The organism is Puniceibacterium sediminis (assembly GCF_900188035.1).
Classification (GTDB): Bacteria; Pseudomonadota; Alphaproteobacteria; order Rhodobacterales; family Rhodobacteraceae; genus Puniceibacterium; species Puniceibacterium sediminis.
Genome location: NZ_FZNN01000001.1, coordinates 399,454 through 568,154, shown reverse-complemented (window position 1 = coordinate 568,154; position 168,701 = coordinate 399,454). Strand labels below are relative to the sequence as shown.

Here is a 168,701-nt window from a genome sequence, read left to right as displayed (position 1 = left end):
GTCCTGACAACGGATATGCCGTTCTGGCGCATCAATCTGCCCGGCAGTGGTTTGCTTAGAAACCATGAGAGGGGATCTGCCCACACGCCCCCTCTCGGCAGATTGCTTTGCAATCGCCTGCCGGGCAATGGATGCACGACATTCAGGCCGATCTCCTTCAGCTCTTCGGTCATTCTTGGTCCGCCATAGCTGCCCAGACTGAAACGCGACTGTTCCTTGATATGCGCCAGCGTCACCAGATCACTGCGTTGTCTGCGACTGGCAGGACGACCGCGGAATGCACGCAAGCCACGCAAGCTGACATCCATCACCTGGCACAGGCGCGCTGCCGGAAACGCATCCCGGTGTTCTTCGACAAACCTGAACCTCACGGCTTTTGGCTCGCGAAGAACTGCGTTGTTTTTTAGGATGTCCCGCTCCTCCTTGAGGATCCGGACCTCGCGCCGAAGCCGGTCATTCTCTTGGGCGAGGCGTAGATCCTCTTTCGACACCACATCCGTGTCTCGGTGTGCTGTGATCCACTTGTTCAGCGTCAACATCCCGACACCCAGATCATCAGCCACCTGCCTGCGTCCCTCTCATCGAAACTATGTTTCGACTGTCGGGCAATGGTCAGCGCGACCCGCACCGCATCCTTGCGGAATTCGTCCGTTCTTCCATGTCCCATAGTCAGTCTCCTTTGTTGCAGTAGATGCTATCAAAGGGGCGGCATCAAACCGCGACAGGTCCAGTGAGGTTCACGAGGTTCGCCTTATGGCGGCAGTTCCACCTGCTTCTGGTGCGTTTTTGCGGTCAACTACGCCTCTGGCCCAACGCGCGGATGCCTCACCAAAGCAATCATGCAGCGAATCCACCGCGATCACGCTGCCAAGCGCAAGGCGGCCCAGCAGGCACAGCCCTCCGCCCTTTGCGTCAATCACACTGCCGTCGGGGGCCGTGTGCGCGGCGAGCCCTTCGGCCAAGGGTACCACCTGGCCCTGAGCATTCAGCTCGGACACCAGAGTTGCCGTAATGGCAGATAGGTCCGGGGAGGGAAGAACCGCATCGATCATGACCGAAACATCGGCCAAATCACCCTTTTTGCGAAGAACCCAGCCTTGGTCGGTCAGGTCGATTTCCGGATCGGCGGCCAGATCCAGATCAACCAATCCGGCCTTGATCAAGGCCACCATTTCACGAGCGGACGAAACCGGTGGACCATAGGAATATCGCTTTAATCCCTCATCGAAATCGACAAGGGATTTCGCCGTGGCAGCGGGCGTTTCTGCCGGATTGAAACCAGCGCGTATATTGTCCTGCCACTTCCGCCAGATTTGCCCCACGGTATAGCCGATCGTCGGAGCAGTGGTGCCCTCGGCGAGTTTGATCCCGAAACGGAGCGTCTCATAGGGACCGTCAGTTTCCTGCGAGCCCGGCGAGTCCCATTCGGTTTCGAGCCATTGGGCGACATGCTTTGCGTCTTCAACCAGTTCATTTTGCAACAATATGCGGGTGACGACCGGCGCCAATGCTGCGTTGATCAACCGCCTTGCAGCATCGGGTCCCATTTTCGAAGCCTGCGCGATGGCGACCGAAAAGTCGCCGGTTTCGCTGCCCAGCGGTTCGAATACGGCATCGAGCGTTTCGGTCTCTGGCTTGGGGAATGGTGGCTTGCCGTCCAGTGAGAATGGCAGAATGCGGGCCGGTTCGCGTCCGCAAGGCCGATAACCGCCATCGTGGAAATGGCCACCCTGAGCGGTTGTGAGGGCACGCAACACATCGAATGCCGACAGGCCCAGCCCGCGAATTGCAACCACCTTGCCGCTCCAGTCTGCGGCCTCCTGGATCAGTCGGTTTGCCGGATACGCCTGCGCGACCTGCCCCGCCGAGCGCGCGGCGTGGTCCTGCCATGCGGCCAGTTGATCGTCGGGCGCCACCTTTGGCTGGCCAAGTGTCAGCAGGATTTCGTCATAAGGCATGCTCAACTGCCCAGCGACCTCCAGACGCCATCCCTCGGCGCTGTGTTCAATGCGCGTGACCTTTTCGGGAATGATATTCGTGTTCGGCATACCGATTTCTAGCAGGTCACTTAACCGCGCTTCGAGATAGCGGCCAAGGTCGGGTCTGGTCGGGAAGGCGTCGGGGTCTGGTTCAGAGCCCATCCATTCGGCAAAGCGGCCGCAACGGGAAAACGACGGCGGGCTAATGGCGATATCACGGTTTGGGATATTCAACAGGCACAACCGGCTTTCGCGCGGGTCGAAATTTGGGCCTGCGCCGGGCTTGGGGTACGGATCGAAGACATCAACCGAAACGGAGTGATCATATCGAGGCAACAGTTCAGCAAGCGCTTCAAGCGCTCCGAGACCGCGTGGCCCGAAGCCGATAACCGCGATCCGCGTCGTTCGTCCGCTTTCTTTCACTGGTAACCCTTTACTACTGACATAGTCGGCCCGCGTTACACAGTGATGTGACGCCCTCGCCGCTTACCAGCTTACTGCACAACTATATTCAGAGACACTTTGTTCCCACGCGAAGAGTTCAAAACACCCGAATCTGTCTCATCGGGTGATGCCAGACATGCCCGCTATCGAGCATCCAATATCTATCTTTTGTTAAGGCAGCGAAGGCCCTGCCTCCGCGCAACTTGGCGGTTGAGCGCCAAGATCCGTCGTGACGTAGCAAAGATCGGTTTGCGCTGAACTTCGTCGGTCGCAGCACAGTGCGGCAGAGAGCGCTCAAGGAATAAACTCGGGGCAGGGCTATGGAGCCCGTTTTCCGAAACGGTCAGTGAACGGGCGTTGTGGAAATGGTGGGTGATAAGGGATTTGAACCCCTGACATCTTCGATGTGAACGAAGCGCTCTACCACTGAGCTAATCACCCGGTGGAGAGCCTACTAACGCCCCTCTGTCGGCTGCGCAAGGGGGTGAGTATCCCGAGGGTCCGCGCAGGTCGGAAAATCGATCCAGCCGCAAAGCATGATGTTCCGGAAATGACGAAATGGGGTGAGGCGCCCTGCCCCAGAGTCGAAAATGCCGCCCGGAGGGAACCGGGCGGCATCGTTTCGTTGGCTCTTTATCTTCCTCAGTGCGCGACGGCGGCGGCGTTTGCGGAATCACCTTTGGCAAGCGCCTGAGCGGCGGCTTCTTCGGCGTCCTCGTCCCAGTCAATCGGCACGGGTTCGCGGATCAGCGCAAGCTTCAGCACTTCGGACACATGTTCGACCGGGATGATTTCCAGCCCGTTTTTCACATTGTCAGGCAGCTCGGCCAGGTCCTTTTCGTTCTCTTTCGGGATAAGAACGGTCTTGACCCCACCGCGCAGCGCCGCCAGCAGCTTTTCCTTCAGTCCGCCGATAGGCATAGCATTGCCACGCAGGCTGACCTCGCCAGTCATGGCGATATCCTTGCGCACCGGGATACCGGTGAGAACGGATACGATCGACGTGACCATCGCCAGACCGGCCGAAGGCCCGTCCTTGGGTGTGGCGCCGTCCGGGACGTGGACGTGCATATCCCACTTTTCGAACTTCGTCGGTTTCACGCCGAGCTGCGGGCTGATGGAGCGGACATAGGACGAGGCCGCGTCGATGGATTCCTTCATCACATCGCCGAGTTTACCGGTTGTCTTCATCCGGCCCTTGCCCGGCAGGCGCAGCGCCTCGATCTGGAGCAGATCACCACCAACCGAGGTATAGGCCAGCCCGGTCACAACACCGATCTGGTGTTCGTCTTCGGCCAGACCATAGCGATACTTGCGCACCCCCAGGAAGTCGGCGAGGTTTTCCCCAGTCACGACAACGGTCTTTTCAGTACCACGGACGATCTTGGTCACGGCTTTACGCGCCAGCTTGGCCAGTTCACGTTCAAGGTTCCGCACGCCGGCCTCGCGGGTGTAGTACCGCACGATGTCGGTCAGCGCTTCGTCAGTGACTTCGAATTCGCCTTTCTTGAGGCCATGGTTCTTGATCTGCTTGGCGATCAGGTGGCGTTTGGCGATCTCGGTCTTTTCATCCTCGGTGTAGCCCGACAGCGGAATGATCTCCATCCGGTCCAAGAGCGGCCCCGGCATGTTGTAAGTGTTCGCCGTGGTCAGGAACATCACGTTGCTGAGGTCGTATTCGACCTCAAGGTAATGGTCCGAGAAGGTTGCGTTCTGTTCCGGATCGAGAACCTCAAGCATTGCCGACGCCGGGTCGCCCCGGAAATCCTGACCCATTTTGTCGATTTCATCTAGCAAAATCAATGGGTTAGTTGTTTTCGCCTTTTTCAGCGCCTGAATGATCTTGCCCGGCATGGAGCCGATATAAGTCCGGCGGTGACCACGGATTTCGGATTCATCACGCACACCGCCAAGCGAGATACGGATGAATTCGCGACCCGTCGCCTTGGCGACAGATTTGCCCAGCGATGTCTTACCGACACCCGGAGGGCCGACGAGGCACATGATCGGGCCTTTGAGTTTCTTGGAGCGCTGCTGGACCGCAAGGTATTCGATGATCCGCTCTTTTACCTTGTCGAGCGAATAGTGATCGTCATCCAGCACCTTCTGGGCAAGACCCAGATCTTTTTTCACGCGCGACTTCACGCCCCACGGGATGGACAGCATCCAGTCAAGGTAGTTGCGCACGACGGTCGCCTCGGCTGACATCGGCGACATGTTCTTGAGCTTCTTGATCTCGGCATCGGCCTTTTCACGGGCTTCTTTCGAGAGCTTGGTTTCTGAAACCTTCTTCTCAAGCTCGGCCACCTCGTTCTGGCCGTCTTCACCGTCGCCCAGCTCCTTCTGAATGGCCTTCATCTGCTCATTCAGGTAATAGTCGCGCTGGGTGCGCTCCATCTGGGATTTGACGCGAGTCTTGATCTTTTTCTCGACCTGCAGCACTGACATTTCGCCCTGCATCAGGCCATAGACCTTCTCAAGCCGATCCGAGATTGCCAGCGTTTCCAGAAGCTCCTGCTTTTGTCCCACTTCGATGCCCAGATGCCCGGACACGAGGTCGGCAAGTTTGGCAGGTTCGGTGGCTTCCGAAACGGTGCTCAGCGCCTCTTCGGGGATGTTCTTCTTGATCTTGGCATAGCGTTCGAATTCGTCACCGACCGTGCGCACAAGCGCCTCGATCGCCGTGGCATCGCCCGGCATTTCGGTGAGGTATTCGGCCTTCGCTTCGAAAAATTCCTCGTTTTCGAGGTATTCGGTGATCCGCACGCGCGCCTGACCTTCGACCAGCACCTTGACGGTGCCATCGGGCAGTTTCAGCAGCTGCAGAACATTGGCCAGCACGCCGGCCTTGTAGATACCCTCGCTGGTGGGATCATCCACCGCAGGGTCGATCTGGGAAGACAGCAGGATCTGCTTATCGTCCGCCATCACTTCTTCCAGCGCACGCACAGACTTTTCGCGGCCCACAAAGAGCGGCACGATCATGTTCGGGAACACGACGATGTCGCGCAGCGGCAGCACTGGGTAAGACGTATTGAGAGGCTTTTTCATGCTCAATCCTTATTCTTGGCAAGATGGCACCGGCCCCGCTTTGCGGCAGCTCCGGCCAACTCCGGTCATTGACACTCAAGATGGGGTCGTTCACCCGATTTTCAAGCGCTTCAGATGCGCGAAACCTCGCGATCCGTCGGGCCAGCATGCCCCCGGCGTCGGGCAAGGGCAAGGGCTGCTTGGGTTCCCGTCTTGTCTGGCGTCGAAAATGTGCGTTCAGGGGGCGGCTATTCAGCTTGAGGGCCAATATCTCAAGGGTCCATGACGCGAACACGCCAGCATGGCAGCGGCAGCGTCCCTGAGGGTGCAATGCAGATGGCGCGGGGTAGGTTTGTGGTGACGTATCAGGGGAAAACCGCTGAATTTCAGGCAATCAACGCGCGCCGGGTGTTTGCCCGGCGCGGTTGGTTGGCGGGTCAGCTCGCCTTCTTGATCTCTTCCTCGGTCAGAAAGGGGTAGTCGGTGTAACCCTTTGCCCCGCCGCCGTAAAACGTCGATCGGTCCGGCGCATTGAGTGGTGCGTCAATCTCAAGCCGATGGGCAAGATCCGGGTTGGCGATAAAGGGCACGCCAAAGGCGACCAGATCAGCGTGTCCCTCATCGACGGCCTTGATCGCAAGTTCGCGGTCGTAACCGTTATTACCCATCCAGACGCCGCCGAAGGTGGATTTGAGGTCATCCATGTTGGTTTCGTTCGGCCATTCGCGCGGGCCACCGGTCTGGCCTTCGATCATGTGCAGATAGGCGAGGTCGTAATTCGCCAGCTTGCTCACGACAAATTCGGCCAGCTTGGATGGATCGCTGTCCGTTGCGCCATTGGCGCCGGAAAACGGGCTGAGGCGGATGCCGACGCGGCCCGGCCCCCAGACCTGGAAAATCGCATCCAGCACTTCAAAGGTGAGTCGAGTACGGTTTTCCAGCGAGCCGCCATAGCTGTCGTCCCGCTTGTTCGTGCCGTCTTTCATGAACTGATCAAGAAGGTAGCCGTTGGCGGCATGCAGTTCGACGCCGTCGAAACCGGCCTTCTTTGCGTTCTCGGCGGCGTGGCGATATTCGGCCACAATGCGTGGGATTTCAGACAGTTCCAGTGCGCGCGGTTCGGATGTATCCAGAGACTGTGTACCGTCAAAGGTCTGCACACCGGCGGCAATGGCCGAGGGTGCGACAGGTTTTTTGCCACCCTCTTGCAGCGAGGTGTGCGACACACGACCCACGTGCCAAAGCTGCATGACGATCTTGCCGCCCGCAGCATGGACAGAGTCGGTTACGCGCTTCCAGGCATCAACCTGAGCGTCGGAATAGATACCGGGCGTCCAAGCATAGCCCTTGCCCTCAGGGGTAATCTGGCTCGCCTCGGTGATGATCAGCCCGGCACTGGCGCGCTGGGTGTAATATGCGACGTGGATATCATAGGGCGTGTCATCCTCGGGACGCGCGCGGCTGCGCGTGAGGGGCGCCATGACGATGCGGTTCTTGAGGGCGATCTTGCCTGCGGTGAAGGGGGTGAAGAGAGCGTGTTCGGTCATTTGAACTTATCCTTTAGATAGCGCCAACATGTGGTTGCTTTCACAACGCAACGCCCGACGTAAGCAGCCGGGTCCATGGAAATCTGTTCACCGGCGCACAGTGCCTGTGTGACAGCCCCCTCTTGCTGCGGATAAGTGTCGTGCAGGCGGCCTCTGCGTGAAGCGCAGGGTTACAACGGTTCGATATCGCCTTCGGCGCGTTGGGCGTGGAATTGCGCCTCGAATCCGGCAAAGTCACCTGCTGCGATGGCGTCGCGCATGCCCTGCATAAGCTCTTGATAGTAATGCAGGTTGTGCCATGTCAGCAGCATGCCCGAGATCATTTCCTGCGCCCGGAAAACATGGTGCAGATAGGCGCGGGAATAGTTGCGGCAGGTTGGGCAGGTGCAGTGTTCGTCCAGCGGGCGCGGGTCGTCCTGGTGGCGGGCGTTCTTCATGTTGAGCTGGCCGCGACGGGTCCAGGCCTGCGCGGTGCGACCCGAACGGGAGGGCAGAACGCAGTCCATCATGTCGATGCCGCGCTTTACCGCGCCGACGATATCGTCGGGCTTGCCGACGCCCATGAGGTAGCGCGGTTTGTCCGAGGGGAGCATATCTGTCGCGAAATCAAGGGTTTGAAGCATCATTTCCTGCCCCTCTCCCACCGCCAAACCGCCGACGGCGTAGCCATCGAAACCGATCTTTTTCAGCGCCTCGGCGCTTTCCTCGCGCTGGTCGGGAAAGACGCTGCCCTGCTGGATTCCGAACAGCATATGGCCCGGACGATCGCCAAAGGCATCGCGGGATCGCTGTGCCCAACGCATGGAAAGCCGCATGCTTTCAAGGGCTTGCGCCTCGGTACACGGATAAGGCGTGCATTCATCAAAGGCCATGACGATATCGGACCCAAGCAGGCGCTGGATCTCCATCGAGCGTTCCGGCGTGATCTCGTGTTTCGAGCCATCGATATGGCTTTTGAAGGTCACGCCATTTTCGGTCAGCTTGCGCAGGGCGGCCAGCGACATGACCTGAAAGCCACCGGAATCCGTGAGGATCGGTCGGGCCCAGTTCATGAATTTATGCAATCCCCCCAAACGGTTGATCCGTTCGGCGGTGGGCCGCAGCATCAGGTGATAGGTGTTGCCGAGCAGGATGTCGGCGCCGGTTGCACGGACGCTTTCGGGCATCATCGCCTTGACCGTGGCGGCGGTGCCGACGGGCATGAAGGCAGGCGTGCGGATGTCGCCCCGGGGGGTCGATATGACGCCGGTGCGGGCCATGCCATCAGTGGCATTGAGGGTGAATGAGGTGCTCATGGGGGCCTGCTTTACGCCGCCAAAAGGGGCGGCACAAGGCGTATGGCTTGCGTATGGAAAGCGTATGGTTTTCGTATGGCTGGCGGTATGGCCTGAAAACCCGGGACGGGTGAAGGTTTGCCACCCTGCCAAGCGCTGAAACTGATTTCCGACCGGCAGACAGACGCGCGAAAAGCGCCATCCCACATGTCAGAGGACGTAAACCGGATCGAGATCAGTTCGAGCGGCTGACGAAGTGGCGCGGCGTCGCCACCCGATAGGACAGATGAGTAAAGGTCGTGCTGGCTGTTGCCGCCATTGCGAAAAAAACATCTTGATCTTGATCTGACTCAATGGGTCTGGGCCGCGAATGGGTTGAGTGACCACATCGTGAGCACCGAAAGTCCAATGTGGATATATCTGACAATCCCGGTATCGTGGAAATTGTTGGCGAATAGGGATCATTCGTAATTCGCAATACGTTCTTTCGAAGACAGTGTGTTGCGACCCTCAGGAGATTCGATGTTCATATCAATTTTTCAAAGTTTGACGGCACTTCTTCTTGCGGGAGTTTTTTGTTACGCGATCTTTGTTTCCGGACATCTGAGGGGCCGGAAGCGACTGCAACAAACGTTGATGGGAGTGGTTTTCGGTATCCTGGTGATTGCGCTCAGCTTGGATTCATACCTGCTTGAGCCGCGGAAAGTGCCAATTGATGCCAACGCGGGGCCGCTCATCTTTGCCGGATACCTTGGCGGGCCGATTGGCGCATTGATCGCCGGTGCCTGTGCTGCGTTCATGGTTTCGTTCAACAGCGGCCCGGTCCCGATTGTGGGAGTGTTCATGGGTCTGGCCATTCCCACGGTCGGGCTAATCATTGGGTATTTGCGCCCCCCCACTGACTGGCCGGTCATACCCCGCTTTGCCATAGGGTACCTGCTGTGCGGGTTTGCTGCGCTGTTCCTGGTGCCGATAGTGATTGTCGGGCCAACGATCCCAACCGGCAATGGATACAGGATTGCGGCAATGTCTGCCCTGGTGTTCATCGCGGTTGGCGCGACATCCATCCTGATCACCTGGCAAATCCTGATCTATGCGGCCAAATTCGCATCCGAGGCTGCGCGGTCAGCTGAGCTTTCGAGGCGGCTGGATCTTTCATTGCAGCATTCCGGCATGGGAATGTTTGAGCGCAATGTGGACGATACCGACGTTTATTTTGACGCCGGCATGATGGCAGCTTATGGGCTGGATCGAGAACCGGGACTTGTGCCGATGTCTACCTGGGCTACGCTGATCCATCCCGACGACCTGCCCCGTCTGCAAGCGGAATTTCAAAAATCTGATACTGGTGAGCGCGAGCGGGACCGGGTTGATTTCCGGGTGGTCAGGCCGGACGGAACGCTGCGCTATGCCCGGGCGTATTGGGTTGGCGAAGGCGGCACTGACGGCAAGCCGACCCGGGTGTTCGGCGTACAATCAGACCTGACAGACATCCGCGAGGCCGAGCAAAGGCAATTGGAAACGATTAATCGTCTGGCAGTGATCGCGGAGAATCTGCCGGGGGTCATGTTCCAGTCTGATATGACCGACCGGAAAAATCCGAAGTTGTTATACATCAGCCCGAAATGTCAGGACATCTGGGGCTATACGGACGCGGAAATCTATGCGGACTCCGACGCGCTCATGCGGGCACACGACCCTTCGGACATTGATCTTTTCAATGCACTGGTCGCAAACGGGATTGATAGCCGCACGCCTGTTTCGCACCGCTATCGGATCACGGCGCGTGACGGCACGATCCGATGGCTGGACTATCACGGGGCCTCGACCATCAAAGACTGCTGCGTGCTGATCGAGTCCATCGTTCTGGATGTGACCCATGAAGTCGACGTGATGGCGCAGGTCGAGAAAGAGCGCGAGATTTCCTATCGTGCGCAGAAAAGCGAAAGCATCGGGCTGCTGACTGGCGGGGTCGCGCATGACTTCAACAACCTGCTGGCGGTGATCCTGGGCAATCTGGAATTGCTGGCCGATGAAAACGATCCCGCGACGCAGAACGTGCTGAGGAATGCGGCGATCACCGCCGCGCTGCGTGGGGCCGATCTGACAAAGAACTTGTTGTCCTTTGCGCGCAAGGCGCGGCTGACGCCAGAGGTTCTTGATCTCAATAATGTGTTGCGCGACGCCAAGACCTGGATGGGGCGCACCCTGCCGGAAAGCATTTCGATAAGAACATCTCTTGTTCCCGAATTGTGGCCCGTCGCAGTCGACCGCAGCTCATTGGAAAGTGCGCTGCTGAACCTTATCCTGAACGCACGCGACGCCATGGCGGGGCAAGGCAACCTGACGATCGAGACGGCCAATCTTCGCATCGACCAAGGCTATGTCGACTCTCGCCAGGAGGCACTGGCACCGGGCCGCTATGTCATGCTTGCCGTCAGCGACACCGGAGAGGGTATCGCGCAAGACGATCGCGCCTCGATCTTCGAGCCGTTTTTCACGACCAAACCCCCGGGGTCGGGCTCCGGGCTTGGGCTGTCGATGATCCTAGGGTTTATGAAGCAATCCGGTGGAACGGTCCAAGTCTATACCGAAGTCGGTGAAGGCACGACGTTCAAGCTGTTTTTCCCTGCGGCGGAGGGCAGCAAGGAAGAATCCGTCAGTCCGACATTCGCGGAAGGCGAGATTGCAGGTCGCGGGCAAAGGGTGCTGGTCGCCGAAGATGAAGATGCCGTTCGCAAGACCCTGGTGACCATTCTTGAACGTGCGGGCTATGTGGTGACGGCGACCTCCTCGGGGGACAAGGCCTTTGCGGTCTTCAACGCAGATCCGACATTCGATCTGTTGCTGACAGATATCGTCATGCCGGGCAAATTGCAGGGAACCCATCTGGCAAAGGCGCTCAGGCAGATACGGTCGGATTTACCGGTCGTCTTCATGTCGGGATATGCCACCGAAGCCATGGTGCATGGCAATGGGTTGAGGCCAGAGGACATCCGGCTGATGAAGCCTGTTCAACGCCTGGATATCCTTGCTGCTGTGGCCACGGTGCTTCAGCTGCGGGCAAATTGAAGCACCAGTGCGGCGCCGTCGATGGCGCCGCAGAACGTAGCGGTCTTTGCAGCAGGCCGATGTCCGCCGCCAGATGCGGATCCTGGCGCAACAATTCCAGCCGGCGACGGTTGCGGCGCCGACGCGCCCAACCTGACAGGCGATGCAACAAGCCGGGGCGGCTACGACGGGGAAACAGTGGATCAAGGTCTGCGACGGACATGAAACTCTCCTTGTGGAATCGGATTGTTTGACTACCCTCGGGCCTCAAGTGAACTTGAGGTCAAGCCCCATGTCCAAATCTGGCAGAAAAGCCGTCCCCAGCGATCTGAGCGTCGGCGAGATGGCGAAACGTGCAGGTGTGGCCGTGTCGACCCTGCATTACTACGAATCCGAAGGGCTGATCAGCAGCTGGCGCACGGCCGCAAATCACCGCCGCTATGACCGCAGAGAGTTGCGCCGCGTGTCGGTCATCCGTGTGGCCCAGACATTGGGTATCCCTCTGGCCGAGGTGCGCGAGGTGCTGAGCCGCGTACCCAAGGGGGCGGCGGTTGGCAAGGCTGACTGGGCCGACGCCTCTGCCCTGTGGCGGGAAGAGATCGACCGGCGGATGGCGCTGCTGGAAAGGCTGCGCGGCCAACTTGACCATTGCATGGGCTGTGGCTGTCTGTCGCTGGAAAGCTGCCCTCTCTATAACCCCGGCGACACGCTGGCCCGGCAGGGCCCCGGTCCGCGCCGCTGGATGGACAGTGGCAGTGAAAATTCTGACCAATAATCGCCCGAAGGTCTCTTGATCTCTGCGCAAGAGCGCACTAAAAGCCGCCCAGTCGGGTGATTAGCTCAGTTGGTAGAGCGCTTCGTTTACACCGAAGATGTCGGGAGTTCGAGCCTCTCATCACCCACCAGACTACCCCGCTTACATCCAAGAAAACGATTTTGTTTCAGGCCTGTGTCACGGTTTGATGTGATAAGGTTCGTTACAGGGCGGGTGACAAAAGCGCCGCTGAGATCAGATATCCCCTTCGCCGTGAGGACAGGTATTTTGCGCCTGACGATCCCGCCGAATCTCCGCCCCTGATCGCCGGGCTATACATTGTGCCGGGCGCAGGGATGCCAGGGCTATACGCCGGATTTCCGGTTGCCTGCCGATGACCGACGAGCCATTTGCTGCGCGCACGGCATTGATCGGCCTGCGCAGTAGACCGAAGGCCGTGGGGCAAACCCCGGCTGCGCAAAACCCTTGGCGGCTGATTGTAACACAAAGGTCATTCTTGCCGGTTAGGCACGGCTTGCGGCCCCCTGCCCTGCTTGCTAGGGCTGAGGACCCCTGCTGGACCATAAGGCGCGATCATGACCGACGACATTCTGACAACCCCAGATCTTATCCGTTTCGGATGGGAGGAATGGGTGGCGTTGCCGGACCTTGGCCTGCCCGCGCTGCGTGCGAAGGTAGATACCGGGGCGCGCACCTCGGCGTTGCATGCCTTTGACATTGAAACCTTCGGGTCGGCCAATGCGCCGCGTGTGCGGTTCACCATCCATCCGATTCCGGGGCGCGAGGATCTGGTCATTGCCTGTTCCGCCCCCATCGTTGATCGGCGCAACGTCGTTTCGTCCAACGGCGAGAGCGAGAGCCGCTATGTCATCGGATCGACCCTGCGTGTGGGGGGCGATGACTGGCCGATCGAGATCACGCTGACCAACCGCGACCGGATGAATTCCCGGATGCTGCTGGGACGTGAGGCGCTGAAGGATCATATCACCATCGTCGCCACCGACCGGTTCTGCCAGCCCGAGCTGAGCTATGATGTCTATTCCTCGCTTGAGGTGCGCCGCTCCGCGCCGAAACGGGCGCTGCGGGTGGCGGTGCTGAGCCGGGAGGACAATTACTCGACCCGACGTCTGGTGGATGAGGGCGAAGAGCGTGGCCATACGGTCGAGGTGATCGACACCACGCGCTGCTACATGGCAATCAACGCCATGGCGCCCGAGGTGCATTACGACGGCAAGCGGCTGCCGCGCTATGATGCGGTGATCCCGCGGATCGGGGCGACGGTCACCTCCTATGGTACGGCGGTGATCCGGCAGTTTGAGACGATTGGAACGTTCTGCGTGAACGGATCCGAAGGCATCACGGCAAGCCGCGACAAGCTGCACGCGCATCAGTTGATGGCGCAGCACCGGATCGGGATGCCGAACACGGCGTTTGCCTCGTCGCCCAAGGATACGGATTCGCTGATGCGGCTGGTGGGCACTGCGCCGATGATCGTGAAGCTGCTGGAATCGACCCAGGGCAAGGGCGTGGTGCTGGCCGAAACCAAAAAGGCCGCGCAGTCGGTGATCGACGCCTTTCGCGGGTTGCGGGCGAATTTCCTGGTGCAGGATTTCGTCAAGGAGGCCGCGGGCGAGGATGTGCGCTGCCTCGTGGTTGGCGGCAAGGTGGTGGCGGCGATGAAGCGGACCGGGGCGGATGGTGATTTCCGTTCCAACCTGCATCAGGGCGGCACGGCCAAGGTGGTGCGCATCACCCGCGAAGAACGCGATATCGCGATCCGCGCGGCACGGGCGTTCAAGCTCAACCTTGCTGGGGTGGATCTGCTGCGCTCCGAGACTGGTCCCAAGGTGCTGGAAGTGAATTCCAGCCCGGGGTTCGAGGGTATCGAAGAGGCATCCAAGAAGAATATCGCCGGGATGCTCTATGACCATATCGAAGAACGCGTGCGCCCTGCCCCGGTGCGCAAACGCAAGCTGTTGGGATGAGTTGCTTTGCGGCGGGCCTTGGTGGCGGGTTGCCCGACGGGCAAACGAAAGGCGCTGCCTCTCGTGCTCAGGGGGATATTTTTTCGGCAGATGCAGGGGCAATCTGCGCCGGTGGCCGGGTCGTCGGGTTCTGGCGCCGACGCCTGTCCAAAGAGTTTCGCGCGACAATTGCAGCCCTTTACGCGACACGGGGCATTTCCTATATGTTCACTCAGGTAAGACTTGGAAGGACCGTCCATGACTGACGCAGCCCCACAGCTTGAAGGCACGCCGCTGATCCCGCCGTCGAGCACCGATCACCCGCTTTACACTCAGGTGGTCGAGGCCTGTCGGAGCGTTTATGACCCGGAAATTCCGGTCAACATCTATGATCTTGGCCTGATCTACACGATCGACATTTCCGCCGAAAACGCGGTGAACGTCACCATGACGCTGACCGCGCCCGGATGTCCCGTGGCCGGTGAAATGCCCGGCTGGGTGGCCGAGGCGATCGAGCCGCTGGCAGGCGTCAAGCAGGTGGATGTGGACATGGTGTTCGATCCGCCCTGGGGCATGGACATGATGTCGGACGAAGCGCGGCTTGAACTGGGGTTCATGTAGGATCCGTTCCGACAAGAGGCCCTGACGCCGATGCCCAGCGAAAAGCACAAGATGATTGCCGGAGAGCTTTACCGGCCCGGCGACGCTGAGCTGGTTGCGGACCGGGTGCGGGCGCAGGGCCTGATGCGGGCCTACAACCAGACGATCCTGGGCGATACAGAGCGTGCTGATCTTTTGGCGCAATTGTTCGGCTGTGCCGAGGCGGTGGCCGTGCGCGCGCCGGTCTATGTGGATTACGGCTATAACATCCGCCTTGGGCGAGACGTGTTCCTGAATTACGGCTGCGTGCTGCTGGATGTCTGCCCGATCACCATCGGGGACAAGACCGCGATCGGCCCCTATGTCCAGATCCTGACGGCGGATCATCCGCGCGACGGCGCGACCCGGGATGCGGGGCTGGAGTTCGGCCGCCCCATCACCATCGGGCGCAATGTCTGGATCGGCGGCGGTGCCATCGTCCTGCCCGGTGTGACCATTGGCGTCGATGCGATCATCGGCGCGGGCAGCGTGGTGACACGGGATGTGCCCGCCGGGGCCACGGTCGGGGGCAGCCCGGCCCGGCCCCTTGTTTCCGCGGGCTGATCGCCTTAGATTACAGGCAACACAGGAGTTACGCGTATGTTCGGTATTCCCGGAAAATCCCCTATCACAATGACTCCGGCGGCGATCACCCAGATCACCCGGCTGATGACGCGCGACAACCGCGCCGGTCTGCGGATCGGTGTGAAAAAGGGCGGCTGCGCGGGCATGGAATACACCATGGAATACGTCGATACCGCCGACCCCCATGACGAGGTCGTGGAACAGAATGGTGCCCGCGTGATGATCGCGCCGATGGCGCAGATGTTCCTGTTCGGCACCGAAATCGACTATGCCACATCGCTGCTGGAATCCGGGTTCCGGTTCAACAATCCGAATGTGGCCGACGCCTGCGGCTGCGGTGAATCGATCAAGTTCAAGGACATGTCCGAGCTTGAGGCCGAGCAGGCAGACGGCAAGGCCTGAGCGGCGCCGTCTTTTGGGCCAAAGCTACGCCGCCCCCCTGCTATCCCGCAGAGAACGTATTGGAACCGGAGACATCCTGATCTTTTCGGTTTGAAGGCGCGCGAATATGGTTAATCAATTCGGCATCCCGGCGCGGTACACGGGAACACAAATTTGAAACAACTGAAAAGGATCACGTATGCGACGTAAAATGGCGGCAGGTAACTGGAAGATGAACGGCACGCAGGTGTCGCTGGCGGAACTGGCAGCGATGCAGGGGATGTCCAAGGGCACGGTCGAAGTGCTTATCTGCCCCCCCGCTACGCTGATCTACGCCGGTGCCGGTCTCAAGACCGGGATCGCTATCGGGGCGCAGGATTGCCACGTGGCCGAGGGCGGCGCGCATACTGGTGATATTTCGGCACCGATGCTGGCGGATGCGGGCGCGACCTATGTGATCACCGGCCATTCCGAGCGCCGTCAGGACCATGGCGAAACTGACGCCGATGTATTGGCCAAGACCGAGGCCGCCTGGGCCGCCGGGCTCAAGGTGATCCTGTGCATCGGTGAAAGCCTGGAACAGCGCGAAGACGGCAGTACGCTGGATGTGCTGGCGGCGCAGCTGAAAGGGTCCGTGCCCGAGGGCAGCACCGGGGCCAATCTGGTCATCGCATACGAACCGATCTGGGCCATTGGCACCGGCAAGGTGCCGAGCACCCAGCAGATCACCGAAGTACACCGTTTCCTGCGGACCGAGCTGGCCAGCCGCTTTGGCGATGAGGTCGCCGGGGCGATGCGCCTTCTGTATGGCGGCAGCGTGAAGGCATCGAATGCCGCCGAGATCTTTGCCGTCGCGGATGTGGATGGCGCTTTGGTCGGTGGGGCAAGCCTGAAGGCGGCGGATTTCATGCCCATCGTTTCGGCGCTGAACGCCGCGCCCACCGCACAGGCCTGATCTGCGCATAGCGGGCGGGTTGAACCGTCTGCGAAAACGCCAACAGTGAACGACGCCCATACCCCGGGCGTCGTTTTTTTATGTCGGTGCCAAGAATCAAAAGGGGCGGCCAGAGCCGCCCGCTTGATATCCTTATCCGTGCATCACTTGGCTGATGTGTCAGGCGGCCTTGCGCCGACGGGCGGCAAAGCCCAGACCGCCAAGCGCCAGCATGAGCAGTGGCAAGGCGGCGGGTACTGGAACTGTGGCGGCTTCTGCGATCAAGACCATTCCGGCGAAGTTGTTGACGTCGCCGGTGGTAAACAAAGGGGCGCTATCATGATTGCCGGCATGTTTGGCTTTAAGGGTCACATTGCTGTCAGAGAACCTGAAATAGTATCTTGCCAAACCTTCCCAGAGGTACCCACTCCAGCCGCCCTGATAGTAATAGGTAAATTCAGGCAGGCCGGAACCGCCTACGGCAGCCAATCCTTCGGCTGTGGTAGCCAAACGATACCCGGTCGGAGCCACATAAGTATCCCCGGGGTTCCAGACGTTGGACTGGGACACAGCATAGAACATTTGGTCATTCACTGTGCTTTGGCGCAGGCCACCCAGCGAATCTGTCTGAAGCCACCAGTCGTTGGCCGCGATGGTTGCGGCCTCTGCCCGGTCGTTCAAAAAACCCAAAGCGAATATCAATGCCATGACGTTCAACGTCAGTGCGCGTTTCAAATACATCTTAAACTTCCCTTTGCATCAGCCCAAAAACAGGCTGCCTCCGCCTGCTTTTTCAGCATTTATTGGCCTTTGGTCAAGAGTTTTGCGCAGGCCAAGCCATATGCGGCTTTGACGCAACAACAGAACCTGTCACGTTTTGCTGACATGCAGCTTGAATATTTGAAGGTTGCGAATGCCTGAAGCCTGGAATGCGGCGCTGGCCTGCTGAACGTAAAACAGGTGCCCGCGCAGAACGCGGGCACCCATACTCGTTACTAACCTCGGTAAACTCAGAACTCGGAACTCAAAAACAGTCAGTTCGTGATGATCTCTGGACCCATGATGCTGTTGGGCAGGAAGGTCGAGATGATCGGGATGTAGGTGATCATGATCAGGAAGACGAAGAGCACCGCAAGGAACGGCAGTGCCGCCTTTACGACCCGCATCATCGACATGCCCGCCACACCGGAGGTGACGAAGAGGTTCAGACCGACCGGCGGCGTGATCATCCCGATTTCCATGTTCACCACCATGATGATGCCCAGATGGATCGGGTCGATCCCCAGCTGAATCGCAATCGGGAACACCAGCGGTGCGACGATCACGATCAGGCCCGAGGGTTCCATGAACTGGCCGCCGATCAGCAGGATCACGTTCACGATCACCAGGAACATCACCGCCCCGAACCCTGCGCTGAGCATCGCGGTGGCGATGTGCTGCGGGATCTGTTCGTCGGTAAGGACGTGCTTGAGCAGCAGCGCGTTGGCGATGATGAACATCAGCGTGATGGTCAGTTTGCCGCCCTCGAACAGGGTCGCCTGCGTGTCCTTGTGAAAGAACGCCGTGAAGATCGCCAGAGGCTTGCGATAGAGCGGCAGGGGAAGCCCGCCCTCTTCTGTCGCGGCCAGCGGGCCCATGTCGCGGTAGATGAAGCTGGCCACGAAGAAGGCGTAAACGGCGGCCACGGCGGCGGCTTCGGTCGGGGTGAAGGCCCCGCCCCGCCAGTAGATCAGGCTAAGGCCTTCGTCGAAACGGATCCACGGGTGGCCATAGATGCCGCCCATGATGATCACGATCAGCAGCAGACCCCAGACCGCATCGCGGAACGAGGCAGAGACTTCGCCCCAGCCCAGCCATTCGCCCTTGGGCATGTTCTTGATCCGGGCGATGACATAGATCGTCACCATCAGCATGACACCGGCCAGAAGGCCCGGAAAGACCCCCGCCAGGAACATCCGCCCGACCGACACATCGGTGGCCGAGGCATAGACCACCATCACGATGGAGGGCGGAATGAGGATACCGAGCGTACCGGCGTTGCAGATCACCCCGGCGGCGAAATCCTTGGTGTAGCCGACCTGACGCATCGCCGCGATGACGATGGAACCGATGGCTACCACCGTGGCCGGAGACGACCCGGACAGCGCCGCGAACATCATGCAGGCCAGAACGCCCGCGATGGCCAGACCACCCTGAAGGTGCCCGACACAGGCGATGGCGAACCGGATGATCCGCTTGGCCACGCCGCCGGTGGACATGAAGCTGGAGGCCAGCACGAAGAAGGGAATGGCGAGCAGCGTGTAATGCCCGGCCATGGCAAGGTAGAGCGACTGCGCAACCGAGGCCAGCGAGGTTTCCGAAAAGGCCAGCTGAAAGAAGATCGAGCTGAAGCCAAGCGCCACGGCGATAGGCACGCCGATCAGCAGAAGCCCGACGATCAGGACAAAGAGAAGGACGACTTCCATAGGCTCAGTCTCCGCGGTTCATGGCTGCGACGTCCTCGATGGCGTCTTCGGCTTCGTGGCTGACGATCAGGCTTTCGCTTTCGTCGTTCCAGACACGCCGGACGGCCTGGCAGATGCGGAACAGGATCAGCGCGGCGGCGACCGGCAGAATGGTGTAGGGCACCACGCGGGGCAGCTTGGAATAGTGTTCGCCGTAGTTGATCCAGTCTTCCAGAAAGCGCAGCCAGTCGGGCATTGGGATCTGGTCGGTTTCAAAGAATGAGCGTCCGCGTGCTGCGGTATCCAGACCGGTCGGGAACCAGTGGCCGGTGGTTGGCGGCAGATCGGCGAACGGGGCCCATTGGTCCCAGGCGCCCTTGCACAGCAGCAGCGCGTAAAAGACGCAGATGGCACCGGCAAGCAGTGCGACGACCTTGCGCGGCCCCCGGGGCAGCATGTTGGTGATCGCATCGACACCCAGATGCGCCGTCACCTTGAAGGCATAGGACACCCCGAACAGCACCAGCCAGGTGAACAGCACCAGCACGACCTCAAGGCTCCAGATGATCGAGCTGTTGAAGGCGTAGCGCATGATCACGTTGACGAAGGTCAGCATCGTCATCAGACCCAGAATGACGGCGATGGCCGTTTCCTCAAGCCCGTGTACAACCCGGCCGACCGGCCCTTTGGGCGTATATTTACCGCTCATGGTGTTCCTCCCCCCGGCAGAAAACGGGCGGACCGAAGATTTCGGACCGCCCTTTGATCATCAGCGCATCAGTTGGCTGCGTTGATTTCCTGTGCCGCGGCGATGTTCTCGGCGCCGACTTCTTCTTCGAACTGTGTCCAGACCGGCTTCATCACGTCGACCCAGTCCTGACGCTGCTCGGCTGTCAGCTCGCGGATGACACCGCCGGCATCAAGGATCGCCTGACGCGCCTCAAGGTCAACCTTGCCGACCTCGGCGTTCCGCTCTGTGGTGACTTCGTGCAGGATGGTCAGGAACTGGTCGCGGGTTTCCGCATCCATGCTGTCCAGCCAGTCCACCGAGGCCACGACGAGATAGTCGATGATGCCGTGGTTGGTTTCGGTGACGCCGTCCTGAACTTCAAAGAACTTCTGGCCATAGATGTTGGACCATGTGTTCTCTTGTCCATCGACAACGCCGGTCTGCAGCGCGCCATAGACTTCGGCGAATGCCATCGGCTGCGGCGAGGCACCCAGCGCGTTCATCTGTGCGACCAGCACGTCAGACGGCTGCACGCGGAACTTGAGGCCCTGCGCATCCGAGGGCTCGAGCAGCGGCTTGTTGGCGCTGAACTGCTTCATGCCGTTGTGCCAGAAACCCAGACCCTGCAGGCCGCGGCGCTGCATCGCGTCGAGCATCGCCTGACCGGTTTCCGACGCTTGGAAGGCATCGACCGCGTTGATGTTCTTGAACATGAACGGCAGGTCGAACAGGCGGTAGGATTTGGTGATGGATTCGAACAGTGACAGCGACGGCGCGGCCAGTTGCACGTCGCCGCGCAGCATGGCTTCAATCACCTGCTCGTCGGTATAAAGCGTGGAGTTCGGGAACACCTCCATGCAGGCCTTGCCGTTCATCTCGTCATTGATGCGCTGCTGGAGCAGGCTGGCAGCGATGCCCTTGGGGTGCTTGTCGGTGTTGGTGACGTGGCTGAATTTGATGACCATTTCGCCATCTTCACAGGATGCGGCAGCGGTCTGTGCGGTGGCGCCAAGCGCCATCACGGCGGCGGCCGTCATGAGAAATCTCTTCATCGGTGTCCTCCCGGAACGAATTGAATATGTGGAGCCCGGACGCCCCTCCCAAGACGCCCGGATGTGGGTAGAAGATCGTGTGCCGGGCAATGCATCAAGGGACTATGAACGAACGGCGCGTCTCATTTAAACTTTCATTTAATTTCAGGGATCTACGGGAACATTTCCGGATGGAAAACCGCGCCTTTGGAACGGGTTGTGCGGAAATCCACACAGCCTCTGGCCAGTCCGGTGCGGATTTCCGCACACTTCCGACTCACTGCGCGGCTATCTGAATGTTTCCGGCTTCAGCCCGTGTTTCGACAGTTTGTCGTAAAATGTCTTGCGCGGCAGACGCAGCGCTTCGGCGGCTGCACTGGCCTGCCCGTCCGCGCGGCGCAGCGCCTCGATCAGCAGGGACCGTTCCACCTGTGCCAGCTGCTGGACCAGCCCCAGCCCGGCATCGGGCCGCTCACTCTCGTGCAGGCCCAGGGCAAAACGCATGGCCACGGACATCAGCGCGCGGGCATTTCCGGGCCAATCCTGTGCCATCAATTCGCCAACCACCTCGGGGGTGATCTCGGGCGGGCGCAGACCGGCCTGTTCGCTGGCCTGCGCGACGTAATGGCGAAACAGCACCGGGATATCCTCGGGCCGCTCCGACAGCGACGGGATGCGCACGGCCATGACCTGCAGGCGGTAATAGAGTTCGGCGCTCAGTGTCCCGGCTTCGACCAGCCGCTCCAGATCCTGCGTGCTTCCCGCGATCAGTCGCGCGCCACCGCCATCCATGGAACGTTCCAATGCGTCAACCAGCGCCAGCTGCGTGTCCATCGGCAGGGCGGCGATGTCGTCCAGGAACAACGTGCCGGGGCCGCAGGCCTGCCAGACCTCGGACAGGGTGTCGCGCCCCAGCCCGGCCGAGGCGCGCTTCTCAAAGGGTGCCTCGGCACGGGGCGAACAGAGGTGCACCACCTCTGCGATCTTGGAAATCCCGGTGCCCGGTGCCCCTGTGATCAGTACCTCGGTCCCGGCCTTGGCGGCGGCCCGCACGGTCACCCGCAGCGCATCGGCCAAGGCCGAATTGCCGAACACCAGCCGCGCCGCCGCATCTCCGGTCTCAAGCTGTACTTTCAGGCGGCGGTTCTCAAGCACCAGCGCCCGGGTGCGCAGCGCCCGTTCGATGACCGCGGTCAGGTCCCCCGGCGCACAGGGCTTTTCCAGAAAATCAAAGGCCCCCGCCGCCATCGCGCGCACCGCCATGGGGATATCGCCCTCTCCGGTCAGCAGGATCACCGGCAGGTCAGGGTCCGCCGCGCGGGCATAATCCAGCAGGTGAAACCCGTCCCGCCCCGGCATCCGCAGATCGGATACCACCACCCCGGCGAAGGATGGCAGGATGTGGTCCTTGGCCTCGATGAAGGACCCCGCCGGGATCGCCTCCATCCCCGCCAGTTCCAGCGTCTGGCACAGGGCATCGCGCACCGCCGCATCGTCATCCACAAGAAGCACCCGCCGGATCATGCCACATCCCCTGCGGGATGGCGGGTGGGGCGACGGGCCCTGGCCCGAGCGTCACTCGTCATGCCACGGCCTCCTCGTCCCAAACCTCAAGTTCCACGGTGAACACCGCTCCGCCGTCCGGCGCATTTGTACCGCTGATCGTGCCGCCAAAGCTTTGCACCAGACCATAGCTGATCGACAGGCCCAGCCCCATGCCCTCGCCGCCGCCCACCGCCTTGGTGGTGTAGAACGGGTCGAAAATCCGCTCCGGCTCTGCGATCCCCGGACCGGTGTCGCGAAAGGTGACCAGCACCGGCGCCCCCGCAACAACCTCGATCTCCAGCCGCCGCTGCATCGCACCCTCCATCGCATCCGCCGCATTGGTGATGAGGTTGACAAAAATCTGCCCCAGCCGGACCTCTCCGCCCCGGACCCAGATCGGTGCGGCAGGGCGTTTCCAGACCAGTTCGACCCCCGCCTGCTCGCGGCGCGTCTCTGTCAGCTCGACTGCCGTTTGCAGCACTGCGCCCAGATCCAGCCGCGTCACCGGCGCGCTTTCCTGACGGGCAAAGGCACGCAGGTTGCGAATGATCCGCGCCATGCGCTGTGCCATGTCCGAAATCCGCCCCAGCGCCTCACCGGCTTTCTCGGGGCGCTCGCGTTGCAGAAACGCCACCCCGTTTTCGGCGTAGGACCGGATCGCCATCAGCGGCTGGTTCAGTTCGTGACTGATGCCGGCCGACATCTGTCCCAGCGCGCTCAGCTTGCCCGCCTGCACCAGATCGGCCTGTGCACGACGCAGGGCCTCTTCGGCCTCTTCGCGTTCCAGCACCTCGCGGCGCAACGCCTCGTTGGTCTCCGAAAGCGCCCGTGTCCGCGCCGATACACGCGCCTCAAGCACTGCATTGGCCAGCGACAGGGTCCGGCGCCGCTCGGTCGCAAAGAACAGCAAGGCCCCCATGAACAGACAGACGGCGGCCACCACCTCTGCCTGCAGTATCGCAAGTCGGCGGGCCGGGGCCACATCGACCAGCGCCACGCCCTCCATCCCGATCACCGGCAAGGGCGTGGTCAGGTACAGCGCGCGTTCGGGGACATAGGGGCTCCAGCCCTGCTGCCAGATTTCGTTTCCCGCAAGGTACTGCGGTGTCACACCATAGCGCGCACCGTCGGGGGCCATCATTGCGCCCTGCCCCGCACGTTTCCAGAACAGAAGCTCTGATCGGTTGGTGATGAACACACGCCCCCCCGCATCGGTGAAATAGACAGGCGGCAGCGTCCCGCGCCAGTCCATCTCAAGTGCGGCCACATCGACCACCGCCACCAGAACGCCGCAGACCTTGCCATCGGGGCCGAAATTCGGCGCGGCAAAGGAAATTGTCCGCTGCCCGTCATGCAGGCCCAGTGCCACGCCTAGCGCGCCCTCAAGCCCCCGTCGGAACTCCGGCGACTCGGCCAGATCCTGCGGAACCGCCGGGTTTGATGACGCCAGAACATGCCCCTGCGGATCGGCATATAGCGCGGTCATCGTGCCGGTCATGTCCGCCGCCCCGAGCAGCATCGCGTCCGCCAGCGCGCGGTCGCCGCCGGTGTGCAGCGCCTCGAGCATCGGATGACGCGCCATAAGCACGGCAAATTCACGGTAGCGCTGAAGTTGCGTGACAAGCCGGTCAGCCGCCAGTTCAAGATCGGACCGCCCGCGCGCGGCGACCTGATCCAGCGCCTGCACATAGCCATAGACCCAGACCCCCGCCGACAACACCACGACGGCGGCAAGATACAGCCCGATCAGCGCGGAACGCGAGGAAAGCCACAAACGCATGTCCCTGCTTAGCAAAAGCCCGCTTGCAAAGGCCAGCGCCAAACGGCATGCCCCGGATCATGCAGCATTTTGATCAAAACCCGACCGACCCCGATTTCAATCAGGATCCTTATCCGCTCTACTCTGCCATGCGCGCGACGGGCGATCTGGTCTGGTGGAATGACTACGACCGGGCCTGCGCTGTCAGCCACCGGGCGGTCAGCGCCATCCTGCGCGACCGCCGCTTTGGCCGCGAGATCCCTGCCGATCTGGCCCCGCCGGTGCCCGAACACCTTGCTCCGTTCTACAAGATCGAAGACAATTCGATGCTGGAGTTGGAACCGCCCCGCCACACCCGTCTGCGCGGGCTGGTGCTGCGCGCCTTCACCTCGCGCCGGATCGCCGGTCTGGGGCCGGAAATCACCGCGCTCTGCCATCAGTTGATCGATGAATTGCCCGCCGGTGATTTCGACCTGCTGCCCCATTTCGCACAGAAACTGCCGGTGATCATCATCGCGCGGCTGCTGGGTGTGCCGGATGCCCATGCCGACCAGCTGCTGAAATGGTCCAATGCCATGGTGGCGATGTATCAGGCCGGGCGCACCCGTGGAATCGAGGACGCTGCCGCCCGCGCCGCTGCCGATTTTGCCGAGTTCCTGCGCGGCTATATCGACGCCCGCCGCAGCGAGCCGCGCGACGACCTGCTGACCCAGCTAATCGCCGCCGAAGAAGCAGGCGAGAAGCTGTCGAACGATGAGCTGATCGCAACCTGCGTGCTGCTGCTGAATGCCGGGCACGAGGCGACGGTGCATACCCTTGGCAATGGCGTCGCCAGCCTGCTGGCCCATGGCGTGACCCCGACCGACGAAACGGCCCCCGCGATCAGCGAAGAAATCCTGCGCTATGATCCGCCGCTGCATATCTTCACGCGCATCGCCTACGCCGAGATCGAGCTTTTCGGCCATACCTTTCAGCGCGGCGATACTGTGGCGCTGCTGCTGGCATCGGCCAATCGCGACGCCGCTGTCTGGCCACAGGCCGACCGGTTTGATCCGACGCGGGGTCCGGCGGCGCATACCAGCTTTGGCGGCGGGCTGCACTTCTGCGTCGGCGCGCCGCTGGCACGGCTTGAGCTTCAGATCGCCCTGCCGATCCTGTTCGACCGCCTGCCCGGTCTGCGCCTTGCCGCGCCGCCCCGCTATGCGCAGACCTATCATTTCCACGGGCTAGAGGCGCTGAACCTCACGCGCTGAGACCGCCCTGTCGGCAGAAAGCCCTGCGCATTGGTCAGACAGGACCTGCCGGGGCGGCCCTCAGGCCACCCGCTGCCCTGCCGACCAGACCGACACCGGGCGCGCAGTTTCGCCCACGCGGCGCAGGCGCACCAGATCGGCGCGCAACCCGGTGGCGATGCGGCCCCGGTCCGTCAGGCCCACGGCCCGCGCCGGGGCGCTGGTCACGGTGGCCAGCGCGCGCGGCAGATCGCCGGTCAGCCGCGCCAGTTGCAGCGCCGCCGTCAGCAGCGCCGCCGGCACGTAGTCCGAGCTCAGCACATCCAGCAGCCCGTCCTGTGCAAGGGACGCCGCCGCCACATTGCCCGAATGCGACCCGCCGCGAATGATATTGGGTGCGCCCATCATCACCGCGATTCCGGCAGCGCGGCAGGCCCGGGCGGCCTCGGCTGTCGTCGGGAATTCGGCAATCGCGACGCCATGGGCGGCGCTTTGTGCAACCTGTGCGGCGCTGGTGTCATCGTGGCTGGCGAGGGCCGCGCCGAAACGGGCCGCGGCGGCAACGGCGGCGGCTTCGTGGCGCGGGCCAAGGGTCGCCTGCAGGTCTTTCAGCTCGGCTACATAGGCGGCAAAGGTTTCATCCGGGAGGCCGTATTTGCCCTGAATATACTGGCGGAACTTGTCCACATCGACGAACTGCCGCTGCCCCGGCGTGTGATCCATCAGGCTCAGCAGTCCGACACGGTCCTCGGGGCCAAAGGCGTCCAGCTCGTCCGTCAGGGTCTGCGAACACATCTCGGCGCGCAGGTGCAGATGGTGGCTGATCCGCAGGTGACCGGCCTCGCGCAGGGCGTGGATTTCCGATGCCAGCGCGCGGGCGTAGGGTTTGTATCCCATCCCCGTGGGCGATGCGATGGATCCGACCCGCAGGGCATCGAAAACGGTGGTGATACCGCAGGCCGCCAATTCACCGTCATGGGCAAGGATTGCCGCCTCGTGCGGCCAGTCGACGCCGGGGCGCGGGCTGAGGTGGCGTTCAAGGTTGTCGGTGTGCAGCTCGATCAGCCCGGGCGTGACAAGGTCGCCGCCACAGTCCACCGCGCCCGCAGACACCTGTGCGCCGGTGTCGATTGCCGCGATCAGCCCGTCGCGGAGCAGCAACGAACCGGTCACGATTTCGTCGTCAAGCACGATGCGGGCGTTGGAGAGGATCATCTGGTCGGTCATGCGCTGTATTCTTTCAGTGTGCGGGCGTCTGGCCTGCCTACGCGCTGCATAGGCAGGGTTCCGGGCGGATTCAAATTGGTCAAAGCGACGCCTGTCGAGTCAATGCAGCCAGTGCAGTGGCCACAGATGCCTCAAGCGGGCCGCCGTTGTCGATGGTGATCACCTCTGCGCCCTCAGGCATCGGCGGGGCGCCGCGCGCAAGGCGTCGGGCTATCTCTGCCGCCGCCTCGCGGCCCCGCGCGCCCAGCCGTTCGGCCAGCACTTCGGGCGCGGCGGTCAGCGACAGGATCGACACGCGCGGAAAGGTCAGCATGGCGGCGGGCAACAGCGCGCGCGACAGGTTTGCGATCACGTCCTGCCCGGCCTGCACCCGCGTCAGTACATCGGCAGGCACGCCGTAGTACAGGCCGTGCGCCTCCCACGACAGGGCGAAACCACCGGCGTCGCGCTGGCGCGCGAATTCAGCCCGGGACAGCGACAGGCAGGCCTCATGCGCATCCGTAGGCCGGGTGATGGACCGGCGCACTTCGGATATCTCGGGGCGGGCCGCGACCAAGGCACGGATCAGCGTGTCCTTGCCCACACCAGACGGGCCCACGACGGCGATCAGGCGGCCGGTCATGCCGGTTCTGCCTGTGGGGCAAAGATGGTCACATCGACTTCGCGATCCGCAATCTCGGCCCGTGCGGGGGCGTCGTGAAAGATGCCGACAAGTGCCGCGCCACGCGCCTTGGCGTCGCGGATCAGCTGCAACACCACGGCGCGGTTGACCGGGTCAAGCGAAGCAGTCGGTTCATCCAGCAACAGCACCGGATAGGGATGCACAAAGCCGCGCGCGATGTTCACCCGCTGCTGTTCGCCGCCGGAAAACGTGGTCGGCGACAGACCCCAGAGCCGTTCTGGCAGGTTGAGCCGCGCCAGAAGCGTGGCCGCCCGTTCGCGTGCTTCTGCTTCGTCCACGCCAAGGTTCAGCAGCGGCTCGGCCACCACGTCCAGCGCGGGCACACGGGGCACCACACGCAGGAACTGCGATACATAGCCAAGCGTGGCGCGCCGCAGGGCGGACACCTCGCGCGGGGTGGCGGTGGCAAGGTCCAGCCCCGCCACATTGATCACGCCGCCCGCCGGGGCATAATTACCCTGAAGCAGCCGCAGCAGCGTGGATTTGCCGGATCCGGACGACCCGGTCAGCGCGACGCATTCGCCAGCCTTGACGGTCAGCATCGCGCCCCGCAGCACCGGGATCTTTGTGCCGCCCTGGGCGTGCAGGATGAAATCCTTGTTCAGATTTTCGACGCGGATCATGCGGTACCTCCTGATAAGCAGCAGATGCGGGGTGCGCTGGGGACAACACGGCGGGTCATGTCGGCAGCACCGAATTCACCAGAAGCTGCGTATAGGCATGTTGCGGATCGTCCAGCACCCGGTCCGTCAGCCCGTGTTCGACCACCTGCCCGTGGCGCATCACCATCAGCCGGTCCGCCAGCAGCCGCACGACGCCAATGTCATGGGTCACGATCACCACCGACAGCCCCATCCGCCGCACAAGGCCGCGCAAAAGGTCCAGCAGGCGTGCCTGAACGCTGACATCCAAGCCGCCGGTCGGTTCGTCCATCAGCACCAGTTTCGGCCCCGTGACCAGCCCGCGCGCGATCTGGAGCCGCTGCTGCATCCCGCCGGAAAAGGCGCTGGGGCGGTCATCGATGCGGCCCGGGTCAATCTCGACCCTTTCCAGCCAGTCCTCGGCCGTCTTGCGGATATTGCCGTAATGCCGCGCGCCGCCGGCCATCAGCCGTTCGCCCACGTTGCCGCCGGCGCTGACGTTCATGCGCAAACCGTCGCGGGCGTGCTGATGCACAAAGGCCCAGTCGGTCCGCATCAGGCGGCGGCGCGCCGGTTCCGGCAGCGTCAGCACATCCTGACCGTTATAGACCACCTGCCCCGCATCGGTTTCAAGATGCCCGGCGAGACAGGACAGCAGGGTGGATTTGCCTGAACCTGACTCTCCGACGATCCCCATCACCTCACCGGGATAGAGATCAAACGCCACATTCTGGCATCCGACCCGCGAGCCGTAGAACCGGGTGAGGCCGTTGACCGACAGCAGCGGAGCTTCTGCCGAAATGGATCGTTCCAGTATGCTCATGCCCGCCGCTCCATGCAATAATCGGTATCCGAACACTGGAACCGGCGCGTGCCCTGATCATCGGCCACGATCTCGTCCAGATAGGTATGTGTCGCCCCACACAGCGCGCAGGCGCCATCGGCCTTTGATGCCTCAAACGGATGGTCGTCGAAATCAAGGCTTTGTACCCGCGTGAATGGTGGCAGGGCATATATCCGCTGTTCGCGGCCCGCCCCGAAAAGCTGGATCGCCGGGCTTTCCAGCCTTGGGTTGTCGAAGCGTGGGATTGGGGACGGGTCAAACACATGCCGCCCGTTGACCAGCGCAGGATAGGCATAAGCTGTCGCAATCGCCCCGTGCCGCGCGATATCCTCGTAAAGCTTGATGTGCATCAGGCCATATTCCTCTAGCGCATGCATCCGCCGCGTCTCTGTCTCGCGCGGCTCAAGAAACCTCAGGGGTTCGGGGATCGGCACCTGATAGACAAGGATCTGATCGGAACGCAGCGGCGTTTCCGGGATGCGGTGGCGGGTCTGGATCACGCTCGCCTCACCAGTGCGGGTGGTCGTCGCCACGCCCGCAACCTTGGCAAAGAACGACCGGATCGACACGGCGTTGGTGGTGTCATCCGCGCCCTGATCGATCACCTTCAGAGTATCCTCGGGGGTCAGGCACGCGGCTGTCACCTGCACGCCACCGGTGCCCCAGCCATAAGGCATCGGCATCTCGCGGCTGGCAAAGGGCACCTGATATCCCGGCACGGCAAGCCCTTTGAGGATCGCGCGACGGATCATCTTTTTGGTCGGCTCGTCGAGATAGGCAAAGTTATAGTCGCTCATATGACGCTCCACGGGGTTGGCGCCGCAAGTCCTGCGGCATCGGCTGTGAAATGGCACCCGCCCCCTACCGGCGGCTGATCTTCGTCGCGGCTGATGGCACGGCCCAGAAGATGGCAACGCAAAAGCGCGCCCACTGCACCATGAGCAACCACCAGCAGATCGCCTGATGTCTCATCCAGATCGATCAGCGTGCGAATGGCGGTGACAACGCGGATCTGTGCATCACGCGCCCGTTCCCAGCCATCCACGCTTTTGTCCGGCTCAGCAAAAAAGGCATCTGCGGTTGCCTCGAAGACGTCAGGCGGCAGATATCCTGTGCTACTGCGGTCGTTTTCATGCAGCGCACAGACCCGCCGAGGAATATGACCACTGACCTTGCCGTGAATGGCAGCAGCATCGACCGCCTTGCGTTCCCGGCTGGAATAGATCGCAGTGACCCCTGCAAGCGTTGGGTCGTCGGCAAAACGGCTATGGCGACGGCGGCCCTGATCGCTCAGCCTCCAATCCGTGACCGGCGTGTCAGGGTCAATTTCGACCTGCGCATGGGTCAGAAATATCAGGCTACGTCCGCTCATTCCGCAGCCTCCTGCTCGGCCAATGCTTCGCGGCGCAGACGTCGGATCAGCTGAAGTTCGGCCTGAAAATCGACGTAATGCGGCAGCTTGATATGTTCGAGAAACCCTGTCGCCTGAATGTTGTCGCTGTGCAGCAGCACGAATTCCGCATCCTGCGCCGGGGCTCCGACATTGTCCTCTCCCAACTCGCGCCATTGCAGGGCGCGATCGACAAGGCTCATCGAGATCGATTTGCGCTCATTCCGAGCCATGACAAGGCCATAGCCCCGGGTAAACTGCGGCGGTTCTTTGCGCGATCCGGTGAACTGGTTCACGGTTTCGCATTCGGTCACGACGATCTCGGCAAAGTCGATGGAAAAGCCCAGTTCGGGGATATCCACCGCGACCTGGACCGTTCCAATACGCAACTCACCGACAAAGGCATGGGTGCGGCCATAGCCACGCTGGGTGGAATAGGCGAGCCCCAGCAGAAACCCTTCGTCCGCCCGGGCCAGCGCCTGCAAACGCAGCGGCCGGTCGGCTGGCAGCTCCAGCGGTGTGCGGGTCAGGTCCGGTGGCGTGTCGTCGCTGCGGGGTTCATCGCGCAGCAAACCTTCGCGGCCCAGATGGTCGGACACGCGGGCGCGGGTCTGCGGCGCAGTGTCGGCGATCTTTGCGGCGGCAGCTTCGTCCCCGGCGGCGAGGGCAAAGTCCACCAGCCGGTGGGTATAGTCAAAGGTCGGTCCCAGCACCTGCCCGCCGGGAATATCCTTGAAGGTGGCGGACACGCGGCGTTCGCAGATCATCGCGCCGGTATCGATCGGTCTGGAAGACCCAAGGCGCGGCAAGGTGGTGCGGTAGGCGCGGATCAGAAAGATCGCCTCGATCAGGTCACCGCGCGCTTGTTTCACCGCAAGGGCAGCAAGGTCAGTGTCATAGAGCGAGCCTTCGGACATCACCCGCGCCACGGCGAGGGCAAGCTGTTCGGCAATCTGCTGGGTGGTCAGGGCGGGCAGCGACCGGTCGCCGCGCCGCGCCTCGGCCAGCCATGTGTGTGCGGCGGCAATCGCCTCTTCCCCGCCTTTGGCTGCAACGTACATCAGGTGTCCTCTGCAATACGGGTTGATCTGGGCAAGGCCGCGAGCCGGGTCCCCGAGGTCAGAAACAGGTCCACCCCCAGCGGATAGAGCGCTGCATTCAGGCGCAGGGCATCGGCATCCGGCAGCGACATACGCACCTCCGTCTCAATGCCCGGTCCGGTCAGGCACGGCCCGTCTGCGGAAATGTCAGACATTTCGACGATCAGGGTGGCAGAGCGGTCGGGATAGTCGGGCGTTCCCACTGGATACGCCTTGAGCGGACCCAGATCGCCCCAGGTGCCGACGGCAAAGCTGGCTTCAGCCGCATTCGCCGGTTCGGGGGCGCCGGTGTGAAAGGTCAGCCAATTCCGCGCCTCGGCGGAATTGCCGGTCAGCAGGACCGGCGTGGTGCTGTCCGTCAGGGTCAGCAGGAGCAGCGCCGCAGCAGCGGACAGCCCCGGCACTTGGGGACCGGCAATGTTCTGGATCGTTCCGGGACATGCCATTGCCTGCATCGCCGCGCGAAAGGCGCGGGCGGACTCTTCGGGCGGATTTGCAAAGCCTGCGGCCAGTGCGCTCATGCGTCCTCTCCCCTGACAAGCGTTTCAAAGTTCACCCGCGTCGCTTCGGCCTTGCGGGCTATCGTGTCGCGCCGCGCGGCTTCTTCAGCGGCCAGCGGGTCGAGCACCTTTGCGCGCACCTCATCAGACCGGTCGCCCTGCATCAGCGCATCGATCAGCGCGGCCTGGGTGGCGTGTTCACGACTGCGGCCCTGCACAAAGGCGTGTCCTTCGCTGCCATCGGCCAGACGCAGGGCGCAGCGGGTCGCCGTCACCTCGCCCAGATTGAAGGGCGCGCCAACGCCCCCGGTACGGCCCTGCACCATGACCGATCCGGCCTCGGGTGCGCGCAGCCAGCTGTGGGTCTGCATTTCGCCCAGCGCGGCCACTTGGGCGGCAAGGGCTTCGGGTGTTGATCGGGCCAGCAGGCCCATCCATTCGGCTCGGGTCATGATGCCTCGGTTGGCTATGTTTCCGTTAATAGATAACTATACAACTTGACGGAATGTTGAAAGTGAAACTTCCGTGACAGTGCCGGAATTCAGGGGGTGGGCACGCCGCGCCATACCCGCTTGCGGGATGGCGTTCGAACGGTTGTGGGGAATTCAGGGCGTGGCACGATCTGTCTGACAATCATGGAAATGTCAGACAGATGCCCGCAAGGGACGCGCCAGCGGTTATCTTACTCGTATCGGTCCAGGAAATCTTCGGCCGACAGCTTGCGGAAATCGCTCAGCCGGGCGCGCAGGGTCGCATGATCCCAGTCCCACCATTCCAGCGCCATCAGCCGTTCAGCCGTCGCTTCGGCCAGCCGGCGCCGGACAGGTTTTGCAGGCACCCCGGCGACAATCCAATAGGGTGGCACATCTTTTGTGACCACAGCGCCGGCCGCGACCACAGCACCATGACCAATCGTCACCTCGGGTTTGACCATCGCCATGGCACCGATCCAGGTGTCGTGACCCAGATGGGCCACCCGGGACTGGCGATGCGCAAACCAGTCGTGGTCGGGCTCTATATCATTCCAATAATCGTTGGAACGATAGTGAAAGTGATGCAGTGACGCCTTTTCCATCGGATGATCCGTCGCGCCGACCCGGGCCATGGCCGCGATATTGGCGAATTTGCCGATCCGCGCGTTGGCGATATCGGCCAGCCGGTCACAATAGGAATAGTCGCCGAAATGCGAATGCGCCACACGGCTGCCCCGACCGATTTCGACATAGGCACCAAAGGTGCAATCCTCTGTGATCTCGCAATCGGGATGCACGAACGGGGCGTCGGGCTTTAATCTGGGTGACAGCTGTCAGCTCCCTTTGATGAGCTTGCGCCGCAGCCAGCCTGACAGGGAATCCATGGCAAAGACCATCAGCACAATAAGAACGATGTAATAGGTGACCTCTTCCCAGTCTTTCTGGGTGATGATCGCCTGTGTCAAAAGCAGGCCGATCCCACCGCCGGTGATCGCGCCGATCACCGTGGCGGAACGTGTGTTGGATTCCAGATAGTACAGGATCTGGCTGAGCAGCACCGGGACCAGCTGGGGAAAGACGCCGAAACGCGCCCGGGCCAGCCCCCCCGCGCCGGTGGAACGGACGCCTTCGATCTGTTTCGCATCGACGTTTTCCAGCGCTTCGGAGAACAGTTTTCCAAAGGTGCCGGTGTCGGTCAGCATGATCGCCAGCGCCCCGGTGAGGGGGCCGGGTCCATAGGCGCGGGACAAGACGACCGTCCAGATCAACCCGTCGACGCCGCGCAAAAAGTCATAGATCCGCCGCGTTACCTGCCGGAAGATCCCCAGAGGTGCAAAGTTGCGCGCCGCAAGAAACGCCGTTGGCAGTGCGATCAGCGCGGCCCCTGCGGTGCCAAGGAACGCCATCAGAACGGTTTCGAACAGCGCCCATATGACCTCTTTGTGACGCCAGACCTGATTGTTCCAGACGTCCGACCAGATCGCACCAGCTTCGCCCCCGAATGCCGCCGCGGCCAGCGCGCCCGGACCCATGCCGTAATACCTGCTGTCGAGGGTGAAGAAGAACAGCTCCCACCCCGGGAAATAGCGCAACACTTCGGTCCGCGAACGGGTGATGTTCACGCGCCCCTCGGGTGTGGTGATGGCAACGCGGTTGCGTGCGGCGTTGATCCAGTCGGGAATCGGACCGTCGGGGAATGTCGCCTCAACCCCGCCGGAACGCGAGGCCGAGGCGATGACCGTGCCATAGTTCGGGATGTCAAAGCGCATGTCGCTGGTGCCCGACAGGGTGACCAGATAGCCGCTGCCCAGATCGACGACAGTCTCGGCGCCCGTTTCCACCCAGTCCGGGCTGCTGCCCTCGGGATAGCGGCCCTTGCGCTCGCCCTCGACCGCGATTTCGACCGCGCCCGAACCGTTGTCGCGGGTCACGTGCACCTTGTAGCTGACCATGTCGGCCATCAGAATCTTGCCGTTGTCGCCGTTCGCCTCGGCAAAGACGCGGGGGCCGTCGAAGGCAAAGAAGATGTAGACCAGATAGACCAGCACCAGCAGGGGCAAGCCGAATATCCAGAGCCGCATCCGCGACATGCCCCGCGACGTGTCAAAATATGTGGCGGTAATATCGCTCATACTCTGGCCCCTTTGGTCAGTCGGTTGCGCAAGGACCCGCCAAGCTGATCGACGGTCACGATGGTGACGAAGAGCAGGATGAAGATCGCCGCCGCCTCATCAAATTTACCCGGACCCCAGGACATCGCGTTGCGCAGGTCGTAGCCCAAGCCCCCTGCCCCGACAAAGCCAAGGATGGCAGAGGCGCGAATGTTGATTTCAAACCGCAGCAGCGCGTAGCTGAGCCAGTTGGGCGCGACCTGCGGCACGACGCCGAACAGCATCCGCTGCGTCCAGCCCGCCCCGACCGATCGCAGCCCTTCAAGCGGACCGTGCGGCGCGTTCTCGGCGACTTCGGAAAACAGCTTGCCCAGCGCGCCGGTGGTATGCACGGCGATGGCGATCATCGCGGGCACCGGGCCGCCGCCAAGGATGAAAATCAGGATCAGTGCGATGACGATTTCGGGCACCGCACGAAAGATATCGAGCAGACGGCGGATCGGGATGATGGCCCAGCGCGACGGGGCGAGCCCGCGGGTGACCAGCAGCGACAGCAACCCGCCGATCAAGGCGCCAATCAGCGTGGCAGCCCCGGCGATGTTCACCGTCTCGATCAGCGAAGGCAGGTATTTCCACAGCAAGGCGGGCAGGTCATAGGCCTTTTCCCAAGCCTCGGAAATCACGTCGGCGGGAAAGTCGAATATATTGGGCAGGCCGTTCAGGAAACCGCCGGCGTTGCGGTCATTCGCGGTTAGGAAACCAGCGACGAGCAGCAGAACGAAAATCAGCACCCCCGCCCCGCTATACAGGCGGCGCAGGCGCACTTCGGCCAGATAGGACGTGGTCACGCCGGAGGGCTGCGGGGCGGAGGATGCTGTGAGATCTGTCATGATGAAACTCGGGCGCAGAAGGTGTTGGCCCCCTGCGCCCAGTCTTTTTCTTAGCTGCCGATTTCGGCTTTGCGCACGGCGATGATCGTCTCATACGCTTCGTGGGTCACCGGGGTGAAACCGGCGGTTTCGCCTTGGGCGACGCCATAGGCACACTCGGGGTCGGTCTTGATCAGGTTGGCGACCAGATCGGTCATCTTGGCCTGAACATCCTCGGGCAGTGCCTTGCGCAGCACGACGGGACCTTCGGGGATCGGCTTGGAGCGCCAGATTTCGACCAGATCGTTCATGTCCACGATGCCGGCATCGGATGCCTTGCGCAGCGCGCCCGAGTTATAACCGTCTTCCCAGTTACCCAGGCCATCGGCCCAGGTCACGCCGCCGTCGACGTCGCCATTGGAAACCGCAACGATGGTCTGTTCGTGACCGCCGGTGAACACGACCTCACCAAAGTAGTCGCCGCTTTCCATGGTCGCGCCGGTCTGCTGGGGGATCTCGACAGAGGGGATCAGGTAGCCGGAGGTCGAGTTGGGATCACCAAAGCCGAACTTCTTGCCCTTGAGATCGGCAAGCGATTTGATGCCGCTGTCGGCGCGGGCAAAACCGATCGAGTGGTACGAGAAAGCACCGTCAAGGTTTGTCTTGACCAGAACCGGGGTCACGGCCTCGGGGTCCTGCAGGTAGACGGCGGCGTAGCCAGATGCGCCCAGCCATGCCATGTCGAGCGTTCCGCCCAGCAGGCCCTGGATCACGCCGTTATAATCGGCGGGGGTGAAGATCTTGACCGGAACGCCCAGCGCTTCGGTGGCGTAATCGGCCAGGCACTGGTTCGCGCTCATGCGGTCCTGGGCGTTTTCACCACCAAGAACGCCGATATTGAATCCCTCGATGTCCTGCGCAAAGGCGGCAGTTGTCAGGGCGGTGGTGGCCAGAGTGGCCAGTGTCAGTGTCTTGAAGGTCATGGGTGTCTCCCTCGGGGTGTTGACCGGCCCCTTAGCGGGGTGCCGGGGGTCGTTGAAAAATCAGATGGCGGCCTTGGCTGCGTTGATCGCTGCGGTGGCTGCCGGTATTTTGACGGGGATTTCGCGGATCTCGGTCGAGGTGGCCTCTTCCGAGAAATCCGAACCGGCACCGTAGATGTCGCGCGCGACACCGGTGGTCAGCTGTTCGGGGGTGCCGTCGAACACGACGCGGCCCTGTTTCATGCCGATGACCCGGTCGCAGTACCGCCGCGCCGTATCCAGCGTGTGCAGATTGCAGATCACGGTGCGGCCGTCTTCGTCATGGATCGCGCGCAGCGCCTCCATCACCACCTGGGCGTTCATCGGATCAAGCGAGGCGATGGGTTCATCCGCAAGAATGATCCTGGGGTCCTGCATCAGGGCGCGGGCGATGGCGACACGCTGCTGCTGGCCGCCCGACAGCGCCTCGGCCCGTTTGGCCGCCTGTTCGTGAATGCCAAGCCGGGCCAGGATTTCGATCGCGCGGCGGATGTCGGCCTCGGGCCACATCGCGGTCAGCGCGCGCAGGGTGCCGGTGCGGTAAAGCGTGCCGTGCAGCACGTTCGACACGACATCCAGCCGCGGAACTAGGTTGAACTGCTGAAAGATCATCGCGCAGTCAGCCTGCCAGCCACGCACCTGACGCCCCTTGAGCGCGGTGACATCACGGCCCTCAAAGACAATGCGGCCGGTCGTCGGCGTTTCGAGCCGGTTGATCATGCGCAGGAGCGTGGATTTCCCGGCCCCCGAGGCACCAATGATCCCGATCATCATGGGCTGCGCCACATGAACCGAAACCCGGTTCACGGCGGTGGCAGCACCAAACTGACGTGTGAGTTGTTCTATCTGTAGCAAGGGGCCCCCGGGCATGCGTTTGAGCGCTGTCTAGGGGTGGCACATGACAGATTGGCGACGGTTACATGACAGTTCCGCTAAGCTGCCCGATCACCGCCGGGCTTTCCCTGAAGGCACGTTTCCGGGGGCCTTCGACGGCTGCGAACGGCAGACCCGAACCGCAATCAAGCCACGGATGGACGACACGCCTGCCCACTCTGTGCGCTGGCGTGCAGACCATTTTCAGCCCGGCGCGCGCAGCCCCCGCAGCCGGGGATTGTCAGGCCTTGAACAGCTTTTGCGCCGCAACTGCCTCATCGGACAGGGCCCCGGCGTGCTGAATGACCTCTCGGGACAGGGCGGCACCGGCGGCGATGCTTTGGCTCATGCCTGCCCCCGACAGCGCGCTTACCAGAAAGCCTGCGTTGAAACTGTCCCCGGCTGCGGTCGAATCGACGACTCGGCGCACGGGTTCGGGTTCAAAGGTCACGGTCTCGCCGTTCAGCGTGCCCAGTACCGGATCGGGGCCGTTCTTCACGATGATCTGCGCCACGCCGATACCCTGATAGCGATGCAGCGTCTCCAGCGGTGTCGCATCGCCGAAATACGTCGCCTCGTCATCGAATGACGCCAGCACGATGTCGCTGAGCGCCGCAAAACGCATCACTTCGCTGCGCATACTGTCCACGCTTTCCCACAGGCGGGGGCGGATATTGGGGTCAAAGGCCACACGCCCACCTCCCGCCCGGAATCGCTCCAGCGCAGCGGCAAGGTTGTCACGCCCCGCACCTTCGAGAACGGCAATCGTGATGCCCGACAGACAGACCACATCGGCCCCGTCAAAGGCCGCATCCAGCAATGTGGGATCATCGGCGACCCGTCGCGCCGCGCTCTGGCTGCGCCAATAGGAAAAGCTGCGCTCACCGTCCTTGAGGCTGATCATGTACAGCCCCACGGTCCGGTCCGCGTGCCGTTGCACATGCGCCGTGCCAACCCCTGCCGTGTCCATGAACGCCGCCAGCTCATCCGAAATGGCGTCTGCGCCGATGGCCGAGACAAAATCGACGCCCCATTCCTGCGGGCATAACTGGCGCGCATACCACGCCATGTTGAAGGTATCCCCGGCAAAACCCTTACGAAAGGCGGCTCCGTCGGGGGCGATTTCGACCATGCATTCGCCGATAAAGACCAGACGCATATCCTTATTCCTCGTCCTGAAACCAGCTGTGGTTGGTCTCTCTCAACTGTTCGATGATGCATTCGATCGTGCCCAGATGGGCGCGCATGGCCTGAACGGCCCCGTCGGTGCTGCCTGATTTCAGCGCGGCGACAATGGCGATGTGATCGGCATAGGCCTGCTGAGAGCCGGAGGCGAGCGACAAAAACCGCACCCTGTCAGTATGCGCCTTGCTTTCACGAATGACATCCCAGACGAAATCCACCCCCGTGCGCGCGCAAAGCACCTGATGGAACAGGTCGTCCAGACGGTGGAACCCGGACCGGTCGCCCTTGGCCACGGCGGCCTTCTGCGCGTCAAGAATGGGTTGCAGGGCGTTGAAATCCTTGGGGCCAAAGTTGGCCGCGGCCAGACGCATGACCTCGACTTCGATGGCCGTGCGTATGAACCGCGCCTTGCGCACGTCCTGTATCTGAATCTTGCTGACCGTCGTCGCCTTTTGCGGCTGGATCAGCAGGAATCCCAGCTTTGACAGGCGGTAAAAGGCATCGCGCACCGGCTGGCGCGACACGCCCAACTGCTTGGCCACATCCGATTCAGAAAGCTTGGTCCCCGGGGGCAGCGCAAGCGACAGAACCTGCCCGTGCAGGGCGTCGAACACCTGATCGGTAACAGAGGCCCGCGCCAAAGGTTCGAGGGGCCCGAGAGCAGCTATTTCGGTCACGACAGGGCTCCTTTAGATTGACGATACAGATAATCTAGCATATTAGTATTCCAGAATACTAGGTGGTGATAGCCTAAACCACCTCCACCTGATCTAAAAGCGAGCAGTTCGTTGCCAAAACTACATCCCGACAGATTGTTTCCCATTGACGACAGCACACGCGGTCTTGCGCGCGCGCTGCATCAATCGATCAAGGACCTGCCGATCATCAGCCCGCATGGCCATACAGACCCGCGCTGGTACGCCGAAAACGAAGCCTTCCCCGATCCCGCCCAGCTGTTCGTCACGCCCGACCACTATGTGTTCCGGATGCTGTTTTCGCAGGGTGTTCCGCTCGAATCCCTTGGTGTGCCGCGCGCCGATGGGGGCCCGACCGAACTGGACGGTCGCAAGATCTGGAAACTGTTTGCGGAAAATTACTATCTGCTGCGCGGCACCCCATCGCGGATGTGGGTCGATCATGCCTTTGCCGAAGTCTTTGGGATTGAACAGGAATTCACGCCTGCAACGGCCGACGCTATCTATGACCACATCAGCGACTGTCTGGCAAAACCCGAATTCCGCCCCCGCGCCCTGTTCGAGTCGTTCAACATCGAGCTGATCGCGACGACCGAAAGCGCGCTGGACGATCTGAAGTGGCACAAGATGATCGGCACCTCGGGCTGGACCGGTGGCAAGGTTGTCACAACCTACCGTCCGGATTCAGTGGTCGACCCCGAATTCCCCGATTTCACCGCCAATCTGGCCACATTTGGCGCATTGACCGGCACCGACACGATGACCTGGGCAGGGTATCTTGAGGCACACCGCATCCGCCGCGCCTATTTCAAGGAATATGGCGCAACGGCCTCGGATCATGGCCACCCCACGGCGCGGACCGAAAACCTGTCCACCGCCGACGCTACGGCCCTGTTCCACAGGGTCAAGGGCGGCACTGCCACGCCCGAGGACGCCGATGCCTTCCGCGGTCAGATGCTGACCGAGATGGCACGGATGAGCATGGAAGACGGTCTTGTCCTTCAGATCCACGCGGGATCACGGCGCAACCACAATCCCGGCATCTTTGACAAATTCGGCCGCGACAAGGGGTTCGATATCCCCGGCCGCACGGATTTTGTTGGCAATCTCAAACCATTGCTGGACGCTTTTGGCACGGAACCTCAACTGTCGATCATCGTCTTCATGCTGGATGAAACCACGCAAAGCCGCGAACTCGCCCCGCTGGCGGGCGTCTATCCGGCGCTGAAACTTGGCCCTCCCTGGTGGTTCTTTGACTCGGCCGAAGGGATGAAGCGGTTCCGTGAAAACGTGACCGAAACGGCAGGTTTCTACAACACCGTCGGGTTCAACGACGACACCCGCGCCTTCTGTTCCATTCCCGCCCGGCACGACGTCGCCCGGCGCGTGGATTGCGCATACCTCGCCACGCTGGTCGCCACGGGGCGACTGAACGAGGACGAGGCATATGAGGTTGCACAAGACCTCACATACCGGCTTGTAAAACAGGCCTACCGGCTCTGACAGAGCCATCTTAGGGAGGAGACCCAAAATGAAATTTACCAAGACTCTTGTCGGTGCACTGCTGACCAGCGCTGCCCTGACCGGCGCCGCATGGGCCGAGTGCGAAGTGACGCTGAAATCGTCCGACACGCACCCGGACACCTATCCCACCGTTCTGGCGGTCAAGTCGATGGGCGACGCGCTGAAGGCCGAAACTGACGGCCGTATCTGCGTCGAAATCTTTGCCTCGGCCCAGCTGGGCGAAGAAAAGGACACCATCGAACAGACGCAGTTCGGGGTGATTGACCTCAACCGCGTCTCGCTCGGGCCGTTCAACAACATCGTCACGGAAACGCAGGTCCCGTCCCTGCCCTATATCTTCCGCTCGGTCGAACATATGCACCACGTGATGGACGGCCCGATCGGTCAGGAAATCCTTGATGCCTTTGCGGGTGCCGATCTGGTCGGTCTGGCGTTCTACGACGGCGGTTCGCGCAGCTTCTACAACTCTGAACATCCGATCAATTCGATGGCCGACATGGCGGGCATGAAGTTCCGCGTCATGCAGTCGGACATGTTCGTCGACATGGTTTCGGCCCTTGGCGCCAACGCCACCCCGATGCCCTATGGCGAGGTGTATTCCAGCATCCAGACCGGCGTCATCGACGGTGCCGAAAACAACTGGCCGTCCTATGACACCTCGGGTCACTTCGAAGTTGCCAAGTACTACACGCTCGATCAGCACCTGATCGTGCCCGAAGTTCTGGTGATGTCCAAGATTTCCTGGGACAAGCTGACCCCGGAAGATCAGGCACTGGTCAAACAGGCCGCCAAGGATTCCGTTCCGGTCATGCGCGGCCTGTGGGAAGCCCAGGAAAAGCTGTCCGAGGACAAGATCCGCGCCGCGGGAGTCGAGATCGTGACCGACATCGACAAGACCCCGTTCATCGAAGCGATGGCGCCGGTTTATGAGAAGTACGTGACCGACGACAAGCTCAAGAGCATGGTCGAGCGCATTCAGGCAACTGAATAACGTTTGATCCCTCCCAGCGGCCTGCGCCCCCCCGCGCAGGCCGTGCCTTTCCCCTTTGCAAGAGCGGACACCATGCAAAAAGTCGCGCTGGCGACCGGCCTTCTGGCCCGGTTTGCCCTTTGGATGGCCGGTATCGGCCTTGTCTTGATGACGGTGATCATCGCGGCACAGGTCTTTTTCCGGTATATCCTCAATTCTTCTCTGGTCTGGAGCGAGCCTGCCTCGGTCATGATCATGGGCTGGTTCATCTTTCTGGGCGCCGCTGTGGGCATCCGCGAAGGGTATCACCTGTCCTTTGACATCCTGCTGCATGTGCTGCCCCAAAAGGCCAAGCTGGTGCTCCATACGGTTTCCGATCTGGTGGTCGCGGGCTTTGGCGTCGGCATGGTCTGGTTCGGCAGCGAACTGGCCGCAAAGACCGCGGGCAACATGGTGCCGTCGCTGGGCATCTCGGGTGCCTATGATTTCATTCCCATCGTCGGTGGCGGCATTCTTGTCGTGCTGTTCTCGCTTGAACGCGTGGCACGCCGCGCCGCCGGACTACAGACCGCCCGCTTTGGCGACGACGCAGAGTTGGAGATCTGACCATGGAACTTTGGGTATTGTTCGGCACCTTCGTGGTGCTTTTGCTGATCGGCACACCGGTCGCCTTCTGCCTTGGCGTATCGTCCTTTGCGACGATCGCCTATCTCGGCCTGCCGCCGGTGGTGGTGTTCCAGCGTCTGAATTCCGGCGTGTCGGTGTTCGCGCTGATGGCGATCCCGTTCTTCATCTTTGCCGGTGATCTCATGGTGCGCGGCGATATCGCCCGGCGTCTTGTGGCATTGGCCGGGGCCTTGGTCGGCCACATGCGCGGCGGTCTGGGACAGGTCAACGTGCTGGCCAGTGTGATGTTCGGTGGCGTGTCCGGATCGGCTGCCGCTGATGCCTCGGCCGTGGGTGGCCTCATGGTGCCCCAGATGAAGGAACGCGGCTACGGCGTTGATTACGCCGTGAACCTGACGGTCGTCGGATCCATCATCGCGCTGCTGATCCCGCCCAGCCACAACATGATCATCTATTCGATCTCGGCAGGCGGCAAAATTTCGATTGCCGACCTCTTTACCGCCGGCATCATCCCCGGTGCGATCCTGGCGCTGTCGCTGATGATCGCCGCCTATTTCGTCGCCAAGAAACGCGGCTACCCGACCGAGGCCTTTCCCGGAATGCGCGTTCTCGGGCATATCTTCATGTCCGCCGTGCCGGGTCTGATCCTTGTCGCCATCATCTTTGGCGGTGTGCGTTCGGGCATCTTCACCGCGTCGGAATCGTCCAACATCGCCGTAGTCTACGCCCTGCTGGTGACGCTGTTGGTCTATCGCACGCTCAGCTGGCATGACTTTGTCGAGGCGACATTCGCCGCCGTGCGCACCACCGCCATGGTGCTGATGGTCATCGGCTGCGCGGCGTCCTTTGGCTGGCTGCTGGCCTATACACGAGTGCCTGCCGCGATGGTGTCTGCCCTGCAGGGCGTGTCGGACAATCCCATCGTCATCCTGCTGCTGATGAACGTAATGTTGCTGATCCTTGGCACCTTCATGGATATGTCGCCGCTGATCGTGATCACCACACCGATCTTCCTGCCCGTCGCTCAGGCCTTTGGCGTTGATCCGGTGCACTTTGGCGTGATCCTGATCCTGAACCTTGGCATCGGGCTGTGCACACCTCCGGTTGGCGCGGTCCTGTTTGTCGGCTGTGCCGTCGGGCGCATCCCGATATCCGAGGCGATGAAATCGATCTGGCCGTTCTACGGCGCGGCCTTTGCCACGCTGATGGCCGTCACCTATATCCCGGCGCTGTCGCTCTGGCTGCCTGCGCTGTTCCACTAAGGGGATCCAAGATGCTGCAAACCTATCCCGAAGTTGATGCCGACCCCGGCGTGCGCCGTCAGGTTCTGTCGGAAAACGAGACGCTGATGGTCGTCGCCTTCCGTTTCAAGGAAGGCGCACAGGGCAAGCTGCACAACCATCCGCATGTGCAATCGACCTATGTTGAAAGCGGCCGCTTCACCTTCACCGTCGACGGCAAACGCTTTGACGTGGGCCCCGGTGACAGCTTTGTCATCCCGTCACAGGCCCGCCACGGCTGCACCTCCATCACCCCCGGAACCCTGATCGACACCTTCACTCCGCGGCGCGACGATTTCCTGTAAGCGCCCGAACTCTGCCCCAAAAGGACTCCTCCCAATGACCCAAGCTGAAACCCGCTACGCCATCGACCCCGCCTCGGCCAAAGCCCTCGACACTCAGGGCCTGCGCGATCATTTCCATGTCGGCGGCCTGTTTCAGGACGGCGAGATCAAGCTGGTCTATTCGCACTACGACCGCCTTCTGGTCGGCTCTGCCGTGCCCGCGGGCAAGGATCTGACGCTGGACCACATCCCCGAAACCGGCACCAAGACCTTTCTGGAACGCCGCGAACTTGGCGTGCTGAACATCGGTGAAACCGGCACGGTTTCCGTTGGCGGCGAAAGCCACACCGTCGAACATGGCGAGGTACTTTATGTCGGCATGGGCGCTGGCGCTGTGACCTTTTCGGGCAAGGGCCGGTTCTACATCCTTTCGGCCCCCGCCCACCGCACCTGCCCCACCCGGCTGATCAAGGTGGCCGATGCCAAGCGCGTCGAACTGGGGTCCAAGGAACAGGCCAACGAACGCGTGATCATCCAGCTGCTGCACCCGGATGTCTGCGAAAGCTGCCAGCTGCTGATCGGCTATACCCAGTTCGCCGAAGGGTCCGTCTGGAACACCATGCCCGCCCACCAGCATGACCGCCGGATGGAGGCCTATCTTTACTTTGACATGAGCCCCGATCAGCGCGTCTTCCACTTCATGGGCCAGCCGTCGGAAACCCGCCACATCGTCATGGCCAACGAAGAGGCGGTGATTTCCCCGCCATGGTCGATCCACGCAGGTGCGGGCACCGGCAGCTATACCTTCTGCTGGGCCATGGCCGGCGACAATATAGATTTCACCGACATGGACATGATCCCGATGGGGGATTTGCGGTGAGCTTTTCTCTGGCAGGTAAAACCGCGCTGGTCACAGGCGCCAACACTGGCATCGGTCAGGCCATCGCCGTCGCCATGGGCGAAGCCGGTGCAACCGTTATCTGTGCAGGGCGGTCGTCCTGTGCCGAGACCGTGGGAATGATCAGCGACGCCCGCGAGTTGACGCTGGATCTGGCTGACCCGATGGCCGCCCGCGATGTCTTTGCGGCGCAAACGGTGGATATTCTGGTGAACAACGCCGGCATCATCCGCCGCAATGACTCGGTCGACTTCACCGAAGCCGACTGGGACGATGTGATGGACGTCAACCTCAAGGCGGTGTTCTTCACCTGTCAGGCCTTTGCCAAGGCCGTCCTCGCCCGCAAAGGCACCGGCAAGATCGTCAACATCGCCTCTCTGCTGTCGTTTCAGGGGGGCATCCGCGTGCCGTCCTATACCGCGTCCAAACATGGCGTGGCGGGTCTGACCAAGATCCTGACCAACGAATGGGCGGCCAAGGGCATCAACGTGAACGCCATCGCGCCGGGGTATATCGAAACCAACAATACCGCAGCCCTGCGCGCCGATCCCGAACGCAACAAGGCGATCCTTGACCGCATCCCCGCAGGCCGCTGGGGTGCCGCCAAAGACATCGCCGGTACAGCTGTCTTCCTGTCCTCGCCCGCCGCCGACTATGTGCATGGCGCAGTCTTCAACGTTGACGGAGGCTGGCTTGCCCGCTGAACTTCCCCCCCTCAGCCGCTCTGACGCGCCGCGCCCCGGCGTCGGCATCGTCCACCTGGGTCTTGGTGCGTTCTTTCGCGCGCACGGTGCGATCTATGTGTCTGAATCTATGGCAAAATCCGGCGGTGACTGGGGCATCCTTGCCGCCAGCATCAAAAGCCCCGGCACCCGCGATTCCCTTGCCCCGCAATCCTATGCCTATACCGCGCTCGAAGCCGGTCCAGACGGCGACACCGCGCAGGTGATCGAGGTGATCGAGGACATGTTCGTCGCCCCCGAAGATCCCGCCGCGCTGGTCACCGCCATGGCGGATCCCGGGGTCAAGATCGTCACTCTGACCGTCACCGAAAAGGGGTACTGCCACAACCCGGCAACCGGCGATCTGAACCTTGCGCACCCCGATATCGCCCATGATCTGACCGATCCCTTGCCGCGCAGCGCGCCCGGTTTCCTCGTGCGCGCGCTTCAGGCCCGGCGCGCGGCGGGCTTGCGTCCCTTTACCGTGCTGACCTGTGACAACCTCCCCCACAACGGCTCTGTGGTGCGCAAGGCCGTGCTGGATCTGGCGCAGGCCATCGACCCCGATCTGGCGGCCTGGATCGCGACTGAGGGCCGCTTTCCCTCCACAATGGTGGATCGGATCGTTCCAGCGACCAAACCGGCGGATCTGGACCGGGTCGCAGCACTCACCGGCCGGGCCGATGCCGCCCCGGTGATTCACGAACCCTTTCGCCAATGGGTGATCGAGGATGATTTCGTCGACGGTCTGCGCCCAGATCTGGCCGCTGTGGGCGTTGAACTGGTCACCGATGTCGCCCCGTTTGAGCTGATGAAACTGCGGATGCTGAACGGCACCCATTCGTCGCTCGCCTATCTCGGATATCTCGCCGGGCATGAGACGATTTCGGATACAGTGGCCGATCCGGTCTTTGCCGATTTTGCCCGTCACCTCTGGTCGACCGAGATCATCCCGACCCTGACCGCCCCCGAAGGCACCGATCTGAATGCCTATGCTGACGTACTACTGGAACGTTACAAAAACCCGGCGATCCGGCACCTGACATGGCAGATCGCCATGGACGGCAGCCAGAAACTGCCCCAGCGGATGCTAGGCACCCTCACCGACGCCACAACACCCTGCCCGGGCCTGTACCTCGCCGTGGCGGGGTGGATGCGCTATGTCGGCGGCGTGGATGAAAAGGGCGGCGCGATCGACGTGCGCGACCCGCTGGCCGACACGCTGAAACGCCTTTCCGACGGTTCCGACGCTCCTGCGGACAAGGTGGCGGCGCTGCTGGCCCTGCGCGATGTCTTTTCCCAACAGGTCGCGGACAAGATCAAGGCACCTGTCACCGCCGCCTATGAAACCCTGCTGACCAAAGGTGCCCGCGCCGCCGTGCAAGAGGTCCTCAAATGATCGAATGCTGGCGCTGGTACGGGGCGTATGACACCATTTCGCTGCCAGAAATCGCCCAAACCGGGGCAACCGGCATCGTGCATGCCCTGCACGAGGTGCCCTATGGCGAGGTCTGGACCTCAGATGCCATCGCCGCGCGCCGGGGCGAAATCGCAAAGGCAGGCTTTGACTGGACCGTCGCGGAAAGCCTGCCGATCCACGAATCAATCAAGCGCGGCGATGGCAACCTGTCCACGCTTTTTGCCAATTATCGCCAGTCGATGGCGAACCTTGCCGCAAATGGTATCCGCACGATCTGCTACAACTTCATGCCGCTGCTGGACTGGACCCGGACCGACCTGACCGCGCCGCTTGCGCGCGGCGGCACCTGCCTGCGCTTCGATCAGGCGCGCATGGCCGCCTTTGAAATCCACATGCTGGGCCGCGCCAGGGCCGAAGACGACTATTCCCACGAGGTCCGCAACCGGGCCGCCATCTGGTTCCAGCAATCTAATGAGGCAGACCGAGAGGCGCTGTTACACGCCATCATGTCCGGCCTGCCGGGTGCCTTTGACCGCTACGACATCGCCGGTCTGCGCGGTGCACTGGAACGTTACGATGGCATTGACCGCGCCACGCTGCGCGCGAATTACAAACGCTTTCTGGACGAAGTCATACCGACGGCCGAAGAGCTTGGCATGGTGTTCTGCGTCCATCCGGACGACCCGCCACGCGATATCCTTGGCCTGCCAAGGATCGTGTCGGACGCGGATGACATTGCCTGGATCCTCTCCGCCGTGGACAGTCCCGCAAACGGGCTCACGCTCTGCTCCGGGTCGCTGGGGGCGAACCCGGCCAATGACGTTCCTGCCATCGCCAAAAGGTTCGCCAAAAGCATCCGCTTTGCCCATCTGCGCAACGTGCGCAAGGATCCCGATGGGTCGTTTGAGGAGGCCGCCCATCTGGACGGCGACACCGACATGGTCGCCCTGATCCGCGTGCTTGTCGCCGAAGAGGCACGCCGCCAGGAGGCAAACGAAAGTTTCGCCCAGATCCCCATGCGGCCGGATCACGGCCATGACCTTCTGTCGGATTTGGAACGTGACAATTTCCCCGGCTATCCGCTGATCGGGCGCATGCGCGGGCTGGCGGAATTGCGCGGCGTGACACGCGCCCTGCAACAGGTTCAGACCCATGGCTAAGCCGATCCTGCTGAACGCCGCCGACACGGTTGTCCTGCTGCCCGAACGTCTGCCCGCCGGGGCGGACCCCTTGGGTATCGGGCGATCGCTGGAAAAAGCGGTTTCAGGCGGGCACAAGATTGCCCGCACAGCCATGACAAAAGGCGCGCCAGTCATCAAGTTCGGGCAGATCATTGGCCATGCCACCACGGACATTGCCGCAGGCGATCATGTGCACAGCCACAACTGTGCGTTTTCCGACCATTCCCGGGACTATGCAATCGGCGCGGATCTTGAAACCGCCCGGGCGGCGATCCCGAAGATGGCCCCAAGAACGTTCCAGGGATACCAGCGCGCCAACGGCCAGGTCGGCACGCGCAACATGATCGCGCTTTGCGCCACGGTGAACTGTTCCGCCACGGTGATCAAACGCGCAGCCCTTGAAATCGAAATGTCCGGCCTGCTGGACGACTATCCCAACGTCGATGGCATCGCCGCCTTTGCCCATGGCACGGGCTGCGGCATGGCGTCGTCGGGGCGGGGGTTTGACATATTGGACCGGGTGCTTTGGGGCCATGCGACCCACCCCAATGTCGGCGCCGCGATCTTTGTCGGCCTTGGTTGCGAGGTCATGCAGATCGCAAGAATGCAAAGCCACGCAGGCGGCGGTGATCGAATATTCGGCCTGACCATTCAGGACACCGGCGGCACCCGCGCGACGATAAAAGCGATCAGGGACAAGGTGGCCGAAATGCTGCCAGAGGTGAACATGGCGACCCGCAGGCCCTGCCCCGCGTCTGCGCTGAAGGTCGCGCTGCAATGCGGTGGATCGGACGGCTATTCCGGCCTTACCGCCAATCCGGCGCTCGGGCTTGCCTCGGACCGGATCGTGGGGATGGGCGGCACGGTGGTTCTGTCCGAAACGCCCGAGATCTATGGCGCCGAACAGTTGCTGCTGCGCCGCGCGGCATCAACCGAAATCGCGGACAAACTACTGGCGCGTATCAAGTGGTGGGAAGCTTACACCGCGATGAACGGCGGATCGATGGACAACAACCCCAGCCCCGGCAACAAGCAGGGCGGGTTGACCACGATCCTTGAAAAATCACTCGGCGCCGTCGCCAAAAGCGGAAATACCCCGCTGACGGCCGTCTATGACTACGCCGAACAGATCACCCACGCCGGTTTCACCTTCATGGACACGCCGGGCTATGACCCCGTCTCGGCCACCGGGCAGATTGCGGGCGGCGCGCAGGTGCTGTGTTTCACCACCGGGCGCGGATCGGCCTTTGGATCGAAACCCGCGCCGACGATCAAGCTTGCCACCAACGACGCCCTGTTCGCGGCAATGCCCGAAGATATGGACATCAACTGCGGCGATGTCCTGAGCGCCGGTGTCACGCTGGAGCAGAAGGCCGACGAGATTGTCGAGGCGATCCTTGCCACCGCGTCCGGCAAACAGACAAAGTCAGAGGCGCTTGGCCTTGGCGACAACGAATTCGTGCCATGGCAGATCGGCGCGGTGATGTAGGCGAAATCCTACAACGGCAGTGCGGTTGTCGACTTGATCTCTTCCATCGACAGCAGGGCGGTGACGTTGTGCACCCGCACCTCTGAAATCAGCGCCTGATAGAAGGCATCATAGGCCCGCGCGTTGCGCACCCGCACTTTGAGGATATAGTCGATATCCCCCGCCAGCCGGTGCGCCTCCTGCACCTCGGGGCGCTCTTGCAGTGCCTTCAGAAACGCCTGCTGCCAGCCCGCGTCGTGTTCGGACGTGCGGATGAGGACAAAGAAACACGCCTCGAATCCCAGCGCCTCGGCATCCAGTTTCACGGTCTGCGCCCCGATCACCCCGGCATCGCGCAATTTGCGTATCCGGTTCCAGACCGGCGTCTTGGATGACCCCACCGCCTTGGCAATTTCGTCCAGCGACCGACTGGCGTCGGTCTGCAATTCCACGAGGATTTTCCGGTCTATCTCGTCAATCCGAACCATGGTTCCGCCTTTTGCGCCAAAGCGAAACAATATGCCCGCCTACGGCATCAGGCTAGAACAGGCATCCTTGTTTGCGCAATCCCCTATGCAAAATACGGGACAAAATTCTATATCTAACGGCAAGACGCAGCCTGACCACGGAGTGACCAAATGCAACATTTCCCGATCTTCGTCGCCCTTTCCGGTCGTCGCGTCGTGCTGTCCGGTGGTGGAGAGGCGGCCTTGGCCAAACTGCGCCTCCTGCTGAAGACCCAAGCAGACCTCACAGTCTTTGCCCCCACCCCCGCGCCAGAGATCACCACCTGGGCCGACGCAGGCCGCTTGACGCTGATCCGCCGCGCGATGCAAACCGGTGATGCCGCCGGCGCGGTGTTGTTCTACGCGGCTGACGAAGATGCGGCTGAAGATGCCCGCACCTCGCAGATCGCGCAGGCCGAAGGTGCGCTGTGCAACATCGTCGACAACCTTGCCGACAGCCAGTTCATCACCCCGGCCATCGTCGACCGCGATCCCGTCACCGTCGCCATCGGCACCGAAGGCGCGGCACCCGTGCTGGCCCGCCGCATCAAGGCCGATCTCGAAGAGCGCCTGCCCACGGGGCTTGGCACGCTGGCGCGCATCGGAAAAGGCTTCCGTGCGATGGCCGACGCCCTGCCCATGGGCCGCAAGCGCCGTGATTTCTGGTCCGACTTCTACTTTGACGCCGGCCCCCGCGCCCTGCCCGAAGGCGAGGCGAAGCTGCGTGAAACTCTGGACATCCTGCTAGACCGTCACCTCGCGACAGAGGACAAACAAGGCCATGTCGCCTTTGTCGGCGCGGGTCCGGGTGATCCTGAATTGCTGACGCTCAAGGCCCGCAAGGCGCTGGATACCGCGGATGTCGTGATCCACGACCGTCTTGTCAGCGCCGAGATCCTCGAACTCGCCCGCCGCGAGGCCGTTCTGGTCGACGCCGGCAAAGAAGGCTTCGGCCCCTCGATGACCCAAAGCGACATCAACGCGCTGATCGTCGAACACGCCCGGGGCGGCGCGCAGGTCGTTCGGCTGAAATCCGGTGATCCGACCATCTTTGGCCGTCTGGACGAAGAGATCGACGCCTGCACAGACGCCGGAGTGACCTGGCACATCGTGCCGGGCATCACCGCCGCCTCGGCCGCCGTGGCCGGGATCGGGCAAAGCCTGACCCGCAGACAGCGCAACGCCTCAGTCCGCTTCCTCACCGGACACGACATGAAAGGCTTTGCCGATCACGACTGGAGGGCATTGGCCCGCAGCGGCGAAGTGGCCGCGATCTATATGGGCAAAAAGGCAGCGCGCTTCATTCAGGGCAGGCTGATCATGCACGGCGCCGACCCGGCAACCCCGGTGACAGTGATCGAAAACGCCTCGCGCCCCGATCAAAAGGTCATCGCCGCGACCCTTGCCACCCTGCCCGCCGATCTGGCCAAAGCCGATATGACCGGCCCCGCCCTTACCCTTTATGGTCTGGCCCCACGTGCGGCCCAATCTGCCCTGACCAGCCTTAACCAGCAGGAGTTTGCCTGATGCCCAGAAAATTCACCCCCAAGGTCGTGACCGCAAATGCCCTTCTCGAAGGCGATGTGGTCTACCTTGCCGAAGACGACAGCTGGATTCGCGATCTCAAGCGTGCCGAGGTGATCACCGATGAGGCCGTCGCCCAGATCCGCCTGATCGACGCCTCTTCGCGGCAGTCCGAAGTGGTGGGCGTCTATCTTGCCGATGTCGTCGAGACAGAGCATGGCCCCGAACCGACGCACTTCCGCGAGGATTTCCGCCGGACCGGCCCGTCAAACCATTTTCACGGCAAACAGGCGGCTGAGGTCTGACCAAAAATCTTGAGAAAGATTTTTGCCAATTTTCTTTGAAAGAAAATTGTCCCAGCCCCGCCGCAAGGAGAAAGACATGTATCGCTATTCCGACTTTGACGCTGCCTTTGTGGCCGAGCGCAATCGCCAGTTTCGCCAGCAGGTCGAACGCCGCATCGACGGCTCCCTGACCGAGGATGAATTCAAGCCGCTGCGCCTGATGAACGGCCTGTATTTGCAGCTGCACGCCTACATGCTGCGCGTGGCCGTGCCTTACGGTACGCTTTCGGCGGCCCAGATGCGTCAGCTCGCCTATATCGCCGAGCGTTGGGACAAAGGCTATGGCCACTTCACCACCCGGCAGAACATCCAGTACAACTGGCCCGAACTGCGCGATGTGCCCGATATCCTCGATGCCCTGGCCGAGGTGCAGATGCACGCGATCCAGACATCCGGCAACACCATCCGCAACGTGACAGCCGACCATTTCGCCGGTGCGGCGGCTGACGAAATTGCCGATCCGCGCCCGGTCGCCGAACTGATCCGCCAGTGGTCCACTGATCACCCGGAATTCCAGTCCATGCCGCGCAAGTTCAAGGTCGCCGTCACAGGCTCGCCCCATGACCGCGCGGTGATCGCCGCCCATGACATCGGGTTGCGCATTGTCGAACGTGACGGCGCGCGCGGCTACGAGGTGCTTGTCGGCGGCGGTCTGGGCCGTACGCCGATGATCGGCAAGGTCATCACCGATTTCCTGCCGCAGGCCGATCTGCTGCCCTATCTTGAGGCGATCGTTTCGGTCTGGAACCTGATCGGGCGGCGCGACAACAAGTACAAGGCCCGGATCAAGATCACCGTGCACGAACATGGCATCGATGAAATCCGTCGTCTGGTCGACGCGCGCTTTGCCGAGCTGCGCCCCGCCTTCAGCGGCGTCGATCAGCAGATGCTGGCAGCGATCGAGGCCCAGTTCGCCACGCCCCCCCTGCGTGACGCTTCGACCGACGGCTATGACCTCGCCTATGCCAAGGATCCGGTGTTCCGGTCCTGGGCCGACACCAACCTGACCGCGCACCGCGATCCGGACCATGCCATCGTGCAGATCAGCCTCAAGGCGCATGGCGCGACCCCCGGGGATGCCAGCGCGGAACAGATGCGCGTCATGGCGGACCTTGCCGAACGTCACGGCCATGGCGAGCTGCGCGTCAGCCACGAACAGAACATCGTCCTGCCGCATGTGCACAAATCCGATCTGCCGCTGATCCATGCGACCCTGCAGCAGCACAAACTGGCCACTGCCAACATCGGGTTGATTTCGGACATCATCGCCTGCCCCGGCATGGACTACTGCGCGCTTGCCACCGCCCGCTCGATCCCCATTGCGCAGGAAATCGCGACCCGCTTTGACGAACTCAAGCTTGAGCACGAAATCGGTGATCTCAAGATCAAGATTTCGGGCTGCATCAACGCCTGTGGCCACCACCACGTCGGCCATATAGGCATTCTGGGACTGGATCGCGCGGGGGTTGAAAACTACCAGATCACGCTTGGCGGCGATCACACCGAAACCGCGGCCCTTGGTGCGCGCACCGGCCCCGGCTTTCCGGCTGAAGGGATCGTTGGCGCCGTGGAAACCATCGTGAACACCTACCTCGAAATCCGCGAAAGCCGCGAAGAGACGTTTATCGAAACCTTCCGCCGCACCGGCATGGCCCCCTTCAAGGCCGCGCTCTATCCCGAGAAAGAGGCGGCGCGGGATGCTGCATGATCGCCCCAATCTCCGGCTGGCCGAAGATGTGCGCGCCGGGGATACCCTGCGCCGGGATGATCCTGCACAGGTTTCGCAGCCATTGCCCGACCTCGCGCCCCTGCGCGCCCGCGTCGCGGCACTGAACGCCCGTTACCGCCACCATGGTGCGACGGACGTGCTGCGCGGCGCGCTCAAGGACCCCGAGGCCGGGCGCATCGCCATGGTGTCCAGCTTTGGCGCCGAATCGGTCGCCCTGCTGCACCTTGTGGCCATGGTTGACCGCAACACGCCCGTGCTGTTCATCGACACGCGCCTGCTGTTTGCCGAAACGCTGGTCTATCAGGCCGAGATGGCCGAACGGCTGGGCCTGCGCGACGTGCGCATCCTGAAAACCGACGAAGAATCCCTGAAACAAGGCGACCCCTACGGCGCGCTGCGCTTTTCCGACACCGATGCCTGCTGCGCCCTGCGCAAGAATCTGCCGCTGGAAAACGCGCTCAAGGGCTTTGACGGCTGGATCACCGGCCGCAAGCGGTATCAGTCAGGCACTCGCGCCAGCCTCGACTTCTTTGAACTCGAAGAGGCGACCGGCCGGATCAAGGTCAATCCGATGGCCCATTGGGCCCCCGAGGATATCCGCGCCTATATGGACGAAAACCGCCTGCCCCGGCATCCGCTGGTCGCACAGGGCTATCCGTCGATCGGCTGCCAACCCTGCACGTCCAAAGTGGCCCCGGGCGAAGACCCGCGCGCCGGGCGCTGGCGCGGTCAGAGCAAGGAAGAATGCGGCATTCATTTCATTGATGGCAAGGCTGTCAGACCCGAGACAAAAGAGGAAAAGAGCGCATGAGCGTTATCGTGACCGACACAGGCTTTGCCCCCGACGACTGGACCGGTGGTTTTGCGGCACAAGACGCCGCAACCCCTGACACCGCGCTGGACCTGCCCTCTGACACGCCCGAGGCCGCGCTGGATGCCAGCGTCATGGCCGCGCCGATGATCCGCATCGCCTTTCCCTCGGCGGCGGATGGGCGCGGCTTTACCCTCGCCCGGCTGCTGCGCCTGCGCGGCTACACCGGGCGTCTGCGCGCACAGGGCCATGTGATCGCTGATCAATACGCCATGGCGCGCCGTTCCGGTTTTGACGAAGTTGAAATCGACGACGTTCTTGCCGCCCGCCAGCCAGAAGACCAGTGGCTGTTCCGCGCCAACTGGCAAGAGCACAATTATCAGGCCCGTCTGCGCGGATAACGCGCCCTTGGGCCGCCAACCCAAGTGAAACCTTTTCCTGACCCATCCCTCCTAGTAAGAAGGTGCCGGACCTCTGCGTCCGGCAATTGCAACAAATGACCGAGCAACGCCCAGTGACCCAGACCGTGACAGACGCCAAAGCCGTAAAAGTCCCCACCCTTCCGGATGCGCAGAAGGTCACAGAGGTGACGCACTGGACGGACCGGCTGTTTTCCTTCCGCATGACGCGCCCGGCCAGCATGCGCTTTCGGTCGGGCGAATTCGTCATGATCGGCCTGATGGGCGACCCGGACCCCAAGACCGGCAAGCAGAAACCACTGCTGCGCGCCTATTCCATCGCCTCGCCCTCCTGGGATGACGAACTCGAATTCTACTCGATCAAGGTGCAGGACGGCCCACTGACATCCCGCCTCCAGCACATCAAGGTGGGCGATGAAATCATCCTGCGGCCCAAACCCGTCGGCACGCTGGTGCATGACGCCCTGCTGCCGGGCAAGCGGCTGTGGCTGTTCGCCACCGGCACCGGCTTTGCGCCATTTGCCTCGCTCCTGCGCGACCCGCAGACCTATGAGGATTACGACGAGGTCATCATCACCCACACCTGCCGCGAAGTGAGCGAGCTGACATATGGCGCGACCCTGATCGAATCGCTCAAGACGGATGAGCTGATGGACGAACTGATCGGCGCCGAAAATCTGGCCAAGCTGCGCTATTACCCGACCACCACCCGCGAACAAAGCCCCAAGATGGGCCGCATCACCGACCTGATGCGCGACGGCACGGCCTTTGCCGACCTTGGCGTTCCGCAACCCACCCCGGAAACCGACCGTGCCATGGTCTGCGGCAACCTCGCCTTCAACCTCGAGATCAAGGAGATGCTCGAAGGTTACGGCCTCGAGGAAGGCGCCAATTCCGACCCCAAGCATTACGTGGTTGAAAAGGCCTTCCTTGATTAAAGGTTAACAAGGTCGACGGATACCGGAACGCCTTTGGCTGCAAATCAGCCGGGGCGCGCCTGTCGATGACGCTGAATCCTCGCAAACGCGCCTATTTGCCGCTTGAAACGCAAGCCTGCGGCCTTTAGGTTGCGCCCCTGACGCGAAGGACACAAAAGGAATTTTACCATAGCCCGCAGACCCCATAACGCGCCCCCACAGCGCGAAACCGGCCCCCGCATCAACGACCGCATTCGTTCGCCCGAGATTCGCCTGATTGGGGCGGATGGTGAAAACGTCGGCGTCGTGACGCCTGCCCGCGCCATGGAAATGGCCGAAGAGGCCGGTCTTGACCTGGTCGAGATCTCTCCCAATGCGGCCCCGCCGGTCTGCAAGATCATGGATTTCGGCAAGTTCAAATACGAACAGCAAAAGCGCGAGGCCGAAGCGCGCAAGAAGCAGAAGATCATCGAGGTCAAGGAAATCAAATTCCGGCCCAACACCGACATCCACGACTACGAAGTCAAAATGCGGTCGGTCTTCAAGTTTCTTGAAAATGGCGACAAGTGCAAGATCACCCTGCGCTTCCGTGGCCGCGAGATGGCGCACCAGAATCTGGGCCGCGAATTGCTCGAGCGCGTGGCCGAGGACGTGAAAGAAGTGGGCAAGATCGAAAACATGCCCAAGATGGAAGGCCGCCAGATGATCATGATGATCGGCCCGATATCGAAATAAGCCGGACCTGATCCGGTTGGTTCAAGGGGTGCGCCACGGCGCGCCCCTTTTGTTTTGCGCCTCTCTTAGGATGCGGGATCGGCCCTGACATCGAATTTCCCGAACGCACCGCAGGGCTGGCACGACACGGCGCGGGCCTGCTCCTCACCCCGTTCAGGCACTATCCCTCGCGCGGACGCGGTCGCGTCGGGATCTCTTTTAGCAATCCGCCGACCCCCATCCCGGCAATGTCCCGCGGGGTGACAGGCACGCCGCACAGCATCCGCTCCATCACCCAATCCGCGCCATTCAGCGCAGGCGAACGCGCGCAACCCGGCAGACCGATCACCGGAACGCCGCGCAAATCGCCATAAAACAGCAGGTTACCGGGATCGACCGGCATCCCGTAATGGGCCACCCGCCCTCCCGCCGCGCGCAGCGCCGCCGGGCCTACGTCTGAAATGTCCGACGTAGCGGATGCAGTCAAAATGAATATCGCCTCGGCATCGGAACCGCGAATGGCGGTCGCCAGCGCCTCAGTCTCATGTGGCACAAGGCAGATATCACCCAGCCTGACGCCCAGCCGGTCCAGCCGGTCGCCAATCGCCTTTTGCCCCTTCACGCCGTCATCTGCCTCTACAAAGGTCTGGATCAACTGCGCCCGGGCAACCGTCACCGCGCGCATCCGCATCCCGTCATGTCCCAGCACGCAGGAACGTTCCAGCGCGACCTCCGGCACCGCGTATGAGATGATCTTGACCGTGGCCACCATGCCCCGCAGCCCCATGCGCTGCCATTCCGGCACGGTGGCCACGGTGATCATCGGATGCACGGCATTGATCGCATCGATCTTGGCGGCCTCGATTTCGGCCACCCCCAGACAATCGGCAAAGATGTTGACCCGCCCAGTGGACGCCTTGCCAACCCGCAGACCGACAGCCGCCGCATCCGGCACCAGCGCCTGCGCCAGCCGTTCGGCGGCGGCATCCTCGGCCACATCCCCAGGCTCCAGCCGCGCCACGATCACCTCGGCGATACCGGCCTCTTGCAACACGGCCACATCCGCCGCCCCCAGCACCTTGCCCTTGCGCAGCCGCCCGCCGGGCAGCGGCACGGAATGCGCCAGCACCGCACCCCCGGCATCCGCAACAGGCACCGCGCCAAAGATCACGCGCCTTTCCTCAGCACACGGGTCATCTGCGCAATCACCGAAACGGCAATCTCGGATGGTCCTGACGCGCCGATATCCAGCCCGATCGGCGCATGAATCCGGGCAATCTCAGCCTCGGTAAACCCCAGCCCCTCCAGCCGGGCCACCCGCTTGGCATGGGTCCGTGTCGACCCCAGCGCGCCGATATAGAAACAGTCCGACCGCAGCGCCTTTTCCAGCGCCGGATCGTCCAGCTTGGGATCATGGGTCAGCAACACCAGCGCCGTGCGCGAATCCAGCCCCTCGGCCGCGACCGCCTCATCCGGCCAATCGTTCACAATCCGCTCGCCCGGAAAGCGCGCTTCGGATCCAAAGGTTTCGCGCGGGTCGATGATCACCGGATCGTAGCCGGCAATCCGCGCCATGGGCACCAGACCCTGGGCAATATGCACCGCACCGACCACGATCAGCCGCAGGGGCGGGTTGTGAATCGCGACAAAGCTCCGCGTGCCCTCCTCGAACCCGGAACGATCCATTCGGAACCGGTCCGCGTGACCCTCTGACACCAACTGCCGTGCGCCGCTGTCCAGATCCACCACATAGGCCACAGGACGGCGCGCGGCACGCGCTGCCACCAGCTCCACCAGCAGATCCTCGGGCAGCACCCTGCCCACCGGTTCGACAAGAATTCGGATCGTTCCACCACAGGCCAGACCCACGGCAAAGGCGTCACCATCGCTGACCCCGAATTCCAACTCCCGCGCGGTGCCTTCCTCAAGCGCTTCCAGCGCCTCGACGATCACCGCGCCCTCGACACAGCCACCCGACACCGAACCGACGATCTCGCCGCTGCCGGAAATCGCCAGCTGCGCACCGACGCGCCGGGGGGCGGACCCCCAGGTTTCGATCACCGTGGCAAGCGCCGCACCGACCCCCGCCTTGTGCCAGGCCAGCGCCGTCTCGGGTGCATTGTCAAATCTGTCCATGCGCAATCCTCCATGGGCGTTCTATCATGGCCTAAAGATGTGTCGCCCCCTCCCTTGGTGCAACGGCCCCGAATACGCCGCCCCGGAATGAAGGCATTAAAGCCCGCCACGCAGACCAGAAACCAGCGCGCGCCGCAGGCGCGCTCATTGGGATCAGGCTTGTTTGGTCGCGTCGAAACCGTACAGCCAGTCGAACTGGTGCACCATCCGTCCCGGCGCCAGCCGCCCGGCCACGCGCAGCGCCAGATGCGCCGCCCCCCGGATCAGCGGATTGCGAAGGTGGTATTTCCACGCGTTGCCATCGGCCGCCTCGATCACCCGCACGACCCGCGGGCGACGCAGCGCCTGATACCGCGACAGCCCCTGCTCCGACCCATGCTGATCCAGACAGGCGGCCAAAACCCAGGCATCCTCCAGCGCCATATTCGCCCCCTGCGCCAGGAACGGCAGCGTCGGATGCGCCGCATCCCCCAGCAGCACCAGCCCCTCGCCCTGCCAGAACTTGGCCACCGGATGACGGAACAACCCCCAAAGCCCCGGCGCATCCACACCCGCCAGCAGCCCCGGCACATCACCGCCAAAGCCCGCAAAGGCTGCACGCAGATGCTCGGGATCGTCGCGATGGTTCCAACCCTCCGCGGCCCAGCTCTTACGCTCTTCGACCGCGACAAGGTTCACGAACGCACCGCCGCGCAGCGGATAGCTCACCAGATGCCGCCCGGGCCCCATATGCACCCGCGCCTCTGGGGGGTGATCGCAGCTGTTCGCCACCACCGCCCGCCACGCCACCTGCCCGGTGAACACTGCCGGCGCCTCGCCATTCAGCACCCCGCGCGCCACCGACCTTACGCCATCGGCCCCGACAATCAGATCCGCCGCGCAGGTCTCGCCATTGGCCAGCACCGCCATGGGCCGCGCACCTTGCCGCACTTTGACCACCTGCTGCGACAGGCGTATTTCTACGCCCGCCGCACGCACCGCCGCCAGAAGCTGCGCGATCAGATCGGCTCGGTGCACAAAGTGATAGGCCTGCCCGCCGTCCAGTCGCGCCAGATCCAGCCGCAGAACTTCGTTCCCGCGTCGATAATCGCGCAGACTGACAGCCTCGGCGCGCACCACGGATCCGCCCAGCGACAGCCCCAGCGCCTTCAGCACCCGCAACCCGTTGGGCGATATCTGCAACCCGGCGCCAACTTCGGAAATCTCGCCCGCCTGCTCCAGCACCACCACATCGGCGCCGCGCTGCCGCAGCGCCAGCGCCGCCGCCAGCCCGCCGATACCGCCGCCAATCACCGCAATCTTCTGTCCCTGCAGACCCATACTCATCTCCGCAAAATGACAAACGCCGGAGCGATGCCCCGGCGTTCAATCTCATATCACTGCACCCGGGATATCAATCGTCCCGGTGCACTTTCTCGCGACGTTCATGACGCTCCTGCGCCTCAAGGCTCATGGTGGCAATCGGGCGCGCATCCAGCCGCTTGAGGCTGATAGGCTCCCCGGTCACTTCGCAATAACCGTATTCACCTTCGTCGATGCGACGTATCGCCGATTCGATCTTGCTCACCAGTTTGCGCTGACGGTCCCGGGTGCGCAGCTCAAGCGCGCGGTCGGTTTCCTCAGACGCACGGTCAGTCACATCGGGAATGTTGCGTGTACCGTCCTGCAACCCCTCGATCGTGTCCCGACTGTCGGCCATCAGGTCAGTTTTCCACGTCATCAGCTTGCGACGAAAGTACTCAAGCTGACGTTCGTTCATGAACGGTTCGTCTTCTGCCGGACGGTAGTCGTCGGGAAGAAAGGATTCTGCTTTCATCTTGGTTCCCTCATCAACGCCCATATCTGCCATGGTAATTTCCTCAGATATCTGGCACCCCTGCGGGCAGGACTTAACCCAAGCCCCCCCCGATGTCACTACACAATAGCGACGGTTTCTGGCGTTTCTGGGGGGTAAGCACCCCACCGCACAAGGAGCGCGCACAGATGAAATTCGAGGGCACCAAAGACTACGTCGCGACCGGCGATCTGACAATGGCCGTGAACGCAGCCGTGACCCTGGAACGTCCGCTGCTGGTGAAAGGCGAACCCGGAACAGGCAAAACCGAACTGGCCCGGCAGGTCGCCAACTCGCTCGGGCTGCGGATGATCGAATGGAACGTCAAATCCACAACCCGCGCCCAACAGGGACTTTACGAATACGACGCGGTCAGCCGTCTGCGCGACAGTCAGCTTGGCGATGAACGGGTCAACGACGTCTCGAACTACATCCGCAAGGGCAAGCTCTGGCAGGCCTTTGAGGCCGATGAAAAGGTCGTCCTGCTGATTGATGAGGTCGACAAGGCCGACATCGAATTCCCCAACGACCTGCTCCAGGAACTCGACCGGATGGAGTTCCACGTCTACGAAACCGGCGCCACCATTTCCGCGCGCCACCGCCCCATCGTGATCATCACCTCGAACAACGAAAAGGAACTGCCCGACGCCTTTCTGCGCCGCTGCTTTTTCCACTACATCCGCTTTCCCGAACCCGAAACCCTGCGCCAGATCGTGGCCGTCCATCACCCCGGCATCAAGGAATCGCTGCTGACCACCGCCCTCACCCAGTTCTACGAACTGCGCGAAACGCCGGGTCTGAAAAAGAAACCCTCGACCTCCGAAGTGCTCGACTGGCTCAAGCTCCTGCTGGCCGAGGATCTGAGCCCCGAGGACCTTAAACGCGACGGTGCGAACGCCCTGCCCAAACTGCACGGCGCCCTGCTCAAGAACGAACAGGATGTGCACCTCTTTGAACGGCTCGCCTTCATGGCGCGGCGGCAGGGGCGCTGACGCAGGCGGATCGGCGCCTTCCTGCCAAACCTTTTCGAGGGGTTGGAACGAAATCACGCATCCGGTGTTTCATCGATGTTGTTTCATCCAACCCCACACAAAGGTGCCACCATGAAGACCATGCAGGACGCTTTTCACCACACCCTCAAAGATATCTACTACGCTGAAAATGCCATCGCCAAGGCTCTGCCCAAGATGGCCAGCGCCGCCACCGGCAAAGAGCTCAAGGCCGCCTTCACCGATCACCTCGAAGAGACCAAAGAGCAGATCAAGATCCTCAAGGCCGTGTTCAAATCCATCGACGCCAAGCCCGAAGGCGAAAAATGTGATGCCATCGAAGGTCTGATCAAGGAAAGCGAAGGCATCATCGAAGAGGCCAGCGGCAAGGCGCTGCAGGCCTGCCTGATCGGTGCCGCACAGGCGGTCGAACACTACGAAATCGCCCGCTACGGCACCCTGCGCGAATGGGCCAAGGAACTGGGCCACACCGAAGCCCACGACCTTTTGTCCCAGATCCTGGACATGGAAAAGGCCGCCAACGCCAAGCTGACCGGCATCGCCGTCGAGACCGTCAACGCCTGATCACCTCCCCACTCTACGCATGATCAAGCCACTCTGCGCCTGATCAAGGGCCAGCCAGCACCCCGGCTGGCCCTTTTGCATGGGCGCATCAAATCAGATCGCCCCGCTCCCAAGCGCATTCATTTGCCTGCAATAGCGCAGGCTTTATCGACAAACCCGCCGCCGGAAAACCGACCGGAACCTGACAATGGCCCTATTCCGTTGTCTGCCCGTCAAAATGTTCGTGCGATGCGTCTGCATCCGCTTTCGTTTTGTGAATCGTGCCGTCGATATGTTCGGGTGGCCCATAGATCGTATATAGCTGCAAAGGCTCCGACCCGGTATTGACCACATTATGTTTGGCACCGGCGGGCACAATCACGCCATCATCCGATTTCACCCTGTTGGCTGTGCCGTCAATCCACACTTCGCCGCTGCCCGTTTCAAACCGAAAGAACTGGTCGCGGTCGTCGTGCGTCTCCTCACCAATCTCTTCCCCCGGCTGTAACGTCATCAACACCAACTGAATGTTTTGCCCGGTGTAGAGAACTTTGCGAAAGTTGGTATTCTCCTCGGTCAGTTTTTCGATGTTGTCTGCAAAACCCTTCATGGCGGTATTCTCCTGCTATATTCATCTGCGAATTCAAAGGCGTCGTCTGACGTTGCCCCTGATCTCTATTCGATCGCGGCACAGGCATTATTGATGTTCATCAAGGCGGCTACGGCCTCTGGCGCATACAAACGGCGCATAGCGGATGCACAAAAGGCAAAAGACACCATGACCGATTCATCGAAAGCAGAACACAAGACCACCGTCATCGACATTCCAGAAGCTGTTGGCGTATTCGACAGCTTCACGGATCTTCAGGCAGCTTTTTATGACCTGCGGATGGTTGGATTCAGCCGGTATGACATCAGCCTTCTCGCCCGGGATGAGGTACTGAAGGAAAAACTGGGCAATGCATATTGGCGCGCCTCCGAACTTGAGGATGACCCCAAAGCCCCGCGCGCCGCATTTGTTTCCGAAGAAGCGATTGGCGAACTTGAAGGCGGAATTGCCGGCGGTTTCTTCTTTCTGGGCTCATATATCGCAATGGCCGCAATGCTCACCCCACTCAGCACCCTTGCCGCATCCATCGCGGCAATTGCAATCGGGGGCACACCGGCGGCCGTGATCGGGACTTTGCTGGCCCGGCGCGTCGGTGCGCAGCACAAGGATTACTACACCAACCAGATCGAACATGGCGGTATCCTGCTCTGGGTCAGGGTCGCCGACAAGGAACGCGAAGACCTCGCCGTAAAGATCCTCAAGGGGCACTCGGGGCGTGATGTGCATGTCCACGGCTGGAGCGAGTGAGCAATCTCGCCGCACCCGCGCGGCGCTGTGAGCTGCCTTTGCGATAAAAACCATGCGAGCCGGGTTCTGCCCGGTCCGCAACGCCTCTGGTCGGGGGTCGCCAATGCCCCCACACCATTGCACAAGGCCCTCACACTATTGCACAAGGCCAGTGGTCTTGACGGAAAATCCCGGCTAGCGTCGCGGCGCCATACGTTTCACCGCCTGACGCAGGATCACCCGACATGACCCAGATCGCCACCACCATCCGCCCGCTGCGCGCCACCGACAAGGAACAGTGGTCAGCCCTCTGGACCGACTACCTCGCGTTCTACGAAACCTCGCGCCCGGCTGAAATCCATGACCTCTATTTCGACCGGCTGATGGGCGACGATCCGCAGGATTATTCGGCCCTTGTGGCCGAACAGAAGGGCAAACTTGTCGGCCTCACCCATTACCTGTTTCACCGCCACGGCTGGTCTGTCGAAAACGTCTGCTACCTTCAGGACCTGTACGCCACGCCCGAAACGCGCGGCACCGGCGTCGGGCGCAAACTGATCGAAGCGGTCTACGCCGCCGCCGACGCCGCAGGCGCGCCGGGCGTCTACTGGATGACGCAGGATTTCAACACCACCGCGCGCCAGCTTTATGACCGCATCGGCAAACTGTCGCCCTTCATCAAGTACAACCGCCGCTGACGCCAGGGTCGGCGCTGACACCTCGGCCCCGACGCTCCGCCTCCGCCCGAAACCCGCATGGACTCTCCCGACTGGGCGCGCTACGGCATGGGTCCGGACCGCCCAGTCCGATACAAGGATCCAGGAGCCGAACATGATCGTGATCGCAGCCGCCATTTTGGGCGCATTGACGGGTGGCCTGACCGCCCGCCGCCGCAAGGGCAACGCCGCCGACATCGCGCAGTACGCTGCGGGTTTCGCAATTGCCTTCGCCCTCGCCGGGCTGATCGTGACCATCATCCTCGACAAGATGTTCATGTAGGCACCCCGGCCACCGCGATCTGGCCGGATGACGATAGCTCTGCCGAAAAGTCCGCGCAGATTCCCGTTCAAATCGGCCCCGATCCGCGCTAAGCATGCGCCATGTTCATCCCCTTCTTCGAAAATCTGCGCAACGCCTCCGTGCCCGTGTCCCTGCGGGAATACCTCAGCTTTCTCGAAGGCATGAAGGCCGGTCTTGCGACCTATGACCCCGAGGCGTTCTATTACCTCGCCCGCACCTCGATGGTGAAGGACGAACGCCACATCGACCGCTTCGACCGCGCCTTTGCCGCCAGCTTCGAAGGGCTCGACAAGATCCCCATGCAGGCGGTGATGGAGGCCGTCGATGTCCCCGGCGACTGGCTGACCAAGATGGCCGAAAAGCACCTGAGCGCCGAAGAAAAGGCCGAGATCGAGGCCATGGGCGGCTTTGACAAGCTGATGGTGACGCTCAAGGAACGGCTCAAGGAACAGCAGGGGCGCCATCAGGGCGGCAACAAATGGGTCGGCACCGCGGGCACCTCGCCCTTTGGCGCCTATGGCTACAACCCCGAAGGCGTGCGCATCGGTCAGGACGGCTCGCGCCACCAGCGCGCGGTCAAGGTCTGGGACAAACGCGAATTCCGCAATCTCGATGACTCTGTCGAACTCGGCACCCGCAACATCAAGGTGGCGCTCAAACGCCTGCGCAAGTGGGCGCGCGACGGTGCCGCCGAAGAGCTTGACCTGGACGGCACCATCCGCGCCACCGCCGAACATGGCTATCTGGACGTCCAGACCCGGCCCGAGCGGCGCAACGCCGTCAAGGTGCTGCTGTTTCTGGATGTCGGCGGATCGATGGACCCGCACATCAAGGTGGTCGAGGAGCTGTTCAGCGCCGCCCGCGCCGAATTCAAGCACATGGAATATTTCTACTTCCACAATTGCCTCTACGAGGGCGTTTGGAAGGACAACAGCCGCCGCTGGGATGCGCAGCGCTCCATGGCCGAGGTGCTGCGCACCTATGGTGCGGATTACAAATGCATCTTTGTCGGCGATGCCTCGATGTCGCCCTATGAAATCGCCTATCCCGGTGGTGCCAACGAACACTGGAACGCCGAATCCGGGCAGGTCTGGCTGGAACGCGCACGGGCCCAGTGGCCCAACAACCTCTGGATCAACCCGACGCCGGAAACCCACTGGCAGTACACCCAGAGCATCACCATGATCCGCGAAATATTTGAGGATCAGATGGTGCCGATGACCCTTTCGGGGCTGGAAAAGGGCATGAAGGCGCTGACCCGCTAGCCCCCTTACGGGACAACGCAACCCAAAGCCGGGCGAGAGCCTGCCCGTGGGCTGGCGCTGACAACGGTTGAGCGGCGCACTTTATCCTGGCAAAGTCATTTTTCGTTCTGATGTAGGCGCTGACGTCACCAAAGCGCCAGCCCGCCGGAACGGGCAGGCGCTCGCCCGGCGGCGCTGAAGCGCCTTGATTCCGGGCTGGGTCTTACCTCTTCACGTGGCAGTCATTCAGCCCCACCGGTTCCCTTCCCCGCCCCACTCTGCCATTCAGTAACCACCCACAACAACCCGAGCCACCAGCATGATCCGCCCCCTTCCGCCCCTTGCCATGATCCTGCTGCTCTGGGCGGCGGGCCTTGGTGCAGCCGGTCAGTTCGCCAAGGTCTCGGTCTCCTTTCCCGCCCTGCAACTCGCCTACCCCGAGGCCGGTGCCAGCCTCGGCTTCGCCCTCTCCCTGCTCAGCTTTGTCGGCCTGATCCTCGGGCTTGTGGCCGGCATGATCGTCGCGCGGCTGGGCTATCGCAAACTCCTGCTCGCCGGGCTGATCCTCGGGGCGCTGATGTCCGCGCTTCAGGCCACATTGCCCAGCTTTCCCGTCCTGCTCGCATCGCGGCTGGTTGAGGGCCTGTCGCATCTGGTCATCGTCGTCGCCGCGCCGACCTTTATCGCCGAACTCGCCCCGGACCGGCTGCGCCCCTTTGCCATGACCCTCTGGAGCACGTTTTTCGGCGTCGCCTACGCCCTTGCCGCCTGGGGTGGTCTGCCGCTGATCGACACCTTCGGACCGGGCGCGCTGTTCGCACTGCACGCGGGGTACATGGCGCTGATGGCCGGGGTCCTGTGGTTGACCCTGCCGCGGCTCGAACTCGCCACCGGCAAGACCCGCCTGTCCCCCGGCGATCTGCTGCGCCGCCACGGCGAGATCTACCGCAACCCGGCGATCAGCGCCGTCGCGCTCGGCTGGCTCTGCTACACGCTGACCTTCGTGGCCCTGCTGACCGTGCTGCCGCTGGTGCTGGGCCCGGATGCACCGGGCTGGCTGCTTGGCGTTTTGCCGCTGACCTCGATTGCGGTATCTCTCACTCTGGTCGTGGCGCTGCTGCGGGTGATGCCGGCCGTGCGGATCGTGATGGCGGGCTTCACGCTCTCCGCCCTCGCCGTCGCTCTGGTCTGGGCGCTGCCCGGGGCGATCTGGCCGGTGGTCGGGTTGTTCGGGACTCTGGCGCTGGTGCAGGCGGCCAGCTTTGCCGCGATCCCGCAGCTGAACGCCACAGCCCAGGACCGCGCGCTGGCCAACGGCGCGGTGGCGCAGATGGGCAACCTTGGCAATCTGATCGGGACTCCGATCCTGCTGACCATGCTCGCGGCCTTCGGCCCCTCAGGCGGTTTGGCCGTGGTGCTGATCTGCTATCTGCTGGGGCTGGCTCTGCATCTGATGACGGCCGCCGCCCGGACACGATGACCCGGCCCCGGGCCATACAGGCAGCCATACGAAAACCATACGCTTTCCATACGCCTGCCATACGCCGTTTTCTGGGTGCTTTCGGGCCTCAGGACATCTCGGCCAGCCGGGCGACGTAACGCGCCAGCGTGTCGATCTCAAGGTTCACCCGGTCACCTTCCTGCACATCCCCCCAGGTCGTCGCGACCTTGGTGTGTGGAATGAAATTGATGCCGAAATCACAGCCCGAAACCTCGTTCACTGTCAGCGACGTGCCGTTCAAAGCCACCGAACCTTTCGATGCGATGAACCGCGCCAGCGCCTTGGGTGCGCGCAGCACGACTCGGGTGCTATCCCCTTCATCCTGCACGGAAATCACCTCGGCCTGACCGTCCACATGGCCAGAAACGATATGCCCGCCCAGCTCGTCCCCAACCTTAAGGGCACGCTCAAGGTTCACGCGATAACCCACTGACCAAGAGGCCAAATTCGTTTTGCTCACGGTTTCTGCGCTGATTTCCACATCAAACCAGTCCGACCCCAGCGCCACCACTGTCAGGCAGACCCCGTTGCACGCAATCGACGCGCCGATATCAATGGTCTGGGTGTCATACCCGGTCACGATCCGCGCCCGCAAATCCCCGCGCTGTTCCAACTCGCGCACTTCGCCAATGTCGGTGATTATTCCAGTAAACATCTGATGTTGCGTCCCTTTTTAAGACAATCCCGATCTGGCCCTGCACAGTTTCGCAATAAGCCCCGGCAACGGCGGACCTGCGGCACAGCATAGCCCGTTTCCAGCCAGTGGATAATCCCCCTGCAAAGGCAAGGCAACATCCTGAAATCAGATCAAACCTTCCGCTGCCAGCGGTGCATCACATCCGCCCCAACGGCGCGGGTCTCGATCAGATCAAAGCGCGGCGCCTGAGCGAGCCTGCCAATCCCCATGGCGCCGATCCCCGGACGCCCCTCGGCCCCGATCGCGATTCCGGCAGTGAATCCAACAAGTTCATCCACCAGATCCGCAGCCAGCAGCGTCGCCGCCAGCGTGCCACCGCCTTCGCAGAACACCCGGGTCAGCCCGGCCTTGCCCAGCCCGCTCAGGACCGAAGCCGCGTCGACCTGCCGTCCATGCAAGGCGCAGGGGATCAGCGTCGCGCCAAGGCCTGTCCAGGCCTTGCGGATCTCGCTCGGGGCATCCGGCCCATGGCAGATCCAGACAGGTATCTCACGCGCCGTCCGGGCCAACTGCCCCATCAGCGGCAGATCGATCAACCGCGATACGACCACCCGCACCGGCTGAACCCGGTGACCAAAGCCGCGCACGGTCAGGGCCGGATCGTCGGCCCGCGCCGTGCCGGCCCCCACCATCACCGCATCGTGGCGTGCCCGTATGCCATGCACAAGATGTCGTGCCTCAGGTCCGGTAATCCAACGGCTTTCCCCGCTGGCCGTTGCAATGCGGCCATCAAAGCTACTGGCGAGTTTGAGTGTGACAAAGGGCCGACCGTGATCGGTCGCCAGAAAGAAACCGGCATGATCCTCGGCCGCCTCAGTGGCCATCACACCTGTGGTGACCTCAATCCCGGCCGCCCGCAACATGGCAAAGCCCTGCCCTGACACCCTTGGGTCGGTGTCCTCGATCGCAGCCACAACCCGCGCAACGCCTGCGTCAATCAACGCCTGCGCGCAGGGCGGCGTCTGCCCGTGATGGGCACAGGGTTCCAGCGTGACATAAGCGGTGGCACCACGCGCCGCAGGCCCGGCCTGCGCCAGGGCCACGACCTCACCATGGGGACGCCCGCCCGGCTGTGTCCAACCCCGCCCAACGATCCTGTTCTGTGATACGATAACACAACCCACCGCCGGGTTTGGCCAGCACCGGCCCATGCCACGACGGCCCAGGCTCAGCGCATGGGCCATGTGACGCAAGTCCGGCTCAGACATCTGAACCCCGCTCACTTGGTCGGAGGCGTATCGGGCCGCAGTTCGCTCACGAACTTGTCGAAGTCGTCCGCCGCCTGGAAGTTCTTGTAAACACTGGCGAAACGCACATAGGCCACGGTGTCGATCCGGGCCAGTGATTCCATCACGATCTCACCGATCTGTTTCGACGGGATGTCCGTCTCGCCCATGCTTTCCAACCGCCGTACGATGCCGCTGATCATCTGATCCATCCGCTCGGGTTCGATTGGGCGTTTCTGGAGGGCTATACGGATGGAACGTTCCAGCTTGTCACGATCAAAATCCTCGCGGCGACCATTGGTCTTGATCACCACCAGATCGCGCAGCTGCACCCGTTCGTAAGTTGTGAACCGCCCCCCGCAGGCCGGACAGAACCGCCGCCGCCGGATCGAAACGTGATCCTCGGCAGGACGTGAATCCTTGACCTGTGTGTCCATATTTCCGCAAAACGGGCAGCGCATGGCCGTCCCCCTCGTTTTTGTTCTCTGCCTCTGGAATGGGGTTGGCCCCCAGTTATCCACAGCCACTATAGGGACCATCCCATAATTTGGGTAGCCGGAAATTACGCCCCCCAGATGCAGAGGCGCTGTCGCCCATCCTCAGGGATATTGACCTTTTTCAACGCCATTTCGCCACTGGTTTTTCCAATTCAGGGAAAGCTTGGGCACTTTATCATGATCCTTGGTCGATTTTCGCAATCTACCGGTCCGCCCTCATCCGCACCGCCAGGCTGATGATCGTCGTATTTTTTTTGTTGGAACTGGTAAGACCTGATCAACGGCAGATACCATCAGTGTCTTCGCTTTCGCTAAGCCGCAATTGTGCCGCTGCGCTTTCTGGCAAAGGCAACGATGATGGTCAGTTTCTTCGGATGCCTCACACGACTCAGCGGCTCAAATGCGCAACAACCTGTCGCCGCAGCGGGGCCTGGCGATGCTCGAACACATCGATCCCCTGTCAGGTGCCTAGCGCCAGAACGTCATCGTTGACAGGCATTCTCAGGGTCACGGGTAACCTTGCCGCCTTGAAATGACCCGGCATGTCACCCGGCGCTTCGTAAGTGTGTGTCAGATAGTCCATTGATGGCTCACTCGTCGGCGGCACCAAACGATGAAAAAAGTGGCGAGATTACAGCGGACTTCGGCATCGGCTCCGTTCTACGGTGGTTAGCGCTCAGACTCGGGTGTTCTGTAGGATCACAGTTTGATCGGTACAGTATTTAGAGGACTGCCGCTGGCTTTGGCAAACTATCAGCGGACGACGCAGGCCACGGTCGGAAGGTCCTCATTCACGCCGAACAAAATCGGCGTGCCGCTGTCGCTAACGGCGGGCATCCGGGCAACCTGAGCGAGCGTTGCGCGACATTCAGAGAGCTTGCCAGCAGTGACTTCAATTTCGATAACGGTCGGCCCACCATCATCCAGCGCGCCTGTTGCGGCCCATGCTGCAGCTGCAACACATATCATTCCTGCGGCGATTGCAAAAAGGCGTGTCATCGGAACTCTCCTGTGCGTTTCAGGTCGTTAACGCCTGAAATCCCCAGAAAGTTTCACGCCTCGTGGAGTTTTGGACAAAGGCCGACACAAAATCAGTTTCGGTTCAGGCATCCCCTGGGACGGTTACCGAGCAGATCCACCAGAGGGAAAGGGGTATCATCAGCGTGTCAAAGACGGGTTTTATCCTCAGGTTTCTCTGCACTTTGACGACGACGTTACGGCCCACTCATCGCTCAGCTGAACGGAAATCGGGCATCGAGCGTGGTCTCTTGGCCGTCATCCGGTCCAAAGTACCAATTTATGGGCGAAACGAGGCATTCGCACCTGTACCACAGCGCCTCAACCGCTAGGGTTCAGCAAAGATGATTGAAAACCTGATCCATGAATACGGCGTCATAGCCATCTACATTGGCTGCGTCTTCGAAGGCGACACCGTGGCCATCACCGGCGGCGTGCTGGCGCATCGTGGGCTGATACCGTTCTGGCCCGTGGTATTCGCCGCCATCGCTGGCGGGCTGACCACCGATACAATCACCTTCTGGCTGGGTCGCCGCTTTCGTGACCATCCCCGCGTTCTGCGTGCCGTATCGCACCCCCTGTCCCAGCGGTTGACGGCCACGTTCCTGTCGCGCCCACTTCTGCTAGCCTGCCTTTTTCGTTTCATCCCCGGCGCGCGTACCCTCGCCCCAGTGATGCTGGCCACAGCGACGCGGATCCGGGGCCTGCCCTATACTGTCGCGACAGCCGTTTCGGCCTGCATCTGGGGGGTGGTCATGGTGTCAGTCGGTCGGCAAATCGGCGAACTCCTGACCAGGATTCTGGGCCATTTTACCCGTACAGAAATCGTGCTGCTGGTCGCCCTGATGGTCCTGGCCTTGTTTCTGCTGCGCACCGTCTGGCGATATTTCCGCACCGATCCCCCGGAAACGTAAACGGGCCCGCACTAGCGGACCCGTTCAACAGTTTCAGTCTTGAAAACCGTTACTGGTCGAGGAACGACCGCAGCTTGCGCGACCGGCTCGGGTGCTTGAGTTTGCGCAACGCCTTCGCCTCGATCTGGCGGATCCGCTCGCGCGTCACGCTGAACTGCTGACCCACCTCTTCCAGAGTGTGATCCGTGTTCATGCCGATACCAAAGCGCATCCGCAGGACACGTTCTTCGCGCGGGGTAAGCGAAGACAACACTCGCGTCGTCGTTTCCTTCAGGTTCTCCTGAATGGCGGAATCGAGCGGCAGGACAGCGTTCTTGTCCTCGATGAAGTCACCAAGCTGGCTGTCTTCCTCGTCCCCGATCGGGGTTTCGAGAGAGATCGGCTCCTTGGCGATCTTCATCACCTTGCGGACCTTTTCCAGCGGCATCTGTAGCTTTTCGGCCAGCTCTTCCGGCGTCGGCTCGCGGCCGATCTCGTGCAGCATCTGACGACCGGTGCGGACCAGCTTGTTGATCGTCTCGATCATATGCACGGGAATACGGATGGTGCGCGCCTGATCCGCGATGGACCGGGTGATCGCCTGGCGGATCCACCACGTCGCATAGGTGCTGAACTTGTACCCGCGACGGTATTCGAACTTGTCCACGGCCTTCATCAAGCCGATGTTGCCTTCCTGAATGAGATCAAGGAATTGCAGTCCGCGGTTGGTGTACTTTTTCGCAATCGAAATCACCAGACGCAGGTTCGCCTCGACCATTTCCTTCTTGGCCTGACGGGCTTCTTTCTCGCCCTTCTGAACCTGCTGCACGATACGGCGGAATTCAGAGATATCCAGACCGACGTACTGACCGACCTGCGCCATGTCAGAACGCAGCTCTTCGACCTTGTCAGCCGAGCGTTCGATGAACATCTGCCAGCCACGACCGGCCTTCTCCGCCATCCGCTCCATCCAGTTCGGATCAAGCTCGCGACCACGGTATTCGTCGACAAATTCGCGCCGGTTGATGCGCGCCTGATCCGCCAACTTCACCATAGCCGAGTCGATCGACATGATCCGCTTGTTGATGCCATAAAGCTGGTCAATCAGCGCTTCGATGCGGTTATTGTGCAGGTGAAGTTCATTCACCAGCAGCACGATTTCCGAGCGCAGTTTCTGGTAACGGCCCTCATCATCGGCGCTGAAGGAACCATCCTCGTTCAGGGTGGCCGAAATCCGGCTGTCCTGCATCGCGGCCAGTTCTTCGTAATCGCGTGCAATGATGTCGAGCGTTTCCAGAACCCGCGGCTTCAGCGCGGCCTCCATCGCGGCCAGCGACATGTTGGCCTGCTCGTCCTCTTCCTCGTCGTCATCGGAGCTGATCGGGTTGCCGTCAGCATCCAATTCCGGAGCGTCATCACCTGACTTGGTCGATTCGCTGCTCACAGCTGAGCCATCAACCACAGGCGATTCGAGTTCGCCATCTTCCCCCAGCTGGTTGCCAAAGGTGGTTTCAAGGTCGATCACATCACGCAGCAGAATGTCTTCGGAAAGAAGTTCGTCGCGCCAGATGGTGATGGCCTGAAAGGTCAGCGGGCTTTCACAGAGCCCGGCAATCATGGTGTTGCGCCCGGCCTCGATCCGCTTGGCGATAGCGATCTCGCCCTCGCGGCTCAGCAGTTCGACGGAACCCATTTCGCGCAGGTACATGCGTACCGGATCATCGGTACGGTCAAGCTTTTCGCTGGCGCCCGAGGATAGCGCTACATCCTTGTTCGATGAGGCATCAACAAGATCGGTGGATCCCTTGTCGTCTTCCTCGCCTTCCTCGTCGTCCTCAGTGACCTGAATGCCCATTTCCGACAGCATCGACATCACATCCTCGATCTGGTCGGAACTGACCTGATCAGGAGGAAGGACTTCGTTCAGCTGGTCATAAGTGATGTAGCCACGCTCGCGAGCGTCGGCGATCATCTTTTTGACAGCAGCCTGGCTCATATCGAGCGAGACTTCGTCGTCCTGGATTTCTGGCTTGGCGTCGTCGTTATCTTTGGCTGCCATATGGTGCTCCTGTCAGGGGCGATGTGAAGGGGCGCAGATGCGGCGAGATGATTCGGCTAAACCGAATCAATAGCGCGATATCCTGATTCGCACACCCGTTTACCCTGATTCGTTTACATATTCCTCACCAAACTAGTGAGATTTCCTAGGTTTACCACCGCGCGTGACATCTATTGATTCGAACAGTGCCCGACTGCGCTGCAATTGCTCCGCGTCAAGCTGTACTCCGTTCGACGCAGTAACAAAATCCGCAGCCTCCTCTTGCTGCGCCCGCTGCGCAGATGAGCGCGCTTCTGCCGCTTGACCAAGCCGCCATGTCACGGACTCATCCGCCAGATCCCCCTCCAGATCCTCTACGCCCTCGGCGATGCCGACAGCCTGCCTGCGATGGGCTTCCAGCTTGGCTAATTCTTCTGCCACGGTCATCCGCGCCAGTTCGGTATTGCCCGGATTTCGCACGCAGGGTGTGATCGCAACGTGGCGTGCCGCGAACAGGGTTTCAAGGGCCTGACCACCGATTGCCGATTCCGCCAGCCCGCGCACCTCGGTAGGTCCCTGTCCCAATGACCGCAGCAGACAGTCGCGCAGATCGCGGTGGACGGAGTCACTGCAGGGCATCGCCTCAAGCTGTTGCTCGAATTCCTCGACCAGATCGGGCGCGGAAAGCAGCGCGGCCAGGATGACCGCCTCTCGCAATTGCTCCTGCGCCTGTTCGCCCGCTGAAACCAGAAGCGACGCCTTGGCGCTGGCGCTGGGGGGCTGGGGGGCCTTCCAGTCGGTTTTGCCCCAACCGCCCGAGGCGCGCTTGACAGGACGCTGGCGGAACAGTGCCCAGCGTAACTGCTTAATATCTTCGCCATAATGACTGCGCAGGCTCGGGTCCTGGATCTGCCTGATCCGTTCGCGCAACACCTTGTCCAGCGCCGCTTTGCGTTCGGGACTGTCAAAGACGCGGCCTTCGGTCTCGCGCTGCCAGAGCAGTTTGACCATCGGCAACGCCGCCTCCAGAACCTTTTGCACGCCGCCTGCGCCCTCGGCCCGGATCAGATCGTCGGGATCCTTGCCTTCGGGCATCAGGGCAAAACGCAGCGACTTGCCCGATTCAATCAGCGGCAAGGCCAGATCAATCACCCGGTATGCCGCACGCACCCCCGCCGCATCACCATCCAGCGCGACAATCGGCTCGTCCGAAATCCTCCAAAGCAGTTGCAACTGCGTTTCGGTCACGGCGGTACCAAGGGGTGCCACTGCCGCACCATAGCCTGCCTCGACCAAAGCGATCACGTCCATATACCCTTCGGCCACGATCAGCGGCTGGCCCTTGCCCGCTGCCACGCGGGCGGGGCCTTGGTTATACAGGTTGCGACCTTTGTCGAACAACTCAGTCTCGGGCGAATTCAGGTACTTGGCGTTGTCGTTGGGGTCCATCGCGCGCCCACCGAAAGCGATGCAGCGATCACGCGCATCGCGGATCGGGAACATGATACGGTTGCGAAAGACATCATAGGGGTTGCCCCCCTTTGACGACGCCTTGCCAAGACCCGCGCCCAGGATCAGATCCTCTTCGACACCCTTGCCGCGCAGATGTTCCCACAGAGCATGCCAACCATCAGGCGCGAAACCTATGCCGAATTTCTCACGGGTCTGTTCGGACATGCCGCGCTTGTCCAGATAGGCGCGCGCCGCCGTGCCCGCACCGGTCTTCAGCTGCAGGCGGAAAAAAGCCACAGCCATTTCCATGACTTCGATCAGCTGCGTGCGTCGGTCCGCCTTGACCTGCGCCTGCGGATCACGTTCGGGAACCGACATCCCGGCCTCACCAGCCAGGATCTTGATCGCCTCCATGAAGTCGACATTTTCAGTCTCGCACACAAAGGAAATGGCATCACCCTTGGCCTGACAGCCAAAGCAATAGTAAAACCCTTTGCGGTCATCCACGTGGAAGGACGCGCTTTTTTCCTGATGAAAGGGGCACGGCGCCCACATGTCACCCTTGCCCTGATTGGACTTGCGCGTGTCCCACATGACCTTTCGCCCCACGACCTGAGACAGGCTCGTGCGGGTGCGCAACTCATCAAGGAAACCAGGGGGCAGACTCATCCGGCCATTATCCCAAGCGGCACGACCAGAGTCCAGCCGCGCCGACGGTGCCCACACTGCGCCCGAAAGCACCATACGCACAGGCACCCGGCACGAGTTCAGCCGCCGAAAGCGACGAAATCTGCCTACAACTGTCCGCAAATACTCTCGTCGGAGGCTTTGGAAGGATCCAACGCGTGGCACGCAGGCAATGAAGCGTCACAATGCCACTGGCGTCTGAGCAGGCGGGCCCGCCCGCCTGCGAGGCTTGGCGTGCGCGCCACAGGCGCGCTCTGCTGGATCACTACTGTTTGAGACAGCCCTCTACCCAACTGTCGCCGACGGCCGTGCCCAGTTGCGCCTCGGGCAGGGTATAGACCCAGTCGACCACTGCCGGGACGATCGCGCCGTATTTCTGCGCTTCCCCGTCCAGTCCGGCTTGCACCAACTGGGCCGCAGCGCCGTTGTCCGCGCCCGATTTGCGGGCCTCGACCACCTGCATCACCAGCCCGCCCTGCAGGTCACATTCCTTCTGACCCAGCGCGAGCGCGCCCGAGGCCGTCAGGGTGAAAGCCGCCAGCGCGGTCAGCATCGTGAACTTCATGATTTGGCTATCCTGTCTGCTAGAAATCAAGCCAATGATTAGCGCCTGACCCGCCCCCTGTCACCCACCCGAACGGGCCGTCACGGATGACATTGCCGTGTCCAGATCCTCGACCAGTGTCCCTGCCATCGACCGGAATGCAAGGATCAGAAAGCTTTCCACCTCTTGCCGTAGCAGCAATACAGGCAGATGCCCCAAAAGACTGCGCGCCGACTGACCGGGTGAAAAGACCCGTAGTCGCAGATCCACAGGCACCAGCCGCGCCAGCACATCCTCACAGCCTGCGCCTGTCAGCCGTACCACCGCCCAGGCATCGCTCTGATCCGTCACCGCCGCGTATCGTGACAGATCTGGGTCAGGCTCAGGCCCGATCAAAAAGGCCTGATCAAGACCGCTCCAGCTGCAAAGCGTCCCGCCCTGCCCTCTCACACGCCCAGGCGCAGGAAATGACACGCCATGCGCCGCCTGCAAGGCCTCTGACAGCGCACCGGCTTGCCCGTCATATGACGCCAGAGAAGTCACTGTTCCGGCATCCTCTTCGCTCAGGCTCAGCGCACCGCGCGTTATCGGCAACAGCCCCGCGCAGGGGGATTTTGTCATTAGTTCAACCACGCAGTCGCCCTCCGTCCGGATCGACCCGTACCGGATCTGTCACCCTGCAGGCGACTTCCAGCCCGCGCAACTGATCGACCATCCGCACCACCTCGCCATGCCGCGCGCGACCGTCGCGCAGGAAACCAAGGCCCAGCCCATGCCCCAAAAATGGCGAATGGCAGACAGAGGTCACATAGCCCTCGTTCGTTTCGCGCGCCACGACCGCGCCCTGCGCAAACAGCTGCGCCCCGGCGGTCAGCGACTTGTCCGCATCCAGCGGCTGCAAGCCCACCATCTGCTGGCGACGCGGCCCGACCAGCCCGGGCCGCGCCGCCATCGCCTTGCCGATACAATCCTTGCCGGGCGCGATCATCCGCCCCATTCCGATGTCGAATGCCGTGGTGCGGCCATGGATCTCGGCATGGGTGATATGCCCCTTCTCGATCCGCAGCACGTTCAGCGCCTCCATCCCGTAGGCACCGCCACCGAATGCCTCGGCCCGGGTCACCAGAAGATCGAACAGGGCGGCACCAAAGCGCGCCGGGACGGCGATTTCATAGGCGTGTTCCCCGGAAAACGAAATCCGGAACAGCCGCCCGCGCACACCGGCCACGTCAACTTCGCCACAGGCCATGAAGGGCCAGGTGGCATCGTCTATCGGCGCTGCAAGTACCCCGTTCACCAACTCCCGCGCCCTCGGGCCCGCCACCGCGAATTGCGCCCATTGTTCCGTGACCGAGATCATCCGCAGGTTCATCTGCGGCACCAGACATTGATGCACAAACTCCAGATGCTGCATCACTGCGCCTGCCGCTGCGGTGGTCGTTGTCATCACGTAGTGCTGCGGCCCCAGCCGTGCCGTGGTGCCGTCATCCATCACATGCCCGTCTTCGCGCAACATCAGACCATAGCGCACGCGGCCTTCCTTCAGCGTGGAAAACGTATTGGCATAGACCAGGTCCAGAAAAGCCGCCGCATCCGGCCCCTGAATGTCAATCTTTCCCAAGGTCGACACGTCGCAAATCCCGACCGCCCCGCGCACCATTCCCACCTCGCGGTCACAGAATTGCCGCCAGGTGCGCTCGCCCTCACGCGGGAAATAGCTGGACCGGTACCACAACCCCGCCTCGATCATCGGCGCGCCCCGCGCGACAGAAGCCACATGTGATGTCGTCAGCCGCTGTGGCGCAAACCCGTGCCCCTGCGCGCCCGCCCCCATGGCCGCGATCGCCACCGGGCTGTAGGGTGGGCGAAAGGTGGTGGTCCCGGTCTCGGGAATCCCGCGCCCGGTGGTATCCGCCAGAACGGCCAGAGCGGCGACATTCGAATTCTTGCCCTGGTCTGTCGCCATGCCTTGGGTGGTGTAGCGCTTCATATGCTCGACCGAGCGGAAATTCTCAGCCGCCGCCTGCACCACATCCTTGACCGTCACGTCATTCTGGAAATCGAGCCATGCACGCCCCTTTCCCGGAACGTTCCAAAGCGGTTCGATCTGGTAGGGCACATCCTCTGCCGATGGTACGGTCGTTGCGCCGACGTCCAGCCCCAGATCGCGCAGCGCCACCTGAGCTGCTGACACTCCTGCCTCCAGACAGCCACGGGTCGTGAACACGCCGTTGCAAGCCCCCACCGCAGTCATCCCTGGCACTGCACCTTCGCGCGGGACAAAGGCCGCGATATCGTCACGCCAGACGGGCCGCCCGTTCATGTGACAGCTCAGATGCACCGACGGGTTCCAGCCGCCTGACATCGCTAGGGTGTCGGCTTTGACGCGCACCTCTCCGCCTGCGGTCTTGATCCGGATGCCTGAAACCCCGTTCCGCCCACCCTGCGTGCCCGTCACCACCGCGCCGCGATAGACCGGATAGGGATGCTCGGGGGGGGGGCCGCTCCGGCTGTCCACCACCGCCGCCACCTTTAGCCCGGCTGCGATCAGATCCTCAGCTGTGCGGTACACGTCATCACTGTTGCCAAAGATTGCGATGTCTTTCCCGGGTGCCACCCCCCAGCGGTTGACATAGGCGCGCAGGGCGCCCGCCATCATCACACCGGGCCGGTCGTTTCCGGCAAAAGCCACAGGCCGCTCCAGCGCCCCTGCCGCCAGCACGGCGCGCCGCGCAGCGATCCGCCAGAAGCACTCCCGCGGCAGATCCCCACTTGCGGCACGATGTTGCGCCACCCGCTCCAGCGCGCCGAATGTCCCCTGATCATAGGCCCCCGTCACGGTGGTCCGTGTCATCACGCGAACGCCCAGATCGCGCAATTTCGCCACCACGGACGCGGCCCACTCTGGCCCAGGCAGGCCGTCCACCTCGCCCCGCTCGGCCAGAAGTCGCCCACCGGGCGTTGAGTCCTCGTCGCACAGGATCACATCCGCCCCGGCGCGTGCTGCCACCAGCGCCGCCATCAGCCCCGTCGGCCCTGCCCCGATCACCAGCAGATCGCAAAAGGCATAGGCCTTTTCGTAGCGTTCGGTGCAGGACTGCCCCGACAGCGCCCCAAGCCCCGCCGCGCGGCGGATCACAGGCTCGTAGAGCTTTTCCCAGAACGCCCGCGGCCACATGAAGGTCTTGTAATAGAAACCCGCGCCCAGAAACGGCGCCGCCAGAGAATTCAGCGACATCACGTCCCAGTTCAGGCTGGGCCAGCGGTTCTGGCTTTCGACCACCAGCCCGTCATAGATCTCTTGCACTGTGGCCCGCACATTCGGGTCCCGCGCCGCACCACTGCCCACGGTGACCAGCGCGTTCGGCTCTTCCGACCCGGCGGTCAGAATCCCCCGTGGTCGGTGATATTTGAACGACCGCGCCACCAGACGCACATCGTTGGCCATCAGAGCGGCGGCTAACGTCTCGCCCTCAACCCCCTCCATCCAGCGGCCGTCGAATTGGAACCGGACTTTTCTGGAACGTTCCGCCTGCCCTTTTCCCTCAATCCGCATGGCGTGCCTCCCGTGCCAGTACGGCACTATGGACCGCGTGGCTCACCGTATCCCGCGTCACGACCAGCCAGGCACCACAGCCCGCGCCATGCTGCCAAAGATCCCGTGTGAGACCGGCCGGATTGTCACGTAGATGCAGATAGGAATCCCACGCGTCGCCCCCCGCGGTCGGCAAAGGCCGCTCAAGCCGCACCGCATCGCCCTGATAGGTGAACTCGCGCAGGTCTCGTTCCCCGCAGACAGGACAGGGCAGCCTCATGCCGCGCGCCCCGTTTCACAGAGACACTGGCTCATGTTCTTTTCTTTCCACATACGCAAAATCCGCCCTCTCGAACCGTGTCTAGTGCAAGTTATGCTGCGCCCCGGTGCCTTCTTCGTCCATCAGCCCCCGCCCCGTGCGGAACCGGTCCAGCCGGAACCGCGTGGCGCTGTCGTGGGGGCGGTCCGTCGCCAGCAAATGCGCAAAGGCAAAGCCCGAGCCCGGCACCGCCTTGAACCCGCCGTAACACCAGCCGCAATCGATATAGAGCCCCTCGACCCCCGTCCGGTCGATGATAGGCGAGCCATCCGGCGTCATGTCCATGATCCCGCCCCAGGAGCGCAACACCTTGGCCTTGCCGATCATCGGCATCAGGGTCATCGCCGCCTCCATCACGTGCTCTTTCATCGGCAGGTTGCCCCGCGCCGCATATGATGCGTAGAAATCCAGATCGCCGCCAAAGACCAGCCCGCCCTTGTCGGATTGGCTGATATAGAAATGCCCCATGCCAAAGCTCACCACATGGTCGATGCAGGGCTTCAGCCCCTCGGTCACAAAGGCCTGCAGCACATGGCTTTCGATCGGCAGACGCATACCCGCCATCGCCGCCACCTGACCTGATCGGCCCGCGACCACGATCCCGACCTTCTTTGCCCGGATCGCCCCGCGCGTGGTCTGCACGCCCTTGACCACACCACCTTCGATGTCGATCCCGGTAACCTCGCAATTCTGGAGCAGGTCCACGCCGCGCTGGTCGGCGCCGCGCGCGTATCCCCAGGCCACCGCATCGTGACGCGCCGTGCCACCACGCGGGTGCAGCAACCCCCCGTAGATCGGGAAACGGGTGTTGTCGAAATCGAGATAGGGCAGATGCTTCTCCACCCCCTTTCGGTCCAGAAGCACCGCATCGTCACCTTGCGTGATCATCGCATTGCCGCGCCGCACAAAGGCATCCCGCTGGCCGTCGGAATGGAACAGGTTGATCAACCCGCGCTGCGAATGCATCACGTTATAGTTCAGATCCGCCTCCAGCCCCTCCCAGAGCTTCAGCGAATTGGAATAGAACTCGGAATTTCCCGGAAGAAAGTAGTTGGCCCGCACGATCGTCGTGTTGCGCCCCACGTTGCCGCCACCGATATAGCCTTTTTCCAGCACCGCGATGTTGCGATATCCGTGTTCCTTGGCGAGATAATAGGCCGTCGACAGCCCGTGGCCGCCCCCGCCGATGATCACGATATCATATTCTGACTTCGGCTCGGGGTCGCGCCAGTGGGGCGTCCAGCCTTTATTGCCGGTCAGGCCTTCCTGGAGGATGCGCAGGGCTGAAAATCTCATGAACGACTCCGTTTCGACCCGCTCAGCCTAGCAACGACACGCAGGCAAGGCCTAGAAGGATTGCGACAGAAGATGTCGCTGTCGTACCGAAGCGCGGTTCATGCGGAATAAGCCGCCGCCCGCTCCTCCGTGCTCAGTACCTTGGGTTCGGCGACGGGTCGCCCTTCGGCGTCAAAGAACGGGCTCTGACGGGCGGTTCCGGCCAGATAGGCGGCGGCAGACCGGCGCAGCAACCCGCCCAGCATCGCGGCCAGCCCCTTGTCCTTTTTCGGCGCAGCAGTGCCAGGCAGCGCCATTTTGGTGAACCCGTAGGTACCGACCGGCCCCAAGGGGCCGACATCCGCGAACAGCGGCCGCCACATGCCCGCCAGAGGTACTTTGGATGTGCCCACTGTATTGGCCAGTGGCGTGCCGCAACAATCGGCGTACCAGCGGTGCAATCCCTTTTCCGTCAGACGTTTGCAGGCGATGTGCTCTGCCCCGGCGGTGATCTCGATCCGGGCGGGCAGCACTTGGATCAGGGGGCTGCCGCCACCGGGTTCAAGCTGATCCGCCACCCCCATATGATGTGCAAAGGCGCGGCAATCGCGGCAATAACAGATCAAATGGCACACCTCGCCCGGGACGGCGTGGTGCAAGACACCGCGGAGCGCGCCGCAAGCGCAGGAAAAGTCCAGGTCGGTTTGCATGTCGCACCCTCTGCTTTGCCGTAGTCACGGCACGACCCTGCGCGATTCCGCGCGCAAAGGAAAGGCGGGCGGGGCCGATCTGCGCCACCGCCCGCCATGCAGAGTTGCTGGGCTTAAAGTCCCTTGGCTCGGTAGCTTGCCGCGACCTTGCCGATCGATACGAGATAGGCTGCCGTGCGCAGGTCCGACACGTCCTCGCGCCCATGCCACACTTCTCGCATCGACTGGTAGGCGATACGCATCGTGTCATCCAGCCCCGAGCGGACAAGTTCCAGCTCGCCCGCGCCGCGCAGGTATTTCTGTTTGAAATCAGGGCTGAGCGTCCATGTCTTGCCGAGCGATTCCGAGATGCGTTCAAGCTCATCCACCACCAACTGGTGGCGCGATTCCTCTTGACGGCGTTGCATGCGGCCAAAGCGGATATGGCTCAGGTTCTTGACCCATTCAAAGTAGGACACCGTAACGCCACCGGCGTTGGCATACATGTCGGGAATGATGACCGCGCCCTTTTCGCGCAGAATTTCATCCGCGCCGGCGGTGATCGGGCCGTTGGCAGCCTCGATGATCAGCGGTGCCTGAATGCGGTGGGCATTGCTCAGGTTGATAACCCCTTCCAGTGCCGCCGGCACGAGGATATCGCAAGGCTCTTCCAACACCGCATCGCCATCTTTTGTGACGGCCCCCTTGGGATAGCCGGTCACGCCGCCGTTCGCGACAATCCACTGCCGCAGTTCTTCGATATCGATGCCGGCGGGATCGGTGACGGCCCCGTCCCATTCGATCACCCCCGTGACGCGGCAGCCGTCCTCCTCGCTCAGAAACTTGGCCGCGTGATAGCCCACGTTCCCAAGCCCCTGCACGATCACCGTCTTACCATCAAGCTTGCCGGAAAGTCCGGCCTTGGCGATGTCTTCGGGGTGGCGAAAGAATTCCTGCAGCGCGTATTGCACGCCGCGGCCTGTCGCCTCGACCCGGCCGGCGATGCCGCCTGCATTCAGCGGCTTGCCGGTGACGCAGGCCTTGGCGTTGATGTCAGTGGTGTTCATCCGCGCGTATTGATCGGCTATCCACGCCATCTCACGCTCTCCGGTGCCCATGTCGGGGGCTGGAACGTTCTGGCTCGGGTGGATCAGGTCGCGCTTGCAAAGTTCATAGGCAAAGCGACGTGTAATCAGTTCCAATTCGCGTTCGTCATACTGGCGCGGGTCGATGCGCAAGCCGCCCTTGGATCCGCCAAACGGCGCTTCGACCAGCGCGCATTTGTAGGTCATCAGCGCCGCGAGCGCCTCGACCTCGTCCTGATGCACGTTGGGGGCAAAGCGGATGCCGCCCTTTACCGGCTCCATATGTTCGGAGTGGACCGATCGATAGCCGGTGAAGGTCTGGATACCACCGCGCAATCGGACTCCAAAGCGCACCGTGTAGGTGGCATTGCAGACACGAATTTTTTCCTCGAGCCCCGGGCTCAAGTCCATCAGCGCAACAGCGCGGGTGAACATGAGATCAACGCTTTCGCGAAAGCTCGGCTCTTGGGTGGGCGTGGCAGACATGAAGTTCTCCAATAACTATGACGATCAGCGACTCAGTTTCGCCTGTTTTTCGTGCATTCACACTAGTCCAGCCCATACCGAATGAGGCCCCCAAATCTGCGGAGCCCCCAGATTACGCATCAGAATGCCCTAGACCCTTGAATGACGGACTTGTGCCATGTGTGGCAACAGAGACCGAGAAACCTTCACAATACGCTAATATCTTTGAACATCTGCGCCGTGGAACGCCCGGATTCCCACGAATTCGGCCGTACACAGACAGCCGAAGATGCTGCAATCAAAAGCTGCCTCAGCCACCGCGCAGATCCTCAGATCAGGCTTTCACCCGCGATCAGCGCTGCTATGAGATCAGCCATGAGGCGCGTCTGTGAGCCCGGTGTGACGCCGCCCACCGCCACACGCCGCCCCAGCCGCCACCACAGACCCGGCCGCCAGCATCGCGTCTGCGGCTGTTTTAGGATCAGCGTGAACCCGTTCGAGGGCTTGAGGGCAAAGGCCCCCCGGTCGATCTTTTCGATATCTTCGACCCGGGCCAGAACCGTGCCCGCGCTGTCGCGCAGTTCGTGTTCCGTCAGCTGCAGGACAAGGCTGGTGGCGCGCATCATCACATAGCCAAGCCAGAGCGCACAGCTGCCCATAAGTACCAGAAAAATCTGCCAGTTCACGCTCGGCGGCGTGGTCAGCGCCACATAGATCAGCAGCCCCCCAAGGAACCACAACATCCCGACCCCGACCGCGCGCCGGAATGGCGAGGCGCTTACCTCTGCCAGAATTCGTGTATCGTCCATCCCTGCCCCCATCCGTTCACGCCCCTCTACAGCGGATCGACGGGGCGCGAAACCGTTTAGGCTGTAGGAGAGGGTGAACAGGCAGCATACGCCTGCCTAGACCGGCAGCGTCACCAGATGGTTGTCCCAGGCGCGCGGAGCGGAATTGAGAGGCGACAGGGCATCCCCCGCAATGCTGCAAAGTCCGCCCAACCCGTCCGTTGTCATGAAGCCACCTTCGGCCGGGCCGACACCAGAAACATCCGTGCGGGCCATCATCCCTTGGAACTGACCAGCAGCGTCGAACAGGCTCAGCACGCCCCCATGAGGCGAGGTCAGCGCAACCTGTGCGCCATTGCCACTGAACGCGATACTGCCGGCATAACCCTTCATCCGCATCTGTTGTGGCTCGGTTGCTGCCGCCAGAACGAGCGGTGCGCCACGCCGGTGCAGCCCCAGAAGCGGGGTAAACCACCCATCGGGATCTTCGGTCTGCATGGCAAAAGACACTAATCCATCCGACCGCAGGGCGAGGTGACGGATTGAATTCTGGTGCAACTCGGGAGGCAAGCTGATCTGGTCCAGAAGTTCCCCATCGGCACTGAAATAGCTGAGGTTCGGCGCCATCGTGTCAAGGTTCAGCTTGCTGCGCTCATCGTCCATCGCGGTGCGGATGCCGCCATTGGCCACAACCAGATCACCCGATCCGGGCAGGCGCGCAATTTCATGCGGGCCGATGCCCTGTGACGACCATTCGCCCGTCCGGCGATAGCCGCTCATCGCATCCCAGACCCCGATCACGCCCTGCCCCGAAGCCGCGTCGATTTCGGAGGTATAGAGAACATCCCCACCGGCCGAAAACGCGCCGTGGCCGTTGAAACGCCGCCGCTCTGGCAGGGTCAGTTGGTGCAAGACGTGACCATCGGCGCAGTCGATGACCAGCGCATAGGTGCCGGGACGGCGTGCAAAGGCCACGGCCAGCGGTTTATGCGGATGCCCGGCGGCTGCGTGGCCGCGCGCGGGCAGCGGGACACGAAAGGTATCCTGACCCAAGGCATTCAGCCCGAACAGAGCATATCCACCATCCGGTTCACGCGCCGCGGCCAGATAGCGGGGATTGCCCGCATCGGCCCAGCTCAGCGTCGGCATGGCCGAGGCCGCAAGAAGCGTTGTCAGAAAGCTGCGGCGTGTGGTCATTGTCAGTCACCGTCCCCGGCATTGAACCCCTGAGCCACGCCAAGCGCCGGGCCGACTTCGGCAAGAACGCCAACCTCGGCGGCCTTGACCTTTTGTTGCAGGATCTCGACCTTGAGGCGCCCGCTCGGGTCGCTGACACTGGCAAAGGTCGGATCATCCAGCTCAGCCGCCGTTTGTATCGCCCGATCAAAGGCAGCGTCGGACTGGGGCAGCGGCGCGTCAACCAGCGTATCAGTCAGATTCTTCAGTGCCTTTATCGACAAGTCCACGTTGCGCAGCGAGCGTTCAGACCGGCGCGCTTCGGCCCGGTTGGGACGGGGGCGGTCAAACGTGCCAAGAGGGCGTCCCAGACGTTCGTTCGCGGTGAATTCAAGCCCCGCGACGAGGTTGGTAAACAGCACCTGAAGGCCTTCGTTTTCAGTCAGATAGGTGCCGTTGCCGGGCGCGCCTGCAGTCCGCAGCGTGTCGGCATAACCGTTCTGCCATTCGTGGGACACGGCCCCTGCGATATCCGCCAGATCGGCGGTCACGGCGCGGATCAGGTCGCAGGTATATGGGGCCGTCGCATCGTACTGCGCATCGTACAGCAGATATTCCAGCGCAAACAACCCACGCGCCGCGACCGAGACATCCTTGAACCCTTCGGGGGAATTCACGATCGGATCCTCTGCCGCGATCAGGCGGGACAGCCCCTTGGGTGTCATGCCCTTTGCATCCGGCCAGAATGCGATGATGACAGACCGGCCCGCCTCTTCCACCGGGCCAAAGCGCAGGTGGCTGACGCGCATCCAGGCGTCAAAGGCGGCGTTCCAGTCAGCGCGCAGCGTGTCGGGAGCGCAGCTTTCGACGGCGGCATCGTGCAGGGCCGCCGTCGTTTCGGCAAAAGCGGCGTAGCCCGGCAGGATATGTTCATCGACCGCTCTGGCCAGATCGGCAGCGGCGGGGCTGGCCAGCAACGTCAGCGCGGCGATGAGCTTTGGGAAATGTCTCACAGGCTCTCCAGATATCTGATCAAGGCGGTGCGGTCGGCGGGGGGCATGTCCATGACCGCCTGTTTCTGGGCCTCAGCCTCGCCCCCGTGCCACAGAACCGCTTCGAGCAGTGTGCGAGCGCGACCATCGTGCAGATAGCTTTGCTGGCCGCTGACAGTTTCGGTCATACCAATGCCCCAAAGCGGCGCGGTGCGCCATTCACTGCCGGTTGCGCGCCCCTCGGGACGGTTGTCGGCAAGGCCCGGCCCCATGTCATGCAGCAGCAGATCGCTATAGGGCCAGATCAGTTGAAAGCTTTGCTCGGGTTGATTTTCCAGCCGGGAAGTCACGAATTTCGGCTGGTGACAGGCGGTGCAGCCGGTTTCATAGAACACCTGTTTGCCCTGCAGCACCTGCGCGTCATCCACGTCGCGCCGCGCGGGCACAGCAAGGTTGCGGGCGTAAAAGGTAACAAGGTCCAGCCCCTCTGCCCCGATTTCGGTGCCTTCGGGGCTGCCGGTGCTGCCATCGGGCGCGGTGCGGCAATCGGCCTGCGCCGCGGTGCAGTCACCAAAACCCGCAGGAAAGATGGGCGAGGAAATCCCCATGTCCCCCGCAAAGGCCGCAGCGGACTGTTCGCGGATCGACGGCGCGCCAGCCTTGTACCCGAAACGGCCCAGCATCGGGCGCCCGTGTTCGAAGGACCAGACCTTTTGCGCCCGCCCCGAAATGCCGTTTCCGTCGGCATCCTCCGGGTCGGCAAGCGCCATGATGTCCTGCGCTGGGATTGCCTCGATCAGGCCAAGCCCGATCATCTGCGGTGCCACGCGGGGCGAAAGCATCGCGCCGGGGGCCAATGGGCCATAGCCAAGGTCGGCGGCTTCGTAGGTGGGCGCGCGCAGGGTCACGGTTTCGTCGCCCGAAAGCGTGACAGGCATCTCGGTATATTGGACGTCAAAGCGGTATTCAGCCTTGTGGCCCTGCGTGGCAAAATCCTGCATCTGCCCGCCGTAGACCGGATCGGGCCGGGTGCGCGGGCCAGCCTCGTCCACTCCGGCAAGAAAGGCTTCTATATCGGTCATCGGCGCATCATCCACGGCAGGCACAGAGACGCGCAGGAAAATGGACACGGCATCGTCCTGTGGCCCCTCGGGTGGGTGACCGCGCCCGTCCTTGAGATGGCAGGACTGACAGGACCGTGCGTTGTAGAGCGGCCCCAACCCGTCCGACACCAGCGTCGAGGACGGAGAAGACACCCAGAGCTTGCGGAACAAGCCGTCGCCGACCTTGAAATCCAGCTCGCGTTCAAAGGGGATATTACCCGACGATTGGGAAAAGGCATCGGCCGTCGCGCGCGCGCGTACGGTTGCCGCGCCGCCGGAATTCGCCTCGAACGGTTCGGGCGTGGTAAAATCGGTGGTGGCCCGGGTCGCAGACCGGATACGGCCAGTTTCGGCTTTGGTCCGGGGCACCACGTCCAGATGCGGCTGGAACAGCGCGTTCGGTATGTCGGATCGCGCGGAAGGCGCGAAACCGGCGCAGACCACCAAAGCCGCGATCATCATCAGCTGCAGGCGTGCGAGGGGGCTCATTGCGAAACGTCCGTGGGAGGGCCGTACCCGGATCGGCTCCGGACAGGGCAAGGATTTTCTGGCAACATGAATGCGGCGGCGCCCAAATTCAACGGGACGCGCCGCCGCACCTTGATAGGTTTACTGGAAGACCGCGTTCGGATCGTCGAGGCTGTCTGACCCTTCGAGCGTGATGCCGCCAAGATCCAGCGCGGTCACGACTCGTTCGATCGAACGAGTCTGCGCAACAAGCGCATCCACGGCCGACATGACGAGCTCTTCGCCGGTGTCATTGCCGCGCGCCAGCATCGTGTCATAGGCCATGCCGCCATCCACGGCGTCAACGATTTGCTGCATCTCGGCCATTGTGGCGTCAAGATTGTCGCGCAGTTCCGTGTCCGCAGCCGCGTTCACCGCGCCCACGAGATCAGAAAGGGACGCGCCTTCGATATGGGTGCCGTCAATGCGGGTGTATTCGCCCAGATAGGCCTGCTGCACACCCAGAGCATCGTAATAGTGGCTCCACTGGGTGTTGTCCGAGAAACAGTCATGCTCTTCCTCGGGGTCGTTCAGCAGCACGCCCAGTTTCATCCGCTGACCAGCGAGTTCGCCGTAAGACAGCGACCCCATTCCGGTCAGAATCGCCTGAAGCCCTGCGTTTTCGTCCGAGGTCAGCGCCGTGCGGGCCTCACCTTCGGGTGCCCATTGGGCGACCATCCATTCAAGATCGCTGAGCATGAGATCCGAAGCCGCACGCAGGTAATCGCCGCGCCGGTCGCAGTTGCCGTTGGTGCAGGCATCGCCGGATGCATAATCGGTCCAGGAACGCGTCCCTGCCCCGGCATCGGTACCGTTCAGGTCCTGGCCCCAAAGCAGGAATTCGATGGCGTGATAGCCGGTTGCCACATTGGCCTCGACCGCGTCCGCCTCTTGCAGGGTATCTTCCAGCAGGGCCGGGGTAATCTCGGTCGCATCGACGGTTTCGCCAGACAGGGTGAAGGTCGGGTTCGCTATGACATTCAGCGCCGCATAGGCGTTTTCATCTGTCGCCCCGCCATAAGCCGCATCCACATAGTCGATCAGCCCCTCGTCCAGCGGCCAGGCATTCACCTTGCCCTCCCAGTCATCAACGATCGCGTTGCCAAAGCGGTAAACCTCGGTCTGCATGTAAGGCACGCGTGCGGCGATCCAGGCGGTGCGGGCATCCGCCAGCGTCTGTTCAGACGGGTCGGCCAACAGTGCGTCGATGGCAGCGTCCAGCGCCTGCGCAGTGGTCAGGCTGTCAGCGTATTTTGCGGCGGCAATGTCGGCATAAGTGCTTATCACTTCGGACTTTTCGACGGCCAAGGCCGGGCAGGCCGTCAAGGCGGTGGTGGCCAGGCTGGCAAGGAAGAGACGTGTCATATGGAACCCTTTCCGTGAAATCATGAGCATTACGCCCCGTGCGCGACGGAATCGCGATGGCCGCAACCTGACCAATTCAATCAGCCAAGTCAAATCCGATTATTTTAGTAGGCATTAATAAAGCCGTGCCGACGCTCATGGTTTTTCCGTCTGAATCTCTGGCGTCGTCAACCTAACCGCAGCGACCCAGCTGAGCAGGACCATCACCGCGGCCGTCGTCAGGCAGAGCGGCAGGCCGCCCAGTTGGTAGGTCAGCCCCGACAGCACAGTCCCAAGCAAACGCCCGACGGCATTTGCCATGTAATAAAACCCGACATCCATCGTAACCCTGTCGCCTGACGAAAAAGCCAGGATCAGGTAAGAATGCAGCGCCGAGTTGACCGCAAAGACCGCCCCAAACACCAGAAGGCCGGTGATCAACGCAACAGTCAGCCCGGTTGACGGCGCCCCGCCAAACCAGACCAGCGCGGCCAGCAGCGCCGGGATCAGCGCAAGTCCAGCAGCCCAGTGGCGGGCGACGTGAACGATCTCGGACTCGGGGCGGTCTTTAGCACGCAACAGGTTTGGCGCCGAGGCCTGAACAAATCCGTAAAGCACCGTCCAGACGGCCATGAAGCTGCCGATGATGAAAAAGGCCGTGCGGTTGCCATCCTCACTGCCGTCCGAAAGGACCGCGTAAAAATAGATTGGAATGCCGACTACGAACCAGACATCGCGGGCCCCAAACAGGAATACCCGGGCAAGGCTGAGCCAGTTGATATTGGCGTTGTCCGAAAAGATTTCCTTGAATTTCGCATCCTTGCGGCCTGTTGGTAACCCTGTCGGCATCTTGACGATGACCGCCCCAAGGATCAGCGACAGAACCGCCGCCATGCCCAAAACCGCCGGGACAAACCCAACCGTCGCCAGAAGCGCCGCGCCCAGCAGGAAACCCGCCCCCTTTACCGCATTTTTGGACCCCGTCAGCAAAGCCACCCAGCGGAACAGCCCGCCCGCGCCGCTGGGGGCCAACAACTTGACTGCCGATTTCGCGCTCATCTTCGCGAGATCCTTGGCCACCCCGGACGCGCCCTGGACCAGCATGACAAAACCGACCGAGGCTGGAACGGTCCATGTCGGGTCCAGCTGAGCCAGAGCGAGCAGCGCCGCGACCTGCAGGGCGAGCCCGGCATACAGCGTCGAGGTCAGGCCAAACCGCGCCGCGACCCATCCGGCACAAAGGTTGGTCACGATGCCTGCAATCTCATATAAAACAAAGAGATAGGCCAGCTGAACCGGCGAAAACCCCAAGGAATGGAAGTGCAGCAGCACCAGCATCCGCAGCGCGCCATCGGTCAGCATGAAGGCCCAGTAAGCCGCCGTAACGGCGATGTATGCGGACAGGCCTTCGGGTCGGCTCACAACGACGCTCCGACCATCCGGGCGACGTCAATCAGGCGGTGAGCATAGGCCCATTCGTTGTCATACCAGGCGTAGATCTTCACCTGTGTGCCGTCGGTGACCATGGTCGACGGCGCGTCGATGATGCTCGACCGCGGATCATTGGTGTAGTCGGTGGAAACGAGTGGGCGGGTCTCATAACCTAATATGCCAGTTAGCTCCCCGTCGGCGGCGGCGGAAAAAAGGGCGTTCACTTCATCGACGGTGGTGGGACGTTCGACTTCGAACACGCAGTCGGTGAGCGAGGCGTTGAGCAACGGGACGCGCACCGCGTGACCATTCAGCTTGCCTGTCAGTTCCGGATAGATCAGAGTGATCGCGGTGGCGCTGCCGGTGGTCGTAGGGATCATGGAGTTGAGCGCTGAGCGGGCGCGGCGCAGGTCCTTGGCTGGACGATCAACGATGGTCTGCGTGTTTGTCACGTTATGGATTGTCGTTATCATTCCGTGCTTTATGCCAATACCCTCATGTATCACCTTAACAACGGGAGCGAGGCAATTCGTGGTGCAGCTTGCTGCGGTGATGATGTTGTGGCGCGTGGGGTCGTAGGTGTTGTGGTTCACGCCGTAGACGATGTTGGCGACTGAAGGGTCTTTGACCGGGGCGGAAACGACGACCTTTTTCACCCCTGCTGCAAAGTATGGCGCGATGCGTTCTGGTGTCTTGAAGTGGCCGGTGCAGTCTATCATCACGTCTATTTCGGCCAGCGGCAGGTCGTTCAGGTTGCGTGACTGGTAGCAGGGAATGCGTGTTCCGTTTATGGTTATGTTATTGGAATCGTATGAGAATTCAGCATCCCAGCGACCGTGGACTGTGTCAAATTCCAGCAGGTGGGCGTGCATCATCGGGTCGCCGACCGCGTCGTTGATGAAAGCGATCTCTGCGCCGCTTTCCAGCAGGGGGCGCAGGGCCAGCTTGCCCATGCGGCCAAGCCCGTTTATGGCGTAAGTAGTCATTGCAAACCCTTGTAATTATTCGATATCCACCAAATCACAGCCCCCGGGGCGAGCAGCCTCGACGCACTGCACATGGGGCCCGATCAAGGCGGCACGCATAGGCGCAGCATGTGACAGATTCATGACAACCGGTGTCAAAAACCATCGTATGGCAAGCGTATGGAAACCGTATGGTTTGCGTATGGCTGGCGTATGGCCCGCCCTGCGCCGACGTCAGGGCAGGATTTCGAACTTCATCACATCGACCATGCCCCGGTCGGTGATCTTGAGCGACGGGATGACCGGCAGGGCGAGGAAGGCGAGTTGCAGGAACGGCTCTTCCAGCGTGACGCCAAGGCCGCGGGCGGCGGCGCGCAGATCGGTCAGGGCGTCGCGCACCACCTCGAACGGTTCAAGGCTCATGAGGCCGGCCACCGGGAGGGAGAGTTCGGCGAGGATCACACCATCACAGGCGACGACAAAGCCGCCCTCAATCTCGGCCAGGCGGTTGGCGGCAAGGGCCATGTCGGCGTAGTCGATCCCGACGCAGGCGATGTTGTGGTGATCGTGACAGACGGTCGAGGCGATGGCACCGGATTTCAGACCAAAGCCGCGCACAAAGCCGTTGGCGATATTGCCGTTCTTGCCGTGCCGTTCGATGACGGTGATCCGGGCAAGATCGCGGGCGGGATCGGGGAGTTTGTCGCCATCGGCCACGGGAATATCTTCGTGCAGGTGATCGGTCAGGATCTGGCCGGGGCGGATGCCGATCACATCGGTGTCGGTGCGGTTGGCGCGGGAACGGAAATCCTGCGGGCTGACGCGTGGGGCGCGGACGGAATTGCGCCCAACCGGGGGGATGATGTCGCGCGCCGCAAAGGTCGCGTCATCGACCACCCTGCCCGCACATAGAACCAGCTGCGCGTGGCAGCCCGAAAGCGAGTCGATGGCAACGATGTCGGCGCGCTTTCCGGGGGCGATCATGCCGCGATCCTTGAGGCCGAACGCCTCGGCCGCGGAAAGCGACGCGGCGCGGTAGGCGGCCAGCGGCGGCGTGCCAAGCGCGATCAGGGTGCGGATCATGTAATCAAGGTGGCCATGTTCAGCGATATCAAGCGGATTACGGTCGTCGGTGCAGAGGCACATGTAGGGCGAGGTGCGTTCATTCAGCAGCGGCTGCAGGGCGTGCATATCTTTGGACACCGACCCTTCGCGGATCAGGACGCGCATGCCCTTGCGCAGCTTTTCCAGTGCCTCGGGCGCGCTGGTGGCTTCGTGTTCGGTGCGGATGCCGGCGGCGATATAGGCATTCAGGTCGCGGCCAGACAGCAGCGGGCAGTGACCGTCGATATGGCCGCCTTCAAACAGGGCGAGCTTTTCCATGGCTGCCGGATCGCGGTGAATCACGCCGGGGTAATTCATGAATTCCGCAAGGCCGATGGCCGATGGGTGGCCCATCAGCTCGGCAAGGTCGGTCGCCAGCAGTTCGGCGCCGGCGGTTTCCATATGGGTCGAGGGCACGCAGGAGCTAAGCTGGACGAGGACGTCCATCACGGTGCGTTCGGATGCGGATTGGAAATAGCGGATGCCGTCGGCGCCAATGACATTGGCAATCTCGTGCGGATCGCAGATGGCGGTGGTGACACCGCGCGGGGCGACACAGCGGTCGAATTCAAACGGAGTGACAAGCGAGGATTCGATGTGCAGATGGGTGTCGATGAACCCCGGCACCAGCGTAAGGCCGGTGACGTCGATGACATTTGCGCCCTCATAGGAGTCACAGATGCCAACGATGGTGTCACCGCAGATGGCAACGTCACCAGTCAGCATTTCGCCGGTCATGAGGTCAAATATCTGCCCGCCGCGCAGGATCAGATCGGCGGGTTCATCGCCGCGCGCCTGCGCGATGCGCCTGTTGAGATCGGCCATGTCAGTCCCCTGTCAGCTAAGTTGCCCCTAGCAGACCGTATCACGGGCAAGAGGTAAAGGACTGCCTCTGCGGGAATGTTTAACATTTTACCCCGGACAGAGAAAAAGCGGCAGGTCGGGACCCGCCGCTTTTCCTGCGCTCTGGTTTGCGCGCATCCGTGTTTCAGTGAGGCTTAACCCATGGAGGATCTGTCGTTATCCCGCTGTTCACGCCGGTCACGCTTGCCTGTGAGCGCCACTATCAGAGCCGCAATCAATGTGAGAGCGGCTAATCCAGCGATGAAGACGTCGGTCGTCATTGCTCGCTCCTTTTCGTTGCCCTTGGCATCCCAACGCGAGCAGGACAGTGCCGGTTCCGGGGCCCGGGTCCTGTTCACGGTTTTGGGATGTCGCGTGCGGTCAGTAGTCGCGCGCCTCGGGAATGAAATCGGTCAGGGTGAATTCGACACGGACCAGATAGATACTGTCCTTTGGTCCCTGTTCGAGTTCTCCGCCCAACTGCGTGGCAAAGGCGCGGATCAGGCGCGAGCCAAGTCCGTTGCTGTGGGTCGGATCGACTGTGTCTGCGTCGCAGGAGTTGGAAATCTCGATGGCGGCGCGGGTCTTGTCGATGCGTTTGAAGCTGACCGAGACGCGGGGCATGCCCGTTTCATCCGGATGGATGTATTTGACCGCATTGGTCAGCGCCTCGGCGGTAAGAAGTGACAGCGGAACCGCCTGATCAGGGTAAAGTTCAATGTTTTCGAGCTCGGTATCCAGTTTGATCCGCAAGGGGGTTTCGTCAGCCACCAGTGACATCTGCTGGATAAGATCATCAAGCAGGCGCCCGGCATCCACATGGCCCAGATCTTCGGTCTGGTAGAGGTTGCGGTGGATCGTCGCCAGGCCGCGAATACGGTCCTGCAGGCGACGCAGGACAATCTGCGTTTCTTCCGATTGGCTCTGGCGGATCTGCATGTTCATGATCGACGAGATGAGCTGAAGGTTGTTCTTGACCCTGTGATGCACCTCTTTCAGCAGGATGGTCTTTTCCCTGAGGGCGTTTTCCAACTGCGCCTCGTCCTGCATGATCGCATCGGCCATATGCAGGAAATCGCTTTCCATATCGCGCAGTTCCAGCGCCATCTGCGCGCCGACGGTTTCCTGTGGCAACCGGCGATTGCGGGCAAAATTGCGCATCTGCTGGCTAAGGGTGCGCACATGGCGGATCACCAGACGGTTGATCGCAAGGAAGGCGACAATGACGCTGGCCGCCCACATCAGGAACGGCAGGATCTTGGCAAAGTCGTTGACCTGCACGGCGCTGGCAGCACTGCCGTTTTCCGGCCAGATGCTGAGCGCGTAGACCAGCCCCGGCACCAGCGGCGCGACGGCAAAGATCCGCGTCTTGCCGTCAGCGCTACGCGCCTTGAAGCTGCGGGCGGTTGAACCAGAGAGGGTCGCCAGATCCAGTGCGTCTGGCAAAAGCTGCATCGTGTGTTCCCGGGGCGAACGCGAGGACAGCACCTGACCGGTGGTGTTGAAGGTCAGCAGTTCATCGATGTCACTGTCGGGATCGGGAAATTCGCGGTCACGCAGTCCGATCGCAGGGATCGAAATCGAGACATAGCCCGCAACGGCACCATCGCGCATGAACGGTTCGGCGACCATGAGCACGGCTTGCTTGCTGATCCGCGGCGTGTCGTTCAGCTGAACGGTCGAGCGCGGGTTGTCCATGATGTAGCGATAGTTTGGCGAGGTCGAGATATCGACGGTTTCGCCAGCCGAGGAGCACCGCAGGATACCCTCATGCGACAGGATGCCGGCGAAAGAGACATTTGGCCTGGTTTCGACGTATTCCTTGAAGATGGCCGAACATTCTTCGTCGTCGCCCTGATAGAGCAACGCCGCAGAACCAAGCGCCTGCGCCGCGCCCAGAGCGCGCAGAATTGTCTGACGCTCTCCGGAGGCGGCGGATTCTGTCAGTGCGGTCAGGCTAAGCTGCGACCGGGCACGGGTTTCCTGACTGAGTTCGGCAGTCTGAAGATAAGCCACGACACCCAGAGGGATGAGCGCGATCGACAGAAAGCCGATAATACGCGCTGCCAGCCCGCCGGGCAGCGGGCGGGGCCCTGCTGCTCCGATCATGCTAGCCTACCGAGGCGGTGCGGTTGCCGGAAATCACCGCAAGGGTCGCTCCGTCAGTCATTTCAAGCGCATCATCCATATCGAGATGCATGAGTTCCGCCAGCCGTGCACGTGCACGGTTTGTGCGGCTTTTGATCGTACCGATAGCGACTCCGCACATTTCTGCGGCCTCTTCGTAGGAAAAGCCCGAGGCCCCCACGAGGATCAGCGCCTCGCGTTGTTCATCGTTCAGCTTGGCAAAGGCGATGTGAAAGTCGTTCATCTGTAGGCGACCGTCATGGGCCGGCTTTTCGGAAAGTGACGCCGTATGAATGCCATCCACGTCCGCCACTTCGCGCCCCGCCTTGCGGCGGTTCGAGTAATAGGTGTTGCGCAGGATGGTAAAGAGCCAGGCGCGCATGTTGGTGCCGGGCTGGTAGCTGTCGATCTTGGTCCAGGCCTTGACCAGGCTGTCCTGAACCATGTCATCGGCAAGCGCGCCATTGCGCGTCAGACTGAGCGCGAAGGCACGCAGCGCAGGCAGGTGTTCGACGATTTCGTCGCGGGGATCGTCACTCATTTGGAATCCCCATGATTTTCGTCGTCCTGCTGACCCTTCAGCTGGGACAGAAGATCGAGAAACCTGTCGGGAACCTTCTGCTCAAGCATGTCCTGATAGACCCGCTTGAGATTATCGTCGATTACCTGTGACTGCCGTGCCTTGTTGCGATCCTGCGCCATTCTTGTACCTTACCTTTTCGGACGCGCCCCTGCGTCCTAAACCTCAGATTGCGCATCAGCGCTAAAAGAAACGACAAAAAACCGCTTTGCCATGCTCTTCTTGGGAACTAACAGGGTTCGCAGGCGTTTGGTTCCAGAAAAAGTGCAGGAAGGACAATAAACATGACACAGGTGGATCTAAGCAGCGAAGTTGGCGCCGCTCTGCCGTATCTGCGCCGCTACGCGCGCGCGCTGACCGGAAGCCAGAGCAGTGGCGACAACTATGCAGCTGCCACACTGGAGGCGGTTCTGGCCGATCGCAGCGTCGTTTCTGACGCCTCTTCGCCCAAGGTGGGACTGTTCGCCATGTTCCATGGCATCTGGGTCACCACCGGTGCCCCGGTTGAGGAAGAGGACGCAGGCCCCCGGGCAATTGCGCAGAAACATCTTCAGCGTCTGACAACAAACAGCCGAGAGGCGCTTTTGTTGCATACGATCGAAGAATTTAACCTCGGTGAGGTTGCCGAGATCATGCAGATCGGCAGTGACGAGGCCGAAAATCTGGTGACGATTGCCCGTCAGGAAATGGCCGACGGCATTTCGGGCCGGGTGCTGATCATCGAGGACGAGGCGATCATCGCGATGGATCTGGAAAGCATCGTGGCCGATCTGGGCCACCGTGTGACCGGCGTGGCGCGCACGCGCGACGGGGCGGTCAAGCTGGGGACATCCGACGCGCCGGATCTGATTTTGGCGGATATCCAGCTGGCCGATAATTCGTCGGGTGTGGATGCAGTGCGGGATCTGCTGGCGGAACTGGGTCACCGTCCGGTGATCTTTATCACGGCCTTCCCCGAGCGTCTGCTGACGGGTGAGCGTCCGGAACCGGCCTTCCTGATCTCAAAGCCCTACTCCGAGGATCAGGTGCGTTCCGCAATTTCGCAGGCGATGTTCTTTTCGTCTACGGAAACGCTGAAGGTCTGAATTCGCGATACTGCGGCGGCGCTTTGGCGTCGCCGCGGTTGCGCACCCACAGCACGATTAGAACACAGCACGAATAGAAAAAGCGCGCCCGGTTTCCCGTGGCGCGCTTTCTTTCATCCTGGCGCTCGCCATGGTCAGGGGCGACCATGGCGTTGCGTTGCAGATGCAATCAGACCTTGCGAAGCACGCGGGCCAGAAGAGCCACCACAAACAGCACCAGGAAGATCACAAAGAGGATCTGTGCGATGCCAGCGGATGCAGACGCGATACCGCCAAAGCCGAACACACCGGCAATAATGGCGACGACAAAGAAAATAACGGCCCAGTACAGCATTTTTCGACTCCTAAAGTGAAACGTCAGACATGACTGCGACGCGACCGCGGCCCGGCGACAAGCCAGATGATGAAGCCGAGGATCGGAAGCACCAGAATGAGCAGTGTCCAAAGCACCTTTGATCCCGTGCCGCGGTTTGACCCAAAGATCGAAATGATCGCGTAAAGGTCCAGCCCGAGAACAATAAGGCCGCCGAGTCCTGCGTAATCCAGCATGTGACGTTCCTGTGTTGCATCCTGCCAACGGCGGTCAGGATTTCTAAAGGAGCAACGTCACAGAGGCGTGATGGTTCCCAAGGCGGCACGAAAATTGAGCCGGATGGGAGTTGTCTGGTCCAAGGGTAGCGCCAGCCCGCCGTAGCGGGCCGACGCCTTTTGTGGTTTGTTTTACGCCAGTGACGGCAGCCAGAGCACGATGGATGGGAAGGCCACCAGCAGCGCGATCGTCACGCCATCGGCAAAGAAGAACGGCATGACCCCGCGGAACACATCATGCACCGATATGTCGTCGCGCACGCCTGCCACCACAAAGCAGTTGAGCCCGATGGGTGGCGTGATCAGACAGAACTCGGCCATCTTGACCACGAGGATGCCGAACCAGATCGCGCACATCGTGCCGTTCATGCCAAAGGCGCTGTCGGCGGCAGACACATATTCGCCCCCGTTCAGCGCCATGACGGCGGGATAGACCACCGGCAGGGTCAGCAGCAGCATGCCGATGGCATCCATGAACATGCCCAGCACCGCATAGGCCAGCAGGATGCAGATCAGGATCATCATGGGCGAGTAGTGCAGCGAGGTGATCCAGTCGGAAAAGGCGGTTGGCAGATCGGCAAAGCCAAGGAAGCGGACATAGATCAGCACGCCCCAGATGATGGTGAAGATCATCACCGACAGCTTGGCCGTCTCCATCAGGGCGTCCTTGAGTTCGGCCCACCGCATGCCGCGAAAGACCGCGATGACAAAGACGATGAAGGCCCCGATGGCGCCGCCTTCGGTCGGGGTGCCCCATGCGTCGCCGCCAAAGGGGTTGTAGACGAAGAAGATGATGATGATCACCACCGCAAAGATCGGCATTGCGGGCGGCAGGGATTCGAAACGCTCGCGCCAGGTGAAGCCGGTGACGGGCGGGCCGAAACCCTTGACCGTCAGCGCGAGGCCGATGATCAGGCCAGTGTAGACAAAGGCCGAAAATACGCCGGGGATGAAGCCCGCGAGCAGCAGTTTGCCCACGTCCTGTTCGACGATGATCGCGTAGATCACCAGAATAGCCGAGGGCGGGATGAGCGATGCCAGCGTGCCCGCCGCCGCCACGACACCGGCGGCAAAGCGTTTGTCATATCCGACGGCCAGCATTTCCGGGATCGCGATGCGGGCAAACACCGCCGCCGTCGCCACGGATGCGCCCGACACGGCCGCAAAGCCGGCGGTCGCGAATACGGTCGACACGGCGAGGCCACCCGGCACCCAGGCGATCCAGCGTTTGGCGGCCTCGAACAATGCCCGCGTGAGGCCGGCGTAATAAGCGAGGTAGCCGATGAGGATAAAGGTGGGGATCAGCGACAGAGCCTGCGAGGCGACCTTGCCGTGGGGCACCTGCCCTGCCGTCTTGATGGCGACGGTCAGCGCCCAGCCGAGCTGTGCGAGTTCGTAATCCTTCTTGTCCCAGAAGATCCAGATCAGGCCGATGAGGCCCGCAAGTGCCGCGGCAAAGGCCACGCGCATGCCAAGCACGACCATGACCAACATGCCGCCCGTGACCCAGAGGCCAATTTCGATGGAGTCCATGGCTTTAGTCCCGCCCTTGAATATGTTCGGCTTCGGCGGCGGCCTGTTCGGCCACGCTCATGATCAGCGGTACGGCGACGGGGTTTTCCAGCCCAAGGATAAACGCCCGCCCATAGCCCCAGAGTTGCAGGATCAGCCGCAGGCAGAGCACGAAGAAGGCCACCGGCACGACCAGCTTGGCCGGCCAGATCGGCAGACCGATGTCGATCGAACTGTCACGGCTCCAGAGCGGGGCGGACATGTCAAAGCTGCGGTCAAAATGCGCCCAGGAGCCCCAGACCAGCGCCGCCATGAGAAGAAGCACGCCAAAGGTGGTGATGAATTCCGCCAGCCATAGCGCGCGGCCTTTCAGCGCCCCGACCACGATATCCATGCGGATGTGCCCGCCGTTGCGCTGCACATATGAAATACCAAGGATCGCGATCAGCGGCATGAAGGCTTCGATCCAGTCGACATAGCCCGACAGCGGTTTGTTGAAGCCGTTGCGCCCGGTGACAGAAACCACCGCCAGCACCATGAGGCCAAAGGCGAAGATGCCAGAGATCAGCGCAAAGAAACGCTCGACCACGTCAAGAGACCGGTCAAGGGCGCTGAGAAGAGAGGCGTCACGCAGTACAGAGGAAGTGCCTGCCATCGGGGGCGGACTCCTGTCTTATTGGTCAGTAATGGAAATGGCCCCGGCAGAACTGCCGGGGCCGCGGGGTCGATCAGTTGCCGGCGCGGGTCTTGGCCAGGGTGTCGTTCACCAGATCAAAAAGTTCCTGAGCGGGCATGCCCTGCGCGCTCATTTCCTTGATCCAGGCCTGCTGGATCGGATCGCCTGCGACCTTTTTGAACTCGGCAAGCTCTTCGTCAGAGATCATCACCTTTTCCACGCCCTTTTCCGCCAGTACGGCATCCCAGCGCGTCAGCAGTTCGCCGTAGTTATCGAGATAGTAGGCGATTGATTCGTCGACCGAGCTGTCCAGCGCCTCGCGCTCGGCGTCGCTCAGCGCGTCATAGGCATCGATGTTCACAACGATCGGGCAGTTCACGGTGCCGGGGTTGAGGTTGGCGGTCCACCAGTCGGCCTCGTTGATTGTGCCAAAGGACAGGTGGGCGTGCTGGGCAAAGGCGACGGTGTCGACCACGCCGGATTCCATCGCCTGATACGCCTCGGAAGAGGTCACGGATGTCGGGACACCGCCCACGGCACGGAAGGCTTCGCCGATGCCGCCGGTTGCACGGACGCGCATGCCGCCGAACTCGGAAATCTTGTGACGCGCCTTGCCGGTGCCCACCAGATTGTACTGCGGCATCGGTGAGGTCATCAGCATCCTGGCGTTCCACTGGGCCATTTCCTTGGCCACGGCGGGGTGAGCGTAGACAGCGTGACTGACAGCGACCTCTTCTGCCAACGTGTTCACACCCAGGAAGGGCAGTTCCAGAACGGTGATCGCACGGTTCTTGTCGGCATGGTAACCGGCGCAGAACTGCGCCATCTCGAAGGCGCCGATGCTGATTCCGTCAAGGTTTTCAGTGTTCTTGGACAGACCACCGTAGCTGATATTCATGGTGAATTCGCCGTTTGTCTTCTGCTCGACCAGTTCGGCCAGCTTGTGGACGTGTTCGGTAAAGGCACGGCGCTTGCCCCAGACAGAGACGTTCCATTCAGTGGCCATAGCCTCTGTGGCGAGTCCTAGGCTGAACGCGGCGACAGTCAGTTTGGCTGCGATGTGATTCATGTGGTCTTCCTCCCGGTTGAATGGCGGTGTGTCCCGCCTGAAGCGGAAAACCTAAAGGATCGACGCGGAGGCGCAACCCTATTGGTATCCTGTCATGGGCATAGCGGCGAAATCGCGGGTCCTGACGCGGGGGAATCGTGATGACATCCCCCTGGCGACCGTCATTGAATGCATCGTCCAGATCGTAGAGCCAGTGGGTTTGAGGGACCTCATTGAGACCGCAATGCACTGGAGGAATAGCTGACCTTCCCGCCGCAGAAACACGCGCCCGTTTGCTGTGCGAGGTTCCTGTCTGGAGGATGAGCGGGAAAAATTGGTTAACGAAAACAAACGTGTATCTTAACCTTCATGAACGAAAATTCCGATTCTGGACTCCTTTCCGACGGTAAGATCAGCGATATGTGGTAAAGTGAAGTTTGAAGGCCTCTCAACCAAAAGGAGTTTGAAATGCATTTCTCGGTCCTTCCACCCTGGGCCGCCCCCGTTTCGACCGGCCATCCGTTCGGCCTGCCTGAAACCAGCGCCCAGACCAAAAGCGTCACGCGCGTAACCGCCGTTACGCAGCAATCGTCGAGCGACACCGACATGATGCAGGAAAAGTCTCCGACCCAGTTCTGGCGCGCAGCCGGCGGTGAGCCGGACCCCACGACTCATGTTGCTCCGCCGTCGATCATACAGCTCAAGATCAGCGCCATGCTGACCAAACAGGCCGAGTTCCCGCCTGGCCAGGGGCCTGAAGGCGAACAAGATGTGGAAGCTGGCAAGGAAGTCAGCGGCAACGACGAGGACACCGCCGAAATCGATGGGGAAAGCGAAGCTTTGCCGGCCGAGCCGCGGCGTGATGCAACGGCTTCGGGTTACAAGCAACTTCCCGAATTGCCCCAGCCAGAAACCAGATCATCCACAACGACGTCGGCAGACGCCAGCGACCGAAGCCATACCGCATTTACGACGCTTCCAGCTGAGCAACCTGCGCAACGCCTTTCATACGCCTAGGGAAACCTTGCGAACCATTGAGTTTGGTTCTCCTAATTGCATCGCTTTTCATGGTCGTCCTGATGCCCTATAAGCGGGCAACCGCACGCGCAGCCCAAGGGGTATGACGCGATAGGAACCGGGCGAGGATGGCATGAACAAGAATACTTACGACTCCGACGTGGCCTTCATTAAGGCACTGGCAGAACTTTTGCGCGAAAACGATCTGACGGAACTGCAGGTCAAACGCGATTACGGCGAAGACGACAGTCTGAACGTGCGCGTGAGTCGCATGCACCCGGCACCGGCCGTTTATGCATCGGCCCCGGCTCCGGCTTTGACCCCGGCCGCTGGTGCCCCCGGCCCCGCCGCTGCCCCGGCAGCTGTGCTAGCCGAAGATCCAGCTTCCCATCCCGGGGCGGTCAGTTCCCCGATGGTTGGCACGGTCTACATGCAGGGTGAACCGGGATCGCCGGCGTTTATCCGCGTGGGACAGCAGGTTTCCGAAGGCGATACACTGCTGATCGTCGAAGCGATGAAAACCATGAACCATATTCCTGCACCCCGGGCGGGCACCGTGAAGCGTATTCTGGTCGAGGATGGCGCGCCGGTCGAATACGGCGCTCCGCTCGTGATCCTGGAATAGGGCACTGGCAATGTTTGACAAAATTCTGATCGCCAACCGCGGGGAAATTGCCCTGCGTGTTATCCGTGCCTGCCGCGAGATGGGCATCGCCTCGGTGGCCGTACATTCGACCGCAGACAGCGATGCAATGCACGTGCGCATGGCGGACGAAACGATCTGCATCGGGCCACCGCCTTCGGCAGACAGCTACCTGCTGATCCCCGCGATCATTTCGGCCTGTGAAATCACGGGCGCGCAAGCCATCCACCCCGGCTATGGTTTTCTGTCCGAAAATGCAAAGTTTGTGCAGATTATCGAAGATCACGGCCTGACATTCATCGGTCCGACTGCGGAACACATCCGTGTCATGGGCGACAAGATCACCGCCATCGAGACCATGAAAGCGCTTGGTGTGCCCTGCGTTCCCGGATCGGGCGGCGCTGTGCCTGATCTTGAAACCGCCAGGAGCGTCGGAGCCGAAATCGGCTATCCGGTGATCATCAAGGCCACTGCGGGCGGTGGCGGACGCGGCATGAAGGTCGCGAACAATGACGCCGAAATGGAGCGTGCCTTCCTGACGGCCCGGTCCGAAGCCAAGGCCGCCTTTGGCAACGATGAAATCTATATAGAGAAATACCTGACCACGCCCCGCCACATCGAGATCCAGGTCTTTGGCGATGGCAAGGGCGGTGCCGTGCATCTGGGTGAGCGTGACTGCTCACTCCAGCGTCGGCATCAAAAAGTGCTGGAAGAGGCACCGGGCCCCTGTATTTCAGAAGAAGAGCGCGCGCGTATCGGCAAGGTTTGCGCCGATGCTGTGGCCAAGATCGATTATGCCGGTGCCGGGACAATCGAATTTCTCTACGAAAAGGGCGAGTTCTTCTTCATCGAAATGAACACCCGATTGCAGGTGGAACACCCCGTCACCGAAGCGATCTTTGGCGTCGATCTGGTGCGCGAACAAATCCGCGTCGCGGCGGGGCTGCCGATGTCCTTTGAACAAAAGGATCTCAAGATCAACGGCCACTCGATCGAGGTACGAATCAACGCTGAAAAGCTGCCAAACTTCTCGCCATCTCCGGGTCGGATCACCCAGTATCATGCGCCGGGCGGGTTGGGCGTACGGATGGATTCCGCGCTCTATGATGGGTACAAGATCCCCCCCTACTACGACAGCCTGATCGGCAAGCTCATCGTGCACGGCCGCGACCGGACCGAGGCCCTGGCCCGGCTCCATCGCGCACTGGGCGAGCTGATTGTGGACGGCGTGGATACGACGGTTCCTTTGTTTCACGCACTGCTGGAAGAACCCGACATTCATTCGGGCAACTACAACATCCATTGGCTGGAGCACTGGCTGGAACAAACTCTGAAACAGGACTGAGGCGCTGCATGATCCAGGCCGCGCCCAAGACTTTTGACAAAAGTCTTGCCAAAAGTTTTCTGAAAACTTTTGGGCGCGCTGCCTCGTGACCGTCTCGCCCGATCTTCTGCTTCAGGCCTATCGAAATGGCATCTTCCCGATGTCAGAAAGCCGCGACGACCCAGATATCTTCTGGGTCGACCCCCGCCGACGCGGCATCTTTCCACTGGACGGATTTCACGTTTCGCGCAGCTTGGGGCGCAGGCTGATCAGACCAGATTATAACGTTACCATCGATATGGATTTCACGGGGGTGATTGATGCCTGTGCCGACCGTCCTGAGACTTGGATCAATCCCGAAATCCGGGAGCTTTACACAACTCTCTTCTCTCTTGGGCACGCGCATTCTTTGGAAATATGGCAGGATGGACGCCTTTCTGGTGGCGTCTATGGCGTAACCGTTGGCGCGGCGTTCTGCGGCGAATCCATGTTTTCACGCCGCACCGACGCGTCCAAACTGGCGTTGACCTGGCTGGTGGATCATCTCAGAAGAACAGGCTTTTGCCTGTTCGACACGCAATTTCTGACACCGCACCTCGCCTCTCTTGGTGCGATTGAAATCACGCGTTCCAAGTATCATCAACTCTTGCAGCAAGCTTCAGAAAAGACGGCGGATTTTTGTGGGGTGTCGCTTGAGACGTCAGCTCAGGAGGTTTGGCAGCGCATGGCCCAGACGTCATAGCGCGCGTGATCCATGGCGTTCAGAGCTGGTGCCGAAGCCACCATCCAGCCGCGAAAAATCGGATCAGGTTTGCCGGACTCGCGGATTGTTACAAAGGCATATGCGTCCCCGGCCGGGTTGCCTTCCGGGTAGCGACAATCGTCCAGCTCAACCTCGATACGGCCCAAGGCCTGACGCTCTCCCTTGGAGAGTTCCATGTCCGTGACTTTGCCGGTGAGTTTGTCGAGCGCGCGTAGCGTGGCGCCGTTGGAATCTGTCACGGCTTCCTGCGCCTGCGCACTCAGGCTCATCGCCACCAGGAAAAGGGCTGTAAAACGGATCATTCGGTGACCTCTACGCCGCAGCGTCCGGCACCCTTGGAGGAAATGCACAATACACCCGTGGCAAAAATAGACATGTGACTATTCCGGGCTCCAGGCCTCGTAGTCACTTCTGTCAGCAGGCTCGGCACGGCGTATCGACCCGGCTGGCGCATAGGCTAAAGCAGTTCCTGTCAGGTTTTCCTGATGCGGCTTTTCCCAGACCTTGTGGACCATCGGCCGTTCGGTCGGCGGGTCCTGATAGGTGTGATGCAGCCAGCCGTGCCATTCAGACCCGATCCGGCTCGCCTCGGCCTCACCATTGAAAATCACCCAGCGGCGCTTACCGTCGGCAGTCTGGTAGAAGATGTTCCCTTGCGAATCATCGCCCACCCGCTGGCCTTTGCGCCAAGTGTAAAGCTGAGTATTCAGTGTCTGGCCGTTCCACCATGTCACGGCGCGCAGAAGATTGCTGAGAATGCCCATGGAAGACTCCTTCGTAGTTCAGCTATCTATGAACCATCGCGTGAACGACGTCCAGCGCAGCCTTGCCGCAGGCGCAGTTTGGCGGTTCCCCAGGGTTAAATCTTTGTGAAATCAGGCTGCCACGGGGGCCAGCGCGGTCAGTTCGATTTCGATCCGGTACTTGGCGTCAATCAGGCCGCATTCGATCATCGTGGCGACCGGCGGATTGTCTCCGAAGGTCTCAGCCAGGATTGGCCAGCACTTTTCGAAATCCGAAGCGGTCGGCAGATAGTATGTGACCCGGACCGCATCCGAGAACCCCGCACCGGCCTGCCGCAACGCCCAGCCAATGGTTCCAAGCGCCGTACGGCACTGTTCTTCGACGGTGTCGCCCTGCCCCACTGTCCCTGCCACATGCACAAAGCCACCGGCGACAACAGCGCGGCAGTAACCGATTTTTTCCTCGAAGGGGCTGCCGGAATGGATGCGTTTGATCGTCATGAGGGACCCTTTCTGGGGTAGGTCAAGGTGCCTCAGCATCAACGCGTTGCGTCCCGCCAAGTCAACACCCTTTCGCAATCTCAGATGCAAAAAGGGCGGGGTCTTACCCCGCCCCCGTGACTGAAATGTTCAGCTTGATCAGCCTGCTGTGGCCGGCTCTTTTTTCTGATCGGCATAGATCATGAGCGGCTTGGCATCCGAGTTTACGGCCTCTTCGTTGACCACAACCTCGATCACCTCATCCATCCCCGGGAGTTCGAACATCGTCTCCAGCAGGATTGCCTCGAGGATCGAGCGCAGACCACGTGCGCCGGTCTTGCGGGCAATGGCCCGTTTGGCGATTGCGGTCAGCGCATCGTCGGTAAAGGTCAGCGCGGTATCTTCCATCTCGAACAGGCGCTGGTACTGCTTGACCAGCGCGTTCTTGGGCTGGGTCAGGATGGTCACCAGAGCATCTTCGTCCAGATCCTCAAGCGTTGCCAGAACCGGAAGACGTCCGACAAATTCCGGGATCAGACCGAATTTGAGCAGATCCTCAGGTTCGAGATCCTTGAAGACTTCGCCTACGCCGCGTGCATCAAGGTCGCGCACATCGGCACCAAAGCCCATGGCAGAACCCTTGCCGCGCTGCGAGATGATCCGGTCAAGACCGGCGAAGGCGCCACCGCAGATAAACAGGATGTTGGTCGTGTCCACCTGCAGGAACTCCTGCTGGGGATGCTTGCGGCCGCCCTGCGGCGGAACACTTGCCACGGTGCCTTCCATCAGCTTCAGCAGCGCCTGTTGCACGCCCTCGCCCGAAACATCGCGTGTGATCGACGGGTTTTCGGACTTGCGGGTGATCTTGTCGACCTCGTCGATATAGACGATGCCGCGTTGCGCGCGCTCGACATTGTATTCGGACGATTGCAGCAGCTTGAGGATGATGTTTTCAACATCCTCGCCGACATAACCGGCCTCGGTCAGGGTCGTTGCATCCGCCATGGTGAACGGCACATCCAGAATCCGCGCCAGCGTCTGGGCCAGCAGCGTCTTGCCGCAGCCGGTGGGACCGATCAGCAGGATGTTGGATTTGCTCAGCTCGATGTCGTTGGTCTTTTGGCTGTGGTTCAGACGCTTGTAGTGGTTGTGGACCGCGACCGACAGCACACGCTTTGCCATCATCTGCCCGATTACGTAATCGTCCAGAACATTACAGATTTCGCGAGGTGTCGGCACACCATCAGCAGCTTTGAGGCCAGAGCCCTTGGTCTCTTCCCGAATGATATCCATACACAGTTCGACACATTCGTCGCAAATGAACACAGTCGGTCCGGCGATCAGTTTGCGGACCTCATGCTGGCTTTTGCCACAAAAGCTGCAGTAAAGGGTGTTCTTGCTGTCACCGCCAGAATTCGTCGCCATATCGCACCTTTCTTCACCGTCTGGCCAGGCCTCTGAATAGGCCAAATTTCCGCGCCAGCCGTTAAGTTCCCATCAGCTTAGGACAGGGATTTCCGCTCTACAATCGCAAAATTTGCCGCGCGGGGGCATCAGCCCCCGCAGGCGCAGTTATCGTTTCAGGACTTCGTCTCTTCGACGGCGTCACGGTTCGCCACGATTTCGTCGATGTGACCCCATTCCTTGGCCTCTTCCGGCGACATGAAATTGTCGCGGTCCAACGCCTTTTCAACGGCCTTTTTTGTCTGGCCGGTGTGCTTCACATAGATGTCGTAAAGCCGATCCTTGAGCTTTTGCGTCTCGGCCGCGTGGATCATGATATCGGACGCCTGGCCCTGATACCCGCCCGAGGGCTGGTGCACCATGATGCGGCTGTTGGGCAGCGAAAAGCGCATGCCGGGCGCGCCGCCAGCGAGCAGGACAGAACCCATCGAAGCGGCCTGGCCGATGCACAGGGTGCTGACCTTTGGTTTGATGTACTGCATCGTGTCGTAGATCGACAGGCCCGACGTCACCACGCCACCGGGCGAGTTTATGTAGAGGCTGATTTCTTTTGCGGGGTTCTCTGCCTCAAGGTGGAGAAGCTGCGCCACGATCAGGTGGCTCATCCCGTCATGGATCGGGCCGTTGATGAAAATGATCCGTTCCTTGAGCAGGCGCGAAAAAATGTCATAGGCCCGTTCGCCACGGCTGGTCTGTTCGACCACCATCGGCACGAGGTTCATGTAAGTTTCAACTGGGTCTCTCATGTCGGCCTGCCTGCTGCTGCTGCTGTAAACGTGTCTATCTTGTCGCGGTTACCAGAGTCTTAGTGTTGGGCTTAGGTACCCGCAAGGGGCCGACAGTAAATAAGGGCCCGACAGTGCCGACACAAGACAATTGCCCCGCAGCGACGCGCGCGCGGGGCAGCCGGGGAGACCCGGGTAAAGCTTACAAGGGCTTGGGACAGATCCGCCGCAGGGCGCGCTGTTGCGGCCTGCGGCGGACTTTGACTTATTCTACGACGCTTTTGAGGTATTCCGTCACAGCGGCGATGTCCGAGTCTTTCTTGAGACCGGCAAAGGACATCTTGGTGCCCTTCATCGCCTTTTTCGGATTGGCCAGGAATGCAGCGAGATACTCTTCGCTCCAGGTTCCGCCATCCGACGCCATCGCCTTGGAATACTTGAAGCCATCGACCGATCCGACTGTGCGACCGACAATGGCGTGCAGCTGCGGGCCGACCTTGTTTTTCGCATCCGCGCCAACCTCGTGACAGGCGCGACACTTGCGAAACACCTTTTCGCCCGCTGCCGCCAGATCCGGATCGAAAGCCGCCAAAACCGGCTCTGCCACCGGGGCAGGCTCGGCTGCTTGCTCCACGGGAACTGCCTCTGCCTGCGCCGTTGCAGCGGAAGATTCGGCCGGTTCCGCAGTGTCCGTGGATTCCTGCGGTGTCACATCCAGAACCGTCGCCTTCATGGTGATTTCGACCACGCCTTTGCAGTCGGTCATGCAGGGCTCAACCCGCCAGTGGGCATATTCCGATTCGGGCCGGTCATCGGGGATGAAACCGCCGACATTGGGCATTTCCACCTCGGTGAAATTCTCGCGGCTCAGCACGAAATCATCATCGACCAGAAAGTTGGAATACAGAATATAGGCGGTGATGGCATAGACATCGTCCGCGCTCAGGCTCTGGGCATTGCCGAACGGCATGGAGCGGTTCACGTAGTCCCAGGTGGTCGAGAGGTACGGCCAGTAGGACCCCACCGTCTTGACCGGATCGACATTGGCCAGCGTTCCGTCGCCACCGGCGAGCTTGGGCCAGTTGCCCAGACCTTCGGCAAATTCGCCGTGGCAGCTGGCACAGTTGTCAGAGAAAATCTGCTCACCGTCCGCGACCGAACCGGAGCCGTCGGGCAGACCTGTGCCATCAGGCGACACGTCAAGATTCCAGGCGGCAATCTCGTCCGGCTCTGCCACGCGGCCCAGTCCGAAAGGACCGGCCACCGCAGGGCCCGCGATCAGCGCACTAACGATAACGGCGCAAAGGGTTTCAGGATACTTCGACATTTTCAGCCTCCCCCGTTGGCTTGACCCACCAGGTCTGAATGCAGTTGTTGTGATAGACCGAGTTCAGCCCGCGCACTTCGCGCAGCTGTGCCTTGGTCGGCTGGACATACCCGGTTTCATCGATGGCGCGGGATTGCAGCAGCATTTCGCTGCCGTCCCATTCGGTATCCAGATAGAAGCGCGTGAGCGCCTTGTTCTCGCCCTCGCGCGCCAGACGCGCGGTTTCCCAGGTCTTGCCGCCATCCTTGCTGACATCGACGCGGGTGATGCGCCCATGTCCGGACCACGCCATGCCGGTGATGACCAGAGGTCCCGGTCCATGGGTGATCGGCGCCTGCGGGCTGGGCGATGTGACAACGGATTTCGCATCCATCACCCAGGTGAATTTGCGCGCCGTGCCATCCGCCAGAACGTCGGTGTATTTGCTGGTCTCTTCGCGGCTTTCGACCGGCTGATCGGTGACTTCGATCCGGCGCAGCCACTTGATCCACAGGTTACCTTCCCAGCCCGGCACCACAAGCCGCACAGGGTATCCGTGTTCCTTGCGCAACGCTTCGCCATTGGCCTTGAAGGCGACGATCACATCGTCCAGTGCCTTTTCCATCGGGATCGAACGGCCGTTGGACGAGGCATCCGCGCCTTCGACATAGATCCACTTGGCCGAGGTGTCATAGCCCGCTTCCTCAAGCAGGGTACGCAGCGAAACGCCGGTGTATTCCATGTTGTGGATCATACCGTGGGTGAACTGCGCGCCATTCAACTGCGCCCCCGCCCATTCCATGCCGGTGTTGGCCGCACATTCCAGGAAATACACGTGGTTTTCACGGGGAAACCGTTCGAGGTCTTCGTAAGAAAACACCAGCGGTTTATCCACCATGCCGTTGATCATCAGACGGTAATCGGGCTTGGCCAGTTCGATGGCGCCCGAATGGTGCCGTTCAAACGCGCAACCCTGCGGTGTGATCGTTCCATCCAGCGCGTGGATTGGGGTAAAGTTGATCGAGCTGATGGGATCAGCGGTCAGCCACGGCACATTGCGCCGGACGGCATCGCTTTCGAACCGGATCGGCAGCCCGTATGGCGTCGCATCCACCGGATCGCCAAAGCCCTGTGCCCAGGGCTGTACTTCGGTGATCAGCGGATCGCCTGCCCGCGCCATGCCAGCCCCTGCCAGCGTTCCACCGGCCGCCAGTGACGCCTTGAGAAAGGCGCGGCGCGAGGTGGCTTTGAGTTTTGTATCGGACGTCATATCCTGCCTCCTTTCACATCCACACATTCGCCTATGTGAATGGAATTGCCAAAAAGTTTAGTGCCAGACGGGCGGGGCCTAAGCCCCGACCACCGACACGCTGGTGTTTTCCTTGGGCGTCACAGTGCCCAGCTTGCGGATGTGACTTTCGACCACATCCCAGATCGGCGGGCCTTCGGTGCCCTCGTTGACGCTGGCCCAGCCGGCGACGACGTAGTTGCGCGACGGGTCAATGGACTCGCCGGTCGAAAGCAGCGTCATGTCGGAAATCCGCTCGCCCTGCGGCTTGGTCACGTCGATGCGGTAGCCCATGCCACCGACGCGCACCATGTCGCCGCCCTGCTGGTAGAATGGGTCGGGGTTGAACAGGTTGTCGGCCACGTCCTCCATCACCACCTTGAGGAATTCGCCCGTCATTTCCGTACGATAGGCGTTGGGATAGGTCATGGATGTAACGTTCCAGATATCCTCGCGGGTGATGTCCTGACCGGGCAGGATCGATGGCCCCCAGCGCACGCCGGGCGACAGGGCAATCTCGGCCTCGCGCTCGGACAAGAGCGCATCGCAGATTACATCATCCCAGCTACCGTTGAAATTGCCGCGCCGGTAAAGCAGGCTGCCGGCGGTACCAATCACTTCGGACATCTCTGCCGCAAACGGCGCGCGCTGTTCATCGATCAGGGCCGTCATCGCAGGATCCGGTGTGATGACATCCGAAAGGATCGGGATCAGCTTGTGCCGGAAGCCCATCATCCGTCCGTCACGCACGTCCAGATCGACGCGGCTCACGAATTTGCCGTTGCTGCCAGAGGCGACGATGATCGTTTCGCCCACCAGCACGGGTTCGGGCAGCGCATCATGGGTGTGGCCCGACAGGATCACGTCGATTCCTGTGACGACGCTGGCCATCTTCTTGTCGACGTCAAAGCCGTTGTGGCTGAGCAGTACGACCAGTTCAGCCCCCTGCCCGCGCACTTCGTCCACCATTTCCTGCATGTGCTGGTCGCGGATACCAAACGAATATTCGGGGAACATCCAACCGGGGTTGGCGATGGGCATATAGGGGAATGCCTGACCGATCACCGCCACCTTGACCCCACCACGTTCAAAGAACTGATAAGGCTTGAACGCCTCGGCCGGTTCGTCCCATTCGGCGTCAAAGATGTTCTGACCGAGGGCCGCAAAGGGCAGACCGGCGACGATCTCGTTCACCCGCTCGGAGCCAAGCGTGAATTCCCAGTGGAAGGTCATCGCGTCCGGCTTCAGCCCGTTCATCACGTTAACCATGTCCTGCCCGGCCGTTTTGTAGCAGCTGTAAGAACCATGCCAGGTATCGCCGCCGTCCAGCAGGATCGCATCGGGGCGTTCCGCGCGGATCGAGTTGACGACAGTCGCCACCCGATCAAGCCCGCCGACGCGGCCATATTCCGACGCAAGAGCAGAAAAATCGTTATAGGTAAGGGCATAGGCAGAAGGGCTGCCATCTTCGATGCCGTACATCTTGCGGAAATCGGCACCGGTGACATGCGGCACCGCACCCTTGTTCGCGCCGACACCGATATTGACCTCGGGTTCGCGGAAATAGATCGGCTTCAGCTGCGCATGGATGTCAGTGATATGGATCAGCGACACGTTGCCGAATGTGTCGAACTGCAACAGCTGGTCCTGCGTCAGACGCTGCTGCGCGGCCAGACGGGACCAGTTGCCAAAACCAGAGGCCCCCACCAGAGCCGAGGCGGCCATGGAGACCTGCATGAAGTCGCGTCTCGAAATCATCGCTTGCCCTTTCGGTCAGTACACATGCGCATGTGTGCATGTGTTTAGTTTGAAAAACCCCGCGCCTTGAATCAGGCACGGGGCAAAGACTTAGTTACGGACGCTGGGCGCCTCGACATCAAGACCATTGCCGCGCGAAGCGACATAAAGCTCAAGCGCCACAAATTCGGGGCTGCCCGGCTTGAACGTCTCGGCACGCGTGTCGCGGATGCAGCCCTTGAAGCGGTCCTGCACCTGATTCAGCTTGGTGTTTTTCAGGCGATAAACCGGAAAGCCGTTGATCTGGCCCTGGCTCAGGTGATCCGCACGGATGTAATTGCCATAATTGTCTTCGTGGCAATTCGCGCAGGACAGTTCGAGCTGGCCGTAGCGCGTGTAATACATCTCTTTGCCCTGCTCCCAGGTGGACTGGACCGGGCCGTCGATCGCTACATTGACCGGCATACCGCGCGACGCGACCGAAATCAGCGCCTCCATCCCGGTCATGTCGTTCGAAGTATAGCCGTATTCCGCTGCTTCCATGTTGTCGGTGCGGCAGGCGTTGATCTGCATCGCCAGGGTGCGGACTTCTTCGGCGTCGGCATTCCACTTGGGATATGTCGCGCGCACGCCAGCCATGCTTTCCATGGCGTCGCCGTGGCAGGAGGCACAGGATTTACCGGCATCCCCATCGACCGTGTCCCAGGCTTCCTGGGCCGCGTCGACAGCAAGAAACGCCGGGTTGTCGAAATCGTCCATCTGCGTGGCCTGCGTATCCACTTCGCGGAAACGCCAGCCGGAATAGATCTCGCTCAGGCCCTCAATATAGGCCGGGGCCTCGGCATGAGTGGTGATCTCGAGATCGCCGTTGATGACCAGATCGTTTTCGCTCGGATCAGCCCAGGCACCAGTCGCCACTGCGATCAGCCCGGCAGCCAGAGCAGTTGTTGTTGTTCTCAGCATCTTATCCCTCCCATTGAGGCGCCGGGCCGTTTTCAGGCCCGGTCGCTGCCGTTCTTCAGCCGACGGTGATCGGCTTGTTGTCCTCGTAGACAGAGCCGTCGTCATCATACCATTTGAACTGGAACTCGCCCGTTTCCGGCACAGTGGCCTGAAATTCGACATACGGGTTGGTCGAGATCGCCGGTTCCAGTGTGACGTCGATCACGTTCTGGCCGTTGAAGTCGCAGGTAAAGCGATTGATGATCGAGCGCGGGATCTTGTTGCCGTCGCTGTCCTTGCGCTGGCCGGATTCCATCGGGTGACTGATCAGCGTCTTGATGGTGATCACCTCTCCGGCGGATGCCGAACCGGGAACCTTGACGCGGGGTTTTACACCTGTTGCCATATCTTGAACTCCTTAACTCAGCCGCCGCAGCCGCCGATAGTGACTTTGACCGTCTTGCTGGTGCGCGCAAAGGTGCCGTCGCCAAGCTGGGCGATGGCGATAAGATCCTGCGTGCCGGCAAGGCGAATACGGGTGCTGGCAGTCTGGCTGCCAGCCAGCGGTCCAAAGTTGAACTGTGCCACCGGCGGCGTCGGGTTGCCGGCTGCAAGCAGCAGGATGGCCTTGGCACCGGGGGCGCTGACTTCGACCGGCACGGTGTTGCCGTTCTCGGCGATCTCGGGCGCATTCAGATCTACGCCCGCATCCCCCATTTCGGCACCGCCGGTGAATGCGGCGATCAGATCGTCAACTGCCTCTGCATTGGCGCGCATCGGCAGAAAGCTCATCAGCGCCGCGCCGGCACCTAGGGCCAGTGTCTCGCGTCTTGTGAAATCCATACGGTGTCTCCTTGTCTCGTGGCGCGGTATGCGCGCCCTGTCTCGTGACGCGCAGTAGCGCCCTGCCCCGGGGGGCTGTTACTGCGTCTTCAGTGTCATCAGAAACGCTACAACATCTTCGATCTGCTGCGCGCTCAGAAGCGGCTCAAGTTCGCCCTTGGCTGCTTTGCCGGTGTAGGCATCGCCGGGGCGGATATAGCCAGTCGTCTTGTAGAACGACGGCATCATCGTGCCCTCGTAAGTCATTTTGGCATCGGCCACGATTCCACGTAGCTCGGCCTCGTTCCAGCGGTCGCCGACGCCATCCAGACTTGGTCCGACATTGCCCTGAAAGGCAGCGTCCAGCGCAGATACCTGATGGCAGGCCACGCAGTTGCCCATCGACCGGGTCGAAACCACCTTGGCACCCTCGGCAGCATCGCCGGCTGCGCCGCTCAGCGATGCCTCGACAGCGCCGTATTCAGTATAAGTCACGTCGCCGGGTACGACAGGATTGGCAAATGCCGTGCCCGCCGCCAGCGTCATGGCCAGTGTGAGTGTTGTGAGCCTCATGGTTCCTCCCTAGGCTGTCCGATCTCAAGTCGCGTCGGCCTGAAACTTAACTTAGGGCACCACCACCCCAAGACGCAAGACAAATTCACAAAAATGAATGATTGCGTGTATTCAATCCGTCGATCCGTTGTTGCGTTCCTGGATCCGTCTTGCGTGGTATCGCTGAAAATCCTCATCGGTTTCAAGAGTGTATCGTTTTTCGTTGACCCAGGTGAACATATCCAGCGTGGTGCCCGGCCCGAATGCCCCCGGCATCACTGCCACCGCCGCATCGGCTGCCGACTCAGCGGTCGGCACCTCTTCGGGCAGGAACAGGATCGTCGGGGTGAACAGCACGCGCCACTTGCGCGCCGCCGCCTTTTCACTCAGCACTTCTCCGTCCAGATCGGTGACCTCAGTGTCTCCGTGCAGGTTCAATTGTACCACAAAATAGTTGTCCGAAATATAGCTGCTGATCTCGGGGCGCGGAAATACCTCTTCGTGCATCTGGGTGCAGTAGACGCAGCCGCGCTGTTCAAAGAACAGCACCAGCCGTTTGCCTTCTGCGTTGGCTTCGTCCAGATCTTCGCGCAGATCCTTGAAGGTGTCGCGCATCCAGGCGGTCTTGTGCAGGCCATCATCGCCCAGTTCAGCCGCCCAGCCCGGCAGTGCCAGCATCGCAGTCACCGCCATCAATATCATCCGTATCATAATGCTCCCTTTCATCATTGCCGCCTTGCATCGCGGCCCCCCTTTTCCCGGCTCTGATCTTCCAACGACGTCGTCACGACCCCGTCAACCGAGCGACGTGAACCCCGGAAACCACCGAATCAATGCATCCGAGATCAGGTTCACGCTGTCTGTCGCGATCAGGATAGCAAAGACGATCAGCATCACGCCCATCACCTTTTCGGCATAGGCCAGGGTCGATCGGTGCCGCGCGCTCCATCGCAGGAACGGGCCGGAAAACAGCGCCGCCACGATGAACGGCGCTGTCATGCCCAAGCCGTAGACCATCAACAGCAGCCCGCCGCGCCAGATGTCACCCATGCCGGATGCAATCATCAGGATCGACGCCAGCGCCGGGCCGACGCAGGGCGTCCAGCCAAAACCAAAGGCCAAGCCCATGACATAGGCACCCAGCACCGTGGTCGGTTCGGCCGTGCTTTCGATCTTTGCCTCGCGATACAGCAGCGGCACCCGGATCACCCCGAGGAAGTGCAGCCCGAACACTGCCAGGATCGCGGCGGCCACATAGCTTAGCGGCTGGCGCCAGTCGGCAAAGGCCTGCCCCAGCGCCGTGGCCCCCATGCCCATCAGCACAAAGATCGTCGTCACCCCCAGCGCAAAGAACACCGACGACAGCAGCAACCGACGCTGGGCACCCGGCGCAATACCGGTATCGCTGCGCAGTTCCGACATGGACAGACCCGCCATGTAACACAGGTAAAAGGGTACCATCGGCAGGATACAGGGGGTAAAGAAACTGAGAATGCCTGCAAAGGCGGCACCTGCAAATGACATGTCCAGCATTTCAGATACCCACCCTTGATTAATTCACATATTCAGATTATGTGATTAGATTGCTTAACGTCAATCGGGACATGCTCAAGTTGACAAGATTTTTCGCCAGCCTTGCGGCCAGTGTGGCTCTTTGGAGCGGCGCGGCCGATGCCGAGCCGAGGCTTATCATGGTCGAACAGCCCGGCTGCGTTTACTGCGGCATGTGGAACGAGGTGATCGCCCCGATCTATCCCAAGACCCCCGAAGGCCAGTTTGCCCCGCTGATACGCGCCGATCTGCGTGCCGGACCACCCGAAGGCATCAGCTTTGCCCGCAAGGTTACCTATACACCGACCTTCATTCTGATCGCGGATGGTCAGGAACAGGCCCGGATCGAAGGCTATCCCGGCGAAGATTTCTTCTGGGGGTTGCTTGACATGATCCTGCAGGAGCACACTGAATTTACATTTCCCGCCTCCTGATGCAGACCTTTGGCAGAGCGACACAAATAACTGACCCGAAACAGGAACCCGCCTCATGACCTTGCCCATCCTCAGCAATGACATGTCCGATGCAGAATTCGACCGCATCGCCGATAAGGCCGCCCACGCTGCCGGCTTTCTCAAGGCCATCAGCCACGAGGGGCGGTTGATGATCCTGTGCCACCTGGTCAACGGCGAAAAATCAGTGACCGAGCTTGAAGACCTGCTGTCCGCCCGTCAGGCCGCCGTGTCGCAGCAGTTGTCGCGCCTTCGGCTCGAAGGGCTGGTCGTGCCGCGGCGCGACGGCAAGGCGATCTACTACCGCCTTGCGGATGATCGCCCGCGCAAGATGCTGGAATGCGTCTACGAACTTTTCTGCAAGGACGACTGAAACACTTGCACGCTTTTGCATGCGTCTGCATACTCTGCCCTTACTGCGCGTCAGGTCAAGGAGGAGAGACCAGACATGCTCGGCATGACTTACGAACATCTGGCTGTCGCCGGTGTGGGGCTTTTGGGCGGTCTACTGCTTGGCCTTGCCGCACGGCTGGGCCGGTTCTGCAGCCTCGGCGCGATCGAGGACCTGCTTTACGGCGGCTCATCGGTTCGCATCCGTCACTGGGGCGTCGCCATCGGCATTGCCGTGATGGGCAGTTTCAGCCTGATTGCGGCGGGTTGGCTCGACGTCTCTCATACACCCTATCTCGGTGCGCGCTGGCAACCGCTTGCCTCGATTTGCGGCGGGGCGCTATTTGGGTATGGCATGGCCCTGGCGGGCAGCTGCGGCTATGGCGCGCTGGCGCGGCTTGGCGGCGGGGATTTGCGCAGCTTCGTGATCGTGCTGGTTATTGGCGTGACGGCTTATACGGTTCTCAGTGGCCCCCTCGCCCCGCTGCGCGACGCGCTGTTCCCGCAGGTTGCATCAACCAACCTTGTTCCCGACGGGATCGCACATCAGATCGGCAGCTTTACAGGGATACCCGTCAGCTGGATCGGCATTGCATGTGGCGCGGTTCTGCTGGTGATCTCGCTGGCTGCGCGCCCGGTCTGGAATCATCCTGAACATATCTTCTGGGCCGTCATGGTGGGTATCGCCGTGATTTCCGGCTGGGCCGGCACCGCCTGGATCGCAGCCACGGGATTTGAGGCACTGCCCGTCGCCTCGCACAGCTTTGCCGCCCCCGTGGGCGAAACGATCCTGTGGTTCATGTCAGGCAGTGCCCGTCCGCTCAGCTTTGCGGTGGGATCGGTTGCCGGGGTCTGGACAGGCGCGTTTCTGGGGTCGCTCTACAAAGGGCTGTTCCGGTGGGAGGCCTGCGAGGATCCGCGCGAATTGCGTCGGCAAATACTTGGCGCCATTCTGATGGGAGTCGGTGCCGTGATTGCGATGGGATGCACCGTCGGTCAGGGGCTCAGCGCCTTTTCCCTTCTAGCCTGGAGCGCGCCGGTCACAAGCGCGGCGATTTTTGGTGGTGCGGCGCTTGGCCTGCGTCAGCTGATCATGGGATTTCAGCCGGCAGAGTGACCTGAGTTACCGCCCCTGCGGCGGGCAAGTCCGGAGCGGACGCCCGGGCCGCAGGGCACCATAGTCACATCCCATTACCGATACAGCAGTGACTCTCCGTCCGCGAATATATGCACCTTCGCTGGTACAGCGCCCAGCTTGACCTCTGTGCCGCGCAGGCCCGAATGGATGCCCGGCAGTTTGCCGATCACCGCATCCGACGCGCCCGGTTCCTTTTCGAAATAGAGCAGCGTGACCTCACCCAAGGCCTCGGTGATGTTCACCTTGCCGTTGAAGATGAAATCCGCGCCCGTCGCGACCTCAAGAAAATCCTCTGGCCGCACACCGACATTCACCTTGCGGCCCATGTCCGAGTCCAGCGTCGGGTAATCTGACACAGCCACGCCGCCGTTTGCCATCTTTACCGTGGTCTGCGGACCCGTCGCAATCACCTCGCCCGGCAGCAGGTTCATCGCGGGAGAGCCGATGAACTGCGCCACGAATTCGCCGTTGGGCCGCTCGTACAACTCCAGCGGCGTGCCGACCTGCGCGATCCCCTTATTCGCCAGCACCACGATCCGCGTCGCCAGCGTCATCGCCTCGACCTGATCGTGGGTGACATAGATCATCGTGCTGTCGGGCATGGTTTCCTTCAGTTGCGCAATCTCGATCCGGGTGGCCACGCGCAGTGCCGCATCAAGGTTCGAAAGCGGCTCGTCGAACAGATACACCTTGGGGTCGCGCACGATGGACCGCCCGATCGCCACCCGCTGCCGCTGCCCCCCCGACAGCGCCTTGGGCAGACGATCAAGGTAGTCGTCCAGCTGCAGGATCTTTGCCGCCTTCGCCACGGCCTTTTCGATCTCTTCCGGCGACTTCTTGGCGATCTTGAGCGCAAAGCTCATGTTGTCGCGCACCGTCATGTGCGGATAAAGCGCGTAGGACTGGAACACCATCGCGATGCCACGCTGGGCGGGCGGGACGTTGTTGACCAGCTGGCCATCGATTTCCAGCGTCCCACCGGTAATCTTTTCGAGGCCCGCAATCATCCGCAGCAGCGTGGATTTACCGCAGCCGGACGGGCCGACAAAGACGATCAACTCACCCTGCTTGATATCGAGGTTGATGTTCTTGAGAACATCGATCGTGCCGCCGTAGGTCTTGGCGACGTCTTTGAGTTTCAGGTTGGCCATGCGGTCCCCTCCCTAGGATCTTATGGTTTACGCCTTGGCACGGATCAGCAGCGCGGGCTGCCAGGGGCCAAGATGCAGTTTGCCGTCCGGTGCCGCGCCCGCGCTGCCCAGTTCGGCACCGATCTGGCGCCAATTGCCCTCGGGCATGGCTATGGTTGCAGGCTCAAAATTCAGGTTGAAGGCGCAGAAGATACAGACATCGCCCTCGGTCCGGATGAAATGCAGGATGCTGCCCGAGGTGCCAAGATCATGGATTTCGCCCTTGGCCAGCGCCGGATGGCTGCGCCTGAACGCGACCGCGCGGCGGTAATGGTGCAGGATCGCGGCCGGGTCCTGTTCCTGCGTGGATACGGCCCGGTTCAGGTGTTCATGGCTGACCGGCAGCCATGGATTTCCCTGCGTGAAGCCGCCGTTCTGATTGTTCGGTTCCCAGACCATTGGCGTGCGGCATCCGTCGCGCCCCTTGAAGGCCGGCCAGAAGCGTTTGCCATAGGGGTCTTGCAGATCCTCGAACGCGACATCGGCCTCGGGCAGCGCCAGCTCTTCGCCCTGATACAGGCAGACCGACCCGCGCAGGCACATCATCAGCGTGGTGAAACAGCGCGCACCGGCATCCGACAATTTCCAGCGTGTGATGTGGCGTGGCACGTCGTGATTGGAAAACGCCCAGCAGACCCAGCCGTCCGATGCGACCTCGGCGATCTTGTTCATCACATCCGTGATATAGTCGGGGGTCGGAACATGATCCGAGAGCAGCTCGAAAGCATAGCTCATGTGCATGAGGTCATCACCGGCGGTGTATTGACCCAGAATTTCGAGGCCGCGCTGATCATCCCCCACCTCGCCCACGGCGGCGGCATTGTATTCATTCAGAACCGCGCGGAACTTGCGCAGAAACTCGATGTTTTCAGGCTGCGTCTTGTCATAGAGGTGGTTCTGCCAGGTATAGGGGTTCACTGCCGGTGCGGTGATCGGGTTGCGTTCCTCAGGTGGCAGGGGCGGGTTGTCACGCAGCTGCGCGTCGTGAACGTAAAAGTTGATCGTATCCAGACGAAAGCCGTCCACGCCCCTGTCCAGCCAGAAGCGCGCAGTGTTCAGCAGCGCCTCCTGTACCTTCGGTTCGTGAAAGTTGAGGTCGGGTTGTTCAGTCAGAAAGTTGTGCAGATAGTACTGGCAGCGGGACGGATCCCACTCCCACGCGCTGCCACCAAAGATCGACAGCCAGTTGTTGGGCGGCGTGCCATCGGGCTTGGCATCGGCCCAGACATACCAGTTGGCGAACTCGTTATCCTTGCTCTGACGGCTTTCCTTGAACCAGTGGTGATCCTGCGAGGAGTGCGACAGCACGAGGTCGATCAGCACCTTGAGCCCCAGCCGGTGTGCGGTCTGGATCAGGATGTCGAAATCGGCAAGGCTTCCGAACATAGGATCGACGTCGCAATAGTCAGAGACATCATAGCCGAAATCCCGCATCGGCGATTTGAAGAAGGGCGAAATCCAGACAGCATCGACACCCAGCGAGGCGACATGGGGAAGACGCTGCGCGATGCCCAGAAGGTCGCCGATACCGTCGCCATTGCTGTCCTGAAAGCTGCGCGGGTAGATCTGATAGATCACCGCGCCGCGCCACCAGTCGGTGTCCTGCGTTGCGGATGGCATGGAAAGGTCTGCCGGATTGGTCATATGAGGAGTCTTTCGTTATCGTTTACTTGACGGAGCCGGCCAGCAGCCCGCGCACCAGATATTTCTGCATCGCAAAGAACACAAACAGCGGCACCGCGATCGATATGAAGGCCGCGGCCGCAAGGATACCCCAGTCCCCCCCGCGCGACCCCAGCAGGTCGTCGGCGATCTTGACCGTCATCACCCAGCTTTCGGAATTTGACGGCAGAAAGACCTTGGCGATCAGAAGATCGTTCCAAGTCCACAGGAACTGGAAGATGGCAAAGGACGCCAGCGCCGGAAAGGACAGCGGCAGCACGATCTTGGTGAACACCTGAAAATCGGTGGCACCGTCGACCTTTGCGCTTTCGATGATGTCGCGTGGAAGGCCAACCATGTAGTTGCGCAGCAGATAGATCGCCAGAGGCAGGCCAAAGCCGGTATGCGCCAGCCAGATGCCCAGAAACGACTGCCCGATGCCAATCTTGTTGTGAAGCTGCAGCAGCGGCACCAGCGCCAGTTGCAGCGGCACGACCAGCAGGCCCACCACCATGGCAATCAGGAACCCGCGCCCGGCGAAATCCATCCAGGCCAGTGCATAGGCCGCAAAGGCCGCGATCAGGATCGGGATGATCGTAGCGGGGATCGTCACCGTCAGCGTGTTGATGAACGCCCGGTCCATGTTGTCCGACGCCATGATCGTCTGGTAATTCTTCAGGCTGAAGCTCGGGGGCTGCATCGTGGTGATATAGACAGACGGCGCGCGCTTGATCTCTTTGTCCGAGACATAGGTGAAATCGCCATTCTCAGTAACCTCCAGCGACCGTTCCAGCACTGCCGTCCCCGGCACCACCGCGTTGCCGTCGTCGTCCTGCGTGGGGATCACCGCCTCGGTGCCCGCGTCATAGGCAACCTCGATGCGGGTGTCGTCAACCTTGCCATCCGGTTCGGTCACATCAACGGTGTAGCGGGCATAGACCTGCCCCGGCTCGGCCACGCCCGGCGCGGTCGCGGCAATGCCAAAGCCCGATACCGACCCGCTGCCGCCCTCAAACAGGTTGCCGCTCAGGACATGATAATCGCCGTTGCGGCTTGCCCCCGCAGGCTCGGGGCTGATGCGGATCGCTTCTTCGACCGAGAACATCGAGGCCCACCAGCCGCTGGCCGAAATCTGGTCGTTGGTGCGAAAACTCGACACCAGCAGGCCCACCGTGGGGATCAGCCAAAGCACCACCAGCACGATCACGCTGATGTTGGTGACGATGGAAAGCGAAGTCTTCTGTCCGGCCATATTGTCCATGATCTTCGTCCTTTCTCAGCGCATTTCTTTGCGGGCCTGGCGGATGTTCCAGACCATCACCGGCAGCACGATAATCATGATGACAAAGGCCACCGCCGTGGCACGTCCGTCGTCGCGGAACATGTAATCCATCATGTAGCTTGGCAGGATCTCAGTATCGAAATTGCCGCCGGTCATGGCATAGACAATGTCAAAGACCTTGAGCACGAGGATGGTGATCGTCGTCCAGACCACCACGATGGTGCCCATGATCTGCGGCACCTTGATCTTGAAGAAAATCTGAAACGGGTTCGCGCCGTCGATGATCGCCGCCTCGATGGTTTCCTCGGGGATGCCACGCAGGGCCGCCGACAGGATCACCATGGCAAATCCGGTCTGGATCCAGATCAGGATGACCATCAGGAAGAAATTGTTCCAGAACGGGATCTGCATCGGATCCACCGGCCCCATGCCCATCGTGTCCCGCAGCGCGTTGATGATGCCGATGTCGGGATCATTGGCATAAACGAATTTCCAGATCAGCGATGCACCAACAAACGAAATCGCCATCGGCATGAAAATCAGGGATTTGGCGAAATTACCCCAGCGCAGCTTGTCCGTCAGCTGCGCCACCAACAGTCCCAGGAACGTCGCCCCCGCAGGCACGACCAGCGCCCAGAGGATGTTGTTCAGCAGTGCGGTGCGGAACCCTTCTTCGCTGAACATCTGGGAGTAGTTGCCAAAGCCGATGAATTCGTCCCCCGCCCGATTGTAGAGCGAGCGGACAAAGGATCCGACCACCGGATAGACCAGATACAGCCCCAGCGCGAAGACCGCAGGGAACAGGAACAGCCAGGGCCGCACCATCGTGGCGCGGTTGATGTTGCGCCCGTGATCGTCGTGGCGCGCCGGAAAGATCACTTTGTCCAGGATCAGATTGGAGGCGTAAAAATAGGCGACGCAGCCGCCGACCCCTACAATGATCGTGATAAAACCCTGTAAAACCGGTGACATGACGGATCCCTCCCAATTTCGGAACGACATGGCGCCCCATTCGGGTACGCGCACCACTGCCCTGCCCTGCCCGTTATCGCGGGCACTGTGGGCGGGGGATGTCCCGCGCCTGCTGTCGGCGCGGGGCTGTAGCAAGATACGCTTAGCGGATGGAATCCCAGCGTGTCTGAATGGTCGTGGCGACATCTTCGGCCGGGGTTCCGGTCACATAGTCGATCATACCGGACCAGAAGGCACCCGCGCCGATCTCGGACGGCATCAGGTCGGATGCGTCAAAGCGGAAGGTCGTGGCGTTGGCCAGAATCTCGCCCTGCGCGCGCTGGGTGTCGTCAGAATAGGTGGCCGGATTGACGCCCGCATGCGCCGTCAGGAAACCACCCTGCGCCATCCACAATTCGTGCGAAATCGGGGTCTTGAGGAATTCGATCATCGCCGAGGTGGCATCGGATGGCGTGGTGATCGCAAACAATGTGCCCGCGCCCAGAACCGGTGTACCCAGATCCTTTTCCGCATAGGCCGGGAAGTAGAAGAAATCCGCATCCACGCCCATTTCGGTGCCTTCCGGGAAGAAAGCCGGGATAAAGGACGCCTGACGGTGCATGTAGCATTCCTGCGGGATCGTGAAGAGACCTGCCGGGCTGTCGCGGAAATCGGTTGTCGCTACGGACTGGGCCCCGCCCTGCACGAAATCGTCGTTCTTGGCGAACCAGCCGAATTCCTCGATCGCGCCGACAACTGCTGGATCGTTGAACGGGATCTCGTTCTTGACCCACTGGTCATAGACTGACGGTTCAGCCGTGCGCAGCATCATGTCTTCGACCCAGTCGGTTGCGGGCCAGCCTGTGGCAGCACCTGATCCCAGACCGATACACCAGGGCGTGCCGCCGTCGTCGACGATCTGCTGCGTCAGCTCCTTGAGCTCTTCCATGGTCTCGGGAATGTCATAGCCCGCCTCGTCAAAGGCGATGGGGGAAAACCAGACCAATGATTTCAGATCGACGCGGTAGAACAGGCCATACAGGCTCTCGGTCCCATCCTGGCCCGCATATGTACCGAGATCGACCCAGGATTGGCCGGCGGCATAGTTTGCCGCCACCCATTCGGCTGTCCCGTCGGCCAGCGGCGTCAGCAGGCCCTGACTTGCCATATCGGCGGCCAGACCCGGCTGCGGAAACACGGCAAGGTTCGGAGCTGATCCGGCACGGGTCGAAATGACGATATCCTGCTCAAAGCTGTCCGAACCGGAATAGTTGACCTCGGCGCCGGTGGCGGCTTCGAAATAGTCAAAGACCTTGTCGACCTTTTCCTTTTCATTGCCCGTCCAGGGGCCGGTGATGGTCACTGTCTGCCCGCTCAGATCATACAGTTCGGCAAAGGCGTTGTAGCTGTCCCAGTTGAAATCACCCTCGCCCGGCGTGAATGACAGATGCGCCTCGGCAAAGGCGCCCTGGGCCGTCACGGCAAGCACGGCAACACTCGCATAGACTGCATATTTCATTGAAAATCCTCCCAGATTCTTGCAACGGACGCCCCGCCGACGACCTGCCGCAACAGACTCGCCTCAAAGCGCTTTGAATGCTCGCAGGCTCGCCCAGATGCGGTCACCTGTCAATGGAAGGTTTTATTAATTTCAGGAATAAAAATGCTGCACTGCAGCTTATGCGGTAGTGCAGAAACACCTTTCACCACGGTCGGATTTGCGTGTAACGTGAGAAAAATTTAAAGCGCTTTGGAAATCTGCTGCCCGATGAATCTCAAGGAACTTGCCAGCCACCTGAACCTCTCGCAGACGACGGTCAGCCGTGCGCTGAACGGCTATCCCGAGGTGAACAAGGCAACCCGCCAGCGGGTCGAGGCGGCGGCGCGCGAATTCAACTATACCCCCAACGCCCGGGCCAAGGGGCTGGCGACGGGCCGGTCCATGTCCATCGGCCACGTCATCCCCACCTCGTCCAAACGCGAGATGGTGAACCCGGTTTTCGGCGACTTCATTACCGGCGCATCCGAGGCCTATGTCGAGGCCGGTTATGACCTTGTCCTGACACTGGTCGAGGATGGCAAAGAGGAACGGCTTTACCGCAACATCCGCGACAAGGGCAACGTCGACGGCATCATCGTGCACAGCCCGCGGATGCAGGACAGCCGCATTGCCCTTCTGTCGGATCTGGGTCTGCCCTTCGTCGTCCATGGTCGCGCATCAAACATAACGGCCGACTATTCCTGGGTGGACATGAACAACCGCAGCGCCTTTGAACGGGCCACGGCGTTCCTGACCGAACTCGGCCACAGCCGTATCGCACTGGTCAACGGGCTGGAGTTCATGGATTTCGCCTTTCGCCGCCGCGAGGGGTATCTCGCGGCGCTCGCCGTGCGCGGCATAGATCCCGACCCAGCGCTGATGCGCCAGGGTGAGATGACAGAACTGCTGGGGCATCAGTCGGCGCAGGAAATGCTGGCCCAGCCAGATCCGCCGACCGCCTTTCTGACCTCGTCGATGGTGACGGCCATTGGCGTGCGCCGCGCAATACAGGAAGCAGGCCTGGAGATGGGCCGCGATGTTTCGGTCATCACCCATGACGACGAGCTGGCCTATCTCATGAACGGCCAGAACGTGCCGCTTTTTACAGCGACGCGTTCCTCGGTCAGGGCGGCGGGGCGTTGTGCGGCGGACATGTTGCTGCGGATGATTGCCGATCCCGACTGCGGCCCCCTACACTCCCTGCTTGAGGCAGAATTGATCCTGGGAAATTCCACCGGCCCGGCCCCGGCAGCGGGCGAACCAAAGACAGTGCGACAGGGACAGACATGAAACACAAACGCAGCGACTTTCCGCAGGGCTTCCAGTTCGGCACCGCGACATCAAGCTACCAGATCGAAGGTCACGGCTTTGGCGGCGCGGGTCCGACGCACTGGGATACATTCGCCGCAACGCCCGGCAATGTGGTGCGCGCCGAGAATGGCCTGCGCGCCTGCGATCATTACCATCGGTACGAGGCCGATCTTGATCTGGTTCAGGCGGCGGGCTTTGACTGCTACCGCTTTTCCACCTCCTGGGCACGCGTCATGCCCGAGGGACGCGGCACCCCGAACCCCGAGGGCCTTGATTTCTACGACCGGCTGACTGACGCGATGCTGGAACGCGGGATCAAACCCTGCGCCACGCTGTATCACTGGGAACTGCCCTCGCCGCTGGCCGATCTGGGCGGCTGGACCAACCGCGACATCGCCAAATGGTTCGCCGATTTTACCGAGGTGATCATGGGCCGCATCGGCGACCGGATGCATTCCGTCGCCCCGATCAACGAACCATGGTGCGTCGCCTGGATCAGTCATTTTCTGGGGTACCACGCCCCCGGCCTGCGCGACATCCGCGCCACGGCGCGCGCGATGCACCATGTCCTGTTGGCGCATGGCACAGCGATCCAGACGATGCGCGCGATGGGTCTGAACAACCTTGGCGCGGTGTTCAACATGGAATGGGCCCAGCCGGTGGATGACACCCCCGAAGCCGCCCGTGCCGCCGCCACCTATGACGGTTATTACAACCGCTTCTACATGGATGGCGTGTTCAAGGGCAGCTATCCCGACACGGTTCTGGCAGGCATGGAACAGCACCTGCCCAAAGGCTGGCAGGATGATTTCCCGGTGATCGGTGAAAAGGTCGACTGGTGCGGCATCAACTATTACACCCGCAAGGTGATTGCCCCCAACGATGGCCCCTGGCCCAGCCTTGATGAGGTGACCGGCCCCCTGCCCAAAACCTTCATGGACTGGGAGATCTACCCCGAGGGCCTCTACCGTTTCCTGAAGCGCACGGCCGCAGAATACACCGGCGACATGCCCCTGATCGTGACGGAAAACGGCCTTGCCGCGCCGGATGTGCTGGAAAACGGCGCCGTCAGCGATCCGAACCGCGTCGATTTCATCGATCAGCACATGGCCGCGATCAAACGCGCCATAGACGAAGGCGTGCCGGTTGACGGCTATTACATCTGGTCCCTTCTCGACAATTACGAATGGGCGCTGGGGTATGAAAAGCGGTTCGGGCTGGTGCATGTGGACTTTGACAGCCTTGTCCGCACGCCGAAAGACTCGTACCACGCGCTCGCAAAGGCACTGAAAGAGTAGTTCCATGGCCAACAGCAAAGACATCACCGCAGTCGTCGCCGATATCGGCGGCACCAACACCCGGGTGGCCATGACACGTGGTACGCACGTGCAGACGGACACGATCCGCCGCTATCACAATGCCGATCACTCTGGCCTGAACGAGGTGCTCGCAGACTACCTCGGGGCGCTGGATGTGATCCCTGATGCGGCCTGCGTCGCCATGGCCGGACCAGTGCTGGACGGCGTGGGACGGTTGACCAACCTCGACTGGACCGTTGATCGCGACGTGATCGCCCGGGCGACCGGCGCCCGCACCGTGGCGGTTCTGAACGACCTGCAGGCGCAGGGTCACGCGCTGGACCATCTGACATCCGAAAACCTCACCTGCCTGATGCCGGGTCAGCCCGCCGGTGCGCAGGCCGCCAAACTGGTGGTCGGCGTCGGGACCGGCATGAATGCAGCGCCGGTGTTTCGCCTTGGCGGTCTGACGCTTGTCCCGCCGTCGGAATCCGGCCACATTACCCTACCCCTGCAGACCGAAGAAGAATTGCGGCTGATGGCCTTTATCGCCCGCCGCCACGGCACCCCGGGGGTCGAAGATGTGCTGTCGGGGCGCGGTTTCGAACGCGTCTATGCCTGGCTCTGCGAAGAGGACGGCGGTGCCGAACCGCTGGATGCCAACGCGATCATGCAGGCAGCCGAGGCCGGAAACGCCCCCCGTGCCGAACGCGCGATCGAGGTTTTCACCCACATGCTGGGACGTGTGGCGGGCAACCTCGCCCTGATCAATCTGCCTTTTGGCGGGGTCTACCTGATCGGCGGTGTCGCGCGCCACTTTGGCCCGCACCTGCTCGCCAAAGGCTTTGCCGAGGCGTTCTGCGACAAGGGGCGTTTCGCCGATTTCATGAAGCAGTTCCCCGTTCATCTGGTGACGGACGACTATGCCGCCCTGACTGGATCAGCCTGCCACCTGGCCGAAATCATGGCACAGGAGAACTGAACGACGCGATATTCCGCTTAATCTTACATCACCGCCAAAAAATTGAGCAATTCTCCGAGGTCATATCGAAGCACGCAGTTGCCATTAACCGAGCAGCGTTATTGATGGCGATAGTGCCCTTTCCTGGGACAGCAGAACGGGACGTACAGACATGAATATGGTCAGCCGCAACACCATGACGACCGACGAATTTCGCGCCGCAATCCTGCGCCACCTGAAATATGAACTGGGCAAGGACGCCAGTCACGCCAGCGTCGAGGATTGGCGCATGGCCCTGTCCTTTGCCGTGCGGGACCAGATCGTCGACAGTTGGTTTGCTGCCACGCGCAAGACGTATGAGGCCGGTGCAAAGCGGGTCTATTACCTGTCGATGGAATTCCTGATCGGTCGCCTTCTCGAAGACGGCATCGTGAACCTGCGGCTTGTCGATCAGGCGCGTGACGCGCTTGCCGCGCTGGGCCAGGATTTCGACACCGTTCTCGAAGATGAACCCGATGCCGCGCTTGGCAACGGCGGGCTTGGCCGTCTGGCTGCCTGTTTCCTTGAATCCCTGTCGACCCTTGGCTGCCCGGCCTATGGCTATGGCATCCGCTATGAACATGGCCTGTTCCGCCAGTCCTTTGTCGATGGCCGCCAGATGGAAGCGCCCGAAACCTGGCTGCTGAAACGCCACGCCTGGGAATTTGAACGCCCTGAATCGCGCTACCGCATCGGTTTCGGCGGCGAGGTCTCCACCAAGGGTGGCAAGGTGGTCTGGACCCCCGCCGACAGCGTCGATGCCGAAGCCTACGACACCCCCGTCATCGGCTGGCAGGGCCGCTGGGCCAACACGCTGCGGCTCTGGTCGGCCAGGGCATCGGATACTCCCTTTGACCTCGACAGCTTCAACCGGGGTGATTTCGCCGGCGCGGCTGAACCCGAGGCGCTGGCCCGCACGATTTCCCGCGTGCTCTATCCCGACGACACCACCGATCAGGGCAAGGAGTTGCGGCTCAAGCAGGAATATTTCCTGACCGGCGCCGCACTTCAGGACATCATGCGCCGGTTTGATTCCGAACATGACGATCTGGGCAAGCTGCCATCAAAGGTCGCGATTCAGATGAACGATACCCACCCCGCCATCGCCGGGCCGGAACTGGTGCGCATCCTGCACGACGAACGCGGTCTGCCGTTTGACGAGGCCATGAATATGGCGCAGGCCTGCCTCAGCTATACCAACCACACCCTGCTGCCCGAGGCGCTGGAAAGCTGGCACGAGGGGCTGTTCGGAAAACTACTGCCGCGCCATCTCCAGATTGTCGACCGGATCGACGATGCCCATGCCAAGGCGCACCCGTCGCGCACCGTCTCTGCGCGCTCGGACAATCACGTCAAGATGGGCGAGCTGTCGTTCATCATGGCGCACAAGGTCAACGGCGTCTCGGCGCTGCACACGGACCTGATGAAGACCACGGTGTTTTCGGAGTTCCATCGTTTGCATCCCGACCGGATCATCAACCAGACAAACGGCGTGACCCCGCGCCGCTGGCTGCTGTCGTGCAACCCGCGCCTGTCGGGCCTGATCACCGACACGATCGGCGAAACCTGGGCCGATCACCTAGAAGAACTCAAGGGATTGGAGCCGCATGTTTCCGATCCCGCCTGGCTTGAAAAATATGCTGCGGCCAAGCGCGCCAACAAGGTTGATCTGGCCAACTGGATGTCTTCGACCGCCGACATTAATGTCGACCCCGACATGATGTTCGACGTTCAGATCAAGCGCCTGCACGAATACAAGCGCCAGCACCTCAATATCCTTGAGGCGATTGCCCTCTGGCAGGAAATCAAGGCCAATCCATCGGCTGACTGGACGCCCCGGCTCAAGATCTTTGCCGGCAAGGCCGCACCGGGGTATTTCTTTGCCAAGGATATCATCCGCCTGATCAACGACGTCGCCAAGGTGCTGAACGCCGACGTCGAAACCCGCGACATGCTGCAGGTCGCCTTCCTGCCGAACTACAACGTGACGCTGGCCGAACGGCTGATCCCGGCCGCCGACCTCTCTGAACAGATATCGACCGCCGGGAAAGAGGCATCCGGCACCGGGAACATGAAATTCGCCCTGAACGGCGCGCTGACCGTCGGCACACTGGACGGCGCAAACGTGGAAATCCGCGAACATGTGGGGGCGGAAAACTTCTTTCTGTTCGGCATGACCGCCGACAAGGTCGAGGCCCGCCGCGCGATCAAGGATCATGCAGCCCAGGCCATCGCCGCCGATCCGCGCCTTGCCGCAGCGCTCAAGGCGATCCACGATGGCGTCTTCTCGCCGGACGAACCCGCGCGCTATCACAACATCACGGAAAACCTGTCGGGGCCGGACTACTTCCTCGTGTCATCGGACTTCACCGACTATTACCGCGCCCAGCGTGAGGTCGACACCGCCTTCAAGGACCAGCAGCACTGGATGACCATGGCGGCGCTGAACACGGCGCGGTCGGGCTGGTTTTCCTCCGACCGCACGATCACCGACTACATGGCCCAGATCTGGGACGCCAAGAGCCTGCGCGACAGCTAAGCCGTCAGCGCCTTCGGCCAACGCAAGCCGCCCCGCGCCCGCCCTTGGGTGGACGCGGGACGGTCGCATTTCGTGCCTTGTTTCCCGGCGCCTTCGCAGCACATGCCTCAGCCAAAAGTCCTTTCATCGAATAATTGCCCAAGGCAGGCGCAAAATGCCCAAAGCCCTTGCAGAAGATGAAAACGCGCATAGGGTTAGCGTATGACAGAGCAAACCGACCCAAAGACTTTCGCCCTGTTGCGACGCGTGATCGACGCGCGTTGCGATGATCCTTTCGCCATTCTCGGACCGCATGGGCACGGCGCCCACCGCAGCGTCACCGCCTATGATCCCGGCGCAACGGCAATGTGGGCGGTGGTCGATGGCACGGCCCTGCCTCTTGCACCACAATCCGGTCTGCCCGGCATTTTCCGCGGAACCGTTCCGGGGTCGAAACCGTATGTCCTGCGCGGCCAGAACGAAGCCGGAGAGACATGGGATGTTGAAGATGCCTACAGGTTCGGACCCGTGTTGGGCGAAATAGACGAATACCTTCTGGGGGAAGGCACCCATCGCAAGCTCTGGCAGGTGCTTGGTGCCCATGTGCGCAAACACGAGGGCGTTGATGGCACTTCCTTTGCCGTCTGGGCCCCGAATGCGCGGCGTGTCTCGGTCGTGGGCGACTTCAATTTGTGGGACGGACGTCGCCATGTGATGCGTCGGCGCGGCGCAACCGGGGTGTGGGAGATTTTCATTCCCGGCGTCGCCGATGGCACTGTCTATAAATACGAAATCGTCGGCGCCCATGGCGCGGTCCTGCCTCTCAAGGCTGACCCCGTCGGTTTCGGGTCACAACACCCGCCGGAAAATGCCAGCGTCGTGCGCGATATCAGCGGATATGGCTGGTCAGACAACGGCTGGATGGACAAGCGTGCGCAGAACAATGCCCGCACTGCCGCGATTTCGGTCTACGAGGTGCACCTGGGATCCTGGCGGCGCAAGGAACACGGTCGCCAGATATCCTACGTCGAGGCGGCAGATGAACTGGTCGCATACGTCAAGGATATGCGATTCACCCATATCGAACTGATGCCGATCAGCGAATACCCCTTTGACGGGTCGTGGGGATATCAGCCGGTGGGCATGTTCGCCCCCACCATCCGTCACGGGCCGCCGCATGAATTCCGCGATCTGATCAATGCCGCTCACAAGGCCGATATCGGTGTCCTGCTCGACTGGGTCCCGGGGCACTTTCCCACGGATGCGCACGGGCTTGGCCAGTTCGACGGCACGGCGCTTTATGAACATGGCGACCCGCGCGAAGGGTTCCATCAGGACTGGAACACGCTGATCTACAACTACGGGCGACGCGAGGTGGCGAACTACCTGACGTCCAACGCGCTGTATTGGCTGGATGAATACCACGTCGACGGTCTGCGCGTGGATGCTGTCGCCTCGATGCTCTACCGCGACTATTCCCGCAAGCATGGCGAATGGGTCCCCAACAAAGACGGCGGACGCGAGAATTACGAAGCCATCGCCATGCTTCAGAACATGAACACCTTCACCTACGGCGAGGTGCCCGGGATCATGACCGTGGCCGAGGAATCCACCTCCTTCCCCAAGGTGTCGCGCCCGGTGCACGAAGGTGGTCTGGGGTTCGGCTACAAGTGGAACATGGGCTGGATGAACGACACGCTGGATTACATGAAAAAGGATCCGCTGTATCGCAAACACCACCACCACCAGATGACCTTTGGCCTGCAATATGCCTTTAGCGAGAATTTCATCCTGCCGATCAGCCATGACGAGGTGGTGCACGGCAAAGGGTCCATGCTGGACCGGATGCCGGGCAATGAATGGGAAAAATTCGCCAACCTGCGGGCCTATTACAGCTTCATGTGGGGACACCCCGGCAAGAAGCTGCTGTTCATGGGCCAGGAATTTGCTCAGGCGCGGGAATGGAACCACGACAGCGAACTTGATTGGAAAGGCGCGGAAAAGCCCAACCACAAGGGCATCCAGTCGCTGGTCCGCGATCTGAACAACATCTACACGGCCACCCCTGCCCTGCACATCAAGGATTGCGATCCCGACGGATTTCAGTGGATCGAGGCGGACGATGCCGAAAATTCGGTCTACGCCTGGATCCGGCGCGGCAACCCGGGCAACCCCGAGGTGGTTGTCATCTGCAACATGACGCCCCGGGAACATGGGGCCTACCGCATCGGCCTGCCGTCTACCGGCATCTGGCGCGAGGCGTTGAATTCTGACGCAGCAAAGTACGGCGGTGGCGACCGGGGCAACATGGGCAGCGTGACCGCAACGAACGACCCCAGCCACGGCCAATCCGCCAGCGCAAAGGTGATGCTGCCGCCGCTGTCCACGATTTTTCTGATAAAGGACTGAGAACGAATGAAATTCGGTCTGGTGTGAGAGACGGGTGGCCCCACGGGGCCGCCACACAAAGGGGAGGAGACCACCAATGACACTTTCAAGCAACAGGCTCGCCAGCAAATCCATGGCATTCGTACTCGCTGGGGGGCGGGGATCGCGGCTTCGGGAATTGACCGACCGTCGGGTGAAACCGGCCGTCTATTTCGGCGGCAAGACCCGGATCATCGACTTTGCCCTGTCCAACGCGGTGAATTCCGGCATCCGCAGGATTTCCGTCGCAACCCAGTACAAGGCGCATTCGCTGATCCGCCATTGTCAGCGCGGCTGGAACTTCTTCCGGGCGGAACGGAACGAATTCCTCGACATCCTTCCCGCATCGCAGCGCGGCGGGGATGAGGCGTGGTACCGTGGCACCGCTGATGCGGTGACCCAGAACATCGATATCGTCGACAGCTATGACGTGGACTATGTGCTGATCCTCGCGGGCGATCACATCTACAAGATGGATTACGAATTGATGATCCAGCACCACGTCGATTCCGGCGCTGACGTGACCATCGGTTGCCTGACCGTACCGCGCGCCGAGGCATCGGCCTTTGGTGTGCTGGATGTGGACAAGGATGACGTCATCACCTCGTTCCTGGAAAAACCCGCCGATCCGCCGGGCACCCCGGACGATCCCAGTGTCACGCTGGCATCGATGGGGATCTATGTCTTCAACTGGAAATTCCTGCGCGATCTGCTGGTGCGGGATTCCGAAGATCCGAATTCCAGCCATGATTTCGGCAACGATCTGATCCCCGAGATCGTGAAAAACGGCAAGGCGCAGGCGCACCGGTTTACCGACAGCTGCGTACGTGCAACCCCGCAGGCCCCGGCCTACTGGCGCGATGTGGGCACCGTCGATGCCTTCTGGAAGGCGAACCTCGACCTCACCGATTTCACCCCGGAACTGGACATGTGGGATACCGAATGGCCGATCTGGACCTATTCGGAATCCGTCCCCCCCGCCAAGTTCATCCATAACGAGGCAAACCGGCGCGGCGTCGCGATCAGTTCGCTGGTGTCGGGCGGCTGCATCATCTCGGGGACAGAAATCCGCAATTCGCTGCTGTTCACCCAGGTCCACACCAACTCCTATGCCTCGCTCGATCAGGCGGTGGTGCTGCCTTATGTGAACGTCGCCAGATCGGCCCGGCTGACAAAGGTGGTGATCGATCGCGGTGTGCATATCCCCGAGGGTCTGATCGTCGGAGAAGACCCGGACGAGGATAAAAAATGGTTCCGCGTTTCCGAAGGAGGCGTCACCCTTATCACCCAGAACATGCTGAACAAAAGGGCCGCCGCCCTATGACCAGAGTCCTGTCCGTCGCGTCCGAATGTGTCCCGCTGGTCAAGACAGGCGGCCTTGCAGACGTGGTGGGCGCACTGCCCTCTGCGCTGGCGGAATGTGGTGTCGACATGCGCACTCTTCTGCCCGGGTATCCGGCCGTCATGGCCGGGGTCAAAGGCGCCAAGGTGGTCACCGATCTGGGCGATCTCTTTGGCGGCCCCGCAACTCTGCGACGCGGTGCGCTGGGGGATCAGGTTCTGTACGTTCTGGACGCGCCACACCTCTATGATCGCCCCGGCTCGATCTACCTTGCCCCGGATGGCAAGGACTGGCCCGACAATCCCGAACGCTTTGCCGCACTATCCTGGGCCGCCGCCCATATCGGCACCAACGGCATCGAAGGCTGGTCGCCCGAGGTGCTGCACCTGCACGACTGGCAGGCCGGGCTTGCCCCGGTCTACCTGCGCGAAATGGGTGCGGCGGATCGCGTCGGCACGCTGCTGACCATCCACAACATCGCCTTTCAGGGCCTTGCCCCCGCCAACCGGCTTGACGCGTTGCGCCTGCCCGCCACGTCCTACAATCCCGGCGGGTTTGAATATTATGGCCAGATCAGCGCGCTGAAGGCCGGGCTTGTCACCGCTGACAAGATAAGCACGGTCAGCCCGACCTATGCCACCGAACTGATGACGCCGGAATTCGGCATGGGCCTTGATGGGGTGCTGCGCGAACGTCAGGCCGATCTGACCGGCATCCTGAATGGCATCGACCTTGGCGCCTGGTCCCCGCCCTACAAGTCCCCCAAGGGCAAGGCCGCCCGCACCAAAGCGCTGCGAAAAGAGATCGGCCTGCCGCCCAGCGACGGCCCGCTCTGCGTCGTGATTTCCCGCCTGACCGAACAAAAGGGGCTCGACCTGCTGCTGAACGTCCTGCCCACCCTGCTGGATGCCGGTGCGCAACTGGCACTGCTCGGATCGGGTGATGCACGGCTGGAATCCGGCTTTCGTGACGCCGCCACGCGCTATTCCGGCGTGGTCGTGCGCATCGGCTATGACGAGGCGCTGGCCCACGATCTGATCGCTGGTGGCGATGTCATCCTTGTGCCATCGCGCTTCGAACCCTGCGGGCTGACCCAGCTCTACGGGCTGCGCTTTGGCACCCTGCCGTTGGTCGCCCTGACCGGCGGTCTGGCCGACACTGTGATCCCCGCCAGTCCTGCGGGAATGGCTGCCGGCGTCGCCACCGGATTTCAATTCGCCCCCGTGACAGCTAACTGCCTGCGCGTTGCGCTCATGCGGATGTGCGCGCTCTGGCAGAACCGCAAAGACTGGCAGAAGATGATGGAGAACGCGATGGCGCATCCCGTCGGCTGGGACCAGTCAGCCCGTACCTATGCCGCGCTTTATCAGACTCTCAAGAAGGTCCCATGATCCAATCACCCGCACTGGCCCCCGGCCACTTTGCCCCTCTGGGGGCGACCTTCGATGGCGAAGGCGTCAATTTCGCCGTCTTTTCCGAACATGCCACCCGCATGACGCTGTGCCTGTTCTCGGGCAACGGCAAGACCGAGACACACCGCATCGACCTGCCCGAACGCGACGGCGATGTCTGGCACGGCTATGTCTCGGGCGTGAAACCGGGGCAGCTTTACGGTCTGCGCGCCGACGGGCCGTATCAGCCCGACGAAGGCCACCGTTTCAACTACAACAAGCTGCTGATCGACCCCTACGCCAAACGGCTGACCGGCCACCCGATCTGGCATGATGCGCTGATGGGTTATACCGTCGGCCACGATGACGCAGACCTCAGCTTTGACACCCGCGACAGCGCAAAATACATGCCGCGCTGCGTGGTCGAGGATCCCAGTTTTTCCTGGGGCAACGACACGCCGCCCAACACTCCCATCTCGCACTCTGTCATCTACGAGGCACATGTGCGCGGCATCACCCAGCTGCACCCCGATGCGCTCAACAAGGGCGGTTTCCTTGCGCTGGCCTCGGACGTCATGCTGGACCATCTGGTCAAACTTGGCATCACCGCGATCGAACTGCTGCCGGTTCAGGCCTTTCTCAATGATCGTTTTCTGGTCGAAAAGGGGCTGTCGAACTACTGGGGCTACCAGACGCTTGGCTTCTTTGCGCCCGATCCGCGCTACCTGACCAAGAATGCACTCTGGGAATTTCAGCACATGGTCGCGCGCCTGCACAGTGCCGGGATCGAGGTCATTCTGGACGTGGTCTACAACCACACCTGCGAAGGCAGCGAACAGGGTCCGACGCTGGCCTTTCGCGGGCTCGACAACGCCAGCTATTATCGTCTGGCCGAAGATAAACGCTGCTACATCAACGACACCGGCACCGGCAATACGGTGAACATGGATCACCCGATGGTCCTGCGCATGGTGATGGATTCCCTGCGCTACTGGGTCGAAGTCATGCATGTCGACGGCTTCCGCTTTGACCTTTGTTCGACCCTCGGGCGCACAGCCACCGGGTTTGACCGCAACGCCGCCTTCTTTCAGGCGCTGCGTCAGGACCCGACCCTGGCAGGCGTCAAACTCATCGCTGAACCCTGGGATATCGGCCCGGGCGGCTATCAGGTCGGTGCCTTCCCGCCGCCGTTTTCGGAATGGAACGACAAGTACCGCGATTGTGTGCGCAAGTTCTGGCGCGGCGACGAAGGCCAGGTTGCCGAACTGGCCGACCGGCTGACCGGCTCTGCCCCGCAGTTCGACCACTCCGGCCGCCCCGCCACGGCCTCGGTCAACCTGATCACGGCGCACGACGGCTACACGCTGGCCGATGTGACCGCCTACGAAGAACGCCACAACGAAGCCAACGGCGAGGATAACCGCGACGGTCACGGATCGAACCACTCCGACAACTTTGGCGTCGAGGGCCCCACCGACGACCCCGACATCAACGCCGCCCGTATCCGCCGACGCCGCAACATGCTCGCCACGCTGCTGCTGTCGCAGGGCACACCGATGATCCTTGCCGGGGACGAGTTCGGCAATTCGCAAGAGGGCAACAACAACGCCTACTGCCAGGACAATGAAATCGGCTGGGTCGACTGGGAAAATGCCGACCATGACCTGATGGCCTTTACCACCCGGCTGATCGCCTTCCGCAAGGCGCATCCGATCCTGCGGCAGAAACGGTTCCTGCATGCCCGCGAACGCATCGTTGACGGGATCGAGGATCTGTTCTGGTGGCGCGCCGATGGTGAACACATGCAGGACGACGACTGGAACACGCCCGAGCTGCGTTTCCTTTGCGCCGAAATGCGCACCGCGTCCGGCACCCCGAAATATGCCGTGCGGGAAGAGGCGATCCTGCTGGCCTTCAACGCGGGCGAAGCGCTGGACGTGACCCTGCCCGAAGCGCCCGAAGGCAAACACTGGGTGGTGCATCTGGACACGGCCAACCCCGATCACGTCGTGGAATCCGCCTCGGGGGCGACGCATCCCATGGCTGCGGAATCCGTGCTGGCCATGGTGCTCGAGGCACGCCGTGACTGAAGCCCTGACAGATCTGGCGGTCAGCCTTGGTGTGGTTCCCAGCTACGTCGACCAGACCGGAACCAGGCGCGACACCTCTCGGGACACGGCGCAGGCGCTGCTGACCGCCATGGGGCACCCTGTCGCCAACGATGCCGAGGCGCAGGAACTGGCGCGGCATCTGGCGTCTCAGGCGCAGGCGTTGCCCCGCTGGCACGTCTGCCGTCCGGACCGCCCCACGACCCTGCCCATCCCCGAAGACGCCGAATGGCACATCACGCGCGAAGACGGGCACAGCCAGCAGGGACGCGGTCCACGCCTGCCCTCCCTGCCGATGGGCCGTCATGTCCTGCACATGGGCGCGGTGCAGACCACCCTGCTGGTCGCCCCCGCCCGCCTGCCCCTGCCGCCGCGGCTTTGGGGGTTGATCGTGCCGCTGGCGGGTCTGCGCAGCGCCGCACGGGGTGGCATCGGCGACTACCACGACCTTGGCCATATGGCGCAGGGGCTGGGCGATCTTGGTGCGGCCTTTCTGGGCATCAACCCGGTCCACGCCGGTTTTTCCGCTGATCCCAGCGGCTTTAGCCCCTACACGCCGTCACACCGCCGCCGCCTGTCCACCCTGCACCTGCACGTCCCCGACGAGGTACCGCTGCAGGGCCATCCCCTGATCAATTATCCCAACGACATTCCCGCCCGCCTATCCGCGCTCGAAGGGGCCTATCACGCCTACACCCAGACCGCCGACCCCGCCGCATTCGAGGCATACCTGATCCGCGAAGGTGCGCCGTTACAGACATTTGCCACCCATCAGGCCCTATCCGAACGCCACGGCGCCTACTGGAACCTCTGGCCCGCTGACCTGCAAAATCCCGACAGCGACGCCGTGGCGCAGGCCGCCCGCGACCTTGGCCCACGCCTGCGGTTTCACGCATGGCTGCAATGGATGGCCGAAGAACAACTTGGACAGGCGGCCCGCACCGCCCGCGACAGCGGCATGGCGCTGGGTCTCTACCTTGATCTTGCCGTCGGCACCCATCCGCATGGCGCCGAAACATGGGAGGATCGCACAAGCTTTGCCTTTGGCGCCTCGCTCGGCGCGCCGCCGGATGCGTTTTCCAAGGATGGCCAGAACTGGCAGCTCGCCCCGTTCAACCCGCAGGCGCTGATCGACGGGCACTTTGCCGCCCTTGCCGAAACCCTGCGCCGCCAGTTCCGCAGTTCGGGCATGCTGCGCATCGACCATATCCTGGGCTTTGACCGCGCCTTCTGGGTGCCCGACGGTGCGCCCGGTGCCTATGTCCAGATGCCGCTGGATGCGATGCTGGCAGTCGTGCGGATCGAAGCTGCCCGCGCCGGTGCCGTAGTCGTGGGCGAGGATCTGGGAAATATCCCCGACGGGTTGCAAAAGGCGCTTGCCGCCTCTGGCATCCTTGGCTGCCGCCTGACGATCTTTGAACAGAACGGGCGCAAAACCCCGCGTTTCCGCAGCCCGCGCAGCTATCCGCAGGCGACCATCGCCAGCTTTTCCACCCATGACCTGCCAACATGGGACGGCTGGCGCGAAGGACACGAAATCGCCCTGCGCCGCGATCTGGGGACCATGGACCCGGAACCTGCGCAATCAGCCCTTGATTGGCGCGGGCAAGAGGTGGCCGCACTCGACCGTGACACCGCCAAGACGAGCGACACCGCGCCCGACGATGTGGATAGCATGCACGATCACCTTGGCCGCAGCGCATCGCGGGTTGCAGCGCTGCAGATCGAGAATATCCTGCGCATCACCGAACAACCCAATCTGCCCGGTACGACCACAGAATACCCCAACTGGCGCCAGCGTTTGCCTGCTGGCCCCGATGAATTACTGAAAGACCCCCGGCTGGCCAAAGCCGCCGCCGTGATGAAGCGCCACGGGCGCTAAAAGGAGAATTTGATGACCATTCTGACAATTTCCACAAAACTGATTGAAGGCCAGAAGCCCGGCACCTCCGGCCTGCGCAAAAAGACCCAGGTGTTCATGGGTCCGCACTACCTTGAGAATTATCTTCAGGCGACATGGGAAGGCATCGGCGGCGTGGTCGGCAAGACGCTGGTCCTTGGTGGTGACGGGCGGTACTTCAACGACCGCGCCGCCCAGGTGATGCTGCGCATGGCCGCCGCGTCGGGCGCGAAAAAGGTCATCGTCGGCCAGAACGCCCTGCTGTCCACCCCCGCCGCATCGAACCTGATCCGCAAGCGCCGCGCCGATGGCGGCATCATCCTGTCTGCCAGCCACAATCCCGGCGGCGCGGATGGTGATTTCGGTGTGAAATACAACGTCGCCAACGGCGGCCCGGCCCCCGAAGGTGTCACGGAAAAGATCTTTGCCGCCACCAGGACGATCACCGAATACAAGATCGCCGAGACGCAGGATATCGACCTTGGCACCATCGGCACCTCGCAATTGCTTGGCATGGAAATCGAAGTCGTGGACCCGGTCAGCGACTATCAGGAATTGATGGAACAGCTGTTTGACTTCCCGGCGATCAAGGCGCTTTTCGCCAGTGGTTTCCGCGTCAGTTTCGACGCGATGCACGCGATCACCGGGCCCTATGCCACGGCTATCCTTGAAAACACCCTGGGCGCTGCGCCGGGCAGCGTGGTCAACGCAATCCCCCTGCCCGACTTTGGCGAAGGCCACCCAGACCCTAACCCGATCTGGGCCAAGGAGCTGATGGATACCATGTTCGCCGACGACGCCCCCGATTTCGGCGCGGCCTCGGACGGGGACGGTGACCGCAACATGATCGTCGGGCGCGGCATCTACGTCACCCCGTCGGATTCGCTCGCCGCCATCGCCGCGAATGCAACCCATGTGAAGGCCTATGCCAGTGGTCTCAAGGGCGTCGCGCGCTCGATGCCGACCAGCCGCGCGCTGGACCGTGTGGCCGAAAGCCTTGGCATCGATTGCTATGAAACCCCCACCGGTTGGAAATTCTTTGGCAACCTGCTCGACGCCGGCCGCGCCACCATCTGTGGCGAGGAAAGCGCCGGCACAGGGTCCGACCACGTGCGCGAAAAGGATGGCCTCTGGGCGGTCCTGTTCTGGATCAACGTGCTGGCCGTGCGCAAGATTTCCGTCGCCGACCTCATGGCCGAGCACTGGAAGACCTTCGGGCGCAACTACTATTCCCGGCATGATTACGAGGCAGTCGACAGCGCCGCCGCCCAAAAATTGGTCGATGATCTGCGCGTCCGCCTGCCCGATCTTCCCGGTACTGACATTGCCGGGCTGACGGTTGAGGCTGCGGATGAATTCGCCTACGACGATCCGGTCGACGGCTCGCGCAGCGAAGGTCAGGGCCTGCGCTTTACCTTTGACGGCGGCGGGCGGATCGTTCTGCGCCTGTCTGGCACCGGCACCGAAGGCGCCACGCTGCGGGTCTACCTCGAACGGGTCGAAACGGACCCCGCAAAGATGCACGACGACCCGCAAGAGGCGCTGGCCAGCATCATCGCCGCCGCCGAGGCGCTTGCCGGGATCAAGGACCGGACCGGGCGCAATGCCCCCGACGTGATAACCTGAACCAAGCCTGAAGGAGCGGCCATGCCCCTCAACGACCGCATTTCCTTTGATGAACAGGCCGCGCAGGCCCGCGCCGAGGCCTGCCACCAGACCCTGATGACTGCCGAAACCCGTTTCGACGCGGAACAGCAGATCGCGCGACAGCTGGGCGGACAGATCGACGGCGACATCGCCTATTTCGGTTTCTGGGTGCCGGAACTTGCCGAAAACCGCGTGCCCACGGGCGATGTTTTCCTTGAGGTTCTGGCACCCACAGTGCCGCTTGATCTGACCGTCGCGCATCAGGATGTCGCTTTCGAACGCAGCCTGCTCCCGGTGATCCGCCTGGACGAACACTGCTTTACTGCCGTGCGGGGCATGATCGCGGGCAAACGCCGTCAGATCGGTGATTTCTACGCCCTCACATGGCGCGACAGTGACGGCACCTGGCACCGTATCCTTGACCCGCTGGCCATGTCCCTGCCCTTTGGCGTCATGGCCCCGGCCGAACTGTACGACATCGACGCCCTGCAGGCCGGGCGCACCGACACCGGCTATTTCGAAAACCTGAAGGGCGGTAAACCGCACAAATTCGGCCCGCCCTCGAACATCCTGCAAATCCATGTGCCCTCGGCCACGGCGGGCGGCACCATCGCCTCGCTCACCCGGCAGTTCGAACGTCTGGCCAGCCGCGTATCACACGACCTGCCGCTGGAACCCGCCGACCAGCTGTTCATGGGCTACGATTCCGTGCAGCTGCTTCCGGTCGAACCCACAACCGTCTACGAAACCGGCCCCGCCTTCTGGCAGGAAACCGATGATACCGAAACCGGCGTCACAGTCTCGCTTTACCGCCCCGACACCACGAACTGGGGCTATGACATCGTGATTTCCGGCATGGCCGCCGTGAACCCCGTGCTGCTGGAAACCGGTCGCCCGGATGAGCTGGTCGATTTCGCCAGTGTCCTGCACAATTTCCCCGGCAAGCCCAAGAAACTGGTATTCGACGTGGTCTATGGCCATTCCGACAATCAGGGGCTGAACGCATTGAACCCGCATTTCTTTGCCGGGCCGAACATGTACGGCCAGAACCTTGACTATCAGAACCCCGCCGTGCGCGCGATCCTGCTGGAAATGCAGCGCCGCAAGGCGAATTTCGGCGCCGATGGCGTGCGTGTCGACGGCGCGCAGGATTTCAAATTCTGGGACCCCAGCGCGCAGGTCATGGTGCATGACGACGATTACCTGCAAAGCATGGCCGACATCGTGCAGGACGTCGCCGGTACGCAGTACCGTCCCTGGTTCATTTTTGAGGATGGCCGCCCCTGGCCGGACGAAGATTGGGAACTCAGCTCGACCTACCGATCAGTGATCGAAAAGCAGCGCGACGATGATGTGTTCCAGTGGGGACCTCTGACATTCGCCCACAACACGCCGTTCCTTTATACCTTCTGGCTCAGCAAATACTGGCGCATCCGCGAATGCCTGTCGGTCGGGTCGAACTGGATTTCGGGCACGTCGAACCACGATACCTTGCGCCGGGGCACGCAGGTGTCACCGGAAATGAACATCAATACCGGCCTCGGCCACAGCCGGATGGAGATCCTCGACAAGGCCTATGACAACCCCGCTGTCCACACCCTGACCTATGCTGCCCTGCCGGGCGTACCGATGGATTTCCTCAACGCCATGGCCCGCAGTTCCTGGGGCTTCATCCGCAATCAGGATGACAAATACGGCGTCAAGGTCGTGGCCGAAGAGGCGATCAGCCTCAAGTGGCAGGTGGACGAATACAGCTATTCGATCCCGTCCAACTTCCGCCGCCTCAAGGAACTGGGCTATGAAACCCGCGCCGACCTTGCCCGGTTCTGCGAATTCCTGCCCGCACTGGTCGAGGTGACGGGATACGATCTTGAGGATATCGCCCGCCTGCTGAACGCCACCGATCCCAAACTGGCCGGCCCGCACTACACCGTCGCCACGCTGAAACAGGTGGCGCGGGCGTGGATGGATGACATGCACGATTACTGCAACATCTCGCATTCGCTGCCCGGGCTGGACCCGGTGCAGTCGGCCTATACTCTGGCCCTGCGCAATTTCCGTGCGGCCCGGCCATGGCTGCGTGACAATTACGGCCCCCGGGATCGCTTCGGCTATGTGGAACCGCTGAACGGACGGACCCTGTTCACCTCACTGCGCCACGGCCCGGACGGCGAACAGGTCTACAGCGTCCTCCACATGGAGGGCAAACCCACCCCCGATATCGACCCTCTGCTATTGGGCGTTCCCGGCACCGAAGGCTTTGGCTGGCACTGCGCCCTGCGCTCACCGGGTATTGGCCCCGATTACCTCAGCGGCCCGATCGTGCTGCGGGATTCAATGGCGCTGGTGTTCACGCGCAAGGGGTGAATGCCTGTCCCGTCAGAGCGCCGACAATGTCGCATTCTGTGAACAAGCGGCGGTTCCGTTCGGCGCTTTGACAGGCTACAATCATGGCCGAGGCAGAAAACAGGAGAAACCGATGCGCAAAGCAATCTTTGCCGCGATGGCAACACTTATGCTTGGGGCGTGCACGGGCTCTGAACCTGCAACCGGCGCATCGCTTGGCCGGTTCGAAGTGATCGGCGTCGAAGACGACGACATGCTGAAAATGCGCGCAGGCCCCGGAACAGGCTACATCGTGATCGTAGGCCTGCCCAATGGCACTGTCCTGTGGGTTCAAAGCTGCCAGCAGACCGGCGGCACCCGCTGGTGCAAAGTCTATCTGGATCGGGCGCGCGGGCTCAAAGGGTATGTTTCCTGGGCCTATCTGCGCGAAATGTAGCGGCGTTCCGCCCCCCTGCGGATCAGACCGGAACGCGCAACACCCCGGCCACCGGCAACGCGCCCACGGGCGTATCCACCGGATGCGGATTGTGGTTGAACCAGAACCGCTCCGTCCCGGTGTCACGGATGCGCACCCCTTCGGGCAGCTCCTGCACGGCGATCCCCGCCAACGCACATAGCTCTGACAACAGCAGCCTCAACGCCTCGCCGTCGCCCCAGCCACCCATGTAGGTCACCTTGCCTGCGCGCATCGCCACGGCATCACCACTGGCAGTGCGCAGCACAACCTCCGCCCCGCCTTCCAACTCCTCCAGCCAGCCTGTGACTGCCCCGCCGCCAGCCAGCGGCACCGGCATGTCCGCCCGCAGGCTTTGCAGCCGCGAAACCGTCACATCCAGCCCATTCCACGCCGGGGGCAGCGGCACCGGCATACGGAATTCCCCGTCCCGTGCGGCAGTGCGCGGCCCGATCAGAACCTGCGCCCCGCTGGCACTCAGCGCCGCCTTCAGATCGTCCGGCACCACCATCAGCCCCGGCGCCAGCACCAGCCCGTAGCCCGCAAAATCCCGCACGCTCGGCGGCAGGATATCCACCGACAGCCCCAGTCGGCGCAGTGCGCGGTAATGCTGCAGCACCAGATCGAAATAACACAGCCCCGCCCCATGCGGCTGAATCTGCCACATCCATTCGGCACCGTAGTCAAAGATCAGACCGACACGCGCCTGCCTCTGCGCCACGTCGGGTGCATCGGCCAGTTCTGCCGCCACCATCGCCGCCTCGTGAAACGCCTGCGCCTCGGCTCCGTCCGGGCGCAGCATGCCGGTGTGCATCTGCTCTTGCGCGAAAGGTGCCTGACGCCAGCGGAAATAACACACCGCCTCGGCCCCGTGGGCAAAGGCCTCCCATGTCCAGAGCCGCACCATACCGGGCAGCGGTGCGGGGTTATGCGGCGCCCAGTTCACCGGGCCGGGTTGCTGTTCCATCACCCACCAACGGCCACGCCCTGCCCCATGCGCCCCCTGCGCCGCGCCAACCGCACGGTATAGATCGTGATGAAAGGCCTGAAAATCGGGATCCCCCTGCCGCGCAAAATGGCGCTGCTGTTCAGGCGTGGCGCCGACGCGATCCTCCAGAAACCCCAGCGGATAGCTGTCCCATGTGGCTATATCCAGATCAGCGCCAAGATCGAAGTGATCGAAATCCGTGACCCGCCCCATGTAATTATGGCTGACGGGTGCGGCAGAATGCTGACGGATGATGTCAACCTGCGCGCGGTTGAACGCCACCACCTGATCGGATGAAAACCGCCGGAAGGCCAGCACATGCGCCGGGTTCGGTTCGGTCACGGTCAGGTTGGGCAGGTCGATCTCATCGAAATCCGCATAATCCATCGACCAGAACACATTGCCCCAGGCCGCATTCAGCGCACCGATATCTCCATCGTTGCCATTCCCGGGATAGGCCATCCGCAGCCAGCCGCGAAAGGCCGCGCGCGCCGCCTCGGAATAGCTGATCACCGTGTCATGGCAGCCGTATTCATTGTCGGTCTGCCAGGCCGCAACATGCGGGTTCGCGCCATAGCGTTGCGCCAAAAGCGTGGTAATGCGGCGACATTCCTCAAGGTATCCGGCATGGGAAAAGCAATAGTGCCGCCGTGATCCAAACCCGCGCAGGCGACCCTGATCATCGACGGCCAGCATGTCGGGATGACGCGTCAGCATCCAGCGCGGCGGCGTCGCGGTCGGCGTTCCCAGCACCACACGCAGGCCCGCCGCCCCCAGCACCGCGATCGCCTCGTCCAGCCAACCGAAGTGCAGATCGCCGGGCGTTGGCTCCAACCGCCCCCAGGCGAATTCCCCGATGCGCACCCAGGTCAGGCCAAGCGCGGCCATGCGCGCCGCATCCTCTTCCCATTGCTCACGGGGCCAATGCTCGGGGTAATAGCAGGTCCCAAGCGTTCGTTTCAGGATGCTCACAGCAGCACCCGGTTTGCCGCCTGCCCCTTGTATCCCGTCGCCACGGAAAAGGTGACACCGCCCAGCGGATCATTGTCCGCCGCGCCATAGGCCGCCGAGGTCACGAACAGCGTGGTCAGATCCGCGCCGCCAAAGGCCGGACATGTGGTCTGCGCCGCCGCCACGCCAAGTGCGGTCATGAACTGCCCCTCGGGCGAATAGCAGGCCACGCGCCCCGCGCCGTACTGGGCATTCCACAGATTGCCCTGCCCGTCACAGACAGCACCGTCCGGGCGCAGGCCCTCGCTGCTCAAATCCAGCCAGTCCTCAGGTTCGGACGCGGGCCAGCCGTCATCATCCAGCGTCACCCGCCGGATGATGCCCGTGGGCGTATCGGCGAAATAGGCATAGGCGCCACCGGGCGCAAAGCAGATCGCATTCGAGATGGTGATATCGGGGTAAAGCAGCCGCAGCTCGCCCTTGTAGAAGCGGTAGATCGCCCCGGCCTGATGTTCGGCCCCCTTGCCCATGGTGCCGATCCAGAAACCACCCCAGGGGTCGGCGCGGCCATCGTTGGACCGCGTGACGTCATTGTCAGCCTCCAGCGGGCAAACCGTCACCTCGGCCGCCGTTTCGGTGTCAAAGGTGAACAGATCCTTCTCGGACGCGATCAGCAGCCTGGTGTCGTCGATCCAGCCTGCGGCCGAACACATGCGGTCAAAATCCCAATGCTTCTCGCCCCGGCTGTCGCGGGCATAAAGCCGTTTGCCCAAGATATCGAACCAATAAAGCGTCTGCGTCTCCGGATGCCAGAGCGCGCCTTCGCCCAGCTGGCAAACGGTGTCACTGTAGATCAGATGGCTCATTTCGGCGCTCCTTCATCATAGGCGGCCACCATATCACGCGCACGCGCCGCGATGTCAGCAGCTGACCGCCCCGGTGCATACAGCGCCGTTCCAATCCCGAACCCGGTGGCCCCCGCCGCGAACCACTCGGCAAAGTTGGCCGCAGCCACGCCGCCCACGGCATAGGTCCTGGTCCCCTTCGGCAGCACCGCGCCGATGGCCTTCAACCCCGCGGGCCCGATCAGCGAACCGGGGAACAGCTTGATCCCATCCGCGCCGGTGCGCAGGGCGGTGAACGCCTCGGTCGGTGTCATGATGCCCGGATAGGACAGCAGCCCGGCCTTTTTCGTCGCCATGATGACACGCTGATTGCAATCAGGCGAGACGATCATATGCGCGCCGATCTGTGCCAGACGCAGCACCTCTTCGGGGGCCAGAACCGTGCCCGCGCCAATGGTCGCCTGCGTACCGAACCCATCCAGCATCGCCTTGATGCTGACGAACGGCTCGGGCGAATTCAGCGGTACCTCGATCTTGGTGATCCCCGCCGCGATCAGCGCCTCGGTGACGGCGGCGGCCTCGGGCGGGGTGATGCCGCGCAGGATGGCGATGATTTCACGGCTCATTTGGTATCCTTCGTTGCCTGGGCCGCCTTCAGCCCTTCCAGCGTCATGCGTTCTGCATCGGCCAGCGTCACCGGCACCGACTGCGCCATCAGCGCGGCGCGGTATGGTGCGGCAACCGAAGTCGCCCCCAGCAGCGCAACCTGCTGCCCCAGCCAATAGGGTTTCGCCGCCGCCAGTTCGGCGCCGATCAGCATCCCCGACAGACGCGCCCGCGCAGTTGCCCCGTCCAGATCGTGCAACAGCGCCCCGGCCCGCAGCCCAAACAGATCCGCCGCCAGCCGTTCGGGCCGCGACATGACCGTGTCCACCGCCTCGGCAAAGGCCCCTTCGTCCCAGCCCGACGCCGCCACCGAATGGCGCAGCACGGACTGCCCCGACAGCAGCGCAAACAATTCGCCGGTCATGAAGGTGCGGAAACTCACGATTTCCCCGGCCGAGATATGCGCCCATTTCGAATGCGTCCCCGGCAGGCAGATGATCCCGTCGTATCCTGGGTTCAGCGACAGGAAACCGGCGATCTGCGTCTCTTCTCCGCGCATCACATCCGCCGGATGCTCTTGCTTGACCCCCGGCAGGATGCGCACCCGCAGGCGCGGATCCGATGTGCCAACCAGCCGTGCCTGCGCGGCCGCTGGCGGCGTGCAGGGCACCGTGGCATAGGGCGCTTCGGCCCAGCCCTGCCGCGATCCGGCCATGCCGCAGATCATCACCGGCGTGCTTTGCCCCTCTGGCAGCACATCGCCCACCAGCTTCAGCAGCGCCGGTTCAAACCCGTCCTGCGCCAGCGTTCCCATGCCGTCCGCGCTGGCGCGGCGCTCGATCACGCCACCTGCGCCGTCCATCAACCAGACCCGCAGATGCGAAGTACCCCAGTCGGCAGCAATCCATGTCACAGCAGTTGTCATCCCGTCACCACCACGCCGCCATCAACGGCCATAAGTTGCCCGGTCATCATCCGGCTGGCTGACGAGGCCAGAAACAGCACTGCCGCCACGATATCTTCAGGCATGATTTCCTCCTTGAGGCATTGGCGTTCCAGATGCGCGGCCAGCGCCTCGGGCGTGACCCACATCTCGCGCTGCTTGTCCGTCATCACCCAGCCGGGCGCAATCGCGTTGACGCGGATACGATCCGGCCCGAATTCCCGCGCCAGCGACCGGGTCATCGCCGTGATGCCGCCATTGGCGGTCGTATAGGCCGGATACCCCGCGTTCCCCATCATATAGCTGATCGACGAAAAGTTCACGATCGCCCCCTGCCCGGCGGCCTGCATCCCCGGGATCACCGCCTGCGCGGCAAAGAAATATGCCTTGAGGTTGATCGCCTGCGATTTGTCCCAGAACGCCTCATCCACCTCAAGGGTCGTGTGACGCCGGTCATTGGCGGCATTGTTCACCAGCACGGTGATCGGCCCATGCGCCTCTGCCACCTGCGCGATAGCAGCGCGCAGGGCCTCCACATCGGTGATATCACAGGGCACGAACAGCGGCGCGCTATCGTATTTCGCCGCCATCTCCGCGACAAAATCCGTGGCACCCGATCGCTGCACAAAACCGACCTTAGCCCCCTGTGCCAGAAACCCCTCGGTCAGCGCCGCACCAATGCCCGATCCGCCGCCGGTGATGAACACCGAAGCGCCTTTGAGGTCGTGAAAGCTCGGCATACTCATCAGCGGCCCCCCCGCGTAACAAAGCCAGTCACCTGTCCCACCAGAAAATCAGCCCCCATGCCCTTGTCCAGCTTGCCATTCCGGTTGGCGCTGCGCGGTTTGTCAGTCATGCTCTTTTGCCTTCAACGACCCACATGGTTTGCGGGAAACACCACGGCAGGGTCAGACCGTGCTGCATAAGGTACGCCCCCGAAAGCGTCACATCCGCCGACTTGAGCAGCGGCACCCCCCGGGACAGGCCAACAGCCTCGGCCCGGTTCACCAATGTGATGTCATACCGCGCATCCCGCTCCAACCCCGTCAGGCGCAGGGGGCGCGGCACGATCTGATCGGATGCACCCATCTGCGCGGCAAAGACCACGAACCGCGCCGCGTCGCGCGCCAGCTGCATCTCGGCCAGCACCGCCGGGTCAGTGCTATCCAGCCGCAGGATATCCGCCGCCATCCGCCAGTCGCGGTTGTCCTTCCACCACTGCGTGACCTGCTGCAACACGCCTGCCTCCTCGGTCGTCAGCTCGCGCGGGTCCATCTCGAACCCCATCTGCCGCTGCGCCGCAACCCATGCACGGAACCGGATGTCGATCACCCGACCCGAGGTATGGCACCGTCGCGGCCCCACATGGCTGCCTGTCACGGCGGCAGGCAGAAACAGCGCCGCGTCATGCTGGATGCGCGCCCGTTCCAGCGCATCGTTGCTGTCTGACAACCAGATCCGCGAACAGCGCTGCATGATACCGAAATCAATCCGCCCGCCGCCCGATGCGCAGCTTTCAATCTCGACCGCCGGGAAATCGGCGCGCAGCCGGTCCATCAGCGCATAGGTTCCGCGCGCCTGTCGCGCATCCGGCATCGGCAAAACGCGGTTATGATCCCACTTGATATAATCGATCGGATAGCGCCCCAGCACTGCCGCGATACGCGCATACAGATAGTCCCGCACCTCGGACCGGCTCATATCCAGCACCCGCTGCTGCCGCCCCTCGATCTGATCCTCAGGCCCCAGAACCCAGTCGGGATGCGCCCGTGCCAGATCGCTTTTCAGGTTCACCATCTCCGGTTCGAACCACAGGCCAAAGCTCATGCCCAGCGCCGTCAGATGCTCGATGAACGGCGCAAAGCCATCCGGCCATTTTCGCGGATCAATCCCCCAATCGCCCAGACTGGTCGTGTCATCATCGCGCCGCCCGAACCAGCCATCATCCAGCACGAACCGCTCGGCCCCCAGATCCGCCGCGCGGCTGGCAATATCCTTCAACGTTTCAAGGTTGTGATCGAAATACACCGCTTCCCAGCAGTTGTAGTGCACGCGACGCGGCGCATCCGGCATGGGCCATGTCACCACGCGGTCGCGCAGATGCCGCTGAAACGCCGTGCCGACCCCACTCAACCCGCTGTCCGAAACGGTCAGGAACAGCACAGCAGTTTCGAACCTCTGCGCAGGCTCCAACTCGGTCCCTTGCGCATGACCAAATTGCACCTGCCGCCGCCCGTCCGGCAGCTCTTCGGCCAGCATCCTGTGCCCGCCGGACCAGCCATAATGCAACCCGTGCACCCTGCCCGCCGTATTCGTGGCCCCCGCCCCGGTCAGCAGAAGGCCCGGAAAATGCGCATGATCCGTGCGCCCCAGACGGCTTTCACGCAGATGCACCCCCGGTCGCCAACCCACCTTGTTCAACCGGAATTCCCCGATCCAGCGACCCGAAACATCCACCATCCCGCCATCTTGCGGCGCGGGCAGCACCGGTGCCGCAAGCCAATCCAGCCGCACATGCTGATCCGCCATCAGCTCGGCCCAGGCCCGGATCACATGACTGTCGCGGCAGGGTTCGAAATGCGCGCCATAGCGCAGCCCCAGCCCCGCATCGCGATGCCACAGCGTCAGCCGCCCCGCCGCCACCTCGGCACGTTCAAACACCAGCCGCGTGCTCAGCAATGCCCCCTGCGCACTGCGCAACACCAGCCCCGGTTGCCCCGGAAAACTGCGCCCCGCCTCGGGGCACAGGCTCAGCGGCGGCAGGGCGTCGATCATGCCGCCGGTCACATCCTGCACCGCCATCGCGGCCAGCGCCTTCAGATCCTCATCCGCGGGCAGCGCAAGCCCCCAATAGACCACCTCGGCCATCTCGCCCGCCCGCGCACTCAGCACCAGGGTCTGACGCCCGTCATCCAACCGCCAGACCTGCATCACTTGACGGCACCCAGCGTCAGACCGGCGATGAAATGCTTCTGCATCAGAAAGAACATCGCCACCGGCGGCAGTGCGGCCACGATGCTGCCGGCTGACATCAGATGATAGGCCGCCCGGTACTGCGCGTTGAACGATGTGATCCCGGCAGTGACCGGCTGGCTTTCGACACCCTGTGTCAGCACCACGGCCCAGAAATAATCGTTCCAGATAAAGGTAAAGATCAGCACCGCCAGCGCCGCGATGGCGGGTTTCATCAGCGGCAGCACAACGAACCAGAAGATCCGCCATTCCGCCACGCCCTCGACCCGCGCCGCTTCGATCAACTCGAACGGCAGCGCACGAATGAAATTGCGCATGAACAGCGTGCAGAAGCCGGTCTGAAAGGCGACATGAAACAGCACCAGCCCCAGCTTGGTATTATACAGCCCCAGACCCAACGTCAGATCCCGCACCGGCACCATCAAAATCTGGAACGGCACGAAATTGCCCGCAACGAACATGAAGAAGATCCACAGATTGCTGCGGAACCGGTAAATCCCCAGCGCAAAGCCCGTCATGCACGACAACGCGACCGCGCCGATCACCGTCGGCACTGTGATCAGGATCGAATTCATCAGGTAGCGCGGCATGTCGCTCTCAAAGAACACCTTGGCGTAATTCTCAAACCCCGCAAAGCGGGACGGAACACCCCAGTAATTGCCCGCGGTGAAATCAACATCCGGTTTCATGGAAAACACCGCCACCGCAATCAGCGGCAAGAGCCAGGCAATCAGAGCCACAGGCAACAATCCCTGATACCCCAGCTGCCAGCCACGCGAAGATTTTTCTATCGGCGTCGGAAACATCTCTCAGCCCTCACAACAGGTCGCACAGTCGCATTTTTGCCTATCTTTAAAGAGTGAAAGCACAAGCGACCTGCCCTTCTTCTCGTTTCGAATACGCACTTTTCGGGGCTGAAACAGGCTCACCTCGGTCTCTCCTGGCGATACATCGACCACAGGAAGTAGGCGATAAAGACCAGCATGATGAGGAACAGCACCACGGCAATCGCCGCGCCGTACCCCATGCGGAATCCATATTCCGACAGCGCCTTTTCGAACATGTAGAACGACAGCACCCGGCTCGATCCGAACGGCCCGCCGTTGGTCATGATCGAGATGAGGTCAAACGAGCGCAGCGCGCCGATGATCGTCACCACAAAGGCGATAAAGGTCGCCGGCCGCAGCTGCGGCAGGATCACGTACCACAGCATCCGCCAGCCCTTGGCCCCGTCCAGCCGCGCCGCTTCGACCTGTTCGGGATCAACGGCGTTCAGCCCGGTAAGATAAAGGATCATGCAATAGGCCGTTTGCGGCCAAAGCCCCGCGACGATAATGCCATAGGTCACCAGCGCCGGATCGCCCAGCACGTTGATCGGGCCCAGCCCGACCCAGCCCAGCATCACGTTCAGCAGCCCGAAGGTGGGGTCATAAAACCAGCTGAACACCAGCCCCACCACAACCTGACTGATCACGAAGGGAAAGAAGAACAGCGATTTGTATAGCCGGATGCCCCGCACCGTCTGGTTCAGGAACAGCGCGATGAACAGCCCCCCCGGGATCGCCAGAAGGTACAGCACCAGCCATTTGACATTGTTCCACAGCGACACCTCAAAGGCGCGGTCACTGCCCAGATCACGGTAGTTCTTCAGCCCGACAAACTCCGGCGTGCCCAGCCCGTCCCATTTGTACAGCGACAGGTTGAAGCTCTGGAACACCGGAAAGATCACGTAGAACAGAAAGAACAGCAGCCCCGGCGCTAGGAAAAGCCACGGCGCGATGGCCTGCGCATTGCGTCTGCGCGGGCGCGTGTCCGGGGCGGTTGGCAGCGCGGCGTTGGTCATGGGATGGCTCCTGTGGCGGCCAGTGTGTCCGGGCAGCGGCCAGGGGAAACCCGCCTCACCGCCCGGACCGGCATCATAGGGCGGGGTTCACCCCGCCACCCGGTTCAGTAGATGCTCGACCGCGCGGATTCGAGCCGCTGCAGGATGTCGTCAAGGTTGTCGGGGATCACCATGAATTCCTGAAACCCCTCCATCGCCGCTGCCGCCATTTCGGCCGGGGCATCGCGATCAAAGAACTGCGCCACGCCACCGGGGCTGTTGGATGACAGCATCTGAAAACCCTGTTGCAGGAACTTGTCGTCATCAACCGAAGCGGCGCTGTTCACCGGCAGCTGCCCCAGCGCGTCGCCCGCGTTGATCAGCGTCTGGTTGTCGGTCGAAACCACAAAGCGCAGGAATTCCCGGGCCGCTTCCTTGTTCTTGGCATTGGCCGGAATGTGGAAGGTATCGGTCGGTGCATCCTCTGCCAGCGCCACATCAGGATTGATCGCCGGGAACTGATAGAAATCCAGCTTGGAATCATCCAGCCCCGCCTCGCGCAGCGGTGCCACGGCAAAGTTGCCCATCAGATACGCGGCAGCATCGCCATTGACGATAAAGGGCAGCGCCTCCTGCCAGCTATAGGACTGGTGGTTATCGACAAAGGCCCCCATGTCGATCAGCTCGCGCCAATGGGCAAAGGTCGCCCGCACCTCGTCCGAGGTCCAGCTTTTTTCGCCATTGGTCAGCGCCGCGTGGAAATCATAGCCGTTGGTGCGCATGTTGAGGTAGTCAAACCAGCCGGCGGCCGTCCACAGGAACTTGGTCCCGATGGCATAGCACTTGACCCCGTTGTCCAGCAGCACCTGACAGTTGGCCTTTTCCTCGTCCCAGGTTGCAGGCTCGCTCAGACCGTACTGATCATAGATGTCGCTGCGATAATAAACACCCCACTGGTAATAGGTATAGGCCACGCCCCATTGCTTGCCATCCAGCGTCATCGCCCCCTTGGTCGATGCCAGGTTTTCGGCAATCTCGGGCTCTTCCCACAGGTCCGATACGTCCTCGAACAGGCCCGCTTTCACATAGGGCCGCATCCGGTTGGCGGCGTACCAGTTGGTCACATCCGGGGCATTGGCGGTCAGAAAATTGCGGATCTGCGTTTTGAACGCATCACGGTCGATCACCGTCAGCTCGATGTTCAGATCCGGGTGCATCGCGCCAAAGCGCTCCACCATCCCCTCCATCACCGCGCGGGGCGCCGGATTGGACATATCCGAAAATATCACCAGATCACCCGACAGCGCATGCGCCTCGGCAAAGGCAACCGGAGCGGTGGCAAAGCTGACCGCCAGCGCGGCAGCCGTGGTTCTGAAAATGGACGTCATTGGGTCTCCTCCCGAGAGTTTCCAAAGTCAATTCGCACAATAATTGGTTCCAATATTTGAAACCTTGTTTTGTATATTGAAAATATAACCGCGACTCGCCTATGGTTGTCAACAGCCGTGACTGCGACAGCCAGATAGACAGCCACAGCAATCGCCACGGCAGGGAGGATTCAGAGAATGGCACAAACCGGTCAAACCGCGACTGGCGCTCCGATTGGCGCACCGACGGGCACCCGGGCGGGCGCAACGGCCGGTGATGGCACCGTCGGCAAGGCGCTCGAGGTGCTGGACAGCGTCGCCTCCTACGGTCGGCCGGTGCGGTTCTCCGAACTGCTGGCCGACACCCCCTACCCCAAGGCAACGCTCTACCGGTTCCTGCAAACGCTCACCAATCAGCGCATGCTGACCTTTGATCCAGAGCGCAGCACCTATGCGCCCGGCATCCGGCTGGTGCGGCTTGCCCATGCCGCCTGGGCGCAGTCCTCGCTTGCCCCCATCGCGCGCACCCATCTGGACCGGCTCAGCGCCTTGGTCGGGGAAACCGTGCACCTTGCGCAGTTCGACCATGCTCAGGTGCTCTATGTCGACAAACGCAACGCCCGCCAGCCGGTCGAGATGTTCAGCCAGGCGGGCAAGATCGGCCCGGCCTATTGCACCGGCGTGGGCAAGGTCATGCTCGCGCATCTCCCGCCCGAAGATCTGGACCGCGCGCTGGCACAACAATCCTGGCACCGGTTCACCGAACACACCTTTTGCGACGCAGACAGCCTGCGCCGCGAACTGGATGCGATCCGCGCCCGCGGATACGGCTTTGACAACGAAGAACACGAACCCGGCATCATCTGCGTCGCCGTTCCGATCCTCACCGCAAAACGCCGCCTTCTTGGCGCGCTCTCCGTCACCTCAACAACGACCCGCACCGATATCAGCCAGCTGGGCCTGCTGGCCCCGCAGTTGCAGACCACCGCCCGCGCCATCGCGGACGAGGCCGAAACATGGGCCTTTCCACAGTCAGAAACCACACCTCAGGGAGGAGCCTGAACCATGTCCCAAGTGACACTGAACGGCGCGATCAAACGCTATGGCGAAGTCCAGGTGATCCACGGTCTGGACCTCGCGATCGACGACGGCGAATTCTGCGTCTTTGTCGGCCCCTCTGGCTGCGGCAAGTCCACGCTGCTGCGGATGGTCGCCGGGCTTGAGGATACCAGCAGCGGCACCATCCAGATCGGTGACCGCGACGTCACCCGGCTCGACCCAGCGGAACGTGGCGTGGCGATGGTGTTCCAGACCTACGCGCTCTACCCCCACATGACGGTCGAGGAAAACATGGGCTTCGGGCTCAAGATGAACCGCCACCCCAAGGCCGAGATCCGCGCAAAAGTGGCCGAGGCGAGCCGCATTCTGAAACTCGATCCCTACCTCAAACGCAAGCCTGCCGCGCTTTCGGGTGGTCAGCGCCAGCGCGTGTCGATCGGGCGCGCCATCGTGCGCGGCCCCGAAGTCTTCCTGTTCGACGAACCGCTGTCCAACCTTGACGCCGAACTACGCGTGGAAATGCGGGTCGAAATCGCCCGCCTGCACAAGGAAATCGGCGCGACGATGATCTACGTGACCCATGATCAGGTCGAGGCGATGACCCTGGCCGACAAGATCGTCGTGCTGCGCGCCGGTCATATCGAACAGGTCGGCGCGCCGATGGACCTTTACCGCAACCCCGACAACCGCTTTGTCGCGGGCTTCATCGGCTCGCCCGCGATGAACTTTCTGCCGGGCACGGTCACGCCGCAGGGCGTCACCGTCGCGGGGCTGGACCTGACCGTACCGGCACCTGCCTCGGCGCGCCCCGGAATGGCCGTCGATGTCGGCCTGCGCCCCGAACACCTGACCGTCACACAGGGTGGCCCGCTGACCGTCGATCTCAGCGAAAGCCTTGGCGGCGTATCCTATGCCCACCTCGTGACACCGACGGGGGAAAAGATGGTTGTCGAAGAGCGCGGCGAAACCCGTTCACGCTCGGGCGACAGGCTGGGGGTCAGCATCGCGCCCGAGCATGTCTTTTTCTTTGACAGTGAAACCGGCGCACGGCTGCGCTGATCCGGCGGCGCGGCAGCCGACCACGACGGCGCGTATTTCGAAAGAGAAGAAGCAGGGAACCAGCCCTGCCTTCATCTGCCCGAAAATATTCCCGCCGGAGGCAAAAATGTCTTTCGAACAATCCCCCGGCGGCACTGTCGCCCGGGCATCCGGGCGCAACCCCCTCAGCCCGGCAGCGGCACCATGTCCACGGTGTGGCGGCTTTTCTGCCCGCCCGATGACCGCACCGCCCCCTTGACCGGGGCCACGTCGGAATAGTCGCGCCCGACGGCGACAACCACATGATCCGCGCCCACCATCAGGTCGTTGGTGGGATCATATTCGATCCAGCCAACCTCTGCCCCGCACCAGACCCGCACCCAGGCGTGCATCGCATCCGCCCCCTCCAGACGCGGCTGGCCTTCGGGTGGTTCGGTGCGCAGAAAGCCACTGACATATCCCGCCGGGATGCCATGCGCCCGCAGCCCCGCAATCATCACATGGCTGAAATCCTGACAGACGCCGTGGCGGTTACGGAACGACTCCGCCGGGGGGGTGTTCACGTCCGTCGCCTTGGAATCAAAGCGCATCTCCTGGTGCAGCGCGCGGCCGACATCGCGCATCGCCGCAAGCACCGTTCCCCCCTCCCGAAGGATGCCGCCAACGAACTGCGTGATCGCACCATCGAACCCCACCCGGGGCGACGGCGCCAGGAAATGATGCGGGCTGTCGGCGTCAAGACCGGGCATGTCCGCCAACTCCTGCGCCAGACGCGGCCGGGTCGGCGACAGATCCAGCTGCGGCGCCTGCGCGATCCGCTCGACCCGCGATTGCACCTGCACGGTCAGTTTGGTCAGCGGCTGCACAAAGGCGATCTCGGTCATCGCATTGCCAAAGAAATCGGTCCAGTCGACACGTTCCTGCGGCTTCGGATCAAAGCTCACCTCGCCGGTGATGCGCCGCTGCTCTCCGGACCGGTTCAGCGGCAGCACCCGCAGCACATTGCGCGCCTGCATCGACGGGGCGGCGTAGTTGTAGGTGATGATCAGTTTTATGTCATACAGCATGGCGTCACGTCAGATAGGTCCGGGTCAGCATATCAGACACCCGCCCGATTGAGCGTGACATCGACAGCAGTTTGTCGGTGTCCAGCGTCGCCGGATCCGCAACAGCCAGCCGGGTTTCCACCCGCAGGATCGCGCGCGCCAATTCGGAAAGTTCGCCGTTCACATCGGCGTCGGGCAGTTCGGCAACCAACCGGCGGGCCGTGCTGACCTGATAGCGCACCGAACGCGGGTTTCGGTGGTCCAGCGCCAGCAGATCGATGACCGTATTGCGGTTGGTCTGAATCAGATAACGGCGGCGATGGGTCATCACGGAATCCCCCACCTCGATCGCGATGTCGAAACTGCCCTCTGGCGCGTTTGGCGCGGCGAAATCGGCCAGCAGACGGGTCATCGCCTGTGCACGCTCCAGCGCCCGCCCCAGGCTCAGGAATCGCCAGCCGACAAAGCGGTACATGTTGTCATGCACAAGGCCCCCAAACGCCGCCGTACCGCGCAGCATCAGCCCAAGCGCCCGCGCGGCTTCGTCCCCCGGCAGCGGCGCGCGGGCATCGGCGATTTCCTCTTCAAGAGACCGCAGCGCGATCCAGCCGTCGATGGAAAACCGGTCCCGCACCTTGGCGGCGCAACGAATGGCGTGCTGGATATGCCCCAAAATCTCCCGTGGCACCGCCGTGTCCAGATCGACCCCGGAACTCTCCAGATACTTCGCAATCCGTGCCACCCGCAGATCGTCCGGCACACCGGCCTCAGCCAGCCGCATATGGTAGGCGCGCGCCAGCCGGATCAGCCCCTCGGCCCGTTCCACGTAACGCCCCATCCAATAAAGGTTATCCGCCGCACGCGACGGCAGCATGCTGGGCCTTGCCCGCTGAAACTGGCTCTCGGTCTTGGTGACGTGATCGGTCGGCACATTGCGGTCCGCCACGATCCAGACATCGGCCACCGACCCGCCGCTGCGCAGCGACAGTGCCGTGGCATCACCTCTGGGCCCGATCCGCGCATAGCCCCCCGGCATGATCGACCAGCCCTGCGCCGTGCGCGCGGCAAACACCCGCAACATGACCGGGCGCGGCACCAGCCGACCGTCCTCATGGACCGGCGTCGTGGACAGGCTCACCGCCTCTTGTCCGACCAGCGCAGGGCCCTGTGCCGCCAGAAGTTCGGCGATATTGGCGGTGCTGCCATCCGGGAAACGCCCCGCAATGACCGTGCCGTTATCCACCTCGAACGGCAGATCCTGCGCCAGCGCATCGCCGATGGTCATCCGGTCGGAATGCGCCTGCACATAGGCGCGCTCCTTGGGTGACCCGCACCACCATGTCGCGATATTCGGCAGCATCAGTGGCTGCCCCTGCAATTCGCGCGCAATACGCGGCAGAAACGCCAGAAACGCCCGCGTCTGCAAAACACCCGTGCCAAGCGCGTTGAACATCGACAGATGCCCCGACCGGATCGAACTCACCAATCCCGGCGTGCCGATCTGGCTCTTGTCATTCAGCTCCAGCGGATCGGTAAAGGCCGCATCCATCCGCCGCCACAGCACCGAAACCGGTTTGTTGCCAGAAACAGTTCGCACCATTGTACGCCCCTGCTCGACCACCAGATCCTCGCCCTCAAGCAGCATGAGGCCAAGGTAGCGGGCGATATAGGCATGTTCGAAATAGGTCTCGGTCCCGATCCCGGCGGTCAGGATCGCCGCGCGGGTGTCGGGCCCTGAACGCCCGGCCTGCATCGCATCGCGGAAATCGCGAAAGAACTCTGCCAGCCGGTAGATCGTGCCATGCGGGAACGGGTCGGAAAAGGTGCGCATGGTGGCCACCCGGTTTTCCAGCGCGAATCCGGCCCCCGATGGCGCCTCTGTCCGGTCGCCCAGCACAAACCACGACCCATCCGGATTGCGCCCCAGCTCGAACGCCACAAAGTTCAGGAAATGCCCCGAGCTGGGTTCGATCCCCACCATCGGGCGCAGCCAGGCCGGGTTGCCCGCCACCAGTTCGGTCGGCAGCATCCCGTTGCGCACCAGATTGCCCGGCCCGTACAGATCCCGCGCCACCATTTCCAGCAGATCGGCGCGCTGGCGCAGCCCGGCACTGATCTGCGTCCATTCCTTTTCGTCGATCAGCACCGGCACATGGCTCAGCGGCCAGTCCCGTTCGGTCGAATCCGCCTCGCGGTACTGGCGATAGAACACACCTGCGTCGCGCAGATACCGGTCGCCCCGGTCAAACCGGCGCGCGATATCCTCGGCGCTCAGCTTGGCAAAACGCTGCAAAAAGGGGCGCCAGACCGGGCGCAGCTGTCCATCCGCGCCGATCATCTCGTCCGACACGCCCGCAGGAATGCCATAGCCGCGGATCAGCGCGGCTATGGCGTCATTTTCGGTGGTACTGGCAGCTTCCACTGGCTCAGATCCCGGGTGCCCGACGCAGGTCAAGCGTCATGGGAAACTCGGGGTGGGTCTGTTCCTGCGGCGGCCAATAGGCCCCGGGCGTGTGGCCCAGCGCCTCGAACCGCGCCAGACGGCGGGCCTCGGCTTCGTTGCCATTGACCGGGAAGGTTTCATAGTTCCGCCCGCCCGGATGCGCCACGTGATAAACACAACCGCCCAGCGCCCTGCCCGACCATTTGTCAAAGATGTCAAAGGTCAGCGGCGCATCCACCGGCAGCGTCGGGTGCAGCGCCTCGGCCGGTTGCCATGCCTTGAACCGCACACCCGCGACCGAAACACCGCTGGTGTCGGTGCGGCGCAGCGGCACGGTGCGGCCATTGCAGGTCACGCCATAGCGTTCCGGGTTGGATGTGGTCAGCTGGACCTGCATCCGCTCCGCCGAGGAATCCGTATAACGCACGGTCCCGCCGATTGCCCCGGTTTCACCCAGCACATGCCAGGGCTCCAGCGCCTGCCGGATTTCCAGATGCGCGCCCTCGTATTCCACCTGCCCGCAGAACGGAAAGCGGAATTCCTTCTGCGCGACAAACCATTCGGGGTCGAGCTTGAAGCCGTGCAGATCCAGATCCCGCAGCAGGTCCAGGAAATCCTGCCACAGGTAATGCGGCAGCATGTACCGGTCGTGCAATTCCGTCCCCCAGCGCACCGGAGTGCCCTGAATAGGCGCATTCCAGCACCGCGCGATGATCGCCCGGATCAGCACCTGTTGGGCCAGCGACATCTTGGGGTCCGGCGGCATCTCGAACCCGCGGAATTCCACCAGCCCCAACCGCCCCGTGGGGCCATCGGGCGAAAACAGCTTGTCGATGCAGATCTCGGCCCGGTGGGTGTTCCCGGTCACATCCGTCATCATGTTGCGCAGCAACCGGTCCACCAGCCATGGCGGCGGCGGTGTGCCGCTCGAAGGGTCCGGTATCTGGCTCAGCGCGATCTCAAGCTCATAGAGCGTGTCGTGCCGCGCCTCGTCGATACGGGGTGCCTGCGACGTCGGCCCGATGAACATCCCGGCAAACAGATAGGACAGCGACGGGTGCCGCTGCCACGTCAGGATCAGCGATTTCAACAGATCGGGACGGCGCAGGAACGGGCTGTCATTGGGCGTCGCCCCGCCCACAACCACATGGTTGCCGCCACCGGTGCCGGTATGGCGACCGTCGATCATGAACTTGTCGGCCCCCAGACGGCACTGACGTGCCTCTTCATAGATCGCCTCGGTCGTCGCCACGCAGTCGTCCCAATTGTCGGCGGGGTGGATGTTCACCTCGATCACGCCGGGGTCGGGTGCCACACGGATCACGTTGATGCGCGGATCATGCGGCGGCGCGTAGCCCTCGATATGGATCGGCAGGCCCAGCGCCTTGGCCGTGCGTTCGGCGGCGGCGATCAGGTCCAGATAGTCCTCCATGTCCTCGACAGGCGGCATGAACACACACAGCTTGCCATCGCGCGGCTCGACCGTCATCGCGGTGCGCACGGCCCCGCCAACGCCGCCAAGCTCCTGCTCGATCACATCCTGCACGGCCTTCTGCTCGGACGGGGCCGATACCGGCTGCTTGTGACCGGCGGACACCTCGGGCGTTGCACCACCCTGATCATAGTCGGGCAGCGGATCGCGGTGAACGCTGGGATCGGTGATATAGGTATAGGGATAGGCCGCAGGCGGCACATAGGGCAGCGCCCCCAGCGGGATACGATAGCCGACAGGCGAATCCCCCGGCACCAGATAGACATGCCCGCGCCGCAGGTTCCACTTTTCAGACCGCCACTTGCGACCCGAGGCCTTGGACTGCCAGCGCTGGATCGGCAGCACAAAACCCGAGGGTTCCGTCAACCCGCGCCCGAACACCCGCGCCATGCGATGGCGTTCCTCGGGGTCCTTCAGCTTGGAATTCTCCGGCGTCACATTCTCGGGCAGATTGCCTTCCTTGATGATCCACTCGGCAGGGTCCTCATAGGCGGGCACGGCCATATCCGGCTCGATCCCCAGCTCCTCGGCAAAGCGCGCGATGAACTCACCGGCCTTTTCGGCATCGGCCCCGGTCTCGGCATTCTCCAGCGCGACAAGGTTGGCATCGGCCCAGATCGGCTTTTCGTCCTTGCGCCAGTACAGCGAAAAGGTCCAGCGCGGCAGCGTCTCGCCGGGATACCACTTGCCCTGCCCATAATGCAGGAACCCGCCCGGTGCGAACTTGTCACGCAACCGGCGGATCAACTGGTCGGCCAGCCCGCGCTTGGTCGGGCCCACGGCGGCGGTGTTCCACTCGGCGGCCTCATAGTCATCGATCGAAACGAACGTCGGCTCGCCGCCCATGGTCAGCCGCACATCGCCAGTCTCAAGCTCGGTGTCGACCTGCTTGCCCAGCGCGTTCAGCCGCTGCCAGCTTTCTTCGGAAAACGGCTTGGTGATGCGCGGGTGTTCCGCCACGCGGGTCACCGTCATGTCGAATTCGAATTCGACCTCGGGCGTGCCCTGCGCCTGATAGCCGCCGGAAATGGGGGCGGCATTCTGGAAATGCGGCGTCGCGGCCAGCGGGATATGCGATTCCCCCGCGAACAACCCCGATGTCGGGTCCAGCCCGATCCAGCCCGCGCCGGGCAGATAGACCTCGACCCAGGCATGCAGATCGGTGAAATCGTTTTCCGTCCCAGACGGGCCGTCCAGCGCCTGAAGATCCGGCTTCAGCTGGATCAGATAGCCCGACACAAACCGCGCAGCCAGACCAAGGTGCCGCAGCACATTGACCAGCAGCCAGCTTGAATCCCGGCACGACCCCAGCGCCTTTTGCAGGGTCTCTTCGGGCGACTGCACCCCGGCTTCCATGCGGATGGTATATTCGATATCGCTCGCCACCTTGGCGTTCAACATCACCAGCCAGTCGACGATCCGGGTCTTCTCCGTCGGGATCTGCCGAATGAAATCCGCCAGCATCGGAGTGGCCGGATCGGCGCGGCGATAGATCGACAGGTCCTCGACCAGATCAGCCGGGTATTTGAAGGGATAGAATTCGGCGCTATCCTCGACGAAGAAATCGAACGGGTTGTAGACCGACATATCGGCCACCACGTCCACCTCGATCTTGAACTCGCGCACTGGCTCGGGGAACACGTACCGCGACAGCCAGTTGCCATAAGGGTCCTGCTGGTGGTTCACGAAATGCGGCTGCGGCGACACCTTCAGCGAATGCGAAATCACGCGCGTCCGGCTATAGGGCGCAGGTCGCAGGCGGATGATCTGAGGCCCCATCGTGACATTGCGGTCGTACTTGTAATGCGTAAGGTGGTGGATGCTTGCGTAAATGGCCATCTTGATCGGCTTCCCCTGATCTTTTGAGACACCATCTCAGGTAGTCTTGGCTTTTGCATCCCCCCATTGTGCAGTCTTGCCGGTTTTCTGTGCTCAATCACGTTTTAACTTCTGAACATTGCCGGGTTTTTGATCGGCGCGCCGCGCTGGTTTTTCACCCAAGGTTCTCCCAGACGCTGGCGGCCATCCCAAAGCCCGCCCAAACGGCGCAAACCGGACCGATCCGGTCAAGGCATCCCCGGCATCCGGTTTTCGTCCCGCATGGTCCCAAAGCCGCAAAACGACATAGGGCGCACTGCGAACCGCTCGCATCACAGCCATACGTCAGCCATACGCTTTCCATACGCCTGCCATACGCAATCCAGACCGGTTTTCAGACCTCTGCCGGCGCCTCCAGCAGATCGGCAAAATGGCTCAGCAACCTGTGTTTCAGGATCTTCCCGGTTGCCGACGCAGGCAGCGCCTCGACCAGAAAAATCCGGCTGGGCCGCTTGTAATTCGACAACCGTCCGGCAACAAATTCTTTGAGTTCAGATACTTGCACGACACCCGGCTGTGTGACCTGCACAAAGGCCAGAATATCCTCGTTTCCACCCTCACCCCGCCGACCAATCACCGCCGATTGCACCACTGCGGGATGGTCGTTCAGCGCCGCCTCAACCTCGGGCGGATAGACGTTGAAACCACCCCGGATGATCAATTCCTTGCAGCGACCAACGATGTGAAGGTATTGTTTTTCATCAATTTTTCCAAGGTCTCCGGTCCGCAACCAACCCTCGGCGCTCACTGCCTTGGCGGTCTCTGACGGGTTGCGGAAATAGCCCTTCATCACATGCGGCCCGCGTGTCAGAACCTCGCCCACACCCGGCTCACCGCCCATGCTTTCGTCCAGGGCAATCTCGACCCCCGGCAGCGCAGGTCCGACACTGATATCAGCCAGCCCCCTGGGGTTGCGCGTGCCCGAAACCCCTGCCGTGCTTTCCGTCATGCCATAGCCATTCTGCAACGCGATGCCATAGAACCCTTCCGCCTTGCGCTTCCACGCAGGGTCCAGCGGCGCCGCACCGGACGACACATAGCGCAGCACCGCACTGTCCAGTTTTTCATGCCCGTTTTCAACGGCATAGGCCATCAGTAACGCATGCATCTGCGGCACCGCAGGCAGCACCGTCACCCCATCCAGCAGCGCCTGATACAGCGCCGCCGGGCTGAACCGCGCCGCCAATTGCACCGTCGCCCCCGCATGGGCCGACGCCATCAGCATCGACGCCAACCCGAAAACATGCGTCAGCGGCAGCGCCCCATAGACCCGGTCCCCCGGCCCCAGATCCCGCAGCTCGGCCGATGCTTTGGCCGCATAAAGCAGGTTGCCGTGGCTCAGCATCACGCCCTTGGGATCACCTGTCGTGCCGGTGGTATAAAGCAGCACCGCAACACCGCCCGGCCCCTCCTCCATGACCTCTTCGCTGGTCCGGTCACGCCATAGAACGTGCACATGTCCAGCACCGGTTGCCACCGACGCAGCACTGCAATGGTCCGCATGGGCCGCTGCCTCTTTGGACACCTGACTGGTAAAGATCACCATCGCCGGATCGGCATGGGACATGATCCGGTCAAGCTCGTGCGGGGCCATACGGGCGTTCACCGGCACCGCCCAGGCACCAATCCGGCTTGCCCCGAAAATGCTGGCGGCCACGGACAGACAGTTCTCGGCCACGATCAGAACCCGGTCTCCGGGCCGAACCCCGCCCCGTGTCATCAACTCGGCGTATCCCTCTGAAATGGCAGAATATTCGCGCCAGTCCACCTGCCGTCCATCGCTATCAATGACCGCTGTTTCCCCGCCGCGTAGCGCCACGTTGCGGTCCAGCAGTTGGTGTATCCGGTTGAATGCTGGCGACGATGTCATCTCGCGGCCTCCTGTAGTGAAGTTTGCGTTGCAGGGCGCAGCCGGGCCAGTGCCCGCAACGCCTCACTTTCCAGCTGGGCAATAATGTCCGCCAGCGGCTCGGATCGTTCCAGCAGACCCAGCGCCTGCCCCGCCGAAAGAATGCCGTGTGACGTATCGCCGGTCTCGTAGGCGCGCCGCCCGATGGCGCCGGTGACATGTGGCATCAGCGCCTCGATCCCGATATCGGGCTGTTCCGCCTCAAGCGCCGTGACGATCGCCGTCGTTTCGTTCTTCAGCGACCGGATCGTGTTGCGCACCGATCCCATGGTCAGCGCCGTGTCCCGCTCATCCGCGGCGACCAGCGCCGCCTTATAGCTGTCATGCGCCGCAATCTCTTGCGCTCCCAGCAGGCGCGTGCCCATCACAACGCCTGCGGCCCCACCGGCCAGCGCGGCAACAATCTGGCTGCCCGCCCCGATCCCGCCACCCAGCAGGAAGGGGATTGTCAGCCGCCGCTCGGCCAGGCCCACGTTGATCATGGTGCCAACCAGATCCATCCCCGGATGCCCGCCGCATTCTGCGCCGACAATGGAAACCATATCCACGCCAATAGCTTGCGCCTTCTGGGCAAAGCGTAACGAAGGCACCTTGTGGATCACCGTGATGCCTGCATCCTTGAGGATTTCCAGATATTCCTCGGGATTGCGCCCCGAAGTTTCGACAACCCGCACGCCTTCATCCGCGATCAAGCGAAACACATCCGCCGTCTTTTCCCCCGGCACGAGCTTTGGCAACATCGAGACATTGACGCCGAACTCCCGCCCTTCGGCCAGATCGCGGCAGCGCCGGATTTCCGCCCTGAGGGCCCCCGGCTCCGGAAAGCTCGCTGCGGTGAGAAACGACAGCACCCCGGCCCGCGCACCTGCGGCGACATAACCCGCATCTGACAGCCACATGAGTCCCCCGGCAACCACCGGCAGGCGCAGATCGAAGGCCCGGGTGAGCGCGGTTTCCAAGGCGGGATCGGCGGGTGTCATTCACGCTCCCTCAGGGTTTTGAAATCGGGACGGCGCTTTTCCAGAAACGCGCCCATGCCTTCCCGCGCCTCATCCGAACCAAGCGCCACAGCCATGGCGTCACGCTCATGATCCATTTGGGTTTTCAGATCGACGTGCCGCGCCGTTCCCAACAATGCCTTGATGCGTGCGATGGTGACGGTCGGTCCGGCGGCGATCCTGTCACCCAGCGCCAGCGCCGCCTCCCGCGTGCCCAGCGGCGGCGTCACATCGTAGACTGCGCCAAGATCATATAGCCGTGTTGCCGCGACGGGTTCGCCCAGCAATGTCATCCGGGCGACCATGGCGCGCGGCAGGGCATCAGACAGGGTACTTGTCAGACCGCCATCGGGCACCAGACCAGCGCTGACATAGGCCGCGGTGAATTTGGCATCTTCTGCCGCCAGAATGAAATCGCAGGCAAAGGCCAGCGACACCCCCGCCCCCGCTGCACCGCCGTCCACAGCAGCTATCACCGGTTTGGGACAGGTGCGGAGTGATCGGATCACGTCATGCAGTTCTTCGATCTGCTCGCCGAGTTCATCCAGACTCAGATTCCGCCTTTCGGACAATGTGTTAAGATCACCGCCCGCGCAGAAAAAACCGCCGGTACCCCAGAGCGTGACCGAGGTGATCCGCGCCTCGGTTGCGGCACGCCCGGTGGCCTCCAGAATGGCGGTATACAGATCCGGACCCAGTGGATTGCGCCGTTCCGGAAATGAATTCACCACGACCAGACGGTCACCAAGATCTTCGACATAGGCGCGCTTTGTCATTTGGAACGATCCTTCCCAAGGCTATCCGATGCCACGCGCTTGAAGACACCACTCGCCGTGGCGATCAGTGTACCGTCATCGGCAACAAGCTCTCCGGCGATGAACAGCAGCGACCTTCCGCCGCCCGTGACCCGCCCCATTGCCGTGACGCGTTGACCGGCGCGCGCCGCAGCAACGAACTGTGTGGTCAGTGACACGGTCAGGAAGGGCGCGCGCCCCGTTGGGTCCACCGTCAGACTGCCAGTCGCCCCCATGGCACTGTCCAGCAGAAGCCCCGCGATACCGCCATGCATCACGTGATGCCGGTTCAAATGACCCTCGGCCACATCCAGCCAGCAGCGCGCGCAGCCATCCGGATTTCCCACATCCAGCACATAACCCAGCGACCGCTGCGTGCCGGTTTCCGCCTCGATCAGCTCCATCTCAGGCGGCCGACAGACGGATGAACCGTTCCAGATGGTAATCCGTGTCCCCAAAGCGGTGGTCGATCATCGTCAGACGTTTGACGAGATGCGCGAGCGCGTATTCCTCAGTCATGCCGATGCCCCCGTGCATCTGAATGCTTTCCTCAACCACCAACCGCCCGACGCGTCCAATCAGGTTCTTGGTGGCGCTGACATGGCGTTCGCGCGTCACGCGATCCGCTTCAAGATGTCC

At 61.9% G+C, this 168,701-nt stretch carries 154 protein-coding genes, 2 tRNA genes and 1 pseudogene (1 of these 157 running past the window's edge); 56 read left to right on the top strand and 101 right to left on the bottom strand.

Going from position 1 to position 168,701, the window contains the following annotated elements; all coding sequences use genetic code 11:
- The 6 genes and pseudogenes from CHB75_RS02660 to tgt all read right to left on the bottom strand — a co-directional run.
- Window positions 1–667 (bottom strand): annotated as a pseudogene (locus tag CHB75_RS02660) (transposase family protein); the annotation flags it as partial.
- A gap of 70 nt (window positions 668–737) precedes the next feature.
- Complete coding sequence (locus CHB75_RS02655; protein WP_089268951.1) at window positions 738–2,402, bottom strand: FAD/NAD(P)-binding protein; 1,665 nt, start codon at window positions 2,400–2,402, stop codon at window positions 738–740.
- A gap of 387 nt (window positions 2,403–2,789) precedes the next feature.
- Window positions 2,790–2,864: transfer RNA gene (locus tag CHB75_RS02650), tRNA-Val, on the bottom strand.
- A 201-nt stretch (window positions 2,865–3,065) separates the two neighbouring features.
- Window positions 3,066–5,474 carry an endopeptidase La gene (lon, locus tag CHB75_RS02645; RefSeq protein WP_089268950.1) on the bottom strand — a complete coding sequence of 803 codons (2,409 nt, stop codon included), beginning with the start codon at window positions 5,472–5,474 and terminating at the stop codon, window positions 3,066–3,068.
- A 416-nt stretch (window positions 5,475–5,890) separates the two neighbouring features.
- Window positions 5,891–7,000, bottom strand: coding sequence for an alkene reductase (locus CHB75_RS02635; protein ID WP_089268948.1), 1,110 nt, complete (start codon window positions 6,998–7,000; stop codon window positions 5,891–5,893).
- A 170-nt stretch (window positions 7,001–7,170) separates the two neighbouring features.
- Window positions 7,171–8,295 carry a tRNA guanosine(34) transglycosylase Tgt gene (tgt, locus tag CHB75_RS02630; RefSeq protein ID WP_089268947.1) on the bottom strand — a complete coding sequence of 375 codons (1,125 nt, stop codon included), beginning with the start codon at window positions 8,293–8,295 and terminating at the stop codon, window positions 7,171–7,173.
- Between the two features lie 684 nt (window positions 8,296–8,979).
- Between tgt and CHB75_RS02625 the strand changes: the two genes are divergently transcribed.
- The 8 genes from CHB75_RS02625 (at window position 8,980) to tpiA (ending at window position 16,624) form a co-directional block, all read left to right on the top strand.
- A complete protein-coding gene (locus CHB75_RS02625) occupies window positions 8,980–11,346 on the top strand; it encodes a hybrid sensor histidine kinase/response regulator (protein WP_176439039.1) in 2,367 nt (788 codons plus the stop codon).
- Between the two features lie 271 nt (window positions 11,347–11,617).
- Entirely contained in the window at window positions 11,618–12,100 is a 483-nt protein-coding gene (soxR, locus tag CHB75_RS02620) for a redox-sensitive transcriptional activator SoxR (protein ID WP_245840621.1), read from the top strand.
- 54 nt (window positions 12,101–12,154) lie between these two features.
- Window positions 12,155–12,230: transfer RNA gene (locus CHB75_RS02615), tRNA-Val, on the top strand.
- A 445-nt stretch (window positions 12,231–12,675) separates the two neighbouring features.
- The gene (gene rimK / locus CHB75_RS02610) at window positions 12,676–14,085 is read left to right on the top strand and encodes a 30S ribosomal protein S6--L-glutamate ligase (RefSeq protein ID WP_089268945.1); all 1,410 of its coding nucleotides are present in this window, start codon (window positions 12,676–12,678) and stop codon (window positions 14,083–14,085) included.
- 237 nt (window positions 14,086–14,322) lie between these two features.
- On the top strand, window positions 14,323–14,685 hold the full coding sequence (locus CHB75_RS02605; protein WP_089268944.1) for an SUF system Fe-S cluster assembly protein: 363 nt from the start codon (window positions 14,323–14,325) through the stop codon (window positions 14,683–14,685).
- Window positions 14,686–14,715: 30 nt separating this feature from the next.
- Window positions 14,716–15,267 carry a sugar O-acetyltransferase gene (locus CHB75_RS02600; protein WP_089268943.1) on the top strand — a complete coding sequence of 184 codons (552 nt, stop codon included), beginning with the start codon at window positions 14,716–14,718 and terminating at the stop codon, window positions 15,265–15,267.
- Window positions 15,268–15,303: 36 nt separating this feature from the next.
- Window positions 15,304–15,690: a HesB/IscA family protein gene (locus CHB75_RS02595; RefSeq protein WP_089268942.1), complete on the top strand. Its 387-nt coding sequence runs from the start codon at window positions 15,304–15,306 to the stop codon at window positions 15,688–15,690.
- A 178-nt stretch (window positions 15,691–15,868) separates the two neighbouring features.
- Window positions 15,869–16,624 carry a triose-phosphate isomerase gene (tpiA, locus tag CHB75_RS02590; RefSeq protein WP_089268941.1) on the top strand — a complete coding sequence of 252 codons (756 nt, stop codon included), beginning with the start codon at window positions 15,869–15,871 and terminating at the stop codon, window positions 16,622–16,624.
- Between the two features lie 159 nt (window positions 16,625–16,783).
- Here tpiA and CHB75_RS02585 read toward each other — a convergent pair whose 3' ends face one another.
- From CHB75_RS02585 to CHB75_RS02560, 6 genes are all read right to left on the bottom strand, one after another.
- Entirely contained in the window at window positions 16,784–17,344 is a 561-nt protein-coding gene (locus tag CHB75_RS02585; RefSeq protein WP_089268940.1) for a VPLPA-CTERM sorting domain-containing protein, read from the bottom strand.
- 293 nt (window positions 17,345–17,637) lie between these two features.
- Window positions 17,638–19,068 (bottom strand): TRAP transporter large permease, encoded by a 1,431-nt coding sequence (locus CHB75_RS02580; RefSeq protein WP_089268939.1) that lies wholly within the window; start codon window positions 19,066–19,068, stop codon window positions 17,638–17,640.
- A 4-nt stretch (window positions 19,069–19,072) separates the two neighbouring features.
- Complete coding sequence (locus tag CHB75_RS02575) at window positions 19,073–19,756, bottom strand: TRAP transporter small permease (protein ID WP_089268938.1); 684 nt, start codon at window positions 19,754–19,756, stop codon at window positions 19,073–19,075.
- 68 nt (window positions 19,757–19,824) lie between these two features.
- Window positions 19,825–20,829 (bottom strand): DctP family TRAP transporter solute-binding subunit, encoded by a 1,005-nt coding sequence (locus CHB75_RS02570; RefSeq protein WP_089268937.1) that lies wholly within the window; start codon window positions 20,827–20,829, stop codon window positions 19,825–19,827.
- A gap of 267 nt (window positions 20,830–21,096) precedes the next feature.
- A complete protein-coding gene (locus tag CHB75_RS02565) occupies window positions 21,097–22,332 on the bottom strand; it encodes a sigma-54-dependent transcriptional regulator (protein ID WP_089268936.1) in 1,236 nt (411 codons plus the stop codon).
- 58 nt (window positions 22,333–22,390) lie between these two features.
- Complete coding sequence (locus CHB75_RS02560; protein ID WP_089268935.1) at window positions 22,391–24,133, bottom strand: ATP-binding protein; 1,743 nt, start codon at window positions 24,131–24,133, stop codon at window positions 22,391–22,393.
- Between the two features lie 59 nt (window positions 24,134–24,192).
- Here CHB75_RS02560 and CHB75_RS02555 point away from each other — a divergent pair, with 59 nt between their 5' ends.
- Window positions 24,193–25,365, top strand: coding sequence for a cytochrome P450 (locus tag CHB75_RS02555; RefSeq protein ID WP_089268991.1), 1,173 nt, complete (start codon window positions 24,193–24,195; stop codon window positions 25,363–25,365).
- 60 nt (window positions 25,366–25,425) lie between these two features.
- Here CHB75_RS02555 and CHB75_RS02550 read toward each other — a convergent pair whose 3' ends face one another.
- The 16 genes from CHB75_RS02550 to CHB75_RS02475 all read right to left on the bottom strand — a co-directional run bounded on the left by CHB75_RS02550 (window position 25,426) and on the right by CHB75_RS02475 (window position 38,938).
- Window positions 25,426–26,571 (bottom strand): alpha-D-ribose 1-methylphosphonate 5-triphosphate diphosphatase, encoded by a 1,146-nt coding sequence (locus CHB75_RS02550; protein ID WP_089268934.1) that lies wholly within the window; start codon window positions 26,569–26,571, stop codon window positions 25,426–25,428.
- 79 nt (window positions 26,572–26,650) lie between these two features.
- Window positions 26,651–27,193 (bottom strand): phosphonate metabolism protein/1,5-bisphosphokinase (PRPP-forming) PhnN, encoded by a 543-nt coding sequence (gene phnN / locus CHB75_RS02545; RefSeq protein ID WP_089268933.1) that lies wholly within the window; start codon window positions 27,191–27,193, stop codon window positions 26,651–26,653.
- A complete protein-coding gene (gene phnL, locus CHB75_RS02540; protein WP_089268932.1) occupies window positions 27,190–27,876 on the bottom strand; it encodes a phosphonate C-P lyase system protein PhnL in 687 nt (228 codons plus the stop codon). The genes phnN and phnL overlap by 4 nt, the downstream gene beginning before the upstream one ends.
- A 55-nt stretch (window positions 27,877–27,931) precedes the next feature.
- Window positions 27,932–28,717 carry a phosphonate C-P lyase system protein PhnK gene (phnK, locus tag CHB75_RS02535; RefSeq protein WP_089268931.1) on the bottom strand — a complete coding sequence of 262 codons (786 nt, stop codon included), beginning with the start codon at window positions 28,715–28,717 and terminating at the stop codon, window positions 27,932–27,934.
- The gene (locus CHB75_RS02530; RefSeq protein ID WP_089268930.1) at window positions 28,714–29,535 is read right to left on the bottom strand and encodes an alpha-D-ribose 1-methylphosphonate 5-phosphate C-P-lyase PhnJ; all 822 of its coding nucleotides are present in this window, start codon (window positions 29,533–29,535) and stop codon (window positions 28,714–28,716) included. Before CHB75_RS02530 ends, phnK begins: the two co-directional genes overlap by 4 nt.
- On the bottom strand, window positions 29,532–30,110 hold the full coding sequence (locus CHB75_RS02525; protein WP_089268929.1) for a histidine phosphatase family protein: 579 nt from the start codon (window positions 30,108–30,110) through the stop codon (window positions 29,532–29,534). The genes CHB75_RS02530 and CHB75_RS02525 overlap by 4 nt, the downstream gene beginning before the upstream one ends.
- Window positions 30,107–31,189: a carbon-phosphorus lyase complex subunit gene (locus CHB75_RS02520; RefSeq protein WP_089268928.1), complete on the bottom strand. Its 1,083-nt coding sequence runs from the start codon at window positions 31,187–31,189 to the stop codon at window positions 30,107–30,109. Before CHB75_RS02520 ends, CHB75_RS02525 begins: the two co-directional genes overlap by 4 nt.
- On the bottom strand, window positions 31,189–31,749 hold the full coding sequence (phnH, locus tag CHB75_RS02515; RefSeq protein ID WP_089268927.1) for a phosphonate C-P lyase system protein PhnH: 561 nt from the start codon (window positions 31,747–31,749) through the stop codon (window positions 31,189–31,191). Before phnH ends, CHB75_RS02520 begins: the two co-directional genes overlap by 1 nt.
- Window positions 31,746–32,180 carry a phosphonate C-P lyase system protein PhnG gene (phnG, locus tag CHB75_RS02510; protein WP_089268926.1) on the bottom strand — a complete coding sequence of 145 codons (435 nt, stop codon included), beginning with the start codon at window positions 32,178–32,180 and terminating at the stop codon, window positions 31,746–31,748. Before phnG ends, phnH begins: the two co-directional genes overlap by 4 nt.
- Window positions 32,181–32,410: 230 nt before the next feature.
- On the bottom strand, window positions 32,411–33,031 hold the full coding sequence (locus CHB75_RS02505; RefSeq protein WP_089268925.1) for an LbetaH domain-containing protein: 621 nt from the start codon (window positions 33,029–33,031) through the stop codon (window positions 32,411–32,413).
- Between the two features lie 3 nt (window positions 33,032–33,034).
- Window positions 33,035–34,333 (bottom strand): phosphonate ABC transporter, permease protein PhnE, encoded by a 1,299-nt coding sequence (gene phnE / locus CHB75_RS02500; protein ID WP_089268924.1) that lies wholly within the window; start codon window positions 34,331–34,333, stop codon window positions 33,035–33,037.
- Window positions 34,330–35,202, bottom strand: a complete 873-nt coding sequence (phnE, locus tag CHB75_RS02495; protein ID WP_089268923.1) for a phosphonate ABC transporter, permease protein PhnE — start codon at window positions 35,200–35,202, stop codon at window positions 34,330–34,332. Before phnE (CHB75_RS02495) ends, phnE (CHB75_RS02500) begins: the two co-directional genes overlap by 4 nt.
- A gap of 50 nt (window positions 35,203–35,252) precedes the next feature.
- Complete coding sequence (gene phnD / locus CHB75_RS02490; RefSeq protein ID WP_089268922.1) at window positions 35,253–36,164, bottom strand: phosphonate ABC transporter substrate-binding protein; 912 nt, start codon at window positions 36,162–36,164, stop codon at window positions 35,253–35,255.
- Between the two features lie 60 nt (window positions 36,165–36,224).
- Window positions 36,225–37,058 (bottom strand): phosphonate ABC transporter ATP-binding protein, encoded by an 834-nt coding sequence (gene phnC / locus CHB75_RS02485; RefSeq protein ID WP_089268990.1) that lies wholly within the window; start codon window positions 37,056–37,058, stop codon window positions 36,225–36,227.
- A 259-nt stretch (window positions 37,059–37,317) separates the two neighbouring features.
- On the bottom strand, window positions 37,318–38,235 hold the full coding sequence (locus tag CHB75_RS02480; RefSeq protein WP_089268921.1) for a sugar kinase: 918 nt from the start codon (window positions 38,233–38,235) through the stop codon (window positions 37,318–37,320).
- Between the two features lie 4 nt (window positions 38,236–38,239).
- Complete coding sequence (locus CHB75_RS02475) at window positions 38,240–38,938, bottom strand: GntR family transcriptional regulator (RefSeq protein WP_089268920.1); 699 nt, start codon at window positions 38,936–38,938, stop codon at window positions 38,240–38,242.
- 111 nt (window positions 38,939–39,049) lie between these two features.
- On the opposite strand from CHB75_RS02475, the gene uxaC reads away from it, so the two are divergent.
- The 10 genes from uxaC (at window position 39,050) to CHB75_RS02425 (ending at window position 49,351) form a co-directional block, all read left to right on the top strand.
- Window positions 39,050–40,459 carry a glucuronate isomerase gene (uxaC, locus tag CHB75_RS02470; protein ID WP_089268919.1) on the top strand — a complete coding sequence of 470 codons (1,410 nt, stop codon included), beginning with the start codon at window positions 39,050–39,052 and terminating at the stop codon, window positions 40,457–40,459.
- Window positions 40,460–40,487: 28 nt separating this feature from the next.
- Window positions 40,488–41,471, top strand: a complete 984-nt coding sequence (locus CHB75_RS02465) for a TRAP transporter substrate-binding protein (protein ID WP_089268918.1) — start codon at window positions 40,488–40,490, stop codon at window positions 41,469–41,471.
- A gap of 72 nt (window positions 41,472–41,543) precedes the next feature.
- The gene (locus CHB75_RS02460; RefSeq protein ID WP_089268917.1) at window positions 41,544–42,056 is read left to right on the top strand and encodes a TRAP transporter small permease; all 513 of its coding nucleotides are present in this window, start codon (window positions 41,544–41,546) and stop codon (window positions 42,054–42,056) included.
- 2 nt (window positions 42,057–42,058) lie between these two features.
- Window positions 42,059–43,339, top strand: a complete 1,281-nt coding sequence (locus CHB75_RS02455) for a TRAP transporter large permease (protein WP_089268916.1) — start codon at window positions 42,059–42,061, stop codon at window positions 43,337–43,339.
- Window positions 43,340–43,350: 11 nt separating this feature from the next.
- Window positions 43,351–43,662: a cupin domain-containing protein gene (locus CHB75_RS02450; protein ID WP_089268915.1), complete on the top strand. Its 312-nt coding sequence runs from the start codon at window positions 43,351–43,353 to the stop codon at window positions 43,660–43,662.
- Window positions 43,663–43,696: 34 nt separating this feature from the next.
- Window positions 43,697–44,521, top strand: coding sequence for a 5-dehydro-4-deoxy-D-glucuronate isomerase (gene kduI / locus CHB75_RS02445; RefSeq protein ID WP_089268914.1), 825 nt, complete (start codon window positions 43,697–43,699; stop codon window positions 44,519–44,521).
- Window positions 44,518–45,243, top strand: a complete 726-nt coding sequence (kduD, locus tag CHB75_RS02440; RefSeq protein ID WP_245840616.1) for a 2-dehydro-3-deoxy-D-gluconate 5-dehydrogenase KduD — start codon at window positions 44,518–44,520, stop codon at window positions 45,241–45,243. Before kduI ends, kduD begins: the two co-directional genes overlap by 4 nt.
- Complete coding sequence (locus CHB75_RS02435; RefSeq protein WP_089268912.1) at window positions 45,200–46,660, top strand: mannitol dehydrogenase family protein; 1,461 nt, start codon at window positions 45,200–45,202, stop codon at window positions 46,658–46,660. The genes kduD and CHB75_RS02435 overlap by 44 nt, the downstream gene beginning before the upstream one ends.
- A complete protein-coding gene (uxuA, locus tag CHB75_RS02430) occupies window positions 46,657–47,841 on the top strand; it encodes a mannonate dehydratase (RefSeq protein WP_089268911.1) in 1,185 nt (394 codons plus the stop codon). Before CHB75_RS02435 ends, uxuA begins: the two co-directional genes overlap by 4 nt.
- Entirely contained in the window at window positions 47,834–49,351 is a 1,518-nt protein-coding gene (locus CHB75_RS02425) for a UxaA family hydrolase (protein WP_089268910.1), read from the top strand. The genes uxuA and CHB75_RS02425 overlap by 8 nt, the downstream gene beginning before the upstream one ends.
- A gap of 8 nt (window positions 49,352–49,359) precedes the next feature.
- Here CHB75_RS02425 and CHB75_RS02420 read toward each other — a convergent pair whose 3' ends face one another.
- Entirely contained in the window at window positions 49,360–49,818 is a 459-nt protein-coding gene (locus tag CHB75_RS02420) for an Lrp/AsnC family transcriptional regulator (RefSeq protein ID WP_089268909.1), read from the bottom strand.
- Window positions 49,819–49,968: 150 nt separating this feature from the next.
- On the opposite strand from CHB75_RS02420, the gene cysG reads away from it, so the two are divergent.
- From cysG to infC, 7 genes are all read left to right on the top strand, one after another.
- Window positions 49,969–51,363, top strand: a complete 1,395-nt coding sequence (gene cysG / locus CHB75_RS02415; protein ID WP_089268908.1) for a siroheme synthase CysG — start codon at window positions 49,969–49,971, stop codon at window positions 51,361–51,363.
- Window positions 51,363–51,665 carry a DUF2849 domain-containing protein gene (locus tag CHB75_RS02410; protein ID WP_089268907.1) on the top strand — a complete coding sequence of 101 codons (303 nt, stop codon included), beginning with the start codon at window positions 51,363–51,365 and terminating at the stop codon, window positions 51,663–51,665. The genes cysG and CHB75_RS02410 overlap by 1 nt, the downstream gene beginning before the upstream one ends.
- Window positions 51,666–51,741: 76 nt before the next feature.
- Window positions 51,742–53,412 (top strand): nitrite/sulfite reductase, encoded by a 1,671-nt coding sequence (locus tag CHB75_RS02405; RefSeq protein ID WP_089268906.1) that lies wholly within the window; start codon window positions 51,742–51,744, stop codon window positions 53,410–53,412.
- On the top strand, window positions 53,402–54,244 hold the full coding sequence (locus CHB75_RS02400) for a phosphoadenylyl-sulfate reductase (protein ID WP_089268905.1): 843 nt from the start codon (window positions 53,402–53,404) through the stop codon (window positions 54,242–54,244). Before CHB75_RS02405 ends, CHB75_RS02400 begins: the two co-directional genes overlap by 11 nt.
- On the top strand, window positions 54,241–54,645 hold the full coding sequence (locus tag CHB75_RS02395) for a DUF934 domain-containing protein (RefSeq protein ID WP_089268904.1): 405 nt from the start codon (window positions 54,241–54,243) through the stop codon (window positions 54,643–54,645). The genes CHB75_RS02400 and CHB75_RS02395 overlap by 4 nt, the downstream gene beginning before the upstream one ends.
- A 95-nt stretch (window positions 54,646–54,740) precedes the next feature.
- Complete coding sequence (locus CHB75_RS02390; RefSeq protein ID WP_089268903.1) at window positions 54,741–55,601, top strand: ferredoxin--NADP reductase; 861 nt, start codon at window positions 54,741–54,743, stop codon at window positions 55,599–55,601.
- A gap of 168 nt (window positions 55,602–55,769) precedes the next feature.
- A complete protein-coding gene (infC, locus tag CHB75_RS02385) occupies window positions 55,770–56,315 on the top strand; it encodes a translation initiation factor IF-3 (RefSeq protein WP_089268902.1) in 546 nt (181 codons plus the stop codon).
- Window positions 56,316–56,475: 160 nt separating this feature from the next.
- Here the strand turns inward: infC and CHB75_RS02380 are convergent, their stop codons facing one another.
- The 4 genes from CHB75_RS02380 to dksA all read right to left on the bottom strand — a co-directional run bounded on the left by CHB75_RS02380 (window position 56,476) and on the right by dksA (window position 60,246).
- Window positions 56,476–57,465, bottom strand: coding sequence for a molybdopterin-binding protein (locus tag CHB75_RS02380; RefSeq protein WP_089268901.1), 990 nt, complete (start codon window positions 57,463–57,465; stop codon window positions 56,476–56,478).
- Complete coding sequence (locus CHB75_RS02375; RefSeq protein WP_089268900.1) at window positions 57,462–58,430, bottom strand: XdhC family protein; 969 nt, start codon at window positions 58,428–58,430, stop codon at window positions 57,462–57,464. The genes CHB75_RS02380 and CHB75_RS02375 overlap by 4 nt, the downstream gene beginning before the upstream one ends.
- A 153-nt stretch (window positions 58,431–58,583) precedes the next feature.
- Window positions 58,584–59,750: an FAD-dependent monooxygenase gene (locus CHB75_RS02370; protein WP_089268899.1), complete on the bottom strand. Its 1,167-nt coding sequence runs from the start codon at window positions 59,748–59,750 to the stop codon at window positions 58,584–58,586.
- A gap of 73 nt (window positions 59,751–59,823) precedes the next feature.
- Entirely contained in the window at window positions 59,824–60,246 is a 423-nt protein-coding gene (dksA, locus tag CHB75_RS02365) for an RNA polymerase-binding protein DksA (protein ID WP_089268989.1), read from the bottom strand.
- A 167-nt stretch (window positions 60,247–60,413) separates the two neighbouring features.
- Between dksA and CHB75_RS02360 the strand changes: the two genes are divergently transcribed.
- Both CHB75_RS02360 and CHB75_RS02355 read left to right on the top strand, forming a co-directional pair.
- Window positions 60,414–61,256: an AAA family ATPase gene (locus CHB75_RS02360; protein ID WP_089268898.1), complete on the top strand. Its 843-nt coding sequence runs from the start codon at window positions 60,414–60,416 to the stop codon at window positions 61,254–61,256.
- 111 nt (window positions 61,257–61,367) lie between these two features.
- Window positions 61,368–61,838 (top strand): YciE/YciF ferroxidase family protein, encoded by a 471-nt coding sequence (locus CHB75_RS02355; protein WP_089268897.1) that lies wholly within the window; start codon window positions 61,368–61,370, stop codon window positions 61,836–61,838.
- A 193-nt stretch (window positions 61,839–62,031) separates the two neighbouring features.
- Here the strand turns inward: CHB75_RS02355 and CHB75_RS02350 are convergent, their stop codons facing one another.
- Window positions 62,032–62,427 (bottom strand): cupin domain-containing protein, encoded by a 396-nt coding sequence (locus tag CHB75_RS02350; RefSeq protein ID WP_089268896.1) that lies wholly within the window; start codon window positions 62,425–62,427, stop codon window positions 62,032–62,034.
- A gap of 168 nt (window positions 62,428–62,595) precedes the next feature.
- Between CHB75_RS02350 and CHB75_RS02345 the strand changes: the two genes are divergently transcribed.
- The 5 genes from CHB75_RS02345 to CHB75_RS02325 all read left to right on the top strand — a co-directional run bounded on the left by CHB75_RS02345 (window position 62,596) and on the right by CHB75_RS02325 (window position 66,897).
- Window positions 62,596–63,174: a hypothetical protein gene (locus tag CHB75_RS02345; RefSeq protein WP_089268988.1), complete on the top strand. Its 579-nt coding sequence runs from the start codon at window positions 62,596–62,598 to the stop codon at window positions 63,172–63,174.
- A 224-nt stretch (window positions 63,175–63,398) separates the two neighbouring features.
- Window positions 63,399–63,851, top strand: a complete 453-nt coding sequence (locus CHB75_RS02340; protein ID WP_089268895.1) for a GNAT family N-acetyltransferase — start codon at window positions 63,399–63,401, stop codon at window positions 63,849–63,851.
- A 133-nt stretch (window positions 63,852–63,984) separates the two neighbouring features.
- Window positions 63,985–64,152, top strand: coding sequence for an apolipoprotein acyltransferase (locus CHB75_RS02335; protein WP_089268894.1), 168 nt, complete (start codon window positions 63,985–63,987; stop codon window positions 64,150–64,152).
- Window positions 64,153–64,253: 101 nt separating this feature from the next.
- Complete coding sequence (locus CHB75_RS02330) at window positions 64,254–65,438, top strand: vWA domain-containing protein (protein WP_089268893.1); 1,185 nt, start codon at window positions 64,254–64,256, stop codon at window positions 65,436–65,438.
- 298 nt (window positions 65,439–65,736) lie between these two features.
- Window positions 65,737–66,897 carry an MFS transporter gene (locus CHB75_RS02325; protein ID WP_245840613.1) on the top strand — a complete coding sequence of 387 codons (1,161 nt, stop codon included), beginning with the start codon at window positions 65,737–65,739 and terminating at the stop codon, window positions 66,895–66,897.
- Window positions 66,898–66,985: 88 nt separating this feature from the next.
- Here the strand turns inward: CHB75_RS02325 and CHB75_RS02320 are convergent, their stop codons facing one another.
- From CHB75_RS02320 to CHB75_RS02305, 5 genes are all read right to left on the bottom strand, one after another.
- Window positions 66,986–67,573 carry a riboflavin synthase gene (locus CHB75_RS02320; protein WP_089268891.1) on the bottom strand — a complete coding sequence of 196 codons (588 nt, stop codon included), beginning with the start codon at window positions 67,571–67,573 and terminating at the stop codon, window positions 66,986–66,988.
- 152 nt (window positions 67,574–67,725) lie between these two features.
- The gene (ribD, locus tag CHB75_RS02315) at window positions 67,726–68,823 is read right to left on the bottom strand and encodes a bifunctional diaminohydroxyphosphoribosylaminopyrimidine deaminase/5-amino-6-(5-phosphoribosylamino)uracil reductase RibD (RefSeq protein WP_245840611.1); all 1,098 of its coding nucleotides are present in this window, start codon (window positions 68,821–68,823) and stop codon (window positions 67,726–67,728) included.
- Between the two features lie 11 nt (window positions 68,824–68,834).
- On the bottom strand, window positions 68,835–69,302 hold the full coding sequence (gene nrdR, locus CHB75_RS02310) for a transcriptional regulator NrdR (protein ID WP_089268889.1): 468 nt from the start codon (window positions 69,300–69,302) through the stop codon (window positions 68,835–68,837).
- A 496-nt stretch (window positions 69,303–69,798) separates the two neighbouring features.
- Window positions 69,799–69,921, bottom strand: coding sequence for a YjbQ family protein (locus tag CHB75_RS22410; protein ID WP_342745273.1), 123 nt, complete (start codon window positions 69,919–69,921; stop codon window positions 69,799–69,801).
- A gap of 170 nt (window positions 69,922–70,091) precedes the next feature.
- Window positions 70,092–70,337, bottom strand: a complete 246-nt coding sequence (locus CHB75_RS02305; protein WP_089268888.1) for a hypothetical protein — start codon at window positions 70,335–70,337, stop codon at window positions 70,092–70,094.
- Between the two features lie 362 nt (window positions 70,338–70,699).
- Here CHB75_RS02305 and CHB75_RS02300 point away from each other — a divergent pair, with 362 nt between their 5' ends.
- Window positions 70,700–71,269: a DedA family protein gene (locus tag CHB75_RS02300; RefSeq protein WP_089268887.1), complete on the top strand. Its 570-nt coding sequence runs from the start codon at window positions 70,700–70,702 to the stop codon at window positions 71,267–71,269.
- Window positions 71,270–71,318: 49 nt separating this feature from the next.
- Here the strand turns inward: CHB75_RS02300 and rpoD are convergent, their stop codons facing one another.
- The 21 genes from rpoD to CHB75_RS21940 form a co-directional block, all read right to left on the bottom strand.
- Window positions 71,319–73,307 carry an RNA polymerase sigma factor RpoD gene (gene rpoD / locus CHB75_RS02295; RefSeq protein ID WP_089268886.1) on the bottom strand — a complete coding sequence of 663 codons (1,989 nt, stop codon included), beginning with the start codon at window positions 73,305–73,307 and terminating at the stop codon, window positions 71,319–71,321.
- A 132-nt stretch (window positions 73,308–73,439) separates the two neighbouring features.
- Window positions 73,440–75,407: a DNA primase gene (gene dnaG, locus CHB75_RS02290; protein ID WP_089268885.1), complete on the bottom strand. Its 1,968-nt coding sequence runs from the start codon at window positions 75,405–75,407 to the stop codon at window positions 73,440–73,442.
- Between the two features lie 283 nt (window positions 75,408–75,690).
- Window positions 75,691–75,990 carry a hypothetical protein gene (locus tag CHB75_RS02285; RefSeq protein WP_089268884.1) on the bottom strand — a complete coding sequence of 100 codons (300 nt, stop codon included), beginning with the start codon at window positions 75,988–75,990 and terminating at the stop codon, window positions 75,691–75,693.
- A gap of 60 nt (window positions 75,991–76,050) precedes the next feature.
- Window positions 76,051–76,590 (bottom strand): sarcosine oxidase subunit gamma, encoded by a 540-nt coding sequence (locus CHB75_RS02280; protein ID WP_245840609.1) that lies wholly within the window; start codon window positions 76,588–76,590, stop codon window positions 76,051–76,053.
- Between the two features lie 4 nt (window positions 76,591–76,594).
- Window positions 76,595–79,525 (bottom strand): sarcosine oxidase subunit alpha family protein, encoded by a 2,931-nt coding sequence (locus CHB75_RS02275; protein WP_089268882.1) that lies wholly within the window; start codon window positions 79,523–79,525, stop codon window positions 76,595–76,597.
- Entirely contained in the window at window positions 79,515–79,784 is a 270-nt protein-coding gene (locus tag CHB75_RS02270) for a sarcosine oxidase subunit delta (protein WP_089268881.1), read from the bottom strand. The genes CHB75_RS02275 and CHB75_RS02270 overlap by 11 nt, the downstream gene beginning before the upstream one ends.
- Before the next feature lie 81 nt (window positions 79,785–79,865).
- Window positions 79,866–81,119: a sarcosine oxidase subunit beta family protein gene (locus CHB75_RS02265; RefSeq protein ID WP_089268880.1), complete on the bottom strand. Its 1,254-nt coding sequence runs from the start codon at window positions 81,117–81,119 to the stop codon at window positions 79,866–79,868.
- 98 nt (window positions 81,120–81,217) lie between these two features.
- Window positions 81,218–81,808 carry a DUF6151 family protein gene (locus CHB75_RS02260; protein WP_089268879.1) on the bottom strand — a complete coding sequence of 197 codons (591 nt, stop codon included), beginning with the start codon at window positions 81,806–81,808 and terminating at the stop codon, window positions 81,218–81,220.
- A 113-nt stretch (window positions 81,809–81,921) separates the two neighbouring features.
- Complete coding sequence (locus tag CHB75_RS02255) at window positions 81,922–83,358, bottom strand: Glu/Leu/Phe/Val family dehydrogenase (protein WP_089268878.1); 1,437 nt, start codon at window positions 83,356–83,358, stop codon at window positions 81,922–81,924.
- Window positions 83,359–83,666: 308 nt separating this feature from the next.
- Window positions 83,667–84,146 carry a hypothetical protein gene (locus tag CHB75_RS02250; protein ID WP_176439038.1) on the bottom strand — a complete coding sequence of 160 codons (480 nt, stop codon included), beginning with the start codon at window positions 84,144–84,146 and terminating at the stop codon, window positions 83,667–83,669.
- 96 nt (window positions 84,147–84,242) lie between these two features.
- Window positions 84,243–85,322 (bottom strand): DUF1513 domain-containing protein, encoded by a 1,080-nt coding sequence (locus CHB75_RS02245; RefSeq protein WP_089268876.1) that lies wholly within the window; start codon window positions 85,320–85,322, stop codon window positions 84,243–84,245.
- Window positions 85,323–85,324: 2 nt separating this feature from the next.
- Window positions 85,325–86,314 (bottom strand): imelysin family protein, encoded by a 990-nt coding sequence (locus CHB75_RS02240; RefSeq protein WP_089268875.1) that lies wholly within the window; start codon window positions 86,312–86,314, stop codon window positions 85,325–85,327.
- Window positions 86,311–87,885: a di-heme oxidoreductase family protein gene (locus CHB75_RS02235; protein ID WP_245840607.1), complete on the bottom strand. Its 1,575-nt coding sequence runs from the start codon at window positions 87,883–87,885 to the stop codon at window positions 86,311–86,313. Before CHB75_RS02235 ends, CHB75_RS02240 begins: the two co-directional genes overlap by 4 nt.
- 120 nt (window positions 87,886–88,005) lie before the next feature.
- Entirely contained in the window at window positions 88,006–89,268 is a 1,263-nt protein-coding gene (locus CHB75_RS02230) for an imelysin family protein (RefSeq protein ID WP_089268874.1), read from the bottom strand.
- Between the two features lie 135 nt (window positions 89,269–89,403).
- A complete protein-coding gene (arsJ, locus tag CHB75_RS02225) occupies window positions 89,404–90,609 on the bottom strand; it encodes an organoarsenical effux MFS transporter ArsJ (protein ID WP_425439483.1) in 1,206 nt (401 codons plus the stop codon).
- 56 nt (window positions 90,610–90,665) lie between these two features.
- Window positions 90,666–91,664: an ArsJ-associated glyceraldehyde-3-phosphate dehydrogenase gene (locus tag CHB75_RS02220; protein ID WP_089268872.1), complete on the bottom strand. Its 999-nt coding sequence runs from the start codon at window positions 91,662–91,664 to the stop codon at window positions 90,666–90,668.
- A 213-nt stretch (window positions 91,665–91,877) separates the two neighbouring features.
- Entirely contained in the window at window positions 91,878–93,572 is a 1,695-nt protein-coding gene (gene ade / locus CHB75_RS02215; protein WP_089268871.1) for an adenine deaminase, read from the bottom strand.
- 173 nt (window positions 93,573–93,745) lie between these two features.
- Entirely contained in the window at window positions 93,746–93,871 is a 126-nt protein-coding gene (locus CHB75_RS22330; RefSeq protein ID WP_281253175.1) for a hypothetical protein, read from the bottom strand.
- 100 nt (window positions 93,872–93,971) lie between these two features.
- Entirely contained in the window at window positions 93,972–95,699 is a 1,728-nt protein-coding gene (locus tag CHB75_RS02210; protein ID WP_089268870.1) for a sensor histidine kinase, read from the bottom strand.
- A gap of 1 nt (window position 95,700) precedes the next feature.
- A complete protein-coding gene (locus tag CHB75_RS02205) occupies window positions 95,701–96,258 on the bottom strand; it encodes an RNA polymerase sigma factor (protein WP_089268869.1) in 558 nt (185 codons plus the stop codon).
- A complete protein-coding gene (locus CHB75_RS21940; RefSeq protein ID WP_245840640.1) occupies window positions 96,255–96,347 on the bottom strand; it encodes a NepR family anti-sigma factor in 93 nt (30 codons plus the stop codon). The genes CHB75_RS02205 and CHB75_RS21940 overlap by 4 nt, the downstream gene beginning before the upstream one ends.
- A 234-nt stretch (window positions 96,348–96,581) precedes the next feature.
- Between CHB75_RS21940 and CHB75_RS02200 the strand changes: the two genes are divergently transcribed.
- The gene (locus CHB75_RS02200; protein WP_089268868.1) at window positions 96,582–97,382 is read left to right on the top strand and encodes a response regulator; all 801 of its coding nucleotides are present in this window, start codon (window positions 96,582–96,584) and stop codon (window positions 97,380–97,382) included.
- Between the two features lie 169 nt (window positions 97,383–97,551).
- Here CHB75_RS02200 and CHB75_RS02190 read toward each other — a convergent pair whose 3' ends face one another.
- The 5 genes from CHB75_RS02190 to dctP form a co-directional block, all read right to left on the bottom strand.
- On the bottom strand, window positions 97,552–97,716 hold the full coding sequence (locus CHB75_RS02190) for a DUF1328 domain-containing protein (protein WP_089268866.1): 165 nt from the start codon (window positions 97,714–97,716) through the stop codon (window positions 97,552–97,554).
- A gap of 23 nt (window positions 97,717–97,739) precedes the next feature.
- A complete protein-coding gene (locus CHB75_RS02185) occupies window positions 97,740–97,928 on the bottom strand; it encodes a PLDc N-terminal domain-containing protein (protein WP_089268986.1) in 189 nt (62 codons plus the stop codon).
- A 174-nt stretch (window positions 97,929–98,102) separates the two neighbouring features.
- Entirely contained in the window at window positions 98,103–99,503 is a 1,401-nt protein-coding gene (locus tag CHB75_RS02180) for a TRAP transporter large permease (protein ID WP_089268865.1), read from the bottom strand.
- Between the two features lie 4 nt (window positions 99,504–99,507).
- Entirely contained in the window at window positions 99,508–100,137 is a 630-nt protein-coding gene (locus tag CHB75_RS02175; RefSeq protein WP_089268864.1) for a TRAP transporter small permease subunit, read from the bottom strand.
- A gap of 73 nt (window positions 100,138–100,210) precedes the next feature.
- On the bottom strand, window positions 100,211–101,227 hold the full coding sequence (gene dctP / locus CHB75_RS02170; protein ID WP_089268863.1) for a TRAP transporter substrate-binding protein DctP: 1,017 nt from the start codon (window positions 101,225–101,227) through the stop codon (window positions 100,211–100,213).
- A 447-nt stretch (window positions 101,228–101,674) separates the two neighbouring features.
- Here dctP and CHB75_RS02165 point away from each other — a divergent pair, with 447 nt between their 5' ends.
- The 4 genes from CHB75_RS02165 to aat all read left to right on the top strand — a co-directional run bounded on the left by CHB75_RS02165 (window position 101,675) and on the right by aat (window position 104,932).
- Window positions 101,675–102,223, top strand: coding sequence for a hypothetical protein (locus CHB75_RS02165; RefSeq protein WP_089268862.1), 549 nt, complete (start codon window positions 101,675–101,677; stop codon window positions 102,221–102,223).
- A gap of 133 nt (window positions 102,224–102,356) precedes the next feature.
- Complete coding sequence (gene accB, locus CHB75_RS02160; protein ID WP_089268861.1) at window positions 102,357–102,848, top strand: acetyl-CoA carboxylase biotin carboxyl carrier protein; 492 nt, start codon at window positions 102,357–102,359, stop codon at window positions 102,846–102,848.
- A 10-nt stretch (window positions 102,849–102,858) separates the two neighbouring features.
- The gene (gene accC / locus CHB75_RS02155) at window positions 102,859–104,211 is read left to right on the top strand and encodes an acetyl-CoA carboxylase biotin carboxylase subunit (RefSeq protein ID WP_089268860.1); all 1,353 of its coding nucleotides are present in this window, start codon (window positions 102,859–102,861) and stop codon (window positions 104,209–104,211) included.
- An 85-nt stretch (window positions 104,212–104,296) separates the two neighbouring features.
- Window positions 104,297–104,932, top strand: a complete 636-nt coding sequence (gene aat, locus CHB75_RS02150; RefSeq protein WP_089268859.1) for a leucyl/phenylalanyl-tRNA--protein transferase — start codon at window positions 104,297–104,299, stop codon at window positions 104,930–104,932.
- Here the strand turns inward: aat and CHB75_RS02145 are convergent.
- The 14 genes from CHB75_RS02145 to CHB75_RS02080 all read right to left on the bottom strand — a co-directional run bounded on the left by CHB75_RS02145 (window position 104,896) and on the right by CHB75_RS02080 (window position 116,545).
- A complete protein-coding gene (locus CHB75_RS02145) occupies window positions 104,896–105,255 on the bottom strand; it encodes a DUF2155 domain-containing protein (RefSeq protein ID WP_089268858.1) in 360 nt (119 codons plus the stop codon). The genes aat and CHB75_RS02145 overlap by 37 nt on opposite strands.
- Window positions 105,256–105,333: 78 nt before the next feature.
- A complete protein-coding gene (locus tag CHB75_RS02140) occupies window positions 105,334–105,717 on the bottom strand; it encodes an NADH:ubiquinone oxidoreductase subunit NDUFA12 (protein ID WP_089268857.1) in 384 nt (127 codons plus the stop codon).
- 111 nt (window positions 105,718–105,828) lie between these two features.
- Window positions 105,829–106,197, bottom strand: a complete 369-nt coding sequence (locus CHB75_RS02135) for a RidA family protein (protein ID WP_089268856.1) — start codon at window positions 106,195–106,197, stop codon at window positions 105,829–105,831.
- 138 nt (window positions 106,198–106,335) lie between these two features.
- Entirely contained in the window at window positions 106,336–107,601 is a 1,266-nt protein-coding gene (gene clpX / locus CHB75_RS02130) for an ATP-dependent Clp protease ATP-binding subunit ClpX (RefSeq protein ID WP_089268855.1), read from the bottom strand.
- Window positions 107,602–107,756: 155 nt separating this feature from the next.
- Entirely contained in the window at window positions 107,757–108,386 is a 630-nt protein-coding gene (locus CHB75_RS02125; RefSeq protein ID WP_089268854.1) for an ATP-dependent Clp protease proteolytic subunit, read from the bottom strand.
- Window positions 108,387–108,630: 244 nt separating this feature from the next.
- Window positions 108,631–109,692 (bottom strand): c-type cytochrome, encoded by a 1,062-nt coding sequence (locus CHB75_RS02120; RefSeq protein ID WP_089268853.1) that lies wholly within the window; start codon window positions 109,690–109,692, stop codon window positions 108,631–108,633.
- A complete protein-coding gene (soxC, locus tag CHB75_RS02115; RefSeq protein ID WP_089268852.1) occupies window positions 109,676–110,941 on the bottom strand; it encodes a sulfite dehydrogenase in 1,266 nt (421 codons plus the stop codon). Before soxC ends, CHB75_RS02120 begins: the two co-directional genes overlap by 17 nt.
- Before the next feature lie 78 nt (window positions 110,942–111,019).
- A complete protein-coding gene (soxB, locus tag CHB75_RS02110; RefSeq protein ID WP_089268851.1) occupies window positions 111,020–112,717 on the bottom strand; it encodes a thiosulfohydrolase SoxB in 1,698 nt (565 codons plus the stop codon).
- Between the two features lie 90 nt (window positions 112,718–112,807).
- Window positions 112,808–113,659, bottom strand: a complete 852-nt coding sequence (gene soxA, locus CHB75_RS02105) for a sulfur oxidation c-type cytochrome SoxA (RefSeq protein ID WP_089268850.1) — start codon at window positions 113,657–113,659, stop codon at window positions 112,808–112,810.
- A 55-nt stretch (window positions 113,660–113,714) separates the two neighbouring features.
- Complete coding sequence (gene soxZ, locus CHB75_RS02100) at window positions 113,715–114,044, bottom strand: thiosulfate oxidation carrier complex protein SoxZ (protein ID WP_089268849.1); 330 nt, start codon at window positions 114,042–114,044, stop codon at window positions 113,715–113,717.
- Between the two features lie 17 nt (window positions 114,045–114,061).
- Window positions 114,062–114,481 (bottom strand): thiosulfate oxidation carrier protein SoxY, encoded by a 420-nt coding sequence (gene soxY / locus CHB75_RS02095; protein WP_089268848.1) that lies wholly within the window; start codon window positions 114,479–114,481, stop codon window positions 114,062–114,064.
- Window positions 114,482–114,559: 78 nt separating this feature from the next.
- Window positions 114,560–115,033, bottom strand: coding sequence for a sulfur oxidation c-type cytochrome SoxX (gene soxX, locus CHB75_RS02090; protein WP_089268847.1), 474 nt, complete (start codon window positions 115,031–115,033; stop codon window positions 114,560–114,562).
- Between the two features lie 111 nt (window positions 115,034–115,144).
- Window positions 115,145–115,723, bottom strand: coding sequence for a thioredoxin family protein (locus tag CHB75_RS02085; RefSeq protein WP_089268846.1), 579 nt, complete (start codon window positions 115,721–115,723; stop codon window positions 115,145–115,147).
- A gap of 84 nt (window positions 115,724–115,807) precedes the next feature.
- Window positions 115,808–116,545, bottom strand: coding sequence for a cytochrome c biogenesis CcdA family protein (locus tag CHB75_RS02080; RefSeq protein WP_089268845.1), 738 nt, complete (start codon window positions 116,543–116,545; stop codon window positions 115,808–115,810).
- Window positions 116,546–116,616: 71 nt separating this feature from the next.
- Between CHB75_RS02080 and CHB75_RS02075 the strand changes: the two genes are divergently transcribed.
- The 3 genes from CHB75_RS02075 (at window position 116,617) to CHB75_RS02065 (ending at window position 118,522) form a co-directional block, all read left to right on the top strand.
- Window positions 116,617–116,997, top strand: coding sequence for a thioredoxin domain-containing protein (locus CHB75_RS02075; RefSeq protein ID WP_089268844.1), 381 nt, complete (start codon window positions 116,617–116,619; stop codon window positions 116,995–116,997).
- A 55-nt stretch (window positions 116,998–117,052) separates the two neighbouring features.
- Window positions 117,053–117,388 (top strand): ArsR/SmtB family transcription factor, encoded by a 336-nt coding sequence (locus tag CHB75_RS02070; protein ID WP_089268843.1) that lies wholly within the window; start codon window positions 117,053–117,055, stop codon window positions 117,386–117,388.
- A 75-nt stretch (window positions 117,389–117,463) separates the two neighbouring features.
- Window positions 117,464–118,522, top strand: a complete 1,059-nt coding sequence (locus CHB75_RS02065; RefSeq protein WP_089268842.1) for a YeeE/YedE family protein — start codon at window positions 117,464–117,466, stop codon at window positions 118,520–118,522.
- A 74-nt stretch (window positions 118,523–118,596) separates the two neighbouring features.
- Here the strand turns inward: CHB75_RS02065 and CHB75_RS02060 are convergent, their stop codons facing one another.
- From CHB75_RS02060 to CHB75_RS02040, 5 genes are all read right to left on the bottom strand, one after another.
- Window positions 118,597–119,694, bottom strand: coding sequence for an ABC transporter ATP-binding protein (locus CHB75_RS02060; protein WP_089268841.1), 1,098 nt, complete (start codon window positions 119,692–119,694; stop codon window positions 118,597–118,599).
- 27 nt (window positions 119,695–119,721) lie between these two features.
- Window positions 119,722–121,377 (bottom strand): alpha-amylase family glycosyl hydrolase, encoded by a 1,656-nt coding sequence (locus CHB75_RS02055; protein ID WP_089268840.1) that lies wholly within the window; start codon window positions 121,375–121,377, stop codon window positions 119,722–119,724.
- A gap of 22 nt (window positions 121,378–121,399) precedes the next feature.
- Window positions 121,400–122,656: a carbohydrate ABC transporter permease gene (locus CHB75_RS02050; RefSeq protein WP_089268839.1), complete on the bottom strand. Its 1,257-nt coding sequence runs from the start codon at window positions 122,654–122,656 to the stop codon at window positions 121,400–121,402.
- A 15-nt stretch (window positions 122,657–122,671) separates the two neighbouring features.
- The gene (locus CHB75_RS02045; RefSeq protein WP_089268838.1) at window positions 122,672–123,649 is read right to left on the bottom strand and encodes a carbohydrate ABC transporter permease; all 978 of its coding nucleotides are present in this window, start codon (window positions 123,647–123,649) and stop codon (window positions 122,672–122,674) included.
- Between the two features lie 142 nt (window positions 123,650–123,791).
- Window positions 123,792–125,147, bottom strand: a complete 1,356-nt coding sequence (locus tag CHB75_RS02040) for an ABC transporter substrate-binding protein (protein ID WP_089268837.1) — start codon at window positions 125,145–125,147, stop codon at window positions 123,792–123,794.
- 249 nt (window positions 125,148–125,396) lie between these two features.
- Here CHB75_RS02040 and CHB75_RS02035 point away from each other — a divergent pair, with 249 nt between their 5' ends.
- The 12 genes from CHB75_RS02035 (at window position 125,397) to CHB75_RS01980 (ending at window position 144,892) form a co-directional block, all read left to right on the top strand.
- Complete coding sequence (locus CHB75_RS02035) at window positions 125,397–126,458, top strand: LacI family DNA-binding transcriptional regulator (protein ID WP_089268836.1); 1,062 nt, start codon at window positions 125,397–125,399, stop codon at window positions 126,456–126,458.
- Complete coding sequence (locus CHB75_RS02030; RefSeq protein WP_089268835.1) at window positions 126,455–127,777, top strand: GH1 family beta-glucosidase; 1,323 nt, start codon at window positions 126,455–126,457, stop codon at window positions 127,775–127,777. Before CHB75_RS02035 ends, CHB75_RS02030 begins: the two co-directional genes overlap by 4 nt.
- A 4-nt stretch (window positions 127,778–127,781) precedes the next feature.
- Window positions 127,782–128,759: a glucokinase gene (locus tag CHB75_RS02025; protein WP_089268834.1), complete on the top strand. Its 978-nt coding sequence runs from the start codon at window positions 127,782–127,784 to the stop codon at window positions 128,757–128,759.
- 157 nt (window positions 128,760–128,916) lie between these two features.
- Window positions 128,917–131,316, top strand: a complete 2,400-nt coding sequence (locus CHB75_RS02020; RefSeq protein WP_425439482.1) for a glycogen/starch/alpha-glucan phosphorylase — start codon at window positions 128,917–128,919, stop codon at window positions 131,314–131,316.
- Window positions 131,317–131,517: 201 nt separating this feature from the next.
- Window positions 131,518–133,704, top strand: coding sequence for a 1,4-alpha-glucan branching protein GlgB (gene glgB / locus CHB75_RS02015; RefSeq protein WP_089268833.1), 2,187 nt, complete (start codon window positions 131,518–131,520; stop codon window positions 133,702–133,704).
- Between the two features lie 76 nt (window positions 133,705–133,780).
- Entirely contained in the window at window positions 133,781–135,046 is a 1,266-nt protein-coding gene (gene glgC / locus CHB75_RS02010; RefSeq protein WP_089268832.1) for a glucose-1-phosphate adenylyltransferase, read from the top strand.
- Window positions 135,043–136,455 (top strand): glycogen synthase GlgA, encoded by a 1,413-nt coding sequence (gene glgA, locus CHB75_RS02005; protein ID WP_089268831.1) that lies wholly within the window; start codon window positions 135,043–135,045, stop codon window positions 136,453–136,455. Before glgC ends, glgA begins: the two co-directional genes overlap by 4 nt.
- Window positions 136,452–138,545, top strand: a complete 2,094-nt coding sequence (gene glgX / locus CHB75_RS02000) for a glycogen debranching protein GlgX (protein ID WP_089268830.1) — start codon at window positions 136,452–136,454, stop codon at window positions 138,543–138,545. The genes glgA and glgX overlap by 4 nt, the downstream gene beginning before the upstream one ends.
- A complete protein-coding gene (gene malQ / locus CHB75_RS01995; protein ID WP_245840603.1) occupies window positions 138,538–140,445 on the top strand; it encodes a 4-alpha-glucanotransferase in 1,908 nt (635 codons plus the stop codon). The genes glgX and malQ overlap by 8 nt, the downstream gene beginning before the upstream one ends.
- Window positions 140,446–140,457: 12 nt before the next feature.
- Window positions 140,458–142,089, top strand: a complete 1,632-nt coding sequence (locus CHB75_RS01990) for an alpha-D-glucose phosphate-specific phosphoglucomutase (RefSeq protein ID WP_089268829.1) — start codon at window positions 140,458–140,460, stop codon at window positions 142,087–142,089.
- A gap of 21 nt (window positions 142,090–142,110) precedes the next feature.
- Entirely contained in the window at window positions 142,111–144,477 is a 2,367-nt protein-coding gene (gene gghA / locus CHB75_RS01985) for a glucosylglycerol hydrolase (protein WP_089268828.1), read from the top strand.
- Window positions 144,478–144,589: 112 nt separating this feature from the next.
- Window positions 144,590–144,892, top strand: coding sequence for an SH3 domain-containing protein (locus CHB75_RS01980; protein WP_089268827.1), 303 nt, complete (start codon window positions 144,590–144,592; stop codon window positions 144,890–144,892).
- 22 nt (window positions 144,893–144,914) lie between these two features.
- Here CHB75_RS01980 and CHB75_RS01975 read toward each other — a convergent pair whose 3' ends face one another.
- The 9 genes from CHB75_RS01975 to CHB75_RS01935 all read right to left on the bottom strand — a co-directional run bounded on the left by CHB75_RS01975 (window position 144,915) and on the right by CHB75_RS01935 (window position 155,426).
- Complete coding sequence (locus tag CHB75_RS01975) at window positions 144,915–146,861, bottom strand: beta-galactosidase (RefSeq protein ID WP_089268983.1); 1,947 nt, start codon at window positions 146,859–146,861, stop codon at window positions 144,915–144,917.
- 5 nt (window positions 146,862–146,866) lie between these two features.
- Window positions 146,867–147,715, bottom strand: coding sequence for an SMP-30/gluconolactonase/LRE family protein (locus tag CHB75_RS01970; protein ID WP_089268826.1), 849 nt, complete (start codon window positions 147,713–147,715; stop codon window positions 146,867–146,869).
- Complete coding sequence (locus tag CHB75_RS01965) at window positions 147,712–148,320, bottom strand: 2-dehydro-3-deoxy-6-phosphogalactonate aldolase (protein WP_089268825.1); 609 nt, start codon at window positions 148,318–148,320, stop codon at window positions 147,712–147,714. The genes CHB75_RS01970 and CHB75_RS01965 overlap by 4 nt, the downstream gene beginning before the upstream one ends.
- Window positions 148,317–149,225 (bottom strand): 2-dehydro-3-deoxygalactonokinase, encoded by a 909-nt coding sequence (locus CHB75_RS01960; RefSeq protein ID WP_089268824.1) that lies wholly within the window; start codon window positions 149,223–149,225, stop codon window positions 148,317–148,319. Before CHB75_RS01960 ends, CHB75_RS01965 begins: the two co-directional genes overlap by 4 nt.
- Complete coding sequence (locus CHB75_RS01955) at window positions 149,222–149,989, bottom strand: SDR family NAD(P)-dependent oxidoreductase (protein WP_089268823.1); 768 nt, start codon at window positions 149,987–149,989, stop codon at window positions 149,222–149,224. The genes CHB75_RS01960 and CHB75_RS01955 overlap by 4 nt, the downstream gene beginning before the upstream one ends.
- Before the next feature lie 106 nt (window positions 149,990–150,095).
- Window positions 150,096–152,174: an alpha-galactosidase gene (locus tag CHB75_RS01950; RefSeq protein WP_425439481.1), complete on the bottom strand. Its 2,079-nt coding sequence runs from the start codon at window positions 152,172–152,174 to the stop codon at window positions 150,096–150,098.
- Window positions 152,174–153,022 carry a carbohydrate ABC transporter permease gene (locus CHB75_RS01945; RefSeq protein ID WP_089268821.1) on the bottom strand — a complete coding sequence of 283 codons (849 nt, stop codon included), beginning with the start codon at window positions 153,020–153,022 and terminating at the stop codon, window positions 152,174–152,176. The genes CHB75_RS01950 and CHB75_RS01945 overlap by 1 nt, the downstream gene beginning before the upstream one ends.
- A 119-nt stretch (window positions 153,023–153,141) precedes the next feature.
- Complete coding sequence (locus tag CHB75_RS01940; RefSeq protein ID WP_089268820.1) at window positions 153,142–154,059, bottom strand: carbohydrate ABC transporter permease; 918 nt, start codon at window positions 154,057–154,059, stop codon at window positions 153,142–153,144.
- Between the two features lie 104 nt (window positions 154,060–154,163).
- Complete coding sequence (locus CHB75_RS01935) at window positions 154,164–155,426, bottom strand: ABC transporter substrate-binding protein (protein WP_089268819.1); 1,263 nt, start codon at window positions 155,424–155,426, stop codon at window positions 154,164–154,166.
- Window positions 155,427–155,603: 177 nt separating this feature from the next.
- Here CHB75_RS01935 and CHB75_RS01930 point away from each other — a divergent pair, with 177 nt between their 5' ends.
- Both CHB75_RS01930 and CHB75_RS01925 read left to right on the top strand, forming a co-directional pair.
- Window positions 155,604–156,467, top strand: a complete 864-nt coding sequence (locus CHB75_RS01930; RefSeq protein WP_089268818.1) for an IclR family transcriptional regulator — start codon at window positions 155,604–155,606, stop codon at window positions 156,465–156,467.
- A 3-nt stretch (window positions 156,468–156,470) separates the two neighbouring features.
- The gene (locus tag CHB75_RS01925; protein ID WP_089268817.1) at window positions 156,471–157,523 is read left to right on the top strand and encodes an ABC transporter ATP-binding protein; all 1,053 of its coding nucleotides are present in this window, start codon (window positions 156,471–156,473) and stop codon (window positions 157,521–157,523) included.
- 164 nt (window positions 157,524–157,687) lie between these two features.
- On the opposite strand, the gene CHB75_RS01920 is transcribed toward CHB75_RS01925, so the two are convergent.
- The 8 genes from CHB75_RS01920 to CHB75_RS01885 all read right to left on the bottom strand — a co-directional run.
- Window positions 157,688–158,569 carry a transglutaminase family protein gene (locus tag CHB75_RS01920; RefSeq protein ID WP_089268816.1) on the bottom strand — a complete coding sequence of 294 codons (882 nt, stop codon included), beginning with the start codon at window positions 158,567–158,569 and terminating at the stop codon, window positions 157,688–157,690.
- Window positions 158,570–158,573: 4 nt separating this feature from the next.
- A complete protein-coding gene (locus CHB75_RS01915) occupies window positions 158,574–160,970 on the bottom strand; it encodes a circularly permuted type 2 ATP-grasp protein (RefSeq protein WP_245840600.1) in 2,397 nt (798 codons plus the stop codon).
- A 4-nt stretch (window positions 160,971–160,974) separates the two neighbouring features.
- Window positions 160,975–164,322, bottom strand: a complete 3,348-nt coding sequence (locus CHB75_RS01910) for a transglutaminase family protein (RefSeq protein ID WP_089268815.1) — start codon at window positions 164,320–164,322, stop codon at window positions 160,975–160,977.
- Between the two features lie 373 nt (window positions 164,323–164,695).
- Entirely contained in the window at window positions 164,696–166,231 is a 1,536-nt protein-coding gene (locus CHB75_RS01905; protein ID WP_089268814.1) for a class I adenylate-forming enzyme family protein, read from the bottom strand.
- Window positions 166,228–167,250, bottom strand: coding sequence for an NAD(P)H-dependent flavin oxidoreductase (locus tag CHB75_RS01900; protein ID WP_089268813.1), 1,023 nt, complete (start codon window positions 167,248–167,250; stop codon window positions 166,228–166,230). The genes CHB75_RS01905 and CHB75_RS01900 overlap by 4 nt, the downstream gene beginning before the upstream one ends.
- On the bottom strand, window positions 167,247–168,044 hold the full coding sequence (locus CHB75_RS01895) for an oxepin-CoA hydrolase, alternative type (protein ID WP_089268812.1): 798 nt from the start codon (window positions 168,042–168,044) through the stop codon (window positions 167,247–167,249). Before CHB75_RS01895 ends, CHB75_RS01900 begins: the two co-directional genes overlap by 4 nt.
- Window positions 168,041–168,466, bottom strand: a complete 426-nt coding sequence (locus tag CHB75_RS01890) for a PaaI family thioesterase (protein WP_089268811.1) — start codon at window positions 168,464–168,466, stop codon at window positions 168,041–168,043. Before CHB75_RS01890 ends, CHB75_RS01895 begins: the two co-directional genes overlap by 4 nt.
- A gap of 1 nt (window position 168,467) precedes the next feature.
- Window positions 168,468–168,701: the final stretch of an acyl-CoA dehydrogenase family protein gene (locus CHB75_RS01885; RefSeq protein WP_089268810.1), read on the bottom strand. The gene runs 885 nt beyond the window's last position; the window shows 234 of its 1,119 coding nt (coding positions 886–1,119); its start codon lies off the right edge, out of view — the gene reads right to left on this strand; it ends in the stop codon at window positions 168,468–168,470.

Coding starts and splice junctions, on each gene's coding strand:
- CHB75_RS02580 (WP_089268939.1), bottom strand. CDS start 19,068: ATGGAAGTCGTCCTTCTCTTTGTCCTGATCGTCGGGCTTCTGCTGATC.
- accB (WP_089268861.1), top strand. CDS start 102,357: ATGAACAAGAATACTTACGACTCCGACGTGGCCTTCATTAAGGCACTG.
- CHB75_RS02390 (WP_089268903.1), top strand. CDS start 54,741: ATGACCGAGCAACGCCCAGTGACCCAGACCGTGACAGACGCCAAAGCC.
- CHB75_RS02200 (WP_089268868.1), top strand. CDS start 96,582: ATGACACAGGTGGATCTAAGCAGCGAAGTTGGCGCCGCTCTGCCGTAT.
- ribD (WP_245840611.1), bottom strand. CDS start 68,823: ATGTCTGAGCCGGACTTGCGTCACATGGCCCATGCGCTGAGCCTGGGC.
- CHB75_RS21940 (WP_245840640.1), bottom strand. CDS start 96,347: ATGCTTGAGCAGAAGGTTCCCGACAGGTTTCTCGATCTTCTGTCCCAG.
- CHB75_RS02250 (WP_176439038.1), bottom strand. CDS start 84,146: ATGGACGATACACGAATTCTGGCAGAGGTAAGCGCCTCGCCATTCCGG.
- CHB75_RS02530 (WP_089268930.1), bottom strand. CDS start 29,535: ATGAGCGACTATAACTTTGCCTATCTCGACGAGCCGACCAAAAAGATG.
- CHB75_RS02600 (WP_089268943.1), top strand. CDS start 14,716: ATGCCCAGCGAAAAGCACAAGATGATTGCCGGAGAGCTTTACCGGCCC.
- CHB75_RS02450 (WP_089268915.1), top strand. CDS start 43,351: ATGCTGCAAACCTATCCCGAAGTTGATGCCGACCCCGGCGTGCGCCGT.
- CHB75_RS02635 (WP_089268948.1), bottom strand. CDS start 7,000: ATGACCGAACACGCTCTCTTCACCCCCTTCACCGCAGGCAAGATCGCC.
- phnD (WP_089268922.1), bottom strand. CDS start 36,164: ATGACCTTCAAGACACTGACACTGGCCACTCTGGCCACCACCGCCCTG.
- CHB75_RS02080 (WP_089268845.1), bottom strand. CDS start 116,545: ATGCTGGACATGTCATTTGCAGGTGCCGCCTTTGCAGGCATTCTCAGT.
- CHB75_RS02560 (WP_089268935.1), bottom strand. CDS start 24,133: ATGCGTTTGTGGCTTTCCTCGCGTTCCGCGCTGATCGGGCTGTATCTT.
- CHB75_RS02375 (WP_089268900.1), bottom strand. CDS start 58,430: ATGGACAGATTTGACAATGCACCCGAGACGGCGCTGGCCTGGCACAAG.
- CHB75_RS02035 (WP_089268836.1), top strand. CDS start 125,397: ATGAATCTCAAGGAACTTGCCAGCCACCTGAACCTCTCGCAGACGACG.
- phnE (WP_089268923.1), bottom strand. CDS start 35,202: ATGACAGATCTCACAGCATCCTCCGCCCCGCAGCCCTCCGGCGTGACC.
- tpiA (WP_089268941.1), top strand. CDS start 15,869: ATGCGACGTAAAATGGCGGCAGGTAACTGGAAGATGAACGGCACGCAG.
- CHB75_RS01890 (WP_089268811.1), bottom strand. CDS start 168,466: ATGGAGCTGATCGAGGCGGAAACCGGCACGCAGCGGTCGCTGGGTTAT.
- CHB75_RS02525 (WP_089268929.1), bottom strand. CDS start 30,110: ATGAGCGGACGTAGCCTGATATTTCTGACCCATGCGCAGGTCGAAATT.
- CHB75_RS02205 (WP_089268869.1), bottom strand. CDS start 96,258: ATGAGTGACGATCCCCGCGACGAAATCGTCGAACACCTGCCTGCGCTG.
- CHB75_RS02025 (WP_089268834.1), top strand. CDS start 127,782: ATGGCCAACAGCAAAGACATCACCGCAGTCGTCGCCGATATCGGCGGC.
- CHB75_RS02350 (WP_089268896.1), bottom strand. CDS start 62,427: ATGAAGGGTTTTGCAGACAACATCGAAAAACTGACCGAGGAGAATACC.
- soxA (WP_089268850.1), bottom strand. CDS start 113,659: ATGCTGAGAACAACAACAACTGCTCTGGCTGCCGGGCTGATCGCAGTG.
- CHB75_RS02570 (WP_089268937.1), bottom strand. CDS start 20,829: ATGAAGAGATTTCTCATGACGGCCGCCGCCGTGATGGCGCTTGGCGCC.
- CHB75_RS01905 (WP_089268814.1), bottom strand. CDS start 166,231: ATGACATCGTCGCCAGCATTCAACCGGATACACCAACTGCTGGACCGC.
- CHB75_RS02285 (WP_089268884.1), bottom strand. CDS start 75,990: ATGAAGTTCACGATGCTGACCGCGCTGGCGGCTTTCACCCTGACGGCC.
- CHB75_RS02480 (WP_089268921.1), bottom strand. CDS start 38,235: ATGCGTCTGGTCTTTATCGGCGAATGCATGGTCGAAATCGCCCCCGAC.
- CHB75_RS01970 (WP_089268826.1), bottom strand. CDS start 147,715: ATGAGCCATCTGATCTACAGTGACACCGTTTGCCAGCTGGGCGAAGGC.
- CHB75_RS02270 (WP_089268881.1), bottom strand. CDS start 79,784: ATGAGGCTGCCCTGTCCTGTCTGCGGGGAACGAGACCTGCGCGAGTTC.
- dctP (WP_089268863.1), bottom strand. CDS start 101,227: ATGAATCACATCGCAGCCAAACTGACTGTCGCCGCGTTCAGCCTAGGA.
- CHB75_RS02135 (WP_089268856.1), bottom strand. CDS start 106,197: ATGACGATCAAACGCATCCATTCCGGCAGCCCCTTCGAGGAAAAAATC.
- CHB75_RS02370 (WP_089268899.1), bottom strand. CDS start 59,750: ATGGGTCTGCAGGGACAGAAGATTGCGGTGATTGGCGGCGGTATCGGC.
- accC (WP_089268860.1), top strand. CDS start 102,859: ATGTTTGACAAAATTCTGATCGCCAACCGCGGGGAAATTGCCCTGCGT.
- cysG (WP_089268908.1), top strand. CDS start 49,969: ATGCAACATTTCCCGATCTTCGTCGCCCTTTCCGGTCGTCGCGTCGTG.
- CHB75_RS02465 (WP_089268918.1), top strand. CDS start 40,488: ATGAAATTTACCAAGACTCTTGTCGGTGCACTGCTGACCAGCGCTGCC.
- kduI (WP_089268914.1), top strand. CDS start 43,697: ATGACCCAAGCTGAAACCCGCTACGCCATCGACCCCGCCTCGGCCAAA.
- CHB75_RS02550 (WP_089268934.1), bottom strand. CDS start 26,571: ATGACCGACCAGATGATCCTCTCCAACGCCCGCATCGTGCTTGACGAC.
- CHB75_RS01920 (WP_089268816.1), bottom strand. CDS start 158,569: ATGCTGTATGACATAAAACTGATCATCACCTACAACTACGCCGCCCCG.
- CHB75_RS01895 (WP_089268812.1), bottom strand. CDS start 168,044: ATGACAAAGCGCGCCTATGTCGAAGATCTTGGTGACCGTCTGGTCGTG.
- gghA (WP_089268828.1), top strand. CDS start 142,111: ATGCCCCTCAACGACCGCATTTCCTTTGATGAACAGGCCGCGCAGGCC.
- CHB75_RS02605 (WP_089268944.1), top strand. CDS start 14,323: ATGACTGACGCAGCCCCACAGCTTGAAGGCACGCCGCTGATCCCGCCG.
- phnN (WP_089268933.1), bottom strand. CDS start 27,193: ATGACCGGCCGCCTGATCGCCGTCGTGGGCCCGTCTGGTGTGGGCAAG.
- CHB75_RS02400 (WP_089268905.1), top strand. CDS start 53,402: ATGCTGCATGATCGCCCCAATCTCCGGCTGGCCGAAGATGTGCGCGCC.
- CHB75_RS02260 (WP_089268879.1), bottom strand. CDS start 81,808: ATGCAAACCGACCTGGACTTTTCCTGCGCTTGCGGCGCGCTCCGCGGT.
- phnG (WP_089268926.1), bottom strand. CDS start 32,180: ATGACCCGAGCCGAATGGATGGGCCTGCTGGCCCGATCAACACCCGAA.
- CHB75_RS22410 (WP_342745273.1), bottom strand. CDS start 69,921: ATGGACTATCTGACACACACTTACGAAGCGCCGGGTGACATGCCGGGT.
- CHB75_RS01950 (WP_425439481.1), bottom strand. CDS start 152,174: ATGCAGGTCTGGCGGTTGGATGACGGGCGTCAGACCCTGGTGCTGAGT.
- CHB75_RS02330 (WP_089268893.1), top strand. CDS start 64,254: ATGTTCATCCCCTTCTTCGAAAATCTGCGCAACGCCTCCGTGCCCGTG.
- CHB75_RS02280 (WP_245840609.1), bottom strand. CDS start 76,590: ATGACAAAATCCCCCTGCGCGGGGCTGTTGCCGATAACGCGCGGTGCG.
- CHB75_RS01930 (WP_089268818.1), top strand. CDS start 155,604: ATGGCACAAACCGGTCAAACCGCGACTGGCGCTCCGATTGGCGCACCG.
- CHB75_RS02175 (WP_089268864.1), bottom strand. CDS start 100,137: ATGGCAGGCACTTCCTCTGTACTGCGTGACGCCTCTCTTCTCAGCGCC.
- CHB75_RS01935 (WP_089268819.1), bottom strand. CDS start 155,426: ATGACGTCCATTTTCAGAACCACGGCTGCCGCGCTGGCGGTCAGCTTT.
- CHB75_RS01910 (WP_089268815.1), bottom strand. CDS start 164,322: ATGGCCATTTACGCAAGCATCCACCACCTTACGCATTACAAGTACGAC.
- CHB75_RS01980 (WP_089268827.1), top strand. CDS start 144,590: ATGCGCAAAGCAATCTTTGCCGCGATGGCAACACTTATGCTTGGGGCG.
- CHB75_RS01925 (WP_089268817.1), top strand. CDS start 156,471: ATGTCCCAAGTGACACTGAACGGCGCGATCAAACGCTATGGCGAAGTC.
- CHB75_RS02300 (WP_089268887.1), top strand. CDS start 70,700: ATGATTGAAAACCTGATCCATGAATACGGCGTCATAGCCATCTACATT.
- CHB75_RS02405 (WP_089268906.1), top strand. CDS start 51,742: ATGTATCGCTATTCCGACTTTGACGCTGCCTTTGTGGCCGAGCGCAAT.
- soxB (WP_089268851.1), bottom strand. CDS start 112,717: ATGATTTCGAGACGCGACTTCATGCAGGTCTCCATGGCCGCCTCGGCT.
- rimK (WP_089268945.1), top strand. CDS start 12,676: ATGACCGACGACATTCTGACAACCCCAGATCTTATCCGTTTCGGATGG.
- glgX (WP_089268830.1), top strand. CDS start 136,452: ATGATCCAATCACCCGCACTGGCCCCCGGCCACTTTGCCCCTCTGGGG.
- CHB75_RS01945 (WP_089268821.1), bottom strand. CDS start 153,022: ATGTTTCCGACGCCGATAGAAAAATCTTCGCGTGGCTGGCAGCTGGGG.
- CHB75_RS02210 (WP_089268870.1), bottom strand. CDS start 95,699: ATGATCGGAGCAGCAGGGCCCCGCCCGCTGCCCGGCGGGCTGGCAGCG.
- CHB75_RS02595 (WP_089268942.1), top strand. CDS start 15,304: ATGTTCGGTATTCCCGGAAAATCCCCTATCACAATGACTCCGGCGGCG.
- CHB75_RS02165 (WP_089268862.1), top strand. CDS start 101,675: ATGCATTTCTCGGTCCTTCCACCCTGGGCCGCCCCCGTTTCGACCGGC.
- CHB75_RS02040 (WP_089268837.1), bottom strand. CDS start 125,147: ATGAAATATGCAGTCTATGCGAGTGTTGCCGTGCTTGCCGTGACGGCC.
- soxY (WP_089268848.1), bottom strand. CDS start 114,481: ATGGATTTCACAAGACGCGAGACACTGGCCCTAGGTGCCGGCGCGGCG.
- CHB75_RS02425 (WP_089268910.1), top strand. CDS start 47,834: ATGGCTAAGCCGATCCTGCTGAACGCCGCCGACACGGTTGTCCTGCTG.
- arsJ (WP_425439483.1), bottom strand. CDS start 90,609: ATGCTGACCGATGGCGCGCTGCGGATGCTGGTGCTGCTGCACTTCCAT.
- CHB75_RS01900 (WP_089268813.1), bottom strand. CDS start 167,250: ATGACACCCGCCGATCCCGCCTTGGAAACCGCGCTCACCCGGGCCTTC.
- CHB75_RS02410 (WP_089268907.1), top strand. CDS start 51,363: ATGCCCAGAAAATTCACCCCCAAGGTCGTGACCGCAAATGCCCTTCTC.
- CHB75_RS02235 (WP_245840607.1), bottom strand. CDS start 87,885: ATGAGCCCCCTCGCACGCCTGCAGCTGATGATGATCGCGGCTTTGGTG.
- CHB75_RS02045 (WP_089268838.1), bottom strand. CDS start 123,649: ATGTCACCGGTTTTACAGGGTTTTATCACGATCATTGTAGGGGTCGGC.
- CHB75_RS02085 (WP_089268846.1), bottom strand. CDS start 115,723: ATGATACGGATGATATTGATGGCGGTGACTGCGATGCTGGCACTGCCG.
- uxuA (WP_089268911.1), top strand. CDS start 46,657: ATGATCGAATGCTGGCGCTGGTACGGGGCGTATGACACCATTTCGCTG.
- CHB75_RS02460 (WP_089268917.1), top strand. CDS start 41,544: ATGCAAAAAGTCGCGCTGGCGACCGGCCTTCTGGCCCGGTTTGCCCTT.
- CHB75_RS02420 (WP_089268909.1), bottom strand. CDS start 49,818: ATGGTTCGGATTGACGAGATAGACCGGAAAATCCTCGTGGAATTGCAG.
- rpoD (WP_089268886.1), bottom strand. CDS start 73,307: ATGGCAGCCAAAGATAACGACGACGCCAAGCCAGAAATCCAGGACGAC.
- tgt (WP_089268947.1), bottom strand. CDS start 8,295: ATGAGCACCTCATTCACCCTCAATGCCACTGATGGCATGGCCCGCACC.
- clpX (WP_089268855.1), bottom strand. CDS start 107,601: ATGGCGACGAATTCTGGCGGTGACAGCAAGAACACCCTTTACTGCAGC.
- phnE (WP_089268924.1), bottom strand. CDS start 34,333: ATGAGCGATATTACCGCCACATATTTTGACACGTCGCGGGGCATGTCG.
- CHB75_RS02345 (WP_089268988.1), top strand. CDS start 62,596: ATGACCGATTCATCGAAAGCAGAACACAAGACCACCGTCATCGACATT.
- glgB (WP_089268833.1), top strand. CDS start 131,518: ATGACAGAGCAAACCGACCCAAAGACTTTCGCCCTGTTGCGACGCGTG.
- glgC (WP_089268832.1), top strand. CDS start 133,781: ATGACACTTTCAAGCAACAGGCTCGCCAGCAAATCCATGGCATTCGTA.
- dksA (WP_089268989.1), bottom strand. CDS start 60,246: ATGAAAGCAGAATCCTTTCTTCCCGACGACTACCGTCCGGCAGAAGAC.
- CHB75_RS02575 (WP_089268938.1), bottom strand. CDS start 19,756: ATGAGCGGTAAATATACGCCCAAAGGGCCGGTCGGCCGGGTTGTACAC.
- dnaG (WP_089268885.1), bottom strand. CDS start 75,407: ATGAGTCTGCCCCCTGGTTTCCTTGATGAGTTGCGCACCCGCACGAGC.
- CHB75_RS01960 (WP_089268824.1), bottom strand. CDS start 149,225: ATGACAACTGCTGTGACATGGATTGCTGCCGACTGGGGTACTTCGCAT.
- CHB75_RS02335 (WP_089268894.1), top strand. CDS start 63,985: ATGATCGTGATCGCAGCCGCCATTTTGGGCGCATTGACGGGTGGCCTG.
- CHB75_RS02245 (WP_089268876.1), bottom strand. CDS start 85,322: ATGACCACACGCCGCAGCTTTCTGACAACGCTTCTTGCGGCCTCGGCC.
- CHB75_RS02325 (WP_245840613.1), top strand. CDS start 65,737: ATGATCCGCCCCCTTCCGCCCCTTGCCATGATCCTGCTGCTCTGGGCG.
- CHB75_RS01965 (WP_089268825.1), bottom strand. CDS start 148,320: ATGAGCCGTGAAATCATCGCCATCCTGCGCGGCATCACCCCGCCCGAG.
- CHB75_RS02190 (WP_089268866.1), bottom strand. CDS start 97,716: ATGCTGTACTGGGCCGTTATTTTCTTTGTCGTCGCCATTATTGCCGGT.
- ade (WP_089268871.1), bottom strand. CDS start 93,572: ATGGCCGATCTCAACAGGCGCATCGCGCAGGCGCGCGGCGATGAACCC.
- soxZ (WP_089268849.1), bottom strand. CDS start 114,044: ATGGCAACAGGTGTAAAACCCCGCGTCAAGGTTCCCGGTTCGGCATCC.
- CHB75_RS02060 (WP_089268841.1), bottom strand. CDS start 119,694: ATGGCCAACCTGAAACTCAAAGACGTCGCCAAGACCTACGGCGGCACG.
- phnL (WP_089268932.1), bottom strand. CDS start 27,876: ATGATCCGCGTCGAAAATCTGAACAAGGATTTCATCCTGCACGCCCAG.
- CHB75_RS02145 (WP_089268858.1), bottom strand. CDS start 105,255: ATGATCCGTTTTACAGCCCTTTTCCTGGTGGCGATGAGCCTGAGTGCG.
- CHB75_RS02585 (WP_089268940.1), bottom strand. CDS start 17,344: ATGTATTTGAAACGCGCACTGACGTTGAACGTCATGGCATTGATATTC.
- CHB75_RS02070 (WP_089268843.1), top strand. CDS start 117,053: ATGACCTTGCCCATCCTCAGCAATGACATGTCCGATGCAGAATTCGAC.
- CHB75_RS01955 (WP_089268823.1), bottom strand. CDS start 149,989: ATGAGTATGCCGAGCTTTCACGACCTCAAAGGCGCTTCGGTGTTCATC.
- CHB75_RS02220 (WP_089268872.1), bottom strand. CDS start 91,664: ATGACTACTTACGCCATAAACGGGCTTGGCCGCATGGGCAAGCTGGCC.
- phnH (WP_089268927.1), bottom strand. CDS start 31,749: ATGAGCGCACTGGCCGCAGGCTTTGCAAATCCGCCCGAAGAGTCCGCC.
- CHB75_RS02125 (WP_089268854.1), bottom strand. CDS start 108,386: ATGAGAGACCCAGTTGAAACTTACATGAACCTCGTGCCGATGGTGGTC.
- CHB75_RS02305 (WP_089268888.1), bottom strand. CDS start 70,337: ATGACACGCCTTTTTGCAATCGCCGCAGGAATGATATGTGTTGCAGCT.
- CHB75_RS01940 (WP_089268820.1), bottom strand. CDS start 154,059: ATGACCAACGCCGCGCTGCCAACCGCCCCGGACACGCGCCCGCGCAGA.
- phnK (WP_089268931.1), bottom strand. CDS start 28,717: ATGAGCATACTGGAACGATCCATTTCGGCAGAAGCTCCGCTGCTGTCG.
- CHB75_RS02435 (WP_089268912.1), top strand. CDS start 45,200: ATGGCGCAGTCTTCAACGTTGACGGAGGCTGGCTTGCCCGCTGAACTT.
- soxR (WP_245840621.1), top strand. CDS start 11,618: ATGTCCAAATCTGGCAGAAAAGCCGTCCCCAGCGATCTGAGCGTCGGC.
- CHB75_RS01990 (WP_089268829.1), top strand. CDS start 140,458: ATGACCATTCTGACAATTTCCACAAAACTGATTGAAGGCCAGAAGCCC.
- glgA (WP_089268831.1), top strand. CDS start 135,043: ATGACCAGAGTCCTGTCCGTCGCGTCCGAATGTGTCCCGCTGGTCAAG.
- lon (WP_089268950.1), bottom strand. CDS start 5,474: ATGAAAAAGCCTCTCAATACGTCTTACCCAGTGCTGCCGCTGCGCGAC.
- CHB75_RS02360 (WP_089268898.1), top strand. CDS start 60,414: ATGAAATTCGAGGGCACCAAAGACTACGTCGCGACCGGCGATCTGACA.
- CHB75_RS02395 (WP_089268904.1), top strand. CDS start 54,241: ATGAGCGTTATCGTGACCGACACAGGCTTTGCCCCCGACGACTGGACC.
- CHB75_RS02275 (WP_089268882.1), bottom strand. CDS start 79,525: ATGCGGATTGAGGGAAAAGGGCAGGCGGAACGTTCCAGAAAAGTCCGG.
- CHB75_RS02520 (WP_089268928.1), bottom strand. CDS start 31,189: ATGTACGTTGCAGCCAAAGGCGGGGAAGAGGCGATTGCCGCCGCACAC.
- CHB75_RS22330 (WP_281253175.1), bottom strand. CDS start 93,871: ATGACGACCGACGTCTTCATCGCTGGATTAGCCGCTCTCACATTGATT.
- CHB75_RS02320 (WP_089268891.1), bottom strand. CDS start 67,573: ATGTTTACTGGAATAATCACCGACATTGGCGAAGTGCGCGAGTTGGAA.
- CHB75_RS02140 (WP_089268857.1), bottom strand. CDS start 105,717: ATGGGCATTCTCAGCAATCTTCTGCGCGCCGTGACATGGTGGAACGGC.
- CHB75_RS02030 (WP_089268835.1), top strand. CDS start 126,455: ATGAAACACAAACGCAGCGACTTTCCGCAGGGCTTCCAGTTCGGCACC.
- CHB75_RS02020 (WP_425439482.1), top strand. CDS start 128,917: ATGGTCAGCCGCAACACCATGACGACCGACGAATTTCGCGCCGCAATC.
- CHB75_RS02050 (WP_089268839.1), bottom strand. CDS start 122,656: ATGGACAATATGGCCGGACAGAAGACTTCGCTTTCCATCGTCACCAAC.
- CHB75_RS02265 (WP_089268880.1), bottom strand. CDS start 81,119: ATGAGATTTTCAGCCCTGCGCATCCTCCAGGAAGGCCTGACCGGCAAT.
- CHB75_RS02255 (WP_089268878.1), bottom strand. CDS start 83,358: ATGTCTGCCACGCCCACCCAAGAGCCGAGCTTTCGCGAAAGCGTTGAT.
- soxX (WP_089268847.1), bottom strand. CDS start 115,033: ATGAGGCTCACAACACTCACACTGGCCATGACGCTGGCGGCGGGCACG.
- CHB75_RS02230 (WP_089268874.1), bottom strand. CDS start 89,268: ATGACACGTCTCTTCCTTGCCAGCCTGGCCACCACCGCCTTGACGGCC.
- soxC (WP_089268852.1), bottom strand. CDS start 110,941: ATGACGTCCGATACAAAACTCAAAGCCACCTCGCGCCGCGCCTTTCTC.
- CHB75_RS02075 (WP_089268844.1), top strand. CDS start 116,617: ATGCTCAAGTTGACAAGATTTTTCGCCAGCCTTGCGGCCAGTGTGGCT.
- CHB75_RS02455 (WP_089268916.1), top strand. CDS start 42,059: ATGGAACTTTGGGTATTGTTCGGCACCTTCGTGGTGCTTTTGCTGATC.
- CHB75_RS02355 (WP_089268897.1), top strand. CDS start 61,368: ATGAAGACCATGCAGGACGCTTTTCACCACACCCTCAAAGATATCTAC.
- CHB75_RS02565 (WP_089268936.1), bottom strand. CDS start 22,332: ATGATCCGGCGGGTGCTTCTTGTGGATGACGATGCGGCGGTGCGCGAT.
- CHB75_RS02120 (WP_089268853.1), bottom strand. CDS start 109,692: ATGTCGAAGTATCCTGAAACCCTTTGCGCCGTTATCGTTAGTGCGCTG.
- CHB75_RS02055 (WP_089268840.1), bottom strand. CDS start 121,377: ATGACCAATCCGGCAGACCTTTCCATGCCATCCGCAACGCAGGACACC.
- CHB75_RS02555 (WP_089268991.1), top strand. CDS start 24,193: ATGCAGCATTTTGATCAAAACCCGACCGACCCCGATTTCAATCAGGAT.
- CHB75_RS02065 (WP_089268842.1), top strand. CDS start 117,464: ATGCTCGGCATGACTTACGAACATCTGGCTGTCGCCGGTGTGGGGCTT.
- CHB75_RS02180 (WP_089268865.1), bottom strand. CDS start 99,503: ATGGACTCCATCGAAATTGGCCTCTGGGTCACGGGCGGCATGTTGGTC.
- nrdR (WP_089268889.1), bottom strand. CDS start 69,302: ATGCGCTGCCCGTTTTGCGGAAATATGGACACACAGGTCAAGGATTCA.
- CHB75_RS02340 (WP_089268895.1), top strand. CDS start 63,399: ATGACCCAGATCGCCACCACCATCCGCCCGCTGCGCGCCACCGACAAG.